This window comes from Pseudomonas anguilliseptica (genome assembly GCF_021375795.1).
Lineage (GTDB): Bacteria > Pseudomonadota > Gammaproteobacteria > Pseudomonadales > Pseudomonadaceae > Aquipseudomonas > Aquipseudomonas anguilliseptica_A.
The window spans coordinates 54,826-281,392 of sequence record NZ_JAEIOI010000003.1 but is presented as its reverse complement, the minus strand read 5'-3'; the positions used below and the strand labels follow the sequence as shown (position 1 = coordinate 281,392).

At 60.8% G+C, this 226,567-nt stretch carries 208 protein-coding genes and 5 pseudogenes (2 of these 213 running past the window's edge); 106 read left to right on the top strand and 107 right to left on the bottom strand.

Going from position 1 to position 226,567, the window contains the following annotated elements:
• The 5 genes in view from IOD17_RS12755 to IOD17_RS12735 are tightly spaced (at most 47 nt apart) and all read left to right on the top strand, a layout consistent with a single transcriptional unit that may run on beyond the window.
• Positions 1-342, top strand: partial view of a prepilin-type N-terminal cleavage/methylation domain-containing protein gene (locus IOD17_RS12755; protein ID WP_233685447.1) — the 3' portion only. 180 nt of this gene lie to the left of the window's left edge; 342 of the gene's 522 nt are visible here — the last part of the coding sequence; its start codon lies beyond the left edge, outside the window; its stop codon occupies positions 340-342.
• Positions 343-389: 47 nt separating this feature from the next.
• Positions 390-758, top strand: a complete 369-nt coding sequence (locus IOD17_RS12750) for a type II secretion system protein (protein WP_233685446.1) — start codon at positions 390-392, stop codon at positions 756-758.
• 41 nt (positions 759-799) lie between these two features.
• Positions 800-1,627: a PulJ/GspJ family protein gene (locus IOD17_RS12745; protein WP_233685445.1), complete on the top strand. Its 828-nt coding sequence runs from the start codon at positions 800-802 to the stop codon at positions 1,625-1,627.
• On the top strand, positions 1,617-2,012 hold the full coding sequence (locus IOD17_RS12740; RefSeq protein ID WP_233685444.1) for a hypothetical protein: 396 nt from the start codon (positions 1,617-1,619) through the stop codon (positions 2,010-2,012). The genes IOD17_RS12745 and IOD17_RS12740 overlap by 11 nt, the downstream gene beginning before the upstream one ends.
• Positions 2,009-5,839 (top strand): DUF6701 domain-containing protein, encoded by a 3,831-nt coding sequence (locus tag IOD17_RS12735; protein ID WP_233685443.1) that lies wholly within the window; start codon positions 2,009-2,011, stop codon positions 5,837-5,839. The genes IOD17_RS12740 and IOD17_RS12735 overlap by 4 nt, the downstream gene beginning before the upstream one ends.
• 498 nt (positions 5,840-6,337) lie before the next feature.
• Here IOD17_RS12735 and ntrC read toward each other — a convergent pair whose 3' ends face one another.
• From ntrC to glnA, 5 genes are all read right to left on the bottom strand, one after another.
• Entirely contained in the window at positions 6,338-7,771 is a 1,434-nt protein-coding gene (ntrC, locus tag IOD17_RS12730) for a nitrogen regulation protein NR(I) (protein WP_233685442.1), read from the bottom strand.
• Positions 7,768-8,853, bottom strand: coding sequence for a nitrogen regulation protein NR(II) (gene glnL / locus IOD17_RS12725; protein WP_267925814.1), 1,086 nt, complete (start codon positions 8,851-8,853; stop codon positions 7,768-7,770). Before glnL ends, ntrC begins: the two co-directional genes overlap by 4 nt.
• 411 nt (positions 8,854-9,264) lie before the next feature.
• Positions 9,265-9,882, bottom strand: a complete 618-nt coding sequence (locus tag IOD17_RS12720) for a DUF4124 domain-containing protein (RefSeq protein ID WP_233685441.1) — start codon at positions 9,880-9,882, stop codon at positions 9,265-9,267.
• 3 nt (positions 9,883-9,885) lie between these two features.
• Complete coding sequence (locus IOD17_RS12715; protein WP_233685440.1) at positions 9,886-10,455, bottom strand: DUF4124 domain-containing protein; 570 nt, start codon at positions 10,453-10,455, stop codon at positions 9,886-9,888.
• Between the two features lie 225 nt (positions 10,456-10,680).
• On the bottom strand, positions 10,681-12,087 hold the full coding sequence (gene glnA, locus IOD17_RS12710) for a glutamate--ammonia ligase (RefSeq protein WP_233685439.1): 1,407 nt from the start codon (positions 12,085-12,087) through the stop codon (positions 10,681-10,683).
• A 327-nt stretch (positions 12,088-12,414) separates the two neighbouring features.
• Between glnA and thiI the strand changes: the two genes are divergently transcribed.
• From thiI to cptA, 3 genes are all read left to right on the top strand, one after another.
• Positions 12,415-13,869, top strand: a complete 1,455-nt coding sequence (thiI, locus tag IOD17_RS12705) for a tRNA uracil 4-sulfurtransferase ThiI (protein ID WP_233685438.1) — start codon at positions 12,415-12,417, stop codon at positions 13,867-13,869.
• Between the two features lie 129 nt (positions 13,870-13,998).
• Positions 13,999-15,822 (top strand): translational GTPase TypA, encoded by a 1,824-nt coding sequence (typA, locus tag IOD17_RS12700; RefSeq protein WP_233685437.1) that lies wholly within the window; start codon positions 13,999-14,001, stop codon positions 15,820-15,822.
• A gap of 176 nt (positions 15,823-15,998) precedes the next feature.
• Positions 15,999-17,756 carry a phosphoethanolamine transferase CptA gene (gene cptA, locus IOD17_RS12695; RefSeq protein WP_233685436.1) on the top strand — a complete coding sequence of 586 codons (1,758 nt, stop codon included), beginning with the start codon at positions 15,999-16,001 and terminating at the stop codon, positions 17,754-17,756.
• A gap of 69 nt (positions 17,757-17,825) precedes the next feature.
• Here cptA and IOD17_RS12690 read toward each other — a convergent pair whose 3' ends face one another.
• From IOD17_RS12690 to IOD17_RS12670, 5 genes are all read right to left on the bottom strand, one after another.
• Positions 17,826-18,902 carry a polyamine ABC transporter substrate-binding protein gene (locus tag IOD17_RS12690; protein ID WP_233685435.1) on the bottom strand — a complete coding sequence of 359 codons (1,077 nt, stop codon included), beginning with the start codon at positions 18,900-18,902 and terminating at the stop codon, positions 17,826-17,828.
• A 78-nt stretch (positions 18,903-18,980) separates the two neighbouring features.
• On the bottom strand, positions 18,981-19,322 hold the full coding sequence (locus IOD17_RS12685; RefSeq protein WP_233685434.1) for a cupin domain-containing protein: 342 nt from the start codon (positions 19,320-19,322) through the stop codon (positions 18,981-18,983).
• An 11-nt stretch (positions 19,323-19,333) separates the two neighbouring features.
• On the bottom strand, positions 19,334-20,740 hold the full coding sequence (locus IOD17_RS12680) for an NAD(P)/FAD-dependent oxidoreductase (protein WP_233685433.1): 1,407 nt from the start codon (positions 20,738-20,740) through the stop codon (positions 19,334-19,336).
• A 53-nt stretch (positions 20,741-20,793) separates the two neighbouring features.
• Positions 20,794-21,615, bottom strand: coding sequence for a helix-turn-helix domain-containing protein (locus IOD17_RS12675; RefSeq protein WP_233685432.1), 822 nt, complete (start codon positions 21,613-21,615; stop codon positions 20,794-20,796).
• Between the two features lie 44 nt (positions 21,616-21,659).
• Entirely contained in the window at positions 21,660-22,055 is a 396-nt protein-coding gene (locus IOD17_RS12670) for a YkgJ family cysteine cluster protein (RefSeq protein ID WP_233685431.1), read from the bottom strand.
• A 311-nt stretch (positions 22,056-22,366) separates the two neighbouring features.
• On the opposite strand from IOD17_RS12670, the gene IOD17_RS12665 reads away from it, so the two are divergent.
• From IOD17_RS12665 to IOD17_RS12635, 7 genes are all read left to right on the top strand, one after another.
• Entirely contained in the window at positions 22,367-25,957 is a 3,591-nt protein-coding gene (locus IOD17_RS12665; RefSeq protein WP_233685430.1) for a DUF2339 domain-containing protein, read from the top strand.
• Positions 25,954-27,324, top strand: coding sequence for a DUF3999 domain-containing protein (locus IOD17_RS12660; protein WP_233685429.1), 1,371 nt, complete (start codon positions 25,954-25,956; stop codon positions 27,322-27,324). Before IOD17_RS12665 ends, IOD17_RS12660 begins: the two co-directional genes overlap by 4 nt.
• 194 nt (positions 27,325-27,518) lie before the next feature.
• Positions 27,519-29,162, top strand: a complete 1,644-nt coding sequence (locus IOD17_RS12655) for a histidine kinase N-terminal 7TM domain-containing protein (protein ID WP_233685796.1) — start codon at positions 27,519-27,521, stop codon at positions 29,160-29,162.
• Positions 29,163-29,310: 148 nt separating this feature from the next.
• Positions 29,311-30,318, top strand: a complete 1,008-nt coding sequence (locus IOD17_RS12650; protein WP_233685428.1) for a class 1 fructose-bisphosphatase — start codon at positions 29,311-29,313, stop codon at positions 30,316-30,318.
• A gap of 3 nt (positions 30,319-30,321) precedes the next feature.
• Entirely contained in the window at positions 30,322-30,924 is a 603-nt protein-coding gene (locus IOD17_RS12645; protein ID WP_233685427.1) for a DUF924 family protein, read from the top strand.
• A gap of 68 nt (positions 30,925-30,992) precedes the next feature.
• Positions 30,993-31,247, top strand: a complete 255-nt coding sequence (gene bamE, locus IOD17_RS12640) for an outer membrane protein assembly factor BamE domain-containing protein (protein ID WP_233685426.1) — start codon at positions 30,993-30,995, stop codon at positions 31,245-31,247.
• The gene (locus tag IOD17_RS12635) at positions 31,247-31,810 is read left to right on the top strand and encodes a lipocalin family protein (protein ID WP_233685425.1); all 564 of its coding nucleotides are present in this window, start codon (positions 31,247-31,249) and stop codon (positions 31,808-31,810) included. Before bamE ends, IOD17_RS12635 begins: the two co-directional genes overlap by 1 nt.
• Before the next feature lie 7 nt (positions 31,811-31,817).
• Here the strand turns inward: IOD17_RS12635 and IOD17_RS12630 are convergent, their stop codons facing one another.
• Entirely contained in the window at positions 31,818-32,210 is a 393-nt protein-coding gene (locus IOD17_RS12630) for a DUF2141 domain-containing protein (protein WP_233685424.1), read from the bottom strand.
• Between the two features lie 148 nt (positions 32,211-32,358).
• Here IOD17_RS12630 and IOD17_RS12625 point away from each other — a divergent pair, with 148 nt between their 5' ends.
• From IOD17_RS12625 to IOD17_RS12610, 4 genes are read left to right on the top strand one after another with little or no spacing between them, the layout of a single operon-like run.
• Positions 32,359-33,213, top strand: coding sequence for a dialkylrecorsinol condensing enzyme (locus IOD17_RS12625; RefSeq protein ID WP_233685423.1), 855 nt, complete (start codon positions 32,359-32,361; stop codon positions 33,211-33,213).
• 19 nt (positions 33,214-33,232) lie between these two features.
• Positions 33,233-34,399: a beta-ketoacyl-ACP synthase III gene (locus IOD17_RS12620; protein WP_233685422.1), complete on the top strand. Its 1,167-nt coding sequence runs from the start codon at positions 33,233-33,235 to the stop codon at positions 34,397-34,399.
• Complete coding sequence (locus IOD17_RS12615) at positions 34,396-34,803, top strand: hypothetical protein (protein ID WP_233685421.1); 408 nt, start codon at positions 34,396-34,398, stop codon at positions 34,801-34,803. Before IOD17_RS12620 ends, IOD17_RS12615 begins: the two co-directional genes overlap by 4 nt.
• Positions 34,800-35,798, top strand: a complete 999-nt coding sequence (locus IOD17_RS12610; protein ID WP_233685420.1) for a BtrH N-terminal domain-containing protein — start codon at positions 34,800-34,802, stop codon at positions 35,796-35,798. The genes IOD17_RS12615 and IOD17_RS12610 overlap by 4 nt, the downstream gene beginning before the upstream one ends.
• 73 nt (positions 35,799-35,871) lie before the next feature.
• Here the strand turns inward: IOD17_RS12610 and IOD17_RS12605 are convergent, their stop codons facing one another.
• Genes IOD17_RS12605 through IOD17_RS12580 form a run of 6 tightly spaced genes read right to left on the bottom strand, consistent with a single transcriptional unit; the run spans position 35,872 to position 40,266 of the window.
• Positions 35,872-36,429 (bottom strand): hypothetical protein, encoded by a 558-nt coding sequence (locus tag IOD17_RS12605; RefSeq protein ID WP_233685419.1) that lies wholly within the window; start codon positions 36,427-36,429, stop codon positions 35,872-35,874.
• A complete protein-coding gene (locus tag IOD17_RS12600; RefSeq protein WP_233685418.1) occupies positions 36,420-37,544 on the bottom strand; it encodes a beta-ketoacyl synthase N-terminal-like domain-containing protein in 1,125 nt (374 codons plus the stop codon). The genes IOD17_RS12605 and IOD17_RS12600 overlap by 10 nt, the downstream gene beginning before the upstream one ends.
• The gene (locus IOD17_RS12595) at positions 37,541-37,807 is read right to left on the bottom strand and encodes an acyl carrier protein (protein WP_233685417.1); all 267 of its coding nucleotides are present in this window, start codon (positions 37,805-37,807) and stop codon (positions 37,541-37,543) included. Before IOD17_RS12595 ends, IOD17_RS12600 begins: the two co-directional genes overlap by 4 nt.
• Positions 37,789-38,985, bottom strand: coding sequence for an ABC transporter permease (locus IOD17_RS12590; protein ID WP_233685416.1), 1,197 nt, complete (start codon positions 38,983-38,985; stop codon positions 37,789-37,791). Before IOD17_RS12590 ends, IOD17_RS12595 begins: the two co-directional genes overlap by 19 nt.
• Positions 38,982-39,866, bottom strand: a complete 885-nt coding sequence (locus IOD17_RS12585) for an ABC transporter ATP-binding protein (protein ID WP_233685415.1) — start codon at positions 39,864-39,866, stop codon at positions 38,982-38,984. Before IOD17_RS12585 ends, IOD17_RS12590 begins: the two co-directional genes overlap by 4 nt.
• Positions 39,859-40,266, bottom strand: coding sequence for a beta-hydroxyacyl-ACP dehydratase (locus IOD17_RS12580; RefSeq protein ID WP_233685414.1), 408 nt, complete (start codon positions 40,264-40,266; stop codon positions 39,859-39,861). The genes IOD17_RS12585 and IOD17_RS12580 overlap by 8 nt, the downstream gene beginning before the upstream one ends.
• 100 nt (positions 40,267-40,366) lie before the next feature.
• Between IOD17_RS12580 and IOD17_RS12575 the strand changes: the two genes are divergently transcribed.
• The gene (locus tag IOD17_RS12575) at positions 40,367-40,921 is read left to right on the top strand and encodes a methyltransferase family protein (RefSeq protein ID WP_233685413.1); all 555 of its coding nucleotides are present in this window, start codon (positions 40,367-40,369) and stop codon (positions 40,919-40,921) included.
• Positions 40,922-41,005: 84 nt separating this feature from the next.
• Here the strand turns inward: IOD17_RS12575 and IOD17_RS12570 are convergent, their stop codons facing one another.
• A complete protein-coding gene (locus IOD17_RS12570) occupies positions 41,006-41,440 on the bottom strand; it encodes a hypothetical protein (RefSeq protein WP_233685412.1) in 435 nt (144 codons plus the stop codon).
• Positions 41,441-41,532: 92 nt separating this feature from the next.
• Between IOD17_RS12570 and pip the strand changes: the two genes are divergently transcribed.
• Together pip and dtd are read left to right on the top strand one after the other, a co-directional pair.
• A complete protein-coding gene (pip, locus tag IOD17_RS12565) occupies positions 41,533-42,504 on the top strand; it encodes a prolyl aminopeptidase (RefSeq protein ID WP_233685411.1) in 972 nt (323 codons plus the stop codon).
• On the top strand, positions 42,501-42,938 hold the full coding sequence (gene dtd, locus IOD17_RS12560; RefSeq protein WP_233685410.1) for a D-aminoacyl-tRNA deacylase: 438 nt from the start codon (positions 42,501-42,503) through the stop codon (positions 42,936-42,938). Before pip ends, dtd begins: the two co-directional genes overlap by 4 nt.
• A gap of 7 nt (positions 42,939-42,945) precedes the next feature.
• Here the strand turns inward: dtd and IOD17_RS12555 are convergent, their stop codons facing one another.
• Positions 42,946-43,533 (bottom strand): 2-hydroxychromene-2-carboxylate isomerase, encoded by a 588-nt coding sequence (locus IOD17_RS12555; RefSeq protein ID WP_233685409.1) that lies wholly within the window; start codon positions 43,531-43,533, stop codon positions 42,946-42,948.
• A 46-nt stretch (positions 43,534-43,579) separates the two neighbouring features.
• Complete coding sequence (locus tag IOD17_RS12550; protein ID WP_233685408.1) at positions 43,580-44,308, bottom strand: SDR family oxidoreductase; 729 nt, start codon at positions 44,306-44,308, stop codon at positions 43,580-43,582.
• 100 nt (positions 44,309-44,408) lie between these two features.
• Between IOD17_RS12550 and IOD17_RS12545 the strand changes: the two genes are divergently transcribed.
• On the top strand, positions 44,409-44,903 hold the full coding sequence (locus IOD17_RS12545) for a winged helix-turn-helix transcriptional regulator (protein ID WP_233685407.1): 495 nt from the start codon (positions 44,409-44,411) through the stop codon (positions 44,901-44,903).
• A 121-nt stretch (positions 44,904-45,024) separates the two neighbouring features.
• Here the strand turns inward: IOD17_RS12545 and IOD17_RS12540 are convergent, their stop codons facing one another.
• From IOD17_RS12540 to ubiE, 9 genes are all read right to left on the bottom strand, one after another.
• Complete coding sequence (locus IOD17_RS12540; RefSeq protein WP_233685406.1) at positions 45,025-45,732, bottom strand: 16S rRNA (uracil(1498)-N(3))-methyltransferase; 708 nt, start codon at positions 45,730-45,732, stop codon at positions 45,025-45,027.
• Entirely contained in the window at positions 45,729-46,532 is an 804-nt protein-coding gene (gene tatC, locus IOD17_RS12535) for a twin-arginine translocase subunit TatC (protein ID WP_233685405.1), read from the bottom strand. The genes IOD17_RS12540 and tatC overlap by 4 nt, the downstream gene beginning before the upstream one ends.
• On the bottom strand, positions 46,529-46,903 hold the full coding sequence (gene tatB / locus IOD17_RS12530) for a Sec-independent protein translocase protein TatB (RefSeq protein ID WP_233685404.1): 375 nt from the start codon (positions 46,901-46,903) through the stop codon (positions 46,529-46,531). The genes tatC and tatB overlap by 4 nt, the downstream gene beginning before the upstream one ends.
• Before the next feature lie 3 nt (positions 46,904-46,906).
• Entirely contained in the window at positions 46,907-47,146 is a 240-nt protein-coding gene (gene tatA, locus IOD17_RS12525) for a twin-arginine translocase TatA/TatE family subunit (protein ID WP_233685403.1), read from the bottom strand.
• Between the two features lie 28 nt (positions 47,147-47,174).
• Positions 47,175-47,507, bottom strand: a complete 333-nt coding sequence (locus IOD17_RS12520) for a phosphoribosyl-ATP diphosphatase (protein ID WP_233685795.1) — start codon at positions 47,505-47,507, stop codon at positions 47,175-47,177.
• A 7-nt stretch (positions 47,508-47,514) separates the two neighbouring features.
• Positions 47,515-47,916 (bottom strand): phosphoribosyl-AMP cyclohydrolase, encoded by a 402-nt coding sequence (hisI, locus tag IOD17_RS12515; protein WP_233685402.1) that lies wholly within the window; start codon positions 47,914-47,916, stop codon positions 47,515-47,517.
• 67 nt (positions 47,917-47,983) lie between these two features.
• Positions 47,984-49,573, bottom strand: a complete 1,590-nt coding sequence (gene ubiB, locus IOD17_RS12510) for a ubiquinone biosynthesis regulatory protein kinase UbiB (protein WP_233685401.1) — start codon at positions 49,571-49,573, stop codon at positions 47,984-47,986.
• Positions 49,570-50,187: a ubiquinone biosynthesis accessory factor UbiJ gene (locus IOD17_RS12505; RefSeq protein WP_233685400.1), complete on the bottom strand. Its 618-nt coding sequence runs from the start codon at positions 50,185-50,187 to the stop codon at positions 49,570-49,572. Before IOD17_RS12505 ends, ubiB begins: the two co-directional genes overlap by 4 nt.
• Entirely contained in the window at positions 50,187-50,957 is a 771-nt protein-coding gene (gene ubiE, locus IOD17_RS12500) for a bifunctional demethylmenaquinone methyltransferase/2-methoxy-6-polyprenyl-1,4-benzoquinol methylase UbiE (protein ID WP_233685399.1), read from the bottom strand. Before ubiE ends, IOD17_RS12505 begins: the two co-directional genes overlap by 1 nt.
• Positions 50,958-51,149: 192 nt before the next feature.
• Between ubiE and IOD17_RS12495 the strand changes: the two genes are divergently transcribed.
• From IOD17_RS12495 to IOD17_RS12485, 3 genes are all read left to right on the top strand, one after another.
• Positions 51,150-51,428 carry a polyhydroxyalkanoic acid system family protein gene (locus IOD17_RS12495; protein WP_233685398.1) on the top strand — a complete coding sequence of 93 codons (279 nt, stop codon included), beginning with the start codon at positions 51,150-51,152 and terminating at the stop codon, positions 51,426-51,428.
• Between the two features lie 206 nt (positions 51,429-51,634).
• Positions 51,635-52,075 (top strand): phasin family protein, encoded by a 441-nt coding sequence (locus IOD17_RS12490; RefSeq protein ID WP_233685397.1) that lies wholly within the window; start codon positions 51,635-51,637, stop codon positions 52,073-52,075.
• Between the two features lie 10 nt (positions 52,076-52,085).
• Complete coding sequence (locus IOD17_RS12485; RefSeq protein ID WP_233685396.1) at positions 52,086-52,868, top strand: phasin family protein; 783 nt, start codon at positions 52,086-52,088, stop codon at positions 52,866-52,868.
• A 59-nt stretch (positions 52,869-52,927) separates the two neighbouring features.
• Here IOD17_RS12485 and IOD17_RS12480 read toward each other — a convergent pair whose 3' ends face one another.
• The 26 genes from IOD17_RS12480 to choX all read right to left on the bottom strand — a co-directional run bounded on the left by IOD17_RS12480 (position 52,928) and on the right by choX (position 78,765).
• Positions 52,928-53,542: a TetR/AcrR family transcriptional regulator gene (locus IOD17_RS12480; RefSeq protein WP_233685395.1), complete on the bottom strand. Its 615-nt coding sequence runs from the start codon at positions 53,540-53,542 to the stop codon at positions 52,928-52,930.
• A gap of 81 nt (positions 53,543-53,623) precedes the next feature.
• Positions 53,624-55,306, bottom strand: a complete 1,683-nt coding sequence (gene phaC, locus IOD17_RS12475; RefSeq protein WP_233685394.1) for a class II poly(R)-hydroxyalkanoic acid synthase — start codon at positions 55,304-55,306, stop codon at positions 53,624-53,626.
• Between the two features lie 205 nt (positions 55,307-55,511).
• Complete coding sequence (phaZ, locus tag IOD17_RS12470) at positions 55,512-56,372, bottom strand: poly(3-hydroxyalkanoate) depolymerase (RefSeq protein WP_233685393.1); 861 nt, start codon at positions 56,370-56,372, stop codon at positions 55,512-55,514.
• A 154-nt stretch (positions 56,373-56,526) separates the two neighbouring features.
• Positions 56,527-58,206 (bottom strand): class II poly(R)-hydroxyalkanoic acid synthase, encoded by a 1,680-nt coding sequence (phaC, locus tag IOD17_RS12465; RefSeq protein WP_233685392.1) that lies wholly within the window; start codon positions 58,204-58,206, stop codon positions 56,527-56,529.
• A 515-nt stretch (positions 58,207-58,721) separates the two neighbouring features.
• Positions 58,722-59,096 (bottom strand): gamma-butyrobetaine hydroxylase-like domain-containing protein, encoded by a 375-nt coding sequence (locus tag IOD17_RS12460; RefSeq protein WP_233685391.1) that lies wholly within the window; start codon positions 59,094-59,096, stop codon positions 58,722-58,724.
• An 83-nt stretch (positions 59,097-59,179) separates the two neighbouring features.
• Entirely contained in the window at positions 59,180-60,520 is a 1,341-nt protein-coding gene (hslU, locus tag IOD17_RS12455) for an HslU--HslV peptidase ATPase subunit (protein WP_233685390.1), read from the bottom strand.
• 27 nt (positions 60,521-60,547) lie between these two features.
• Entirely contained in the window at positions 60,548-61,078 is a 531-nt protein-coding gene (gene hslV, locus IOD17_RS12450) for an ATP-dependent protease subunit HslV (protein WP_233685389.1), read from the bottom strand.
• 142 nt (positions 61,079-61,220) lie between these two features.
• On the bottom strand, positions 61,221-61,904 hold the full coding sequence (locus tag IOD17_RS12445; RefSeq protein ID WP_233685388.1) for an SPOR domain-containing protein: 684 nt from the start codon (positions 61,902-61,904) through the stop codon (positions 61,221-61,223).
• Positions 61,905-63,644 carry an arginine--tRNA ligase gene (argS, locus tag IOD17_RS12440; protein ID WP_233685794.1) on the bottom strand — a complete coding sequence of 580 codons (1,740 nt, stop codon included), beginning with the start codon at positions 63,642-63,644 and terminating at the stop codon, positions 61,905-61,907.
• Between the two features lie 210 nt (positions 63,645-63,854).
• Positions 63,855-65,543, bottom strand: coding sequence for a choline dehydrogenase (gene betA, locus IOD17_RS12435; protein WP_233685387.1), 1,689 nt, complete (start codon positions 65,541-65,543; stop codon positions 63,855-63,857).
• Between the two features lie 147 nt (positions 65,544-65,690).
• Positions 65,691-67,163 (bottom strand): betaine-aldehyde dehydrogenase, encoded by a 1,473-nt coding sequence (gene betB / locus IOD17_RS12430; RefSeq protein ID WP_233685386.1) that lies wholly within the window; start codon positions 67,161-67,163, stop codon positions 65,691-65,693.
• A 301-nt stretch (positions 67,164-67,464) separates the two neighbouring features.
• Positions 67,465-68,058: a transcriptional regulator BetI gene (betI, locus tag IOD17_RS12425; RefSeq protein WP_233685385.1), complete on the bottom strand. Its 594-nt coding sequence runs from the start codon at positions 68,056-68,058 to the stop codon at positions 67,465-67,467.
• Between the two features lie 130 nt (positions 68,059-68,188).
• Positions 68,189-68,884, bottom strand: a complete 696-nt coding sequence (locus IOD17_RS12420) for an L-2-amino-thiazoline-4-carboxylic acid hydrolase (protein WP_233685384.1) — start codon at positions 68,882-68,884, stop codon at positions 68,189-68,191.
• A complete protein-coding gene (locus IOD17_RS12415) occupies positions 68,881-69,117 on the bottom strand; it encodes a helix-hairpin-helix domain-containing protein (protein WP_233685383.1) in 237 nt (78 codons plus the stop codon). The genes IOD17_RS12420 and IOD17_RS12415 overlap by 4 nt, the downstream gene beginning before the upstream one ends.
• A gap of 31 nt (positions 69,118-69,148) precedes the next feature.
• A complete protein-coding gene (locus tag IOD17_RS12410) occupies positions 69,149-69,691 on the bottom strand; it encodes a DinB family protein (protein WP_233685382.1) in 543 nt (180 codons plus the stop codon).
• 28 nt (positions 69,692-69,719) lie between these two features.
• Positions 69,720-70,028, bottom strand: coding sequence for an NIPSNAP family protein (locus IOD17_RS12405; RefSeq protein WP_233685381.1), 309 nt, complete (start codon positions 70,026-70,028; stop codon positions 69,720-69,722).
• A 44-nt stretch (positions 70,029-70,072) separates the two neighbouring features.
• Positions 70,073-70,234: a DUF2986 domain-containing protein gene (locus IOD17_RS12400; RefSeq protein ID WP_233685380.1), complete on the bottom strand. Its 162-nt coding sequence runs from the start codon at positions 70,232-70,234 to the stop codon at positions 70,073-70,075.
• A 268-nt stretch (positions 70,235-70,502) separates the two neighbouring features.
• Positions 70,503-71,279 carry a hypothetical protein gene (locus IOD17_RS12395; protein ID WP_233685379.1) on the bottom strand — a complete coding sequence of 259 codons (777 nt, stop codon included), beginning with the start codon at positions 71,277-71,279 and terminating at the stop codon, positions 70,503-70,505.
• A gap of 30 nt (positions 71,280-71,309) precedes the next feature.
• A complete protein-coding gene (locus IOD17_RS12390) occupies positions 71,310-71,561 on the bottom strand; it encodes a hypothetical protein (RefSeq protein WP_233685378.1) in 252 nt (83 codons plus the stop codon).
• A 137-nt stretch (positions 71,562-71,698) separates the two neighbouring features.
• Entirely contained in the window at positions 71,699-72,250 is a 552-nt protein-coding gene (locus tag IOD17_RS12385; protein WP_233685377.1) for a tetratricopeptide repeat protein, read from the bottom strand.
• A gap of 9 nt (positions 72,251-72,259) precedes the next feature.
• Positions 72,260-72,691 (bottom strand): hypothetical protein, encoded by a 432-nt coding sequence (locus IOD17_RS12380; protein ID WP_233685376.1) that lies wholly within the window; start codon positions 72,689-72,691, stop codon positions 72,260-72,262.
• 273 nt (positions 72,692-72,964) lie between these two features.
• Positions 72,965-73,825 (bottom strand): glycine betaine ABC transporter substrate-binding protein, encoded by an 861-nt coding sequence (locus IOD17_RS12375; RefSeq protein WP_233685375.1) that lies wholly within the window; start codon positions 73,823-73,825, stop codon positions 72,965-72,967.
• Between the two features lie 282 nt (positions 73,826-74,107).
• Positions 74,108-75,052 carry a choline ABC transporter substrate-binding protein gene (locus tag IOD17_RS12370; protein WP_233685374.1) on the bottom strand — a complete coding sequence of 315 codons (945 nt, stop codon included), beginning with the start codon at positions 75,050-75,052 and terminating at the stop codon, positions 74,108-74,110.
• Positions 75,053-75,084: 32 nt separating this feature from the next.
• Positions 75,085-75,966, bottom strand: coding sequence for a choline ABC transporter permease subunit (gene choW / locus IOD17_RS12365; RefSeq protein ID WP_233685373.1), 882 nt, complete (start codon positions 75,964-75,966; stop codon positions 75,085-75,087).
• Positions 75,959-77,164 carry a quaternary amine ABC transporter ATP-binding protein gene (locus IOD17_RS12360; protein WP_233685372.1) on the bottom strand — a complete coding sequence of 402 codons (1,206 nt, stop codon included), beginning with the start codon at positions 77,162-77,164 and terminating at the stop codon, positions 75,959-75,961. The genes choW and IOD17_RS12360 overlap by 8 nt, the downstream gene beginning before the upstream one ends.
• A 659-nt stretch (positions 77,165-77,823) precedes the next feature.
• Positions 77,824-78,765 carry a choline ABC transporter substrate-binding protein gene (choX, locus tag IOD17_RS12355; RefSeq protein WP_233685371.1) on the bottom strand — a complete coding sequence of 314 codons (942 nt, stop codon included), beginning with the start codon at positions 78,763-78,765 and terminating at the stop codon, positions 77,824-77,826.
• 335 nt (positions 78,766-79,100) lie between these two features.
• Between choX and IOD17_RS12350 the strand changes: the two genes are divergently transcribed.
• Both IOD17_RS12350 and IOD17_RS12345 read left to right on the top strand, forming a co-directional pair.
• Positions 79,101-80,480: an L-serine ammonia-lyase gene (locus IOD17_RS12350; RefSeq protein WP_233685370.1), complete on the top strand. Its 1,380-nt coding sequence runs from the start codon at positions 79,101-79,103 to the stop codon at positions 80,478-80,480.
• A 450-nt stretch (positions 80,481-80,930) separates the two neighbouring features.
• On the top strand, positions 80,931-82,034 hold the full coding sequence (locus IOD17_RS12345) for a GlxA family transcriptional regulator (protein ID WP_233685369.1): 1,104 nt from the start codon (positions 80,931-80,933) through the stop codon (positions 82,032-82,034).
• A 266-nt stretch (positions 82,035-82,300) separates the two neighbouring features.
• Here IOD17_RS12345 and gbcB read toward each other — a convergent pair whose 3' ends face one another.
• A complete protein-coding gene (gbcB, locus tag IOD17_RS12340; protein WP_233685368.1) occupies positions 82,301-83,404 on the bottom strand; it encodes a glycine-betaine demethylase subunit GbcB in 1,104 nt (367 codons plus the stop codon).
• Between the two features lie 350 nt (positions 83,405-83,754).
• Here gbcB and gbcA point away from each other — a divergent pair, with 350 nt between their 5' ends.
• From gbcA to IOD17_RS12300, 8 genes are all read left to right on the top strand, one after another.
• Positions 83,755-85,047, top strand: a complete 1,293-nt coding sequence (gene gbcA / locus IOD17_RS12335; protein WP_233685367.1) for a glycine-betaine demethylase subunit GbcA — start codon at positions 83,755-83,757, stop codon at positions 85,045-85,047.
• A 507-nt stretch (positions 85,048-85,554) separates the two neighbouring features.
• Positions 85,555-86,532, top strand: coding sequence for a dipeptidase (locus IOD17_RS12330; RefSeq protein ID WP_233685366.1), 978 nt, complete (start codon positions 85,555-85,557; stop codon positions 86,530-86,532).
• A 131-nt stretch (positions 86,533-86,663) separates the two neighbouring features.
• Positions 86,664-87,194: a DUF5943 domain-containing protein gene (locus tag IOD17_RS12325; RefSeq protein WP_233685365.1), complete on the top strand. Its 531-nt coding sequence runs from the start codon at positions 86,664-86,666 to the stop codon at positions 87,192-87,194.
• 88 nt (positions 87,195-87,282) lie between these two features.
• Positions 87,283-89,343, top strand: coding sequence for a dimethylglycine demethylation protein DgcA (dgcA, locus tag IOD17_RS12320; RefSeq protein ID WP_233685364.1), 2,061 nt, complete (start codon positions 87,283-87,285; stop codon positions 89,341-89,343).
• Between the two features lie 108 nt (positions 89,344-89,451).
• Positions 89,452-91,404, top strand: coding sequence for a dimethylglycine demethylation protein DgcB (gene dgcB / locus IOD17_RS12315; RefSeq protein WP_233685793.1), 1,953 nt, complete (start codon positions 89,452-89,454; stop codon positions 91,402-91,404).
• A gap of 160 nt (positions 91,405-91,564) precedes the next feature.
• Entirely contained in the window at positions 91,565-92,788 is a 1,224-nt protein-coding gene (locus IOD17_RS12310) for an electron transfer flavoprotein subunit alpha/FixB family protein (RefSeq protein ID WP_233685363.1), read from the top strand.
• Positions 92,789-92,832: 44 nt separating this feature from the next.
• Complete coding sequence (locus tag IOD17_RS12305; protein ID WP_233685362.1) at positions 92,833-93,606, top strand: electron transfer flavoprotein subunit beta; 774 nt, start codon at positions 92,833-92,835, stop codon at positions 93,604-93,606.
• Between the two features lie 25 nt (positions 93,607-93,631).
• Complete coding sequence (locus tag IOD17_RS12300) at positions 93,632-93,883, top strand: hypothetical protein (RefSeq protein WP_233685361.1); 252 nt, start codon at positions 93,632-93,634, stop codon at positions 93,881-93,883.
• A gap of 154 nt (positions 93,884-94,037) precedes the next feature.
• Here the strand turns inward: IOD17_RS12300 and IOD17_RS12295 are convergent, their stop codons facing one another.
• Positions 94,038-95,081, bottom strand: coding sequence for a low specificity L-threonine aldolase (locus IOD17_RS12295; protein WP_233685360.1), 1,044 nt, complete (start codon positions 95,079-95,081; stop codon positions 94,038-94,040).
• Between the two features lie 277 nt (positions 95,082-95,358).
• On the opposite strand from IOD17_RS12295, the gene glyA reads away from it, so the two are divergent.
• The 8 genes from glyA to torT all read left to right on the top strand — a co-directional run bounded on the left by glyA (position 95,359) and on the right by torT (position 105,473).
• Positions 95,359-96,612, top strand: a complete 1,254-nt coding sequence (gene glyA / locus IOD17_RS12290; protein WP_233685359.1) for a serine hydroxymethyltransferase — start codon at positions 95,359-95,361, stop codon at positions 96,610-96,612.
• Between the two features lie 110 nt (positions 96,613-96,722).
• Positions 96,723-97,973: a sarcosine oxidase subunit beta family protein gene (locus tag IOD17_RS12285; RefSeq protein ID WP_233685358.1), complete on the top strand. Its 1,251-nt coding sequence runs from the start codon at positions 96,723-96,725 to the stop codon at positions 97,971-97,973.
• A 12-nt stretch (positions 97,974-97,985) separates the two neighbouring features.
• Positions 97,986-98,312: a sarcosine oxidase subunit delta gene (locus IOD17_RS12280; RefSeq protein WP_090379269.1), complete on the top strand. Its 327-nt coding sequence runs from the start codon at positions 97,986-97,988 to the stop codon at positions 98,310-98,312.
• Complete coding sequence (locus IOD17_RS12275; RefSeq protein ID WP_233685357.1) at positions 98,309-101,329, top strand: sarcosine oxidase subunit alpha; 3,021 nt, start codon at positions 98,309-98,311, stop codon at positions 101,327-101,329. The genes IOD17_RS12280 and IOD17_RS12275 overlap by 4 nt, the downstream gene beginning before the upstream one ends.
• Complete coding sequence (locus IOD17_RS12270) at positions 101,322-101,954, top strand: sarcosine oxidase subunit gamma (RefSeq protein ID WP_233685356.1); 633 nt, start codon at positions 101,322-101,324, stop codon at positions 101,952-101,954. The genes IOD17_RS12275 and IOD17_RS12270 overlap by 8 nt, the downstream gene beginning before the upstream one ends.
• 151 nt (positions 101,955-102,105) lie before the next feature.
• Positions 102,106-102,969 (top strand): formyltetrahydrofolate deformylase, encoded by an 864-nt coding sequence (purU, locus tag IOD17_RS12265; RefSeq protein ID WP_233685355.1) that lies wholly within the window; start codon positions 102,106-102,108, stop codon positions 102,967-102,969.
• Positions 102,970-103,115: 146 nt separating this feature from the next.
• Positions 103,116-104,315, top strand: a complete 1,200-nt coding sequence (fdhA, locus tag IOD17_RS12260; RefSeq protein WP_233685354.1) for a formaldehyde dehydrogenase, glutathione-independent — start codon at positions 103,116-103,118, stop codon at positions 104,313-104,315.
• Positions 104,316-104,441: 126 nt separating this feature from the next.
• Positions 104,442-105,473: a TMAO reductase system periplasmic protein TorT gene (gene torT / locus IOD17_RS12255; protein ID WP_233685353.1), complete on the top strand. Its 1,032-nt coding sequence runs from the start codon at positions 104,442-104,444 to the stop codon at positions 105,471-105,473.
• A gap of 8 nt (positions 105,474-105,481) precedes the next feature.
• Here torT and IOD17_RS12250 read toward each other — a convergent pair whose 3' ends face one another.
• The gene (locus tag IOD17_RS12250; protein WP_233685352.1) at positions 105,482-106,387 is read right to left on the bottom strand and encodes an acyltransferase; all 906 of its coding nucleotides are present in this window, start codon (positions 106,385-106,387) and stop codon (positions 105,482-105,484) included.
• A gap of 181 nt (positions 106,388-106,568) precedes the next feature.
• Here IOD17_RS12250 and IOD17_RS12245 point away from each other — a divergent pair, with 181 nt between their 5' ends.
• The 5 genes from IOD17_RS12245 (at position 106,569) to IOD17_RS12225 (ending at position 112,960) form a co-directional block, all read left to right on the top strand.
• The gene (locus tag IOD17_RS12245) at positions 106,569-107,789 is read left to right on the top strand and encodes an HD-GYP domain-containing protein (protein ID WP_233685351.1); all 1,221 of its coding nucleotides are present in this window, start codon (positions 106,569-106,571) and stop codon (positions 107,787-107,789) included.
• Positions 107,790-107,992: 203 nt separating this feature from the next.
• Positions 107,993-110,023, top strand: a complete 2,031-nt coding sequence (locus tag IOD17_RS12240) for a methyl-accepting chemotaxis protein (protein ID WP_233685350.1) — start codon at positions 107,993-107,995, stop codon at positions 110,021-110,023.
• A 224-nt stretch (positions 110,024-110,247) separates the two neighbouring features.
• Positions 110,248-110,934: a two-component system response regulator CreB gene (gene creB / locus IOD17_RS12235; protein ID WP_233685349.1), complete on the top strand. Its 687-nt coding sequence runs from the start codon at positions 110,248-110,250 to the stop codon at positions 110,932-110,934.
• Positions 110,934-112,367: a two-component system sensor histidine kinase CreC gene (gene creC / locus IOD17_RS12230; RefSeq protein ID WP_233685348.1), complete on the top strand. Its 1,434-nt coding sequence runs from the start codon at positions 110,934-110,936 to the stop codon at positions 112,365-112,367. The genes creB and creC overlap by 1 nt, the downstream gene beginning before the upstream one ends.
• Positions 112,368-112,525: 158 nt before the next feature.
• Positions 112,526-112,960, top strand: a complete 435-nt coding sequence (locus IOD17_RS12225; protein WP_090255006.1) for a CBS domain-containing protein — start codon at positions 112,526-112,528, stop codon at positions 112,958-112,960.
• A 15-nt stretch (positions 112,961-112,975) separates the two neighbouring features.
• Here the strand turns inward: IOD17_RS12225 and IOD17_RS12220 are convergent, their stop codons facing one another.
• The 4 genes from IOD17_RS12220 to IOD17_RS12205 are packed head-to-tail and all read right to left on the bottom strand — an operon-like array spanning position 112,976 to position 115,117.
• Positions 112,976-113,485, bottom strand: a complete 510-nt coding sequence (locus IOD17_RS12220) for a DinB family protein (RefSeq protein ID WP_233685347.1) — start codon at positions 113,483-113,485, stop codon at positions 112,976-112,978.
• Positions 113,482-113,811, bottom strand: coding sequence for a DUF2834 domain-containing protein (locus IOD17_RS12215; RefSeq protein ID WP_233685346.1), 330 nt, complete (start codon positions 113,809-113,811; stop codon positions 113,482-113,484). Before IOD17_RS12215 ends, IOD17_RS12220 begins: the two co-directional genes overlap by 4 nt.
• 21 nt (positions 113,812-113,832) lie before the next feature.
• Positions 113,833-114,666, bottom strand: a complete 834-nt coding sequence (locus IOD17_RS12210) for an alpha/beta fold hydrolase (protein WP_233685345.1) — start codon at positions 114,664-114,666, stop codon at positions 113,833-113,835.
• 10 nt (positions 114,667-114,676) lie between these two features.
• On the bottom strand, positions 114,677-115,117 hold the full coding sequence (locus tag IOD17_RS12205; protein WP_233685344.1) for a DUF2628 domain-containing protein: 441 nt from the start codon (positions 115,115-115,117) through the stop codon (positions 114,677-114,679).
• Between the two features lie 176 nt (positions 115,118-115,293).
• Here IOD17_RS12205 and creD point away from each other — a divergent pair, with 176 nt between their 5' ends.
• The 5 genes from creD (at position 115,294) to IOD17_RS12180 (ending at position 120,034) form a co-directional block, all read left to right on the top strand.
• On the top strand, positions 115,294-116,652 hold the full coding sequence (gene creD, locus IOD17_RS12200; protein ID WP_233685343.1) for a cell envelope integrity protein CreD: 1,359 nt from the start codon (positions 115,294-115,296) through the stop codon (positions 116,650-116,652).
• Positions 116,653-116,706: 54 nt separating this feature from the next.
• Positions 116,707-117,012: a hypothetical protein gene (locus IOD17_RS12195; RefSeq protein WP_233685342.1), complete on the top strand. Its 306-nt coding sequence runs from the start codon at positions 116,707-116,709 to the stop codon at positions 117,010-117,012.
• Between the two features lie 403 nt (positions 117,013-117,415).
• Complete coding sequence (locus tag IOD17_RS12190) at positions 117,416-117,676, top strand: DUF4212 domain-containing protein (RefSeq protein ID WP_003463859.1); 261 nt, start codon at positions 117,416-117,418, stop codon at positions 117,674-117,676.
• Positions 117,677-117,682: 6 nt separating this feature from the next.
• Positions 117,683-119,452, top strand: coding sequence for a sodium:solute symporter family protein (locus IOD17_RS12185; protein ID WP_233685341.1), 1,770 nt, complete (start codon positions 117,683-117,685; stop codon positions 119,450-119,452).
• Between the two features lie 75 nt (positions 119,453-119,527).
• A complete protein-coding gene (locus IOD17_RS12180; RefSeq protein ID WP_233685340.1) occupies positions 119,528-120,034 on the top strand; it encodes a hypothetical protein in 507 nt (168 codons plus the stop codon).
• Positions 120,035-120,095: 61 nt separating this feature from the next.
• Here the strand turns inward: IOD17_RS12180 and IOD17_RS12175 are convergent, their stop codons facing one another.
• From IOD17_RS12175 to IOD17_RS12155, 5 genes are all read right to left on the bottom strand, one after another.
• Positions 120,096-120,260, bottom strand: coding sequence for a hypothetical protein (locus IOD17_RS12175; RefSeq protein WP_233685339.1), 165 nt, complete (start codon positions 120,258-120,260; stop codon positions 120,096-120,098).
• Positions 120,257-121,387 carry a PepSY-associated TM helix domain-containing protein gene (locus tag IOD17_RS12170; protein WP_233685338.1) on the bottom strand — a complete coding sequence of 377 codons (1,131 nt, stop codon included), beginning with the start codon at positions 121,385-121,387 and terminating at the stop codon, positions 120,257-120,259. The genes IOD17_RS12175 and IOD17_RS12170 overlap by 4 nt, the downstream gene beginning before the upstream one ends.
• A 69-nt stretch (positions 121,388-121,456) precedes the next feature.
• Entirely contained in the window at positions 121,457-123,889 is a 2,433-nt protein-coding gene (locus IOD17_RS12165; protein ID WP_233685337.1) for a TonB-dependent siderophore receptor, read from the bottom strand.
• Positions 123,890-124,068: 179 nt separating this feature from the next.
• A complete protein-coding gene (locus tag IOD17_RS12160) occupies positions 124,069-125,022 on the bottom strand; it encodes a FecR family protein (protein ID WP_233685336.1) in 954 nt (317 codons plus the stop codon).
• Positions 125,019-125,537, bottom strand: coding sequence for an RNA polymerase sigma factor (locus IOD17_RS12155; protein WP_233685335.1), 519 nt, complete (start codon positions 125,535-125,537; stop codon positions 125,019-125,021). Before IOD17_RS12155 ends, IOD17_RS12160 begins: the two co-directional genes overlap by 4 nt.
• 196 nt (positions 125,538-125,733) lie before the next feature.
• Here IOD17_RS12155 and yegQ point away from each other — a divergent pair, with 196 nt between their 5' ends.
• The gene (gene yegQ, locus IOD17_RS12150; protein WP_233685334.1) at positions 125,734-127,050 is read left to right on the top strand and encodes a tRNA 5-hydroxyuridine modification protein YegQ; all 1,317 of its coding nucleotides are present in this window, start codon (positions 125,734-125,736) and stop codon (positions 127,048-127,050) included.
• A gap of 282 nt (positions 127,051-127,332) precedes the next feature.
• Here the strand turns inward: yegQ and IOD17_RS12145 are convergent, their stop codons facing one another.
• Positions 127,333-128,037 (bottom strand): PolC-type DNA polymerase III, encoded by a 705-nt coding sequence (locus IOD17_RS12145; RefSeq protein WP_233685333.1) that lies wholly within the window; start codon positions 128,035-128,037, stop codon positions 127,333-127,335.
• The gene (locus IOD17_RS12140; protein ID WP_233685332.1) at positions 128,034-129,965 is read right to left on the bottom strand and encodes a putative nucleotidyltransferase substrate binding domain-containing protein; all 1,932 of its coding nucleotides are present in this window, start codon (positions 129,963-129,965) and stop codon (positions 128,034-128,036) included. The genes IOD17_RS12145 and IOD17_RS12140 overlap by 4 nt, the downstream gene beginning before the upstream one ends.
• A 325-nt stretch (positions 129,966-130,290) precedes the next feature.
• Between IOD17_RS12140 and pgaA the strand changes: the two genes are divergently transcribed.
• The 6 genes from pgaA to IOD17_RS12110 all read left to right on the top strand — a co-directional run bounded on the left by pgaA (position 130,291) and on the right by IOD17_RS12110 (position 139,059).
• Entirely contained in the window at positions 130,291-132,717 is a 2,427-nt protein-coding gene (pgaA, locus tag IOD17_RS12135) for a poly-beta-1,6 N-acetyl-D-glucosamine export porin PgaA (RefSeq protein WP_267925836.1), read from the top strand.
• Between the two features lie 12 nt (positions 132,718-132,729).
• Positions 132,730-134,733 (top strand): poly-beta-1,6-N-acetyl-D-glucosamine N-deacetylase PgaB, encoded by a 2,004-nt coding sequence (gene pgaB, locus IOD17_RS12130; protein WP_233685330.1) that lies wholly within the window; start codon positions 132,730-132,732, stop codon positions 134,731-134,733.
• Positions 134,730-136,070 (top strand): poly-beta-1,6-N-acetyl-D-glucosamine synthase, encoded by a 1,341-nt coding sequence (pgaC, locus tag IOD17_RS12125; RefSeq protein ID WP_233685329.1) that lies wholly within the window; start codon positions 134,730-134,732, stop codon positions 136,068-136,070. Before pgaB ends, pgaC begins: the two co-directional genes overlap by 4 nt.
• Positions 136,067-136,585, top strand: coding sequence for a poly-beta-1,6-N-acetyl-D-glucosamine biosynthesis protein PgaD (gene pgaD, locus IOD17_RS12120; protein ID WP_233685328.1), 519 nt, complete (start codon positions 136,067-136,069; stop codon positions 136,583-136,585). Before pgaC ends, pgaD begins: the two co-directional genes overlap by 4 nt.
• Before the next feature lie 112 nt (positions 136,586-136,697).
• Positions 136,698-138,359, top strand: coding sequence for an ABC transporter substrate-binding protein (locus tag IOD17_RS12115; RefSeq protein ID WP_418904272.1), 1,662 nt, complete (start codon positions 136,698-136,700; stop codon positions 138,357-138,359).
• Positions 138,346-139,059 (top strand): substrate-binding periplasmic protein, encoded by a 714-nt coding sequence (locus IOD17_RS12110; RefSeq protein WP_233685326.1) that lies wholly within the window; start codon positions 138,346-138,348, stop codon positions 139,057-139,059. The genes IOD17_RS12115 and IOD17_RS12110 overlap by 14 nt, the downstream gene beginning before the upstream one ends.
• Positions 139,060-139,139: 80 nt before the next feature.
• Here the strand turns inward: IOD17_RS12110 and IOD17_RS12105 are convergent, their stop codons facing one another.
• The 4 genes from IOD17_RS12105 to IOD17_RS12090 form a co-directional block, all read right to left on the bottom strand.
• Complete coding sequence (locus IOD17_RS12105; RefSeq protein ID WP_233685325.1) at positions 139,140-139,544, bottom strand: phosphate ABC transporter substrate-binding protein; 405 nt, start codon at positions 139,542-139,544, stop codon at positions 139,140-139,142.
• An 11-nt stretch (positions 139,545-139,555) separates the two neighbouring features.
• Positions 139,556-140,731 (bottom strand): porin, encoded by a 1,176-nt coding sequence (locus IOD17_RS12100; protein WP_233685324.1) that lies wholly within the window; start codon positions 140,729-140,731, stop codon positions 139,556-139,558.
• A gap of 23 nt (positions 140,732-140,754) precedes the next feature.
• The gene (locus IOD17_RS12095; RefSeq protein WP_233685323.1) at positions 140,755-142,374 is read right to left on the bottom strand and encodes a methyl-accepting chemotaxis protein; all 1,620 of its coding nucleotides are present in this window, start codon (positions 142,372-142,374) and stop codon (positions 140,755-140,757) included.
• Positions 142,375-142,654: 280 nt separating this feature from the next.
• Positions 142,655-144,832: a malate synthase G gene (locus tag IOD17_RS12090; RefSeq protein ID WP_233685322.1), complete on the bottom strand. Its 2,178-nt coding sequence runs from the start codon at positions 144,830-144,832 to the stop codon at positions 142,655-142,657.
• Positions 144,833-145,129: 297 nt separating this feature from the next.
• Here IOD17_RS12090 and IOD17_RS12085 point away from each other — a divergent pair, with 297 nt between their 5' ends.
• Together IOD17_RS12085 and IOD17_RS12080 are read left to right on the top strand one after the other, a co-directional pair.
• Positions 145,130-145,576: a GNAT family N-acetyltransferase gene (locus tag IOD17_RS12085; protein WP_233685321.1), complete on the top strand. Its 447-nt coding sequence runs from the start codon at positions 145,130-145,132 to the stop codon at positions 145,574-145,576.
• A gap of 21 nt (positions 145,577-145,597) precedes the next feature.
• A complete protein-coding gene (locus tag IOD17_RS12080; protein WP_233685320.1) occupies positions 145,598-146,116 on the top strand; it encodes a glycine cleavage system protein R in 519 nt (172 codons plus the stop codon).
• A 216-nt stretch (positions 146,117-146,332) separates the two neighbouring features.
• Here the strand turns inward: IOD17_RS12080 and rarD are convergent, their stop codons facing one another.
• The 3 genes from rarD to IOD17_RS12065 all read right to left on the bottom strand — a co-directional run bounded on the left by rarD (position 146,333) and on the right by IOD17_RS12065 (position 149,182).
• The gene (rarD, locus tag IOD17_RS12075; protein ID WP_233685319.1) at positions 146,333-147,226 is read right to left on the bottom strand and encodes an EamA family transporter RarD; all 894 of its coding nucleotides are present in this window, start codon (positions 147,224-147,226) and stop codon (positions 146,333-146,335) included.
• A 191-nt stretch (positions 147,227-147,417) separates the two neighbouring features.
• Complete coding sequence (locus IOD17_RS12070) at positions 147,418-148,392, bottom strand: serine/threonine protein kinase (RefSeq protein WP_233685318.1); 975 nt, start codon at positions 148,390-148,392, stop codon at positions 147,418-147,420.
• A 55-nt stretch (positions 148,393-148,447) separates the two neighbouring features.
• Positions 148,448-149,182: a ComF family protein gene (locus tag IOD17_RS12065; protein WP_233685317.1), complete on the bottom strand. Its 735-nt coding sequence runs from the start codon at positions 149,180-149,182 to the stop codon at positions 148,448-148,450.
• Between the two features lie 80 nt (positions 149,183-149,262).
• Here IOD17_RS12065 and bioB point away from each other — a divergent pair, with 80 nt between their 5' ends.
• The 16 genes and pseudogenes from bioB to hutC all read left to right on the top strand — a co-directional run bounded on the left by bioB (position 149,263) and on the right by hutC (position 168,874).
• On the top strand, positions 149,263-150,321 hold the full coding sequence (gene bioB / locus IOD17_RS12060) for a biotin synthase BioB (protein WP_233685316.1): 1,059 nt from the start codon (positions 149,263-149,265) through the stop codon (positions 150,319-150,321).
• Between the two features lie 98 nt (positions 150,322-150,419).
• On the top strand, positions 150,420-151,601 hold the full coding sequence (gene bioF, locus IOD17_RS12055; protein ID WP_233685315.1) for an 8-amino-7-oxononanoate synthase: 1,182 nt from the start codon (positions 150,420-150,422) through the stop codon (positions 151,599-151,601).
• Complete coding sequence (locus tag IOD17_RS12050) at positions 151,594-152,325, top strand: alpha/beta fold hydrolase (protein WP_233685314.1); 732 nt, start codon at positions 151,594-151,596, stop codon at positions 152,323-152,325. Before bioF ends, IOD17_RS12050 begins: the two co-directional genes overlap by 8 nt.
• Positions 152,318-153,124, top strand: coding sequence for a malonyl-ACP O-methyltransferase BioC (bioC, locus tag IOD17_RS12045; RefSeq protein WP_233685313.1), 807 nt, complete (start codon positions 152,318-152,320; stop codon positions 153,122-153,124). Before IOD17_RS12050 ends, bioC begins: the two co-directional genes overlap by 8 nt.
• Positions 153,125-153,187: 63 nt before the next feature.
• Positions 153,188-153,877 (top strand): dethiobiotin synthase, encoded by a 690-nt coding sequence (bioD, locus tag IOD17_RS12040; protein WP_233685312.1) that lies wholly within the window; start codon positions 153,188-153,190, stop codon positions 153,875-153,877.
• Between the two features lie 96 nt (positions 153,878-153,973).
• A complete protein-coding gene (locus tag IOD17_RS12035) occupies positions 153,974-154,273 on the top strand; it encodes a hypothetical protein (protein WP_233685311.1) in 300 nt (99 codons plus the stop codon).
• 66 nt (positions 154,274-154,339) lie between these two features.
• Positions 154,340-155,116 (top strand): putative metalloprotease CJM1_0395 family protein, encoded by a 777-nt coding sequence (locus tag IOD17_RS12030; RefSeq protein WP_233685310.1) that lies wholly within the window; start codon positions 154,340-154,342, stop codon positions 155,114-155,116.
• A gap of 165 nt (positions 155,117-155,281) precedes the next feature.
• On the top strand, positions 155,282-157,087 hold the full coding sequence (locus IOD17_RS12025; RefSeq protein ID WP_233685309.1) for a phenylacyl-CoA dehydrogenase: 1,806 nt from the start codon (positions 155,282-155,284) through the stop codon (positions 157,085-157,087).
• 190 nt (positions 157,088-157,277) lie between these two features.
• Positions 157,278-158,571: pseudogene (locus IOD17_RS12020) on the top strand (diguanylate cyclase).
• Between the two features lie 113 nt (positions 158,572-158,684).
• A complete protein-coding gene (locus IOD17_RS12015) occupies positions 158,685-160,481 on the top strand; it encodes an acyl-CoA dehydrogenase C-terminal domain-containing protein (RefSeq protein ID WP_233685308.1) in 1,797 nt (598 codons plus the stop codon).
• A 171-nt stretch (positions 160,482-160,652) separates the two neighbouring features.
• Positions 160,653-162,431 carry an acyl-CoA dehydrogenase C-terminal domain-containing protein gene (locus tag IOD17_RS12010; protein ID WP_233685307.1) on the top strand — a complete coding sequence of 593 codons (1,779 nt, stop codon included), beginning with the start codon at positions 160,653-160,655 and terminating at the stop codon, positions 162,429-162,431.
• Between the two features lie 190 nt (positions 162,432-162,621).
• A complete protein-coding gene (gene hutI / locus IOD17_RS12005) occupies positions 162,622-163,857 on the top strand; it encodes an imidazolonepropionase (protein ID WP_233685306.1) in 1,236 nt (411 codons plus the stop codon).
• Complete coding sequence (gene hutG, locus IOD17_RS12000) at positions 163,847-164,785, top strand: formimidoylglutamase (RefSeq protein WP_233685305.1); 939 nt, start codon at positions 163,847-163,849, stop codon at positions 164,783-164,785. The genes hutI and hutG overlap by 11 nt, the downstream gene beginning before the upstream one ends.
• Before the next feature lie 21 nt (positions 164,786-164,806).
• Complete coding sequence (gene hutU, locus IOD17_RS11995) at positions 164,807-166,489, top strand: urocanate hydratase (protein WP_233685304.1); 1,683 nt, start codon at positions 164,807-164,809, stop codon at positions 166,487-166,489.
• The gene (hutH, locus tag IOD17_RS11990; RefSeq protein ID WP_233685303.1) at positions 166,486-168,021 is read left to right on the top strand and encodes a histidine ammonia-lyase; all 1,536 of its coding nucleotides are present in this window, start codon (positions 166,486-166,488) and stop codon (positions 168,019-168,021) included. The genes hutU and hutH overlap by 4 nt, the downstream gene beginning before the upstream one ends.
• 139 nt (positions 168,022-168,160) lie before the next feature.
• Positions 168,161-168,874: a histidine utilization repressor gene (gene hutC, locus IOD17_RS11985; RefSeq protein ID WP_233685302.1), complete on the top strand. Its 714-nt coding sequence runs from the start codon at positions 168,161-168,163 to the stop codon at positions 168,872-168,874.
• A 6-nt stretch (positions 168,875-168,880) separates the two neighbouring features.
• Here the strand turns inward: hutC and IOD17_RS11980 are convergent, their stop codons facing one another.
• From IOD17_RS11980 to IOD17_RS11960, 5 genes are all read right to left on the bottom strand, one after another.
• Positions 168,881-169,537, bottom strand: a complete 657-nt coding sequence (locus IOD17_RS11980) for an endonuclease I family protein (RefSeq protein ID WP_233685301.1) — start codon at positions 169,535-169,537, stop codon at positions 168,881-168,883.
• A 74-nt stretch (positions 169,538-169,611) separates the two neighbouring features.
• Entirely contained in the window at positions 169,612-170,043 is a 432-nt protein-coding gene (locus IOD17_RS11975) for a hypothetical protein (protein ID WP_233685300.1), read from the bottom strand.
• Positions 170,044-170,073: 30 nt separating this feature from the next.
• Entirely contained in the window at positions 170,074-170,481 is a 408-nt protein-coding gene (locus tag IOD17_RS11970; RefSeq protein ID WP_233685299.1) for a PaaI family thioesterase, read from the bottom strand.
• Positions 170,482-170,507: 26 nt separating this feature from the next.
• Positions 170,508-171,386: an alpha/beta fold hydrolase gene (locus IOD17_RS11965; protein ID WP_233685298.1), complete on the bottom strand. Its 879-nt coding sequence runs from the start codon at positions 171,384-171,386 to the stop codon at positions 170,508-170,510.
• On the bottom strand, positions 171,383-171,973 hold the full coding sequence (locus IOD17_RS11960) for a TetR/AcrR family transcriptional regulator (protein WP_233685297.1): 591 nt from the start codon (positions 171,971-171,973) through the stop codon (positions 171,383-171,385). Before IOD17_RS11960 ends, IOD17_RS11965 begins: the two co-directional genes overlap by 4 nt.
• A gap of 205 nt (positions 171,974-172,178) precedes the next feature.
• Between IOD17_RS11960 and IOD17_RS19390 the strand changes: the two are divergent.
• The 4 genes and pseudogenes from IOD17_RS19390 to IOD17_RS11935 all read left to right on the top strand — a co-directional run bounded on the left by IOD17_RS19390 (position 172,179) and on the right by IOD17_RS11935 (position 176,664).
• A pseudogene (locus IOD17_RS19390) lies at positions 172,179-173,665 on the top strand (flagellin).
• A 74-nt stretch (positions 173,666-173,739) separates the two neighbouring features.
• Positions 173,740-174,336: a LemA family protein gene (locus IOD17_RS11945; protein ID WP_233685296.1), complete on the top strand. Its 597-nt coding sequence runs from the start codon at positions 173,740-173,742 to the stop codon at positions 174,334-174,336.
• A gap of 12 nt (positions 174,337-174,348) precedes the next feature.
• Entirely contained in the window at positions 174,349-176,289 is a 1,941-nt protein-coding gene (locus IOD17_RS11940) for a M48 family metallopeptidase (protein WP_233685295.1), read from the top strand.
• Between the two features lie 177 nt (positions 176,290-176,466).
• Positions 176,467-176,664 (top strand): hypothetical protein, encoded by a 198-nt coding sequence (locus IOD17_RS11935; RefSeq protein WP_233685294.1) that lies wholly within the window; start codon positions 176,467-176,469, stop codon positions 176,662-176,664.
• Here IOD17_RS11935 and IOD17_RS11930 read toward each other — a convergent pair.
• Positions 176,661-177,575 (bottom strand): LysR family transcriptional regulator, encoded by a 915-nt coding sequence (locus tag IOD17_RS11930; protein ID WP_233685293.1) that lies wholly within the window; start codon positions 177,573-177,575, stop codon positions 176,661-176,663. The genes IOD17_RS11935 and IOD17_RS11930 overlap by 4 nt on opposite strands.
• A gap of 112 nt (positions 177,576-177,687) precedes the next feature.
• Here IOD17_RS11930 and IOD17_RS11925 point away from each other — a divergent pair, with 112 nt between their 5' ends.
• Positions 177,688-178,767, top strand: a complete 1,080-nt coding sequence (locus IOD17_RS11925) for a polyamine ABC transporter substrate-binding protein (protein ID WP_233685792.1) — start codon at positions 177,688-177,690, stop codon at positions 178,765-178,767.
• Positions 178,768-178,777: 10 nt separating this feature from the next.
• Complete coding sequence (gene speB / locus IOD17_RS11920) at positions 178,778-179,749, top strand: agmatinase (RefSeq protein ID WP_233685292.1); 972 nt, start codon at positions 178,778-178,780, stop codon at positions 179,747-179,749.
• A gap of 221 nt (positions 179,750-179,970) precedes the next feature.
• Here the strand turns inward: speB and tyrS are convergent.
• Positions 179,971-181,212: pseudogene (gene tyrS, locus IOD17_RS11915) on the bottom strand (tyrosine--tRNA ligase).
• A 295-nt stretch (positions 181,213-181,507) separates the two neighbouring features.
• On the opposite strand from tyrS, the gene IOD17_RS11910 reads away from it, so the two are divergent.
• The 5 genes from IOD17_RS11910 to IOD17_RS11890 all read left to right on the top strand — a co-directional run bounded on the left by IOD17_RS11910 (position 181,508) and on the right by IOD17_RS11890 (position 187,121).
• Positions 181,508-182,593 carry a GGDEF domain-containing protein gene (locus IOD17_RS11910; protein ID WP_233685291.1) on the top strand — a complete coding sequence of 362 codons (1,086 nt, stop codon included), beginning with the start codon at positions 181,508-181,510 and terminating at the stop codon, positions 182,591-182,593.
• A 135-nt stretch (positions 182,594-182,728) separates the two neighbouring features.
• Positions 182,729-184,090: a putative bifunctional diguanylate cyclase/phosphodiesterase gene (locus IOD17_RS11905; RefSeq protein WP_233685290.1), complete on the top strand. Its 1,362-nt coding sequence runs from the start codon at positions 182,729-182,731 to the stop codon at positions 184,088-184,090.
• Between the two features lie 381 nt (positions 184,091-184,471).
• Complete coding sequence (locus IOD17_RS11900) at positions 184,472-185,815, top strand: site-specific integrase (RefSeq protein ID WP_233685289.1); 1,344 nt, start codon at positions 184,472-184,474, stop codon at positions 185,813-185,815.
• 243 nt (positions 185,816-186,058) lie between these two features.
• A complete protein-coding gene (locus IOD17_RS11895; protein WP_033981666.1) occupies positions 186,059-186,241 on the top strand; it encodes a helix-turn-helix transcriptional regulator in 183 nt (60 codons plus the stop codon).
• A 223-nt stretch (positions 186,242-186,464) separates the two neighbouring features.
• The gene (locus IOD17_RS11890; RefSeq protein WP_233685288.1) at positions 186,465-187,121 is read left to right on the top strand and encodes a hypothetical protein; all 657 of its coding nucleotides are present in this window, start codon (positions 186,465-186,467) and stop codon (positions 187,119-187,121) included.
• 109 nt (positions 187,122-187,230) lie between these two features.
• Here the strand turns inward: IOD17_RS11890 and IOD17_RS11885 are convergent.
• The 3 genes and pseudogenes from IOD17_RS11885 to IOD17_RS11875 all read right to left on the bottom strand — a co-directional run.
• Positions 187,231-187,430, bottom strand: a pseudogene (locus IOD17_RS11885) (acyl-CoA dehydrogenase C-terminal domain-containing protein); the annotation flags it as partial.
• 59 nt (positions 187,431-187,489) lie between these two features.
• Positions 187,490-188,872, bottom strand: coding sequence for a heavy metal sensor histidine kinase (locus IOD17_RS11880; protein WP_233685791.1), 1,383 nt, complete (start codon positions 188,870-188,872; stop codon positions 187,490-187,492).
• A 2-nt stretch (positions 188,873-188,874) separates the two neighbouring features.
• Entirely contained in the window at positions 188,875-189,552 is a 678-nt protein-coding gene (locus tag IOD17_RS11875; protein WP_233685287.1) for a heavy metal response regulator transcription factor, read from the bottom strand.
• A 419-nt stretch (positions 189,553-189,971) separates the two neighbouring features.
• On the opposite strand from IOD17_RS11875, the gene IOD17_RS11870 reads away from it, so the two are divergent.
• From IOD17_RS11870 to IOD17_RS11860, 3 genes are all read left to right on the top strand, one after another.
• A complete protein-coding gene (locus IOD17_RS11870; RefSeq protein ID WP_233685286.1) occupies positions 189,972-190,220 on the top strand; it encodes a DUF2933 domain-containing protein in 249 nt (82 codons plus the stop codon).
• Between the two features lie 5 nt (positions 190,221-190,225).
• Positions 190,226-192,595 (top strand): heavy metal translocating P-type ATPase, encoded by a 2,370-nt coding sequence (locus IOD17_RS11865; protein WP_233685285.1) that lies wholly within the window; start codon positions 190,226-190,228, stop codon positions 192,593-192,595.
• A gap of 158 nt (positions 192,596-192,753) precedes the next feature.
• Positions 192,754-192,954, top strand: a complete 201-nt coding sequence (locus tag IOD17_RS11860; RefSeq protein ID WP_233685284.1) for a heavy-metal-associated domain-containing protein — start codon at positions 192,754-192,756, stop codon at positions 192,952-192,954.
• A 58-nt stretch (positions 192,955-193,012) separates the two neighbouring features.
• Here the strand turns inward: IOD17_RS11860 and IOD17_RS11855 are convergent, their stop codons facing one another.
• The 3 genes from IOD17_RS11855 to IOD17_RS11845 are packed head-to-tail and all read right to left on the bottom strand — an operon-like array spanning position 193,013 to position 194,943.
• Positions 193,013-193,804, bottom strand: a complete 792-nt coding sequence (locus tag IOD17_RS11855; protein ID WP_233685283.1) for a DNA-binding domain-containing protein — start codon at positions 193,802-193,804, stop codon at positions 193,013-193,015.
• Complete coding sequence (locus IOD17_RS11850) at positions 193,795-194,637, bottom strand: DUF692 domain-containing protein (protein WP_233685282.1); 843 nt, start codon at positions 194,635-194,637, stop codon at positions 193,795-193,797. Before IOD17_RS11850 ends, IOD17_RS11855 begins: the two co-directional genes overlap by 10 nt.
• A gap of 45 nt (positions 194,638-194,682) precedes the next feature.
• Positions 194,683-194,943 (bottom strand): hypothetical protein, encoded by a 261-nt coding sequence (locus tag IOD17_RS11845; RefSeq protein WP_233685281.1) that lies wholly within the window; start codon positions 194,941-194,943, stop codon positions 194,683-194,685.
• Between the two features lie 250 nt (positions 194,944-195,193).
• On the opposite strand from IOD17_RS11845, the gene IOD17_RS11840 reads away from it, so the two are divergent.
• The 6 genes from IOD17_RS11840 (at position 195,194) to IOD17_RS11815 (ending at position 200,072) form a co-directional block, all read left to right on the top strand.
• Positions 195,194-195,400, top strand: a complete 207-nt coding sequence (locus tag IOD17_RS11840; protein ID WP_233685280.1) for a co-regulatory protein PtrA N-terminal domain-containing protein — start codon at positions 195,194-195,196, stop codon at positions 195,398-195,400.
• Between the two features lie 176 nt (positions 195,401-195,576).
• A complete protein-coding gene (locus tag IOD17_RS11835; RefSeq protein WP_233685279.1) occupies positions 195,577-197,382 on the top strand; it encodes a copper resistance system multicopper oxidase in 1,806 nt (601 codons plus the stop codon).
• 12 nt (positions 197,383-197,394) lie between these two features.
• Positions 197,395-197,706 (top strand): hypothetical protein, encoded by a 312-nt coding sequence (locus tag IOD17_RS11830; protein WP_003246749.1) that lies wholly within the window; start codon positions 197,395-197,397, stop codon positions 197,704-197,706.
• Positions 197,696-198,787, top strand: coding sequence for a copper resistance protein B (locus tag IOD17_RS11825; RefSeq protein WP_054903494.1), 1,092 nt, complete (start codon positions 197,696-197,698; stop codon positions 198,785-198,787). The genes IOD17_RS11830 and IOD17_RS11825 overlap by 11 nt, the downstream gene beginning before the upstream one ends.
• A 9-nt stretch (positions 198,788-198,796) precedes the next feature.
• Positions 198,797-199,639: a c-type cytochrome gene (locus tag IOD17_RS11820; RefSeq protein WP_170050792.1), complete on the top strand. Its 843-nt coding sequence runs from the start codon at positions 198,797-198,799 to the stop codon at positions 199,637-199,639.
• Positions 199,629-200,072, top strand: coding sequence for a DUF411 domain-containing protein (locus IOD17_RS11815; protein WP_003246746.1), 444 nt, complete (start codon positions 199,629-199,631; stop codon positions 200,070-200,072). Before IOD17_RS11820 ends, IOD17_RS11815 begins: the two co-directional genes overlap by 11 nt.
• A 177-nt stretch (positions 200,073-200,249) precedes the next feature.
• Here IOD17_RS11815 and IOD17_RS11810 read toward each other — a convergent pair.
• From IOD17_RS11810 to IOD17_RS11790, 5 genes and pseudogenes are all read right to left on the bottom strand, one after another.
• A pseudogene (locus IOD17_RS11810) lies at positions 200,250-201,575 on the bottom strand (OprD family porin).
• A 157-nt stretch (positions 201,576-201,732) separates the two neighbouring features.
• On the bottom strand, positions 201,733-202,065 hold the full coding sequence (locus IOD17_RS11805) for a DUF2790 domain-containing protein (protein ID WP_017675718.1): 333 nt from the start codon (positions 202,063-202,065) through the stop codon (positions 201,733-201,735).
• Between the two features lie 341 nt (positions 202,066-202,406).
• Complete coding sequence (locus IOD17_RS11800; protein ID WP_233685278.1) at positions 202,407-203,666, bottom strand: OprD family porin; 1,260 nt, start codon at positions 203,664-203,666, stop codon at positions 202,407-202,409.
• A 129-nt stretch (positions 203,667-203,795) separates the two neighbouring features.
• On the bottom strand, positions 203,796-205,199 hold the full coding sequence (locus IOD17_RS11795) for a heavy metal sensor histidine kinase (protein WP_045733424.1): 1,404 nt from the start codon (positions 205,197-205,199) through the stop codon (positions 203,796-203,798).
• Positions 205,196-205,870 (bottom strand): heavy metal response regulator transcription factor, encoded by a 675-nt coding sequence (locus tag IOD17_RS11790; RefSeq protein ID WP_017675714.1) that lies wholly within the window; start codon positions 205,868-205,870, stop codon positions 205,196-205,198. The genes IOD17_RS11795 and IOD17_RS11790 overlap by 4 nt, the downstream gene beginning before the upstream one ends.
• A gap of 571 nt (positions 205,871-206,441) precedes the next feature.
• Between IOD17_RS11790 and IOD17_RS11785 the strand changes: the two genes are divergently transcribed.
• From IOD17_RS11785 to IOD17_RS11770, 4 genes are all read left to right on the top strand, one after another.
• Complete coding sequence (locus IOD17_RS11785) at positions 206,442-207,710, top strand: TolC family protein (protein ID WP_267925831.1); 1,269 nt, start codon at positions 206,442-206,444, stop codon at positions 207,708-207,710.
• Between the two features lie 152 nt (positions 207,711-207,862).
• Positions 207,863-209,452 carry an efflux RND transporter periplasmic adaptor subunit gene (locus IOD17_RS11780; protein WP_143003858.1) on the top strand — a complete coding sequence of 530 codons (1,590 nt, stop codon included), beginning with the start codon at positions 207,863-207,865 and terminating at the stop codon, positions 209,450-209,452.
• Between the two features lie 14 nt (positions 209,453-209,466).
• Positions 209,467-209,808 (top strand): P-II family nitrogen regulator, encoded by a 342-nt coding sequence (locus tag IOD17_RS11775; protein ID WP_090256271.1) that lies wholly within the window; start codon positions 209,467-209,469, stop codon positions 209,806-209,808.
• An 11-nt stretch (positions 209,809-209,819) separates the two neighbouring features.
• Positions 209,820-212,942 carry an efflux RND transporter permease subunit gene (locus tag IOD17_RS11770; protein WP_090256270.1) on the top strand — a complete coding sequence of 1,041 codons (3,123 nt, stop codon included), beginning with the start codon at positions 209,820-209,822 and terminating at the stop codon, positions 212,940-212,942.
• A 116-nt stretch (positions 212,943-213,058) separates the two neighbouring features.
• Here the strand turns inward: IOD17_RS11770 and IOD17_RS11765 are convergent, their stop codons facing one another.
• The 6 genes from IOD17_RS11765 to IOD17_RS11740 form a co-directional block, all read right to left on the bottom strand.
• The gene (locus IOD17_RS11765) at positions 213,059-214,018 is read right to left on the bottom strand and encodes an arsenic resistance protein (RefSeq protein ID WP_090256269.1); all 960 of its coding nucleotides are present in this window, start codon (positions 214,016-214,018) and stop codon (positions 213,059-213,061) included.
• Between the two features lie 465 nt (positions 214,019-214,483).
• Positions 214,484-214,720, bottom strand: a complete 237-nt coding sequence (locus IOD17_RS11760) for a hypothetical protein (protein ID WP_143003857.1) — start codon at positions 214,718-214,720, stop codon at positions 214,484-214,486.
• Between the two features lie 192 nt (positions 214,721-214,912).
• Complete coding sequence (locus tag IOD17_RS11755; protein ID WP_026088463.1) at positions 214,913-216,238, bottom strand: OprD family porin; 1,326 nt, start codon at positions 216,236-216,238, stop codon at positions 214,913-214,915.
• A 605-nt stretch (positions 216,239-216,843) separates the two neighbouring features.
• A complete protein-coding gene (locus IOD17_RS11750) occupies positions 216,844-217,320 on the bottom strand; it encodes a hypothetical protein (protein WP_017675705.1) in 477 nt (158 codons plus the stop codon).
• Positions 217,321-217,346: 26 nt separating this feature from the next.
• Positions 217,347-217,691, bottom strand: a complete 345-nt coding sequence (locus tag IOD17_RS11745; RefSeq protein WP_170050748.1) for a DUF3703 domain-containing protein — start codon at positions 217,689-217,691, stop codon at positions 217,347-217,349.
• A 16-nt stretch (positions 217,692-217,707) separates the two neighbouring features.
• Positions 217,708-219,990, bottom strand: coding sequence for a heavy metal translocating P-type ATPase (locus IOD17_RS11740; RefSeq protein ID WP_045633917.1), 2,283 nt, complete (start codon positions 219,988-219,990; stop codon positions 217,708-217,710).
• 235 nt (positions 219,991-220,225) lie between these two features.
• Here IOD17_RS11740 and cadR point away from each other — a divergent pair, with 235 nt between their 5' ends.
• On the top strand, positions 220,226-220,678 hold the full coding sequence (cadR, locus tag IOD17_RS11735; RefSeq protein WP_009686167.1) for a Cd(II)/Pb(II)-responsive transcriptional regulator: 453 nt from the start codon (positions 220,226-220,228) through the stop codon (positions 220,676-220,678).
• A gap of 81 nt (positions 220,679-220,759) precedes the next feature.
• Here the strand turns inward: cadR and IOD17_RS11730 are convergent, their stop codons facing one another.
• From IOD17_RS11730 to IOD17_RS11720, 3 genes are read right to left on the bottom strand one after another with little or no spacing between them, the layout of a single operon-like run.
• Positions 220,760-221,404, bottom strand: coding sequence for a DsbA family protein (locus IOD17_RS11730; RefSeq protein ID WP_009686168.1), 645 nt, complete (start codon positions 221,402-221,404; stop codon positions 220,760-220,762).
• Entirely contained in the window at positions 221,401-221,844 is a 444-nt protein-coding gene (locus IOD17_RS11725; protein ID WP_081430179.1) for a disulfide bond formation protein B, read from the bottom strand. The genes IOD17_RS11730 and IOD17_RS11725 overlap by 4 nt, the downstream gene beginning before the upstream one ends.
• Entirely contained in the window at positions 221,841-222,038 is a 198-nt protein-coding gene (locus IOD17_RS11720; RefSeq protein WP_009686170.1) for a hypothetical protein, read from the bottom strand. Before IOD17_RS11720 ends, IOD17_RS11725 begins: the two co-directional genes overlap by 4 nt.
• Positions 222,039-222,823: 785 nt before the next feature.
• Here IOD17_RS11720 and IOD17_RS11715 point away from each other — a divergent pair.
• Positions 222,824-223,813, top strand: coding sequence for an arsenic resistance protein (locus IOD17_RS11715; protein ID WP_074857882.1), 990 nt, complete (start codon positions 222,824-222,826; stop codon positions 223,811-223,813).
• Positions 223,814-224,155: 342 nt separating this feature from the next.
• Here the strand turns inward: IOD17_RS11715 and IOD17_RS11710 are convergent, their stop codons facing one another.
• The 4 genes from IOD17_RS11710 to IOD17_RS11695 all read right to left on the bottom strand — a co-directional run bounded on the left by IOD17_RS11710 (position 224,156) and on the right by IOD17_RS11695 (position 226,092).
• Positions 224,156-224,512: a hypothetical protein gene (locus tag IOD17_RS11710; RefSeq protein ID WP_075750106.1), complete on the bottom strand. Its 357-nt coding sequence runs from the start codon at positions 224,510-224,512 to the stop codon at positions 224,156-224,158.
• A gap of 68 nt (positions 224,513-224,580) precedes the next feature.
• On the bottom strand, positions 224,581-224,979 hold the full coding sequence (locus IOD17_RS11705; RefSeq protein WP_075750104.1) for a DUF6957 family protein: 399 nt from the start codon (positions 224,977-224,979) through the stop codon (positions 224,581-224,583).
• 228 nt (positions 224,980-225,207) lie between these two features.
• Complete coding sequence (locus IOD17_RS11700) at positions 225,208-225,615, bottom strand: hypothetical protein (RefSeq protein ID WP_156886319.1); 408 nt, start codon at positions 225,613-225,615, stop codon at positions 225,208-225,210.
• A gap of 15 nt (positions 225,616-225,630) precedes the next feature.
• Positions 225,631-226,092, bottom strand: coding sequence for a hypothetical protein (locus tag IOD17_RS11695; protein ID WP_075750100.1), 462 nt, complete (start codon positions 226,090-226,092; stop codon positions 225,631-225,633).
• A gap of 142 nt (positions 226,093-226,234) precedes the next feature.
• On the opposite strand from IOD17_RS11695, the gene IOD17_RS11690 reads away from it, so the two are divergent.
• Positions 226,235-226,567: the 5' portion of a helix-turn-helix domain-containing protein gene (locus IOD17_RS11690; RefSeq protein WP_017675687.1), read on the top strand. The gene runs 135 nt beyond the window's last position; the window shows 333 of its 468 coding nt (coding positions 1-333); it begins with the start codon at positions 226,235-226,237; its stop codon lies off the right edge, out of view.

Below are 226,567 nucleotides of genomic sequence, written 5' to 3'. Positions count from 1 at the left end.
GAACGCCTGTTTTTTGAAGAAAGCCTGGCGGCAGTGCGTTACGGGCAGAAGCTGGCGGTGGCCAGTGGCTGCCCAATTCGCACTCAGATCAATAACGCGGGCTATGCGCTGACCTATTCGCAGGCCTGTGGTCCGTTGGCCGCCGGTAGTGCAGTGGCCAACCCGTCGGGTGGTAACTATGCCGCCAGCAAGCCGGAGAGCGTGACGATGACGACTGCTCTGGATATCACTTTCAATTCCCTGGGTGGCGCTGCTGGTGCGGCTAACACTGCAAATCTGGGCAACGGTGCCTTTGTTTTGAGCGTCAACCCGGTTACCGGTTTTATCGGGACCACACCGTGAACGGGCGAGAGTCTGTGCGGGGTGGCCGCTGGTCTCGGCAGCGCGGGATGACGCTGGTTGAGCTGGTGATCACCATTGTGGTGATCGGCATTGCCGCCGCCGCGATGTTTTCAGCCATGGTCAGTATTACCGGGCGCTCGGCCGACCCAATGCTGCGTCAGCAAAGCCTGGCCTTGGCCGAGGCCTATCTGGAAGCCATCAGTGCTCGTGCTTATGCCGACTTACCGGCCGCTGCACAGGCCGCGCAAGCGGCACAGGACATCAACGGTAATGCGATTTTGCCGGGTTATCAGGTGGCTGTCGGCGTCGATACCACGGTGACGCTGAATGGAACACCGGCAACCCGCATACGCGTTACGGTCAGTGATCCGAGCGGGCAAACCCTAAGCCTCGACGGCTTCAGGACTAACTACTGATGCGCCGGCCCGCTTGCACTCGGTCAGCGGCCCGTACGCCTGTGTCGGTGGCTTATACCGGCCATGGCTTTACCCTGGTCGAGCTGGTGATGGTGATCGCCCTCTCGGGGTTGGTGGCGGTGATGATTGGCACGGTGATGTCGCGGCCGATGCAGGGCTTTGTCGACCAGAGCCGCCGCGCCGAACTGGTCGATCTGGCCGCCACGGCGGTCAATCGCATGGCCCGCGACGTGCGCCTGGCAGTGCCCAACTCGGTGCGTATCAATGGCGGGGCGCTGGAGTTGTTGCGGGCACCGTCGGGGGGGCGTTATCGCGCCAATCTGGCGGGCGGTGTGCTTCAGGATCCGCCGGTGTGCGTCGCTTCGCCTTGCGCCATTCCTTTTGCCGGGCCGCTGCAACTGAATGAACTGGCCTTGCCGGCCAATCTGTGGATGGTGATCTACAACGTTGGTAGCGCCGGGGCTGGCAATAACGTCTGGACGCCGGCGGCAGGCGCCCCCTCGGTGATCAGTCCACGAGTCAGCATCAGCGTGCAGGGCTCTGATTTGCGCCTGACGGGGGCGGCGATTAATGGCTTTCGCTTCCGTTATGCATCACCGCAGCATCGTTTCTTCCTTGCCGATCAGGTGGTGGGCTATCGCTGCGCCAATGGCCGGTTATGGCGTGGCGAATTCGACTCGCTGGCGGCCAACTATGACTACAGCGCTGCGGCGACCGTGGTCGATCAGGTGGATTGTGCCAACAGCAGTTTTACCTACACGCCGGGCACCAATATTCGCAGCGGTCTGGTGACGATTCGGCTGACGCTGAGTGCCAACGGCGAATCCATCAGCCTCTTGCAGCAGGTTCATGTCGACAATGCGCCCTGAACGAAATGAGGCCGGCTTTGGCCTGGTAGCGGCAATGTTTCTGATCATCATCGTGGCGTTGGTGATCGCCGCGATGGCGCGCCTGGCGGTGACCCAGAATGCCACCACCAGCCTGGCCATCCAGCAGGCGCGGGCCTACCAGGCGGCGCGCGCGGGGATTGAGTACGGCATTGTCCGGGTGCTGGCTGGCCAGGGCTGTACGAATTTCGCGCTCGGTGGTTTTCAGGTTGCGGTGACCTGCACACCATCGGCAGCGGTCAATATTCCCGAAGAAAACCGCCTGGCTGTGCAGTTCTTCAGTATTACGGCCCGAGCCGAGGCTGGTCAGCCGGGCAACCCGGACTATGCCTATCGGCAGATAACCTCGGTGGTGGAGCGACCATGAATATGTTCCTGCGTTGCCTGGTTGTCGGGCTGCTGCTGTTGAGTGGCAATGCACTGGCAGTCAATTACACCCTGCCGAGCGCGACATTTGCGCCTTGCCAGGGCGGAGCGGGCAACTGGAATCAGGCAACCAACACCTGCAGTGGCCAGATCAGCTTTGCCAGCGGCGATACCCTGACCAGCAGCAGTGCGCTGACCCTGAGCGCCGATGGTGGTTTCGCCCTGCGTGGCAACACCATCGGTACGGCCAGCAACCCGATTACCCTGCAGGCTTCCTACAACCAGATCACCACTATCGCGCCGCATAGCGCGACCACCATCAACGGCAATGTCCGAAACGGCAGCGCGGCCATCACCCTGACCAACGTCACCATCAACGGCTTTATTGAAACGGCCAGCGGCAGCGTCACGCTGACAAACTCCAGCGTCTCGGGCAACGTCACGGGCACCGGTAATGGCAGTCTGAGCAATACCAATGTTGGCGGTAATGTGAGCTTTACCAACGGTTTGAGCGTCACGGGTGGCACCTTGTCCAGCTCGGCGAGTACCAATGGCAATGCATCCTTTACCAACACCACTGTGATCGGCGCCGCCACCGCGACCAACGGCATTACCGCCAGCAACAGCAATTTCAGTGGCACCATCACGGCCACCAACGGTGTCTCGTCCTTCTCGGGCGGCACCATCAATGCAAATATCAACGGCAACTGCTGCAAGATCACCATCAGCGGTGCCTATGTCACCGGCAATATCAGCTCCAGCAATGAGCTGGAGATCAACAACAGCACGATCACGGGCACTGTCAGCAACAGCAACACCATTACCCTCAACAACAGCACGGTGTACGGCAATGTCACGGGCGGCGGCTGGAACAGCTCCATCAGTGGCACCGGTAGCAGTAAGGTCTATGGCACCTGTTCGCCCAGCGTGACCACCCCGAGTAACTTGTGCGATGGCAGCCCGATCTCCAGCTGTTTTACCGACAGCTTCGACCGCGCCAGCCTGGGCACCGACAACTGGGCGGTGACCAGCCGTAACGGCAGTTTTGGTGTGCCCAGAACAGTGGGTAACCGCATGCGCCTGACGGATAACACCGGCAATGTGGCCACGGGGGCCACCCTACAGCGTCTGTTACCGGCCACTGGCAACTTTGTTCAGGTGCAGTTCAAGTACTACGCCTATAACGGCAACGGTGCCGATGGCGTGGCGGTGATTTTTTCCGATGCCTCGATCACGCCGCAGCCGGGCGGTTATGGCGGTTCACTCGGCTATGCGCAGTTGAACGGTACCAGCGGTTTTGCCGGTGGCTGGTTGGGGATTGCCCTGGATGAATACGGCAACTTCTCCAATCCGACGGAAACACGTATTGGCGGCCCCGGTTTACGCCAGGACTCGGTGTCCATTCGTGGCTCCGGCAGCGGCACCTCGAACTACCGGTACCTGGCGGGCACGGCAGCCAATCTCAATCCGGGTGTTGATGTCTCTGGCGCCACGCCCGGGCCAGGGCATATCTACCGGATCACGCTGGACAGCCGCACGACGGGCAGCACACTGGTGTCGGTCGAGCGCAATACTGGCTCCGGTTTCAGCACCCTGATCGCACCCTTTAATGCTATGGCGAACGCTAACCAGGCGGCTTTGCCCAGCGACTTCTTCGTGTCATTGACCGGCTCCACTGGCGGTTCGAACAATATCCACGAACTCGATGACTTTCAGGTCTGCGCAACGCGGATCAACCCGATTGGCCAGCAGATCGATCATTTTCGATTTACCTATTCCGGCCAGGCCCTGACCTGTAAGCCTCAGGATGTAACGGTGCAAGCTTGCCTGAATGCCAGTTGCAGCAGTCTGTATACCGACCCGGTGAGCGTAACCTTGACGCCTACCACGGGTTGGAGCGCGGTGGCTCCTGCCACCTTGAACGGTGGCAATGTGCTCAATTTCAGTGGCGGCACTGCGGCAGCTCGGCTGCAGCGGACGACAGTGGGTAACCTCAGTATTGGTGTCAGTAATTCATCACCGGCTACCAAACCACTGAGTGTGCCGGTGTGCTCGACGGCCAATTGCACAATCAGTTATGCAGACAGCGGTTTTCTGTTGGATGTACCCAATATGCTGGCGGCCAAGCCCACTGATGCCAGCATTACGGCGGTACGCAAGGCTGATAATGCCGCGTTGTGTGTACCGGCTTTTGCCAATGTCACACGCACCATTGGCTTTACTGCGGCCTATGTTGACCCCAACAGCGGTACCCAGCCGGTAGTGGTCAATGGCAGCAGTATCTCGGCGGCAGTAACCAACCTGTCGCTGAGTTTCGACGGCAATGGTCGGGCACCATTAACCGTACGCTACAACGATGCGGGGCAGAGAAGCCTGAGTGCCAGCTATTCAGGTAGCGCGGGCACAGGTGACAGTGGCTTGCAGATGAATGGGACGGATTTGTTTGTCAGCAAGCCCTATGGCCTTTGTTTGCAGACGGCCAGCACCCTGGCCGCCAATACCAACTGCAATGACGCCAGTTGTGCGGTGTTCCCCGGCGGTATCCGTGCTGGCGACAATTTCCCGCTGACCATTCGCGCGGTGGGCTGGGAAGCTGATGGCGAGGCGCTGACGGCAGCGCAGCTATGCAGTGGGAATATCACCACCCCCAACTTTCGCCTCAATGGCATCACTCTGGGGAGTTCGGTGGTGGCTCCGAGCGGGGGTGAAAATGGTGTGTTAACACCAAATACCTACAACCATGTGTTGGGTAATTCGACCATTGCAAACCGCTCGGTTTCCGAGGTCGGTGTCTTTACCATCACGGCCACGCCTCCGGCAGGCGGCTACCTGGATGCGGAAACAGTCAGCGGCGGTAGCAGCGCGTTGGTCGGACGTTTTATTCCCGCCTACCTGAGTGCGTCAGGCAATGCCAGCCTGACGACCAGTTGTGGCAGTGCCTTTACTTATCAGGGACAACCGATGGGGTTTGCCGCCAATCGTCAGCCGACACTGACCCTTGCCGCCAGAAACCGTGGCGGTGATGTCACCAGAAACTATGACCGTGGTGCTTTCTGGAAATTGCCTGCTCCATCTGTGGGTACCTATAGCTCTGTTACCGGGAGCCTTGCCAGAGATGCACGCCTGGCCCGCCAGGGGGCGGATCTGCTAAGCGTGTCAGGAGCGAATGACGGTGATGGGGCGCGTACTTATAGCTGGCTGGGCGAGCAGTTGCTCTATCAGCCCGCGACTGCGCCCAGCAGCGACGACTACCCGTTCGCGGCGCAAATACGCCAGACCTTTGCCGCCGCTAGCCTGCGTGAAGTGGATCAGCTTCAGGAGGTCTGCTACGGAACGGGAGCTGGTTGCCAGAGTTTCAGCTACGACTTTACGGTGGAAGCAGCCAATAACCTTGGCAGCCAAATACGTCTCGGTCGTCTGCGTATAGGCAATGCCCATGGCCCGGAGCTGCAAGGTCTGGGTCTGCCTCTGGTGCTGGAGAGTTGGCAGGATGTTGCGGGCGGCAGCTTCCAGCCCGAAGGCCTGGATAATTGCACCACTGCCGCTAGCCTGGGAGCGGCGCAACTGGATCAGTTCAGCGGCAATCTCGCGGCGGGTGAGACCACGGCCAGCCTGAGTTGGCCACTCGACCCAGATGAGCGGCAGGTGCTCCTGAGTGCCCCTGGAGCCGGCAATGATGGTTCGGCGCAAGTCAGCTTCCCTGCCGCACCCAGCTGGTTGCACTACCCCTGGGACGGTGCCAACCGTACGGCTGCTCGCGGCCTCGCCACCTTCGGCATCTACAAAGGTGCTGCGCCGCTGATCTTCCGGCGCGAGGTCTATCGCTAGCCGGGACGGAAAGCAAAAAGGCCACCTGTTTAGGTGGCCTTTTTGTCTGCGGTGTAAAAGAGGGGAATCCCCGGCCTGCCTGTACCAAGGTCCCCAAAACTGGGATTACTTGAGTCTATGCAGGCTGTGTGCCAGTTTTATTACGTTGGCTGCAGGCCCGGTAAACGCTGGATTACAGGGTGTTTTAACGGTGGCGACGGGTACGTTGCCAATCCTCTGGATGAACCGCCGCTGTGCATTGGTGCGAGAGCGGTGCATTGCTCTGGAGCATTTTCGGTGGGTTTGCATGGGCCAAAGAAAACCGCTGCTACGAACGAATGCCCGTTCGTTAAGCGATGTGCTGCCCATGGAATGCTGAGATTTGTAGGCGCGGGCCATGCCCGCGCATCGCACGCATGGCGTGCTCCTACAGGTGAGCGGTGGGTGATGCGTGCCGCAGGTCAAGTCCGCGTAACCGACGTTGCGGTTACGCGGTCCGCCATAAGGCTTTAACAGGCCTTAGTCGTCGCCATCCTCGTCATCGGCGCTGTCGACGTTCATGCCCAGTTCCTTGATCTTGCGGGTCAAGGTATTGCGGCCCCAGCCCAGCAGCACGGCGGCATCGCGGCGGCGGCCGGCGGTGTGCTTGAGCGCGGTTTCGATCATGATTCGCTCGAAGGCCGGTACGGCGGTATCCAGCAGGCTGGACTGGCCACGGCCCAAGGCCTGGTCTGCCCATTGGCGCAGCGCCTGTTCCCAGTTGCTCACCGGTGCACTTTCCTGCGGCTGGCTGAGCAGCTCCGGCGGCAGGTCGTCGATGTGCACTTCACGGCCGGAGGCCATGACGGTGATCCAGCGGCAGGTGTTTTCCAGCTGGCGCACGTTGCCCGGCCACGGCAGTTGTTGCAGGTAGTCTTCGGTTTCGCTTTTCAGCAGCTTGGGTTCGACCGCCAATTCCAGCGCAGCGCGGCTGAGGAAGTGCCGGGCCAGGGTGGGGATATCTTCGCGGCGATCCGACAGGCGCGGGATGTGGATGCGGATCACGTTGAGGCGGTGGAACAGGTCTTCACGGAACTTGCCGGCTTGCACCAGGCTTTCCAGATTCTGGTGGGTGGCGGCGATGATGCGTACATCGACCTTCACCGGGGTATGCCCGCCGACCCGATAGAACTCGCCATCCGCCAGTACGCGCAGCAGGCGAGTCTGGGTATCGGCCGGCATATCGCCGATTTCATCGAGAAACAGGGTGCCGCCGTCGGCCTGCTCGAAACGTCCACGACGCTGGTTGGCCGCGCCGGTAAAGGCGCCTTTTTCATGGCCGAACAGCTCGGACTCCATCAGGTCTTTTGGAATCGCCGCCATGTTCAGCGCGATAAACGGCGAGGCCGCACGCGGGCTGTGGCGGTGCAGGGCATGGGCGACCAGTTCTTTACCGGTACCGGATTCGCCGTTGATCAGCACGGTGATGTTGGAGTGCGACAGACGGCCGATGGCGCGAAACACCTCCTGCATCGCCGGCGCTTCGCCGATGATTTCCGGGGTGCGCGGCTGCTCGACGGGGGCGGCCAGGCTCTGCTGTTCCTGGGCGTGCTGGTTGGCGCGCTTGACCAGCGAAACGGCTTCGTCAACATCGAACGGCTTGGGCAGGTATTCGAAGGCGCCGCCCTGGTAGGAGGCCACCGCGCTGTCCAGGTCGGAATGCGCGGTCATGATGATCACAGGCAGGCGCGGGTACAGCTCGCGGATGCGTGCCAGCAGGTCGAGGCCGCTGGCGCCGGGCATGCGAATATCGGAGATGATGACATCGGGTTGCTGACGGCTCAGACGGGCGAGTACGCCATCGGCGCTGTCGAAGCTCTGGGTGGTCATGCCTTCCTGTTGCAGAGCCTTTTCCAGCACCCAGCGGATGGAGCGGTCGTCATCGACAATCCAGACGGTTTCACTGCGGCTCATGACGGCGTTACTCCTTGTTCCAGCGGCAGGAAGATCGAGAACACGGTGTGGCCAGGGTGGCTCTCGCACTCGATCAGGCCTTGATGCTGACTGATGATGTTCTGGGTAATGGCCAGGCCCAGGCCGGTGCCGTCGGCACGCCCGCTGACCATGGGATAGAAGATGGTTTCCTGCAGCTCGGGCGGAATGCCGGGGCCGTTGTCGATGATCTCGATCTTGGTCACCAGGCGATGGCGGCAATGGCCAATGGTGAACTGGCGCAGGGTGCGGGTGCGCAGGGTGATGCGGCCCAGGCGTAGATCGCTCTGCGCAGCCAGCGCCTGCATGGCGTTGCGCACGATATTCAGCACGGCCTGGATCATCTGTTCACGGTCGATCAGCACGTCCGGAATGCTCGGGTCGTAATCGCGCACCAAAATGATGCTGCCCTGGCTTTCCGCTTCCACCAGGCTGCCGACTCGCTCCAGCACTTCGTGCACGTTGGTCAGCGCCAGGGAGGGCAGCTTGTTCGAGCCGAGCATACGGTCGACCAAGTTACGCAGGCGGTCGGCCTCCTCGATGATCACGTTGGTGTAATCCTTGAGGCTTTCTTCGGGCAGCTCGCGAGCCAGCAGTTGCGCCGCGCCACGGATGCCACCCAATGGATTCTTGATCTCGTGAGCCAGGCCGCGCACCAGCATCTTGGTGGTTTCCTGCTTGGACAGCTGCGCCTCTTCCTTGGTGATGCGCAGCAGACGGTCGCGCGGGTGCACTTCCAGCAGCAGCAGGGTCTCGCCACGGTTAAGCACCGGGGTGACGGCGTAGTCGACAGTCAGGGTCTGGCCGCTGATTGAGGTCAGTACGGCTTCACGCTTGTTGAACGGATGAGCGTGTTCGACGGCTTGGCGCAGCGCGCTGAGCGCTTCGCTGGATTCGGTAAACAGCTCGCTGATGAATTGCCCGTGACTGCGTTGACCACTGACGGCCAGGAGCATCTCCGCTGCCGGGTTCATGTACTCAAGACGCAGGTCGTCGTTGAGCAGCAGCGTGGCAGTGGTCAGGTTGTCCAGCAGCAGGCGGTGCAGCGCGTCATTGATGATCATATGGAATGTCGCAGGCCCTTGGGTTCCGGCAATGCCGCTGGAAAATGCAAGAAGCAAACCAAAGCCCCGAAAAGAAGCGTGTCTAGCCGTGGAATGCTGCGAGTAGGCTGCTTTTCAGCGCAGTAGAGCGCCTTGCTGCGACCCAAAACAGGGAGAGTATAGAAATGCGTGGCGCCTATCGCACCTTATTGGTGCATTGATGGTTTTGCCTCCGTCCGGATGCATGGGCTGAGGCAGCGATAGGCGCTAGAGAAAGGCTACATCCCAATGTGTAGGGTGCGCTGTGCGCACCGCGATACACGGAATGGGCGGGGTGTGTTCCGGCAGGCGAGCAACACGGCGCACCCTACGAGCCGGGGAACCTCACGCTCGGTGTTGAGAGCAACAGATGCTGCACGCTATTGGACAGGCCTAGAGAAAAGGCACGAAGGGAATGTCTTTCTTTTCCGGTGGCTTGTCCTTGAGTGGACACTCCGGGCGTACGCCGTAGTCGGCCTTCTTGCAGGGGGTGACCATGCGCTTCTGCGCCAGGGAAATGCGCAGCATGTGGAATGGCTGGCTGGGCGTGCGTTCGATGATGCGGCCTTGTTGGTCGATGATTTCCACCGCCAGTTGATGGGTGCCGCGGTCGATATTTTCCAGCGGGAACACCGGGCTGCTACCCACTTCGCCGACCTGTGCGCCGTCCAGCAGCAGGCGGTAGCTGTGCTGTGGGTAGAGGTTGGGCTCGCTGTTGACGCTGACGATCAGGTTGCCGGCGCTGTCGCGGATGGTGGCATCCGGTTGCGGCACCAGGATACGCAGCAAGCTGTAGCGCAGCCCCGGCTCTGGTGGTGCAACCATGACCGGTGCCGCCGATACCGGCTGAGGCGACATGGCGTTGCTCGGTGCCAGCTCAACGCGTTCGGCATTGCCGGACTTGGGCTTGTCGGTAAACACCCGGTTACCGTCGGCATCAATGTAGGTATAGACCTGTGCCAGGCTGGGCAGAGTGAGCAGCATCAGGCTGCAGAACAGCAGAGTTCGCATAGGTCAGGTGGCTGGCTTCGGCTTGGGTTTGGGTGGCGGTGGTGGCGGTCGCAGTGCCGGGCTGCTGGTATTCACCCGCTGTACGGTGAAAGTCACCGTGGGGCTCTGCTGGATGGGCTTGCCTGCACTCAGCACTTCCACTGCCAGGCTGTGTTCGCCGCGGTCGGCGTTGCTTACCTGCAGGCGTGGCGCGTTGCTGAGCTGGCCATGGGGTTTGCCGTCCAGCAGTAAACGCAGCAGGTGGTTGCTGGCCAGGCGCGGTTCAATTGCCACGTCGACAGTGAAGGTGCCGTTATTGGCGCGCAGTGCTTCATCGCTGGGCAAGCCGGTGAGTTGCAGGTTGCTGTAGGGGGCTGCTGCCGTGCCGCTGTCGGCCGGTGTGCTGGGCGCTGGGGCGGCGGGTACGGCCAGGGTCACGCTATTGGTTTTGGGCAGTTCGACGTTCTGCGTCGCCTGGCCTTCCGGCGGCTGGTCGGTGAATACCGTATTGCCGTTGGCGTCGGTGTATTTGTAGATCTGCGCGCTGGCCGGCAATGCCAGGCCCAGCAGCAGGCAGATAAGTAGAGGGCGCATGCCTGACTCTCCTTAATAATGTGCCCTAAGCCTTGCACCGGTCGCGCGCGCTGGCAAGCGCCGAGCAGCGACATTGTGATACGGGAGGTGAAAGCGTGAATATTCCGCAGGGTGCGCGCAGCAAAACCTGCGGGTGCAGGCCGATAGTGCGCAGCTATAAAAAAGCCCCGCCAGGCAGGGCCGGGCAGGGCTTTCGAACGCGCCGCAAGGCGGCGCGAGTCTGGCTTAGACGCTGTAGTACAGGTCGTATTCCAGCGGGTGTACGAAGGTGCGTACTTTGATTTCTTCTTCGGATTTCAGCTCGATGTAGGCATCGATGAAGTCGTCGGAGAACACGCCGCCTTTGGTCAGGAACGCACGGCCTTTGTCCAGCTCTTCCAGGGCTTCTTTCAGGCTGCCGCACACTTGCGGGATCAGCTTGCCTTCTTCTGGCGGCAGGTCGTACAGGTTCTTGTCGGCAGCATCGCCAGGGTGGATCTTGTTCTGGATACCGTCGATACCGGCCATCAGCAGCGCAGCGAAGGCCAGGTACGGGTTGGCAGCCGGATCCGGGAAGCGCGCTTCGATACGGCGAGCTTTCGGGCTGGAAACGTATGGGATACGGATCGAAGCCGAACGGTTACGCGCCGAGTAAGCCAGCATGACCGGAGCTTCGAAACCTGGGACCAGACGCTTGTAGGAGTTGGTCGACGGGTTGGTGAAGCCGTTCAGGGCCTTACCGTGCTTGATGATGCCGCCGATGAAGTACAGAGCGGTATCGGACAGGCCGGCATAGCCTTCGCCGGAGAAGGTGTTCTTGCCATCTTTGGAGATGGACATGTGTACGTGCATACCCGAACCGTTGTCGCCGTACAGCGGCTTCGGCATGAAGGTAGCGGTTTTGCCGTAGGCATCGGCCACGTTGTGTACGCAGTACTTCAGGGTCTGAACTTCGTCAGCCTTGGCAACCAGGGTGTTGAACTTCACACCGATTTCGTTCTGGCCGGCAGTCGCCACTTCGTGGTGGTGAACTTCGATGACCAGGCCCATTTCTTCCATGGCATTACACATGGCAGTACGGATTTCGTGGTCGTGGTCGCACGGCGGAACTGGGAAGTAACCACCTTTGACGGCTGGGCGGTGGCCCTTGTTGCCGCCTTCGACGTCCTGGTCAGTCATCCAGGAGCCTTGCTCGGAGTAGATCTTGAACATCGAGCCGGAGATGTCCGACTTGAACTTGACCTGGTCGAAGATGAAGAACTCCGGCTCCGGGCCAACGAATACGGTGTCGCCGATGCCGGTGGTTTTCAGGAATTCTTCAGCGCGCTTGGCGATCGAGCGCGGGTCACGATCGTAGCCCTGCATGGTGCTTGGCTCGATGATGTCGCAGACGATGATCAGGGTCGGCTCTTCGGTGAACGGATCCAGTACGGCGGTTTCGTCAACCGGCAGCAGGATCATGTCGGAGGCTTCGATGCCTTTCCAGCCATGGATGGAGGAGCCATCGAACATCTTGCCATGCTCGAAGAAGTCTTCGTCCAGCGCGTCGCGTGCCGGCATGGTCACGTGGTGCTGTTTGCCCTTGGTGTCGGTGAAGCGCAGGTCAACCCACTTCACGTCGTGTTCTTTAATCAGTTGAATCGACTTCGACATGCTGTCCTCCAGGTGGATAAGGCTCGAATCGTGAGCCCTCAATAGTACGGTACGGCCGCCGGCATACTCCGCCAGGGCATCCTGCCTCACAAGGGAGCAAATTGCATGCCAGTGCACAGGAATGGGTGTAAGCCCTGAAACTCAAGGCTGGCGGGGGCTGCGCAGCGCTGCTCAGGAAATATTTGCACTGTTATAGGGCGTGCAATTTGTGATGCGCTCTTTAATGGTGCGTGCTTTTGTGTTGTGAGGATTTTTGATCAAAGCTTGAGCAATTTCCGCTATAATCCGCGCCCCTGTTTTTTGGCCGCCTCGGCACGCAGCGTTTTCATGAAACTGATCGTTAAAGTCTTCCCGGAAATCACCATTAAAAGTCGGCCGGTGCGTAAGCACTTTATCCGGCAGCTGGCGAAGAATATTCGTTCGGTTTTGCGTGAGTTCGATCCACAGCTGCAGGTCAGCGGTGTGTGGGACAACCTGGAAGTCGAAACCCAGATCAGTGAGCCAAAAACCCTGCAGGCGATGATTGAGCGCCTGAGCTGCACGCCAGGCATCACCCACTTCCTGCAAGTCGATGAATACCCGCTGGGTGATTTCGACGATGTGCTGGAAAAGTGCAAGCTGCACTTCGCCGATCAGCTGCCGGGCAAGATCTTCGCCGTGCGCTGTAAGCGTGCCGGCAAGCACGCCTTCAGCTCCATGGATGTCGAGCGCTATGTTGGCAGTCAGCTGCGTCAGCAGTGCGGCGCGACCGGCATCTCGCTGAAAGATCCCGACGTTATTGTGCGTATGGAAATCCGCGACCAGCGCCTGTTCGTCATTCATCACCAGCATGAAGGCCTGGGTGGATACCCGCTGGGCTCGCTGGAGCAGACCCTGGTGCTGATGAGCGGCGGCTTTGACTCCACAGTGGCGGCCTATCAGATGATGCGCCGCGGTCTGGTGACCCACTTCTGCTTCTTTAACCTTGGCGGTCGTGCCCACGAACTGGGCGTGATGGAAGTGGCGCACTATTTGTGGGAGAGGTTCGGCAGTTCGCAGCGCGTGCTGTTTATCAGCGTGCCGTTCGAGGAAGTGCTCGGCGAGATTCTCGGCAAGGTCGACAACAGCCAGATGGGCGTGATCCTCAAGCGCATGATGCTGCGCGCCGCCACTCGCATGGCCGAGCAGTTGCAGCTCAATGCCCTGGTCACGGGCGAGGCGATTTCCCAGGTGTCCAGCCAGACCCTGCCCAACCTCTCGGTGATCGATTCGGCCACCGACATGCTGGTGCTGCGTCCGCTGATTGCCAGCCATAAACAAGACATCATCGACACCGCCACGCAGATCGGCACCGCCGAGTTCGCCAAGCACATGCCCGAATACTGCGGCGTGATTTCGGTGAACCCGACCACGCGCGCCAAGAAAGACCGCATCGAACACGAAGAGCGGCAGTTCGACATGGCCATCCTCGAGCGCGCACTGCAACGCGCCACCTTGCTGCCGATCGACAAGGTGATCGACGAGCTGGGCAAGGACGTCAAGGTCGAGGAAGTCAGCGAAGCCCTGGCCGGGCACGTGATCATCGACATCCGCCACCCGGATAGCGCCGAAGAGCAGCCGCTGGAGCTGCCCGGTATCGAAGTACAAGCGTTGCCGTTCTATGCCCTGAACAGCCGCTTCAAGGAGCTGGATGCCGCGCGCCAATACCTGCTGTATTGCGACAAAGGCATCATGAGCCGTTTGCATGCCCACCACCTGCTCAGCGAGGGGCATGCCAATGTGCGCGTTTATCGTCCGACATAAAACGCCCGGGTTGAATGGCGGCAGTATTCGCCATCGCCCTCCCGACCAACGGGCCAGCTGACACCGCGTTTCTTAATACTCGCCGCCTAGACTAAGCGGCAAACCGAATCCTCTGATCGAGATACACACGTGATCGAAAATCTACGCAACATCGCCATCATTGCCCACGTTGACCATGGTAAGACCACCCTGGTAGACGCCCTTCTTCGTCAGTCCGGTACCTTGGACCGCAGCGAGCTCAACGACGAGCGCGTGATGGACAGCAACGACCAGGAAAAAGAGCGCGGCATTACCATTCTGGCGAAAAACACCGCCATCAAATGGAGCGGTTACAACATCAACATCGTCGACACCCCCGGTCACGCCGACTTCGGCGGCGAGGTTGAGCGTGTAATGTCGATGGTTGACTCGGTGCTGCTGGTGGTTGACGCCCAGGATGGCCCGATGCCGCAAACCCGCTTCGTGACCAAGAAGGCCTTCGAAGCCGGCCTGCGTCCGATCGTGGTAATCAACAAGATCGACCGTCCAGGCGCGCGTCCGGACTGGGTTATGGACCAGATCTTCGACCTGTTCGACAACCTCGGCGCCACTGAAGAGCAGCTGGACTTCCAGGTGGTCTACGCCTCGGCCCTGAACGGTATTGCCGGTCTGGACCACACTGACATGGCCGAAGACATGACCCCGCTGTACCAGGCCATCGTCGACCACGTACCGGCTCCAGCCGTTGACGTTGACGGCCCGTTCCAGATGCAAATCTCGGCACTGGACTACAACAGCTTCCTCGGCATTATCGGTGTGGGTCGTATCGCCCGTGGTCGCGTTAAGCCGAATACCCCGGTTACTGCCATCGATGTCGACGGCAAGAAGCGTAACGGCCGTATCCTCAAGCTGATGGGCCACCACGGTCTGCGTCGTGTGGACGTCGAAGAAGCCACCGCTGGTGACATCGTCTGCGTCAGCGGTATGGACGAGCTGTTCATCTCCGACACCCTGTGTGACCAGAACCACGTTGAAGCGATGAAGCCGCTGACCGTTGACGAGCCGACCGTTTCCATGACCTTCCAGGTCAACGACTCGCCGTTCTGCGGCAAGGAAGGCAAGTTCGTCACCAGCCGCAACATCAAAGAGCGTCTGGACAAAGAGCTGCTGTACAACGTGGCCCTGCGCGTTGAAGAAGGCGACAGCGCCGACAAGTTCAAGGTCTCCGGCCGTGGTGAGCTGCACCTCTCGGTACTGATCGAAACCATGCGTCGTGAAGGCTTCGAAATGGGCGTCGGCCGTCCGGAAGTGATCATCCGTGAGGTCAATGGCGTCAAGCAGGAACCGTACGAGAACGTCACCATCGACATCCCGGAAGAATCCCAGGGCAAGGTCATGGAAGAAATGGGTCTGCGTAAAGGCGACCTGAGCAACATGGTGCCGGACGGCAAAGGTCGCGTACGCCTGGAATACAACATCCCGGCCCGTGGTCTGATCGGCTTCCGTAACGCCTTCCTGACCCTGACCAACGGTGCAGGCATCCTGACCTCGATCTTCGACCGTTACGACGTGATGAAGTCGGGCCACATGTCCGGCCGCCAGAACGGCGTACTGGTATCGATCGATACCGGCAAGGCCCTGACCTATTCCCTGGAAACCCTGCAGGCGCGCGGCAAGCTGTTCGTTGAGCACGGCCAGGAAATCTACAACGGTCAGATCATCGGCCTGAACAGCCGCGACAACGACCTGGGCGTCAACCCAACCAAGGGCAAGAAGCTCGACAACATGCGTGCTTCCGGTAAAGACGAAACCATCGCCCTGGTGCCGCCAGTGCGCTTCACCCTGGAGCAGGCCCTGGAGTTCATCCAGGACGACGAACTGTGTGAAGTAACGCCGAAGTCGATCCGTCTGCGTAAGAAGATCCTCGACGAAGGCGAGCGCACCCGCGCAGCCAAAAAAGCCAACAAGGCCTGATGCGTAGCAACTAGCCCCGGCTGTAAATGGAAAGCCCCGCCAGAGCGATCTGGCGGGGCTTTTTGTTGGCGGATGGTCTACTGGATCAGGGCTGTATTTGCGCGCAGGATTTGACGAGTTTTTCACAGGCTGTCTGGCATAACGGGTGCAATTATCTTGGGTGCCGTGAGGTTGCTATGTCTGCAGTGTTGACCGGGGCGGGGCGCCAGCGGATCGATTGGGCTGGCCTGGGTTGGGCGTTTGGGTTTTTCTGGTACTTCTCCGGCGTGACGCAGTTGTTGATCCAGCTGACGGGCACGGCGGGCTTTGCCGGTTTTCGTCAGGCGTTGTTGGTCAGTGCGTTCTGGCTGATTCCTCTGCTGCTCTGGCCGGCGCGTGCGCGGCAGTTGGCGGCGGTAATCGGCGCGGTGCTGTGGCTGTGCTCGCTGGGCAGTTTTGGTTATTTCCTGATTTATGGGCAGGAGTTCTCCCAGAGCGTCATTTTCATCATGTTCGAATCGAACGTGGCGGAAAGCCGCGAGTACCTGGTGCAGTACTTTGCCTGGTGGATGCTGCCGGCGTTTCTGGCCTACGGCCTGGGCGGCTGGCTGTTGTGGCGCAAGGTGCGGCCGGTCTATCTGTCGCGGCCAGGCGCTTGGCTGGCGGCTGCGCTGGCGCTGTTTGTGTCGTTGGGCTATCCGGCTATTCGCCAGTTCAGCAAGCACGAGAGCTGGCAAGGCGGGCTGGATAACTTCGCCGAGCGCATCGAGGCGGCCACGCCCTGGCAACTGGTGGTGGGCTACAAGAACTACCGCGAGCAGTTGGCCAACATGCAGGCGTTGCTGGCCGAAAACGCCAGCATCCCGCCGCTGAGCAACCTGCAGGATGCCCATGCCGGCCAGCCGGCCACGCTGGTGTTGGTAATTGGTGAGTCGACCAACCGGCAGCGTATGAGCCTGTACGGCTATCCACGGCAAACCACACCTGAGCTGGATCAGCTGCGTGATCAGTTGCAGGTGTTCGATTCGGTGGTGACGCCGCGGCCATACACCATCGAGGCCCTGCAGCAGGTACTGACCTTTGCCGATCAGGAAAACCCCGAGCTGTTTCTGAGCACCCCGTCACTGGTCAACCTGATGGAGCAGGCCGGGTACAAGACTTACTGGATCACCAACCAGCAGACCATGACCAAGCGCAACACCATGCTCACGACCTTTTCCAAACAGGCCGATGAGCAGTTCTACCTGAACAATAACCGTGAGCAGAATGCCCGCCAGTACGACGGCGATGTACTGGAGCCTTTTGCCAAGGTGCTGGCCGACCCGGCGCCGCGCAAGTTTGTGGTGGTGCACCTGCTCGGTACTCACATGAGCTACCAGTACCGCTATCCGCCGGAGTACGAGCGCTTCAATGACCGCACCGGGGTGCCGGCGCATGTCACCGATGATCAGCTGCCGACCTACAACAGCTACGATAATGCCGTGCTGTACAACGACCATGTGGTGGCCAGCCTGATCAAGCGCCTGGCTGGGCAGGAGCCGAATGGCTTTCTGCTGTACCTGGCGGATCATGGCGAGGCGGTTTTCGATGCGCCCAAGGGCGATATTCTGGGGCGCAACGAGGCTGCGCCAACCAGCCCGATGTACACAGTGCCGTTTATTCTGTGGAACTCGCCCAAGTGGCAGGCGCAGCAGGCGCGAGACTTCAGCGGCACGCTGTCACGGCCTTACAGCACCTCGCACTTCATCCACACCTGGGCGGACCTGGCGGGCCTGAGTTTTGATACGTACGAGGCGCATAAAAGCCTGGTGAGCAATGAATTCCGGCCGCTGCCGTTGTTGATTGGTAACCCGGAAAGACCGAAGAACCTGATTGATTTCAGCCTGATCAAACCTAAAGCCAGTACGGGTGAGCTGGCACAGCGTGAGAAGCAACAGGCTGCCACCGAGTTATAAGGTGGATGGCAAAAGCCCCCGTCAGGCGGACTGACGGGGGCTTTTTACTGGCTGCAATACGCGCAGGGCTTAGATGCCACTCTTGACCTTGCTCCAGATGCGCGTGCGCACGCGGTCGATCTTCAGCGGCATGGCTTCCAGGGCATAAAGGTTGCCCATTGCTTCTTGCGGCGGGTAGACGGTGGCGTCGGCTTTCAGTGCGGGGTCAACCAGAGCGTCCGCGGCGCTGTTGCCGTTGGCGTACTGCACATGGTTGGTGATCTGCGCGATCACTTCGGGTTGCAGCAGGTAGTTCATAAAGGCGTAGGCGGCTTTATCGTTGTTGCTGTCGGCGGGCATGGTGACCATGTCGAACCAGATCGGCGTGCCTTCCTTGGGGATCACGTAGTTGATGCGAATGCCGTTGTTCGCCTCGGTGGCGCGGTTGCCGGCCTGCATGATGTCGCCGGAGAAGCCCACGGCCATGCAGATGTCGCCATTGGCCAGGTCGCCGACGTATTTGGATGAGTGGAAATAGCGCACGTTCTTGCGCATCTCCAGCAGCAACGCTTCGGCCTTTTTGTAGTCCTCAAGGTTCTGGCTGTGGTGCGGCAGCCCCAGGTAGTGCAGGGCAATCGGTAGCAGTTCCGGGCCGTTGTCGAGAATCGCCACGCCGCACTGGCTGAGCTTGGCCAGGTATTCGGGCTTGAAGATCAGGTCCCAGGAGTCGAGCGGCACGTCGTCGCCGAGCACTTCACGCACCTTGGCCACGTTGTAGCCGATGCCGGTGCTGCCCCACAGGTAGGGGAAGCCATACTGGTTGCCGGGGTCGTTGGTTTCCAGGGCTTTCATCAGAATCGGGTTGAGATTGTTCCAGCCGGGCAGGCGGCTCTTGTCGAGTTTCTTCAGCGCGCCGCCCTGGATCTGCCGGGCCATGTAGTGGTTGGACGGGAACACCATGTCATAGCCCGAGCGTCCGGCCATCAGTTTGGCATCGAGGGTTTCATTGCTGTCGTACACATCGTAGTGGCTGCTGATGCCGCTGCTTTGCTCGAACTGCTTGAGGGTGTCCGGGGCGATGTAGTCGGTCCAGTTATAGATGCGCACGGTTTCTGCGGCCTGGCTGACGCTGCTGAGCAGCAGCAGAGGAAGCAATTTCTTCAGCATGGGAGTACCTCATCGTTTTTATCGGTGTTGTCGAAGTGGCAGTAGCAAGTGAATGGCGTTGGCCTGCGCTGGGCCTGGCTATTTGAGCAGGACGAAGCTCTTGCGCACGGTCTCGGTGATGTCCCACACGCCGAAGGTGTTGGCCGGCAGTAGCAGGGCGTCGCCGGCCTGGATCTGCATGGGCTCGCCGCCATCGGGCGTGAAGGTGCAGCGCCCGGCGATAAAGTGGCAGAACTCCTGCTGAGCGATCTGCCGGCGCCAACGCCCAGGTGTGCATTCCCATATGCCGGCAGCGACGCCGTCGGCATGCTCGATGCCTAGGCTGCTGGTGATCGCCACCGGCTCGCTCAGTGGTACGGCCACTGGCGTGGCATCGCTCAGGGGCAGGTGGGCGGTGTTCTTAGAGTGTTCGATGCTCATGAAATGCTCCGTTAACGCATGAATTTTTCCATGGTGCCGGCCAGGCTGATGGCTAGCTTGCGCCGCCAGGGCGCGCTGTCTGGGTTGGCCAGCACGCGGTCTTCGTGCACAAAGCTCTGGATGATCGCGTTGTAGCCAAGCCAGCGCAGGGGTTCCGGCTCCCAGCGCGGCAGGCGCTTGAGCGGCTGGTCGCCGAGCACCCAGGGCTGGCGGGTCAGTTCGCTGTGCTGGTTGAGAATCAGGTCGGCCAGGGTGCGCCCGCCGAGGTTGCTGGCGCCCACGCCCTCACCGCCGTACCCGCCGGACAGGGCGATGCCGTTGCTGCGGTCCACCAGCATGTGCGGGCGAAAGCGCCGCGCCATGCCCAGGTTGCCGCCCCAGGCGTGGGTGATGCGCACCTGTTTGAGCTGCGGGAAGAGTTCGCCGAACAGGTAGCGGCGCAGGTCGCGCTCGTTCTCGCTGAGGTTGAAATCGGTGCGCAGGCGGCCGCCAAAGCGATAACCACCTCGGGCACCGAATACCAGGCGGTCGTCGGCGCTGCGCTGGCCGTAGGTCACCTGGCGGCTGTTCTCGCTGAAGGCCTGGCCGCGCTCCAGGCCAATGTCGGCCCAGACTTCCTTGGGCAGCGGCTCGGTGGCCACCAGCAGGCTCTGTACCGGCAGTTGATGCTTGCCCAGCGGCGGCAGGCTAGCGGCATAGCCTTCCACGGCGGGGACGATCCAGTCCGCGCGCACGCTGCCAGTGGCGGTGCGCACCAGGCCGGTTTGCCAGTCGGTCACCCGGCTCTGTTCATACAGCTCGACGCCCATGGCGGCCACGCAGCGCGCCAGGCCGCGCACCAGTTTGGCGGGTTGAATGGTCGCGCAGTGCGGTGTGTAGATGGCACCAAAGGCGTTGGCCAGCTGCAACTGTTTGCCCAGGTCGAAGGGTGTCAGCCAGCGGTAGTCGGTTTCGTCCAGGCCCTGGGCGCGCAGCTCGGCCAACTGGTTTTGCAGGCTGTGCAGCTGTTCGGGGTAGCGCGCGGCGCAATACAGCACACCGCCTTTGCGGTAGTCGCAGACGATCTGTTCACGCTGCAGCACGCTGGCGACTTCATCGGGGATGCCATGCAGCAGGGCCTGGGCGCTGTGCCGCTGTGCATTCGGCAGGTTGGCGAGCAGGCGCTCCTGGCCGAGCAGATTGCCCATCAGCCAGCCGCCGTTGCGTCCGGACGCGCCGAAGCCGGCAATCTCGCCTTCGAGGATGACGATACGCAGCTGCGGGGCCTGACGTTTGAGGTAGTAGGCGGTCCACAGGCCGGTGTAGCCCGCGCCGATGATGGCCACATCGGCGTGCAGGTCTTCGGTCAGCGCGGGGCGGGCGGTCAGCGGTTCGGTCAGCTGATCCATCCACAGGCTGAGGGAGCGCCATGGGCTCATCGTCGATCTCCGGCAGTCAATCATTAGGCGATGCGCAGAGACTAGGAGGTCGATCAGGGCTTGTCTTGTGTGCGGGCCCGCAAGGAAATTTGTTTGAGGTAAGCCTTGGGCGATAACCCGGTGTGCCGGCGGAAGCAGCTGTAGAACGCAGAGAGCGAGTTGAAGCCAGCGGCGAAGGCCAGTTCATCGATGCGCTGCAGGTCGTTGCCGGCCTCCAAGTGCGCAAGCAGGTGCTGCAAGCGCTTGTGGTTGATGTAGCGGTAGAAGCTCTGGCCGAGTACCTGGTTGAGTAGATGTGAGATCTGGTTGCGGCTGTAGCCGGTGGCGGTTGCCACCTGCGGCAGGCTCAGTTGCGGGTCGAGGTAGGCCTGGGCGCGTTGCATATAGTCTTCCAGGTCCTGCGCCAACAGTCCCAGTTGGCGGGCACTAAGACCGAGGCGACTGAGGGCGGGGCGGGAGTCACTGGCGGCGGATAGCTCGTGCTCTTCACGCATCAACGTGGCGTATTCATGGATGCGCCAGATCAGCCCGTCACGCACGGTGATCGCCTCGCCCGTGCGAAACGCCAGCAGGCCATTACTGCCCTGCAGGCTGATGCGGTACTGAATAAATGCGGTGTGGCCGTCGATGCGGATGCGGTCAGTGTGTTCCAGCGCTTCGCCGGGCTGGCGCGGCAGGTTGTTGCGCACGTACTCACGCAGCTCGTCAAAGCCCATGCAGCGCTGCTGGAAGAAGTCGTGGTACTGGATATCCGGGTGATACAGCGCCATCACCGCGTCGAGGTCGCGGTCTTTCCAGCTGTAGTGATAGCGCATCACCGTGGCGCGGGTGCGTTCGGTCTGCTGCGCATCATCGGGGAAGTCGGGGCTGTGCATGGCGCCAGCTTGCCCGAGGCGCGCTGGCAGCTCAATCCTGGGATTCAGCTCTTCGGCTTGTAGGCGCAGTAGCCGGGACGCGGGCCGATTCGCGGGTGATTACGGCAGGTATCCGGGCGCTTGTCATAGATGGTGCACAGGCGGGTTTTGCGATCCAGGTACAGGCAGTCGTTATTGCTCATGCGCACCAGAGTGAAAATCCCCGATTTCTGATGGAAGCGTTCGACGATGCCGTCCTTCTGCAAGCGCTTGGCGATGTTCTTCAGCGGCTCGCTGCGTTCGAATTCATCGACCACACCGATGCGGATCAGGTCGTTCAAGCGCGCCTCGACCGGCAGCGTGCAGCAACTGGACATGCAGCTGTGGCACATGTCAGCGGTGTATTTGGCCCAGGTTTCCAGGCGGTCGAGTTCGGCGGCGGCAATCAGGTTGTTTTTCATCGGCGCTGGCAGGCATCAGTTGTGCGGCGCGCGATGATAGCGGCCCTGGCGCATTTGTGAACGATAATCTGCCAGCTGGTCGTGCCGTGTGCCACTGGCAGGGCCGGTTTCAAGGTGGCCAGGCCATGATCGGCCGGCTGTTTACGCCGCGACACAAGGCCAGCGAGCACGCCCGGCAGTTTCTTTCTGTGCTGTGATGCGTGCGGCATTCGTCTCTCTGGGTATGCGACGGGCGGGCTCCTATACTGCTGCCAGTTTGCGCCCGTGTCGGGCATGGGGATGTTCGCGGTTTTCAGCTTAGGGATGCATGCATGCAATGGATTTTCATGCTGGTCGGTTTGCTGCTTGGGGCCTTGGCGGATGAGACGCTGACGGCCTCGCTGCTCGGCGCGCTGATAGGGCTGGGTGTGGGCCAGGCGCTCAAATTGCAGGGGTTGGAGCGCGAGAATGCGGCGCTGACGGCCCAGCTCAAGGCCTTTTCGCTGCGTTTCGAACAAGGCACCACGGCGCTGTATGAGCGCCTGCTCAAGCTGGAGCAGGGCGCGACGTCAGCCCAAGAGCCGCCACCTGAGGTGGAGCCGCTCAGCGCTGTTACCGAGTCCGCACCTGAGCCAATTACCGCTGCCCAGGCGGCCGAACCCGAACTGGACTGGACCCTGGACGTTGTCCTGCCCGAATCCGAGCCGGCACCTGCTGCGGCCATGCAGACCGCCGAGCCGCCGGTTGCTGAGCCGGTAACGCCGCGCCCGACAACGCCGAAAAAGCCGCCAGAGCCGCGTCAACCCAGTGTCTTCGAATTGGGCTTCAAGGCTGCCAAAGCGTGGTTGCTGGGCGGCAATACGGTGCTGCGCGTCGGTGTGGTGCTGTTGTTTCTCGGCCTGGCCTTCCTGCTGCGCTACGCCACCGAAGGCGTGGTGGTGCCGGTGGAGTTGCGCTATGCCGGGGTGGCTGCCAGTGCCGTGGCGTTGCTGGGCCTGGGTTGGTGGCTGCGGCTGCGTAACCCGAACTATGCCTTGATGCTGCAAGGCACCGGGATCGCCGTGCTATATCTGACGGTGTTCGCGGCGATGCGCCTGCATCCGTTGCTGGATCCTGGCGTGGCGCTGGGTCTGCTGGTACTGGTGACGGTGTTTTCGGCGATTCTGGCGGTCAAGCAGAATGCCCTGGGCCTTGCGGCTGCAGCGGCTCTGGGCGGTTTCGCTGCGCCGATTCTAACGTCTACCGGCAGCGGCAATCATGTGGCGCTGTTCAGCTACTTCGCCCTGCTCAATGCCGGGATCTTTGCCATCGCCTGGTTCAAGGCCTGGCGGCTGCTCAACCTGATCGGTTTTGTCGGCACCTTCGGCATCGGTTTCGCTTGGGGCATTCGCTCCTATAAGCCAGAGTTGCTGTGGAGCACCGAGCCGTTCCTGATTCTGTTCTTCCTGATGTATGTGGCCATCGGCCTGCTGTTTGCCCGGCGCAAGCTGCGTGAAGCCCTGGATGCGCCCGAGAACCCTGATGAGCTGCTGCGCTGGGCGGCACGCAAAGGCGACTACATCGACGCCACCGTGCTGTTCGGCCCGCCGCTGGTGGGCTTTGGCTTGCAGTTTGCGCTGGTCCAGCATATCGAGTTTGCCGCAGCGTTCAGTGCGCTGGCGCTGGGCTTGTTCTATCTGCTGCTGGCGCGGCTGTTGGTCGGTCGCACGGGTGATCGTGCCGCATTGCTGGTGGAGACCTGCCTGGCGCTGGGTGTGGTGTTCGGCAGTCTGGCGATTCCCTTGGGCCTGGATGCACGCTGGACTTCGGCCGCCTGGGCGGTGGAGGGCGCGGGCATCTACTGGCTCGGTCTGCGTCAGCAGCGCGGGTTGGCGCGGGCGTTTGCCCTGCTGCTGCAGGTGGGGGCGGCGCTGGCGTTCGCCATCAGCTTGCGCAGCGGCGAGTTGACCCTGCTGGACGGCGCGCCGCTGGGCGCGTTGATGCTCGGTGTGGCTTTGCTGTTCAGCTTCTGGCAGCTGCGCCAGAACACCGCGCTGGTCAGCCGTTGGGAGGTGCGCGGCCTGCCGGTGCTGGCTTGCGCCGGGTTGGCCTTCCTCTATCTGATCGCGCCGCTGCTGTTTGCCGCCCAGGGCACGGCGATCAGCTGGGCGCTGGCTGGGTTGCTGACACTGTGGCTGGGTTTGCGTATCCAGGCACGCAGCTTTCTGTTCAGCGCTTTTGCCGTGCAATTACTCGGCGGTGTGGTGTTTATGCTGGACATGGCCGGCAATGCGGCCACCGGCATGGGCGGCTTCTCTGCCGGCTGGCAGGGCTTGCTGACCTCGTCCTTGATCGGTTTCGGGCTGATCGCCGGCATGCTGCTGGCGGCGCGCGACCCGCAGGTGGGCAACGACCGGCGCCTGCTGCGCGGCCTGTCCGTGGTGCTGTTGGTGGGGTTGGTGTTCCTCAATCTGGCGGTGCTGTTCGTCCTGCCTTGGGCCACGGCCAGTGCGGTGTGGGGTGGCAGCGGCCTGCTGATCATCTGGCTCAGCCTGCACTTGCAGCAGCGCGCCAGCTTTATCTTCGGTCTGCTGTTGCAGGTGCTGGCGGGGCTGGTGTTTCTTGCAGTCAGTCCGCTGCTGTTCGGCCAGCTGTCGGTCGAGGGTATTCGACCACTGGCTCACGTGGATTTCTGGACGCCGCTGGTGCTGGGTGTCGCCGCGTTGGTCGGTGCCTGGCGTTTGCAGCACCTGGCGCGTCGCGAAACGCCCAGTGCGTTGGGTAATGTCAGCTTGCTGGGCCTGGCGCAACTGCTGCTGGTGTGGGGCACAGCCTGGTGGGCATTGGCTCTGAGCAGCGAAGTGCTGCGCTTTGTGACGCCTGAGTGGCAGAGCAGTGCCTTGCTTGTGGTGTTGGCGGCCAGCGTGGCCCTGGCGGCATTCCTCGCCCCACGTACGCGCTGGGCCGAACTGGCGTTGCTGTGCTGTCTGCTGACGCCGTTGGCCGGTGTGGTATTGCCGCATGCCTGGCATCTGCACTATCACCCGGCCGCGCAGTTCGGCTGGCTGGCCTGGACGCTGCTGTTTGCCGTGCACTTCTGGGCGCTGCGGCGTCTGGCACCCCAGTTGCCGGTAGGGGCGCTGAGCGCTGCCCATGTGCTGGGTTGCTGGTTGTTGCTGGGCGTGCTGGCACTGGAGTTGCGTTACCTGCTGTTGGCCCTGTCGGAGCATTACAACGCCTGGCGCTGGTTGGGCTGGGCGCTGCTGCCAAGTGCCTATCTGTGGCTGATGGCATTGCCGCGTCGCTGGCCTTGGCCGGTGGCGGCCTATCCACGGGAATACCGCTTGCTGGCGGCGGCCCCGCTGGCGCTGCTGATGCTCGGCTGGTTCTGGCTGGCCAACGTCGCCAGCGCCGGGGATGCCGAGCCGCTGGCCTACCTGCCGCTGCTCAACCCGTTGGAGCTGGGCCTGCTGTTTGCTCTGGGGGCGGTATTCGCCTGGGCACGGATAGGCCTGGCCGAGCTGGGCGTCGAGAGCGTGCGCAGCCAGTGGCTGACCCAGGCCGTGGCGGGGGCTTCGCTGTTCGCCCTTCTGACTGCCATGGTCATGCGCACCGCCCATCATTGGGGTGGCGTGCCCTATCAGCTGGATGCGTTGCTCGATTCGATGCTGGTGCAGGCTGGGCTGTCGATTGTCTGGACGCTGATTGCCCTGCCGTTGATGGTATTTGGCAACCGCCGTGGGCAGCGTGAGTTGTGGCTGATCGGTGCGGCATTGATCGCGCTGGTGGTGGCCAAACTGTTCTTTGTTGAACTGGGTAATCGCGGTGGCCTGGAGCGCATCGTGTCGTTTATTGGCGTGGGTGTATTGCTGTTGGTGGTGGGCTATTTCGCCCCGCTGCCGGCACGCAAGGCGGATGCGGATCAGCCGCAGGAGCAAGCATGATCAGTCGTTTTATCCCTGGCGCATGCTGCGCTGCGTTTCTCGGCCTGCTGTGCAGCGCGTCAGTCCTGGCGCAGGAGCAGCCGGGCGACTATGCCGTGCAATTACCGCTGAGCCTGAGCGGGGAAGGCCCCTGGTATCGCCTGGATGTACCGATGGCGCTGCATTTCGCTGCGCGTTATGGCGATTTGCGCGACCTGCGGGTGTTCAACGGCGAAGGCCAGGCACTGGCTTATGCCCTGGTGGCGGGGCAGGGTGAGTCGCGCGACAGCCAGCAGGAACAGGCAGTGAAGTGGTTTCCGCTGTACGCGGAACAGGGCGACAGCAGCGCCACGCCAAGCCTGCGGGTGCAGCGCAGTACCAGTGGCACACTGATCGAGCTGCGCGACGAGACCGATAGCACAGCTCAACCGGCCTTGCTGCGCGGCTGGCTGCTGGATGCCAGCGCATCGGATGAACCGTTGGTGCGCTTGCAGCTTGACTGGGAAGGTGGCCAGGAGGGTTTTCAGCGCTTCAGCATCGAGGCCAGTGATGACCTGCAAGACTGGCAACCCTGGGGCAGCGGTCAGCTGGCGCGCTTGTCATTTGGCAATGAGCGTGTCGAGCAGCGTCAGGTTGAGCTGCCGGGGCGCAAGGCGCGCTACTTGCGCCTGCTCTGGCAAAGCCCGCAACAGGCACCGCAGCTGAAGGCTGCAAGTCTGCGCAGTCAGCGCAGCGACCGCGTGCCCGCACCGCTGGTGTGGTCGCAGCCGCTGGCGGCGACGCGTAGCCCGGATGGCGAATACCAGTGGCAACTGCCCCTGGCTTTGCCGTTGGAGCGCTTGCACATCGAACTCAGCCAGGCCAATAGCCTGGCGCCGATTCGTGTCAGCGGTCGCAGTGAAGCCAAGGGCGCTTGGCAATCGCTGGCGCAGGGGCTGCTTTATAGGTTGCCGGAGAATGGCGTGGAAATTCGTCAGGACGAATTGCCGTTGCCCGGTTGGGCGGTGCAGCAGTTACGCCTGCAGGTGGACGAGCGCGGCGGCGGTTTGGGTGTTGCAGCACCGCAAATCAAGGTTGCAGTGCGCGCCACCCAGCTGGTGTTCCTCCAGCGTGGCAGCCCGCCCTATCGACTGGCACTGGGGCGTGCGGGCGCCGAGTCGGCCGCACTGCCGTTGACGACGCTGATCCCCGGTTATCAGTCGCAGCGCCTGCAACAGTTGGGTACAGCCGAGGCGCAGTTGCCGGCTGACAACATCAAGCAACAGGAGCAGGCCGCCGCCAGCGACAGCAATTGGAAACGCTGGGGCTTGTGGCTGGTTTTGCTGGTTGGGGTTGGCTTATTGGCGCTGATGGCGGTCAGCTTGTTGCGTCGGCCAAGCGCTGAATAGCAGCGCTCAGGCGAAATAAAGGCCAGCTGCCTAACGATTTTTGCAGTATGGTTGGCACCTTCAACTGATTAACGTTTGAGGTCAGGAAGGCCCTTGCGTATCTCCATTACGACCCCTGTTGGGGCGGTTGCTGTGCGTTTATCCGGCCATTCTGCTCGGTGCGTGCAGTTATTTTCTGCGGCAGTACCCGTCCGATGAATGCCTGCGGTAATTCTGCCTGGGCGTTGAGCGGCCCCGTGATCCTGACCTGTGTGGTCTGTCTCGGTGTGCTGCTGCTGGCCCGTTGGGTGACCCGGCAGCGCTATTTCCCGGGGCGCGAGAGCTTTATCGTGCTGCACCTGGCCAGCCTCTGGTGGATGGCGGCAGCGAGCCTGGAAATGGCCGCGCAGGGGCCGCAGTGCAAGGTGTTCTGGGCGACCATGGCCTGGCCGGGGATTCTGGTGGTGCCGACCTTCTGGGCGGTGTTTCTCTGGCAATACGTCAACAGCGTGCGTCAGCCGCTGCCGCTGCGCAGCACCCTGGGTTTGAGCGTGGCGCCGCTGCTGATCTGGCTGATGGCGCTGAGCAACCCCTGGCACGGCCTGTTCTATGGCGAAGGTACGGCGCCGCTGAGCGATGCGCCGGGCGCGCCGATTCGCTATGAGCATGGCCCGCTGTTCTATGCCGCAGCGGCTTATATCTATCTGTTTATGATGTTCTGCATGGGCGTGGTGCTGCGTGCTGCCATCGTCAGCTATGGCGTGCATCGGCGGCATTACCTGGCCTTTGTCTTCGTCACGGCGGTGCCTTGGGTCGCCAATATCAGCTACGTGGTGTTCGGCTGGATGCTGTTCGGCTTCGACCCCACGCCGTTCAGTTTCGCCTTTACCCTGGTGGCGTTTGCTTGGCTGATCGTCGGCGTGCGTCTGTTCGACCTGCTGCCGGTGGCCCGCCATCTGCTGCTGGATGCCCTTATCGATCCGGTGCTGGTGGTCGATGCACAGTTGCGCGTGATTGAAGCCAACCCGGCGGCCCTGAAACTTGCCAGCCTGCGCAGTGGCTGGCAAGGGCGGCCGCTGGCGGACTGGCCGATTCTCGGCCCTGACCTGCAGCAACTGCTCAGCGAGCAGGGCGCCAGTGAACAGGAGTGTCTGCTGACACTGGCCAACTCGGCGCGCTACTTTGAAGTGCGCATCCGCGCCATTGAGCGGGTGACCCACCGCGGCACCCTGGTGCTCGGGCAGATGCTGTATTTGCGTGATGTCACCCAGCGCCACCTCAGTGAGCTGAAACTGGCCGAGGCCCTGGCCCTTAGCGAGGAACGTCTGCGTACCATCACCAGCCTGCATGAGCAGCTGCAGGAGCAGGCACTGTGTGACCCGCTCACTGGCCTGTACAACCGCCGTTATCTCGATGAGTTCTTTGCTCGTGAGCTGGCCGTGGCGCAACGTGAACGCACGCCCATCGCGCTGGCGCTGATCGATCTTGATCACTTCAAGCAACTCAACGACGAGCACGGCCATCTAGAAGGCGACGACGTGCTCAAGGGCGTGGCCCAGCATCTGCTGGAAAACCTGCGCAGCTCGGACGCGGTGTTCCGTATCGGTGGTGAAGAGTTCCTGCTGATCCTGCCGCGCGCCGATGCCCTCGAGGCGCGTAGCCGTCTGGAGAATATTTGCCGCGACCTGGCGGCACACCCGTTGCCCACCCGTGGCGGTGCGCGTTATGTCACCCTGTCGGCCGGTCTGGCGCTGTGGCCCGAGCAGGGGCTGGTGCTGGATGAGCTGTTGCAGGCCGCCGATGCCGCGTTGTACCGGGCCAAGCATGAAGGCCGCAATCGGGTTTGCAGCCTGGCCTGAGGCCACGTACAGGTCGTTGCGTGTCGGGCCTGCTGCGTTAGCAACCGATGCTTTGTGACTGGGCAGTATCCTTCCATCCAGTGCTAAGGCGCTTTTTCTGCCAAAGGGGTAAACTGCGCGCGATTTTTCTTCCTTCCCGGAGCCATCCATGTCCCGCGTTACCCTCAGCCGCTATCTGATCGAGCAGACCCGCAGCCACAACACCCCGGCCGATCTGCGTTTCCTTATCGAAGTGGTCGCACGCGCCTGCAAGGAAATCAGCCATCAGGTGTCCAAGGGCGCGCTGGGTGGTGTGCTGGGCAGCATGGGCACCGAGAACGTACAGGGTGAAGTGCAGAAGAAACTCGACGTGATCTCCAACGAGATTCTGCTGGAAGCCAACGAATGGGGCGGTCACCTGGCCGGCATGGCGTCCGAAGAAATGGACAACGCCTACCAGATCCCTGGCAAGTACCCGAAGGGTGCCTACCTGCTGGTATTCGACCCGCTGGACGGCTCCAGCAACATCGACGTCAACGTCTCGGTCGGCACCATCTTCTCGGTGCTGCGCTGCCCGGATCGTAACGGTGCCGAAGGCGACCTGGGTGAGGAAGCTTTCCTCCAGCCAGGCACTCAACAAGTGGCAGCCGGTTATGCCATCTACGGCCCGCAGACCATGCTGATGCTGACCCTCGGCGAAGGCGTCAAAGGCTTTACCCTGGATCGCGAGCTGGGCAGCTTCGTGCTCACCCACGACGACATCAAGGTGCCGGAAGCGACCAAGGAATTCGCCATCAACATGTCCAACCAGCGCCACTGGGAAGCACCGGTGCAGCGTTATGTGTCCGAGCTGCTGGCTGGCGAGGAAGGCCCGCTGGGCAAGAACTACAACATGCGCTGGATTGCTTCGATGGTCGCCGACGTGCACCGCATCCTCACCCGTGGTGGCGTATTCATGTACCCGCGCGACAGCCGCGAGTCAGGCAAGGCCGGCAAGCTGCGTCTGATGTACGAGGCCAATCCGATGTCGATGATCATCGAACAGGCTGGCGGCGTGGCTACCAACGGCACCCAGCGCATTCTCGACATCCAGCCGGAAAGCCTGCACCAGCGTGTGCCGGTGTTCCTCGGCTCGAAAGAAGAAGTGCTGCGTATCAGCGCTTACCACCGCGAGTAACCGATGCAGCCCTGGCAGCCGTTGCTCGACTGGTGGTTTGGTGCCTCCGGTGCGCCGGCCGCCGAGGTGGCGGCCAGCCGCAGCGCCCTGTGGTTCGGCAAGCAGGACAGCCAGGATCGCCAGGCCCGCGAGCGGTTTGGTGAGCAGGTCGAGCAGGCCCTGGCTGGCCAGTTGAGTGCCTGGCAGGCTGAGCCCGAAGGCTGGCTGGCAAACCTGCTGTTGCTCGATCAGCTGCCGCGCATGATCTTTCGTGATACGCCGCGCGCCTTTGCCGGCGACCGGCTGGCGCGCCCACTGGCGTTGCATGGTCTGGCGCAAGGCTGGGATCAGGCATTGCCACCGATCCAGCGGGTGTTTGCCTACCTGGTGCTGGAACATGCCGAAGACCTGCAGCTGCAGGATCAGGCCGTGCAGCTTTTTCAGGCATTGCTTGAGCAGGCTGCAAGCGCTGAGCGCGAGCTGTTTGCCGGCTATCTGGATTATGCCGAGCGCCATCATCGGGTCATCGCCCGCTTTGGCCGGTTTCCCCATCGCAATCAGATTCTCGGCCGCAGCAGCAGTGCTGAGGAATCTGCCTTTCTGCTGGAACCAGGCTCACGCTTCTAGCGTCGAAGCAGGCAGGCTCGGTATGGCTATGCCAAGCTGGTCTTGGCCACTTTCTCAGGAGTATTCCCATGTCTCTGCGTGTCGTCGCACTACTCGCCGGTTGTCTGCTGCTGGTCGCCTGCAACAAGGTCAATCAGGACAATTACGCTCAGCTCAAACCCGGCATGAGCAAGGATGAAGTCGAACGCCTGCTCGGCGGCCCGGATGAGTGTGCCGGCGCGCTGGGCATGTCCAGCTGCACCTGGGGTAATGAGCAGCGCTTTATCAGCGTGCAGTACGCCGGCGACAAGGTGCTGATGTTTTCCGGCAAGGGTTTGAAGTAATGCGCCTGCTGGCGGCGATGGCCGCAGCGGCGCTGCTGGTGGGCTGCGCCAATTCCGGCACGGGCGTGGTGCCACCGAAGACGGTTGAGCGTGTCGACCTGCAGCGTTATCAGGGCACCTGGTATGAGCAGGCGCGTTTACCGATGTTCTTCCAGCGCAATTGTGCGCAGTCCGAGGCGCTTTATGAGCTGCAGGAAGGCGGAACGCTTGGCGTGACCAATCGCTGCCGGACCTTCGATGGTGAGATGCAGGAGGTCAAGGGGCAGGCCGTGGCGCAGGTGCCGGGCGAGACCAATAAACTCTGGGTGCGTTTCGACAACTGGGCCAGCAGCCTGCTGCCGGGGCTGGCCAAGGGCGAGTACTGGGTGCTCTATCTGGACGATGGCTACCAGACCGCGCTGGTTGGGCATCCCAATCGCAAGTATCTCTGGTTGCTGACCCGTGATCAGGACGCCAGCACGAGGCATCTTGCGACGCTACTTGAAGAGGCGCGCAGCCGTGGTTATGACACCCGTGAGCTGATCTGGCGCCGCACGGCTGCCGAGATGGCCTTGCCGCGTTAAGCGCCGTTTACTTCTTGGCTTTCGGGCTTTGCAGGCGGATATGCAAGTGGGTGTCCGCCGTGCCGTGCTCGAACTGGCTGTCGCGTGGCGAGGGTTTGCCGTTGACCAGTGGCGGATTGGCTGAGAAACCTACCGGCTCCAGCGGGATGCCGCGTCGCCCCTGATCAAGCTGGTCGTTGCCATTGCTGTCCTGGTACAGCTGGATGGCATAGCGTCCGGGCGGTAGATCGGCCAGGCGCAACTGGGCGTCGTCACTGTGTTGCTGAAGCAGTGGCTGTTCGGGCCAGCGCCGCTGTTGGCCGTCGACCAGTGCGGCATGCACCCGGCCGCTGGCCTGTATGCCCTCGACTGTGACCAGGATGTCGCCAGCCTGGGCCGGTGAACCGACCAGTAGCAGCAAAAGGCCAGCTTGATAGCCGGCCTTCTTTACGGTTTGAAGAGTTCTCTGTGGCATAATCCGGGCATTTCGCAGGAAGTGGCTGGCGATGCGTCAGGTCTTGATCGTTCATTTTTCGCAAACCGGCCAGCTAGACAGGTTGGCGCAGTCCGTGTGTGCTCCGCTGCAGCAGCAGGCGGATATTCAGCTGGATTTTCTGCCGCTGCAACCTGCGCAACCTTACCCGTTTCCCTGGCCGTTTCTCGATTTTTTCCGGATTTTTCCGGAAACCGTGCTGATGCGCCCGCAGCCGCTGCTGCCCCTGGCGGTGGATGCGAGCAAGCGTTATGACCTGGTGATCCTCGCCTATCAGGTGTGGTTCCTTTCGCCGTCGCAGCCAATGACTGCTTTCCTTGCTTCTCCCGAGGCGGCGCAGTTGCTCAAGGGCACGCCGGTGGTAACGCTGATCGGTTGTCGCAATATGTGGCTGATGGCCCAGGAGAAGGTCAAGAACCGGCTCACTGAATTGGGCGCGCGGTTGGTGGACAATATCGCCCTGACCGATGCCTGCGGCACGGCGGCGAGTTTTCTGGCGACGCCCTTGTGGCTGTTTACCGGGCGGCAGAAGCCCTACAGCTGGGTGCCGCGCGCGGGTATTGATGAGGCACAGATCGCTGCTGCTAGCCGTTTTGGCGTGGCCATGGCGCAGCGCTTGACGGCCGATAACCTGCCGGTCGAACAGCCGATGCTGGCTGGGCTGGGTGCGGTGCGCATTGATGAGAAGTTGATCGCCAGTGAGAAGGTCGGCAATCGCAGCTTCCAGTTGTGGAGCCGTTTGCTGGCTGCACTGGGCCCGCAGCAGAGTCGACGGCGTGCGGCTGGGCTGGTGGTGTACATTGTTTTTCTGTTGTGCCTGATCGTCACCGTGGTGCCGCTCAGTGCCGTGCTTAAAAAACTGCTGGCCCCTCTGTTCAAGGAGCGAACGCAGCGTGAAAAGGCCTACTTTGCCGGCCCGTCTGGCGAGTAAAGTGACCCGAGGAAGTCCCGTGGTACAACCTGTATTTATCAATCGCATCAGCGCCTTCCTGCCCCATGAGCCGGTCGACAACGAGCAGATGGAAGCGCGCCTGGGCCTGGTCGGCGGCAAGCCTTCGCGCGCGCGCAAGCTGATCCTGCGCAGCAACGGCATTCAGCAGCGCCACTATGTCATCGACCCGCAGACGGGCGAGCCGAGCATGAGCAATGCCCAGGTCAGCGCGGCAGCGATTCGCGGCCTGTTTGACGGCGATTTCCAGCTGGAAAATCTCGATTGCCTGGTCGCCAGCAGCGCCTCGCCAGACCAGGTTATGCCTGGCCATGCGGTGATGGTGCAGGGCGAGTTGGGCAACCCGCCGTGCGAGGTGGTGTCCACCGCCGGTATCTGCCTGTGCGGCATGACGGCGTTGAAATACGCCTGGATGAGCGTGGCCAGTGGCGAGAGCCGTAACGCGGTGGCCTGTGGTTCGGAAGTCGCCTCGACACTGATGCAGGCGAGCAATTTCAACGCCGAGTACGAAAGCCGCCTCGATGAACTGGAAACCCACCCGGAAATCGCCTTCGAGAAGGATTTTCTGCGCTGGATGCTCTCCGATGGCGCGGGTGCCGTATTGCTGCAGGGCCAGCCGAACCCTACGGGGCTGAGCCTGCGTATCGACTGGATCGACATTTTCTCCTTTGCCGATCAAATGCCGCCGTGCATGTACGCCGGCGCGGAAATGGTCGACGGCCAGCTGCAGGGCTGGAGCCGCTATGACGGCGGCGAGCGCAACCGCCGCTCGCTGATGGCGATCAAGCAGGACGTCAAGCTGCTCAACGACAACATCGTCAAATACACCGTCGAAGAGACCCTGGCGCGGATCATGGTGCGCCGTGAGTTGCACGCCGATGCAGTCGACTATTTCCTTCCGCACTATTCCTCGGAGTTCTTCCGCGAGCGTCTTGCTGTGGGGCTGAGCAATGCAGGCTTGCCGATCCCGCAGGAGCGCTGGTTTACCAACCTGACCAGCAAGGGCAACACCGGCGCGGCGTCGATCTTTATCATGCTTGATGAGTTGTTCAAGTCCGGCAGCCTGCGCAGCGGTCAGCGTCTGCTCTGCTATGTGCCGGAAAGCGGGCGTTTCTCCAGCGCCTTTATGCATCTGACAGTGGTTGGCCAGGACGGTGATAGCGCATGAAGCTCGATGAGGTTCCCCAGGATCACAGCTCCACCTACGGTGGGCACAGCAAGCTGGTCTACGCGGTGGATGCCAGTGGCCATTATCAGGGCGCGCAGAGCGATGGCTGGGAGCCGGAGGCTTTCGCCACCCAACTGGCCGTGGCCGAGTTGCAGGAGCAGGAAGCCGAGGCCGCAGCGGGTTGGCAGCGCGGTGAACTGTCGCCGCTGAAGTGCCTGATGTACCGCTACCGCCTGGATGAGCCGGCGCTGGCGCAGATCACCGGGCTATGGCAGTGGCGCATTCGCCGGCATTTTCGCCCGGCGATTTACAAGAAGCTGTCGACCGCCATTCTGGCTCGCTACGCCGAGGCCTTCGGCCTGCCTGTCGCGCAATTGATCACTTACCAGAAGGACTTGGCATGAGCCGTTTTCAGCATCAACAGAGTGCCCACTGCGAAAGCGGGGTGATGGCCAGTCTGTTGACCCATGCCGGGCTGCCGATGAGCGAGCCGATGGCCTTCGGTCTGGCGTCGGGCCTGGCATTTGCCTACCTGCCGATCGTCAAGCTCAGTGGTATGCCGCTGATTGCTTACCGCATGCCCCCCAAGCACCTGATCAAGACCTTGAGCAAGCGTCTGGGTGCGAAGCTGCATACCCGCACCTTCAGTGATCCCGAGCAGGGCCGCCGGGAACTGGACGCTGCGCTGGACAGCGGGCGCCTGGCCGGGCTGCAAAGCTCGGTGTTCTGGCTGCCGTATTTTCCGCCGGAGATGCGTTTTCACTTCAACGCACACAACCTGCTGGCCTATGGCCGCGAGGGCAATGAGTACCTGATCAGCGACCCGGTGTTTGAAGAGCCAGTGCGCTGCGCCGCCGAAGACCTGCAGAAGGCGCGCTTTGCCAAGGGCGCGCTGGCCGCCAAGGGGCTGATGTACTGGCTCGATGATGTGCCGCTGGAGCAGGACTGGAGCAAGCTGATCCGCCAGAGCGTGCTGTCCACTACGCGGATTCTCGACGGCATGCCGCTGCCGTGGATCGGTATTCGCGGCATTCAGCATCTGGCGGGGCAGATCGACAAGCTCGATCCGGCGCAGAGCAAATACAACCGCCTGTACCTGACCCATATCGTGCGTATGCAGGAAGAGATCGGCACGGGTGGTGCGGGGTTCCGCTTTATGTACGCGAGTTTTCTGCAGGAGGCGGGCGAGAAACTGGGTGATAGCAACCTGCAGGAAGCCTCGGCACAGCTGACTGCCATCGGCGACCACTGGCGCCAGTTCGCCTCGGCCTGCGTGCGCGCCAGCCGCAACAAGGGCGAGACACCAAACTTCGCCCCCATCGCCGACAGCCTGCGCAGCATTGCTTTGCAAGAGCGCGGCTTGATGAAAGAACTGGCGGCCTGGAGCAAGCGCAAGTAGCGGCGTAGGGTGGATCGCGCTTTATCGATCCACCGATCAACGCCCCCGGTGGATGAAAACGGCGTTATCCACCCTACAGATTGATCCGCTGCACCTCTGTGCCAACGCTTAGCTCGGCAAAGCTGGTGGCGTACGCGCCAGCAGTTGGCCCTTCCAGCAGCAGCGCCTGCACACAGAAATCTCCGCGCTCATCGCAGAGCAGCAGCAATGCCTGCTCGATCAAGCCCTCCTGCAAATCCAGGTTGGCCAGGGCCTGCAATTGCCCCCAAACCTGCTCGCCAGCACCGATAAACAGGTTCGGCCCGTCGATGCCCAGTTGCTGGGCGATATGAAAGCCGGCGGCGTTGCTTACACTGTTTACAAACTCGAACGGCTTGGGCTGCTTGTGCTGCACGCACACCGCCTCCAGCAGCGCACCCATGGTGGCGCGTGCGGGATGGGCCGAGGCCAGGTACAGGCCGCAGTTGCTGCGTACCTGTTGCTTTAGCGGCGCGGCGGCGAGCAGGCATTGCAGGATCAGGCGGTCGATGCGCCTTGGCGGGCTGTCCAGCCACTGGCCCAGGGCCGCTTTCAGCTCTTTATCGCTGGTGGCGGCCAGGCCGTGGACTTCACTGGCGGCGATCACTGGCATACGGTTTCTCCCGTGCTGCAACCTTGCAGAACCAGGCTGGCGTTATTGCCGCCAAAGCCGAAAAAGTTGGTCAGCAGCAGGCTGTCTGCCGCCAGAGTCTGCGGCTCTGCGCGCAGTGGCAGCATGGCCTGGCTGGCGTAGCTCACGCCGGGTAGCGGGCCGTTTTGCAGGGCCTTGAGCAGCAGTAGGCTTTCACTCAGGCCGCAGGCGCCCAGGGTATGCCCGAGCCAGGGTTTGAGCAGGCTCAGGGCCGGCATGCGTTCGCCATACAGCAGGCGCATGCCATTGCCTTCGGCTTCATCGTTGGCGCTGGTGGCGGTGCCGTGCAGTTTCACCAGGTCAATCTGTTCGGCGTTGCAGTCGGCGCTGCGCAGGGCCTGCTGCATGACCCAATGGATATGACTGCCATCTTCGCGGGTGGTGGTCAGGCTGCTGGTGTCGCAGGCGCTGAAACCTCCGAGTAAACGCGCCAGTGGTGCGTCACCCGGCTCGCGACCAAGCAGCACCGCGGCATAGGCTTCGCCCAGCAGCAGGCCGTCGCGTTCGGGGTGAAACGGGCGGTACTGGCCACTGGGGCTGGTCAGCATCAGCGCGCCGAACCCCTGCATGGCGATGGCGCTGTGCGTCTCGAAGCTCAGTACCAGGGCGCGGGTGTACTGGCCAGCATTGATCAGTCTGGCGCCGTAGAGCAGGCCATTGGCGGCGCTGGTGCAGGCGGTGTTCAGGGTAAAGGCGGCGGCAAAGCCCCAGCGCTGGCGCAGTTGCTTGGCGAGCAGATCCAGCGGCGTGGAATCTTCCGGGTGAAAGCCCTGCTGCTGGCGGGTCAGCGCTTCCAGCTCGTTGATATCCAGGCTGGTGCTGGCGACGATCAACAGGCAGTCGTCGAGGGCCTGGGGGTGTTCACCGAGGGTTTCGCTCAGCAGACGATCCAGACGCTGGCTCAGGCTTTCGCCAGTGTTCGCTGCGTACAGATAATTGCGTGGTTCATGCACTTCATGCAGCACAAAGGGCTCGCCCTGGGGCGGCTGAGCGTTTTGCAGAGCCTGGGCGGCGCTTGGTAGGTCATCGCCAAGGGCGCAGTGCAGGGCGGCGCGTTGCAGGTAAACCGGGGTCACTGCTGCTGCCTGATATAGGCGGCGATGCTGGCGATGCTGCCAAGGATGCGCCGGCCGTCTTTCGCGCCTTCAATGCGCACACCGTAGTGTTGTTGTAGCGCCAGGGACACTTGCAGGGCATCCAGGCTGTCCATGGCGATGCGGCTCTTGGCGCCGAATAGCGGTTCGTCATCGCTGATGCTTTGCCAGTCGATGTCGTCTTCCTTGTCGCACTCGCGAATCAGCAGTTGTTTGAGTTGTTGTTCTAGTAGTGAGTGGTCCATTGCGTGCGCTGTACTCGTCGGGTGAACAGAAGCAGCCCGGCTACCCCGCACAGCGCTGCAAACAGCAGCAGACGTGCGCAGTAGGGGGCGATGTCGGCCAGTGAGCCGTGGCCCACCAGCAGGGTGAGAAAGGCATCCAGTGCCCAGCTCATCGGGGAGATTTCCGCCAGTTGGGCCATGGCCGCCGGCATCACGCTTTTCGGCACCATGATGCCGCCAATTGCGGCCAGCAGGATATTGATACCGCCACCGAGCAGCAGCGCCTGTTCGCTGCTGCGCGCCAGTGCAGCGAGCAACAGGCCCAAGCTGCTGGTGGCCAGGGCCACACTGATGGCCAGCAGCGGATAAGCCAGCGCGCTGCCGGGCAGGCTGAGGGCAGGCAGGCCGAGCAGCGGCAGCCCGTAGATGCCAATGCCGAGTAGCAGGACGAACTGCAACAGGTTGATGGCGAAGTACGGCAGCAGCTTGCTCAACACCAGGGTGCCGAGGTTCAGTCCCAGGCAGCGCAGGCGCAGCAGAGTGCCGCTCTGTTGCTCACGTTGAAAGCCGCCGGCCATGGGCAGTACGACGAAGAACATGCCAAAGATCAGCCAGGCCGGCACGCTCAGCTGGGTGGCATTGGCGCGACCGCTGAGGTCGCCGCTGGCCAGTTGTTCCTGCTCATCAATCTGGCTCTGGGTGCGCTGCTGCACCAGGTGCAGGCGCTCAGCCCGGCTCAGCTCGGCGTCGATCACGCCGCTGTCTTCCAGATAGGCCAGCAGGCGGGTTTGCGCCAGGACGATGCTCACGGCGCTGTGCAGGCGCTGGCGCGAGAGTTTGTCGAACTGTGCGGGGAAACTCAGGCTCGGCCCCTGATGCGGGCTGTCCAGCAGGGTGGCCGCGAAGTCCTCCGGCAGCCGCACCTGGGCCAGCGGCTCGTCGCTATGTGCGAGCAGCGTGCTGTCCGCCAGTTGCGCCTGCAAGGCATCGTGGAAGAACTGGCTGGCGTCGTCCTGCGGGGCTTCGACGATCAGGCGCAGCGCTGGCGGTTTGTCCTGCATGTAGCTGGACATGGCCCCGGCCATCAGCAGCAGAAACAGGGTCGGCATGATAAACAGCACCGCCAACGCGTGCGGGTCGCGCAACAGCAACAGCACTTCCTTGCGTGCCAATGCCAAGAGGCCTGCCCAGAGCTTCATAGCCGGCCTCCGTTCAAGCGCAGATAGAGCTGTTCCAGCGACGGACGACCAAAGCGCAGCAGGTTGGGCAGGCCATCCTGGGCGGCGACAAATTCGCTGATGGCCAGTAACTGCTGGCCATTCAGGGCGGCAATTCGCAGACCCTTGGGCAATACTTCGGCCGTCAGTTGCAGGCTCTCGAGCAGCTGGTTAAGCCCGGCAGGTGCCGCGTCCGGCCATTCCAGCAGCAGGCCGTGGTCGTCGCCGAGCAGCTGGCGCTTGTCCAGGTCCAGGCGTACCTGGCCTTCGTGCAGCAGCAGGATGCGCTGGGCCACACGTTCAACTTCTTCCAGGTAATGGCTGGTGTAGATCACCGCCTTGCCCTCGGCGGTCAGCTGCTCCACGGCTGCCAGCAAGTGTTGCCGATTGGTGGCATCGACGCCCACGGTGGCTTCGTCGAACAGATAGACGTCAGCTGGTTGCAGCAGGCCGATGGCGAAATTCAAGCGGCGCTGTTCGCCCCCGGAGAGTTGCTCACTGCGCCGCGTCAGCTTGTCGTCCAGGGCGCAGATGTCGATGCATTGCTGCAGACGCTGGCGGCGCTGATTGCCGCGCAGGCGATACAGGTCGGCAAACAGGTCGAGGTTTTCGCCCACCTTGAGCCCGGCATAGAAGGCCAGCTGTTGCGGCACCAGGCCGAGCCTGGGTTGGCCTTGCCAATGCAGTTCGCCCTGTTGTAGCGCCAGCACGCCACTGAGCAGCGAGAGCAGGGTGGTCTTGCCGGCGCCATTGCTGCCGAGCAGGCCCAGGCATTCGCCGGCCTGCAACTGTAGGTCGATGCCTTGCAGTGCGGCGCGGTTGGCGCCTGGATAGCTGTGGACGACATTGCGCAGTTCAAGCATGAATCAGCACCAGCAGCAGTTTGCCGTCGAGCAGCAGGTGGTCTTCGCTGCGGATACTGAAGGCATAAAGTGCCCCGGCCGGGCTAAGCGCTTCCTGCTGGGCACTGACCTGCAGCGCGCCACTGCGCTGCGTCGGCTCATGGTGTAGCTGCAACTGCGAGAGCTTGCCAACCAGGGCCATTTCAATGGCACTGGTATCGCCGTATAAGGCACCATGCGCGGCGCATAACTGCGCGGCGGCTTCAAACAGCAGGCAGGGTGAGGCGTCGGGGCCAAAGTTCTCGAGAAAGCGCCAGGCGCTCAGGCCCTGGATGCTCAGTGGGTCATGCGCCAACAGGCCATCCAGCCAGAGAGCGGGACCTTGGTGAGGCAGCAGGCTGTGCAGTTGCGTGCGATCCATTGCGGGCGGCCGAGAGAAAGACGCCGGCAGTGTAACAGAGGGCCTGCAAGTCGCGCAGCGCCTGGCTTTGACAGATGGCAGACGGAATAGGGGAAGCGCTATGGCGTGGGTGCAGGCAGTGGCTTTTGGGTTGGGGACGCTGATTCTGCTGGCGCTGTCCTGGCAGGCATTGCGGCGGCCGAAGTCCCATGGTTTTTACCGGTTCTTTGCCTGGGAGGCTATTCTTGGCTTGCTGGTGCTCAATGGCCCGCTGTGGTTTGTTGACCGTTTTGCCCCCCACCAACTGGCGTCCTGGGCGTTGCTGTTTGCCTCGCTGCTGGTGCTGTTTCCCGGGCTTTATCAATTGCGTCGCATGGGCCGCCCGAATGAGCAGCGTCAGGATGCCGAGCTGTTTGCCTTCGAGCGCACCTCGCAGCTGGTGACCAGCGGCATCTACAGCCATATCCGTCACCCGCTGTACGCCTCGCTGTTACTGCTGGCCTGGGGCGTGGCCTGCAAACAACCCAATGGCCTGAGCTGGAACCTGGCGCTGCTGGCCAGCCTGGCGCTCTGGCTGACCGCCAAGTGCGATGAAACCGAGTGCCTGGCGCAGTTCGGTGAGGCGTACCGCGACTATATGCAGCGCAGCAAGATGTTTATTCCCTGGATATTTTGAAATCTTGCAGTAGCGCGTTTGCGATACGGGGTGAAAGGCAGGCTCAGCGTAGGTAGACGTCGCTTTGCTGCGTGCTGCTCAGGTTTATTCCCAGCTCAGCCGCGCCAGCTTCCATTCATCACCTTCCAGCCACCATTCCAGTTTTACCCCGTAGTGGCGCGCGCTGTCGGGGATCAGGCCTTCGGCGCCGGTAAGGCCAACCTGGGCGTCGGTATGGCCCTTCTCGCGGTAGGTGGTATCGAGGTAGCTGCTTTTGCTCAGGGCCAGCACCTTGATGTTCTTATGGCGCATAAACAGCAGCAGCATGGTGCGCTGCGCCCACTCGCGGTCGAACTCCCCCTGTGCTGAGAACTGCGGATGCAGCTGGTCGAGTACCGCGCTGGTGCTTTTGGCCTCCAGGTTGTCCTGCAGTTGTTGCACGGCTGCTTCCAGCGCTGCCTGTGGGTCATCCTTGGCACCGCAGCCGGCGAGCAGGGTGCAAAACATCAGCAAAGCCAAGGCAAATATCCGGGTTGGCATGCTCAACTCCTGTTTCATGGTTATGATGCCCGGCAGAGTGTTGGTCGGGAGTGGAAGGCCGTCAACGCTACGCATCTATTCAGGAGCATGCCATGCAGACCTTGTATCCGGAGATTAAACCCTACGCCCGTCATGAGCTGGCGGTGCAGGCGCCGCACGTGCTGTATGTCGACGAGAGCGGTTCACCGGACGGTTTGCCTGTGGTGTTTATCCACGGCGGCCCTGGTGCTGGTTGCGACGCGGCGAGCCGACGCTATTTCGACCCCAACCTGTACCGTATTGTCACCTTCGATCAGCGTGGTTGCGGCCGTTCCATCCCGCACGCCAGTCTGGACAACAACACCACCCAGGCGTTGATCGCCGACATGGAGCAGATCCGCGAGCATCTGGGCATCGAAAAGTGGGTGCTGTTCGGCGGCTCCTGGGGCTCGACCCTGGCCCTGGCTTACGCCCAGGCCCATCCGCAGCGGGTACATGGGCTGATTCTGCGCGGCATCTTCTTGTGTCGCCCGCAGGAAATTCAGTGGTTTTACCAGGAAGGTGCCAGCCGCCTGTTCCCCGATTACTGGGAAGATTACCTGGCGCCGATCCCGGCGGATGAGCGCGGTGATCTGGTGCAGGCCTTCTACAAGCGCCTGACCGGTTCGGACCAGATTGCCCAGATGCATGCCGCCAAAGCCTGGTCGACCTGGGAAGGTCGCACCGCCACCCTGCGTCCCAATCCGCATGTGGTCGACCGTTTCAGTGATGCGCACCGCGCGCTGTCGATTGCCCGCATCGAGTGCCATTACTTCGTTAACAACGCCTTCCTCGAAACCGATCAGCTGCTGCGCGATATGCCGAAGATCGCTCATCTGCCGGGCGTCATCGTGCATGGCCGCTATGACGTGATCTGCCCGCTGGACAATGCCTGGGCGCTGCATCAAGCCTGGCCGAACAGCGAGCTGCAGATCATCCGTGATGCCGGTCATTCCGCGGCTGAGAGTGGCATTACCGACGCCCTGGTGCGGGCGGCCGATGAACTGGCGCGGCGCTTGCTCAACCTGGCCCCGGACGAAGCATGAAGGCACTGATTCAACGGGTGCGGTGCGCTCGCGTAGAGGTGGCCGGTGAGGTGGTGGGGGCGATTGATCAAGGCCTGCTGGCGCTGGTTGGCGTCGAGCCGCAGGACACCCCGGCCAGTGTCGAGAAAATTCTGCACAAGCTGCTCAACTACCGCGTGTTCAGTGATGCCGCCGGCAAGATGAACCTGTCGCTCAGCGATATTGGCGGTGGCCTGTTGCTGGTGTCGCAATTCACCCTGGCCGCCGATACCAAGGGCGGCCTACGGCCAAGCTTTTCCAGTGCCGCGCCACCGGCGCTGGGCGCGGAGCTGTTCGACCTGCTGGTTACCCAGGCCCGCGGTAAACACCCGCAGGTCGCCACCGGCCAGTTCGGTGCCGATATGCAGGTGCATCTGGTTAACGATGGGCCGGTGACCTTTCTGCTGGAAAGCTAGCAGCCTGCTAACGCGCCAGCGCTTCGGCAACAAAGTCCAGGCGGTCCTGGCCGAAGTGCATCTCCTGGCCGATGAAGAAGGTCGGTGCACCAAACACGCCGCGCTTGATCGCTTCTTCAGTGGTGGCCTTGAGGCGTTCCTTCACCGCTTCATCGCTGACCAAGCGTTCGAACTCGGCGGGATCGAAGCCGGCGGCGCTTAGTACTTCGGCAACCACGTCGGGTTTGCCGAGGTTCTTCTGTTGCGTCCACAGCGCTTCGAACATCGTTTTCACGTAATGCTCGAAACGGTCGTCGTCCTGATAACCGGCTGCGCCGCGCATCAGGGTCAGGGTGTTGATCGGGAAGTGCGGGTTGAAGTTCATCGGCACGCCATAACGGCTGGCAAAGCGCGCCAGGTCCTTGAGCATCCAGGCGCCCTTGCTCGGGATCATCACCGGTGACTGGTTACCGGTGGCCTTGAACACCCCGCCGAGCAACATCGGTCGCCAGATAAGCTGCGCGCCGGCTTCGCGGGCAATTCGCGGCACCTGGGTCCAGGCCAGGTAGCTGGCCGGGCTGCCGAAATCGAAAAAGAATTCCAGGGTTTTGCTCATTGCATGCTCCTTCGGGAGGTCTTGTTATGGGGCGGGCGCGCAGTCGTTAGAACGTCTCGGACCATGGCCGCAGGTCCAGCTCATGCACCCAGCAATCGCGGGGCTGGCAATGGATCTGCCAGTAGGTGTCGGCGATATGCTCGGGGTTGAGAATGCCGTCCTGATCCTTGAGTTGGTACAGCTGCGGAAAGGTGTCGCGGATAAACGCGGTGTCGATGGCCCCGTCGATAATCGGGTGTGCGACATGGATGCCCTTGGGGCCGAGTTCGCGGGCCATGCTCTGGGCCAGCGCGCGCAGGGCGAACTTGGCACTGGCGAAGGCGGAGAAATTCGCCCGGCCGCGCAACGAGGCAGTGGCGCCGGTAAAGATGATCGTGCCCTGGCCGCGCGGCAGCATGACCTTGGCCGCTTCACGGCCGGTGAGAAAGCCGGCCAGCGCGGCCATTTCCCAGACCTTGCGGTACACCCGCTCGGTGGTCTCGGTGATGGAGAACTGCACATTGGCGCCGATATTGAAGATCACCGCATGCAGCGGGCCGACCTCGCGCTCAATGGTGGCGAACAGCTCGACCACCTGCTCCTCGATCCGCGCATCACAACCAAAGGCGCGGGCAGTACCGCCGGCAGCCTCGATCTCGGCGACCAATTGCGTCAGCTTGTCGGCATTGCGCCGCGCCACGCAGGCCACATAGCCCTCGCGGGCGAAGCGTTTGGCGATGGCGCCGCCGGTGGCATCCCCCGCACCGACTACCAGAATTGCTTTGCGTTCTGTCATTGCAGTCTCCGTTAGTTCTATTTTGGAACTGATGTCGATAGTCGGTTCCATTTTGGAACCTGTCAAGCTATGGTGAGCCATCGCTGTTGGAGGTTGGCCTATGCGTTGGGAAGAACTTGAGCAGCAACCCTGCTCTTTGGCTCGCACCCTGTCGGTAGTGGGGGATCGCTGGACGCTGCTGGTGCTGCGTGAGAGTTTTCTCGGCATTCGTCGTTTCGACGAGTTCGAGAAACGCCTGGGGATTACCCGTCATGTGCTGGCCGAACGCCTGAAAAAACTGGTTGAAGCGGGTGTGTTGGACAAGGTGGCTTATCAGCAGCGGCCAGTGCGCGAGGAATATTGCCTAAGCGCCAAGGGCCGTGATCTGTACCCAGCCATCATGGCGCTGGTGCATTGGGGGGATCGCCATATGAGCGGTGCCGAGGGCGCGCCGATCCGGCATATCCACCGCACCTGTGGTCAGCCGATGCATGGCGTGCTGGTGTGTTCGGACTGTGGTGAACCGCTGCAGCCAAGGGATGTACAGCTGGAGGAAGCCCCCGCGCTCAAGGGCCAGCTACTGCCAGCGCATTGGCACGAAAAGCAGGTTTTGTAGGGTGGATGGCGCTGTTCCCATTCACCCTGCGGGTCTGTAGAGGCATGCCAGGCGTGCGAGCGATTTCCCAGATATCGCCATTCGCGGGCATGGCCCGCTCCTACAAAAGCAGCAGCTTTGGTTAAAACAGTCGCGCCAGCAGAGCCGTTACCGCCGTTTCCACCCGCAGAATCCTCACGCCCAGCTGCACCGGTTGCAGGCCGGCTTCGGCGAGCTTTTCCACCTCATAAGGAATCCAGCCACCCTCCGGGCCGATGGCCAGCGTCACGGGCTGCGTAACCGCCCGTGGGCAGGCCGGGAAGTCGCCGGGGTGACCAATCAGACCGAGGGTGTTGGCGGCCATTGCAGGTAGCTGGTCTTCGACAAAGGGTTTGAAGCGCTTCTCGATGATCACCTCGGGCAGCACGGTATCGCGGGCTTGCTCCAGGCCGAGGATCAACTGCTCGCGAATGGCGGCAGGCTCGAGAAATGGCGTCTGCCAGAAGCTTTTTTCCACCCGGTAGCTGTTGAGCAGCACCAGCCGTGACACGCCCATGCTGCTGACGGTTTGCAGCACGCGGCGCAGCATCTTCGGCCGAGGCAAGGCGAGCAGCAGGGTCAGGGGCAGTTTTTCTGGTGGCGGCTGATCGAGTTGTACAGACAGCTCGGCTTCTTGTGCATCCAGGCGCAGCAGTTGGCCGCTGCCAATCAGGCCATTCAGACGGCCGACGCGCAGGCTGTCGCCCGCTTCGGCGCGGTGCACGTCATGCAGGTGCTTGAGGCGGCGGCCGCTGAGCAGCACGCGGTCGGCGGCGATAAAGTCGCCGTCTTCCAGAAGCAGCAGGTTCACGGTTGTGGCGCGGGTGGCTGGTCGTTGCTGGCGCTGCTGTCGTCTTCGGCAGCTTGTTCTTCGCGTTCGGCATTGCGCTGCACCAGGCTGCCGCACAGCAGGCCGACTTCGAACAACATCCACATGGGCACGGCCAGCAGGGTTTGCGAGAACACGTCCGGCGGAGTCAGTACCATGCCTACGACGAAGCAGCCGACAATCACATAGGGTCGGCTTTTACGCAGGGTGGCGACATCGACCACGCCAACCCAGATCAGCAAAAAGGTCGCGATGGGGATTTCGAAGGCCACGCCAAAGGCGAAGAACAGGGTCAGCACGAAGTCCAGGTACTGACCGATGTCGGTCATCATCGCCACGCCTTCCGGGGTTACGCTGGCGAAGAAGCCGAACATGATCGGGAACACCACGAAATAGGCGAAGGCCATGCCGGCGTAGAACAGCAGGATGCTGGAAATCAGTAGCGGTACGGCAATGCGCTTTTCGTGCTTGTACAAGCCGGGTGCGATAAAGCCCCAGATCTGATGCAGGATGATCGGGATGGCGAGAAACAGTGCGACCATCAGCGTTAGTTTGAAGGGCGTAAGGAACGGTGAGGCCACGCCCGTGGCGATCATCGTGGCACCTTCTGGCAAGTAGGCGCGCAGCGGCGCGGCCACCAGCGAGTAAATGTCCTGGGAGAAATAGAACAACCCGGCGAACAGCAGCAGCACGGCGCCGACGATCCGCAGCAGGCGCGTGCGCAGTTCAGTCAGGTGGGAGATCAGGGGCATTTCCTGATCGCTGTCCGGTCGTTGGCTCATGGCTGCGGGCTTTTATCCTGGCTGGTGCTGGTGTCAGTGGTGCGGCTCGGCTCGGCTGGCGTTGGCGTTGGCGTTGGCGTTGGCGTTTCGGCGCTGGTGCTGGTGCTGGTGCTTATGGGCGCGTTAAGGCTTTCCTTCATCGCCTTCATTTCCCGCTCAAGCTCAAGGATCTGCTCGTTATGCAGCTGACGGCGGATTTCATCCGCGCCGATCTCGCGCTCGACCTCGGCCTTGATCGCGCTGAAACTGCGTTTGATCCGGCCAATCCACAGGCCTGCCGTGCGCACAGCACCTGGCAGGCGATCCGGGCCGAGCACCACAAGGGCTACGATGCCGACCAGCAGCAGTTCGCTAAAGCCGATATCGAACATGGCTTAGTCTTTTTTCGCCGGTTCTTCGACCTTACGCGCCTGAGCGTCAATGGTCTGGCCCTTGGGTTCTTCCACGGCAGCGTTGGGCTTTTCGGCGTCGGCGTTGTCCATCGACTTGCGGAAGCCCTTGATGGCGTCGCCCAGGTCAGAGCCCAGGCCCTTGAGGCGCTTGGTGCCGAACAGCATGACCACAATCAGCAGGATGATCAGGAGTTGCCAGATGCTAATGCCACCGAATCCCATAACGCGTACTCCGTAACTAAGTGGTTGATCAGTTTTGTGTGCGTGCGGCTTTTTCCGCATGCCCGGACAGGCCAAAGCGCCGGTCCAGTTCGTCCAGTACCGCCTGCGGATGCTGGCCGAGGGCAGCGAGCATGACCAAACTGTGGAACCACAGGTCGGCGGTTTCGTAGATCACATCGCTGCAGTCACCGCTGACGGCAGCATCCTTGGCCGCGAGAATGGTTTCCACCGACTCCTCGCCGACCTTTTCCAGAATCTTGTTCAGGCCCTTGTGGTACAGACTGGCAACATAGGAGCTGTCGGCGGCCGCGCCTTTGCGCGACTCCAGCACCTCGGCCAGGCGGCTCAGGGTATCAGTCATGGCCGAATCACTCATGTTTGTGTCCTGCGGCATAGATGGCGTGCGGGTCTTTCAGCACCGCGTCGACGGTTTTCCAGGCACCGTTCTCGAACACCCGGTAGAAGCAGCTTTCGCGGCCAGTGTGACAGGCGATGCCGCCCAATTGCTCGACCATCAGGATGATCACGTCGGCGTCACAGTCCAGGCGCAGCTCATGCAATTTCTGCACATGGCCGGATTCCTCTCCCTTGCGCCAGAGTTTGCCGCGTGAGCGCGACCAATAGATGGCGCGCTGCTCGGCGGCGGTCAGGGCCAGGGCCTCGCGGTTCATCCAGGCCATCATCAGTACGCGGCCGGTCTTATGGTCCTGGGCGATGGCCGGTACCAGGCCGTCACTGTTCCAGTTGATGTCGTCGAGCCAGTCAGTCATTGCTATTTCCGCCCATCTCGGGCTGCTTGAGTCAGAAAGCTAGTGTGCCAGTGCTCACCCGGTGTGGCTATCGGCGCAGTACCAAGTAGAGACCGCCAGCGAGCATCAGCCAGCTTGGCCAGGCCACCACGCTGAGCAGCAGGCCCTGGCTCACCGCGCCGCCGATCAGCGCTGCACCAAGCAGGCGTGCCGGCCACTGATGGCGGGGTGTCGGGGTTTGCTGGCGGGCGGCAGGTTGCTGATTCAGTCGCTCCAGCGTTTCGCGGGCGATCTGCGACAGGTGCGGCACCTGCTCGGCCTGCAATTGCAGGTTGCGCAGCAAGTGCAGCGGGCTGATGCGCTCACGCATCCAGCGCTCGAGGAACGGCTGTGCGGTGCTCCACAGGTCCAGGTCCGGGTACAGCTGGCGGCCCAGCCCTTCGATATTCAGCAGGGTTTTCTGCAGCAGCACCAGTTGTGGCTGTACTTCCATATTGAAGCGCCGGGCGGTCTGGAACAGACGCAGCAGCACTTGGCCGAAGGAGATGTCCTTCAGCGGCTTCTCGAAGATCGGCTCACAAACGGTGCGGATCGCCGCCTCGAAATCATTGACCTGGGTTTCCGCCGGCACCCAGCCGGAGTCGATGTGCAACTGCGCCACGCGGCGGTAGTCGCGCTTGAAGAAGGCGATCAGGTTGCGCGCCAGGTAGTCCTGGTCTTCGGCGGTGAGGCTGCCGATGATGCCGCAGTCGATGGCGATGTACTGCGGGTTCCACGGCGTGCGCGTGCTGACGAAGATGTTGCCGGGGTGCATGTCGGCGTGGAAGAAACTGTCGCGGAACACCTGGGTGAAGAAGATTTCCACACCGCGCTCGGCCAGCAGTTTCATGTCGGTGCGTTGGTCTGCGAGGGTTTCCAGATCGGTGACCTGAATACCGTAGATGCGCTCCATTACCAGCACTTTCGGCCGGCAATAATCCCAATACACCTGCGGCACATAGAGCAGCGGCGAGCCTTCGAAGTTGCGCCGCAGCTGGCTGGCGTTGGCTGCTTCACGCAGCAGGTCGAGTTCATCGACGATGGTTTTTTGGTAGTCGCTGACCACTTCCACCGGGCGCAGGCGACGGGCATCGGCAGAGGCGCGTTCGGCCAGCTTGGCCAGCAGGAACAACCAGGCGATGTCCTGTTCGATCACCGGCTTCAGACCGGGACGGATTACCTTGACCACTACTTCCTCACCGCTTTTCAACTGCGCGGCATGCACCTGGGCGACGGAAGCCGAGGCCAGGGGCTGGGTGTCAAAGCGGGCAAATACGTCACCGACCTTGGCGCCCAGCTGCGACTCGATGCGCGCCAGTGCCTGAGCGGGGTCGAAGGGCGGTACCTGATCCTGCAGTTTGGCCAGCTCATCGGCGATATCCGGCGGCAGTAGGTCGCGGCGGGTGGAGAGCAGTTGGCCGAACTTGATAAAAATCGGCCCCAGTTCTTCCAGCGCCAGACGCAGGCGAGCACCACGCGACAGTTGCTGCGCACGACGCGGCAGCCAGCGCCAGGGCAGCGCATAGCGCAGCATGCGCGCCCAGAAGGGCAGCGGCAGGTTGAACAGCAGGTCATCCAGTTGGTAGCGTATAACCACGCGCTGGATGCGCAGCAGACGGCGAATGGCAAGCAGCTTCATGCGATGGGCTTATGGCGTTGGGCGAGGCGCTCAATGCGCGCGTCGAGTCGATCGAGGGACAGCTTCAGCTGATCCAGTTCGGCGAAGCGCGCATCGGCTTCACGCTGGCCAACCAGGCTGCGGGATTCTTCGCTGAGGTAGTCGGCCAGGTTCAGGCGCAGGCTGTCGAGGGCCTGACTGGTCCAGCTTACCCGGCTGCGTAGATGGCCGCCGAGCAACTGGCTGCCGACCGGTCCGAGCCAGCGTGACAGCTCGTACTCCCAGTCCAGTTCCAGGTCCTGGAGAATGCCGGCCAGTTCCAGCAGGGCAGCGCTGTCGCCATCCAGGCTGACTTCCGGGCTGTGCAGGATGCTGGTTTTATCTTTGCTGGTGGCCAGGCGCAGGAGGCTGGCAGCAGGCGCTCGCAGCTGACAGTCAGCCTCGCCCGCCCACTGCGCGGCCAATTGCAGGCCGCTGGCACTGGGCAGGATAAACAGCTGCAGGTTCGGTGCCGCGCATTCCACAGCAATCACCCGGCCACTCAAGCGAGCCAGGCGTGGCAGCGCAGTGCTGTCCATGGCCAGCACGCGATTGAGGCCGAGTTCGACCCCAGCCAGCAGCCCGGTGAGCAGCATCAGGGCTTGATGCCGCGATGCAGGGCGACGATGCCGCCGGTCATGTTGTGGAAGGTCACTCGCTCGAAGCCGGCTTCGACCATCATCGCCTTGAGGGTGTCCTGATCCGGGTGCATGCGGATCGACTCGGCCAGGTAGCGGTAGCTTTCGGCGTCATTGGTGATCAGCTTGCCGGCCAGCGGCATGAACTTGAACGAGTAGGCGTCGTAGAACTTCGACAGCAGCGGGCTGGACGGCTTGGAGAACTCCAGGATCAACAAGCGGCCGCCGGGCTTGAGCACGCGCAGCATCGAGCGGATGGCGTCTTCCTTGTGCGTCACGTTGCGCAGGCCGAAGGCGATGGTCACCACGTCGAAGTGGTTGTCGGGGAACGGCAGTTTTTCCGCATCAGCTTGAACAAAGCTGACGTTGCCGGCCACGCCCTTGTCGAGCAGACGGTCGCGGCCCACCTTGAGCATGGATTCGTTGATATCGGCCAGTACCACCTCGCCAGTCGGGCCGACCAGGCTGGAAAATTTGCGGGTCAGGTCGCCCGTGCCACCGGCGATATCCAGCACCCGGTTACCGCTGCGCACGCCGGACAGTTCGATGGTGAAGCGCTTCCACAGGCGGTGCATGCCGCCAGACAGCACGTCGTTCATCAGGTCGTATTTGGCGGCGACCGAGTGAAACACCTCGGCGACTTTTTCCGCCTTCTGGCTTTCCGGCACGCTCTGGAAACCAAAATGCGTGGTGGGTTCGCTGTCGCTGCTATTGCGCGGGTCGTTCATCTTGCCCTTTCCTAAAACAGAGAGGCTGTATCCAAAGTGGCAGTCATTCTAAACCCAAAAAGCCCCGCTGGGTTTGGGCGCTGCGCGGCAAACAGCAAAGTTGTCTGCGCGAGCTGCTTGCAGCTTGCGGCCTGCAGCCTTGCTATAGTCGCAGCGACTTAAGGTCGCAGTTAACGGGCGAGGAGAAATGCCATGGCCAAGATCACCATTGAACGACCCCATTCCCTGGGCCGCGAAGTTGCCCGCGAGAAAGCCGAGCAATTGGCCGAGCGCCTGGCGCGTGAATACGACGTGCGTTATCGCTGGAACGGCGACAGCCTGGAGTTCAAGCGCAGCGGCGCCGATGGCCGCATTGATGTGCATGACGACAGCGTACGTGTGCAGCTCAGCCTGGGGCTGTTGTTGTCGGCCATGAGCGGCACCATCAAGCGCGAAATCGAAGAGGTGCTGGACAAGAATCTGCAGGCCTGAGGCGCTGTTTAAAATTGCCTTGGGCAGTTTTTGATGGCCAGCCATCCCTGGCAGCCACCCTGTGGGCCGTCGCTGCGCGACGTTAAAAACTGCTCCAGGCAGTTTTTTCTTACGCTTAGTATGCGGTTTCTAATTTTCATCGATACCGTGCACCTAAGCCTGCATTCCGTGGGCGTTTCCTCGAAACACTTAGAGTGAGGTGCACCATGTCGAAAGTTGCCGTTAAAAAGAAAGCCGTCGTTGAAGAAACCAGCAGCGTGCTGAGCGACGCCAAAGTCTACGCCCGCAAAATCTGGTTGGCGGGTCTGGGCGCTTACGCCAAAGCCGGTCAGGAAGGTTCCGAGTACTTCAAAGAACTCGTGAAGAGCGGCGAAGGTGTTGAAAAACAAGGCAAAAAACTGGTCAACGAACAAGTTGAAGCCGCTAACAGCCAGATCGACAGCGTCAAAACCACTGTCACCAGCAATGTCAGCAGCGTGAAAAACAAGGTTGAAGTGCAACTCGACAAGATCGAAAAAGCCTTCGACAACCGTGTTGCCAGCGCCCTGAACCGCATTGGCATTCCGTCCAAGCAGGATGTTGAAGCGCTCTCTGCTAAGCTGGATGAGCTGAGCGCGTTGCTCGAGCACGTCGCGCGTACCAAGTAAGGAGAGCAGGATGGCTGTCAAAAAGAAAACCGAAAAGCAAACCACTTCCTGGATCGGCGAAGTAGAAAAATACTCGCGTCAAATCTGGCTGGCTGGTTTGGGTGCCTACTCCAAGGTCAGCAAGGACGGCAACAAGCTGTTCGATACGCTGGTCAAGGATGGCGAAAAAGCTGAGAAGCAAGCCAAGAGCGAAGTCGACAAGCAAGTTGGTGCTGTGAAGTCCACTGTGGGTTCGAAAGTGGACACTGCCAAATCGAAGGTCGATGAAGTCAAAGACAAAGCGATTGGCAAGTGGGGCGAGCTGGAAGAGGCCTTCGACAAGCGTTTGAACAATGCCATTTCGCGTCTCGGCGTACCGAGCCGCAATGAAGTGAAAGCGCTCAACGCTAAAGTGGAAAGCCTGACCAAGCAGATCGAGCAACTGACCGGTGTCTCGGTTAAATCGGTCAAGCCTGCGGTCAAGAAAGTAGCCGCCAAACCTGCTGCTAAGCCCGCTGCCAAGCCGGCCGCCAAAGCTGCCGCCAATCCAGCTGCAAAACCGGCTGCCAAACCAGCAGCTAAACCGGCCGCCAAGGCTGCAGCCAAACCAGCGGCTAAACCCGCTGCCAAAGCTGCCGCTAAGCCTGCTGCTAAACCAGCCGCGAAACCGGCTGCCAAGCCAGCAGCTAAGCCGGCCGCCAAGGCTCCGGCCAAGCCAGCAGCTGCCAAACCGGCTGCTGCTCCGGTAGCCGCTGCTGCACCTGCTCCGGCCGCTGCACCTGCTGCACCCGTGACACCTGCTACCCAGTCGTAAGACGCGCAGCAGTCAACGCAAACGCCCGGCCTAGTGCCGGGCGTTTGCGTTTGTCTGGGTCAGTCTTCCAGGTAGCGCTGGGCCAGGTGTTCAGCCGCGTAGCGCGACTCTTCGGCCAGGTGCGGGGCTACCAGCATCATCACTTGGTACACCACCAGACGGCTTTCACCTTCGCGGCCGATGATGCGTTGATAGTCCAGTGAAAACAGCAGGGTCAGGGTGATCTGCTCGACCAGTTGGCCCAGTGACTGCGTATCACTGCGTAACTGGCCATCGATCTGCAGTTGTGCGAGTAGCTCGGCCAGCGCGCGTTTCAGGTTGTTCAGCCAGTGGCGCATACCGCGTTCGAGTTTTGGCAGACGACTGGTCAGGTTGGACAGATCCTGGAACAGGAAGCGGTAATGCGCCAGACGTTCGACGATCAGATGCAGGAACAGCCAGTAATCTTCCACATCCAACTGCGCATCCTCTGGGGGCGAGAGCAGCGGCGCGAGTTCCGCCTGAAAGCGCTCGAACAGGCCGAGGATCAGCGGCTCCTTGCCGTGGAAGTGGTAGTACAGATTGCCCGGACTGATGCCCAGTTCGTTGGCTATTTCCAGGGTGGAAACATTGGGTTCGCCCTTCTGATTGAACAGCAGGAGGGCGCATTCGAGGATTCTGTCGCGGGTTTTCATCCGGTCTTCTTATTCTGGCCGCGGGAGTGGTGAAGATACCTGGCCGCAACAGGTTGCGGCCAGTTTGATCATGCGAGTACTTCAGCGTACGTGCACGTAGGTGCCGGGTGCGGCTTCCATCGCGGGATGGTTCTGGTTGCCCAGGGCCAGCAGGGTGTCTTTCTGCTCGCCTGAGCGCTCCTGCATCCATTTCAGCCATACCGGCCACCAGCTGCCTTGCACGTGCTCGGCATCGTGGTACCAGGCGCGCGGATCGCCGCTGAGCTTGGGGTTCTCCAGGTAATTGGATTTCGGATTACCTGGTGGGTTGAGGATGCTCTGAATGTGCCCACTGTTGGACAGAATAAAGCGCCGCTCACCGCCCAGCAGCAGGGTCGAGCGATACACCGCGTCCCAAGGCGTGATGTGGTCGTTGATCCCGGCGACGCTGAAGCTGTCGACCGTGACCTTCTGCAGATCCACCGGCGTGCCACAGACTTCCAGGCCGCGCGGGTGGGTCAGCGGGTTGTGCTTGAAGAAGTCGATCAGGTCGCCATGCAAGGCGGCGGGCAGGCGGGTGTTGTCGTTATTCCAGTAAAGGATGTCGAAGGCCGGCGGTTGTTTGCCGAGCAGGTAGTTGTTGATCCAGTAATTCCAGATCAGGTCGTTGGGGCGCATCCAGGCGAACACCCGCGCCATGTCGCGGCCATCTAGCACACCTTGCTGGTAGGAGCGACGCTTGGCGGCTTCGAGGGTCAGCTCGTCGGCAAACAGCATGGCCGGGCTGTCGATCTGGCTGTCCAGCAGGCTGACCATATAGGTGGCACTGGCCACCTTGCGCAGCTGGCGTTTGGCCTGCAGATGGCCTTGCAGGGCGGCGATGGTCAGGCCGCCGGCACAGGCGCCGAGCAGGTTGACGTTTTTACTGCCAGTGATGTCGCGGCAGACGTCGATGGCCGCTTCCAGCGCTTCGACATAACTCGACAGGCCCCATTCGCGGTGCCGAGGGTCCGGGTTGCGCCAGCTGATGACGAAGGTTTGCAGACCGTTTTTCAGCGCGTACTGGACGAAGCTCTTCTCGCTGGAGAGGTCGAAGATATAGAACTTGTTGATTTGCGGCGGCACGATCAGCAGCGGCTTGGCGTACTGCTTTTCACTCATCGGCTTGTACTGGATCAGCTCCAGCAACTCGTTGCGAAACACCACGGCGCCGCTGGTGGTGGCCAGGTTACGGCCGACTTCGAAGGCGTGCTTGCTGACCTGGCTGGGCATGCCGTCGTTATTCAGCAGATCGTCGAACAGGTGACTGGCGCCCTTGAGCAGACTGCTGCCGCCACTGTTGAACAGTTCCTTGATCACCTGCGGGTTGAGCAGGGTGTTGCTGGGAGCCAGGGCATCACTCAGCAGGGTGGCGACAAAGCGTGCGCGGGCACGGTCATCGGCGTCCAGGTTGCTCTCGTCGATCCAGCTGTTCAGCTGTTTCTGGCAGGCCAGGTAGGCTTGCAGGCCACGGCTGTAGAGCGGGTTGTCACGCCAGGTGGGATCGGCAAAGCGCGGGTCCTGCGGGTTGACCTTGAACGGCTTGTCGCCGAGTAGCACACGCCCCAGTTGGCCGCCCAGGGCCAGCGCATGACGGGCGCTGTGGATGGGTTGCTTGACCCCTTGCAGGGCCAGACTGCGCAGAGTGGAGAACAGATCGCGGCCGCGTAGACCAACCACTGCGTTCTGGGCATTCATCACGCTGCTGCGTACGGGCAGGGCGCGTTTGGCGGGTTGGTCTCGCATGGGGCAACACTCCGTCGTCAAACCGTGAGACTTCAAGGTTGATGGATAAGCAGCAAGGCTTATACCAACGCGCGCGCAAGGTGCGTTCCAGACTGCCGCGCGCCAAGTCTCAGGTAATACAACGTGCCCGGAAACGGGTCAAGCACTGTGCTGCCGGCACAGCCTCAGTGCGTGCGATCAAATGTCCTGCCCAGAGGCGGTGCGTTTAGCCGTTGGTGCGTGCCGCCGTGGGTTGCGGATGCATCACGGCGCGTTGCCGTTCCTCTTCGAGGAATTTCATGATGATCGGCGCCACGGCCTCGGCGCGGGTCACCAGAAACAGGTGGCCATCATCGATCACGTGCAGTTCCGAGTTAGGAATCCGCCAGGCCAGCAGGCGCATGTTGACCAGCGGGATCAGCGGGTCGTCGTCGCCGGCCATGACCAGCGTCGGTTGGCGAATCTTGTGCAGCCAGTGGATGCTGGTCCAACCCAAGCCGGCAAACAGCTGCCAGTAGTAACCCATCTTGCCGCCAGAACGGACTTTACTGGCATGCGCCAGGGCCAGTTTCGGGTCGCGGCGGAAGGCGCCGCCGTAGATTTCCGGGGCGATCTGTACACCATAGGAGGGCTGCACATAGCGGCGTGGACTGGCCATGCACCAGAGCACTTTGGGTTTGCCGGGGATCATCACCGCGCCGGCCGAGGTGGCGGCGAGGATCAGCTTCTTGCAGCGCTCCGGGTAATCGTGGGCGAACTGTTGTGCCAAGGCACCGCCCCAGGATACGCCAATCGCATTGACCTGGCCGTAGTCGAGGTAATCGAGCATGCGCGCAGCCAGTTTGGCCAGGCCCGGGAAACGGTACGGTGTGCTGGGTGTGGACGAGCCGCCGACGCCGGGGACGTCGAAGGCGATGACCTCCAGGCCCGGATCAAGCGCCCGCACGAACGGCATGACCAGCTCCAGGTTGGCCCCGATGCCGTTGAAGATCAGCAGCGGGGTCATCTTGCCGTTGCCGGGGCGAACAGCAGTACGGATGGTCTGGCCGTCCAGTTCGATGGTGCGGAATGTGAAAGGTAGCGACATGCGCAGAAGCCCTATCAGTTAAAACGCTGGATCAGACCCTCCGGGTCTTTTCCAGAAACGCCAGGGCGAGCCTGGTTCGCCGCGCCGGGTCACATGACCCGGCGGGCGAGCGACACCTCCAGTGTCGCGGGCAGTGATGCGCAGTGCGCAGTGTTCAACGTTCGTGAACGTAGGTGCCAGGCGCTGCTTCGCCGGCTGGGTATTTCTTGTTGCCGAGCTGGGTCGGGGCCTTTTTGTTGGCGCCGGAACGGTCGGCCAGCCAGGTTTGCCAATGCAGCCACCAGGAATCGGCGTGCTTGGTGGAGGTGGCTTGCCAGGTTTTTGGATCCGCATGCAACTCGGTGTTGGTCATGTAGCGGGCTTTCGGGTTGCCCGGCGGGTTGAGAATGCTCTGGATGTGCCCGCTGTTGGACAGCACGAACTCGACGTTGCCGCCAAACAGCTTGGCCGACTTGTAGCACGACTCCCACGGTGTGATGTGGTCAGTGGTGCCGGCCACGCAGTACAGATCGCTGGTGACTTGCTTGAGGTCGATCGGCGTGCCGCAGACTTCCAGGGCATTGGCGCGGATCAGCGGGTTGGATTTGAACATCTCGATAAACTCGCCATGCAGCGCAGCCGGCAGGCGGGTGGTGTCGTTGTTCCAGTAGAGAATGTCGAACACCGGTGGCTCGTTGCCGAGCAGGTAGTTGTTGACCCAGTAGTTCCAGATCAGGTCGTTGGGGCGCATCCAGGCGAAGACTTTCGCCATGTCGCTGCCTTCCAGCACGCCGGCCTGGTAGGAACGGCGCTTGGCCAGCTCCAGGCTCTTCTCGTCGGCGAACAGCGCTACGTCGGTTTCCAGGCGGTTATCCAGCACGCTGACCAGCAGGGTCAGGGCATGCACCTTCTTCTCGCCCAGCGCGGCGTAGTGGCCCAGCAGCGACGTGGTGGTCAGGCCGCCGGAGCAGGCGCCCAGCATGTTGACGTCCTTGCTGCCGGTGACGGCGGTAACTACGTCGATGGCTTCTTTCAGCGCTTCGATATAGGTCGACAGGCCCCACTCGCGGTGAGCCTTGGTCGGGTTGCGCCAGCTCACCACGAAGGTCTGCACGCCATTGCGCAGCAGGAAGCGCGCCACGCTCTTTTCCGGTGACAGGTCGAAGACGTAGAACTTGTTGATCTGTGGCGGTACCACCAGCAGCGGGCGTTCGTGCACCTGCTCGGTGATCGGCTTGTACTGGATCAGTTCCAGCAGGTCGTTGCGGAAGATCACCGCACCGTCGCTGGTGGCGAGGTTCTTGCCGACCTCGAAGGCATTCATGTTGACCTGGCTGGGCATGCCGCCGTTATGGACGATGTCCTTGGCCAGGTGCGAGAGACCATCCAGCAGGCTCTTGCCGCCGGTCTCGAAGAAGCGTTTTACCGCCGCCGGGTTGGCCATGCTGTTGGTTGGGGCCATGGCTTCGGTCATCAGGTTGATCACGAAGTGACCGCGGCTGGCATCTTGCTCGGACAGGTTGCTGTGCTCGACCCAGTCATGCAGCTCCTTGCGCCAGGCCAGGTAGGTCTGCAGGTAGCGGCGGTACAGCGGATTCTGGCTCCAGGCCGGGTCGGCAAAGCGCCGATCGCCTTCGGCGGGGGTGAGGTCGGATTGGCCGAGCATCACGTTTTTCAGTTCGAGGCTGAAGTGGGCAAGGTGTTTGGCGCTGTGCAGCGGTTGCTTGATGGCTTGCTTGAGCACAATACGCGCCGAGCTGAGCAGGTCTTTCCCACGGATGCCGATGACCGGGTTAAGCCCCAGGGTGTTCTCGGAGGCCTGGTTTTTCAGGTCATCATTATTCTTATCTGTCATCTACAACGCTCCATTGTCCTGAGACGAAATACCGGCATACGGCTGTGCACGGCGACACAGGGCTAAAACCTGCTCCAAGTCTGCTGCGCGTCGGCCTTGCTGCGTTAAAACCAGACTCGGAATGCTCATGTACAAACGTACACTCCGCTTCCTCGCCTGTTTTTGCCTTGCATGACTCTAGCTTGCGAGACTTTGAGCAGGTTCCATGAACCAGGTATTGCCCGGATTACCAAGGGCGGATCGCTCCGCAATCTTCCCTGTAACTGGCCTGGCCAGAAACAGGAAAACTTCCAACTACTTGGTTACCCGAGTTTATGAATTTGTGCAAGCTGGCCGCGATCTTGGCCGAATGCACGACAAGTATGCAGAGAAGGATTAGAAAATGCGCTCTAACCGGCCAGGAGCAACGGCCTAGAGGGGTTGCTGCGCTGCGGCAGATTGTCGCTCGGCAGGTTTGCCCTGGGGAAAAAACCGAGGCTGCATGGGGCTGTACCTGACAGGCCGCACGTGAGGTGTCAGAGCAGCAGACGCACCACGCTCTCGCTGGGGTCGCGGGATTTGCCGGCGGCGGCCAGGGCGGCCAGGTAATCGTTCCACAGCTCGTTTTGCCGGATGGCCAGCTGTTCCAGATAGTCCCAGCTGAACAGACCGCTGTCGTGGCCATCATCGAAGGTTAGCTTGAGGGCGTAATTGCCTGCGGGCTCGATCTTGCTCAGGCCAACGCCGAGCTTGCCGGTTTGCAGGATCGGCTTGCCATGGCCTTGCACCTCCGCCGAGGGCGAATGCACGCGCAGAAACTCGGCGGGCAGGGTGTAGCGCTCGTTCGCCCCGTAATGCAGCTCCAGGGTTTTCGAGGCTTTGTGCAGTTTGATCGCGGTGGGGATACGCATGGCGGGTTCCGCAGGAAATGTAGGAGCGAGCTTGCTCGCGATCATGCCAAATCGCGAGCAAGCTCGCTCCTACAGACTGCTGTTTAGAGGATATAGCGCGACAGGTCTTCATCCTGCGCCAGCTCGCCGAGATGGCTGTTGACGTAGGCGGCGTCGATCACGATGGGCGCGCCATTCTGCTGCCCGGCCAGATCACCGGCGCTGAAGGAGACTTCTTCCAGCAGGCGTTCGAGCAGGGTGTGCAGGCGGCGTGCGCCAATGTTCTCGGTCTTCTCATTGACCTGCCAGGCAATCTCGGCGATGCGCTTGATGCCGTCCTGGGCGAACTGGATGCCCAGGCCTTCGGTGTGCAGCAGCGCGGCGTATTGCTCGGTAAGCGAGGCGTGCGGTTCGCTGAGAATGCGCTCGAAATCCTGTGGAGTCAGGGCTTTCAGCTCCACGCGAATCGGCAGGCGGCCTTGCAGCTCAGGCACCAGGTCGCTCGGCTTGCTCAGGTGGAATGCACCGGAAGCGATAAACAGGATGTGGTCGGTCTTCACCATGCCCAGCTTGGTGTTGACCGTGCAGCCTTCGATCAGCGGCAGCAGGTCGCGCTGCACACCTTCACGGGATACATCGGCGCCACCGGTGTTGCCGCGTTTGGCCACCTTGTCGATCTCATCGATAAACACGATGCCGTTCTGCTCCACGGCTTCCAGGGCCTGGGCCTTGAGTTCTTCCTCGTTGACCAGGCGCGCGGCTTCTTCATCGCGCACCATTTTCAGGGCTTCCTTGACCTTGAGCTTGCGGCTCTTGCGCTTGCCTTTGCCCATATTGGAAAACAGGCTCTGCAGCTGGTTGGTCATCTCCTCCATGCCCGGCGGGGTCATGATTTCGATGCCGGCCGGGGCGTCAGCCACTTCGATCTCGATGTCCTTGTCGTCCAGCTGGCCTTCACGCAGGCGTTTGCGGAACAGCTGACGGGTGTTGGAGTCGCTGCTCGGTGCGGCTTCTTCGTTGAAGCCGGTGCGGGCCGGCGGCAGCAGGGCATCGAGAATGCGCTCTTCGGCGGCGTCCTCGGCGCGGTGGCGGACCTTGATCATCTCCTGCTCACGCAGCATCTTGATCGCCGCATCGGCGAGGTCACGGATGATAGACTCGACATCGCGGCCGACATAGCCAACTTCGGTGAACTTGGTCGCTTCCACCTTGATAAACGGGGCATTGGCCAGCTTGGCCAGGCGCCGGGCGATTTCGGTTTTACCGACGCCGGTGGGGCCGATCATCAGGATGTTCTTCGGCGTCACTTCCTGGCGCAGCTCGGCGGGCAGCTGCATGCGCCGCCAGCGGTTGCGCAGGGCAATGGCCACGGCGCGTTTGGCGTCGTCCTGGCCGATGATGTGGCGGTTGAGTTCGGAAACGATCTCGCGGGGCGTCATGGACATGCGGGGGTACTCCAGAGGAGAGCGCGCTTATTCAGCGCAGTCTTCTTCCTCGATAGTTAAATTCTGGTTGGTGAACACGCAGATAGAACCGGCAATGTTCAGCGCGGTTTCGGTGATTTCTCGGGCGCTCAAGTCGGTTTTCTGCAGCAGGGCCATGGCTGCGGCCTGGGCGAAACCACCGCCGGAGCCCATGGCGATCAGGCCGTGTTCGGGTTCAACCACGTCACCGTTGCCGGTAATGATCAGTGAGGCGTCCTTGTTGGCCACCGCCAGCATGGCTTCCAGGCGGCTCAGCGAACGGTCGGTGCGCCAGTCTTTGGCCAGCTCGACGGCGGCGCGGATCAGATGGCCCTGATGTTTTTCCAGCTGGCCCTCAAAGCGTTCGAACAGGGTAAAGGCGTCGGCAGTGGCGCCAGCAAAGCCGGCCAGCACCTGGCCGTGGTACAGGCGGCGGACTTTTTTCGCGTTGCCTTTCATCACGGTATTGCCGAGGGACACCTGGCCGTCGCCGCCCATGACGACTTTGCCGTTGCGGCGCACTGAAACGATGGTGGTCAAGGGGAGAGTCTCCACGCAGCGGGGCGAAAGTGCCCAATGCCGAATGAAGTGGGGGCTGTGCGCGCCTGCTTCAAGCCCTGCGGTAGCCAGTGTCCGACAAATAGTCGGCAGAACTTGCCGCAGGGCCCGCCAGGCCTGGGATTTATTGCACCTGGCGCTGCTGTAACAACAGATTGCTGAAGCCGCTGCCGGCCAGGGATTTCTGCGCCTGGCCGAGCTGCTCGCGGGTGGCGAACGGGCCGACCAGTACGCGGTGCCAGGTTTCCTCGCGCACCGTGCCGGATTCCACCTGCACGTTCTGCCCGAGCAGGATGATCTGCGCGCGCAGGGCATCGGCATCGTCCTTGCGACGGAACGAGCCCGCCTGGAGGAAGAACTGCGAGCTGACCGGGCCTTTGGCGACCACTGGCGGCGGTGGCGGCACCTGGCCGTTGAGCGCGGCTTCGGCACGGGCGGCGTCGATCTTCGCGGCTTCTTCCGGGCTGACCGGTTTCTGCTCAGGCACAGCTGGCGGTTGTTCGATGGCCTGTGGCGGCAGGATCACTTCCGATTCCGGCAGCAGGGTGTAGAAGTCGTACTTGGGTTTGGCCGGCTCGCTGTTGGCGGGCTTGTTGGCCGGCGGTTTGGCGGCCTGGTTGGCGCGCGCCTGTTCGACCTTGCTGCGCTTGATCTCGTCGCGGCCGGGCTCCAGGCTGAACAGAAACACCATAAAGCCACCGATCACCAGCCCGCAGACCAGCCAGAACCAACCCGGCACCGGCTTTTTCGCCGGAGCCTGGTAGCGGCTGGCGCCGCGCTTGGCGGCGGGCTTCTTCTTGGCGGCCACTTACATGCGCTCCAGGGTTTCCAGACCGAGCAGCTGCAGGCCCTGCTTGAGGGTGCGGCCGGTGAGGGCCGCCAGGCGCAGGCGGCTGTTGCGCACGCCTTCGTCCTCGGCAGCGAGGATCGGGCAGTTTTCGTAGAAGCTGGAGAACAGCCCGGCAAGGTCATACAGGTAGGCGCAGAGCAGGTGCGGTTCGCCCTTGTCGGCCACGCCGCCGAGTACTTCGGCGAACTGTGCGAGCTTGCCGGCCAGGTCGATTTCCTGGGCAGCCTGCAGGTCCAGTTGGCCGTCCAGTTGGTCGAAGCCCTTGCCCACTTTGCGCAGCACGCTGGCCACACGGGTGTAGGCGTACAGCAGGTACGGCGCGGTGTTGCCTTCGAAGCTCAGCATCAGCTCGAAGTTGAAGCGGTAATCGCTGGTGCGATGCTTGGACAGGTCGGCGTATTTCACCGCACTGATGCCCACGGCGCGGGCGATCTGGCGCAGCTCGGCTTCATCCAGCTCGGGGTTTTTGCCTTTGACCAGGGTGTAGGCGCGCTCCTCGGCTTCATCGAGCAGGTCGACCAGCTTCACCGTGCCGCCGTCGCGGGTCTTGAATGGGCGGCCGTCGGCGCCGTTCATGGTGCCGAAACCCATATGCTCCATCTGCAGGCTGGCCGGGACGAAACCAGCCAGGCGCGCAGCGGCGAAGACCATCTGGAAGTGTAGGGCCTGGCGCTGGTCGACGAAGTACAGCACGCGGTCGGCTTTCAATACGTTGGCGCGGTAGCGGGTGGCAGCCAGGTCGGTGGTGGCGTACAGGTAGCCGCCGCCAGCCTTCTGCACGATCAGCGGCAGCGGGTTGCCTTCGGCGTTCTTGAACTCGTCCATAAACACGCATTGCGCGCCGTTGTCTTCGGTCAGCAGGCCTTTGGCCTTTAGGTCGGCGACCACATTGGCCAGGTCGTCGTTGTAGGCGCTCTCGCCCTTGACGTCGGCCATGCTCAGCTTCACCCCCAGGCGGTCATACAGCGCCTGGCAGTGACTCAGGGAAATATCGTTGAAGCGGTGCCACAGGCGCATGCACTCGGCATCGCCAGCTTGCAGTTGCACCACCAGTTCACGGGCGCGCTCGGCGAACTCCGGGGAGTCGTCGAAACGCTTTTTCGCCGCGCGGTAGAAGCCTTCCAGGTCGGCCAGCTCGCTTTCGGCGGCCGCCGGGTTTTCCTGCATATAGGCCAGCAGCATGCCGAACTGGGTGCCCCAGTCGCCCACGTGGTTCTGCCGGATCACGTCGTCGCCGAGGAATTCCAGTACCCGCGCCACGCCGTCACCGATGATGGTCGAGCGCAGGTGGCCAACGTGCATCTCTTTGGCCAGGTTGGGGGCGGACAGATCAACCACCACGCGCTGCGCCGGGCCGGTCTTGCGTACACCCAGCTTGGCGTCGGCCAGCAGCGCGTCCAGGCGCGCGGCCAGGGCCTGGGTGTTCTGGAAGAAGTTGAGAAAGCCCGGGCCGGCGATTTCGACCTTGCTGATACCGGCGTCGGCCGGCAGCGCAGCGATCAGCTTCTCGGCCAGGTCGCGCGGTTTCATGCCGGCCGGCTTGGCCAGCATCATGGCGATGTTGCTGGCGAAATCGCCGTTGGCCTTGTCCTTGGTGTTCTCCACCTGAATGGCCGGAGTCAGGCCCTCCGGCAGCACGCCGTCGGCAGTGAGGCGGGTCAGGGCTTGCTGGATTAGGTGGCGAATGCTGTCTTTCATGGTCTGCTCGGTCGGCCGATGGCGGCGGCGCACAATGGCGCTGGTTGAAAACTGCGCATTATCGACGTGCTTCGCCTGCAGCATCAAGCCGCCTGTGGTTGCACCGGGCTAAAGGCTGGCGCAATGGGCGGTCGATCACGTCGTGCCGTGCCTGTATGTGACAACGCCGCAGCGGCGCAAGCCCTGCGGCGTTGAGGTACGCGTGCCGCTTTAAGCGGAGCGTTGTGCGGTGCCGCGTACGGCCGCATTACCGGCGACGAAATACGGCGCAGTGCTGCGCGGCAGCGGCGCGCGACCGCGGATTTTGTCGGCGATCTTCTCGGCCATCATGATGGTCGGCGCATTCAGGTTGCCGGTGACGATCAGCGGCATGATCGAGGCATCCACCACGCGCAGCCCCTGTACGCCGTGCACCCGGCCCTGGCCATCGACCACTGCCATATCGTCTTCACCCATCTTGCAGGAACACGACGGGTGGTAGGCGGTTTCCGCATGTTCGCGGATAAAGGCGTCCAGTTCGGCGTCGCTCTGTAGCTCTACCCCCGGACTGATTTCGCGGCCGCGATACGGGTCCAGCGCGGCCTGCGCCATGATTTCGCGGGTGATGCGGATGCCGTCGCGGAACTCGCGCCAATCCTGCTCGTGCGCCATGTAGTTGAACAGGATGCTCGGGTGCTGGCGCGGGTCCCTGGATTTGATCTGGATGCGTCCACGGCTCGGTGAGCGCATGGAGCCCATGTGCGCCTGGAAGCCGTGCTCCTTCACCGCGTTGCTGCCGTTGTAGTTAATCGCTACCGGCAGGAAGTGGTACTGGATATTCGGCCATTCGAACTCGCTGCTTGAGCGGATAAAGCCGCCGGCCTCGAACTGGTTACTGGCGCCGATGCCTTTACCCAGGAACAGCCAGTTGGCACCGATCATCGGCTGGTTCCACCATTGCAGCGCCGGGTAGAGCGACACCGGCTGCTTGCAGGCGTATTGCAGGTACACCTCGAGGTGATCCTGCAGGTTCTGGCCGACGCCGGGCAGGTCGTGCACCAGCGGAATATCCAGTTCACGCAGCAGCGCCGCCGGGCCGACGCCGGAACGTTGCAGCACCTGTGGCGAGGCAATCGCGCCGCTGCACAGCAGCACTTCGCGGCGTGCATTGACGGTGATCGGCGTGTCGTTGTCGCCCTGCAGATAGGCCACACCAATGGCGCGCTTGCCGCTGAACAGGATGCGGTCAGTGAGGGCGTGAGTAACGATGGTCAGGTTCGGCCGCTGGCGGGCTTGATCGAGGTAGCCGCGTGCGGTGCTGGAGCGCCGGCCCTTGGGCGTGACGGTACGGTCCATCGGGCCGAAGCCTTCCTGCTGGTAGCCGTTGAGGTCGTCGGTACGCGGGTAACCGGCCTGCACGCCGGCTTCGATCATGGCGTGGAACAGCGGGTTATTGCCGTTTTTCGGCGTAGTCACGCTCACCGGGCCGTCGCCGCCGTGATAGGCATTGGCGCCGATATCGCGGGTTTCCGCCTTGCGGAAATACGGCAGGCAATCCAGGTAGCTCCAGTCCTCCAGGCCCTTTGCTTCGGCCCAGCCGTCGTAGTCCATGGCGTTGCCGCGGATGTAGCACATGCCGTTGATCAGGGATGAGCCGCCCAGGCCTTTGCCGCGCCCGCATTCCATACGGCGGTTGTTCATATGCGGTTCGGGGTCGGTCAGGTAGGCCCAGTTGTAGCGCCGGCCTTGCAGCGGAAAGGCCAGGGCAGCGGGCATCTGGGTGCGGAAATCCAGGCGGTAATCCGGGCCGCCGGCTTCCAGCAGCAGCACGCTGACGTCAGCGTCCTCGGTCAGACGGGTGGCCAGCACGTTACCGGCCGAGCCGGCACCGATGATGATGTAGTCGAATTCCTGGGGCATAAAAGCTCCTGTAGCCCGGATGCAATCCGGGAAAACGCGGTGACTGTTCCCGGATTGCATCCGGGCTACGGGGCGGCGATTCAATCCGTGGGAGGGGCTTTAGCCGCAAAAGGTGTCGCGGCTAAAGCCCCTCCCACAACACAGTGGTCAGAACACCGAGGTGTAGCCGCCCAGCTCGACCTGTACCGACTTGATCCGGGTGTAGTGCGCCAGGGTGGTCAGGCCGTTTTCGCGGCCGACGCCGGATTGCTTGTAGCCGCCCACCGGCATTTCCGCCGGCGACTCGCCCCAGGTATTGATCCAGCAGATACCGGCTTCCAGCTTGTGGATCACCCGGTGCGCGCGGTTCAGGTCGCGGGTGATCACGCCAGCAGCCAGGCCGTATTCGGTGGCGTTGGCGCGGCGGATCACTTCCTCTTCGCTGTCGTAAATCAGGATGCTCATCACCGGGCCGAAGATTTCTTCACGGACGATGGTCATGTCGTCCTTGCAGTCGGTGAACACCGTCGGCGCCACGTAGGCGCCTTTGGAGTACTCGCCCTCGGTGACGCGGTTGCCGCCGATCAGCAGGCGCGCGCCTTCGCTGCGGCCTTTGTCGATATAGCCGAGCACGCTGTCCATATGCGCCGCGCTGACTAGCGGGCCGAAGTTGGTGGCCTCGGCAAGTGGATCGCCGAGGCGAATGCGCTTGACCCGCTCCAGCACCTTGGCCTCGAAGCGCGCCTGCAACATACGCGGCACGAACACGCGGGTGCCGTTGGTGCAGACCTGGCCGGAGCTGTAGAAGTTGGCCATGACTGCGATGTCGGCAGCGCGGTCGAGGTCGGCGTCTTCGAAGATGATCAGCGGCGACTTGCCGCCCAGCTCCATGGTCACTTCCTTGAGCGACGAACTGGAGGCGCTGGCCATGACCTTCTTGCCGGTGACGGTGCCGCCGGTAAAGGAAATCTTCTCGATGCCGGGGTGTTCGGTCAGCCACTGGCCCACTTCACGGCCGCTGCCGGTCAGCACGTTGAACACGCCGTCGGGCAGGCCGGCGGCGGTGTAAATCTCGGCGAGTTTCAGCGCGCTGAGCGAGGTGACTTCGCTGGGCTTGAAGATCATCGCGTTACCGGCGGCCAGGGCCGGAGCGGATTTCCACAGGGCAATCTGGATCGGGTAGTTCCACGCGCCGATGCCGGCGACCACGCCCAGCGGCTCACGACGGGTGTAGACGAAACTGGTGTCGCGCAGCGGGATCTGCTCGCCTTCAATGGCCGGAATCAGCCCGGCGTAGTACTCAAGCACGTCGGCGCCGGTAACGATATCGACGTAGCGGGTTTCGCTCAGCGGCTTGCCGGTGTCGAGGCTTTCCAGCTCGGCCAGCTCATCGTTGCGCTCGCGCAGAATATCCACCGCCTTGCGCAGGATGCGCGAACGCTGCATGGCGGTCATCGCTGCCCAGACTTTCTGCCCTTCGCTGGCGCTGGCCACGGCCAATTCCACGTCCGCCTGACTGGCGCGCTGCACCTTGGCCAGCACTTCACCGTTGGCCGGGTTGATGCTCTCAAACGTCTGGCCACTGCTGGCCGCTACATAACGGCCACCGATATAAAGCTGCTGTTCGTCGAAGCGGGGCATGGCGCGTTCCTCGTGGGCGGTGGGCGACGCGAGCCGCCTGGCGCAGGTCGTCGGTGTAGGCAATATAGACACAAGGCTAAATTATCTTAATTGAACGATCAATCAACAAAAGCGACAGTGCGCAGCCAAACACGACACGCAGGGCGTGTAGGCGGTGGTATTCGGGGGGAGGATGGCGAGCTGACTTGCGTCAGATCACACACCGAGTGCTGGCATATGTGGGAGGGGCTTCAGCCGCGACATCTTCAGGGCGCTCAAGTCCATCGCGGCTAAAGCCCCTCCCACTCATACAACAGCCGGTCTACGCGTTGGCCTTGGCCAATTGCAGATCAAGGTATTCGTAAGCGATCTCAATCGCCTGGCGGGTGTCGAAGCCTTCGCCGGACAGCGCGCCGCGCAGCCACAACCCATCGATCAACGCCGCCAGGCCACGGGCCGCACTGCGCGCCTGATCCTGCGGCAACACCCGGCGGAATTGCCCGCACAGGTTGGAATACAGACGGTGGTCGTTGACCCGCTGCAAACGCCGCAGTGCCGGCTGGTGCATGCTGGTGGCCCAGAACGCCAGCCAGGTTTTCATCGCCGGGCCGTTGACCTGGCTGTCATCGAAGTTGCCTTCAATCATCGCCCGCAGGTGCTCGCGCGGTTGGTCCGGCGGCAGGCTGGCGCGGCGTTCGCGCACGGCATCGCTGAGTGCCTGCATCAGGTGGCGCATGGTGGCGTCGAGCAGGCCATTCTTGTCGCGGAAATAGTGGCTGATGATGCCGTTGGAAACCCCGGCGATCCGCGCGATATAGGCGATGCTGGCATCGCTCATGCCGACCTGATCCACCGCTTCGAGGGTCGCCGCGATCAATTGCGAGCGGCGGATTGGTTGCATTCCAACCTTGGGCATCGGCTTCTCCGTCGATAGGGGGCGTCCCCGGAATGCGCGCAGTCTAGGCCGGTTATTGTTGGGCGATCAATCAAACATGGCGTTTCAGGGATGACCTGTCGGTCAGGGATATGCCCCGGTTTAGGCCGCTTTATGGCTGGTTTTTCGCCTGGGATGCAGTGCTGTGTTCGGCCGTTGCGCCGGAGCGGGCAATCAGCTCGGTGGGCGGCACGCTAAAGCGAAAATCACAATACGCCGCGCCGCCGGCGAGGGTTTGCCTGCGTTGCAGCGTCACGCCCCAATCGCTGGCCATGCGGTAATCCAGGCTGCACGCGGCAAAGTGGGTCAGCTCCGGCGCACCCTGCTCGCGCAGGTAACTGGCCAACGGGCACACCTGCACATCAAAGGCCACGCCCGCGACGGCGGGCAGGGTGGTGCGGCGAAACGGGCGGGTAAACACCAGGTTGAACAGCGCATCGAGCAGCCACTGGATGCGTGTTTGCAGACGGCGGCTGCGCAGGCGCGACAGCTTGAACGCCAGGGCGCTGGCCGGGGCGAAGATCTGCCAGTTGATCTGCTCGATCCACTCACCGGCTTGTTGCTGGCCTATGCCGTGCTCCTGCAAGGCGCGGTACAGCGCGTAATCCCACTGCATATAACGCAGCAGCAGATTCACCCCCGGCGAATGGCGCACTCGCGTGCGTTGCAATTCACGTTGTATTTCCAGGGTTCTGAGCCACACCGCCGCCGCTGTAGCCGCTGGCAAACACCCACCCAGCTGCGACTGCGCTGCTTGGCGAAAGGCCATCGACGGCAGATAAACCCGCAGCAGGGCGAGGGGCTTCATTGGCTTTCTTTGGCTCTGGCGATGGCCGCATTCAACGCGGCTTTGGCCTGCGGGCTGTTCTTCCAGTAGGTGCTGCCGAGCATGGCGGCGACCATCTCGGCGATATCTTCGGCCCGGTATGTGGCCAGCTGCGCCAGGGAGTCGATGCCCAGCTCCTCGAAGCGCTTGATCACCGTAGGGCCAACGCCCTTGATGGCGAGCAGGCTAAGGCGTTCGGTTGGGTTAAAAGCCATGCTGTGACGTCCTGTCCGGTGGTTGTGGGCGTTAGCGTGGGTCAACATCAGCGACTAGCGCCAGCAAGTCGGTCACGCCGATATCCTGACCGGCCTGGAACAACAACGTGCTGGCCTGGCCGCGATGGTGGGTTTGATGATTGAAGAAATGCAGCATCAGGCTGGCGAACGGCCGCTGCGCCGGCACGCCCTTCATATTGCCGTAGGCCAGCACATATTCCAGGTCCGCTTCGGTCAGCGCTGCGACCCAGTTACTGATATGCCCATCCAGTCGGCTGCGCAACGTCTGCAACGGCGCGAAGCTGTCGAACAGCAGCTGATCCAGCGCCGCCGGCCGCTGTAAATCGCTGATCGCCACGCGCAGCTCTGTGCAGGCCGGGTGCTCGGCAAAGCGCTTGAGCCAGATGATATCGGCCACCGCAATATGGTTGAGCGTGGCGAGGATGGACGGGAAAAACGCCCCGCGATCCTCACTCAGCGCCTGCGCCGACAACTGACCGGCCGCCGCGTAGAGCTTGTCATTCATCCACGCGTTATAGCGGGCCATTAACTGAAAGTGGGCAAGCTGGGACATGGCGTTTAACTCAGCAATCAAGGTTCAGTCAGGCATCAAAAACCGGGCGGAAGAAGGTGCGCTCGTAGCTGATGATGCACTGGGTTTCTTCGGCATATTTAAAGGCCGCCAGGCACTCGGCGTCGACAAAGGATTTCAGCCGGTACTGCTCGTACTCCGCCAGGCTGGGGAAGCTGAACATCGCCAGGCCGATATTGTTGGCACCTTCCGATGGCAGAAAGTAGCCGTGATGCGTGCCGCCAAACTTCGCCACCAGGGCAATCCACAGCTTGCCGTAATGCTCGAATTCCTTGAGTTTGCGCGGGTCGAGTACGTAGCGGATGTGGCAGGTGATCATGGTCTGTTCTCGCATTTGTTAACGGCAGAGGTAGGAAAGTGCACTCAGCTCTCAGGGGTAATGGTGGCTTCCGGGTTGGCTTCGGCAGCCAGCTTTAAGCGGTCGGCTTTGCTGACGTAGGTGGATTTTTTCTTCGGTGCTTTTTTCGCATTGGCCTTTTTGGCGTGGGCTTCGAGTAGCTGTTTGATTTTTTTGCGGCGGTTCATTGTTTAGCCCGGTTATGCACTAAGGAGAATGGACTCGTGTGAGGTTTTATCTTTTGGCTGAAATTGTGGTCTGTCCCCTAATATTTAAGATGGTGTGGGCGTGAATATTGAGAAATCTATGTCGATGCGCATGGGCTAGATAAGCCTCTAACGTTTGGTTAAGGGGCGGGCTTTAGCCCGTCCCAGTGAGCGCAGCGAACGTTTTGAACCACTGGTTAGGCACGATACGTAATTGTAATAGCTGAATCTGCGCTTCCAGTGTTGCGCTTTAAAAGGGACTATCTTGGGCTTCTTTTTTAGAAGTATCTACCCGAAGTTTATTGATGGCGTCTTCAATTGATGCGACTTGGTTAGACTCTTCAAGTATATAGTACTGTATGGTTATGCCATCCGAGCATGTTTCTCTTGGCGACGATGTTTTGGTGCGGAGTATTGCTCTTACCTCACCGTTAGCCCACACGGCATCTAAATTGCCTACTTCATTCTTGAATTCGTTTCCAATTCGGTTTTTGCATATCTCCGTATCTCTATTGTCAATGAGCGCGGGTTTGCCGTATTTAGTTTTTAGTGTTTCTAGTCCGGCGTTGGGAAATATAATTTCTAGGCTTATTAGTCTGTCTTTTACAAATAAAGCTTTACTGCTATGGCCAACTGTTTCAACAAATTTACTGGTATCTGCATCGGCCTCTATAATATCATACTGCAGTCCGCTAACTTGTATGCTTTCAATACTGCCTTTCTTTTTGAAGATGTTAGATGAACTCCAGCATAGTGACTTTCTCTGTGGATGTAAGTATTTAAGCTCATCTATAGTGATTTCACCTTTCTCGTTTTTATAGGTGTTGCAATTTATAGGGTTAATTTCTAATGCGGAGATATATTCGGATTTGCTCATTCCGATACTAACCGTCCCAAGGCTTGTTGGCCCATGGCCCTTAGATGCTTTTGAAATAGAAGTATCTGTCTGGGCTTTTTCGGAGTCTTTGGCTTTTTCAGATGGCCCGCATCCAGTTGTTGATAAACAGGCGAGTGCAACAATAAGCATGGGGAAAAAATCGGGGACTTTACGTAGCTATTAGAACCAATATTCATGTTTTCCTCCGTCAACAGGTCGGCTTTTCAAGATTTTTTTGTTTAGATTTGATGTTGGAGTGTTTTTTCTATCTGAGTTGGAGAGAATTGCATTAATTGATGCTTGAGCGTATTTCTCACCGTTGTCTTTGACGATGCATTTATCTTTTATCCAATTCTTGAGATCTTCGACTGTGAAGGGTTGAATGAGAGGGCCAAGCTCAGTAGCTTCGCGAATTTGATTGATTAGCGACATGTATTACCTTCAAAGGCGTAAAGACTCTACAGAGTTGTGCCTAACGTTTGGTTAAGGGGCCGGCTTTAACCGGTCCCGAGTGAGCGAAGCGAACGACTTGAACCAGTTGTTAGGGGAACGAGTTACCCGTGAAATAATCAGCGATGCTCATACTTGCAAGTGCCTTTGGTATTCTTGCAGAGATGCTCAATGGCTCGATTGTCACCAGAGTTAGCTGCGTCCTCATAAAACCAATTAGCTATAACTTTATTGGGCTTAGTTATTCCGAAGCCGTTTTCGTAGAGCTTTCCGATATAGAAATTACACTTTCGATTACCTAGAGATGAGCAGCTATCGAAATATTTAAAGGATTTTTTAATGTCTCTGGGAAGTGCTTTGCCTTCTAGATAAATGCCGCCCATCAAGTATTGGGCCTCAACATGACCTTGTGCAGCAGCTTTTTCAAGCCACTGAGTTCCGGATTTTCCATCGGAACTAAATTGAATCATTCCAAGTTCGAATTGGGCTCGAACGTCTCCTGATTGGGCTGCAGATTCTAAAGTTGGATTTCCAAGGATGTCTTCGACAAGAAAGGAATTATTCTCAGCCTTGTTCGCTTGCTCAGTTATGTAGTCTTCAAATGAAGATCCATAGGCATTTAGTGCCGAGAAAAGTGAAATGGTGCATATGGTTAGTTTTATATTTTTCATGGCTAGGCTCTATAGGTTGTGCTCTGAAAAGAATGAATCCCATTTGATTAGGACGCAATCGGCAAGTGACTCTATATCGACTTCTTGCCCCTCGGAGAGAAGAATCCACTTGTCGCCGCCATTGACTGGCAGTACTCCAAGTGGGGCACCACCGACACAGCCGCTGAGAATATTGGTTTCAGGGTTGGTTCGTTTGGTTAAAATGAAGTGCTTTGCCTTGTCACATAGATCATGGCAATTTTTAATGTCTTTATCTTGTAGGAATTTATCTAGCGTCGACTGTGTGACGGCTTTGTTTTTCTGAATGTAATCACTGATGTGGTATGCCGTTACAAAGAAGTTAAAAACATTGTCTATTTCAAAATTTTCTGAAAGCCGCTTTCGCTCTCTATGGGCTTTTTCAAGAATATCTTTTGGCGTTTTAAGTTCAAAGAAAGACATAGGTCTCCTTGGAGGCTCCCCTAACTATTAATTATGCGACATACCAATGTCGCGTTTTCCTGTCGCATAACGCCATCCGATCTGCTGCATCCGATCTATGTCCCAACTCAATGTCGCGAAGGTGCGGAAAGCGGCGGGGGGTAGGCGACGGTTTGGCTAGGTCCAACCCTATCCACCCCCATCTCCCCCTGTCTAGAACATTCTCCCGCCGCCATTTCGCGCCCACAAAAAAGCGGGCCGTAGCCCGCTTTATATAGAGAGTGCAGCCTTGGCTTATTTAAGCCACTCGGCGACGCGCTCCGGGTTTTTGCTGATCCAGTCTTTGGCGGCGTCTTCTGGTTTGGCGCCTTCGCGGATGGCGAGCATAACGGCGCCGACTTCTTCGCCGCTCCAGGAGAACTTCTTCAGGAAGGCAGCGGCTTCTGGGGCTTTGCTGGTGAGGCTGGGGTTGGCCACGGTGTCGACGTGTTCGTCATCGCCGAAGACTTTTTTCGGGTCTTCGAGGAAGCGCAGTTTCCATTTGGCGAACATCCAGTGCGGGATCCAGCCGGTGACGACAATCGGCTTCTGGGCTTTTTCGGCGCGGGTCAGGGCGGTGGCCATGGCCGGGCCGGAGCTTGGCATCAGCTTGATGTCGGTGAGGGCGTATTCCTTGATCGCGTCTTCGGCGCGGCGCATCACGCCGGCGCCAGCGTCGATGCCGGTGATTTTGCCGTCGAAGTCCTTGGCGTAGGTTTGCAGGTCGGCGATGGTTTTGGCTTGTACGTAGTCCGGTACGATCAGGCCGATTTTCGCGCCGGCGTAGTTGGTGCCGAGCACTTCTACCTTGTCTTTGAGTTTTTCAAAGTATTCGCCGTGGGTGGCGGGCAGCCAGGCGGAGAGGGTGGCGTCGAGGTCGCCGCGCGCTACGCCTTGCCACATGATGGCCGGCTCTACGGGCTTGAGCGCCACGTTGTAGCCGAGTTTGCTTTGCAGGATTTCCCCGGCGACATGGGTGGCGGCGACGCTGTCGTCCCAGCCGTTGACGTAGCCGATGTTCAGGGTAGGTTTGTCCGCCGCCATGGCGCTGCTCATGCCGAGTGCCAGGGCGGCGACGCCGAGGCTTTGCAGGCAGAGGTTCTTCAGGTTTCGCATAGGATGTGCTCCGTCAGTGAGAGTGGCAGTTCAGTGAGTTACTGGCGCGTTCTTCTTGCGGGCCTAGCTGGGTTGGTACTGCTTTACGTGGTTATGGCTTGCTTGAGAGGGCTTGTGTGTTGCCCCTCTCCCCGGAGGGGCGAGGGGGTTGATCGGTCGCGAGGTAAATCGCGGCTGCAACTAACCAGGCGATGGCCGTGTGGCATCGCGGGCTGAGTTGCTAAATAGATGAATCAGCTAACCGCGCCGCCCGCAGGTAACTGCGGCGGCGCGGGGCTTGGCTTAGAGGCCGAGGTGTTTTTTCACCGCTGCAACGCCGTCCTGGCCGTCGTAGGTGGTGACGCCGGCCAGCCACTTGTCGAGGATTGCCGGGTTGGCTTTGATCCACTCTTTGGCGACTTCGGTCGGGTTCTGTTTATCCAGGACCTTTTCCATCAGCTGGCTTTCGATTTCCACGGTGAACTGCAGGTTGTTCAGCAGTTTGCCGACGTTGGCGCAGCGCGCTTCGTAATCTGGTGGCACGACGGTGTAGACCTTGGCGGCGCCGAAGTCGGGGCCGAACACGTCATCGCCGCCTTCCAGGTAGGTGATGTCGAATTGGGTGTTCATCGGGTGCGGTGCCCAGCCGAGGAACACGGCGGGTTCGTTCTTCTTCACGGCACGTTGCAGCTGTACCAGCATGCCGGCTTCGCTGGACTCGACCATTTTGAAGTCGCCGAGGCCGAACTGGTTGCTCTTGATCATGCCGTCGATCAGCAGGTTGCCGTCGTTGCCGGGCTCGATGCCGAAGATCTTGCCACCCAGCTGGTCCTTGAACTTGGCGATGTCGGCAAAGCTTTTCAGCCCGGCTTCTGCGGCGTAGGTCGGGACGGCGAGGGTGTATTTGGCGCCTTCAAGGTTGGCCTTGGGCAGCACTTTGACGCCGCCATCCTTGGTGAAGGGCTCAATCACCGGGTCCATCGAGGGGGCCCAGTAGCCGAGGAAGACGTCGATCTGGCCTTTTTGTACGCCGGTAAAGGCGATAGGCACGGAGGCCATGATTTTGCGGGTCTGGTAGCCCAGGCCTTCGCTGAGGGTCATGGCCACGCCGGTGGTGGCGGCGATGTCGGCCCAGCCGATTTCGGCGAAGCGCACCATCTTGCAACTCTCCGGCTCTTGCGCCCAGGCGCTTTGCAACATGGCCACGGAGAGCAGGCCGACACCTGCGAGCTGTTTAATCGTTTTCATCTGCGACTCCCTGTGATGGCAAAAGCTAAGGCTTACTGACGTTGAAGTTTGCCGCTGAACCAGCCGAACACGCTGCGGCGCTTGGCGGTTTGCGGGGTCCCGAAACTTTCCGTGATGCGGTCGAGAATGATCGCCAGCAGCACCACGGCCATGCCGCTTTCAAAGCCCAGGCCGATGTCCAGGCGCTGGATACTCGCCAGTACGTCGTTGCCCAGGCCGCCTGCGCCGACCATCGAGGCGATGATCACCATCGACAGGGCCATCATGATGGTCTGGTTGACCCCGGCCATGATCGACGGCATGGCGTTGGGCAGCTGGACTTTGAACAGTAGCTGACGCGGGGTGCAGCCGAAGGATTGGCCGGCTTCGATGATCTCTTTATTTACCTGGCGGATGCCCAGGTTGGTCAGGCGCACTGCCGGTGGCATGGCGAAGATCACCGTGGCGATGATCCCCGGCACACGGCCGAGGCCGAAGAGCATGGCGGCGGGAATCAGATAAACGAACGCCGGCATGGTCTGCATAAAGTCGAGAATCGGCCGGATGATGGTCGCCACCCGTTCGCTGCGCGCGGCCCAGATGCCCAGCGGTACGCCGAGCAAGAGGCTGATCAGGGTGGCGGAGAAGGTCAGGCCGAGGGTGACCACGGTCTGCTCCCAGAAGCCGGTCATGACGATCAGGATAAAGGCCACGGCGGTGAAGATGGCGAACTTGTAGCTGATGCGCCACAGGCCGAGGCCGACGAAGATGGCGATCAGCAGCCAGGCCGGCGGCAGCATCAGCAGCCATTCGATGCCTTCGGAGAAGCCGTTGACCACCGCGCCGATGCTGTCGAAGCCATCGCTGTAGTTGTCCAGCAGGTGTTGCACCACGTCGTTGACCCAGCTGCCCAGGTCGAGTTTTTTCTCACTCATGGAACTCTCCCTGCAGGCGGGTCAGCAGCCGGCCTTTACTGATGGCGCCGCTGTAACGGCCATTGCTGTCGACCACCGGGATCGGCCCTTCGTTGTCCACCAGGCGTTCAATCACCTGGTCCAGCGGTAGATCCTCGGGAACCGGTTTGATCGATTTCAGGACGCTGCTGTCGAGGCCGCAGGTGGTGCCGCCTTCGACCAGCAGGGCGATCTTCTCTAGGCTGATGGAGCCCTGGAAGGTGTTTTGTTCGTCGACGATAAAGGCGTAGTGCTTGTCCAGTGCCTGCAATTCCTGGCAGACCTTCTGCGCGTCCGGCGCTTTGCCGTTGTGCACGTAGAGCGGCACGCTGTCGGCCATCAGCTGGCCGGCGGTGAGGTAGCGGTTGGTGTCGACGGTGTTGAAGAAGTTGCGCACGTAATCGTTGGCGGGGTTGTCGATCAGCTCTTGCGGAGTGCCGACCTGAACCAGTTTGCCGCCTTCCATGATGCCGATGCGGGTGCCGATGCGCATGGCTTCTTCGATGTCGTGGGAGACGAAGATGATGGTGCGGCGGTCGGTTTTCTGCAGCTCCAGCAGCACGTCCTGCATCTCGCGGCGCTTGAGCGGGTCGAGGGCGGAAAACGCCTCGTCCATGATGATCATTGACGGGTCGACCGCCAAGGCGCGGGCCAGGCCGACGCGCTGTTGCATGCCGCCGGACAGTTCATGCGGCATCTTGTGCGCAAAGCTGTCCAGGCCGACCTGCTTGAGTACCTGCATGGCGCGTTCTTCACGCACCTTCTTGCTCTTGCCGGCCACTTCCAGGCCGAACGCGGCGTTGTCCAGCACGCTGCGCGAGGGCATCAGGGCGAAGGACTGGAAGACCATGCTCATGTCGCGGCGGCGCAGGTCGATCAGCTCCGCCTTGGGCATCTTGGCGACGTTCTGCCCGTCGATGTAGACATTGCCGGCACTGGGTTCAACCAGGCGGTTGATCAGGCGGATCAGGGTAGATTTGCCGGAGCCGGAGAGGCCCATCAGCACGAAAATTTCACCTTCCTCGACGCTGAAGGACACGTCGCTGACGCCAATAACTGCGCCTTTCTCCGCAAGGATTCGTTCCTTGCTCCATCCCTCTTTGAGGAGGTCGATGGCTTCCTGTGGCTCTGCGCCGAACACCTTGTAGAGGTTTTCGACGACGATTTTTCCAGACTGCATGGGATGATTCCCCTTCAGTAGACATCCAGATCAGTGCTGCGGAACCGGGCCTACGCCAGCTGGCGTACGTACGGTGATGCCGACTGTTCTTGCCTGTGTGGGTTTACTGGGTTCCGGGGTCGGGGACGTGTCTTGCCGCGCAACGCATTCAGGGTGCTCAGGCACAACCGCTGCAACGCTCCAGTTGCCTTGCGGGCAATGGACGCTACGGGGGTGTACTGTCGAGTCAACCTTGCTGTGCCGTGCTGCAAACCGCGTTCCAAACCCTCTGGCAGTGTTACGAAGCCCCATCCTTGGGTTTTACACACCTCGACCCGAGGTGCGCGTACATCCGAAATTTCTTGTTGGGCTGGTGCCCATTTGGGACAAGCCAGCGCTTATAAATTCTTCGGTCCGGGGCTGTGGGCTCCCGGTCTGTCGACCCTGCTAAGGCGACAGCGACGAAATCGGCTGACTCAACGATATAGTCTTCGGCCTGTCGCAATTGTCGGTTTGCGACCCTGACGTGTTGCGCGGCGACAGACTCTTTAAAAACCATAACAGACTTTTTTGCCCCTTGGCCAAGGCTGCAAGCCACGCCGGGCGTGGTTTACAGTCCTTGAGTCGGCCGCAGGCACGATGACCAGCGGGCTGCGGCGATATCGAAAAAAAACTCGAAATTAGTCATTCGCCGACAGGCTCACGGGTGCTTTGAGCGGTTGCCCGTTGCGCTGTTTTACGCCTTGCAGCCAACTGCTCAGAGCGTGCGGATTGGCCTTCAACCAGGCTTTGGCCTCGCGTCGTGGGTTGGTGTTTTTGTTGAGGATCGCGCCCATCAGGTAGCTCTCCATCTCCAGGCTGAAACGCAGGTTTTGCAGCAACCGGGTCACGTTCGGGCACTGCTCGCCAAGGCCGGCGCGCACATTGGTGTACACCGTGGCGCCGCCGTAGTTGGGGCCAAAGAATTCGTCGCCGCCATCCAGGTAATACAACTGCAACTGGTTGTTCATCGGGTGCGGCGCCCAACCGAGAAACACCACCCACTGCTTGAGGTGTTCGGCGCGTTTGACCTGGGCCAGCATGCCGTTCTCGCTGGACTCCACCAGGCTGAAGCCGGCCAGGCCAAAGGCGTTCTTGTCGATCATCTGCTGGATCAGCTTGTTACCGTCATTGCCGGGTTCGATGCCATACACCTTGCCCCCCAGTTCCTTGCTGAAACGCGCCAGATCGGCGAAGTTCTTCACGCCACCGTCGTAGGCGGCCTGGTTCACCGCCAGGGTGTACTTGGCACCTTCAAGGTTGGCGCCGAGGGTCTTTACCGAGCCGTTGGCGGCGTAGGGTTTGATGTCGTTTTCCATGCTCGGCATCCAGTTGCCGAGGAACACATCGACCTTGCCGTCCTGCATGGCCTGGTAGGTGTCCGGCACGGACAGGCGTTTGACCTGGGTGCGGTAGCCGAGGTCGCTGAGTACCTGGCGGGTGACGGCTGTGGTCACGGTGATGTCGGTCCAGCCGACATCGGCGAAGCGGATCACATCGCATTGCGCCGGTTCCACGGCCTGGGCCAGCAAGGGTGAAATCAAAGCAGCCGCCAATAGGCCGCTGCGCATATTCAGTGTCATCAAGCCTCTCCCGATTACGGTGACAGGGTGCGCCTGGGTGGGCGCATGTCGGCCATGGTGCGGGTTGGGCAAACAGCGAGTGGCCGATCCATGGGCGCGGCGATCATGCCGACAGATTTCCTGTGCTGCCTATGCGTCGCGTCGCAACCAGAACGCCGCTGTCGTGATTGGCTGCGGCGACGGTTGAAGGTGTGAAACCGTTAACGGTGCTGCGACCGTTCGCCATGTGGCAGGTGCGCTGACGGATTTAGGCATGGGCAAGTCGGTGTGGGGCGACTGCGCGGACGGGAAATCCTGATCATGGCCTGCATGTAGCAGCAGTGCAGGAGAGTGTCGTGGCTATCAGCGTGTTTGACTTGTTCAAGATCGGCATCGGGCCGTCCAGTTCGCATACCGTCGGGCCGATGCGCGCAGCGGCGCTGTTTAGCGGCGCATTGGCCGAGCGGCACTTGCTGGAGCGCACGGCACGCCTGCAGGTGCGCCTGTACGGTTCGCTGTCGGCCACCGGTGTTGGCCACGGCAGTGACCGCGCGGTGATCATGGGGTTGATGGGCGAGTGGCCGGATCAGGTCGACCCCGCGAGCATCGAATCACGCATTGCTGAGCTGTTGGCCAGCGGCCAGTTGCAGCTTGGCGGGCGTATCAGCATCGCCTTCGACTGGGCGCGCGACATGCAGTTGCTCGACGAGAACCTGCCCTATCACCCCAACGCCATGACTCTTAGTGCGTTTGCCGCCGATGGCGGCCTGCTGCATGAAAACACCTATTACTCGGTGGGCGGCGGCTTTGTCGTGGATGCCGAGCAGGCCGCCAGCGGCCAGCTGGATCAGGACCACACCGTGCTGCCCTATGACTTCGACAGCGCTGAGCAGTTGTTGCAGCTGTGTCAGCGCAATGGCCTGCGCGTCTCCGAACTGATGATGGCCAACGAGAAGGCCTGGCGCAGTGAGGCGGAGATCCGCAGCGGGCTGATGCGCCTGTGGCAAGCCATGCGTGAATGCGTCGAACACGGTCTGCGTCACGAAGGCATTCTGCCCGGCGGGCTGAATGTGAAACGCCGCGCCGCCAAGCTGCACCGCAGCTTGCAGGAAATGAGCAAACCCAACGTGATCGGCTCCACCCTCAGCGGCATGGAGTGGGTCAACCTGTTCGCCCTGGCGGTGAACGAGGAAAACGCCGCCGGCGGGCGCATGGTCACCGCGCCGACCAATGGCGCGGCGGGGATCATCCCGGCGGTGCTGCATTATTACGTGCGCTTCAGCCCGGCGGTCAGTGAAGCCAATGTGGTGGATTACCTGCTGGCCGCCGCCGCCATCGGCATTCTGTGCAAAAAGAATGCATCCATCTCCGGGGCCGAAGTCGGTTGCCAGGGCGAGGTCGGTTCGGCCTGCGCCATGGCGGCGGCGGGGCTGGCGGAGATTCTCGGGGCGACGCCTGAGCAGGTGGAAAACGCCGCCGAGATCGGTCTGGAGCATAACCTCGGCCTGACCTGCGACCCGGTCGGTGGCCTGGTGCAGGTGCCGTGCATCGAGCGCAACGCGATTGCTGCGGTGAAGGCGATCAATGCCGCGCAGATGGCTTTGCGTGGCGACGGTGAGCACTTTATTTCGCTGGATCGGGTGATCCGCACCATGCGCGATACCGGTGCCGATATGCATGACAAGTACAAGGAAACCTCGCGCGGCGGGTTGGCCGTCAGCGCGGTCGAATGTTGAGTCAGCGGGCTTACCCCATACGCTGAGCGACCAATCCGGTGCATGGTCTGCGTCGCGCCCGCTTATGGTGCGCGGCCTCTTGTCCGGCTTGATCAGGGTGGCGCAATGCCATCTTTAAGCGCCTGACCGTTGGTCCGTTACCGCGCTGTTTTTACCCTGCGTAGCGGGGTGACAGGGCACGGCTCTGGCAGTGCTACCGAAATGCTCAAACGCCCGTCAGCCGTGCGCTTGCGGTCGTAATCAGAATGCTTCTGTCGCTCCTGCCAACGCCTAGTGGCACTAGCCCTGGGAAATAGCCGATATTTTTAATTGAACGACCAATCAATTTAGGCACGGCCTTTGCGTTAGTCGGCCCTGTCAGTCTGGTGCCGTGCAGTCCCAGAACCATAAGAAGAGCCACCGTATCGAGGGGCTCACTACCGTGCTTTGCTTCGCGTGAGGGTTCACCTGATGTCACAGTTCACTCAAGGGGCACAACCCCAGAGCCGTGCTCCGCAATCCATCGGCTTTCTCCTGCTCGACAACTTCACCCTGATTTCCCTGGCGTCTGCCGTCGAGCCGCTGCGCATGGCCAACCAGCTGTCCGGCAAGGAGCTTTACCGTTGGCACACCCTCAGCCAGAGTGGCCTGCCGGTCAGCGCCAGCGATGGTTTGCAGATCACCCCGGACGCCGGCCTGAGCAACGCGCCGCGCCTGGATGCGGTGATCGTCTGCGGCGGCGTGGACATTCAGCACAGCGTGACTCGCGAGCATGTGCAGTGGCTGCAAAGCCAGGCGCGCCATGGTGCGCAACTGGGCGCGGTGTGCACCGGCAGCTGGGCGCTGGCCAAGGCCGGGTTGCTCGATGGTTTCGATTGCAGCGTGCACTGGGAATGTTTGGCCTCGATGCAGGAAGCCTTCCCCCGCGCCGGCGTCAGCACTCGCCTGTTCTCGATTGACCGTAACCGCCACACCAGCTCCGGCGGTACCGCGCCGATGGACATGATGCTGCACGTGATTGGCCGCGAGCATGGCCGCGAACTGGCGGCGGCGATTTCCGAGATGTTTATCTACGAGCGCATTCGCAACGAGCAGGATCACCAGCGCGTGCCGCTCAAGCACATGCTCGGCACCAACCAGCCGAAGCTGCAGGAAATCGTCGCGCTGATGGAAGCCAATCTGGAAGAGCCTATCGACCTCGATCAGCTGGCGCTGTATGTCGATGTGTCGCGCCGTCAGCTGGAGCGCCTGTTCCAGAAATACCTGCACTGCTCACCGTCGCGCTACTACCTCAAGCTGCGCTTGATTCGCGCGCGGCAGCTGCTCAAGCAGACCAGCATGTCGATCATCGAAGTGGCGTCGGTGTGCGGTTTCGTCTCCACGCCGCACTTCTCCAAGTGCTACCGCGAATACTTCGGCATCCCGCCGCGTGACGAGCGCGCCGGCCAGCAGGGCAGCAATGTGGTGGCGCTGCTGCCAATGCCGGAAGATCTGATGCGCCCATCGCCATCCTCGGCCATGGCCGCGCTGACCCGGGCGCAGGGAGAGTCGACCTTTGCCAGCGTCAGGCTCTAGCCGCGCTGAATACCCTGTAGGAGCCAGCTTGCTGGCGATGCTTTTGCTTGCCCGGAATCGCCAGCAAGCTGGCTCCTACACACTGTGTGGGAGGCGCTTTAGCGGCGAGCTGTTAATCGCTTGTCGCGGCTACGACTGCATGGATGCAGGAGGTCGGCGAAGCCAGAGCCGAAAGCCCCTCCCACAACTGCGCTGTCCAAACTAAAACGCCGCACCAGCCTTGAGGGCGGGTGCGGCGTTTTGTTGTGTGTCGTGTTGTCGGTGGCTTAATACTCGATGGCCACATCCCCCTGCGGCACGCTGCAGCACGAGAGGATATAGCCCTCGGCGACGTCTTCGTCGGTGATCCCGCCGTTGTGCTCCATGCTCACTTCACCAGCGGTTTTCATCACCTTGCAGGTACCGCAGATGCCCATGCCACAGGCCTTGGGAATATGCAGGCCAAGCTTGGCTGCTGCTGCATGCACGGTTTCGCCGGGGTCGACGCGGATGCTCTTGCCGGTGCTGGTAAACGCCACCTGATGCTGCTCGGCGGCAGGCACAGCTGGGGTTTCGGCAGCTTCGGCAGCCAGCTCTTTGACCTCGGCACGCACTTCCGGCGGCGTCGGGCCGAAGGCTTCTTCGTGGTAGTGCTGCATGTCGAACTGGTTGGCTTCAAGCAGGCGCTTGACTGCACTCATGTAGGGCGTTGGACCGCAGCAGAAGATTTCCCGGTCCAGGTAATCCGGGGCGATCAGTTCCAGCATCTTCTGGTTGAGGTAGCCGCGATAACCGGCCCAGGCCTCACCCAGGCCGTGTTTTTCGCAGATCACATGCAGGCTGAAGTTGCTGATCCGCGCGGCCATGTGTTCCAGCTCGCGGTGATAGATGATGTCCTTCGGCGAGCGTGCGCTGTGCACGAAGACCATATCGACATTGGCGTTGGTGTCGTAGAACCAGCGCGCCATCGACATCACCGGCGTGATGCCGACCCCGCCGCTGAGGAACAGCACTTTGTCCGCCGGAAAGTCGATGGCATTGAACAGCCCGACCGGGCCGTGAACCGGCAGTTCCTGACCTTCCTGCAGGTTGTCGTGCAGCCAGTTGGAAACCTTGCCGCCCGGCACCCGCTTGATGGTGATGGAGAAGCTGTAAGGCACCGACGGCGAGCTGGAAATGGTGTAGGAGCGCATCACCGGCTGGCCGTCGATTTCCAGCTCCAGGGTGACGAACTGCCCCGGTTTGAAGAAGAACAGCACCGGCTGGTCGGCCATAAAGCAGAACGTGCGCACGTCCCAGGTTTCCTGGATGACTTTGACGCAGCGCACGATATGCCGGCCGTTGCTCCAGGTCTGCGTGGTCACCGGGTTGAGGAAGTCGTTCGTCGTCATGGACGTCTCTCCGCATGGCCGGACATCGGCCTTGTATGGGGCGATTGTGCGTACTGGTGTTGGCGCTCATTTATCTGCCAGCGACATTTACATGCTTATCGCGACCTGCCGCACAGGCCTTGGTTTGCCGCGTCGGAAACGGACGTGGGTATGTCGCCCATAGACAAGGTTTCGCCCTCGCCCAGCGCCACACTCGCAGCCAGCCGAAGCAAAAGGTCACGAGCGAATTCCGCGTTCATTCAGGCGCCATCGGCAGGCGCAGAGCGGGGCAATGACGCCACCTTGCGTGATACCGACTAGCCACTTTATTGCGGCAACTCGCCGAGCGAGTCGCCATTGAGGAGTTACCGATGGACGTCACTTCTACCCTGAGCCTGGGCGACCCGCTGGAGCCTGCACGCAAGGCCACTGCCGAGATGCTGCAGACCCGCGAGCGTACGTTCTCCCTGCCGCAGCCGTTCTATAACGATGAGCGCCTGTTCAAGATCGACATGCAGGAGATCTTCCACAAGGAATGGCTGATTGCCGGCATGACCTGCGAGATCCCGGCCAAGGGCAACTTCCTCACCCTGCAGATCGGCGACAACCCGATCATGGTGATTCGTGGTGCTGATGGTGTGGTGCATGCCTTCCACAACGTCTGCCGCCATCGCGGTTCGCGCCTGTGCACCAGCGACAAGGGCAAGGTGGCCAAGCTGGTGTGCCCGTACCACCAGTGGACCTACGAGCTGGACGGTCGCCTGCTGTTCGCTGGCACCGAAATGGGCGCGGATTTCGACCTCAAGGACTACAGCCTCAAGCCGGTCAACTGCAAGGTGGCAGGCGGCTATATCTTTATCTCCCTGGCAGAAAATCCGCCGGCCATCGACGACTTCCTCAGCACCCTGGCTCACTACATGGAGCCGTACGACATGGAAAACACCAAGGTGGCGGTGCAGACCACCTTGATGGAAAAGGCCAACTGGAAGCTGGTGCTGGAGAACAACCGTGAGTGCTACCACTGCAACGGTTCGCACCCGGAACTGCTGAATACCCTGCTGGAGTGGGATGACGTCACCGACCCGCGCGCCACCCAGGCGTTCAAGGATCAGGTGGCGGAATGCACCGGCCGCTGGGACAAGGACAATATTCCCTATGCCCACGCCAGCTTCGGCCTGCGCAACCGTATCGTGCGTATGCCGCTGCTTAAGGGCACCGTATCCATGACCATGGATGGCAAGCAGGGCTGCAAGAAACTCATGGGCCGCATCACCGATCCGGATCTCGGTTCGATGCGCATCCTGCACCTGCCGCATTCGTGGAACCACTGCATGGGCGATCATATGATCGTCTTCACCGTCTGGCCGATCAGCGCCCAGGAAACCATGGTCACCACCAAATGGCTGGTGCACAAGGATGCCGTGGAAGGCGTCGATTACGACGTCGCCCGCCTGCGTCAGGTGTGGGACGCCACCAACGATCAGGACCGTCGTCTGGCTGAAGAAAACCAGCGCGGTATCAACTCCACCGCTTACCAGCCCGGCCCGTACTCGAAAACCTACGAGTTCGGCGTGGTCAACTTTATCGACTGGTACAGCGAGCGCGTGCTGCACAACCTTGGCGCGGCGCCAGCGCCGTACCTGCGTCAGGTCGGCGCTGAGTAAGGTTCTGCTTACGATCTGCTGCGCGTCGGCCCTGCTGCGTTAAAAACAGGCTCGGAATGCTCATTTACACCAGTAAACTCCGCTTCCTCGCCGTTTTGACCAGCCAAAGGCTGTTACTAACGTAGCGCCTTGCATGGCTCTAGCTCGCGAGATCGCAAAAAGGTTCTGCTTATGTCTCTAGGTCTGTGGCTGCTGCTTGGCCTGACTGCTTACGGTCTGCTGGCGGCGCGGCGCAGGCCTGCGACCTCTGCATCACACTGAGACCCACCTCAAGGGTCACCTTGGCCTCTGCCGGACACCCCCGGGCAGGGGCTTTTTTTATTGCGCTGTTTGCCGCCGCGTGGTCTGTCGCGGGCTTTGTTGGCGACATATCCGCCCGCGACTCGGCTTTGACGCTTTCGGCAATACCCCAGTCGTTTTTGCACCGGGTCGCCCGAGCCCCCGGGGATATGCTCAGTCCAAAGCGCCAACAACGGGTTTGGCGACACCGATAAGGGGGACTGCCTGATGAGCCCAGCCGAATTACACGCCGACAGCATCGTTATTGACGGGCTGATCATCGCCAAGTGGAACCGCGAACTGTTCGAGGACATGCGCAAGGGTGGCCTGACCGCCGCCAACTGCACCGTGTCGGTGTGGGAAGGCTTTCAGGCCACGGTGAACAACATTGCCGCCAGCCAGAAGCTGATCCGCGAGAACAGCGACCTGGTGATGCCGGTGCGCACCACCGCTGACATCCGCACCGCCAAGGCGCAAGGCAAGACCGGCATCCTCTTCGGCTTCCAGAACGCCCACGCGTTCGAGGACCAGATCGGTTACGTCGAGGTGTTCAAGCAGCTCGGCGTGGGCATTGTGCAGATGTGCTACAACACCCAGAACCTGGTGGGCACCGGCTGCTACGAGCGTGACGGCGGGCTGTCCGGCTTCGGCCGCGAGATCGTCGCCGAGATGAACCGTGTCGGCATCATGTGCGACCTCTCGCACGTGGGCTCGAAGACCAGCGAGGAAGTCATCCTCGAATCGAAAAAACCGGTCACCTATTCCCACTGCCTGCCGTCGGGCTTGAAAGAGCACCCGCGCAACAAGTCCGACGCCGAGCTGAAATTTATCGCCGACCACGGCGGCTTTGTCGGCGTGACCATGTTCGCGCCGTTCCTGGCCAAGGGCATCGACTCGACCATCGACGACTACGCCGAAGCCATCGAGTACGTGATGAACATCGTTGGCGAGGACGCCATCGGCATCGGCACCGATTTCACCCAGGGCCACGGCCAGGACTTCTTCGAATACCTGACCCACGACAAGGGCTACGCCCGCCGCCTGACCAGCTTCGGCAAGATCATCAACCCGCTGGGCATCCGCACCGTCGGCGAATTCCCCAACCTCACCGAGACCCTGCTCAAACGCGGCCATTCCGAACGCGTGGTGCGCAAGATCATGGGCGAGAACTGGGTACGGGTTCTGAAAGACGTCTGGGGCGAATAACGCTTTACGCCCACACGATCCTCTGTGGGAGGGGCTTTAGCCGCGACGCCCTTAATGATGCTGCCCCTGCGGGGCAGGTCGCGGCTAAAGCCCCTCCCACCAATCAAACAAGATTCTGGAGCACTGAACACATGGCCACCCACGCACCCGAAATGCCTATCCAGGTCGACGACGAAACCGGCGTCTGGACCACCGACGCGCTGCCGATGCTCTATGTGCCGCGGCATTTCTTCGTCAACAACCATATCGGTATCGAAGAGGTACTGGGCGCTGAAGCCTATGCCGAGATTCTCTACAAGGCCGGCTACAAGTCCGCCTGGCACTGGTGCGAGAAAGAGGCCGAATGCCACGGTCTGTCGGGCGTGGCGGTGTTCGAGCACTACATGAAGCGCCTGTCGCAACGCGGCTGGGGGCTGTTCGAGATCGACGCCATCGACCTGGCCGCCGGCACCGCCTCGGTGAAGCTCAAACACTCGGCCTTTGTCTACGTCTACGGCAAGTGCGGGCGCAAGGTCGACTACATGTTCACCGGCTGGTTTGCCGGCGCCATGGATCAGATTCTCCAGGCCCAGGGCAGCCCATTGCGCACCGTGGCCGAGCAGGTCTATGGCGGCTCCGAAGAGGGCCACGACGATGGCCTGTTTGTGGTGAAGCCACGCTAGAAAAATACCGTGCGTGGGAGGCGCTTTAGCGGCGAGGCTGTCGCGGCTAAAGCCCCTCCCACAGTGAAACGCCAGTGAGGGTGCCGTAATGGCTTTTGAAGCAATGTTCCAGCCGATCCAGATCGGCAAGCTGACCATCCGCAACCGCATCGTGTCCACCGCGCACGCCGAGGTCATGGCCACCGACGGCGGCATGACCACGGAGCGTTACGTCAAGTACTACGAAGAGAAGGCCAAGGGCGGCGTCGGTCTGGCCATCTGCGGTGGCTCGTCGGTGGTCTCCATCGACAGCCCGCACAGCTGGTGGAGCTCGGTGAACCTGTCCACCGACCGGATCATTCCGCACTTTCAGAACCTGGCCGACGCCATGCACAAGCATGGCGCCAAGATCATGATCCAGATTACCCACATGGGTCGCCGCTCGCGCTGGGATGGCTTCGACTGGCCGACCCTGATGTCGCCGTCCGGTATCCGCGAACCGGTACACCGCGCCACCTGCAAGACCATCGAGCCGGAGGAAATGTGGCGTGTCATCGGTGACTTCGCCAAGGCAGCGGCTCGGGCCAAAGCCGGCGGCCTGGACGGCGTTGAGCTGTCGGCTGTGCACCAGCACATGATCGACCAGTTCTGGTCGCCTCGGGTGAACAAGCGCACTGACGAATGGGGCGGCACCTTCGAGGGCCGGATGAAGTTCGGCCTGGAAGTGATCAAAGCGGTGCGCGCCGAGGTCGGTCCCGATTTCTGCGTGGGCCTGCGTATCTCCGGTGATGAGTTCCACCCGGACGGCCTCTCTCACGAAGACATGAAGCAGATCGCAGCGTATTACGACGCTACCGGTCTGATCGACTTTATCGGCGTGGTCGGCTCTGGTGCCGACACCCACAACACTCTGGCCAACGTGATTCCGAACATGAGTTACCCGCCGGAGCCGTTCCTGCACCTGGCCGCTGGGATCAAGGAAGTGGTCAAGGTGCCGGTGCTGCACGCGCAGAACATCAAGGACCCGAATCAGGCCACCCGGATTTTGGAAGGCGGCTATGTCGATATGGTCGGCATGACCCGCGCGCACATCGCCGACCCGCACCTAATCGCCAAGATCAAGATGGGCCAGGTCGACCAGATCAAGCAGTGCGTCGGTGCCAACTACTGCATCGACCGCCAGTACCAGGGCCTGGATGTGCTGTGCATCCAGAACGCTGCGACCAGCCGCGAATACATGGGCCTGCCGCATATCATCGAAAAAACCAGCGGGCCGAAGCGCAAAGTGGTGATCGTCGGTGGTGGCCCGGCCGGTATGGAAGCAGCGCGCGTCGCCGCCGAGCGTGGCCATGATGTGACCCTGTTCGAGAAGAAAGACAGCCTCGGCGGGCAAATCACTTTAGCCGCCAAGGCACCGCAGCGTGACCAGATGGCCGGCATTACCCGCTGGTTCCAGCTGGAGTTGGCCCGCCTGAACATCGACCTGCGCCTGGGCACCGGTGCGGACGAGGCCAGCATCATGGACCTGCGCCCGGATATTGTGGTGCTGGCCAACGGCGGCCATCCGTTTATTGAGCAGAACGAGCACTGGGGCGCGGCCGAAGGCCTGGTGGTCAGCAGTTGGGACATCCTCGACGGCAAAGTGGCGCCGGGCAATAACGTGCTGGTGTACGACACCATTTGCGAATTCTCCGGTATGTCGGTGGCCGACTTTATCGCCGAGAAGGGCGCCAAGGTCGAGATCGTCACCGACGACATCAAGCCGGGTGTGGCCATGGGCGGCACCACGTTCCCGACGTACTACCGCAGCCTGTACCCGAAAGAAGTGATCATGACCGGCGACATGATGCTGGAGAAGGTCTACCGCGAAGGCGACAAGCTGGTGGCGGTGCTGGAGAACGAATACACCGGCGCGAAAGAAGAGCGCGTGGTCGATCAGGTGGTGGTGGAAAACGGCGTGCGCCCTGACGAGCGCCTGTACTACGCCCTCAAGGACGGCTCGCGCAACAAGGGCCAGATCGACGTGGAAGCGCTGTTCGCGATCAAGCCGCAGCCATGTTTATCCGAGGCGGGCGACGGTTATCTGCTGTTCCGCATCGGCGACTGCGTGGCTCAGCGCAACACCCACGCGGCGATCTACGACGCGCTGCGGCTGTGCAAGGACTTCTGATCTAAACGCTGAACCGGTGTGGGAGGGGCTTTAGCCGCGACAAGGCTAAAAGCATCGCGGCTAAAGTCCCTCCCACCAGCCCCACCTTCGGGATTGAGGATGTCCTCGATGTTAAACACCCTACTCCCCATCCTGCTCTTCGCTGCCCTGGCCCTTGCGGTTATCGGCGCGGTGAAGCGCTTTCTGATGTGGCGCCGTGGCCGTCCGGCTCAGGTCGACTGGCTGGGCGGACTGCTGGCCATGCCGCGCCGTTATATGGTTGATCTGCACCATGTGGTGGCGCGCGATAAATACATTGCCAACACCCACGTGGCCACGGCGGGCGGCTTTGTCCTGGCGGCGGTGCTGGCGATTCTGGTGCACGGCTTTGGCCTGCACAGCCGCATCCTCGGCTTCGCCCTGCTGGTGGCGAGCGCGCTGATGTTCGGCGGCGCGCTGTTTGTCGCCAAACGCCGCCTCGATCCGCCATCGCGCTTGTCGAAAGGCCCGTGGATGCGTCTGCCAAAAAGCCTGCTGATGTTTGCCGGCAGCTTCTTTATCGCCACGCTTCCTGTTGCCGGCATCCTGCCGGAAGGCTTTGGTGGTTGGGTGCTGGCGCTGCTGCTGACCGTCGGCGTGGCTTGGGGCGTGTCCGAGTTGTTCTTCGGCATGACCTGGGGCGGGCCGATGAAGCACGCCTTCGCCGGTGCCCTGCACCTGGCCTGGCACCGCCGCAGTGAGCGCTTTGGTGGCGGCCGTTCGACCGGCCTCAAAGCGCTAAATCTGGACGATCCTAAAGCCCCGCTGGGCGTGGAAAAGCCTACGGATTTCACCTGGAACCAGTTGCTCGGTTTCGATGCCTGCGTGCAGTGCGGCAAGTGCGAGGCGGCCTGCCCGGCCTTCGCCGCCGGTCAGCCGTTGAACCCGAAGAAGCTGATTCAGGACATGGTGGTTGGCCTGGCCGGCGGCACCGATGCCAAGTTCGCCGGTTCGCCTTACCCAGGAAAACCAGTGGGCGAGCACAGCGGCGGCCCGCACTTGCCCATCGTCAATCTGCAGGGCAAAGCCCTGGTCGATGCCGAGACGCTGTGGTCGTGTACCACTTGCCGTGCCTGCGTCGAGGAGTGCCCGATGATGATCGAGCACGTCGATGCCATCGTCGATATGCGCCGCCATCTGACCTTGGAAAAAGGCGCGACGCCGAACAAGGGCGCCGAGGTGCTGGACAATCTGATCGCTACTGACAACCCCGGTGGCTTCAACCCCGGCGGTCGACTGAACTGGGCGGCGGACCTCAACCTGCCGCTGCTGAGCGACAAACAGAACGTCGATGTGCTGTTCTGGGTTGGCGATGGCGCCTTCGATATGCGCAACCAGCGTACCCTGCGCGCCTTTGTCAAAGTGCTGAAAGCCGCCAACGTCGACTTCGCCGTGCTCGGGCTGGAAGAGCGCGACAGTGGCGACGTGGCCCGGCGTCTCGGCGATGAGGCGACCTTCCAGTTGCTGGCCAAACGCAATATCGCCACCCTGGCCAAGTACCAGTTCAAGCGCATCGTCACCTGCGACCCGCACAGCTTCCACGTGCTGAAAAACGAATACGGCGAGCTGGGCGCCCGCTATTCGGTGCTGCACCACAGCACCTATATGGATGAGCTGATCAGCGGCCAGAAACTCAACATCGGCACCCACAAGGGCGGCTCGGTCACCTATCACGACCCGTGCTACCTGGGCCGCTACAACGGTGAATATGAGGCCCCACGCGCTGTGCTGAACGCTATCGGCATTGAAGTGAAAGAGATGCAGCGCTCGGGCTTCCGCTCCCGTTGCTGCGGCGGTGGCGGCGGCGCGCCGATCACCGATATCCCCGGCAAGCAGCGTATCCCCGATATGCGCATGGTCGATATCAAGGAAACCGCCGCCGAACTGGTCGCAGTAGGTTGCCCGCAGTGCACGGCGATGCTCGAAGGCGTGGTCGGCCCGCGGCCTGAGGTCAAGGATATTGCCGAGCTGGTGGCTGAGGTGCTGATTGAGCAGGCAGCGCCGGCAGCAGTTACGCCACGAGAAGCGGCGGAGGTGTCGTGATGAGAGTGTATGTCGCTTGTCTCCCCTCTCCCGCGTGCGGGAGAGGGGTAGGGGGAGAGGGTGGCAGTCACCATGCCGGTGTCGCCTGCTTCCCCCTCTCCCTAACCCTCTCCCCCAAAGGGGCGAGGGGACTGTTCGTGACTGCTCAGGAGCCCTGTGTATGAGCGACCTTATCCGCCGTGACCCGCGGGCCGAATGGATCGCCCGCAATCGCCTGCACCCGCTGCATGCCGCCGCACAGCCGGCGGTGGCCAGCTGGCTGAGCGCCACTGGAGTGCTGCGCAAGAACCCGCATGCGGTCGGATTTGTCGGCCCCAACGGCCTTAAACGCATCGACCGTTCCGGCGCGCAGCAAGGCGGCGCGGCCAAGCGTTCGACGGCCAGTGCCGTGGTGCAATTGCCGCTGCATGTGGTCGAGCAACCGGCGTTCTATATCGCTGTGGTGCCGGACATGCTCGGCGGCCGCCTGAGCTCGCATGACAAGGACCTGCTAGGCCTGGCGCACAAACTCGCCGGCAGCGACGGCGCGGTGGTGGCGGTGATCTTTGGTGAGCACAAGGAAAGCGCCTTCGACAGCAACGGCGTGGATCGCCTGTTGCAGTTCGCTGGTGACGATTTCGACGGCTATTCCCCGGAAGCGCGGGTGTTGGCACTCGGCGCGATCGAACGGCAATTGTCGCCGCGCCATTGGCTGCTGCCCGACAGCCGCAGCGGTGGTGGTGAATTGGGCCGCCGCCTGGCCGCCAAACTGGGCGAGCGCCCGGCTACGCGGGTCTGGCAGGTGGCCGATGGCCTTGCCAGTGGGCGTGCGGGTGCCGGTCGGGAAGACCTGGTGCAACAAGTCCCACGCCTGATTCTGGCGGCGGTGGAATGCGCCGAGCCGGTCAGCGAAACCCGCCATGAAGTGCGGCCGCTGGCGCTTAGTGAAGTGCTGGTCAGCCACTTGCCACGGATTCAGGATCTGGGTGCGGTGGCGGTCGACCCGGCGCAGATCCCCATGGCCGAGGCCGAATTTATTCTCTCCGGCGGCAACGGCGTGAAGGACTGGGCGCTGTTCCACCAGGCCGCTGCGGCGCTGGGTGCCACCGAAGGCGCCTCGCGGGTGGCTGTGGACGATGGCTTTATGGGCCGCGAGCGCCAGGTCGGCGCGTCCGGTATCTGGGTCACGGCGCGGGTCTATGTGGCCGTGGGGATTTCCGGGGCGATCCAGCACCTGCAAGGCATCGGTGCCTGCGACAAGGTGGTGGCGATCAACCTCGACCCGACCTGCGACATGATCAAACGCGCCGATCTGTCGGTGATCGGCGAATCCGCCGCGATTCTGCAGGCGCTGATCGAGCGAGTCGCCGCCCATCGGCAGGGAGCAGAACGCGATGCGGCATGAATCTAAGCACTATTGCGCGGCGAATATGGTGGGAGGGCGTAGTTATGACTGACTTGAATATCGTCGCCCTGGTTTCGGTCGGCGCGCATCCTACGTCTGGCCGGCCACGGCGTGCCGAGCAGGACGCCCGTGCCGTCGAGCTGGGCTTGCGTCTGGCCGGTGAGCGCTTGCAGGTGCTGCATGCCGGCGATCCGCAGCAGGAGGCGCTGCGCGCTTATCTGGGGATGGGCCTTGCGCAGATCAAGATTCTCGAACAACCGGCGCACAGCGATGCGTTGCCGGTGCTCGCCGATTACCTGAGTGATTCCAACGCGCAGCTGGTGCTGACCGGCAGCCAGGCGGAAACCGGTGAAGGCTCGGGCATGCTGCCTTACCTGCTGGCGGAGCAACTCGGCTGGCCACTGGTGGTTGGGCTAGCGGCGGTGGAACAGGTCAGCAATGGTGTGGCCCAGGTGCTGCAAGCCCTGCCGCGCGGTCAGCGCCGGCGCTTGCAGGTGCGTTTGCCATTTGTCGCCAGCGTCGACAATGCGTCGCCCGTTGCCCGGCAAAGCGCTTTCGGCCCGGCGCGGAGGGGCCTGTTGACCGCTGAAGAGGTGGAATTGGTTGCCGACCCGCTGTTTGCCAGCGCCCAGCTGCAACCGGCCAAGCCCCGGCCCAAGCGCCTCAAGGTGATCAAGGCCAAGACCGGCGCCGAACGCATGAAAGCCGCCACCGCCAAAGCGTCGGGCGGCGGTGGGCAGGTGCTCAAGGATGTCTCGCCGCAAGCGGGCGCGGAGGCTATCTTCAAATTGCTGTTGGAAGAAGGCGTGCTGCGCTAGCACGTCACCAAAGGAGGAATTGACCATGATGCACGCCGACCTGATCGATCAGGAGGACCTACGCGAACGCCTGGTGGCGCTGGGGCTGTCGATTCCACCCGGCGTTACCGCCGAGCAGGCCTGCGAGCATGCCGTCAGCGGCCTGAGTCCGGAGCGAGCGGTGGCGCTGCGGCGACTGGTGGAGGAATTATTGGGTGGCAGCGCGACGCTGCTGCCGAATGTGCGCGAGGCGATCTCGCGCACCTTGCTGCCGGCCTTGGTGCCCCGTCCTTCGTGAGTCTCTCGGTCACGTAGGAGTCAGCTTGCTGGCGATGCTTTCGGCTGGATTGCCAGGCAGCCGCCGCTCCCGGCGGCTCGCTGCATTTACCCCATCCATGGGGGCACAAGCTGGCTCCTACATGGGCAAACGGTTTACCTGTTCCGGTATTGCTTTAGCCCGCCGCCATCGCTGCACGAATATCCCCGGCCAGCTGGCGCACCCGCGCTTCGTCGGTGTCCCAGGAGCACATAAAGCGTGCGCCGCCGGCTCCGATAAAGGTGTAGAAGCGCCAGCCCTGGCCGCGCAGGATTTCCAGCGCCGGTTCTGACATCTGCAAAAATACGCCGTTGGCCTGCACCGGGAACATCAGCCTGACCCCCGGAATATCGTTGACCAACTCGGCGAGCAGTTGCGCGCAGCGGTTGGCGTGCTGGGCGTATTTCAGCCAGGCGTCGTTCTGCAGAATGCCGACCCAGGGCGCGGACAGGTAGCGCATCTTCGAGGCCAGCTGACCGGCCTGTTTGCAGCGGTAGTCGAAGTCTTCCGCCAGATCCTTGTTGAAGAACAGGATCGCCTCACCCACCGCCATGCCGTTCTTGGTGCCGCCAAAACACAGTACATCCACGCCGGCCTTCCAGGTCAGCTCGGCCGGGCTGCAGCCGAGAGAGGCGCAGGCGTTGGAAAAACGCGCGCCGTCCATATGCAGGTGCAGGCCCAGTTCGCCGCACACCGCGCTGATCGCGCGCACTTCGTCTGGGCTGTAAACGGTGCCGACTTCCGTGGCCTGGGTCAGGGTGACCACCCGTGGTTTTGGGTAGTGGATGTCCTGGCGTTTGAGGGCGATGTCGCGGATCGCTTCGGGGGTGAGTTTGCCGTTCTCGGTCTTGGCCAGCAGCAGCTTGGAGCCGTTGGAGAAGAACTCCGGCGCGCCGCACTCGTCGGTTTCGACGTGGGCGGTCTCCGAGCAGATCACGCTGTGGTAGCTCTGACACAACGACGCCAAGGCCAGGGAGTTGGCCGCTGTGCCGTTAAAGGCGAAGAACACTTCGCAGTCGGTTTCAAACAGGCGGCGGAAATGGTCGGCGGCGCGCGCGGTCCATTCGTCGTCGCCATAGGCGCGCTGATGGCCCTGATTGGCTTCGGCCATGGCTGCCCAGGCTTCCGGGCAGATACCGGAGTAGTTGTCGCTGGCGAATTGTTGCGAGAGATCGGGCATGGGAGCTTCCTTGTAGGCGCTAACGCTAAGCCGTTTGGGATGCGTCTACTGTATCTGCGGTCACGCCCGCGTGCAGATACGGGGGCGACATCCTCTGCCATACAGGCGAAGCCGCAACGCTACCTGTGCGTTTGCGACGCATGCATGTCGCAAACGCAATCCCCCGTGGCGTGCCTAGGCATCTGGCGCTGCAGGGCGAGTCATACCATCGCTAGCAACTGGGGTTCGTTCCCCGATCGACCAGATGCGCCGCAGCGGCTGCCGTAGGAGATTCGCGATGTTCAGCAAGCACGACCAGATTCAGGGTTACGACGATGAATTGCTCCGCGCCATGGACGCTGAAGAAGCGCGTCAGGAGCATCACATCGAGCTGATCGCCTCGGAAAACTACACCAGCAAGCGCGTGATGCAGGCCCAGGGCAGCGGCCTGACCAACAAGTACGCCGAAGGCTATCCGGGCAAGCGTTACTACGGTGGCTGCGAGCATGTCGACGTGGTTGAACAGCTGGCGATTGACCGCGCCAAGGCGCTATTCGGTGCCGATTACGCCAACGTCCAGCCGCACTCCGGCTCGTCGGCCAACAGCGCGGTGTACCTGGCGTTGATCAATGCCGGCGACACCATCCTCGGCATGAGCCTGGCCCACGGCGGCCACCTGACCCACGGCGCCAAGGTGTCGTCCTCGGGGAAGCTGTACAACGCCGTGCAGTACGGTATCGACACCGCCACCGGGCTGATCGATTACGACGAAGTCGAGCGCCTGGCCGTCGAGCACAAACCGAAGATGATCGTCGCCGGTTTCTCGGCCTACTCGAAAACCCTGGATTTCCCGCGTTTCCGCGCCATTGCCGACAAAGTCGGGGCGCTGCTGTTTGTCGACATGGCCCACGTCGCCGGCCTGGTCGCCGCCGGCCTGTACCCCAACCCGATTCCCTTTGCCGATGTGGTTACCACCACCACCCACAAGACCCTGCGCGGTCCGCGTGGCGGCTTGATCCTGGCCAAGGCCAATCCTGATATCGAGAAGAAGCTCAACGCTGCCGTGTTCCCCGGCGCTCAGGGCGGCCCGTTGATGCATGTGATTGCGGCCAAGGCAGTGTGCTTCAAGGAAGCCATGGAGCCGGGCTTCAAGGACTACCAAGCGCAGGTGATCAAAAACGCCCAGGCCATGGCCAAGGTGTTTATTCAGCGCGGCTACGACGTGGTTTCCGGTGGTACCGACAACCACCTGTTCCTGGTCAGCCTGATCCGTCAGGGCCTGACCGGCAAAGACGCTGATGCCGCCCTGGGCCGCGCCGGTATCACGGTCAACAAGAACGCCGTGCCGAACGACCCGCAGTCGCCGTTCGTCACCTCGGGCCTGCGTATCGGCACCCCGGCGATTACCACCCGCGGTTTCAAGGAAGCACAGAGCATCGAGCTGGCCGGTTGGATCTGCAACATCCTCGACCACCTCGGCGATGCCGATGTGGAGGCGCAGGTGGCGACTCTGGCCGCTGGTCTGTGTGCTGACTATCCCGTTTATCGCTGATTGATCCCTCTCCCTCGGGAGAGGGTGCCCGAAGGGCGGGAGAGGGCAGCCACCCTCTCCCCTAGCCCCTCTCCCAGGGGGAGAGGGGAACAGAATTCAGGAGCACCTTTATGCAACGTTATTCCGGCTTCGGCCTGTTCAAGCACGCGTTCAGCCACCACGAAAACTGGCAGCGCATGTGGCGTAACCCAACGCCCAAGCCGGTGTACGACGTGATCATCGTCGGCGGTGGCGGCCATGGTTTGGCCACGGCCTATTACCTGGCGAAAGAGTTCGGCGTGAAAAACGTCGCGGTGATCGAGAAGGGCTGGTTGGGCGGCGGCAACACCGCGCGCAACACCACCATCGTACGTTCCAACTACCTGTGGGATGAGTCGGCGCACCTGTATGAGCACGCGATGAAGCTGTGGGAAGGCCTGTCGCAGGACCTCAACTACAACGTCATGTTCAGCCAGCGTGGCGTCTACAACCTGTGCCATACGCTGCAGGACATGCGCGACTCCGAGCGCCGTGTCAGCGCCAACCGCCTCAATGGTGTGGACGGCGAACTGCTGGATGCCAAGCAGGTGGCCGCAGAGATTCCGTACCTGGATTGCAGCAAGAACACCCGCTACCCGGTGATGGGCTCTACCGTGCAGCGTCGTGGTGGCGTGGCCCGTCACGACGCCGTGGCCTGGGGCTACGCCCGCGCCGCAGATGCCTTGGGCGTGGACCTGATCCAGCAGACCGAGGTGATCGGTTTCCGTAAGGAAAACGGCGTGTGCATCGGCGTGGAAACCAATAAGGGCTTTATCGGCGGCAAGCGCGTGGGCGTGGTCACCGCCGGTAACTCCGGGCATATGGCCGGCCTGGCGGGCTTCCGCCTGCCGCTGGAATCCCATCCGCTGCAGGCGTTGGTGTCCGAGCCGATCAAGCCGATTATCGACAGCGTGATCATGTCCAACGCCGTGCACGGCTATATCAGCCAGTCGGACAAAGGCGACCTGGTCATCGGTGCCGGCATCGACGGCTACAACGGCTACGGCCAGCGCGGCTCCTACGGCACCATCGAACACACCCTGCAGGCCATCGTCGAGATGTTCCCGGTGCTCTCGCGGGTACGTATGAACCGCCAGTGGGGCGGCATCGTCGACACCTCGCCGGACGCCTGCCCGATCATTTCCAAGACCCCGGTGCCAAACCTGTTCTTCAACTGCGGCTGGGGCACCGGCGGCTTCAAGGCCACGCCGGGCTCGGGCCACGTGTTCGCGGCCAGCCTGGCCAAAGGCGAAATGCATCCGCTGGCCAAGCCGTTCGCCATGGACCGTTTCCACACTGGCGCATTGATCGACGAGCACGGCGCTGCTGCCGTGGCTCACTAAGAGGGCTTACCCATGTTGCATATCTTTTGCCCTCACTGCGGCGAACTGCGCTCCGAAGAGGAATTCCACGCCAAGGGTCAGGCGCATATTCCGCGCCCGCTGGATCCGGCTGCCTGCACCGATGCCGAGTGGGGCGAATACCTGTTCTTCCGTGATAACCCGCGCGGCATTCACCACGAGCTGTGGGTGCATTCCGCCGGTTGCCGCAAGTACTTCAACGCCACCCGTCACACGGTGACCTACGAAATTCTCGAAACCTACAAGATCGGCGAGAAGCCCAGCGTCACCGCTGCCGGCACTGCCGAGAAAAAGGCCATCGACCAAGGAGTAACGGCATGAGCCAGGTCAATCGTCTTGCTACAGGCGGCCGCGTTGATCGCAGCCAGCCTCTGACATTCAGCTTCAACGGCCAGAGTTATCAAGGCTTTGCCGGCGACACCCTGGCGGCCGCCTTGCTGGCCAACGGCGTGGATATTGTCGGCCGTAGCTTCAAGTATTCGCGGCCGCGCGGCATCGTTGCCGCGGGCGCGGAAGAGCCGAACGCCGTGCTGCAGATTGGCAGCACTGAAGCGGCGCAGATCCCCAACGTACGCGCCACCCAGCAGGCGCTGTATGCCGACCTGGTCGCCAGCAGCACCAACGGCTGGCCGAGCGTAAACACCGACCTGATGGGCATTCTCGGCAAGGTCGGCGGCAAGATGATGCCGCCGGGGTTCTACTACAAGACCTTTATGTATCCGCAGAACCTCTGGCTGACCTACGAGAAATACATCCGTAAGGCCGCCGGTCTTGGCCGTGCGCCGACCGCCGTGGACCCGGACAGCTACGACTACATGAACCAGCACTGCGACGTGCTGGTAGTCGGTGCTGGCCCGGCCGGCCTGGCTGCAGCCCTGGCGGCTGCGCGCAGCGGGGCGCGGGTAATTCTCGCCGATGAGCAGGAAGAGTTCGGCGGCAGCCTGCTCAGCACCCGCGAAACCCTCGACGGTAAACCCGCCGCCGACTGGGCCGCGCAGGTGATTGCCGAGCTGTCCGGCATACCTGAAGTCACCCTGTTGCCGCGCTCCACGGTCAACGGTTACCACGACCACAACTTCCTCACCATTCACCAGCGCCTGACCGATCACCTCGGTGAAGTCGCGCCCATGGGTATGGTGCGTCAGCGTATGCACCGCGTACGCGCCACGCGTGTGGTGCTGGCCACCGGTGCTCATGAGCGGCCGTTGGTGTACGCCAACAACGACGTGCCGGGCAATATGCTCGCCGATGCGGTGTCGACCTACGTGCGCCGTTATGGCGTGGCGCCGGGCAAGCAGCTGGTGCTGTCGACCAACAACGATTACGCCTACCGCGTGGTGCTCGACTGGCTCGATGCCGGCCTGCAGGTGGTGGCGGTGGCCGATGCTCGCAGCAACCCACGTGGCAGCTGGGTGGAAGAGGCGCGCAAGCGTGGCGTGCGCATCCTCACCGGCAGCGCCGTGGTCGAAGCCGCTGGCAGCAAGCGGGTGACCGCTGCGCGCATCTGCGCCATTGATGTGCAGAGCCATAAGGTCAGCAGCCCGGGCGAAGTGCTCGACTGCGATCTGATCGTCAGCTCCGGCGGTTACAGCCCGGTGGTACACCTGGCGTCGCACTTGGGCGGTAAGCCGACCTGGCGTGAAGATATTCTGGCCTTTGTGCCGGGCGAGGGCGGCTTCCAGAAGCGTCTGTGCGCCGGTGCGGTCAATGGCGTATTTGGCTTGGGTGATGCCCTGGCCGATGGCTTCGAGGCGGGTGTGTCGGCCGCCGCCGAAGCCGGCTTCAAGGCGGTCTCCGCGAGCCTGCCGCAGGTCGCGCCACGCCTGGAAGAACCGTCTTTGGCGCTGTTCCAGGTGCCGCACGACAAGCCAACGGCGCGTGCGCCCAAGCAGTTTGTCGACTTGCAGAACGACGTCACCGCCGCCGGTATCGAGCTGGCCACCCGCGAGGGCTTTGAGTCGGTCGAGCACGTCAAACGCTACACCGCGCTGGGCTTCGGCACCGACCAGGGCAAGCTGGGCAATATCAACGGTCTGGCGATTGCCGCCCGCTCGCTGGGCATCAGCATCCCGCAAATGGGCACCACCATGTTCCGCCCGAACTACACGCCGGTGACCTTTGGCGCGGTGGCCGGCCGTCACTGTGGCGCGCTGTTCGAGCCCAAACGTTACACCGCGATGCAAAGCTGGCACCTGCAAAACGGTGCCGAGTTCGAGGACGTGGGGCAGTGGAAGCGCCCGTGGTACTTCCCCAAAGCCGGCGAAGACCTGCACGCCGCCGTGGCCCGCGAGTGCCTGGCCGTGCGCAACGCGGTGGGTATTCTGGATGCCTCGACCCTCGGCAAGATCGACATTCAAGGCCCGGATGCCCGCGAGTTTCTCAACCGCGTCTACACCAACGCCTGGACCAAGCTGGATGTGGGCAAGGCGCGCTACGGCCTGATGTGCAAGGAAGACGGCATGGTCTTCGACGACGGCGTAACCGCCTGCCTGGCCGATAACCACTTCCTGATGACCACCACCACCGGCGGTGCCGCACGGGTGATGGAATGGCTGGAAATTTACCACCAGACCGAGTGGCCGGAGCTGAAGGTGTACTTCACCTCGGTCACCGACCACTGGGCGACCATGACCCTGTCCGGCCCCAACAGCCGCAAGCTGCTGGCCGAGGTCACCGACATCGATCTGGACAATGGTGCCTTCCCCTTTATGACCTGGAAGGAAGGCCTGGTCGGCGGTGTGCCGGCGCGGGTGTTCCGCATCTCCTTCACCGGCGAGCTGAGCTACGAGGTCAACGTGCAGGCCGACTACGCCCTGGGCGTGTGGGAAAAGATCATCGCAGCCGGCAAGAAGCATGGCCTGACGCCTTACGGCACCGAGACCATGCACGTGCTGCGCGCCGAGAAGGGCTTCATCATCGTCGGTCAGGACACTGACGGCTCGGTGACCCCGGACGACCTCAATATGGGCTGGTGCGTAGGCAGGACCAAGCCGTTCTCCTGGATCGGCTGGCGCGGCATGAACCGCGAAGACAGCCTGCGCGAAGACCGCAAACAATTGGTCGGGCTCAAACCCGTCGACCCCAACAAGGTGCTGCCGGAAGGCGCGCAACTGGTGTTCGACCCGAAACAGAGCATCCCGATGCAGATGGTCGGCCACGTCACCTCCAGCTATATGAGCGCGGCGCTGGGCTATTCCTTCGCCATGGCTGTGGTCAAGGGCGGGCTCAAACGCATGGGTGAGCGGGTGTTCGCACCGCTGGCCGATGGCAGCCTGATAGAAGCCGAAATCGTCAGCTCCGTGTTCTATGACCCGAAAGGGGATCGCCAGAATGTCTAATTTGATCAACGTTTATCAGCAACGCCCGGCTGCGGCACATGCCGAATCGCCACTGTTCCATGCCGGCCTTGAACAGCTGGCGGGTAAAGGCTCGGCCAGCGCCGGGGTGACGGTGCGCGAGAAGAAGCTGCTCGGGCATCTGACCCTGCGTGGCGACGCCAAGGACCCGGCGTTTGCCGGTGGTGTGCACAAGGCCCTGGGCCTGGAGCTGCCGGTGGCGCTGACTTTGGTGGCGGCCGGCGACACCTCGCTGCAATGGCTGGCGCCGGATGAGTGGCTGCTGATTGTGCCGAGCGGCAGCGAGTTCGCGGTCGAGCAGAAGCTGCGCGAAGCCTTGGACGGCCAGCACATTTCGATCGTCAACGTCAGTGGCGGTCAGACGCTGCTGGAACTGAGCGGGCCGAAGGTGCGCGAAGTGCTGATGAAGTCCACCAGCTACGACGTGCACCCGAGCAACTTCCCGGTGGGCAAAGCGGTGGGCACCCACTTTGCCAAGTCGCAACTGGTGATCCGCCACACTGGCGAAGACACTTGGGAACTGCTGATCCGCCGCAGCTTCTCCGACTACTTCTGGCTGTGGCTGCAGGACGCCAGCGCCGAGTACGGCTTGGCGATCAAGGCCTGAGGCTGACACGAACGTCTCCCTATCCCCTCTGGGGAGAGGGTTGGGGATAGGGGAAGGGCTGATCGCGTTGTACCGGCGGCCCTCTCCCCCGACCCCTCTCCCATAAATGGAAGAGGGGTGCAAAGCAGCGGAGTTTGTTCTGGAGTTTGTTATGAGCCGCACCCCCGATACCTGGATTCTCACCGCCCACTGCCCGAGCGTGCTCGGCACGGTGGATGCGGTGACGCGCTTTCTGTTCGAGCAGCGCTGCTACGTCACCGAGCACCACTCCTTCGATGATCGCCTGTCGGCGCGCTTCTTTATCCGGGTGGAATTCCGTCAGCCGGGTGACTTTGACGAGCAGGCCTTTCGCGCGGGCCTGAACGAGCGCCTGAGCGCCTTCGGCATGCAAGTGGAGCTGACCCCGCCGGGCTACCGCGCCAAGGTGGTGCTGATGGTCAGCAAGGCTGATCACTGCCTGAATGACTTGCTCTATCGCCAGCGTATCGGCCATCTGGCCATGGACGTGGTGGCCGTGGTGTCCAACCACCCGGATCTGGAACCGCTGGCACGTTGGCACGACATCCCCTACTACCACTTCCCGCTCGACCCGAAGGACAAGCCGGCGCAGGAGCGCAAGGTGCTGCAGGTGATCGAGGACACGGGTGCCGAGCTGGTGGTGCTCGCCCGCTATATGCAGGTGCTGTCGCCCGAGCTGTGCCGCAAGCTGGATGGCTGGGCGATCAATATCCATCACTCGCTGCTGCCCGGTTTCAAGGGGGCCAAACCCTATCACCAGGCTTACGAGAAGGGCGTCAAGCTGGTCGGCGCCACTGCCCATTACATCAACAACGACCTCGACGAAGGGCCGATCATCACCCAGGGCGTAGAGCCGGTGGACCATGCCCACTACCCCGAAGACCTGATCGCCAAGGGCCGCGATATCGAGTGCCAGACCCTGGCCAAGGCCATCGGTTATCACCTTGAACGCCGCGTCTTCCTCAATGACGGCCGCACGGTGGTGCTGCACGCCTAAGCCACAGCGCTGGATATTCCCGCTACGGGTGGATCACCGACTGCCAAACCCTCGGCCCACCCGGCAACAGACTCAAACGCTCCAGTACAAGGCCGCGCGACCGTTGGCCGCGCCTTTGTATTCACAACAAGAAAGGAGAAATACGTATGTCTGGTAATCGTGGCGTCGTCTATCTCGGCGCTGGCAAGGTCGAAGTGCAGAAAATCGACTATCCGAAAATGCAGGACCCGCGCGGTCGCAAGATCGAACACGGGGTCATCCTGCGTGTGGTTTCCACCAATATCTGCGGCTCCGACCAGCATATGGTGCGCGGACGCACCACCGCTCAGGTCGGCCTGGTACTGGGCCACGAGATCACCGGTGAGGTGATCGAGAAGGGCAGCGACGTGGAGCACCTGAAGATCGGTGATCTGGTCTCGGTGCCGTTCAACGTCGCCTGCGGCCGCTGCCGCAGCTGCAAGGAAATGCACACCGGCGTGTGCCTGACGGTCAACCCTGCGCGTGCCGGCGGTGCCTACGGCTATGTCGACATGGGCGACTGGACCGGCGGCCAGGCCGAGTACGTGCTGGTGCCCTACGCCGACTTCAACCTGCTGAAGCTACCGGACCGCGACAAGGCCATGGAGAAGATCCGCGATCTGACCTGCCTCTCCGACATTCTGCCCACCGGTTATCACGGGGCTGTGACTGCTGGAGTGGGGCCGGGCAGCAGCGTGTATATCGCCGGGGCCGGCCCGGTGGGGCTGGCCGCCGCCGCCTCGGCGCGTTTGCTCGGCGCTGCGGTGGTGATCGTCGGAGACGTCAACCCGGTACGTCTGGCCCATGCCAAGGCTCAGGGCTTCGAGATTGCCGACCTGTCTCAGGACACCCCGCTGCACGAACAGATCGCGGCGCTCCTGGGCGAGCCGGAAGTCGATTGCGCCGTCGACGCGGTGGGTTTCGAGGCCCGTGGCCATGGTCACTCCGGTGCCCAGCATGAAGCGCCGGCCACGGTGCTCAACTCGCTGATGGGCGTGGTGCGTGTAGCCGGCAAGATCGGTATTCCCGGCCTCTACGTCACCGAAGATCCGGGCGCGGTGGACGCGGCGGCGAAGATCGGCAGCCTGAGCATCCGCTTCGGCCTTGGCTGGGCCAAATCCCACAGCTTCCACACCGGCCAGACCCCGGTGATGAAGTACAACCGTCAGCTGATGCAGGCGATCATGTGGGACCGCATAAATATCGCTGAAGTGGTTGGTGTGCAGGTGATCAGTCTGGACGACGCGCCGCGTGGTTACGGCGAGTTCGATGCCGGTGTGCCGAAGAAATTCGTTATCGATCCGCACAAGCTGTTCAGCGCCGCCTGACAGCCATGAGGCATCCGGGCGGGCACGCAGGTGTCCGCCTTCTGGCTCCCGCGTTATGCCCGCAAAAGTGGCTACAGTAAGTGCACGGCACCGCTGTTCAGTGCGCATTTTCCAGGGTCGGATTTCATGCGGGTAATCGTTTTAACCCTCAGTTTGTTGTGCACCACAGGCCTGGTGTCGGCGGCTGACTGGTTCCCAGTCGAAGTTCAGGCCGATGGCCGCACCCAGCTCTATCAGCCCCTGCCAAAAGCCGCCAAGCCCTGGCGAATCTGTGCCTTGTTGCCCCATGGCAAAGACCGCTACTGGTGGGGCGTAGCCTGGGGGCTGGATGAAGAGGCCACCCGCCAAGGCGTTCGACTCGGTATCTATGAAGCCGGTGGCTATGAAAATCCGCAGGTACAGGCGCAGCAGCTCGAGCAGTGCCGGCAACTGGATGCAGATGCCTACATCATTGCCGCCATCAATGCTCAGTCGCTCTGTGGCGCCATCGCCACCCTGGTCGAGCAGGGTAAACCGGTGATTGATCTGGTGAACGGCAGCGATTGCCCCGGTTTGAGTGCCAATTCCAATGTGGACTTTGCCGACATGTTGCGTGCTGCGCTGGGTTATATCGAACAGCATCGACCGGCTGGGCCGTTCACTCTCGGCTGGTTGCCGGGGCCGCAAGGGGCGGGCTGGGTCGAGGATCTGGAGCGGGCGCTGCGTGAGGCGCAGCAGGGAGAGCATATGCGTGTGGAACATGCTGGCTATGCCCCGGTGGATCGCGCCAGCCAGGCGCAATTGGTGCGCGAACTGCTCAGGCAGCATCCGCACCTCGACTACTTGTTGGGTAACGCCGAGGCGGCCGGTTTTGCCGCCCAGCTGGTGCAGACCTCCGGGCAGAACTACCGGGCGCAGGTACTGGCCACCTACACCACTGAGCGGATTATCGAGCAGATTCGCGACGGCTTTATTGTTGCCGCGCCCACCGACTCACCGGTTTTGCAGGCGCGCATCGCGGTCGATCTGGCCGTGCGTGTGCTGGAAGATCAGCCGCATGCGCGGCAGGTCAGCCCGATGATCCAGATGCTCGATCAGGCCAGCCTGCCGCAATTCGACATCAGCCGCCTGATGCCGCCGCCGGAGCACTGGATGATCCGCCGCGACCTGCCGCAGTAACAGGGTGGTCACGCGTGCGTTGAGCGGTTCAGCTCGGCGCGAATCTGCGCAATCCGCGCATCCTTGTCTTCCCAGAGTGCGGTCACCCAGTTCTGCACAAACTGGCGGAACACCGGATCGTTCTCGTAATCGCCCTGCCACAGTGCCGGGTCCAGCTCGCGGGTCTGGATATCGACGATCACCTTGTCCACCTGACCGCTGATCAGTGCCCAGAAACCGGGAATGCGCGTGCCGGGGTAGACCAGGGTCACGTCCAGCACTTTATCCAGCTGCTCACCCAGCGCCGCCAGCACAAAGGCCACGCCACCGGCCTTGGGCTTGAGCAGGTACTGGAAGGGCGAACCCTGTTGCGCCTGCTTGGCCGGGGTGAAGCGGGTGCCTTCGAGGTAGTTGACCACGGTCACCGGCAGGTCCTTGAACTTCTCGCAGGCCTGTTTGGTGATGGCCAGATCCTGGCCTTTGAGCTGCGGGTGCTTGGCCAGAAATGCCTTGGAGTAGCGCTTCATAAAGGGGTAATCCAGCGCCCAGAACGCCAGGCCGAGGAACGGCACCCAGATCAGCTCCTGCTTGAGGAAGAATTTGAAGTACGGCGTCTTGCGGTTGAAGGCCTGCACCAGCGCCGGAATATCGACCCAAGATTGGTGATTGCTGATCACCAGGTAGGAGGTGCTCGGGTGCAGGTCGGCATTGCCGCGAATGTCCCAGTGTACCGGCAGCAGGCTGGCAAAAATCAGCTTGTTGATTTCCGCCCAGCTTTCTGCCACCCACATCACCCCGCGCGAGCTGGCGGTTTTCAGTGCCTTGCCCGGCAGGACGAACTTGCCGAGGGCGATCAGCAGCAGCGGGCCGATCAGAATCAGCGTATTGAGTAACAGCAGAACGATGACGCTGAGGCCGGTTAACAGACGGCGCATGGTAGCTCCTTGTGGCGCGCGAGTACGGCAATGATAAGCAGTCGTGACAAGGCTTCCAAGCCGTTTGACCGGCTGCGATGTCCTATTGCCATTAGCTTGGCGGCAGGCAGACAATACAAGCTGTCAGGTCATCTATGCTGATGACAACCCTGCGGTTTTTGTCCTCTTTTGAGTGCAATCCATGTTGAAGTGCATTGCTGTGGCCGACGTGCGTGTCGGTATGTTTATCCACGAGTTCTGTGGCGCATGGATGGACCACCCCTTCTGGAAATCCAAGTTTCTCCTCAAGACTGAAAAAGACCTGCAACGGATTCAGGCCAGCAGCATCGGCGAGTTATGGATTGACGTCAGCAAGGGCCTGGACGTGGCGGTCGGCACTGTCAGCGTGACTGCCGAAGAGGCGGCGGCCGAGGCCGAAGCGAACCTGCTGGCGGCGGTGCAGAGCCCGCCTGTCAGCCTGGCGGTGTCGATGGAAGAGGAAGTGACGCGCGCAGCCAAACTCTGTGCCCGCTCCAAGGAAGCCGTCATCAGCATGTTCACCGATGCGCGCATGGGCCAGGCGTTGCAGTTCGAGCAGGCTGGCGAGTTGGTCGAGGAAATTTCCGACTCGGTGTTGCGCCACCCCAACGCCCTGATCAGCCTGGCGCGGCTGAAAAATGCCGACGAGTACACCTATATGCACTCGGTGGCCGTCTGCGCGCTGATGATTGCCCTGGCACGCCAGTTGGGCCTCAACGAAGCCCAGGTGCGCGAAGCCGGGCTGGCGGGGTTGCTGCATGACATCGGCAAAATGGCCATCCCCAGTGCGGTCTTGAACAAGCCTGGCAAGCTCACCGACAGTGAGTTCGCCACGGTGCGTGATCACCCCGAAGCCGGCTCGCGTATGTTGATTGAAAGCAAGCAGGTCAGCGCGCTGGTGCTGGATGTGTGCCTGCATCACCACGAAAAGATGGACGGTAGCGGCTATCCGCATCGTCTGGAGGGTGAGCAGATCAGCCTGTATGCGCGCATGGGTGCGGTGTGCGATGTGTATGACGCGATCACCTCCAACCGGCCCTACAAGCAGGGCTGGGATCCGGCCGAGTCGATCCGCAAGATGGCCGAATGGAAGGGGCATTTCGATCCTGTGGTGTTCCAGGCCTTTGTCAAAACCGTGGGCATTTACCCGGTCGGTTCACTGGTGCGCCTGGAAAGCGGACGGATTGGCGTGGTGATTGAGCAGCAGGCCAAGTCCCTGCTGGCACCCAGGGTCAAGGTGTTCTTCTCGGCCAAGTCCAAAACACCGATTCCGCAGGAAGTCCTCGACCTCAGCAAGCTGGTCGACCGTGACAAGATTGTCAGCCGCGAATCCGCTGAAGAATGGGGCTTTCGCAATGTCGACGAGCTCTGGACCGGGCTTTGACAGCGCGCTGATCCTGCCAGCTGTGGGCAGCCGTCGGCCCGGCGCGCTGCCACCCCCTCACATCCCACTAGCGGTGTTGTCCGCGCCCTCATCTATGCTCATAACCATTACCGGTGGCAGGCGCGCTGCATGGGCGTGCTTCTTGCTTCAAGTTTTGCTTTGGTGCGCCCCTTAGCGGGCGTGCCCCACAGGTTGAGGTGTGTATGACTGGAGTACTCAAACCGGGTGTGCGGCTGCTTGAACGATTCAGCTTCGCGCGCAAATTTCAGCTGGTATTTATTCTGTTTGCCCTGCCGCTGGGGTTTTCCTTGTGGGTAATCGGCAGCAATTATCTGGATCGACTCACGTCTATCGACCATGAACTGGAGGGGCTCAGCACCCTGCAAGGCATGGCCGGGGTACAGCAGGCATTGATCGAGCAGCGCACCTTGCTGTCGCGCTGGAAGGGCACTGAGAAAGCGGCCGAAGGCCTGCTGCGTGAGCGCGGGGGTGAGCTGGGTAACGCTCTGCAGGGGCTCGAAGCACCGCTCAAGTCGCCGCTGTTTGGTGACCAGGCACGTCAGCATCTGCAGAGTCTGTTGGCCGGCAAGGATCAACTGAATGGTGAGGTGCTGGGTAAACTTGCCCTGCCGGATGCCCTCGAGCGTTATCAGAAGAATCTGTTGAGCCTGCTCGCCCTGCGTGAGCAGGTGGCCACCGACAGCGGCCTGATCCTTGATCCGAAGCTCGACACCTACCTGATGATGGAGCAGTTGACCTACACCCTGCCGCGTCTGCTCGAGCAGCTGGGCAGCTTTGCCAGTCAGGGCTATGGCGCGGTGGTGTCGCAGCATTTCACCCTGCAGAGCCGGGTGGCGATTCGCGATCTACGGCGCAGCCTGGATGAGTCGCGCAGCCAACTGCTCAAAGCGCAATCGACCCTGGGGCTTGAAGCCCCGCGTGCCATGCGCCAGTTGCAAGGGCCCTATGATGAAGCGCTGCAAGGCTATGAAGCCTTTCTAGCGGGCATTGATCGGGACATGTTCGAAGCCAGCCCGATGAGCCTGACCCCGGAGCAGTTCGTGCAACGCGTGGCTCAGCTGGAAGGGCAGTTGCTTGGCTTGCAGAGCGCGATCTACCAGCAATTCGCCGCCAGTCTTGGTGAGTACCGGCAGCGTGCACTGCAGGCAATGATCCAGTCGATCGGCGTGTTCAGCGTACTGACCCTGCTGGCGCTGTATGTATTGTTCTGCCTTAACGCTTCGATCCGCCGCAGCACCGCCAGCATTATCAAGGCTGCCGAAGGCCTGCGTGATGGTGACCTGCGCGTGCGCATGCAGGTGCACGGTGAAGACGATCTGGCCAATATCGCCCAGGCTCTGAATACCGCCGTCGGGCAATTGCGTGATTCCATGCAGGGCGTCAATCAGCAAAGCCAGCAGCTGGGCGGCACCGTGCAACTGCTTAATGGCGAGGCGCGCAATGCTCTGGAATCGGTGGAGCAGCAACAGGCCCAGATGAGCCAGATTGCTGCGGCCGCCACCGAAATGGCCGCCACCGCGCAGAGCGTGGCACAGAGTTGCGAGCAGGCCGCCATGGAAGCCAGCCAGACCCGTGAGATCGCTAACCAGAGCAACCAGCGCAGTGCGCGCACTAGCCAAAGCATGCGTCAGCTCAGCAGTCGCCTGGGCGATAGCGCAACCACCTTGCAGCAACTGCGCAGCCAGACCGAACAGATCACCCGGGTAGTGGACGTGATCAAGGGCATCGCCGAGCAGACCAACCTGCTTGCACTGAACGCCGCCATTGAAGCGGCGCGTGCCGGTGATCAGGGCCGCGGCTTTGCCGTGGTTGCCGACGAGGTGCGTTCGCTGTCGCAACGCACGCAGAACTCCACGGCGGAAATTGCTGAAACCGTGGCCAACCTGCACCGCGTGGTCGGCCAGTCAGTAACGCAGATGGAAGACGCCGTGCGCCAAGCCGAAGGCGATGTCGGCAGTGTGCTGGCCATGGGTGAGGACCTCAACGCCATTGTCGAATCGGTGCAGCTGGTGACTGATCGTCTGGCGCAGATTGCCACCGCTGCCGAGCAACAGGCCGCCACGGCCGATGAAGTCAGCGGCAATATCCAGCAGGTCGATCACGCCGCCAGCGCCTTGCTCGAAGGCGCGCAAGCCGTGAGCAATGCCGCCGAACAGCTGCGTCAGGGCAGTCAGGTGTTGGAGCAGAACACCGCACGCTTCAAGCTCGATTGACGGCTCGTGGTTATCTGCAGGTTGGGTTGAGTCGCGCAGTGGCGACGCCCAACGATACGTCCGTCACCTGTTGGGCTTCGCAGCGCTCAACGCCAACCTACGATCTGGTGCGTAGCCCGGATGTAATCCGGGCTACAACAGCTACGTACAGGGTGATTAGCCATGCTTGACGCTGGCAGCGGCCTGCCGCAGGCTCCTCGCCGAGTTGCCACGAGCAGGACGCCATGCCGCATATTCTGATTGTCGAAGACGAAGCCGCAATCGCTGACACACTGATCTTTGCCCTGCAAAGCGAGGGCTTTACCACCACCTGGCTAAGCCTGGCCGAACCGGCCCTGGCGCAGCAGCAAACCAACCCTGCTGATCTGTTGATTCTCGATGTCGGCCTGCCGGATATCAGCGGCTTCGAGGCTTGCAAGCGACTGCGGCGCTTTTCCGAGGTGCCGGTGATCTTCCTTACGGCTCGCAGCGAGGAAATCGACCGCGTGGTCGGCCTGGAGATCGGTGCCGACGATTACGTGGTCAAACCCTTCAGCCCGCGTGAAGTGGCCGCACGGGTCAAGGCCATTCTCAAACGCATGGCCCCGCGTGAAGCTGCTGCTGTGGCGACGGCTCAGGGGCCTTTTCAGGTGGACAGCGAGCGGGTGCAGATTCACTACCATGGCCAACTGCTGAGCCTGACCCGCCACGAGTTCCGCCTGCTGCAAAGCCTGCTGGCACAGCCTGAGCGGGTGTTCTCCCGCGAGCAGTTGCTCGATGGCCTCGGTGTGGCGGCGGATGTCGGCTATGAACGGACCATCGACAGTCATATCAAAAGCCTGCGCGCCAAGCTGCGCCAGGTGTCCGCCGAGGCTGAGCCGATCCAGACCCATCGCGGCCTCGGTTACAGCTACTCGCCGAGGCACGCCTGATGCCACTGGGGATTCGCATCTTTCTGGTGTACTTCCTGTTCGTTGGGCTGGCGGGCTGGTTTGTGCTGAGCACGGTGATGGACGAAATCCGCCCCGGCGTGCGGCAGAGCACCGAGGAAACCCTGGTGGACACGGCCAACCTGCTGGCCGAGATACTCCGCGATGAGGTCAAGACCGGTCGCCTGCAACAGAGCCGCCTGCCAGCGTTGCTGCAAGCTTACGGCCAGCGTCAACCGCAGGCGCAGATCTGGGGCGTGGAGAAAACCCAGGTCAATCACCGCATCTATGTCACCGACGCCAAAGGCATTGTGTTGCTCGACTCCAGCGGCGCGGCGGTGGGCCAGGACTACTCGCGCTGGAACGATGTGCTGCGTACCCTGCGCGGCGAGTACGGCGCGCGCTCGACCAAGGAAGACCCGAATGATCCGGATTCCTCGGTGATGTATGTGGCCGCGCCGATCATGGATGGCACGCAGATCATCGGCGTGGTCTCGGTGGCCAAACCCAACCGCACCTTGCAGCCCTATATCGAACGGTCTGAGCAACGCCTGGCCTGGCTTGGTGGCGGCTTGATCGTGCTTGGTCTGCTGATCGGTGCGCTGCTGTCCTGGTGGCTCAGCGGCGCTTTGCGCAAGCTGACCCGCTACGCTCAGGCGGTCAGCGCCGGGCAGCGTGCCGAACTGCCCAGCGTACGCGGTGGTGAGCTGGCGCAATTGGCCGAGGCCATCGAGCGTATGCGCACCGAGCTGGAAGGTAAGGCCTATGTCGAGCGCTACGTGCACACCCTGACCCATGAGCTGAAAAGCCCGCTGGCGGCGATTCGCGGTGCGGCGGAACTGCTCGACAGCGAGATGCCGGCACCACAGCGGCAGCGCTTTGTCGCCAATATCGAGCAAGAAAGCGCGCGCATGCAGCAGCTGATCGAGCGCCTGCTGCATCTGGCCCAGGTCGAGCAGCGTCAGGGCCTGGAGGAACAGGTCGTGGTGCCGCTGCAAGCACTGGTCACGTCGCTTTTACAGGCGCAGATGGCGCGAATAGAAGCGGCTGCTGTGCAGGTCGAGAATAGGATTGAAGCCAGCCTTGCGCTCCGTGGGGAGCGTTTTCTGTTGCGCCAGGCGCTGGCCAATTTGCTCGACAACGCCCTGGATTTCACTCCGCCGCAGGGGCAGTTGCGGTTTACGGCCGAGCGCGTCGGCGAGCAGCTTGAACTGCGCCTGTTCAACCAGGGGGAGCCGATACCGGACTACGCCCTGGCGCGTTTGAGTGAACGGTTCTATTCCCTGCCGCGCCCCGGCAGTGGACGCAAGAGCACCGGTTTGGGGCTGAATTTTGTCGAGGAGGTGGTGCAGCTGCATGGCGGCGAACTGCACATCGGCAATGTCAGCGGCGGCGTAGAAGTGCGCCTGCGTTTGCCGGCGGCAACCTGTGATTAGTGGCACATCTTGGCCTGCTCCTTGCTGACCTCTGTGGGTAAGCAAGGTTGCGCAACCGCCAGGCAGATGCTCTGATCCCTGTTGTCGGGTTGGCTATCCTCATAGCAACAGCCCGCGCGCGACCTTTACTGCCAACAAGACCAGAATGGAGTCACTGCATGAAAACCGTAGCCGAGATACTCAGGGCCAAGCCACATGCCGCGATCTACAGCGTCAGCCCGGACACCACAGTGCTCGACGCAGTCAAATTGCTGGCTGAAAAAGGCATCGGTGCGCTGGTCGTGCTGGACAAGGGCCGTCTGGTCGGCATCGTCAGCGAGCGTGACTACGCACGCAAGATCGAGCTGCTGCAGCGCTCGGCATTCAGCACCCAGATCAGCGAAATTATGACAGCAGATGTCCTGACCGTTGGGCCGCGCGACACCTCGCAGCACTGCATGCAACTGATGACTGACCGCCACCTGCGCCACCTGCCGGTAATCGCCGAAGGCGAACTGATCGGCCTGCTGTCGATCGGCGACCTGGTCAAACACACCATCGCCGAACAGGCCAGCCTGATCCAGCAGCTGGAACAGTACATTCGCGGTGAGTAACCCGCTGCAGCGTCGCTAACCTGGTTCGCGGCGCTGCGGTTGATCCTCATGCAGAAAGCGCGTGTAGATATCCCGTGGCGGCGCTAATTGCAGTTGCGCCATGATCCGCCCCACGGCACCACGGTGATAGCCGCCATGGGTGACGACATGCGCGAGTATTTCCTCACGGCTCATGCAGCCGGCGTCGCCATCGACAAAACGAAAGTGCACAGGCTCGGACAATTGTTCGACGCTTAACTGCGCGGCATAACTCAGATACCAGTGATCGGTTTCCTGCACCGCTGCGTGCAGCGCTTCCAGCGTCGGCGTCTCAGGGGTGTTGGTGGCGTTGTAAGGGTGTGCCTGACCCTGCAAGTTGGCAACAAAGATCCGCTCGACCACATAGATATGGTTGAGGATGCGCAGGGCAGCGTGCAGCTCGGCCTGGTGTGCGTGTGGGTCGAGACGTTGCAATTCGGCAAACAGTTCCTGGTTGGCCCAGGCTTTGTAGTGCAGCAAGGAGTTGAGCAGTGCGTGGCTGCTCATTGGCATTCTCCGGTCGCTGCATTGGCGTGTGGCAAGGCACGAAGCACTAGATAGAGCAGTGGCCCGACCGACACGAAAATCGCCGTCAGGGCGAAGAATGGCAGCAGGTAGGTCAGCGATTTGCCCCGCGCTTTGCCGGCGCGGTACATCCACACACAGGCCAGTGCCGCGAGGATATACAGATCAATCACCACCTGAGCGGTGTCAGCACTGGACATCAGTTGCAGGCCGAATTGCAGCAGCGATTGTTCGGCATGCAGCATCACATAGAGGGTGTAGGTACTAAAGGCCAGCAGGGTGATCAGCGGCAGTGCGAGCTTGTTCATGCGTCATCCTTGGTGCTCTGTCTATCGGGGGGGATTGCTGTCCGGGCTGCCCGATACGCAGGCCATGGCCGCTGCGGCGTTTTCCAGCAGGCAGGTGTAATGGGCTTGGCCGGCGCAGCGGGTAAAGGTGGTGACCACAGTTAGCTGCTGCTGTAGGTAAGCGGACATGGCAATCGGCGCCCAGTTGTCGGCCTCGCCATGCCACAGGTTGACCGCAGCCGTGACGTCACGTAGCTCGGCAGCCCAAGGCTCGACATACAGGCGGATATCCCGCGCATAGTTGTCGATGCCGTGCTGGAAACAGTCACGCTGGATCGCTTTCAGCCAGTCGAGTGTGGTGCTCTGGCGCAGAAGCTCGCGGTCATTACCGCCCGCGCCAGCGAACAGCAGGTTGAGCAGCAGGCGCGGACTGACTTTTGCCAGCAACGCCTGGTAGCCGGCAAAGGCGCGAAAGAGTCTTGGTGAGTGTTGCGCCCAGGCAAATGTATAACGCCCGGCGCCCATGCCGACGCGGTTGCTGGCCACTTCCCAGGGCGCGGCGGCCGAGAGCAGGTGAACGGCAGTTACCTGTTCGCCCAGGCGTGCGGCCACGCGCAAGGCCAGGCAGGCACCGATGGAGAACCCGAGCAGGTGAATCGGCTGACCTGCAGCGTGCTGCGTGACCTGTTTTGCCAGCTGTTGCAGGTAGTCCTCGCTGTCGAGTTCCTGCGGCAGGTGGCGCGCCACCACCAGCAGCTTGATGCCCTGCGCCAAGGCCGCCTGATGCAGCATGGCTGCCTCAACCGCTGCACCCGGCACACCATGGAAATAGAACAGTGGGCGCCCTTCAGGACTGCCGTATAGCCTCGGGCTCATGTGCAGACCTCTACCACCAGCCGTTATCGTTGAGCAGCATTTTCTTGTAGTAATCGAGGTTGGCGCGGGTGGCGAATACTGCGCTGATGCCGTAGCCCAGAGCGTTGGCGATGCGGCTGTAGCCGAGGTAGTCGAGGCCGATGCCTAGCAGGATGACCACGGCTGCGCAGACGACAAACAGTGCCAGACCCTTTTTCCACATGCCTTTGATGGCGTAGTAGATCGGCCCGAAGAAGAACGCCAGAAAGTTGAAGCTGAAGGCCTTGCGTCGCTCGGCGGCAGGTAGCTCCTTGAGCCGTGGCATTTTCACGCCGCCGGCATGGTGAATGGCGCTGAAGCGCTCCTTCCATTTGTCGGAGATGGGCAGGGCGGCGATCTGTGCATCGGACACCTGCGTCTCTGGGTCGCTGACGCTGGCTTGCGGGGTGGCGTAGGGGTTGGTTTCTGACATGGCCGTTCATCCATAAAGTGGCGATCAACGGCACGCTACGCATTTCCCCTGTGGCTGTCCATGGGCCGGTGGGTGGCCTGCACAGAGTCTCCACAGAGTCTTCACTTCGGCTCCATAAAGCCACCACCTGGGCTGCCCAGACTCTGCCTACCTAAACCGTAGCGGAGAGTTGCACCATGAGCCGTATCCTGGGTTTCAAGCTGGGCGCGATTGCCCTGCTGATTTTGTTATTACTGATTCCACTGTCGATGATCGGCGGGCTGGTCAGTGAGCGGCAGTATCAACGTGCCGAGGTGCTGCAGGACATCGCGCGCAGTTCCAGCTACCGCCAGCAGCTCACCGGGCCGATTCTGGTGATGCCCTACACCAAGGTGTGGAACCAGTGGAAAACCCACGCCAAGACCGGCGAACGTTACCTGGAAGAGCAGAAGAGCCGCGGCCGCCTGTACTTCCTGCCGGAGCGCTTTGTGCTCAATGGCCATGTTGCCACCGAGGAGCGCGCGCGCGGCATCTACAAGGCGCTGCTGTACGGCAGCGATAACCAGATCAGTGGTGCCTTCAAGCTGCCGGCGCGCCTGGGTTTGGGCGATGAACTGGGCCTGTATCAGTTCGACCGGCCGTTTCTCTCGGTGGGTATCAGTGATATCCGCGGGATCAGCAATGACCTGCAGCTGCGCTTCAACGGCATGAACCTGAGCTTTGCCCCCGGTAGCGCCGAGGAGCGTTTCGGCGCCGGTGTGCATGCGCCGCTGCCGGTGTTGGATACCCAGGGTGGGCAAACCCTGGAGTTTGCCTTCGACCTGAAGCTGCAGGGCACCGAGCAGCTCAGTATCACTCCGGTAGGCCGTGATAGCCGGGTTGAGCTGACGTCCGGCTGGCCGCATCCGAGCTTTGTCGGTGAGTACCTGCCGAGCAGCCGTGAAGTGTCGGCCAAGGGCTTCAAGGCGCACTGGCAGACCAGCTTCTTCGCCACCAACCTGGAAGAGGCGCTGGATGACTGTGTACGCGGTGACAGCTGCAATGCGCTGACTGCCCGTAACTTCGGTGTGAGCTTTGTCGACCCGGTGGACCAGTACCTGAAGACCGAACGGGCGATCAAATACGCGCTGCTTTTTATCGGCCTGACCTTCGCTGCGTTCTTCCTCTTTGAAGTGCTCAAACGCATGGCCGTGCACCCGGTTCAGTACGCCCTGGTGGGCATGTCGCTGGCGCTGTTCTACCTGTTGCTGCTGTCGCTGTCCGAGCACCTGAGTTTTGCCCTGGCCTACGGCATTGCCGCCACCGCCTGTGTGCTGTTGATCGGTTTCTACGTCAGCTACGTGCTGCACAGCGCGCTACGTGGCGCAGGCTTCGGCGCCTTGCTGGCGCTGCTCTACGGCATGTTGTTCGGCCTGCTCGGGGCCGAGGACTACGCCCTGTTAATGGGTTCGGTACTGGTGTTCGGCGTGCTCGCCGGGGTGATGGTGCTGACCCGCAAACTCGACTGGTACGGCGTCGGCCGCCTGCCACTGAGCAATCCATCCAGCGGTCTTTGACCCGCCAGGGCGCAGGTCAGTCCTGCGCCCTGGATACCTGTGTAGGAGTTGAACATGATGCGTTTACTGATGCAGTTCTCTGCCTGTTTCGCCCTGGGCCTGGCGGTGGCGTTTATGGTGCTGCTGGGGTTGATGTTCTGCGGCCAGTTCGACCTGATCAAGGGCCTGCAGCTAACCGGCCAACCTATGGCGCAGCTGAGTCTGGTGCTGTTGCCGGAAGCCTTCTGGGAAAGCCTGACCGGCCTGGCCAATGCGCCGCAGAACCGCGAGGTGCAGTCCTTTCTCAGCCTGTGCACGGCGCTGGGCCAGGTTGGCCTGCTGCTGGCGCTGGGCTTCTTTCGCCTGTGGTATGTGCGATGAGCGGGCATATCGGGTTGCGCGAAGAGTCGCGCGCCGGACACCTGCTGGCGCGGCGGATTGCCCGCCTGTTTGCGGTTGCGGCGAGCCAGCCGACAAAGCGCACAACGGGCAAATCTGCAGCAGTGGGTGATGCGCTGTGCGGTCTGGATAACAGTACGCTTGAGCGGTGTGGTGTAGGTGTTTATCGAGGGGGTTGAGCGGGCTGCACCTGTTATGTCAATCGACTAACGTCCTAGCGCGGACCTCGGTCTTGCTGTTCGCCTAGTTAACTTATTGTTATGTAAAGATAAAAAATTTCTTCCGGAATGCGTTCAGGCGGCTAATACCAATGTCTAGCTGTCGGCCGGTGCTGGCCTGCTGCTAGCTTGAAGCTGCATCAGAATAACAATAACCGGAGGCGTCTATGACTTCTGAACAAAGCAATGCCGCGGCCTATTGGAAGGCCAATGTGCGGCTCATCACCTGGAGCCTGATTGTCTGGGCGCTGGTTTCCTATGGATTCGCCATGATCCTGCGCCCGATGGTCGCGGGAATCTCCGTTGGCGGTTCCGACCTCGGATTCTGGTTCGCCCAGCAAGGCTCAATCCTCTTCTTTATCGGGCTCATTTTTCACTACGCGTGGAGACTGAACAAACTCGATAAAGAATTTGGCGTCGAGGAGTAAATGGTCATGAGCCAATTCGTTATCAACATGTTGTTCGTAGGCGCGTCCTTCGCGCTCTACATCGGCATCGCCATCTGGGCGCGTGCCGGCTCCACCAAAGAGTTCTACGTCGCTGGCGGTGGTGTGCATCCGATCACCAACGGTATGGCGACAGCCGCTGACTGGATGTCTGCTGCATCCTTCATTTCCATGGCGGGCCTGATTGCCGCCGGTGGTTATGCCAACTCCACCTTCCTCATGGGCTGGACCGGTGGCTATGTGCTGCTGGCGATGCTGCTGGCGCCCTACCTGCGCAAGTTCGGCAAGTTCACCGTGCCGGATTTCATCGGTGATCGTTTCTACAGTCGTGGCGCGCGCCTGACTGCTGTGATCTGCCTGGTGATCATCTCCGTGACCTACGTGATCGGTCAGATGGCCGGTGCCGGTGTGGCCTTCTCGCGCTTCCTCGAAGTGAGCAACTCAACCGGTATCTGGATCGCAGCAGCGGTGGTCTTCGCCTACGCCGTATTCGGTGGCATGAAGGGCATCACCTACACCCAGGTCGCTCAGTACGTGGTGCTGATCATTGCCTACACCATTCCGGCCATCTTTATTTCCCTGCAGCTGACCGGTAACCCGATCCCGCCGCTGGGCCTGTTCGGTGACCACGTCGAGTCCGGCGTGCCGCTGTTGCAGAAGCTCGATGAAGTGGTACGTGAACTGGGCTTCGCTGCCTACACCGCCGATGTCGACAACAAGCTGAACATGGTGCTGTTTACCATGTCGCTGATGATCGGTACTGCCGGTCTGCCGCACGTGATCATTCGCTTCTTCACCGTACCGAAAGTGGCTGACGCGCGTTGGTCCGCTGGTTGGACCCTGATCTTCATTGCCATGCTCTACCTCACCGCGCCGGCTGTTGCCTCGATGGCACGTCTGAACCTGGTCACCACCATCTATCCGGAAGGTGCTTCTGCCCCCGCGCTGGCCTATGACGAGCGTCCTGAGTGGGTCAAGAACTGGGAGCAAACCGGTCTGATCAAGTGGGAAGACAAGAACGGTGACGGTCGCATCCAGATGTACAACGATGCCGCACCTGCCTTCACCCCAACCGCCGAAACGCGCGGCTGGAAGGGCAACGAGCTGACCGTGAACAACGACATCCTGGTTCTGGCCAACCCGGAGATCGCCAACCTGCCAGGTTGGGTGGTCGGCCTGATCGCGGCGGGCGCCATTGCGGCGGCACTGTCGACGGCGGCTGGTTTGTTGCTGGCGATTTCTTCGGCGATCAGTCATGACCTGATCAAGACCTTGATCAATCCGAAGATCAGCGAGAAGAACGAGATGCGCGCTGCACGGCTATCGATGGCGGCTGCAATTCTCTTGGCGACTTATCTGGGGTTGAATCCGCCTGGGTTCGCCGCGCAGGTGGTGGCACTGGCCTTCGGTATTGCGGCGGCGACCCTGTTCCCGGTGTTGATGATGGGGATCTTCTCCAAGCGCATGAACGACAAGGGGGCGATCTGCGGCATGGTCTCCGGCCTGGTGATCACCCTGCTGTACATCTTCACCTACCTGGGCTGGTTCTTCATTCCGGGCACCAACATGCTGCCGAACACCCCGGACCAGTGGTTTATGGGTATCTCCCCGGCTTCCTTCGGTACCGTCGGTGCGCTGATCAACTTCGCGGTGGCTTACGGCGTATCGCAGGTCACTGCTGCACCGCCGCAGGAAATCCAGGACCTGGTGGAAAGTGTACGGACCCCCAAAGGTGCTGGTGCCGCGCTGAGCCACTAAGCATAATCCGGACCTGATTTAGGGTCTTACCGACGGGCCTCCATTGGAGGCCCGTCTTTTTTCGGGAACAAGCCTATGTTGTGGACCTTGCTTGCCATTGTGGTATCCGGTCTTGGTGCTGCCGGTATTGCCCTGCTGTTGCGCAAACTCACGCGCAACAGGCTGCCGCGCTGGATCATTCCGCTGTTTGGTGGGCTGGGTATGCTTGGCTACCAGATCTATTACGAATACTCCTGGTTTGACCATCAGGTGCAGCGTCAGCCGGCTGAGGCCGTGCTGGTGGCCAGTGAGTCTGGTGAGGTGTTCTGGCGCCCCTGGAGTTATGTCTGGCCGATGACCACGGCCTTTACCGTGCTCGATAGCAAAAGCCTGGTACACCAGGAAGCGGACGGGAACCGCTTGGCGGTTTTCAACCTGTACCGCTTTGAGAAGCAGCATATCGATCACGTCAGTTTTCAGGCGCATCTGCTCAACTGCAGCAGCGCCGAGTTACTGCCGTTAGATGAGCAGAGCAAGCCGCAACTGGCTCAGCTCAAGCGCATTGCCACTGACGACGCGCTCTATCTGAGGGCCTGCAAGTAAGCGGCGGGCCAACGCGCTGTGCCGCAGGTGTCTGTGGCGCGCGTGCCAACGTATCGGCTAGCTACCTGCGCAGCAGTGGCCAGCTCCCCAGTGCGGCAGGGATGCCCAGGCCGAGCCAGGCCACGGCATCCCACCCACCATCACCCAAAAGCGCACTGATCAGCCCGATTGCGCTGATCAGGCCGATCAGCAGCGGCAGGGCGAAGGTCGATTGACGCCAGCTCATGCTGCAGCCTCCGTGCGTTCACGCGCTGTAGTCGGGGTACGCCGGCGTACCCACCAGAGGTACAGGCCGCTGCCGAGCACGATGATGGTCAGCACATCCAGCACCGCCCAGAGCACTTTCATCGGCATGCCGCCGTAGTCACCAAAGTGCAGCGGCTGCGACATCGACAGCGCATCCATATACCAGGGCCGTTGGCCGATGGCGGTGACGTGCAGGGTGCGCGCATCGATCAGCACCGGTGTCCACAGGTGCGCGGTGAGGTGCGTATTGCCTTTCATAAATACGCTGTAATGGTGCTCGCTGGAAAAGCGCGTGCCGGGAAAGGCGATAAAGTCCGGCTGCATCTCCGGCGTGGCCTGCGCGGCAATCGTCAGCACCTGATTGACGGGCGCACGCTCGGTCAGCGGCGGCGCATCGCGGTAGGGCGCGACCATCGCCGCCAGGGCTTCGGTGCGCCAGGCGCTGATCAGCAGGTCGGCGCAGGCGCTGATCACCCCGGTGACGCCGACTACCAGGGCCCAGGTCAGGGTGACGATACCGATCAGGTTGTGCAGGTCGAGCCAGCGTGTGCGGGTGGCTTTCGTGTGGCGCACTTCGGCGAATTTTAGCCGGCGCATAAACGGCGCGTAGAGCACCACACCGGAGATGATCGCCACCACGAACAGCAGGCCCATAAACGCCAGTAACAGCTTGCCGGGCAGGCCGGCGAACATGTCCACGTGCAAACGCAGAATGACCATCAGCAGGCCGCCGTTGGCTGCTGGCATCTCCACGGCCTCGCCACTGCGGGCATCAAGCATAAAGGTGTGCGAAGAGTTCGGTTCGGTGCCAGCCGTGGCGGCGGTGATCGCCACAACGCCGTTGGGCTCGTCGTCCTCGAAACCGAAGTACTGCACCACTTCGCCCGGTCGATGCCGCTCGGCGGCCTCGACCAGTTGCTGCAGGCTCAGGTGCGCTGTATCGGCTGGCAGCTCGCGCAATTCCGGGGCCTCACCGAGCAGGTGTTCCAGTTCGTGGTGGAAAATCAGTGGCAGCCCGGTCAATGCCAGCATCAGCAGAAACAGGGTACAGATCAGGCTGGTCCAGGTGTGCACGGCGGACCAGCGGCGGATGGTGGTGCTTTTCATAGGCTTTTCCAAAAGCCGAAAGCCGCCCATTGGACGGCCCCGGTGGCGCGCGGGTTACGACTCAGTGGGTTACCACGTGTAAGTGGCGCTGGCGACTACGCTGCGTTGGTCGCCGTAGTAGCAGTAGTAGGCGTCGCAGGTGGATATGTAGTCCTTGTTCAACAGGTTGGTGGCGTTGAGCGCCAGCGATGCGCCGGTGAGGCTGTTGTCCAGGCGGCCGAGGTCGTAGTGCACGGCGGCATCGAACACGGTGTAGGACTTGGCGAAGCCAAGCTCGGAGTTGGCCTGGTCACCGAAGGTATTGCCGGTATAGCGAGCGCCAGCGGCGATGCCGAAACCGTCGAGCACACCGTTGTGCCAGGTGTAGTCGGCCCACAGCGAGGCCTGGCGATTGGGCATCAGTTGCAGACGCTTGCCCTTGAACTCACCGTCTTGCACTTCAGACTTCGCCTGCGTGTAGGAGGCGACCACCTTCAGGTTGTCGGTGACGTTGCCCACGGCTTCCAGCTCCAGGCCCTTGACCTTTACTTCGCCCGTCTGGCTGGTGACGGCTACGCCCCCGATGCGGTTGGTGACCGACACGTTTTGCTGGGTCAGGTCGTAGACGGCGGCGCTCAGCAGGATGTCGCTGCCCGGCGGTTGATATTTCACGCCCAGCTCCCATTGCTGGCCTTCGGTTGGTTTGATCGACTGCGTCGGCGAGGCAGTGGCATTGCTGGTCGGCTGGAACGACTCGGCGTACGACAGGTAGGGGGTGAAGCCCGAGTCAAACACATAGCTGAGGGCCGCGTTGCCGCTGAAGGCCTTGTCGCGCTCGGTGTTGGTCGCATCGGCCTGGTTAAAGAACGTGGTGCCGGTGTGCACCCAGTCTTCGCGGCCGCCAAGGGTCAGACGCCACTGGTCGAGGGCCATCTGGTCCTGGACGTAGAGGCCCGTCTGGTGGGACTTCTGGTTGTAGTCGTAGAACGCCAGGGAACGTGGCGGGCGGACGATGTGCTGGCCGTGCACCGGGTTGTTGACGTTGATGTCTGGCGGGGCGTAGCCATTGAACGCGGTGCCGAAGACCGACATATAGTTGGTTTCGATGCGCTGGTGATCAAGGCCGAGCAGCAGGGTGTGGTTGATCTTGTCAGTGGCGAAGTCGGCCTGGAAGTTGTTGTCCACGGCGAACTGGCGGATGTCTTCTTCGGTGTTGGTGCTGTTGCGCCCGACATTACCGTTGGCGTCGACCACATAGCCTAGGCCTGCGAAGGCCGGGATGTAGCTGTTGACGGTGACGGTCTGGAACGACAGGTCGGACTTGGTATAGCGCAGGTTCTGGCGGAACTGCCAGACGTCGTTGAAACGATGCTCGAAGGCGTAGCCCAGGGCGTAGTAGGTACGGTCGTAGTAGTCGTAGTCCGGATCACCCAGGTTCTTGTGGTGGGAGATCTTGCCAAACGGCATGTCGATCTTGGTGCCCTGGATTGGCAGGAACTGGCTGGTGGTGCCGGTATCGTCGCGGGTGAACTGCGACAGCAGGGTCAGGCGGGTATCGGGGTCGATATTCCAGGTCAGGCTGGGCGCGATGTTGTAGCGCTTGTTGTCGACCTTATCGATCTGGGTGCCGCTGTCGCGTATCACGCCGCTGATGCCGTAGAGGAACTGGCCCTGCTCGTCGATTGTGCCGGTGCTGGCGAAGTTGATCTGGCGATGGTTGTCGCTGCCGTACTGCACTTCGAGTTCATGGGCGGTCGCGTCGTTCGGGCGACGGCTGACCATATCCAGCAGGCCGCCGGGCGGAGTCTGGCCATAGACCGACGACGCCGGGCCGCGCAGCAGGGCCAGGCGGTCGAGGTTCCAGGTTTCCGGTTTCGGGTTGGCGTACACGCCACGGGGCAGCGGCAGGCCGTCGAGGAAGTGGGTCGGCTCGAAGCCGCGTACGCGCATCCAGTCGTAGCGGGTGTCGCTGCCGAAGCTGCTGGAGACGATGCCCGGCATGTATTTCACCGCGTCATCGAGGCTGTGCACGCCACGGTCCTGCATCTGTTCGTGGGTGGCCACCGAGATCGAGCGCGGGGCCTCGGCCAGGGCTGTGTCGGTTTTGCTGCCAGCGGCGGTGCGTGAGGCCAGGTAGCCGGACGCAGGGCCCCAGGCGCTTTCCGTCTGCTGCGAGGCGGTAACGGTGATATCCGGCAGGGCTACAGTCGCCTGGGGTGCGGGGATCAGGCTGTAGACGCCAGCGCTGCCGTGCTGCAGTTGCAGGCCGCTGCCGCGCAGCGCCTGGTGCAGGGCTTCGAGGGCGTCGTAGTCACCGTGCACCGGGGTCGACTGCTTGCCTACGGTCAGCGCCGGGTCGATGCTCAGGACGATGCCGGCCTGGCTGGCGATCTGTGTCAGGGTGCTGGCCAAGGGCGCGGCGGGCAGTTGGTAGGTGTCCGCCAGAGCGGGTGTGCAGACGCTGGCAAGGCTGATGGCAGCGGCCAGCAGACCGGGGCGGAACAGGGGCAGGGCGCGGGTCATTACGAAACTCTCCTAAGCGGGAATAAATCTCAATGACCTGTTGCCGAAGCAGCATGGAAAAGTGACAGGGCTGTTTGAAATTATTTTTTAGCGAGATTTAAAGGTGCTGCTGTCGATCCCTGAGCGGGCGCCGGATCTTTGTAGGAGGGGCCCCTTCCCGTCTGTTTTTAGGCGGCCGCTTACTGCGCAGCAGGTACAACCTTGGTCCACCAGTTGCCAACGCGCTCGATGCGTACCGGCAGGCTCGGTGGTAGGGCCGCCAGGGCTTTGTCACTGTCGTACAGGGGGAAGCTGCCGCTGATGCGCAGGTCGGCCAGGCGCGGGTCGAGGCCTAGGTAGCCGCTGCGGTATTCGCCCAGGGCGTCGAGCAGGTCTTCCAGGCGCAGATTCTCGGCCACCAGCATGCCGTGGCTCCAGGCCGCCGCGCTGAGCGGTGCGGCATGGACGCGGTTGAGTTGCTGGCGCTGCATCAGCACCTGCTCACCGGCCTGGATGATGCGTTCGCTGGCACCATCGAGCGGGTGCGCGGCCACTGCCGACTGCAACACGGTCAGGCGCGTGCTGTCGCCCTCGCGGCGCACCAGAAAACGTGTGCCCAGGGCGCGCAGGCTGCCTTGCTCGGTGAGTACGACAAATGGCCGTGGGTCGCCATGGGCGGTTTCCACCAGGATTTCACCGCTGTGCAGGCGCACGGCGCGCTGCGTGTCGCTGAATTCGATATCCATGGCGCTGCGGCTGTTCAGGCGGATCCGGCTGTGATCGTGCAGCTGCAATTCGCGCTGCTCACCCCGGCCGGTGCGGACATCGGCCAGGTAATCGTCGAGTGGGCGTTGCTGGCCGAGCAGGCCCAGCAACAGAGCCGTGCTCAGTAACAGGCCGAGCGCACCGCCAGCGAGACGCCGACGGCGGGTGCTGCGCGCACTGTGCAGCAAGGCCTGACGCGCCGGTGCCGCTGCCGCCGAAGCCAGGCGGATATCCAGGCCATTGAGCTGCTGCCAGACCCGCGCATGCTCGGGATGCGCCGCCAACCATGCGGCGAACGCGTGCTGTTGTTCAGCGCTGACCGTGCCGGAGTCGAGGCACAGTTGCCATTCGATGGCCGCGTCCAGTACCCGTGCCGATACCGCGCTCATTGCGGTGCTCCGTACAGGGCGATGTAGCACTGACGCAGGCCCTGAGCCAGGTACTGGCGCACGCGGGACACGGAAACACCGAGGCGCTCGGCAATTTCCGCGTGGCCCATACCGTCCAGACGGTTATGCAGAAAGGCTGCGCGGGCATTGCTCGACAGCTGGCCGAGCAGGCGGTCGATTTCGCGCAGCGCATCCAGGGCCAGCGCCTGTTCTTCGGCGCTGGGTTGTATGGTCTGCGGCAGTTGGCCGAGTTCGTCCAGGTAGGCGCGTTCCAGCGCGCTGCGGCGGAAGTGATCGATCAGCAGGCCCCGGGCGATGGTGGTCAGCAACGCACGGGGCTCGCGCGCCTGTTCCAGGTCGCTGCGCCCGAGCAGGCGGACAAAGGTGTCCTGGCTGAGGTCTTCGGCGCGCTCCGGGCTGTACAGGCTTTTGCGCAGCCAGCCGAGCAGCCAGTCACGGTGATCGCGATAGAGCAGGCTGACCAACTGCAGGTGGGTAGAATCGCCAGCCGCCACGCGAACCTCGAGAGAGTAGATAAGAAACAAATCGAGAACTATTCGCATATGATGGCAGGGCAGCCCTGCCTCCCGCAATCCACCGTTGCGCTGCCGCGATGGGTGGTCGCCACCTGGCCTGGCATAGATGCAGATCAATAGCCGCGTGCGCGCGACAGGCTAGAGTGCCCGGCCCTGTTGGCTGAGCGACCTGATCATGGCCCCCACACCGCGTTATCCCGAGCTGCTCTCGCCAGCCGGCACCTTGAAGAACATGCGTTACGCCTTCGCCTATGGAGCGGACGCGGTGTACGCCGGGCAGCCGCGCTACAGCCTGCGGGTGCGCAATAACGAGTTCGATCACGGCAATCTTGAGGCGGGCATCCGCGAGGCGCATGCCCAGGGCAAACAGTTCTATGTGGTGGTCAACATCGCGCCGCATAACGCCAAGCTGAAGACCTTTCTGCGCGATTTGCTGCCGGTGGTGCTGATGGGCCCGGATGCGCTGATCATGTCCGACCCCGGCTTGATCATGTTGGTGCGCGAGCACTTCCCGCAGATGCCGATTCACCTGTCGGTGCAGGCCAATGCGGTGAACTGGGCCAGCGTGCAGTTCTGGAAGCAGCAGGGTCTCTCACGGGTGATTCTGTCGCGCGAGCTGTCGCTGGAGGAAATTGGCGAAATCCGCCATGAAGTGCCGGGTATGGAGCTGGAAGTCTTCGTCCATGGCGCGCTGTGCATGGCCTATTCCGGGCGCTGCCTGCTGTCGGGCTATATCAACAAGCGCGACCCCAATCAGGGCAGCTGTACCAATGCCTGTCGCTGGCAGTACCAGGCCCAGCCGGCTGGCGAGAACGAGCTGGGTGAGGTGGTGCAACTTGTCGAGCCGACCCTGGGGTTAGGCGCGCCGACCGAGCAGCTGTTCCTGCTGGAAGACGCCAGTCGGCCTGGCGAGCAGATGGCCGCCTTCGAGGACGAGCACGGCACCTACATCATGAACTCCAAGGACCTGCGTGCCGTACAACATGTCGAGCGCCTGGTGCGCATGGGTGTGCACTCGCTGAAGATCGAGGGCCGCACCAAGTCCCACTACTATGTGGCGCGCACCGCCCAGGTGTACCGCAAGGCGATTGATGATGCGCTGGCGGGCAAACCCTTCGACAAGAGCCTGATGGGCACTCTGGAGTCGCTCGCTCATCGCGGTTACACCGAGGGCTTTCTGCGCCGTCATGTGCACGACGAGTATCAGAACTACGAGCGCGGCAGCTCGGTGTCGGATCAGCAACAGTTTGTCGGTGAGCTGACCGGCGAGCGCCGTGGTGAACTGGCTGAAGTGCGGGTAAAGAACCGCTTTGCCGTGGGCGATGGGCTGGAGTTGATGACGCCCCAGGGCAATCTGCGCTTTACCCTTGACCAGCTGGAAAACCGCCAGGGCCAGGGAATGGCGGTCGCCCCGGGCGACGGTCACGTGCTGTACCTGCCGGTGCCGCCTGAGGTGCAGCTGGAATATGGCTTGTTGATGAGAGACCTATAGGCGCACGCCATGCGTGCGATCGTGTTGATCGCAGTTTCGCGGTCATGGCCCGCTCCTACAGGGCTGGTTGTTAAACGCTATGTCCCAATTTTGTATTACATGCACGGGGTAGAGCGCGTCTTACGCTTCAGCGCAGGGTTGCATGTGTAGGTTGAGTTGAGGAACAGCGCGACGAAGCCCAACGAGACAGGCTGCAATCTGTTGGGCTTCGCTGCGCTCAACGCCAACCTACGCCTTATCGCCGCGCAACACGCAATGGGTACATAGCCTTGTTAAAGGCTCTTACATCGAATGCGCGCGCTGACGGCGGCGGCTGTTGAGTTGCTGCAACAGCGCCGGCAGGCTGTCGAGCTGCTGCTGACGCGCCTTGCTGAACAGGATCAGCGCCAGCTCGGCAGTCACCAGGGCATCGGCGCTGGCATGGTGACGTTGCTGCACCTGCAGGCCGAAATAACGGGTCCAGTCGTCCAGCCCTGCGTGGGGCAGATTGGCTTTGGGGCAGACCAGTGGGGCGATCTCGGCGACATCAAAGAAGGCATGACGCAAGCGATAGCCCAGGCTTTGCTTGAGCGCGCGAGCGAGCATGCGCTGGTCGAATTCGGCATGAAAGGCCAGCAGCGGGCTGTCGCCGAGAAACTCCATAAAGGTCAGCAGGGCCTCGGCGGGTTCCACGCCGTTGGCTATCGCGCTGGGGGCGATGCCGTGAATCAGGGTGCTGGCGCTGGCCTGATGATCCGGACGCTGCAGGGTGCATTCGAACTGCTGGCCAAGGTCGATGGCGCCGTTGTTGATCACCACCGCGCCAATCGACAGCACCTGATCACGGCGCATGTTCAGGCCGCTGGTTTCCAGGTCGAGGATAACCAAGCGCTGCTGCTGCAGGGGGCGCTCATCCAATGCGCAGGGCTCGGCCAGTTGGCTACGTCGCTGCAGTTGCAGTTGCGTCAGGGCCGGGCCGCGCCCGCTAAACCAGGTGAACTTGCTCATAGTTGGTACCTCGTAGCCAGGCTGCTCTGCAGCCGCTGCGCCTGGCGGAAGGACTCGCGCAGAATGCGTCGGTCGAGGTGGTTGAGGTGATCAGGATCGACCCGGTTGGAGTAGGGCTGACCATTGCGTGCCTGCAGCTGATGCTGCTGCAGCCGCGCTTGCTGGATGTAATGGTAGGCCTCTTCGTAGGCGGCACCATCCTGAGCATCGATCACCCCATGGCGGATCAGTGCACGCAGCCGTTCCAGGGTGCCGACGGCCGCTACACCCTGGGCCAGGGCCAGTAGGCGCGCGCCGTCGACAAAGGGCGTCAGGCCCTGCACCTTGAGGTCCAGGGTGTCCTTTTCGGCCCCCTTGCTGGCCACCACGAAGTCACGGAACACCCCCACCGGCGGGCGCTGGCGCAGGGCATTCTCGGCCAGCATGCGCTGGAACAGGCTATTGCCAGCCACCTGCAGCAACAAACCCTGGCGCAGCTGCTCGCAGCCCTGCGGCTCGCCCCACACTGCGCGCAGGTCGAAATAGATACTGGAGGCCAGCAGGTTTTCCGGCGTGGCTTCCTGCACGAAGCTGCTGAAGCGCCGCGCCCACTCCTGGCGCGACAGGCACAGCTCGGGGTTGCCGGCCATGATATTGCCCTTGCACAGGGTAAAGCCGCATTGCGCCAGACGCTGGTTGATCTCCTGGGCCAGCGGCAGCAGGCGCGCGCGAATGGCGGCGGCCTCGGTTGCGTCGGCGGCTTCGAAGAGAATGCCGTTGTCCTGATCGGTGTGCAGGGTCTGTTCGCTGCGGCCTTCGCTGCCGAATACCAGCCAGGTGAACGGCACACCAGGGTCGCCCATATCCTCCAGAGTCAGTTCGATCACCCGGCATACCGTGTGGTCGTTGAGCAGGGTGATCAGCTGGGTGATCTGCGTCGAGCTGGCGCCGTGAGCGAGCATACTGTCGACCAGTTGCCGCACATCGCTGCGCAGCGCCGCCAGGGTTTCCACCCGTCCGGCGTGGCGAATGGTGCGCGCCAGATGCACCAGGTCGACGCGCTGCAGACTGAACAGATCGCGTTCGGAAATCACCCCGCACAGCTGCTCGTTCTCCACCAGGCAGACGTGGGCGATATGCCGCTCGGTCATGGCGATGGCCGCGTCGAAGGCGCTGGCATCCGGTGGCAGATGGAAGGGCGACTGGGTCATCAGGCGGTCGATGGGCTGGGTCAGGTCGACGCCATCGGCCACCACACGGCGCAGGTCGCGCAGGGTGAAAATACCCAGTGGTTTCAGGGCCGGGTCGACAATCACGATGCTGCCGACCTGCTGTTCATGCATCAGCTGCACGGCATCACGCAGTGGCATGTCCGGGGCGCAGCTGATCGGGTTGCGCATGGCCAGCTCAGCGAGGCGGGTATCGAGCGAATATTGCGCGCCGAGGGTTTCCACCGCGCGCATCTGCACCTGCTGGTTGACCTGATCGAGCAGGCTGCTGACCCCGCGCAGGGCGAAGTCGCGCAGCGGGTTGGACAGCGAGAACAGCTTGATAAACGCCGGCTTGTTCAGCAGCAGGCAGAAGGTGTCCTCGGCGGCCAGGTGTTCGGTACGGGTGGCGCGTTCGCCGATCAGCGCGGCCAACGGGAAGCATTCGCCGGTGGTGATCTCGAAGGTGGTTTCCGTGCCGCGCCGCGCCGAATGAGGGCGTTCGCCATGCACGCGGCCCTGTTTGACGATAAAGAAGTGCTCAACCGGACCGTCGGTCGGCTTGATGATGGTTTCACCTTCGCCATAAAAGCGCAGCTGACAGTTCTCCACCAGATACGCCAGGTGGGCGGTATCCATCTGGTTGAACGGCGGGAATTTCTGCAGAAAGGCCATGGTGCCATGGATGTTCTGCAGCACCGCCGTCTTGCCTGCCTGGGCGAATGCGTCCGCTGTGCTCATGGGCGATCTCACAGTTTTCTGAGTATCCATGGTCGGCTGGTGCTGCCGCCTGCGCCATTGGACGTAAGTCTAGATACCGTTTATCCCAGAAGCGTCAAAAAAATTTTCTTCATCAGATCAGTGACTTATGAAGCTGTCTGAGTTGCTGCTGGCGTTTCGTCAGTAAAACGTCAGAAAAATGGTTTTGCTGTGGCATAATGCGCGCCGATGTCAAAAAAATGCCTTTGCACAGCCTGTGCCTTGTTGTAACCCAGTCAATACAGGGACGTAGTCCGTGACCTTAGATGTAAAGACCAGCCGCGTAGCTGTAAGCGCGACTCGCCGCTTGATCTGTGAAAAAACCAGCCTGTTGTGTTCCGCCTTATTGTTCAGCGCCTGGGTGCAGGGCCAGCCGGCCTATGACGCCCTGCTTGAGCGTGCGCGTAGCGGTGACTACCAGCCGGCTTTGAGCTTTCTGCGCGCGCAGCAGGCCAACTGGCAATCGCCGCGTTACCTGAATGACCACCTGCTGATTGCCGGTTGGGCCGGTGAGGACGCAGAAGTGGTTGCGCTGTATGAGCAGCAGGCAACCGCACAGATGCTCTCGGCCGATGCTCTGGCCGTTGTCGCGCGTGCTTACCGAAACCTGCGCCAGTGGCCGGCCGCCCTGGCGGTTTATCGGCAGGGGCTGGCGCGTTTTGCCGAGCACCAGGGGCTGCTGCTCGGCCAGGTAATGACCCTGGCCGATGCCGGGCAACACGCTGCGGCGATTGCCCAGGGCCAGGCGCTGGTGAATCAGGCAGGGCAGGATGCCGAGCGCCGCCTGGTGCTCGGCTATGCCTACCTGAGCGCGGGTCAGCGCTATGCCGCGCTGCATGAAATCGACCGCGCCCATGACCTGGCTCCGGGGCGCGCCGATGTGGCGCGCGAGTACCTGCTGAGCCTGCAGCGTGCCGGTTTGCCGCAGCAGGCCCTGGCCCTGAATCAGCGCTATTCGGGCCTGCTGGACGCGGCCCAGGTGCGTCAGTTGCAGGGCGATGTGCTCGCTGAGCAGGTGCGTCTGGCGGACATGGCCACACGCAGCGAAGGCGAGCGCTTTCAGATCGCCGACCGCGCCCTGGCCGAGGCCGAGCAGCTGTTGCAGCGTTGGGCCGAGCAGCCCGAGGCCGAGGCGGACAGCCGGCGCGTGCGCATCGATCGCCTGGGTGCTTTGCATGCACGGGTGCGGATGCGCGAGGTGCTGGCGCAGTATCAGCAGTTACAGGCCGAGCAGGTCAGCTTGCCGAGCTATGCGCTGCGTTGGGTGGCCTCCGCCATGCTCTATCTGCGTCAGCCCGAGCAGGCCGCCGAACTCTACCGCCAGGTCCTGACCGGTGAAGACGACAAGCACCCCGAGTGGCTGGAAGATCAGCGCAGCCTGTTTTACGCCCTGGTGGAAAGTGAACAGCTGGAGGCCGCGCAGCAACAGGCCGAGCAGTTGGCTGCGCAGCAGCCGCCACGCCTGTACCTGCTCGGCAACCCCGAGGCGGAACCCAATGCACGCTGGCTGGAAGCTCAGGAGCTGCGTGCCACTGCCTACCTGCAGGTGAATGACACACCCGCCGCTGAGCAGGCCTACGCGCAACTGGCCGACAATGCGCCGAACAACAGTGCGCTGCGCACCGCGCGCGCCGGCCTGTACCTGGCGCGTGGCTGGCCGCGGCGCGCCGAAGATGAGTTGAAGGTGGTGGAAAGCACCGCACCGCGCAACCTTGCCCTGGAGGTCGAACAGGGCCTGGCGGCACTGGAACTGCAGGAATGGCGACAGCTGGGTCTGCTCGCCGATGATGTGATCCAGCGTTACCCGGAAAGCCTGCAAACCCAGCGTTTGCAGCGCTTGCGCCAGGTGCATCATATGGCTGAGCTGCAAGTCTCCGGCTACCGTGGTCTGGGCTCGGGCAGCAGTGTTTCCGGCGGCAATGACCTGGGCATCGACACCACCCTGTACAGCGCGCCCTTGCAGGATGACTGGCGGCTGTTTGTCGGCGGCGGTTATGCCACCGGTGATTTCGAGGAAGGGCGCGGCCAGCACCGCTGGCTGCGCACCGGTGCCGAATGGCGGGTGCGCAACCACACCGTCGAGGCCGAGCTGTCGCGTCATGACTTCGGGCATGGCAGCCCGCTGGGTTTGCGCCTGAGCGGCAGCCACGATATCGACGACCACTGGCAGTACGGCTGGTCGGCGCAGCATCTGTCCAGCGATACGCCGTTGCGTGCGTTGAATGCCGATATCACGGCCGACAGCCTGAGTGGCTACCTGCGCTGGCGCGGTGATGAGCGACGCGAGTGGCGTGCGTCGGTCAATGCCGCGCATTTCAGTGATGGCAACAACCGCTATGGCCTGCTGCTTGATGGCAGCCAGCGCTTCTACACCGCACCGAACTGGCAGGCCGACCTGGGCCTGGAAGTGGGCGTAAGCGGCAACAGTGGCTCGGATGAAGTGCCGTACTTCAATCCTGAGGCCGAGTTCAGTGTGCTGCCCAGCGTAAAGCTGTCGCACACCCTGTATCGGCGTTACCAGACGGTCTGGAGTCAGCAGTCTGAACTGGGCGCGGGCAGCAACAGCCAGCGCGGCTACGGCACCGATGCCGTCGGCCTGATCAGTTACGGCCAGCGCCTGCGTTTCGCCGACCGTTTTGACGGCGGCCTGGCCATCTCCGCCCTGAGTCGTGCCTACGACGGTGAGCGCGAGCAGGAAGTGCGCGTGCTGTTCGACGTCAATTACCGCTTTTAAGGATTTCCCCCCATGGGCTTTTTTTCCCGCTGCGGCCTGCTCGGGCTGGTCGCTTTGTTGCTCGGCGCTTGCGCCGTTCCCGCTCCGCCCTTCACGCCGCCGCAGCAGCGTATGCAGGCGGTAGGCGAAAGCCCGTGGCCGCAGGGCAAGGTGCTGGCGCTGGCCTATCACGACATCGAGGATGCCGATGCCAGCCAGGCCTATATGTCGGTGCGCACCGCCAACCTGATCGAACAGCTGGCCTGGCTCAAGGCCAACGGTTACCAGGCAGTGTCGGTGGATCAACTGCTGGCTGCCCGTCAGGGTGGCCCGGCGCTGCCGGATAAGGCCGTGCTGTTGAGTTTCGATGACGGTTACAGCAGCTTTTACACCCGTGTTCTGCCGATCCTCAAAGCCTATCAGTGGCCTGCTGTACTGGCCCCGGTGGGCGTCTGGATGGACACGCCGACCGATCGTCAGGTGGATTTCGGCGGCCTGCCAGTGGCGCGTGAGCGTTTTGTAACCTGGGCGCAAATCCATGAAATTGCCGCCAGCGGTTTGGTGGAGATTGCTGCGCACACGGATGCGCTGCACTACGGCGCCTTGGCCAACCCCCAGGGCAATGTGCAGCCGGCCGCCGTGACGCGTTTGTACGACCCGCAGCAGAAACGCTATGAGAGCGACGCCGAGTACAGCGCGCGCATCGGCCAGGATGTGGCGCGCATCAGCGCCAAGATCGAGGCTGCCAGCGGCCGTGCGCCGCGCGTCTGGGTCTGGCCTTATGGTGCGGCCAGCGGCACGGCGTTGAAGATCGTCGGTGACAATGGCTACGAGCTGGCACTGACCCTGGAAGATGGCCTGAGCGCCTTCGCCAGCCTGCAGGACGGGCCGCGTTTTCTGCTCAATGGCGACCCGGACACCAGTCGCTTTGCCGCCGCTATCAGCGCGGTGGAAGAAGCAGAGCTGATGCGCGTGGCGCATGTTGATCTGGATTATGTCTACGACGCCGACCCACAGCAGATGGATGCCAACCTCGGCAAACTGGTGCAGCGGATTGCCGATCTGCGCATTACCACGGTGTTTCTGCAGGCCTATGCCGACCCCGAGGGCGACGGCTTGGTCAAGTCGCTGTACTTCCCCAACCGTCACCTGCCGGTGCGCGCCGACCTGTTCAACCGCGTGGCCTGGCAACTGCGCACCCGCGCCAAGGTCGAAGTGTTCGCCTGGATGCCGGTGCTCAGCTTTGATCTGGATGCCAGCCTGCCACGGGTGCAGCGCTGGTCGGCGGATGGCGCGCCGGCAGTGGATGCCGAGCAGTACCGCCGCCTGTCGCCGTTCGATCCGACGGTGCGCCAGCAGATCGGCGAGATCTATGAAGACCTGGCGCGGCACGCCAACTTCTTCGGCGTGCTCTACCACGACGATGCACTGCTGTCGGATTTCGAAGATGCCAGCCCGGCGGCATTGGCGGCTTATCGCGCGGCTGGCCTGCCGGGTGATATCGCCCTGTTGCGCGGTGACGAGGACACCCTGCAGCGCTGGACGCGCTTCAAGAGCCGCTACCTGATCGACTTTACCAACGAGCTGACGGCCAAGGTCCGCGCCATTCGTGGGCCGCAGGTGAAGACGGCGCGCAACATATACGCTCAGCCGATCATCAACCCTTACAGCGAAACCTGGTTCGCGCAGAACCTCGACGACTTCCTCGCCAGCTACGACTGGACCGCGCCGATGGCCATGCCCTTTATGGAAGGCGTCGAGCAGGCGCAGGCCGATGCCTGGCTGGACAACCTGGTGCAGCAGATTGCTAAGCGCCCCGGCGCGTTGCAGCGCACGGTGTTCGAGTTGCAGGCGCGTGATTGGCGCAGTGGCAGTGCCGGGCCGATCGACAGCCAGCTGCTTGCCCAGTGGATGCGCCGCCTGCAATGGAATGGCGTGCGCAACTACGGCTACTACCCCGACGACTTCATCAATGACCAGCCGCGTGTGCAGAGCATTCGTCCGGCGTTCTCCAATGCCTGGTATCCGTTGCCATGATTGACCGTATCTATGCCCTGCTGATTCTCCTGCTGGTGCTTGGCGCGCCGGTGGGCGTGGCGCTGAGTCTGACTGGCGATGTGCTGCTGGACTTCGTATTTTTCTACCCGCTGTTTATGTCAGCGCTGTGGATCACCGGTGGCTGTTATTTCTGGCTGCACTGGGAGCGCCACTGGCCCTGGTCCAATACCGGCGAGGTGATGCCGCCGGAACTGGCCGGCGAGCCGTTGGTGTCGATCCTGATCCCGTGCTTCAACGAAGGCGAGCACGCGCGTGAAACCATCGGCGCGGCGTTGGCACAACGCTATCCGTCGATTGAAGTGATCGCCATCAATGACGGCTCCAGCGACAACACCGGCGCCGTGCTGGATCAGTTGGCTGCCGAAGAGCCGCGCCTGCGTGTGCTGCACCTGGCGCAGAACCAGGGCAAGGCAGTGGCCCTGCGCATGGGCGCACTGGCGGCGCGCAGCGAGTACCTGGTGTGCATCGACGGCGATGCTTTGCTCGACCGCGATGCGGCGGCTTATCTGGTGGCTCCGCTGATCGACAATCCACGGGTGGGCGCAGTGACTGGCAACCCGCGTATTCGCACGCGCTCGACCCTGGTCGGGCGCATCCAGGTCGGTGAGTTCTCTTCGATCATCGGCCTGATCAAGCGCACCCAGCGGGTTTACGGCCGGGTGTTTACCGTCTCCGGCGTCATCGCCGCGTTCCGTCGCAGCGCGCTGGATCGCATCGGCTACTGGAGCGCCGACATGATCACCGAAGACATCGACGTCAGCTGGAAGCTGCAACTCGATCACTGGTCGATCTTTTACGAACCACGTGCGCTGTGCTGGATTCTGATGCCGGAAACCCTGCGCGGTTTGTGGAAGCAACGGCTGCGCTGGGCCCAGGGCGGTGCCGAAGTGCTGCTGAAAAACGTGGGCAGCATCTGGGTCTGGCGCTTTCGCTACATGTGGCCGCTGCTGATCGAGTTCTGCCTTTCGGCGATCTGGGCCTTCACCTTTGCCCTGTCGATTCTGCTTTGGCTGGCGGGGCAGGTGGTTGAGCTGCCGGCCAACCTGCAAGTCACCAGCATGATGCCGCCGGCCTTTACCGGGCTGGTGCTGGCCTGTGTGTGCCTGGTGCAGTTCAGCCTCAGCCTGCTGATCGAACGCCGCTATGAACAGGGATTGGCCCGTTCGCTGTTCTGGATCATCTGGTACCCGCTGGCGTTCTGGATGCTCACCCTGTTTACCACCCTGGTCAGCTTTCCCAAGGTCATGCTCAAGCGCCGCCAGCAACGCGCGCGCTGGGTCAGCCCGGATCGTGGCATCAAACGGAGTGCCTCATGAGTCTGCTGATTCGTACGCAACAAAAATGGCTACCGCGCAGCATTGACGCCCTGCTGACGCTGATTGCTTGGGTAGGGTTCGGTTGTCTGCTGGTGCAGGGGGTGGCTGCGGTAATCGCTGACGATCAGCAGGGGCCGCGGTTGTCGCTGGGCACGGAATTTCTGATGACCCTGGACACCCTGCTGATTTATTTGCTGGTGGCGCTGCTGATCGGCGCCGTGCTCTTGGTATGGGCCAAATACAGCGAACAGCGCGCCAGCGGCTATGAGCGCCGCGAACGTATGCCGGATATCTGTGAGGTGGGCCTGTCAGAGAATTTCCAGGTGTCGCTGCCGGTTCTCGATTGCCTGCAAAATCAGCAGGTGCTGATCCTGCATAACCATGAGCATGGCGCGCTGGCGGCCATCGAGTTTCCCGGAACCGCCTTGCGTCTGCCCGCCCATGCCGCCGAGCAGGCCTTGCAGGATGCCGATTTCAGCACGGCTGTAGCGGGTGGTGAATTGCTGAGCAACTAGCTGCGCCAGGCGCACCCTGCAGTGGCGCTCACTCGCTGCGACTGAAGCCATAAGCTGGGCTAGAGTGAAATGCACATCAGCAGTGGAGTTGTGCATGCGCATTGCAATCGGCATGGCGTTGTACCTGAGTGGCGTCGCGTTGGCTGGCGAACCACTGGCCAACGCTATGGCGGAATTACAGCCCAGCTCCCTCAGTCGTGATGCACAGCAAACCGAGCTGCAATGGTTTATCGAGGCCGCCCGCCCTTTTCAGGGTGTGCAGATTCGGGTGATTGCCGAGCGCATCGACACACACTGGTATGAGGCCAATGTGTTGGCTCCGCTGTTCAGTCAGCTCACCGGTATCCGGGTGATCCATGAGGTCAGTGGTGAGGATGACGTGGTCAACAAGCTGCGCGCCCAGCAGCAGACCGGCTTGTCGCTGTATGACGCCTACATCAGTGACAGCGACCTGCTCGGCCAGCATTTTCGTGACGGTCAGGTGCTGGAACTCTCCGCATTCATGCACGGAGAAGGCGCGGCGGTAACCCTGCCCAGTCTAGATCTGGCTGATTTTATCGGCCTGCCTTTTGTCACCGCACCGGACGGCAAGCTTTACCAGCTGCCTGATCAACAGTTCGCCAATCTCTACTGGTATCGCCAGGACTGGTTCGCCCGGCCCGAGCTGCGTCAGGCTTTCCGTGAGCGTTATGGCTATGAGCTGGACGTGCCGCAGAACTGGTCGGCCTATGAGGACATTGCGGCGTTCTTCAGCGAGCAGGTGCGCGAAATCGATGGCCAACGGGTCTACGGCCATATGGATTACGGGGCGTTAGATCCGTCCCTGGGCTGGCGTCTGTCCGATGCCTGGCTGGGGATGGCCGGGGCTGCCGATCTGGGCTTGCCCAATGGCTTGCCGGTGGACGACTGGGGCATCCGCGTTGAAGGCTGTCGCCCTGCTGGGGCCAGCATGAGCCGTGGTGGTGCGTTGGACAGTCCGGCGGCGGTCTATGCCTTGAGGCAATACATCCATTGGCTGAAACGCTATGCGCCGCCCGAGGCGCAGCAGATGACCTTCAACCAGGCCGGCAATGTCGCGGCCGAGGGCCAGATTGCCCAGCAGATCTTCTGGTACACCGCTTTTACCGCCGATTACACCCGGCCGGGCAGTGCCATGCTGGATGCCGACGGCAAGCCAAAATGGCGGGTCGCGCCTTCGCCACGCGGGGCCTATTGGCGAGCAGGTATGAAGTCCGGCTATCAGGATGTCGGTGCCTGGACCCTGCTCAAGGCCACGCCGCTGAAACAGCGGCAGGCTGCCTGGCTGTACGCGCAGTTCGTGGTGTCCAAGTCGGTTTCCTTGCGCAAGACCCTGGTTGGGCTGACGCCCATCCGCCGCTCCGATCTTGAGTCCCCCGCGTTGCTCGACGCGGCGCCGAGGCTCGGCGGTTTGGTGGAGTTTTATCGCAGCCCGGCCGCGCAGCGTTGGACGCCCACCGGGGCCAACGTGCCGGATTACAGTGGCATGGCCAATCACTGGTGGCGTCAGCTGTATCCGGCAGTCAGTGGTCAGCTCAGCGCCAGTCAGGCCATGGGCAACCTGGCGGCAGCCCTGGATCAGCACTTACAACAACTCGGCCAGCGGCAGCAGCATGCCTGCGCCCCGCAGCTGAATCCTCAAGGTGATCCGACCGACTGGTTAAGCAAACCTGGTGCCCCCTGGCCTGCGCTGGCCGACGAGCGCCCAGCGGGCCGTACCTTGCCTTATCAGGAGGCGCTGCGTGCCTGGGATTAGAACGTGGATCATTGCCCTGTGGTTTTTCAGCCTGCCGCTGCACGCGCAAGTTCAGCTATTTGCCTGGGAGCGGCCACCGCTGATAACCCAGGGTGCAGATGGGCAAGGTGCGGGGTTGGTGCCGGAGTTGGCGACGGAGCTGTTTCGCCGTGCCGAGAGCAGCTATCAATTGCGTTTTATGCCCTTGCAACGGGCATTGCGCCAGGTGCAGATGCAGCCCAATAGCTGTGCGCTGCTGGTGGAGCGGCAACAGGAGCGTGAGCCGAGTTATGTGTGGGTCGGGCCTATGCTGATCTCCCGGCTAGGCCTGTATGCCCAGGCGACGGATGAGCTGCAGTTGTTCAGCCTGCAGCAGGCCCGAGGGCTGAATATTCTCAGCCACCAAGGCTCTGGAGCCGGTGAGTATCTGCAAAGTGCCGGCTTGCAGGTGATCTATTCGAATAACGAAGCACTCAACCTGAGCATGCTGCAACGCCAGCGTGCGCGCCTGTGGGCCACCAGCGCGGCGGTGGCGCGGGCGCGTGCAGTCGACCCACCGCTGCGCGAAGTGCTGCCGTTTCTGACGCTGATGGAAGATATCGCCTGTCACCCGCAATTTGACCCGGCGCTGCTGCAGCGTCTGCAGATGGAGTTGCAGGCGATGTATGTCGAAGGCTGGGTGCAGGCCCTGTACCAGCGTTATGAACTCAGCCTTTATTGAGGCTGATACCGTTCATAGGGGAACCGCGATCCACAAAAAAACCGCCCAGATGGGCGGTTTTTTATGCCTGAGCTGACCTTTTACGGCAGGGTAAACAACACCTTGACCGAGTCATTCACCGCTGCCGCATCGACATAGCCGATGGCATCGGCTTCGGCGGCGACCTTCGCGACCACGTCGGCGTCACCGGCCACGCTTGGCAGGGGTTGGCCCTTGCCGGTGAACACCAGGCCGGACCAGTAGGACTTCAGCTGTGACTCGTTCTTGTTGGTCACGGCGCTGTAGAACTTGTCCTTGGTGGCGGACCAGTCCTTGTGGTCAACGCCCTTCATGGACTTGTCCTTGCCCAGAAAGATGTTGCCGACTTCGGCCTGGCTCGGGGCCTTGGCCGCGCCCGGGTTGACGATAACCGCGACTTCAGCCTGGGCCAGCGCGCTCACGCTGAGGCACATGGCGGCGCAGAGCGTTTGAATGGAATGCTTCATCAATGCTCTCCTCAGAATACGAAGTCGACGCCGACGCTGATGATGTCACCGTCAAAGTTGCGGGCTGGGCTGCCGAGGGCACCGTTGGAGCTGTCAGACAGGGCGTTGTCGAAGGCTTCCTGGGCGCTACGGATGAATACGCCGTCATAGCCGCCGGAGGTGTCGACGCGCTTGTATTCGCTTTTCAGCACCACGTTGGGCAGCAGGTTGTAGTTCAGACCCAGAGTCCAGGAACTCTGCCGGCCGGCATCGTCATCTAGTTGGGCGTAGGTGACGTGGGTGAGGAACTCGCCGAAGCGGCGGCCGCCCATCAGGTAGAACGCATCGATGGTGCCGCTGTTGTCCGCTTCAATGCTGCGCGAGGTCCATTCGTTGCTGGTCAGCCAGGTGCCGTTGTCGTACTGATAGCCGATGGAAGTGAACTTGCCCTTCTGCTTATCGATGGTCTGAAAGCGCTGAATGCCTGGGCCGTTCAGGCCGAGGAAGGGGATGTTGGGACGGTTGACGAAGTCTTCGAACTCGGTGCTGATATCGGCTTCCACGTAGCCTACGCGCAGGGTGCCGAAGTCATTGGTGGCCAGGCTGATATTGGCGCCAAAGACCTTTTCGTAGTCGATGTCATGCATGTCATCGAAGGCGAAAATGTCGCGGTTTTTCGCCTGGCCGCCGGCGACCTGGAAGGCCACGGAGCCGTAGGACAGCGGTACGGTATACACCGCATCCACGCCTTCGTAGTTGGACAGCTGAACCTGGCTGTAGACCTCGTCAGGCAGGCGCAGCCAGGGGTAGCTGAAGCCTACGTCGATGCTTTCCGAATACATGTAAACCGGGGTGCGCAGGCGGCCGACGCGCAGCATCAGGTTGTCGGTGGTCTGCCAGGACAGGTACAGCCACTCGATATTGGCCTGCCAGTCATCCTGCGCCGGCTTGGCAGTGACTTGTGCGGTGATGCCCAGGGTGTCGGTCAGGCCGTACTGGATCTGAGCGCCAAATTTGGACAGTTGATCGCCGCGCCAGGAATCGGTGGTTTGACCGGTAATGCCGTAGCTGCGGCCATCATCTTCACCACCGAGGTGGGTGATACCGACCGTGCCGAACGTATTGAAGCGGTGTTCGCCTTGCTCCAGCGCGAAGGCTGGGGCAGTGGCCAGGCAGATGGCCAAGGGAAGCAGACGGACTTTAAACATGCAGTGATGCTCCTGTGTTCAGGTTAAACGCGGAATTGGGCGGTCGCCGCGCGCAGATGATCCCCTGTGCTGACCAACTGTTCGCCGAGACGAGCGGTGGCTTCTGCACCTTGAGCGGTTGCTTGTGCGTCCTGCTGCAACACTTGTGTGTCTTGCTGGATGGAACTGGAAAGGCCGATTTGTTCCTGGGTGAACTGGGCGATGCCGGCATTCAGCTGGTTGATATGGCCGACGGCTCCGGCAATGGCTTCGAGGATTTGCGTGGCCTGTACCGAGCGCTCGATACTTGCCTGGGCTTTTTCGCCATTGGCGGTCATGACGCTGAGCACGCCGTTGGCGCTGTTCTGCAGGCGCAGGATGATGTTCTGGATTTCGGTGGTGGACGCAGCGGTTTTCGAGGCCAGGTTGCGTACCTCATCGGCCACCACGGCAAAACCACGGCCCTGTTCGCCGGCGCGGGCGGCTTCGATGGCGGCGTTGAGTGCGAGCAGGTTGGTCTGTTCGGCAATGCTGCGAATCACGGTCAGGACTGAGCCGACCTGCTGGGTTTCCTCTTCCAGTTGCTGCATGGCACTGACGGCGCCCATTACGCTGCTGCCCAGGTCACTGATACTGCTCGACAGGCTGCCGATGTTCTTGCGCGCCTGATCAGCCTGTTGCGAGGCCGCTCCGGCTTCTTCGGAGGCCTGTTGCGAGCGGTGGGCGACTTCCTGGATGCTGTTGGTCATGGTCAGGATGTCGCGGCTGATCGAATCGGTATGGCCTTGCTGGGAACGGGCGTTTTCTTCGGCACCCTGGGTCAGCCGGTAAAGCTCCTGGGACATGCCGGCCAGCGGGCTGGCGGCATCGATGATCTGCCGGATGGTGCCCTGCAACTTGTCGATAAAGCTGTTGAACAGCTGAATCATCTCGCCGATTTCGTCGTTGGAGTCGACATTCACCCGGCGGGTCAGGTCGCCATCACCGCGGGCGATGGCCTGCAGTGAAGTGATCACGCCGCGCACGTTGGCCATGGTGCCGCGAATCACCAGTACCGAGGCAATGCTGATCAGCAGCACCAGAATGGCCGACAGGGCAAAGCCGACGCGGGTGGTGGTGGCGTTATCGGTGCGGGTTTGCGCCAGGGTTTCCTGGAAGTCCTGGTAGGCATGGGCGCGGAACGCATCACCAAGTTTTTGCGCCTCACCCAGATCGCTGGCCATGCGCCCCAGGTTGGGTGCAAGGTCTTCAAAGCTGGCGCTGCCTTTGATCAGCTGTTCCGAGGCGGGCAGGGCGTTGTCGGCATAGCGCTGGATTGCGTTGCGCCAGGCATCCAGTTCCTGCCGGCGGTTGGTCTGGGTCACCAGGCTCTGCAGGTTCTGCTGCATGCTGGCAATGTCGGCCAACACCTTGCGTGCTTCGTCGAGGGTTTCCAGTTCACCAGCGGCTACGGCGCTATTGAGCAGGCCGGGTAGACGCGAGTACTGGAAGATCACCGCATCGGCTTTTTCCAGGGTCGGGAAACTATGGGTTTCCAGCGTGACCAGGCGCACATCGTTGTTTGCCAATTGCAGCGAGGTGTAGCCCACATAGAGCAGTAGACCCAGCAGCGCGATGGCAGGCAGCAGCAAGAATTTCAGCGTCAGCGAGAGATTTTTCAACATGGCAGAGGTACCCAAAGAGGGGCGCGGAGTATACCGAGTTCACATAGTGGCGTAATGCCGCCATTCGGTCATTATTCGGTCATATTGTGCGTTATGGCCTGTTATGTTTTCGGCGGACCTGTCTATTCCTATAGTCAATAAAGCGTGCTTGCGCCTTAAATTGTTGGACAAACTGTGAGGCGTTTGCCTGATGCAGGTCATGAGTACCTGCACTTTGCTGGCGCGAGCCAATAAAAAACCGCCCCGAAGGGCGGTTTTTCAACACGGCAACTGCTGCGGGTTACAGACCGTTGGCGGCCTTGAACTCGCGGCGGCGGCGGTGCAGGACTGGCTCGGTGTAGCCGTTCGGCTGCTTGGCGCCTTCGACCACCAGTTCCAGGGCAGCCTGGAAGGCGATGTTGCTGTCGAAGTTCGGTGCCAGCGGACGGTACAGCGGGTCAGCGGCGTTCTGACGGTCAACCACCGGCGCCATGCGTTTGAGGCTGGCGACGATCTGCTCTTCAGTGGCGATGCCATGACGCAGCCAGTTGGCCAGCAGCTGGCTGGAGATGCGCAGGGTGGCGCGGTCTTCCATCAGGCCGACGTCGTTGATGTCCGGCACCTTGGAGCAGCCGACGCCCTGGTCGATCCAGCGCACTACATAACCGAGGATGCCCTGGGCGTTGTTGTCCAGTTCGTTCTGGATCTCCTCGGCCGACCAGTTGGTGTCCTTGGCCAGCGGGATGCTCAGGATGTCGTCCAGCGAGGCGCGCTCGCGCTTGGCCAGTTCGGCCTGACGGGCGAACACGTCAACCTTGTGGTAGTGCAGCGCGTGCAGGGTGGCGGCAGTCGGCGATGGAACCCAGGCGGTGTTGGCACCGGCCAGTGGGTGCATGACTTTCTGCTCGACCATCGCGGCCATCAGGTCGGGCATGGCCCACATGCCTTTGCCGATCTGCGCACGACCTTGCAGGCCAGTGGCCAGGCCGATGTCGACGTTCCAGTTTTCGTAGGCGCTGATCCACTTCTCGGCTTTCATGGCGGCCTTACGCACTACGGCGCCGGCTTCCATGGAGGTGTGGATCTCGTCACCGGTACGGTCGAGGAAGCCGGTGTTGATGAACACCACGCGCTCGCTGGCGGCCTTGATGCAGGCTTTCAGGTTGACGGTGGTGCGGCGCTCTTCGTCCATGATGCCGACTTTCAGGGTGTTGCGAGTCAGACCGAGGACGTCTTCAACGCGACCGAAGATTTCGGTGGTGAAGGCGACTTCTTCCGGGCCGTGCATTTTCGGCTTAACGATATAGACCGAACCGGTGCGGGTGTTCTTACGGCTGGTGTTGCCATTCAGGTTGTGCACCGCGATCAGGCTGGTGAACAGCGCGTCCTGGATGCCTTCCGGAATCTCGTTGCCCTGGGCGTCGAGGATCGCCGGGTTGGTCATCAGGTGACCGACGTTGCGCACGAACAGCAGGCTGCGGCCGTGCAGGGTCAGCTCGCTACCGTCGGTCTTGGTGTAGACGCGGTCCGGGTTCATGGTGCGGGTGAAGGTCTGGCCACCTTTGGCGACTTCTTCTGCCAGATCGCCCTTCATCAGGCCGAGCCAGTTTTTGTAGACCACGACCTTGTCGTCGGCATCGACGGCAGCAACCGAGTCTTCGCAGTCCATGATGGTGGTCAGGGCCGCTTCCATCAGCACGTCTTTAACGCCGGCGGCATCGGTGCTGCCGATCGGGCTGGAGGCGTCGATCTGGATTTCGAAGTGCAGGCCGTTGTGCTTGAGCAGCACGGCGTGCGGCGCGGCAGCGTCGCCCTGGAAGGCGATAAACTGCGCGGCGTTTTTCAGGCCGGCTTCGCTACCGTTGTTCAGGCTTACAGCCAACTGACCGTTCTTCACGACATAAGCAGTCGCATCAACGTGGGAGGCACCTTCAAGCGGCGCGGCTTCGTCGAGGAAGGCGCGGGCGAAGGCGATCACCTTGTCACCACGAACCTTGTTGTAGCCGCGGCCTTTCTCGGCGCCGTTTTCTTCGCTGATCACGTCAGTGCCGTACAGCGCATCGTACAGCGAGCCCCAGCGGGCGTTGGAGGCGTTCAGGGCAAAGCGCGCGTTCATCACCGGTACGACCAGCTGTGGGCCGGCCAGGCGGGCGATTTCTTCGTCGACGTTCTGTGTGGTGGCCTGGAAGTCTGCCGGTTCCGGCAGCAGGTAACCGATTTCTTCGAGGAAGGCTTTGTAGGCTGCCGCGTCATGGGCCTGGCCTGCACGGGCCTGGTGCCAGCCGTCGATCTGCGCCTGAATCGCATCGCGTTTGGCGAGCAGCGCACGGTTTTTCGGGGCCAGGTCATTGATGACCGCTTCGGCACCTGCCCAGAACTTGTCGGCAGCAATGCCGGTACCGGGGATGGCTTCGTTATTCACGAAGTCGAACAGCACTTTGGCAACCTGCAGGCTGCCTACTTGAACGCGTTCAGTCATCACTTGCCTCACTCTGCTCAGCTCTACTCAATAGCCGCGTCGTACATGGAAAATCAGTCATGTAGTCCGAGGCGCGGCATACTACATCAAGATCCCGGGAAAATCAGTGGGTGCGCGTCGCTCTGCGACCAAGAAGTGCTTTGCAGTCACTACATGCGGCTTTTTGTCGCGATAATTTTTGAATATTGTTTCATATAAATCGAAAAACAGTACACAGTTTATTGTCTCGATTTCCAGTTAACTGAGCCGCGAGCGCCTGCCTATACTGCTGCGACGTCGTTATGGAGCGTGAGACCCATGCATATACAGACAGCTACGGCTGCCGACCTGTCGCCGCTGAGCGAGTTGTTTGGCGCTTACCTGGCGTTTTATGAAGTGGCCAAACCGCAGGCGCAGGTGGAGGCGTTCCTTGCTGCGCGCTTGCAACAGGGTGACTCGGTCATTCTGTTGGCCCGCGATGCCAAGGGTGTTGCGCTGGGTTTTGTTCAGCTTTACGCCTTTTTCTCCTCACTGGCTCTGCAACCGGCCTGGCTGCTCAGTGATCTCTACGTCAGCCCACAGGTACGCCGGCAGGGCGTTGGCGAGGCGCTGATGAATGCTGCGCGCACGCACGCCGAAGCTACTGGTGCATGCGGTTTGCAGTTGGAGACGGCAAAGAGCAATCTGCCAGGACAAGCCCTCTACGAACGCCTGGGTTATGTGCGTGATGAGGTGTTTTATACCTACTGGCTGGCGCTGAAGTGAGCCGCGGATAAGGAGTTGCACATGGATCATCTGGTATTGACGGTTATTGCCGAGGATCAGCCGGGGCTGGTCGAGCGCATCGCCCAGTGCATCAGCGAGCACGGCGGCAACTGGCTGGAGAGCCGCATGTCACGCATGGCCGGGCAGTTCGCCGGGATTCTGCGAGTCGATGTACCGCTGGCTGCACACGCCGGGCTGGTCACGGCGCTAGAGGGCCTGCAGGCGCAGGGCATTCGTGTGCAGATCGCCGCTGGCGGCAGCCAGCTCGCGGGTAGCTGGCGGGCGATTCGCCTAGAGCTGGTGGGCAATGATCGCGCGGGCATCGTGCGCGATATCACCCGTCTGCTCAGCAGCCACGGGGTCAATGTCGAGAGCTTGAACACCGAAGTGGTGCCGGCGCCGATGAGTGGCGAGTTGCTGTTCCAGGCCCAGGCCGTGTTGGGCGTGCCGCAGAGCCTGACACTGGAGCAACTGCAGAGCCAACTGGAAACCCTGGCCGATGACCTGATGGTGGAGCTAAAGCTGCACGTGGAGGACTGACACCGAGGTTTATCCACGATCAATGTGGATAACTCTGTGCGTAGCATGAGGAGCCCCGGAGCACCGCCTAGTGCCCCGGGGTTTTTTGTTAAGTGCTTATTTTTAAAACACTTAGCGGCGTGTTGTGCACAACGGCCGGGGATGCTTCTGTGGATAAGCCGGGGGCAACTGGCTGCAGGCCAATGGCTTCAGGCGTTACAGGTGTCTGGTTGTTTTTTAGTCAGGTTGGCGTTTGCGCAGGCTTAGCCACGCATCGACGCTGTAGATCGCCAGTCCCGTCCAGATACAGATAAAGGCCAGCAGCTTGCTCGGGTCGAAATGCTCACCGAACAGGAAGACGGCCTGCAGCAGCACCAGCGTGGGTGCCAGGTACTGCAGAAAGCCCAGGGTGGTATAGGGCAAGTGGCGGGCGGCGGCGTTGAAGCACACCAGCGGTACCAGGGTGATCGGGCCGGCGGCGACCAGCCAGAGCGCTTCCGGCGTGCTCCAGAAATCAGCCTGGGTGCTCATCGCCGCGGGGTGCAGCAGCAACCAGCCGAGTGCCAGCGGGAGCAGCAGCCAGGTTTCCACCACCAGACCAGGCAGGGCGGCCACTGGCGCCTGTTTGCGGATAATCCCGTAGAAGCCAAAGGTCAGCGCCAATACCAGCGACACCCAGGGAATGCTGCCGACCTGCCACAACTGTTGCAGCACGCCCAGTGCGGCCAGGGCTACGGCCAGCCACTGCAGACGACGCAGGCGTTCACCAAGAATCAGCATGCCCAGCAGCACGTTGACTAGCGGGTTGATGTAGTAGCCCAGGCTGGCTTCGAGCATGCGCCCGTTATTTACCGCCCACACATACACCAGCCAGTTGCTGGCGATCAGCACGCCACTCAGGGCTAGCACGGCAAAGCGTTTGGGGTTATTCAGCAGCTCGCGCAGCCAGCCGGGATGCTTCCATACCAGCAGCAACAGCGCGCCGAACAGCGCCGACCAGAGTGCACGATGGACGATGATTTCCAGCGCCGGGACGCTCTGGATGGCTTTGAAGTAGAGCGGGAACAGGCCCCAGATGATGTAGGCGGTCAGGCCGAGAATATACCCGCGACGCGGGTTGGCGGTGGCCATGCTGGGTCCTTACTTAGGCGGCTAACTAATGAGCGGTGATTCTAGACGGCACGACCTGAGGTTGTCCGGGCAGGCAGGATTTTATTCAAGCCAAAACCCCACTTGCCTGTAACAAAGACGTTACGGGCGCTGGGCGAACTGTAGTGGTCAGCCCGCTAGCTCGATTAGGTCCGGGCTCCTTAGGGAAGGGGTTAGAACAGCTTTAGCGGCTCTTCATCCAGCGCGGACAGTTGCTCACGCAGGATCAGGATCTGTTCGCCCCAGTAGCGTTCGCTGCCAAACCAGGGAAAGCTCATGGGGAAGGCCGGGTCATCCCAGCGCCGCGCCAGCCAGGCGCTGTAATGCATCAGGCGCAGGGCGCGCAGGCCTTCGATCAGCGGCAGTTCGCGGGGGTTGAAGTCGTGAAACTCCTGATAGCCGTCCATCAGCTCCGAGAGCTGGCCAAGGCGCTCGTGGCGTTCGCCGGCGAGCATCATCCACAAATCCTGTATCGCCGGCCCCATGCGGCAGTCGTCGAGGTCGACCATATGAAAGGTCTCGTCGCGGCACAGCAGGTTGCCCGGGTGGCAATCGCCATGCAGGCGGATCGCCTGCACCGGGTGGGCGGCGAACAGCACATCCAGGCGCCCCAGCAGGTCACGCGCCACCGACTCGTAGGCCGGCAGCAGGCTGCGTGGAATAAAGTTGCCATCGAGCAGGGTGGCCAGCGAGGCGTGGCCGAAGTTGCTGACCTGCAGGGCTTCACGGTGAGTAAATGGCTTGAGCGAGCCGACCGCATGCAGGCGGCCAAGCAGTTGACCGAGGCGATACAGTTGGTCGAGGTTGCCGGGCTCCGGTGCGCGGCCGCCACGCCGTGGAAACAGGGCGAAGCGAAAGCCCTGATAGCTGAACAGGGTTTCGCCGTCGCGTACCAGTGGCGCCACCACCGGCACTTCGCACTCGGCCAGCTCGAAGCTGAAGCTGTGCTCTTCGCGGATGGCTGCATCGGTCCAGCGATCCGGGCGGTAGAACTTGGCGATCAGCGGTGTCTCGTCCTCGATGCCCACTTGGTAGACACGGTTTTCATAGCTGTTCAGCGCCAGTACGCGGGCGTCGCTGAGGTAACCGAGGCTCTCCACGGCATCCAGCACCAGGTCGGGCGTGAGTGCGGCAAATGGATGGGACATGGTCGGCTCCGGAGCAATTGGCTGCAAAGTGTACTCCTTAACGGTCGTTGGCCGCTCAATCACCAGGCTTTGGCGTGCGCGCCAGGCAGTACACATCGACCCGCGCTGCGCCGGCCTTTTTCAATAGCTGCGCCAGGCTTTCGGCGGTGGCGCCGGTGGTCAGCACATCATCGACCAGCGCCACATGCCGGCTACTGACTGCACTGTCCGGCGCCAGGGCAAATGCTTTGCGCAGGTTGCGCTTGCGCGTGGCGGCATCCAGTTGCTGTTGCGCCGGGGTGTCGATCACCCGCTGTAGCCAGTGAGCTTGCACCGGCAGTTGCAGGTTGGCGCTCAGCCATTCAGTGAGCAGGCCGGCCTGGTTGAAGCCGCGCTGACGTTGACGCCTGTCGGCCAGGGGCACAGGCAGCAGCAGATCAGGACGCGGCAACCCTTCATCGAAGGCATGTTGCAGATGCTGTGACAAAAGCTCACCGAGCAGACGTCCCAATGGCCACTTGGCCTGATGCTTGAAACGGGTAATCAGGCTGTCGACGGGAAAGGCGTAACGCCAGGGCACTTCGACCTTGCTGAAACTCGGCGGTTTTTTCAGGCAGGCCCCGCACACCAGACCTTGACTGGGCAGCGGCAGGGCACAGACCTGGCAATGCCCGCCAAGCCAGGGCAGCTCGGCTTCACAGCTGGTGCAGATGGCCAGTGCGGCGTCTGCGGGCTCATCGCAAAGCAGGCAGATCTGTTTGCTTTTTAACCAGTTGTAAACCTGGTGTTGTGTGCTGGGTTGACAGCGCATACGCCTTCCATAACTATGCCGAACATCCGTGTCGCGTCCGCTGAATCTAGCAGGGCGCAGCCTACAATAAGGAATTACCGATGAGCGCCACCACCGCCGCCAACCTGCGTCACGACTGGACTCTTAGTGAGGTCAAGGCGCTCTTCGAGCAACCGTTCAACGATCTGCTGTTCCAGGCGCAGACCGTGCACCGCGCGCATTTCGACCAGAACCGTGTGCAGGTCTCGACCCTGCTGTCGATCAAGACCGGCGCCTGCCCGGAAGACTGCAAGTACTGCCCGCAGTCCGGCCACTACAACACCGGTCTGGACAAACAGAAGTTGATGGAAGTGCAAAAGGTGCTGGAGGCCGCCGCCGAGGCCAAGGCCATTGGCTCTACGCGTTTCTGCATGGGCGCGGCGTGGAAGCACCCGTCGGCCAAGGACATGCCTTACGTGCTGAAGATGGTCGAAGGCGTCAAAGCCCTGGGCCTGGAAACCTGCATGACCCTGGGCAAACTGGATAAAGAGCAAACCCAGGCTCTGGCCGCAGCGGGCCTCGACTACTACAACCACAACCTCGACACCTCGCCGGAGTTCTACGGCAATATCATCACCACCCGCACTTACGGCGAGCGCCTGGAAACCCTGGCCTATGTGCGTGAGTCGGGGATGAAGATCTGCTCGGGCGGCATCCTCGGCATGGGCGAATCGCTGGACGACCGCGCTGGCCTGCTGATCCAGCTGGCCAACCTGCCGGAGCACCCGGAGTCGGTGCCGATCAACATGCTGGTCAAAGTCGAAGGCACGCCACTGGCGGGCGAGAAGGATGTCGATCCGTTCGACTTTATTCGCATGCTCGCTGTTGCGCGGATCATGATGCCGCAGTCGCATGTGCGGCTGTCCGCCGGCCGTGAGGCGATGAACGAGCAGATGCAGGCCCTGGCGTTCTTTGCCGGCGCCAACTCGATCTTCTACGGCGAGAAACTGCTGACCACCAAGAACCCGCAGGCCGACAAGGACATGCAGCTGTTCGCCCGCCTCGGCATCAAACCTGAGGAGCGCGAAGAGCACGCCGATGAAGTGCACCAGGCCGCCATCGAGCAGGCCCTGGTCGAACAGCGCGATTCCAAGCTGTTCTATAACGCCGCTTCGGCCTAAACCGCTTGTTGATGTAGGCGCCAGCTTGTTGCGGTCCGACGTCTCGGCGATCGGGTTTGCCGCTGATCGCCAGCAAGCTGGCTCCCGCAGGTATGCATATGCCTTTCGATTTATCCGCCCGCCTCGCCGAGCGTCGCGCCGCCAATCTGTACCGTCAGCGCCCGCTGCTGGAATCGCCACAAGGGCCCTTGGTGCAGGTCGATGGTCGGCAGCTGCTGGCCTTCTGCTCCAACGATTACCTCGGCCTGGCCAACCACCCCAAAGTGATCGAAGCCTGGCGTGCCGGGGCGGCGAAATGGGGCGTGGGCGGCGGCGCTTCGCATCTGGTGATCGGCCACAGCACCCCGCATCACCAGCTCGAAGAGGCGCTGGCTGAATTCACTGGTCGCCCCCGCGCGCTGCTGTTTTCCACCGGCTATATGGCCAACCTCGGTGCGGTTGCTGCGCTGGTCGGGCAGGGCGATAGCGTGCTCGAAGATCGCCTTAATCATGCCTCCCTGTTGGATGCCGGCCTGCTCAGTGGTGCGCGCTTTTCCCGCTACCTGCACAACGATGGCGTCAGCCTGGCCAATCGCCTGCGCAAGGTGAGCGGCAATACCCTGATCGTCACCGACGGCGTGTTCAGCATGGACGGCGATCTGGCTGATCTGCCGTCGCTGTGTGCCGAAGCGCGCCGCACCAATGCCTGGGTGATGGTCGATGATGCCCATGGTTTTGGCCCACTGGGCGCCACCGGCGGTGGCATTGTTGAGCACTTCGGCCTGGGCCTGGACGATGTGCAGGTGCTGGTCGGTACCCTGGGCAAGGCTTTCGGTACGGCCGGTGCCTTTGTCGCCGGCAGTGACGATCTGATCGAAGCCCTGGTGCAGTTCGCTCGGTCTTATATCTACACCACCAGCCAGCCGCCGGCGCTGGCCTGCGCCACCCTGCAAAGCCTGGAGCTGCTGCGCAGCGAGCATTGGCGGCGTGAACACCTGAATGCTCTGATCAAGCGTTTTCGCGAAGGTGCGCAGGCCATTGGCTTGGAGCTGATGGACAGTGAAACGCCGATTCAGCCGATCCTGGTTGGCGACAGTGCGCGCGCCCTGCAGTTGTCGCAGCTGTTGCGTGAGCGCGGTCTGCTGGTGACGGCGATTCGTCCGCCCACCGTGCCCGCCGGCAGTGCCCGCTTACGCGTCACCTTGTCCGCCGCGCACAGCCTGGAACAGCTGGAACTGCTACTGGAGGCTTTGGCCGAATGCTGGCCGCTGCTGACGAGCGAGGCGGCCGTGCATGCGTGATCGACTGATTCTGTTGCCCGGCTGGGGGCTGGGCACTGCGCCCTTGCAGCCGCTGGTCGAGGCCCAGCGCGGTCTCGATCCGCGTCTACATGTCGACATCGAGCCATTGCCGATGCTGGAGTCCAGCGATCCGGCCGACTGGCTGGATGAACTGGATGCCACCCTGCCTCAGGACGCCTGGCTCGGCGGCTGGTCGCTTGGCGGTATGCTCGCCGCTGAGCTGGCTGCGCGGCGTGGCGAACGCTGCAGCGGCTTGCTGACCCTGGCCAGCAACCTGCGCTTTGTCGCTGAGTCGGATTGGCCTGCGGCTATGTCCGCCGAGACCTTTGATGCGTTCCGTCAGGGCTGCGCCGCTGATACGTCCGCCACCCTGAAGCGGTTTACCCTGCTCTGCGCTCAGGGGACGGCGGATGCTCGCAGTCTGTCGCGGCAGTTGCTCGGCGCGGCTCCGCTGCCACAGTCCGCCACTCTGCTGGCCGGGCTGGATTTGCTCGCCAACCTGGATACGCGGACAGCGCTACAGGCCTTTGTCGGCCCGCAGTTGCATCTGTTTGCCGGCGCCGATGCGCTGGTTCCAGCGAGCGCCGCGCAAGCCTTGCTGGAGTTGTTGCCAGATGTCGAAGTCGGCCTGATTGATAACGCCAACCACGCCTTTGCCCTGGAACGCCCGCATGAAATTGCCGCGGCGATTCAGGCTTTTCTGCACGAGGCCGGTGATGACTGATCTAGCCCATGACCCATTTGGCGGCCTGCCGGATAAGCGTCAGGTGGCGGCGTCGTTCTCCCGCGCGGCGCAGAGCTACGACAGCGTGGCGGCTCTGCAGCGCAACGTGGGGCAGCAGTTGCTGGCGCAGTTGCCGGCGGCGATCAGCCCGGCGCGTTGGCTCGATCTGGGTTGTGGCACCGGCTATTTCAGTCGCGCGCTGGGCGAGCGTTTTCCGGCCAGTCAGGGCGTGGCTGTGGATATCGCCGAAGGCATGCTGCAGCACGCTCGGTCGCTGGGCGGCGCGCAGCAGTTTATTGCCGGCGATGCCGAGCGCCTGCCGTTGCGTGATGCGTCCTGCGACCTGCTGTTTTCCAGCCTGGCGCTGCAGTGGTGTGCGGATTTTTCTGCGGTGCTTGGCGAGGCCGCACGAGTGCTGCGCCCTGGCGGTGTGCTGGCGTTCAGCAGCCTGTACGTCGGCACTCTGCAGGAGCTGCGTGACAGCTGGCAGGCGGTGGATGGCTTTGTCCACGTCAACCGCTTCCGCCGTTTCGAGGATTATCAGGACCTGTGCGCTGGTAGTGGGTTGGCGCTGCTCAGCCTGCAAGCCACGCCTGAAACGCTTTATTACCCCGATGTACGCAGCCTGACCCATGAACTGAAAGCCCTCGGCGCACACAACCTCAATCCCGGCCGGCCCGGCGGTTTGACTGGGCGGGCGCGCATGCTGGCGCTGCTCAATGCCTATGAGCAGTTCCGTCAGCCGCAAGGGCTGCCAGCGACTTATCAGGTGGTCTACGGCGTATTGCGCAAGGGTTGAGATAAGCGCGGTCTGCCCTGAGTGACCGCAGAACGTCGTCAATACTCCTCACCTGAGATCGTTATGAGCCAAGCATTTTTCGTCACCGGCACCGACACCGAAATCGGCAAAACCACCATCGCCGCCGGGCTGCTGCACGCTGCACGAATGGCGGGGCTGTCGACTGCTGCGGCTAAACCGGTGGCATCTGGTTGCGTGCGCACAGCGGATGGTCTGCGCAACGACGACGCGTTGGCATTGCTCGGTGAGTGCACCCTGGCGCTGCGCTATGACGAGGTCAATCCGCTGGCCTTCGAGCCGGCGATCGCTCCGCATCTGGCGGCGCGCGAGGTCGGTGTATTGCTGGATGTTGCAGCGTTGCAGGGGCCGGTGCAGGCCGTTTTGGACAAGCTGGCAGACTTTACCCTGGTCGAAGGGGCGGGCGGCTGGCGCGTGCCGTTGGCCGGGGATGCGGCGCTTTCTGATCTGGCGATTGCCCTGCAGTTACCGGTGATTCTGGTGGTCGGCGTGCGTCTGGGTTGCATCAATCAGGCGCTGCTCACCGCTGAGGCCATCCTGCGTGACGGCCTGCCACTGGCGGGCTGGGTGGCCAATCTGGTCGACCCGCACACTTCGCGCCTTGAAGACAATCTGGCGACCCTGGCCGAGTGGCTACCGGCACCCTGCCTGGGCTATGTTCCGCGCCTAGCCGAAGCCACGCCGGCTGCGGTTTCCGGCTATCTCAATCGCGATCCATTGCACCGCCCGCTATAAGCAGGCCAAGTGCCATAGCCTTTTGCTTGTACGTTTTTCGAGCAACTTCTGCTTCAATTAAGGCTGTTAGTGGTTTGCCATAGCGGGAGCTTGGGCATGGAAATTTCAGGAAGCGCGTTCAACTCGGGCATCAGCACCATTCAATCCGGTCAGCGCCGAGTCGATCAGGCTGCGGCGGATATCGCCAGCAGCGCGGTTACCCCGCCGCAACAGCCGACTTCCACGCCGCCGGCCAACCAGGTCAACCCCGCCGTGAGCGCAGCCGAGCAGAGCCGCCCCGATCTGGCGGAAAGCCTGGTTGCCCTGCGCCAGGGGCAGAATGAAGCGGAAGCGGGCGCCAAGGTGGTGAAAACCGCCGATGAAGTGCTCGGTACCCTGATCGATACAACGGCCTGAGTCACCCGCCCCGCGCGTACTCATGCCTGGCCATGAGGCGGCCATCCAGGGGCGAGGAGTCATTGCATGCAGATTGGCGGCGCAACGTCTTATCCTGCGCCTGCAGCCACGCTACTGCCGGCTCGTCTTCTTGCGTCCAATATTTCCCCTGATGTATCCCCGGACATTACCCGCGCGGCTCAGTCGCCGGTAACCGCCGCTCAGCCACTGGCTGATGAGCAGTCGGCTTCGGCGCGTGAGGAAGCGGATAAACCTGCCGACGCCTCGACCACTCCCGAAGACGCGAAAAGCCGCGAAGGCGAACCCAGCCCACAACAGCAGCGCCTTGAACAGCTGGAAATCGCCAAATTGGTCAGCCGTGATCAGGAAGTGCGCACCCACGAGCAGGCGCATGCCGCCGTCGGTGGTCGCTATGCCGGCGCGCCGAGTTACACCTACGAACGCGGTCCGGATGGCAAGCGCTATGCGGTGGGCGGTGAGGTCGGCATCGACACCAGTCCGGTTCCGAATGATCCGGAAGCCACGCTGCGCAAGATGGAAGTTGTCATTCGCGCGGCGCTGGCACCGGCCGAACCGTCAGCCCAGGACCGGCAGGTAGCCGCGCAAGCACAACTGCAGATGGCCGAGGCCCGTGTCGAGCTGGCGCAACAGCAACGCAGCGAAGCGCAGGCTGCCAGTGAGGCACGCAGCGAACAACGTCAGACGGATGAGGAGGCGACTGCCGAAGAAGACAAATCCACCGCGTCAGTGCAGCAGGATCGGCCACCACCACCTAGTCTTGATCTGTACAAGCAGCTCAGTGGTTTGCAGGAGCCCGCTCCGGTTGTCGACCTGGTGGCGTGAACGGCGCTTGGGGTGCTTGACATTAAATAGGCATAAACGTATGTTTCAAACGCTTGTTTGATTAGCTCGCCTGCCAAGGGGTTGTCGAGCGCCGGGATTGCTCCCGAAAACGACCGAATATCCGGTCACCTACACACTAAGAATCCACCGCAGAGGTTAACCGCTATGCCTGATTACAAGGCCCCCTTGCGTGATATCCGTTTCGTACGCGACGAACTGCTCGGCTACGAAGCGCATTATCAGAGCCTGCCTGGCTGCCAGGACGCTACTCCGGACATGGTCAGCGCCATTCTTGAAGAAGGTGCCAAGTTCTGTGAGCAAGTGCTGTCGCCACTGAACCGTGTAGGTGACCTCGAAGGCTGTACCTGGTCCCCGGAAGGCGTGAAAACCCCTACCGGCTTCAAAGAAGCCTACAAGCAGTTCGTTGAAGGCGGCTGGCCGAGCCTGGCCCATGATGTTGACCACGGCGGCCAAGGCCTGCCGGAGTCCCTGGGGCTGGCGATCAGCGAAATGGTTGGCACCTCGAACTGGTCGTGGGGCATGTACCCAGGCCTGTCGCACGGCGCGATGAACACCATCTCCGAGCACGGCACCGACGAGCAGAAGCACACCTACCTGACCAAGCTGGTATCCGGCGAGTGGACTGGCACCATGTGCCTGACCGAGCCGCATTGTGGTACCGACCTGGGCATGCTGCGCACCAAGGCCGAGCCGCAAGCTGACGGTTCTTACAAAGTGTCCGGCACCAAGATCTTCATCTCCGCTGGCGAACACGACATGGTCGATAACATCGTCCACATCGTGCTGGCTCGCCTGCCTGACGCGCCGCAAGGCACCAAAGGTATCTCGCTGTTCATCGTGCCGAAATTCAACGTCAATGCTGACGGCACTGTGGGCACGCGCAACGCCGTTTCCTGTGGCTCGATCGAGCACAAGATGGGCATCCACGGCAACGCTACCTGCGTGATGAACTTTGACGGCGCAACCGGTTATCTGATCGGCCCAGCCAACAAAGGTCTGAACTGCATGTTCACCTTCATGAACACGGCGCGTCTGGGCACTGCTCTGCAGGGTCTGGCCCACGCCGAAGCCGGTTTCCAGGGCGGCCTGAAGTACGCTCGTGAGCGTCTGCAGATGCGTTCCCTGACTGGCCCGAAAGCGCCGGAAAAAGCCGCTGACCCAATCATCGTTCACCCGGACGTGCGCCGCATGCTGCTGACCCAGAAGGCTTTCGCCGAGGGTAACCGTGCGATGGTGTACTTCACTGCCAAGCAGGTCGACATCGTCAAGTACAGCCAGGATGAAGCCGAGAAGAAAGCCGCAGACTCCCTGCTGGCCTTCCTGACGCCGATTGCCAAAGCGTTCATGACCGAAGTCGGCTTCGAAGCAGCCAACCACGGCGTACAGATCTATGGCGGCCACGGCTTTATCGCCGAGTGGGGCATGGAGCAGAACGTTCGCGACAGCCGTATCTCCATGCTGTACGAAGGCACCACCGGCATCCAGGCACTCGACCTGCTGGGCCGTAAAGTGCTGCAGACTCAAGGCGAAGCGCTGAAAGGCTTCACCAAGATCGTGCACAAGTTCTGCCAGGCCAACGAAGGCAACGACGCTGTCAAAGCGCTGGTTGCACCGCTGGCCAAACTGAACAAAGAGTGGGGCGACCTGACCATGAAAGTGGGCATGGCCGCGATGAAGGACCGCGAAGAAGTCGGTGCCGCTTCGGTGGATTACCTGATGTACTCCGGTTACGTCTGCCTGGCCTACTTCTGGGCTGACATGGCGCGCCTGGCTGCCGAGAAGATCGCTGCTGGTACTGACGACGCAGCCTTCTACAAGGCCAAGCTGCAGACCGCCAACTTCTACTTCGCACGTATCCTGCCGCGTACCCGTGCGCACGTTGAAGCCATGCTGTCTGGTGCTAACAACCTGATGGACATGGCCGAAGAAGACTTCGCGCTGGGCTACTAAGCCGCCGTCCTTTTCAGGTCAAAGAAACCGCCGCCCCTTGGGGTGGCGGTTTTTTTATGCCTGTCATCTAGGCAGCGCGCAGCACAGGCCGGCAGTGTGTCGATTTGCCGGTCAGGTTCCGTGCGAATTTCTGCTGTTACAGGCAAACTGCGCGGCGTTGTCCACTTTTTGCCGTCGTGTGGGGCTCGCCTTGTCGCGTTTTGCTGCTGTGCGCTTCAGTCATTTTCTGCCTTCGCTGCTGCTTCTGCTTGGCGGGGTGTTGCTGGCGCGGCTGGCGGTACTGAACGAGTTTTTCACCTCGCTGTTCAATGTATTGCCGACGCTTTTGCTGTTACTCGGCGGGGCGTTCTGTCTGGTCTATGGCCGTCAGCGAGAGATGTTTCTGCTATTGACGCTGTACCTCGGCTACTTTCTGCTCGATACCCAGGTCGATCACTTCCGTGCCACTGGCCAGGTAAGCAGTGATACGGCGCTGATCTTTCACCTGTGCAGCCTGCTGCTGCCTCTGCTTTACAGTCTGTATGCCGCCTGGCAGGAGCGTACCCACCTGCTGCAGGATATGGTCGCCCGTGCGGCGGTGCTGCTGGCTGTGGGAGCGGTGAGCGTGGGGCTGGCACAGCGCTTTCCCGAGGCGTTGTTGCACTGGCTGTCGCAGGTGCGTTGGCCTGCGTTGCAGTTCGACGGGTTGGCGCTGATACAGCTGGCTTATCCGGTGTTTATCCTCGGGCTGGTTGTGCTGCTGGTGCAGTACCTGCGTGCGCCACGTCCGCTGCATGCGGCGCAGTTACTCGGTCTGGGCGGGCTGCTGTGGATGCTGCCGAATACCTTCATCCTGCCCAATGCGCTGAATGTGATCAGCAGCCAGATCATGCTGATGCTGGTGGCGGCTCTGGCGCATGAGGCCTATCAGATGGCTTTTCGCGATGAGTTGACCGGCCTGCCGGGCCGGCGTGCGCTGAATGAGCGGTTGCAACGCCTGGGTCGCAGTTACGTGATTGCCATGGCCGACGTTGATCATTTCAAGAAATTCAACGACACCCACGGTCACGATGATCGGCGATCAGGTGCTGCGTCTGGTCGCCAGCCAACTGCGCAAGATCGGCGGGGGCGGCAAGGCCTACCGCTATGGCGGCGAGGAGTTCACCTTGGTGTTTCCCGGCAAGACGGTGGAAGAATGCCTGCCGCATCTCGAGCAGGTGCGCCAGGCCATCGAGCATTACCGCTTGCAACTGCGTGATCAGCAGCAACGCCCGCAGAACGACAAGCAGGGGCGTCAGCGTCGGGCGGGCAAGGCGGCGTCGCAGGTGGCGGTGACCATCAGCATGGGCGTGGCCGAGCGTGGTGCGGATCAGGCCAACCCGGATGAGGTCATCAAGGCCGCTGACCAGGCGCTGTACAGCGCGAAAAGTGCCGGGCGTAATTGCATTCGCAGCCACGGCCAGCGGCGCGGTGCGGTCAAGCTGGAGCCGAGCATCGGCCAGTGAGGCGGCGCGCTTATGGCGCTGTATTCAGCAGTTCTACGGTCGTTGTTGGCGCGGCCTGCTACGCCTTAGCGTGGTGGGCTGAAGCGACCCCATGAATCTGCTGGAGTCTGACCATGCCTGACTACAAAGCCCCGCTGCGCGACATGCGTTTTCTGATCGATGATGTCTTCGACTTCCATGGCAGTTACGCCGCCCTGGGGGCCACTGATGCCAGCCCGGATATGGTCAATGCGATTCTCGAAGAGGGCGCGAAGTTCTGTGAGCAGGTGCTGGCGCCGCTGAACCGTAGCGGTGACGAAGAAGAGTGCCAATTCAACAACGGTAACGTGACTACGCCCAAAGGCTTCAAGGAAGCCTTCGCCCTGTATGTCGAAGGCGGCTGGAATGGCCTGGCGGCTGACCCGGCCTACGGTGGTCAGGGCTTGCCGCACTCGCTGGGGCTGATGGTCAGCGAGATGGTCGGCGCCAGTAACACCTCCTGGGGCATGTACCCCGGTCTGACCCACGGCGCCATGTCGGCGATTCACGCTCACGGCAGTGAGGCGCAGAAGCAGACCTACCTGAGCAAGCTCACCGAAGGCCGCTGGACCGGCACCATGTGCCTGAGCGAGGCCCACTGTGGCACCGACCTCGGTCTGATCAAGACACGCGCTGTGCCGCAGGCCGATGGCAGTTATGCCGTGACCGGCAGCAAGATCTTTATCTCCGCCGGTGAGCACGATATGAGCGAGAACATCGTCCATCTGGTGCTGGCCAAGTTGCCTGACGCACCGGCCGGCACCAAGGGCATCTCGTTGTTTATCGTGCCCAAGTTCCTGCCGGATGCGGCCGGAGAAGCGGGTGCGCGCAATGGCGTGAGCTGCGGTTCGATTGAACACAAGATGGGTATCAAGGCTTCGGCCACCTGCGTGATGAACTTCGACAGCGCCACCGGCTACCTGATCGGTGAGGCCAACAAAGGCCTCAACTGCATGTTCACCATGATGAACCATGCTCGCCTCGGCACCGGCATGCAGGGCCTGTGCCTGGGTGAAACCAGCTACCAGGGCGCGCTCAAGTACGCCAACGAGCGCCTGCAGATGCGTGCTCTCAGTGGGCCGAAGGCGCCGGAAAAGGCTGCCGACCCGATCATCGTGCACCCCGATGTGCGGCGCATGCTGCTGACCATGAAAGCCTTCAACGAAGGCAACCGGGCGCTGGCCTACTTCACCGCGCAGTTGCTCGATCAGGCTCACCGCGCCGACAGCAGCGAGCAGCGTGAAGCGGCTGAGAACCTGCTGGCCTTCCTCACCCCGATCTGCAAGGCCTTTATGACCGAGACCGGCCTGGAAGTGACCAACCATGGCATGCAGGTGTTCGGCGGCCATGGATTTATCCGCGAGTGGGGCATGGAGCAGTTGGTGCGTGACTGCCGGATTGCCCTGATCTACGAAGGCACCAACGGTATCCAGGCCCTCGACCTGCTCGGGCGCAAGGTGCTGGGCAGCCAGGGCAAGCTGCTGCGCGGGTTCACCAAGATCGTTCACACCTTCTGCGTGGCCCAGGCTGAACACCCGCAGCTCAAGGGCTATGTCGCGCAACTGGCCAAGCTCAATCAGCAATGGGGTGAATTGACCCAGAGCATCGGGATGGCGGCGATGAAAAACCCCGACGAAGTCGGCGCCGCCTCGATGGATTACCTGATGTATTCCGGCTACGTCACCCTGGCCTATTTCTGGTTGCGCATGGCCCTGGTGGCGCAGGCCAAACTGGCGGCTGGTGAGGGCGACGCGGCGTTCCACCAGACCAAGCTGGCCACCTGCGAGTTCTACTTCAAGCGCCTGTTGCCACGTACTGCTGCACACCTGGCGGCTGCCCAAGCGGGCAGTGCCTGCATGATGGAGTTGCCAGCGGAAAACTTCGCCCTCTGACGGACGGCCAAACCGCGCCAAAGCCCGCCTTCTGGCGGGTTTTTGCCTGTTGGGGCCGGCCAAACGGTTTATGGCTTGCTGGTCACGACGCGACCCTATGTGTCTGAAATGTTGTTCGGTTAGACTTCAGGCACTTCCGTATACCTGTTGGTTTGTTCGAGGATTTGCCCCATGGCTGACTACAAAGCTCCCCTGCGCGATATGCGCTTCGTGCTCAATGAAGTGTTTGAAGTGTCCAAGCTGTGGGCCCAATTGCCGGGCCTGGCCGAGGTGGTGGATGAAGACACCGCAGCGGCGATTCTCGAAGAAGCCGGCAAGGTCACCGGTGGCGTGATCGCCCCGCTGAACCGCAGCGGTGACGAAGAAGGTTGCAGCTGGACTGATGGCGCGGTGAAAACCCCGGCCGGCTTCCCCGAGGCCTACCAGACCTACGCCGAAGGCGGCTGGGTTGGCGTTGGTGGCGACCCGGTATTCGGCGGCATGGGCATGCCTAAGGTGATCTCGGCCCAGGTCGAGGAAATGGTCAACTCGGCCAACCTGTCGTTCGGCCTGTACCCGATGTTGACCGCCGGTGCCTGTCTGTCGATTAACGCCCACGCCAGCGAAGAGCTGAAAGAGAAATACCTGCCGAATATGTACTCCGGTGTCTGGGCCGGCTCCATGTGCCTGACCGAACCGCATGCCGGCACCGACCTGGGCATCATTCGCACCAAAGCCGAGCCGCAAGCCGATGGCAGCTTCAAGATCACCGGCACCAAGATCTTTATCACTGGCGGTGAGCACGACCTGACCGAGAACATCATCCACCTGGTGCTGGCCAAGCTGCCGGACGCCCCGGCTGGCCCGAAAGGCATCTCGCTGTTTCTGGTGCCGAAAGTCATGGTCAATGCCGACGGTTCGCTGGGTGAGAAGAACTCGCTGTCCTGCGGTTCGATCGAACACAAGATGGGCATCAAGGCCTCGGCCACCTGCGTGATGAACTTCGACGGCGCCACCGGCTGGATCGTCGATGCGCCGAACAAAGGCCTGGCCGCCATGTTCACCATGATGAACTACGAGCGTCTGGGCGTTGGCATCCAGGGCCTGTCCCTGGGTGAGCGCAGCTACCAGAACGCCGTGGAATACGCCCGCGACCGTATCCAGAGCCGTGCGCCGACCGGCCCGGTGGCTAAAGACAAAGCCGCCGACCCGATCATCGTGCACCCGGACGTGCGCCGCATGCTGCTGACCATGAAAGCGCTGAACGAAGGCGGCCGTGCCTTCTCCAGCTACGTGGCCATGCAGCTCGACACCGCCAAGTACAGCGAAGATGCCGCTACCCGCAAGCGCGCCGAAGAGCTGGTGGCTCTGCTGACTCCGGTGGCCAAAGCCTTCCTCACCGATATGGCGCTGGAAACCACCGTGCATGGTCAGCAGATCTTTGGCGGCCACGGCTTTATTCGTGAGTGGGGCCAGGAGCAGCTGATCCGCGACTGCCGCATCACCCAGATCTACGAAGGCACCAACGGTATTCAGGCGCTCGACCTGGTTGGCCGTAAAGTGGTCGGCAGCGGCGGTGCGTTCTACAAGCACTTCGCTGAAGAGATCAAAGCCTTCACCGACAGTGCCGACGCCTCGCTGGCCGAGTTCGTCAACCCGCTGAAAGACGCCATCTCCAACCTGGAGCTGATGACCAGCGACCTGCTGGAGCGCGCCAAGGCCAATCCGAACGAAGTCGGTGCCGCCTCGGTCGAGTACCTGCAGGTGTTCGGTTACACCGCCTACGCCTACATGTGGGCACTGATGGCGCGTACCGCTCTGGCCAAACAGGATCAGGACGAGTTCTACGTGAGCAAGCTGGGCACCGCGCGCTTCTTCTTCGCCCGCCTGCTGCCGCGTATCCACTCGCTGACCGCTTCGGTCAAGGCCGGTAGCGAGTCGCTGTACCTGCTGGACGCCGCGCAGTTCTAAACGCTGTCTCGCGACACACAAAACCCCGGCCTTGTGCCGGGGTTTGCGTTTTGGTGGGTTGAACTGGTGCTTCAGGCGGTATGCAGTGCTGGGAGTTCGGCTTGTATTTGTATAGTCATTTTGTGATTAAAAGTTGATTTGGTAGTTTTTTAGGTTTATTTGTATATACAAATAAAGCGGAAGCCTACCCATGCCTTGTACATCTTCCATTCAGTTGTGGCGTGATCTTGTGCTGTTTGATGGCGAGCAGACATACCCGCAGCCCATGGCCTTATGGGTGCAGGATGGGCGCATCGCCGGGCTTTGCGCAGAAGCCGAGTTCGACACGAAGACGCTGACCGATGCGCTGGAGGTGGGGCGCGGCGGGGTGATGACGCCAGGTCTGGTGGATTGCCACACGCATCTGGTCTATGCCGGCAACCGCGCGGCTGAATTCGAGCAGCGCCTTGAAGGCGCTAGCTACGCCGAGATCGCCAAGGCCGGCGGCGGCATCCTCAGCAGCGTGCGCGCCACCCGCGTGGCCAGCGAGGACGAGCTGCTGGCGCAGAGCCTGCCGCGTGTGCAGGCGCTGCTGGACGACGGCGTGACCACCCTGGAAATAAAATCCGGCTACGGTCTGACTGTTGATGATGAGCTGAAGATGCTGCGCGTGGCCCGTCGCCTGGGTGAGTTGTTGTCGCTGCGCATCACCACCACCTTGCTCGGCGCCCACGCCTTGCCGCCTGAGTTCGCCGGCGACAGCGATGGCTATATCGCCCTGGTGTGCAACGAGATGATCCCGGCTGCAGTTGCCGAAGGCCTGGTCGATGCAGTGGATGTGTTCTGCGAAAACATCGCCTTTAGCCCGGCACAGTGCGAGTTGGTGTTCCAGGCCGCGCAGCGTCACGGCCTGCCCATCAAGGTGCATGCCGAGCAGCTGTCCAACCAGGGCGCCAGTGTCCTGGCTGCGCGTTATCAAGGGCTTTCGGCCGACCATATCGAGTTTCTCGACGAGCCCGGGGTGCAAGCCATGGCCGCCGCCGGCACCGTGGCGACCCTGCTGCCGGGTGCTTTCCATACCTTGCGCGAAACCCAGCTGCCACCCATCGCGTTGCTGCGTAAGCACAACGTGCCGATGGCTCTGGCCAGCGATGCTAACCCCGGCACCTCGCCGATCTGCTTCCCTACTTTGATTCTCAACCTGGCCTGCACCCTGTTCCGTTTGACCCCGCGCGAAGCCCTGGCCGGCATGACCGCCCATGCTGCCCGCGCCCTCGGCCGTCCGGACCTCGGGCGGATCGAGGTGGGTGCACCCGCCGAGCTGTGCCTGTGGGATGTGCAGCAACCCGCCGAACTGGCCTACGCGGTGCAGCCGGGGCGGCTGCGTCAGCGCATTTTCAACGGCGTTATTAGCTACAGCAAAGAGGCCAACAGCCATGCACGCTGATCGCAACTCCATGGATCTATGGCAGGGTCGTATCGACCCCGAGCGGGACAGTCCGCGCTGGCACCAATGCATTCAGACGCTAAGCATGGACAGCCAGCCCGGCATCGTCTTGCTCGGCTTTGCCAGCGATGAAGGCGTGCGGCGCAACCAGGGGCGCGTCGGCGCGGTTAATGGTCCACTGGCGATCCGCAAGGCGCTGGCCAATCTGGCCTGGCACCGTTCTGATCCGGCCTATGACGCCGGTGATGTGGTCTGCGCTGATGGTGATCTGGAAAGTGCTCAGGCGCGCCTCGGTCACAACGTCTGCGCGCTGCTGGATGCCGGGCATCTGCCGGTCGTTCTAGGTGGTGGTCATGAAGTGGCCTTCGGCAGTTGGCAGGGTATTGCCGAGCACTTGGCTGGCGACATACCTCGTATAGGCATTATCAATTTCGATGCGCACTTCGACCTGCGCGACCCAGCCCATGCCCGCTCCTCGGGTACGCCCTTCGCGCAAATCGTCGAGCAATGCGCCGCCCGTGGCTGGCCGTTTGCCTATGCCTGCCTCGGGGTCAGCCGCGCCAGCAATACCCGCGCTCTATTCCAGCGCGCCGCCGAACTGAACGTGCTGGTGCGTGAAGACCGTGAGATCCGCGAAGGCAGCCTGACAGCCATCAGCGCTGAGTTGCAGAGCTTTATCGCCAGCTGCGATGCGATCTACCTGACCATCGATATCGACGTGCTGCCGGCTTGCGAAGCCCCCGGCGTCAGCGCTCCTGCTGCGCGTGGCGTACCGCTGGCGCTGCTTGAACCCTTGCTGGAAACCGTGCGCGACAGCGGCAAATTGCGCCTGGTCGATCTGGCCGAACTCAACCCCGAATACGACATCGACGCTCGCACCGCCAAGGTTGCGGCGCGTTTGATTCATCTGCTGACGCTTACGCACTGAGCCCAAGAACAGGAGCCCGACATGAGCCTTTTCCGTGACAGCGAAATTCGCGCCGCCCGTGGCACGCAACTGACCGCCAAGAGCTGGCTGACCGAAGCGCCGCTGCGCATGCTGATGAACAACCTTGACCCGGAAGTTGCCGAGAACCCCAAGGAGCTGGTGGTATACGGTGGCATCGGCCGTGCCGCACGCAACTGGGAGTGCTACGACAAGATCGTCGAAGTGCTGACCCGCCTGGAAGACAACCAGACTCTGCTGATTCAGTCCGGCAAGCCGGTCGGCGTGTTCGAGACCCACAAGGACGCGCCGCGCGTGCTGCTGGCCAATTCCAACCTGGTGCCGCACTGGGCCACCTGGGAGCACTTCAACGAACTGGATGCCAAGGGCCTAGCCATGTACGGGCAAATGACCGCCGGCAGCTGGATCTATATCGGTAGCCAGGGCATCGTCCAGGGCACTTATGAAACCTTTGTCGAGGCCGGTCGCCAGCATTACGGCGGCAGCCTCAAGGGCAAGTGGGTGCTGACCGGAGGCCTCGGCGGTATGGGTGGCGCGCAGCCATTGGCCGCCACCCTGGCCGGCGCTTGCTCGCTGAATATCGAGTGCCAGCAATCGCGTATCGATTTCCGCCTGAAGACCCGCTATGTCGATGAACAGGCCAGCGATCTGGACGACGCCCTGGCGCGCATCGACAAGTACACCGGTGAAGGCAAGGCCATCTCCATCGCGCTGTGCGGCAACGCGGCCGAGATCCTGCCGGAACTGGTCAAGCGCGGGGTGCGCCCGGATATGGTCACCGACCAGACCAGCGCCCACGACCCACGCCACGGCTACCTGCCGATTGGCTGGGGCTGGGACGAGTACGTGGCCCGTGGCAAAACCGAGGAAGCCGTGGTGGTCAAGGCCGCCAAACAGTCCATGGCCGTGCATGTGCGCGCCATGTTGGCCTTCCAGCAGATGGGTGTGCCGACCTTCGACTACGGCAACAACATCCGTCAGATGGCCCTGCAGGAGGGCGTCGAGAATGCCTTCGACTTCCCCGGTTTCGTCCCGGCCTATATCCGTCCGCTGTTCTGTCAGGGCATTGGCCCGTTCCGCTGGGTTGCGCTGTCCGGTGACCCCGAGGACATCTACAAGACTGATGCGAAAGTGAAAGAGTTGATCCCGGACGACGCCCACCTGCACAACTGGCTGGACATGGCCCGTGAGCGGATTGCCTTCCAGGGCCTGCCGGCGCGGATATGCTGGGTCGGCCTGAAGGATCGCGCACGCCTGGCTCAGGCGTTCAACGATATGGTCGCCAGTGGCGAGCTGAAAGCGCCGATCGTCATCGGCCGCGACCACCTCGACTCCGGCTCGGTGGCCAGCCCCAACCGTGAAACCGAAGCCATGCAGGACGGCTCCGATGCGGTCTCCGACTGGCCATTGCTCAATGCCCTGCTGAACACCGCTGGCGGCGCGACCTGGGTGTCGCTGCACCATGGTGGCGGCGTCGGTATGGGCTATTCGCAGCATGCCGGGGTGGTCATAGTGGCCGACGGTACGCCGGATGCCCGCGCTCGTCTTGGCCGCGTACTGCGCAACGACCCCGGCACCGGGGTGATGCGCCACGCCGATGCCGGCTATCAAATTGCTGTCGATTGCGCCAAGGAGCAGAGCCTCGATCTGCCTATGATTGGCGCAACCCAAGGAGCCCATGCATGAGCCTGTTTACCCTGCACCCCGGCCAGTTGACCCTGGCCCAACTGCGCGCCGCCTACCAGGCTCCCGTGCGCGTGACCCTCGCGGAATCGGCCTATCCGGCTATCGATGCCAGTGTCGCCTGCGTCAACGGTATCATCGCCGAGGGCCGTACCGCCTATGGCATCAACACCGGTTTCGGCTTGCTGGCCTCGACCCGTATCGCCACTGAGGATCTGGAAAAGCTGCAGCGTTCGCTGGTGCTGTCGCATGCCGCCGGTATCGGCGAGCCGTTGGATGACGCCATGGTGCGGCTGATCATGCTGCTCAAGGTCAACAGCCTGGCGCGAGGCTTTTCCGGCATTCGCCGGCAAGTGATCGAGGCGCTGATTGCGCTGATCAATGCCGAGGTCTATCCGCACATTCCAGTGAAAGGCTCAGTGGGTGCCTCCGGTGACCTGGCGCCGCTGGCGCATATGTCGCTGGTGCTGCTGGGTGAAAGCCAGGCGCGTTATCGCGGTGAGTGGCTGCCGGCAACCGAGGCGCTGGCGATTGCCGGTTTGCAGCCCATGACGCTGGCCGCCAAGGAAGGCCTGGCGCTGCTCAACGGCACCCAGGTGTCGACGGCCTACGCTCTGCGCGGGTTGTTTGAGGCTGAGGACCTGTTTGCTGCGGCCAGCGTTTGCGGTGGCCTGACGGTCGAGGCTGCGCTGGGCTCGCGAGCGCCCTTTGATTCACGCATTCATGCCGCCCGTGGCCAGCGCGGACAGATCGACGCCGCCGCCATCTATCGCCACCTGCTTGGCGACAGCAGTGAAGTGGGGCGCTCTCATCAGGCCTGCGACAAGGTGCAGGACCCGTACTCGCTGCGTTGTCAGCCGCAGGTCATGGGTGCCTGCCTGACTCAGTTGCGTCAGGCCGCCGAAGTGCTCGGCGTCGAGGCCAACGCGGTATCGGACAATCCCCTGGTGTTCGCCGCTGAGGGTGAGGTGATTTCCGGCGGTAACTTCCACGCCGAGCCGGTGGCCATGGCCGCCGACAATATCGCCCTGGCCATCGCCGAAATCGCCTCGCTCTCCGAGCGGCGCATCTCGCTGATGATGGACAAGCATATGTCGCAGCTGCCGCCATTTCTGGTGGCCAATGGCGGGGTCAACTCCGGCTTTATGATCGCTCAGGTCACCGCCGCCGCCCTGGCCAGCGAGAACAAGGCGCTGGCCCATCCGCACAGCGTCGACAGCCTGCCGACCTCGGCCAACCAGGAAGACCACGTGTCCATGGCCCCGGCTGCTGGCAAACGCCTGTGGGAAATGGCCGCCAATACTCGTGGCGTGCTGGCCATCGAATGGCTCGGCGCCTGCCAGGGCCTGGACTTCCGCGAAGGGCTGAAAAGCTCGCCGCTGCTTGAGCAGGCGCGTCAGGCCCTGCGCGCGCAGGTGCCGTATTACGTCGAAGACCGCTTCTTCGCCCCGGATATCGAGTCTGCCAATGCCCTGCTGGCTGAGCGCGTGCTGACCCCGTTGCTGCCGAGGGGGGTATTGCCGTCGCTGGCGTAGGTTGGTGTTGAGCACAGCGAAGCCTAACAGATGCCGCCTGTCGTTTGCCGTTGGGCTGCGTTGCAGGCTCCTCAACCCAACCTACGGTGGCGGTTGACAGGTTATTATCCGCGCACCGGGACCACCCCAAGGAGCCGCTGTGAGCAGTACAACCCCGCGCTACAAGGCGATTGAAGCGTTTCTACTGGAGCGCATCCACAGCGGCGCTTACCCGGTCAATCACCAGATTCCGCCGGAAGAGCAGTTGGCGCGGGATTTTGGGGTCAGCCGGATGACGGCCAACAAGGCCATTCGCGATCTGGTGCAGAAGGGCTACCTGCTGCGTCAGGCCGGCTTGGGCACCTTTGTCACCGACCGCAAGGCCGAATCCTCGCTACATGAAGTGCTGAATATCGCCAATGAAGTGCGCGGCCGTGGGCATGTCTACAGCAACGACATCATTCGTTGTGAGGCGCTGGCGGCGGATGATGAGGTGGCGTTGCGGCTGGGGTTGCGTTTGGGCGCCGAGGTGTTTCACAGCATTCTGGTGCACCGCGAGGATGGCGTGCCAATCCAGCTGGAAGACCGCTTCGTCAATCCGCGCTGGGTGCCGCATTACCTGGACAGTGATTTTGCCCTGCAGACGCCCAACGAGGTGCTGGTCAACAGCTGCCCGATTTCCGATGTCGAGCATGTGGTCGAGGCTGTGCAGGTCGATGCGCAGGTGGCCGGTTGGCTGGCCATTGAGCCGACTGCGCCGTGCCTGAGTGTGATTCGTCGAACCTGGTCGGATGAGCACCTGGTCAGCTACGCCCGGCTGATCCATCCGGGCGATCGCTATAAATTGCGCTCATCGCATAAACCACGGCACTAAAACCGATCAGTTCTTGATCTGCTGCTCGACCAGTTCGGGGTTGTCGATAAAGCGGTTGCGGGTACCTTGCAGGCCGGCAATCTTGTCGTTGCGCGCCTTCTCTTCGGCATCCGGTGGGTCCATCTGGTGCCACTTCTTGTACATCTGTACCTGGCCGACGATGGGCAGGCCGTATTCGACGTGCATATAGAAGATTGCCCGGGCGATATTGCCTTTGGCTGCGTCGCGGGGTTCGACCAGTTGGAAGCTGGTTTTCAGGTCACAGCCGATGTCGGCGAACTTGCTCGGTACACTGTCATCCAGCTCGCCGAACTGCGCATTGCGGCGTACCAGCTCGACGCGGGTCATCGCGGGGTAGAGGTTGTGCAGGTCGGAAGCGATGTACACGAAGCGCGGGTTCATGATCCCGCACTGGCGGTCGGTCACACAGCGCAGCGCACTTTTCAGCTGCTTGCTGCTGTAGATCGGGCTGGCCTTGAGCTGGCCGTTCTCTTCGCTGAACGCCTTGTCGCAATACAGCGTTGAACCGCCCTGGCCATAAACCTGGCTCCAGAACAGTTGCACGGCGGCTTTGGGATCGGAAAGCTGGTTTTGCCCATTGGCGGATGCAAGTGGGCTGATGCTGGCTGTCAGACAGCCGATGGCAAGAAGCAATGAGCGCATGTATGGCCCCAGTGACCACCGTTGACGGGGTCTGTTGTTTTTGTAGGACGGGATCGAGTCTAACAAGACCTGCGTCACAAAATAAAGCCAAGCGTTTGCTCGGTTTCTCGCGGTGTAAGCCATGGCTTACACCGCGTACTGCAGATCGCCACTATGCCGAATGCCGGGCGGTGGCTAATCTGCTGCCCATGGACGTCGCGCAGGAAGCGCACTTTAGCAACAGGGATACGCGGAACAGCTGCCAGGATGGCAAGCAGATCAAGGATGTCAGCACACAGTCTGCAAAGGCCCCGCAATCGCGGGGTTTTCTTTTTTGTGTTCAGCACATCCATGTGCTTCACCCCTTCGGGGCTGCGCGCAAAAACGCTCCCGACGTTTTTGTGGCTTGCCATCCATGGCAGCCACCCTTCGGGCCATCGCTGCGCGATGTTAAAAATCATTCCAGATGATTTTTTATGCTCAGCGCATCCATGCGCTTCACCCCTCAGGCCGTTTCTGGCCGCCATCAACCTGCACTGTCTCCGCGGTTTATGGACTCAGCGCGAAAGTACACTGAATACCGCGCTCGCCCGAGCAATACGCACCGACTCGACGACAAAATAGCAATTGGCAAACGCCAGGCTTTTGCCGACCTTCTGCACATCGGTTTCGATGTTGATCCAGTCGCCGAGTTTGGCGGTGCCGGCGTAATCGATGGTCAGGCTGCTGGTGACCAGCGGGGTTGGTGGCTCTTCGGCGAAAGCGCTGTTATAGCCCAGGGCCACATCGGCCAGGCTGCTGAGTACACCGCCATGCACCAGGCCGCGCGCATTGCAGTGTTTCTCCTCGGCACGCAGACCAATCACCAGGCCCGTGGCGCTGCGCTGGTTGTAGATCGGCCCGAGCAAATCAAGGAAAGGGCTGCTTCTGAATAGCGGGCTAAAGCCTGCGGGGATCATGCTCATCAGCGAAACCTCTTTGCTCTGGGGTGTCAGGCGGCTTGGCGTTGGGTCTGTAGTTCGGCAAACCAGTTCAGCGTTTCATCCCATAGCGACTGCGCCGCCGGACGGAAGTAGCCCATATGGCCTATCGCGCCGATGCTGGCGGCTGAGTCGATGGTCCGTGCCTGGTAGGGCGCCTTGCAGTAGGCGGCCATAAACGCATCGCGCGAGGCGGGTGGGGCCCACAGATCGTCCAGCGCGTTGGCGGCAATGATTGGCGTGCTGACTTGAGCGAAACGCTCGGCCAGGCCTGGCATTTGCGGGTCTTCGAAGAAGTAGCGCGGGTAGCTGCACCAGCGCTTCCACTGTTTGTACACGCCCAGCGGCAAATCCTCGCCCATACCCAGCTTGCTCCAGGCCAGGTAGCCCTTGTAGCGGGTCATCAGTGGACCGATCAGGCGCCACATGGTCAGTACGCGCAGTTGTTCGGCCTTGGGCATCCAGCCGTGCCAGCCGGCACCGGTGCCGAAGGTGTAGAAGCCCTGGACCTGATCATGATTGGGCAGCAGGCCGAAGGCATGCCCGCCAAAGGAGTGGCCGACCATATACAGCGGCCGCTGCGGATGACGGTGCTGATCGACGGCCGCCGCGAGATCGAGGTGTGCCCAATCCAGGTAGTCCATCTTGAAGCCGCGCAGGCTGGCCGGTTTCGACTGGCCGATGCCACGGTAATCGAGGGTCAGGGTGCTGTAGCCACGCTGCGCCGCGTATTCGGCAAAACGTCGGTAGAAACCCTGCGGCACGCCGGTGGCGCCGGCAATCAACAGCTGCGCAACCGGCTCCGGGGCGTGATACAGCGTGGCGGTCAGCGGATAACCGTCGAGTGCCGGCAGCTGCACGGTCTCGCTAAGAATGGCAGGGGTATTCATGGACGGACTCCTCCCGGGAACTGTTCGCGGGTCAGGTTGAACAGGGCAGTGGCGGCGCGCTTGAGCGGCTCGCTGCTGCCGGCCACGCGGGCTTGCAGCAGCCCGCCTTCATACAGCGCGACAAATAGGGCGGCGAGGTTATCCGCCTGCTCACTGGGGTAGCCGTAGGCATGCAGTTGCGCACTCAATGCCTGACGCACGGCGGTAAAACTGCGCTGCAGAGCGGCGCGGATTTCTACATCCTCCGGGCCGCTTTCCAGGGCGATGGTGGCCAGCGGGCAACCGCGTTCGAACTGGCTGTTCTCCAGTTGTTGCAGCGCGCCCTGAAGCCAGTTGTGCATGGCCTGCATTGGATCGGCCTGCTGGGCGAAGAGCCGTTCGAACAGGCTGTCGATGTGCTGGCTGATGTGCTCAATGGCAGCCACTGCCAGCTCGCCTTTACCGCCTGGGAAGTGGTGGTAGAGGCTGCCTTTGGGCGCGCCGGCGACCTCCAGCAGTTCATTCAGGCCAACGCCGTGCAGGCCTTTGCGCTGCAGTGCGTCGGCCATGGCGTGGATCAGTTTGTCGCGGGTTGAGGTCTTTTTCATGGGCTAAATATATAGACCGGTCGGTATATTTGTCAGGTGTTTTTTGTCGCTATTGATCTGATCTACAGGGCGGAATCAGTACGAGGTATGAAGTTTTAAATGGGGTCGCGCTCAAGAAAGTGCGTCTGCTGCCGTTGTATTGAGATAGCCGTTAATCCAGGGTGGGAGCGGTAAAAGGGAGTTGCATTCGTCAAAGGGCCGCTGAATGGCGCTGACGCTTAATACCAACGTTTCATCGCTTAGCATTCAGCGCAGCCTGAATGAGACTACGCGCGCGTTGGAAACGTCGATGCAGCGCCTATCTACGGGTATCGCATCAACAGCGCCAAGGATGATGCGGCCGGATTGCAGATATCTAACCGGCTGAGCAGTCAGATCAGTGGTATGCAGGTTGCCATCCGTAACGCCAACGATGGCATTTCATTGGCTCAGACAGCCGAAGGTGCGCTGCAGCAATCCACATCTATTCTGCAGCGCCTGCGCGATCTGGCGCTGCAGGCCAGCAATGGTTCCAACTCGATCAATGAGCGCAGCGCACTACAGCAGGAAGTTTCGCAGTTGCAGCAAGAGCTGGGGCGTATTGCTGAAACCACCAGTTTTGCCGGGCGCAAGCTGCTTGATGGCAGTTATGGTTCCAGGTCGTTACAGGTCGGTGCCGAGGCGTTTGAAACCATTGCCGTCAACCTTGGTAACTATGGAGTAAATCGTTTAGGCACCAATACTCGCGACCTGGTCAATGGTTCGATTGGGTCGTTGGGTCTTGATCAGTTGGGTGGGTTGCTGGAGCAGAATGGCGATGTTGCGGACAACGAGGTAAGTGGTGAACTGACTATTTACGGGCGCTCCACGGTCAGTTTTACCGTTCAGGGAACGGCCAAATCGATTGCCGAAAGTATCAATAAACGCTCCGAAGTCTCCGGCGTCACTGCGGACGCCCGCACGCTTGTGCAGTTGAGCTTCAGCGAAGACGACACTTACAACTTTGAACTCTACGGAGCCAATACGGATGCTGTGAACATTCGGGGCAAGGTGGAATATGGCGATTTGGGGGAGCTGGCATGGGCGATCAATGCTGAAAAAAATACTACCGGTATCAGCGCGCGAATTGAGGAGGGCAAGTTGTGGTTGGTCAGCGAAGCGGGCGACGACATTGTGCTTGAGAGCTTTCTCTCGGAGGAAAATGGTAGCGCAGTGATCCAAGCGTTCGACTATAGCGGGGAGAGCGAATTGACGAGTGCGGTAGCAACGCTCAATGACGACTCGTCTGTCAGGGCAATTGGTGTGGTGCGTTTGAGCAGCAGCAATTCGTTTAGTACCGAAGTGAATGGCCTCACTGTTGATGGCAGTACGGTGCGAAACTTCAGCAGTCTTGAAACACTGAGCGATATCAACCTGCTCACGGATATCGACGCGCAACTTGCAATCGGCGTGATTGATGGCGCGCTGAGTTTGATTGACAGTGCCCGAGCAGATCTTGGCGCAGTACAAAATCGCCTCGAGTACACCATCGTCAACCTGGCCAATAGCGCTGAAAACCTCAGTGCAGCACGAAGTCGAATTAGAGATACTGACTACGCCGCAGAAGTGTCGGAATTGGTCCGCCGACAGATCCTACAGCAGGCTGCAACGTCGATGCTGGCACAGGCCAATCAGCGGCCACAGGCCATTCTGACGCTGTTGCAGGGCCTGTAGCAGCTGGGTAGCTCTCGCAATAGGATTTTCCGCTACCATCTGTTTCTCTCCTGCATGCTGATAAGGATTTCCCCATGTCCATTTCCACGCTGATTTTCCTGGCGGTTGTTGCCGCACTGATTTTTTACGTGATTGGCATCTACAACCAGCTGGTGACCCTGCGTAACCGCTTTCAAAACGCCTTTGCGCAGATCGAAGTGCAGCTCAAGCGCCGCTATGACCTGATCCCCAATCTGGTGGAAACCGCCAAGGGTTATATGGCGCATGAGCGCGATACTCTGGAAGCGGTGATTGCCGCGCGCAACAACGCCGTGACCGGGCTCAAGGCGGCATCCGCGCAGCCGGGTAATGCGCAGAGCATGGCGCAGCTGGGCGGCGCGGAAGGGTTGCTCAACAGTGCTCTGGGTCGACTGAATGTCACGCTTGAGGCTTACCCGGACCTCAAGGCGTCGGCGAATATGCAGCAGCTCAGTGAAGAGTTGAGCAGTACCGAGAACAAGGTGGCCTTCGCCCGCCAGGCCTTCAACGATGCAGTCATGGCCTACAACACCTACAAGCAGGCGTTCCCGCCGGTGTTGCTGGCTGCCAGCTTTGGCCACGCCCAGGACGCCAGCCTGCTGGAGTTCGCCGACAGCGCGGCGATTCAGGAAGCGCCGAAGGTGTCGTTCTAAGGATTCCCAGGGATGAATTTCTTCGAGCAACAGGATCGCGCTCGGCGTAACAGTGGGCGTCTGCTGATTCTGATGGTATTGGCGGTGCTCAGCCTGATCACCCTGACCAGCCTGGCGTTGGGCGTGGTCTGGCAATTGTTTGGGCAAAGCCATAGCTCGCTCTGGCTGGCCAGTGAGGCTCCGAGTGGGCTATTGCCCAGCTGGCGGCTGGTGGGCATGGTGGCCCTGGGCGTAATCGGCGTGGTGCTACTGGGCAGTGTCTACAAGAGCCTGCAACTGAGCCGTGGCGGTCAGGCAGTGGCCGAACGGCTGGGTGGTCGGCTGATCAATCTCGCGCCGCAGAGTCTGGAAGAACAGCGCTTGCTCAATGTGGTGGAAGAGATGGCCCTGGCCTCGGGTACCCCGGTGCCGCCGGTGTATGTGCTGGATGACGCCGGGATCAATGCCTTTGCCGCTGGCCTGACACCGCAGGATGCGGTGATCGGAATTACCCGTGGGGCGATCAGCCTGCTCTCGCGTGAAGAGTTGCAGGGGGTGATTGCCCACGAGTTCAGCCATATCTTCCACGGCGATATGCGCCTCAACACCCGCCTGGTGGCAGTGCTGCACGGCATTCTGCTGTTGGGGCTGATCGGTGGCTTTCTGCTGCGCAGCAGCTCCCGTGGCAGTTCGCGCTCCAGCCGCAACAACTCGGCGGCGGCGATCATCGCGGTCGGCGCTACCTTGTGGTTGTTGGGCTATGCCGGGACGTTCTTCGGCAGTCTGATCAAGGCCGCCGTGAGCCGGCAACGCGAGTTTCTCGCCGATGCTTCGGCGGTGCAGTTCACCCGCAATCCGCAGAGCATTGCCGGAGCGCTGCAGAAGATCGGTGGCAACCAGTACGGTTCGCAATTGCGCGCCGGACATGCGGCCGAGTTCAGCCATATGTATTTCGCCGCCGGTATCAGCCGCGCGCTGGAGGGCATGCTGGCGACCCATCCGCCGCTGGATGAGCGGATTCGGCGTATTACGCCAGAGTGGGATGGGCGCTACCCGGCTGTCTCGATCCTCAGTGTGCTGCCCGCCGATGCCACGGCAGATCAACGTAGCGTGGCCCAGGGCTGGGATCAGGCCCTGGCCGGCTTCAGCGCCGACTCGGCGACGGCGGCCATCGCCAGCATTGGCGAGCCGCGTGCGGCGCACTTGCAGCAAGCGCACAAGGTGCTGGATGAATTGCACCCGGCGCTACGTCAGGCGGCGCACCATGGTAGTGGTGCGCAGGCCTTGCTGTATGGACTGTTGCTGGCTCCAGCGGCGCCCTTGCGTGAGCAGCAACTGCAGATGCTCAAACCAGTGCTCAGCGCCGAGCTGATGGACCATGTGCAGACGCTGGAGCAACCGCTGCGGCAGTTGCCTGGCAACCAGCGGCTGGCCTTGCTGGATCTGGCCATGCCGGCGCTCAAGCAGCTGGGCACCGAGCAGGCAGCCACGCTGTGTGCGCTGATGGCGCGGCTGATCCGTGCCGATGGCAAGGTTGAGCTGCTGGAGTGGACGTTGTTGCGCATCGTCGAGCGCAACCTGGCGCCCAGCCGCCGGCTCAGTGGTCATTTTCACTTGCTGGAACTGGCGGACGAAGCGCAGGTGCTGCTGTCGTTTCTGGCGAGGGCTGGCAGCATCCTGCCAGAGCAGGCGCAGGCCGCCCTGGCGCATGCGGCGGGTGAGTTGCCCTACACCGTGCTAAACCTGTTGCCGGTAGCGCAGTGTGATCTGAAAGCCCTGGAGGCTGCGCTCAAACGGCTCAACCAGTTACAGCCCTTGCAGAAGCCACGGCTGCTCAAGGCCATGGCACGTTGCATCGAGCATGACGGACGTATCGAGGTTGCCGAAGCCGAGTTGCTGCGCGCGGTGGCCGACCTGCTGGATTGTCCGTTGCCGCCGTTGCTGCATTCGACCAACGGTAAGCTGGCAGGTTGACGCCGATGCTTTCGCAGCTGAGCCTGGCCCCCAGGCTCAGCGCGGTCATCAACCTGTCACCTCATGCGCCGATGCTATGTGCCATAGCAACAAGACCTGCCCCTTGGCCGATTGGCCACTTGTTTACTGCCTCCTGACCTTAAACGTCACGCCGGGTTGTCCGGCAAGGAGTCTGTCATGCACCTGCTTCCCCTGACCCACGATCTCTTCGACCCCCAGCTGCAACTGGAGGCCGAGGCGCTATCCGTTGATGCCGCGCCCTGGCTGTGCCTGGGCGTGCCGAGTATCCATCACGACATTAGCCAGACGATTGCCGCGATTGACCGCCTGAGTACGCAGTTACAGCAGGCGCCTGAGCCTGTGCTGCGGCGTTAAGTGCTGGTCGACGGGCTGGCGCTGAACGCCTGCAGCAGGTCCTCGACAAACGCCCGCTGCGCATCGCCGGGGTGCTGGCCGCGATGGCTGGCCAGGTGGAACTGCACGTCGAAGCCCAGGCTGTCGGCTTCGAGCGCGCGCAGACGCCCCGTGGCCTGCCAGGGCGCGGCGATGTGCACTGGCAGGTAGCCGATATGCCTGCCGGAGAGGATAAAGGCCAGGGCGCCGTCGACCTGTTCGGTCTGCGCTGAGCTGGTGCTGCTCTGCAGCGGCTCGCGTGCCTGCACAAAGCGGTAAGGGTGGCGCACGCTGTCTGCCTGCTGCAGGTCGGCCCGGCTGATTGGCCGGCGGCTGAACAGCGGATGCCCTGCGGCGCAGTACAGCACCTGGCGCTCGCGAAACAGCGGGTGATAGTCCAGTGCACTCTGGTTGCCGGAGAAGTAGCCGATGGCCAGGTGCAGCTGGTCTTGCAGCAGGCGGCGTTCCAGTTCGGCGGGCATGGCGGTGAGTAACTCGATCTGCACCGCCTGGTTGCGTGCGCGAAAGCGCTGGATGGCCTCGGCCACCTGTTCCAGCACCTGCGCAGCCAGCCCTTCGGACAGGCCGATGCGCAGCTCGCCGAGCAGCTTGTCGGCCATGCCCTGGGCCTCGTCCTTGAAGGTGTCGATGGCACTGAAAAGCCGGCGTGTGGCGCTCAGCACCTGCTCGCCCTTGGGCGTCAGGCGAAAGCCAGCCTTGCCACGCTCGCACAGGCGAAAACCCAGGCGGGTTTCCAGCTTGGCCATCTGCGTGCTGATGGTCGACTGGCCAATCCCCAGTTCGCCCTGAGCGGCGCTGAAACCGCCGCACTCCACCACGGTGACAAATAGACGCAGCAACTGCAGGTCGAGGTCGCGTAACTGGCTGAGCATGACAGTGCCTAACATTGATAAATGTCGATGCCAGAGTAGAACACTTCATATTTAAGCTAAGCAAACCGGCAGGCAGGATGTGCTCAGTTCATTCCGCACCGAGGTCATGTTTATGCGTCAGGCCCTTGTTCCGCTACTGCTGTGTTGCGCCTTCGCCGCCCAGGCAGAAGAGAAAGCCCTGAACCTCTACAGCTGGTCCGCCTATCTGCCGGAGCAGGCGTTGCAGCGCTTCAAGGATGAAACCGGGATCAAGGTCAAATACGACATCTTCGACAGCGCCGAAGCCCTGGACAGCAAACTGCTTACCGGCGGCAGCGGTTATGACGTGGTCTTCCCGGCCTCCAGTGGACTGGCCCGGGCGATTCAAGCCAAAGCCGTGCAGCCGCTGGATCGCACGCAACTGCCGCATCTGGAGAACCTCGACCCGGCGCTGCTGAGCAAACTTGCCAGTGCCGACCCCGGTAATCAGTACGGCCTGCCTTACACCTGGGGCACGGTCGGTGTGGGTTTCAACCTTCAGGCGCTCGAACAGCGTCTGCCTGGCGTACCACTGAACAGCCTGGATCTGCTGTTCAAACCCGAGTACGCCAGCAAGCTCAAGGATTGCGGCATCGCGGTGATCGACTCGCCGCAGGAAGTGATCAGTATCGTCCTCAACTACCTGGGCAAAGACCCTTACAGCAGTGATCGCGCCGACCTCGATGCCGTGGCGCAGTTGTTGGCCCAGCTGCAACCCAATCTGCGTTACGTCGGTGCCGGTCGGCATATCAATGACCTGGCCAAGGGCGAAATCTGCCTGGCGCTGACCTACAACGGCGACGCCTATATGGCCGCAGCCAACGCCGCGGAGGCCAAGCAGCCGTTCGAGGTGCAGTACCGCATCCCGCGCGAAGGCACGCTGCTGTGGTTCGACACCATGGCCATCCCGGCTGACGCACCGCACCCCAAAGCCGCTCACGCCTTTATCGATTACATGCTGCGCCCCGAGGCCATCGCCGAGCTGACCAACAGCGTGTTTTTCGCCAACGCCAACCAGGCCGCCACGGCGCTGGTCGACCCGGCGATCAGCGGCGATGCCGATATCTACCCCGATGAAGCGGTGCGCGCACGGCTGTTTGCCGAGCAGCTGATGCCGCTGCGCCAACAGCGTGAGCGCACGCGTATCTGGACCACATTCCGCAGTCAGTATTGAGGACAAGGCAATGGAAGCATTTAACGGCAACGACCTGGCCTTTACCCGCGACAGCCTCTACGGCACCTTTTCCGAACCGACCTATGCCGGCGTCACCAGCTTTATGCGTCGGCGCTACAGCCGCGATTTGCAGGGCGTGGACCTGGTGGTCAGCGGCGTGCCCTTTGACACCGCCACCACCAACCGCCCCGGCACCCGCTTCGGCCCGCGCGCGATTCGCGCGGCGTCGATCACCAGCGCCTGGGAGCGGCACTACCCCTGGGAGTTCGACCCCTTCGACCACCTGGCGGTGATCGACTACGGCGACTGCAATTTCGATCACGCCCTGCCGCACAGGATTCCAGCGGCCATCGAGGCGCACGCCGAGCATATCGTCCAGGCCGGTTGCGCCATGCTCACCCTGGGCGGCGATCACTTCATCAGCTACCCGTTGCTCAAGGCTCATGCGCGTAAACACGGCGCGCTGTCATTGGTGCATTTCGACGCGCACAGCGACACCTGGCCAGATCTCGACGACAGCGAGCAGGGCGTCAGCCACGGCACCATGTTCTACCACGCCGCCCGCGAGGGCCTGGTCGATCCATCGCGCTCGGTGCAGATTGGCCTGCGCACTACCAATGATGACGTGATGGGCTTTCAGGTGCTGGATGCACGCCAGGTGCATCGCAGCACCCCGGAGCAGATCGCCGCGCAAATCCGCGCGCGGGTCGGCGACAACCCGGTGTACCTGACCTTTGATATCGACTGCCTCGACCCAGCCTTCGCCCCCGGCACCGGCACCCCGGTATGCGGCGGCCTGAGTACTCACCAGGCCCTGGAGATCCTGCGTGCGCTGCGTGGGATCAATCTGGTCGGCATGGACGTGGTGGAAGTCTCGCCACCCTATGACCACGCCGAAGTCACCGCCCTGGCCGGCGCCACGGTGGCGATGGAATTGGTGTGTTTGTATGCCGCGCGGCATAAGTTGGGCGAAAAACTGTAGGGTGGAAATCGCGGTTTATTTCCACCATGGGCTGTCCGCACGACTGCCTATGGTGGACCGATAAAGCGGGGGCCACCCTACGACTAAGCCTACTGTGTGATGTGTGGGAGGCGCTTTAGCGGCGAGCTTTTAGCTGCTTCTGTCGCGGCTACAGCCCCTCCCACGAACGTGGCTATTTTGTAGGAGTGGGCCATGCCCACGATAAACCCATGACCGGCGCGTTACTGCGCCTGCAGCAGGTAATGACGCTTCTTGCCCAAACTGAGCCGGCGGCCCAGCTGCCAGGCCTGCAGCGGCTGGTCCGGGTTGCTCTGCCGTTCGCCATCCAGCAGCAGGCCGCCGCCGCTCGCCAGGCGGCGCACTGCGCTGCGTGAGGGCTGCAAGTCATGCCGCAGCAGCAGATCGGTGAGGCTGAGGCCGCCGGCCAGGTCTTCCGCGCTAACGCTGAGTTGCGGCAGTTCGGCATCGCTATCCTGCGCCGTGAACAACGCCAGGGCGGTGGCTTCGGCGTCGCGTGCAGCCTGTTCACCATGGGCTAGGGCGGTGGCGGCGGTGGCCAGGATGATTTTCGCCTGGTTCAGTTCGGCGCCTTCGAGGGCACTTAAGCGCGCCACCTCATCCAGCGGCAGTTCGCTGAACAGGGCGAGAAAGCGCCCTACGTCGGCATCGTCGCAATTGCGCCAGAACTGCCAGAAGTCGTACGGCGCGAGCTTGTCGCCATTCAGCTACACCGCGCCGCTGGCGGATTTGCCCATCTTGCGCCCGTCACGGGTGGTCAGCAGCGGCATGGTCAGGCCGAACAGCGGCTGGCAGCCCTGGCGCCGGCCCAGCTCCACGCCATTGATGATATTCGCCCACTGGTCGGCGCCGCCCAGTTGCAGGGTGCAGTTGTGCCGACGCGCCAGCTCGGTGAAGTCATGGGCCTGCAGCAGGGTGTAGCCGAACTCCTGAAAACTCAGCGAGTGCTCGCGCTCCAGGCGGTTGCGCACGGCGTCGAAGGTCAGCAGGCGGTTGATGGAGAAGTGCCGGCCGACCTGATCGAGAAACTGCAGGTAGCCGATGCCATCCAGCCAGTCGGCGTTATCCACCACCAGGCCGTCGCTGGGGCCGTCGCCCAGTTGGATGTAGCGGGCAAAGCAGCCGGTAATCCCGGCGATGTTGTGCTGGATCTGCGCTTCCGTCAGCACTGGGCGGCTGCTGTCGCGAAAGCTCGGGTCGCCGATGCGTGTGGTGGCGCCGCCGATCAGCAGGATCGGTTTGTGCCCGGCGCGTTGCAGGTGACGCATCAGCATCAGCGCCTGCAAATGGCCGACATGCAGGCTGTCCGCTGTGGCATCGAAACCGAGGTAGAAGGTGATCGGGCCCTGGTTAAGCGCATGGCGCAGGCCATCAAGGTCGGTGCTCTGGTGGATAAAGCCACGGGTATCAAGCTGGTCGAGCAGATCAGGGGTGTTACGGGGCATACGTGTCTCCTGGTTTAGGCAAAGGCCTGAGGAGACTGGAGTGAGGGTGTGCTATCCGGGCCGCCTCAGGCGGATCGGACATGCAACAACGCATCTACCGCCTGGTGAGAGGGGGCAGGGCGTAATAAAACGCGGAAATTGGGCAGATGTGTCTGTGCATGGGCTGGCACTTTACGGGCTGTGGCGAGCAAGTCAACCGCCTGTGGTCGGTGGCTCGTGCGCTGCCTGTCTGGTCAAGGCCCAGGTAGTTGAGGCACAGTGAGCCATCAATCCGCCATCCATACAGCGCCGGACCATGTTTTTTCGACCGCGAAGCAAACCGGGCAATGACAGCACCGCTGCCGTCGACGATATGCAGGACGTCGGCCAGCGTTCGCTGATCCGCATGATCTTTGCCAGCACCGGGTTGACCCTCGGGGTGTTCTGCGTGCTGCAATTTATGGCCGGGAATTATCTGTTCGCCAGTTTCGAACTGATCGCCACCGCAACGTTACTGTGGGGCGCATGGCGGATTGTCCGGGTGCGCAATCTGCTGCCCTGGATCTACCTCTACCTTGTGCCGACCTTCAGCTTTCTGCTGTACATCATCGTTATTCCCAATGCCTCGAAAACCGCCTTTGTTTGGGTTTACAGCATCCCCGTGCTGTCCTACCTGCTGCTCGGCCTCAAGCGCGGCAGCCTGCTGTCGCTGCCTTTCATCCTTGGCGCCTGCCTGCTGTATTTGTACACCTACCCGATCCGGCGCGATGCTGAAAGCCTGATCGACCTCGGCAACGCGGTGTTCTGCGGGCTGATGATTCTGGTCTTCGTTTACCTCTACGAAGCGCGCCGCGCCACGGCCTACCAGAAGTTGCAGCATATGGCGCGCACCGATGCACTGACCGGCGTGGCCAACCGTGGCAGCTTTCAGCAAAGCCTGGAACAGAGCATCCGCGAGGCGCAGCGCAGCCAATCCAAGCTGGTGCTGGTGGTGCTGGATGTCGACTATTTCAAGGCGGTCAATGACCAGTACGGTCACGATGCTGGCGACCAGGCACTGCGCCATATCTGCAATAGCCTTGGCCAGCGCCTGCGCGCCACGGATACCCTCGGCCGTCTTGGCGGGGAAGAATTCGGCTTGCTGCTGCGCAATACCGATGGCCCGGGCGCCGAGTCGCTGGTGGAAGGTCTGCGCGCGCGGCTGTGCAGCCAGCCGATGCGTTACGGTGATCAGGACATCGCGCTATCGGCCACCTTCGGCCTGGCCGAGTGGCCCGTCGATGGCCGCACGGCCGAGCAGCTGTATCGCTGCGCCGATCAGCGCCTGTATCGCGGCAAGGAACAGGGCCGCAATTGCCTGGTGGGCCCGCATAGCGCTGCGGCTGAACGCGGCGACGAGTAACGCGGCAGCATGCGAATCGTCCGTAGCGCCTCTGCTACGGCGTCTACACTCAACTTGGCTTATCGATAAACCGCTGCGTTGGCATGCCATCGGACGACCTCCTTGGCGACGCTTATGGTCACTCAGGGACTTTTCATGACCGTCCTTTCCGCCTTTCTCAAACAGGTCATCAAACTCTGGCATGCGCCCGATCTGGCTCTGGTCGGTCAGCGTCGTGAGCGGCGCATGCGTATGCTTGCCAGCTTGGTATTGCTGCTGGTCGGCAGCTTCTGGGGCGTCTTCTTCAGCCTGCGCGGCGAGTGGGGCATCGTGATGATGGACCTGCTGATGATCTTCTGTGGCATCGGCGTATTTATCCTGACCCTGCGCAACCGCGTGCGCCTGGCCAATCTGCTGCTGTTCGGGGTGATCATCCTAGTGATCGTCGCCACCACCTTGTTGATGGACCCGCACACCGCAGCGGCCCCGCGGGCCACGCACCTCTACCTGCTGCCGATTGCCGTTGCTGCGCTGATGGCCTTTCGTGATGAGCGGCTGTGGCTGCGCTACGGCGTTGCAGTGTTATGCCTTGGCCTTTTCATCGTGCTTGCATCTTCATCCTGGAGCCCGACCAGCGCCTACCACCTGCCGGATGAGGTGCGGATGAGTGGCTCCTGGGTGCAGAGCGTAGCAGCCATGCTGATGCTGTTCGCCCTGCTGCACATCCTGCAAAGCGACACTGCCGAACGCTCCATGCTTGATCGTGACTTGGAAGTGGCGCTGCGTGAGCAGCAGTTCGTGCTGCACTACCAACCTCAGCTCAACCGTGCCGGCAAGGTGATTGGTGCCGAAGTACTGATTCGCTGGCAACACCCGCAGCGCGGCCTGGTGGCCCCGGTTGAGTTTATCGGCCATGCGGAAAAGACCGGGATGATAATCCCCATCGGCCAATGGGTGCTGGAACAGGCCGTTCGCCAGCTGCGTATCTGGCGCGACGATCCGCGTTACGCCAGCATCGGCCTGGCGGTAAATATCAGCCAGAAACAGTTTCGTCAGGCCAGCTTCGTTGCAGACATGTTGCGCTTGATCGACGAACACGCCATCGACGCCCGCCGACTCGACCTGGAACTCACCGAAACCCTGATCGTGCAGGACATCGACGATCTGCTGCGCAAGATGACGGCGCTGGTCGAGCGCGGCGTGCGCTTTTCCCTGGACGACTTCGGCACCGGCTTCTCTTCCCTCAGCCACCTCAAGCGCCTGCCGCTCAACACCCTGAAGATCGACCGCTCGTTTATCTGCGATGTCCTCACCGACAGCAGCAGCGAAACCATCGTGCGCACCGTGATCGCCCTCGGGCAAAGCATGGGCATGACCGTGATCGCCGAAGGCGTAGAAACCGAAGCCCAGCAACAGTTCCTGCTCAGCAACGGTTGCATGCAGTTCCAGGGCTACCTATTCAGCAAGCCGTTGCCGCTGCAGGCATTTACCGAGTTTGTAGAACGGCGAAACGGCTGAGCAGCAGGCAAGAAACCCCGTAGACAGAAACGTAAAAGCCGCGCAGTGCGCGGCTTTGGAATTGGTGGGCCCACACGGACTCGAACCGTGGACCAAAGGATTATGAGACAGTAAAAAGCACGTTTCTGGTCGTTTCCCAGCGTCTCCCGAAAAAAGCCGATTTAGCGCGTTATCCTAAATTCAAGGGGTTAGGTGTTTCCCCTTGGTTCTGGGTATGGCCGGTCATGCCCTAAGAAACGGTACGCAAAACGGTACGCAGAAATGGCAGAGGCATCGGGCAAGGCGAGTAGTAGGAAATTTCTGACAGATGTGGAGCTGAAGGCGCTTAAGCCTGGTCAGACTGCCACCGATTCACTGCCAGGCCGAGGTAGTGGATCAATCTTGTTCGAGTGCCGTGCTTCAGGAGCTGTTGAAGGGTACTACCGCCGCCGCGATGGCGGGGGCCAGAAGATCAAGCTAGGGGTCTTCAAGAAAACACCCAAGAGCCCCGGTCTCTCACTTACTGAACTTCGCGAGCAAGCGGTACGTTACGCAAAGATCGCGGCAGAGCATGGCGACATTAAGGCTTACCTAGCCAGATGTGCTGCCGAGGAAGAGGTCGAGCAAGCCGAGCGCCAGCGCCAGCTGCATGAGCAGCAGCGACTTGCTGCAATAGAGGCTTCAAAAGGCACTTTGTCTGAATTGTTCCGGGATTACATCGAAGACCGTCGCCGTGATGGTGTTTCAGCTGCGCAGATCAAGGAGTTTGAGCGTGTGCTGTCTAAGGATCTGGAAGGCGAGAAAGTTGTAGCCGTGAGCGAGGAAGGCCGAGAGGAACGGCTCAACATCATGAATATGAAGGCCAAGGATGTCAGGCCGGAGCATGTGAATCTTCTGCTGAAACCAATATGGGACAGGGGAGCTAGGCGTCAGGCGGGCAAGGTTCGTTCGTTTCTCGTGGCTGCTTTCAATTTCGGTCTGAAAGCTGAGCATCATATCGACCGAAGCAGTACTAAAAGCTACGGACTTCAGATGAATCCTGCGGATCCAGTGACTGTCCCGAACACGTCAAAACCTGGCGAGCGCGCCCTCACTGATAAGGAACTTAAGCAATTTTGGTACACCATCACCAAGGTCGATTCGGTTGGTGCGATTATGGCGCGTGTCTTTCACTTTGCTTTTGCTACTGCAGGGCAGCGTCCCCTCCAGTTTATCCGTGAGCCCTGGACCAGCTACAACCTTCAAAAGAAGTACTTGAAGATCATAGATAGCAAAGGGCGCGGTAGTAAAAAGCGTGCTCACTTCGTTCCCTTAAGCAACAGGGCCGTGCAGATACTTGAACAGGTTCGTGCCTTGCAGTCCCCAGGGGCCTTATATCCCTGGAGTGTTGGTGGGCAAAAGCCGATTCACGCGTCCAGTTTGTCTCATGCGGTGAGCGAGTGGCTCGCTACTGACCACGCCAAAATGAACAGCCAGCCCATCCCAAAATTCAGCCCACGTGATATTCGTCGCACATGCACACAGTTCATGCAGCGTAACGGTATCAAGGATTTCGAGAGTGACGCGTTGCAGTCACACGGGCAAACGGGTGTTGTCGTTACGCACTATCGCAATAACCCTGAGGCTAAACTGCCTCAGATGCGCCCGACCATGGAGGCTTTCGATGCGGCGCTGAGTCGTCTGCTCGACGGTTCTGATGAGGATGAGCATCAGGCTGAGCAGCTGGATTTGTTCGAGATTGGATAAGTTTCTGTAAAGTCAAGTATTTTATTGATCAACCCAAGGCGCTGTGAAAATATACAGGTGTTGGGGTTGTGCGGAGCCCCATTGTTTGCCGCAGCGTCGTTGTCTACTTGATGCGCTGCGGAAATGGAAAAGTAGAGCTAATGCCTCGAAGGCACGATCCGTCTGAGTAGATCAACATGAGGAAAGCATCACCACAGCTGCACCTACATCTTCCTACTGGTACCTCGATTTTGGAGGTGGCCTATGTCTGAGATGGTTCTCCTAGATTTCAATGCCGTCAGTCGCAAGGTTGGCCTGAGCCGCAAGACCATCTACTGCCGTATCCGAGAGGGTGACTTCCCGAAACAGTTGAAGATCGGTCGAGCCAGCCGCTGGCTTAAGCACGAAGTCGACGACTGGATAGCCAGCGCCGCTGCAGCGAGATAGTAAAGAGGCCGGTCGATTGACCGGCGTTTTTTTACCTGAAATGACCATAGGACTTTTGATCCTATGATCGTTTCTGCAGTGCTGGTCTGATAGATATTGTGTCGACCGCTTGAGCCAGAATCAGTAACAAAGGCTGGGGACTACCAGTATCGTTCTGCATAGATCTAGCTTATGCCTATTCAGACGTTGCCTGATTTGAGCGCTGGGTATCAAGGAGTATCAAGTGTTTCGTAGACCCATTCACGATGAGGTTATGGGCCTGGCCTCGCGCCTTGCGCAGCAATGCCATCCGCAAGTGGCGCAGCAGCATGCAGAAGAGCTGGCTCGGTATGCGCGGCTGACGTCGGCCTGCACCGCCCTGGAGTCTTTTAGCGGGTGCCGCCCCAGAATGGATGACGATGCTTTTGATGTGCTTGCCAGGCGCCGCTCGCAGGTGGCGGACCTTATCGCCCATGCGAATTTACATGCCTATGAGCAGGAAGCGCCTGAAGGGCTTTACTTGGCTATTCCGTTCTTTTCACGTTGCTCAGATAAGCAGCCGGTTTGGTTGCTGAATCGCACCGCTCAGTCTGTCACTTACCTTCGTAGGCAGTTGTATGCATACGCCAGCACGGACGAAGGTATTGATGAATACCAAACCGCTGGCAATGCCTTTGCCGATGGTATTGCCGCTTCTTCGGTGATCGAGCCAGGAGGCAGGCTTCAGATTGACGACTACTCCATGAGTTTTGATGGCGATTTCGTCAGTAATCGTCGAGTTATTCTGCTGATTGATGGCGCACGCAGTGAGTGGTTTACGAGTATCTCGAAGCTGGGGGGTTACCTTTGGGATGAAGCGCAGCATGGGTTGCATGCGTTGAAGAAGGTGAAGGACCTCTGAGTGTGTTGGAACTGCGGACTATAGGATTTTCAGTCCTATGATCGCCTCTGCAGTGCCACGGTTGAAAAAGCGCGGTCTCCAGTATCGAGACCGCGCTCACGCTTAATCGTCAGAACTGTTCAGCGGAAAGTCCATAGAGGGATGAGCTACTCGCTCGAATGCAGGCTTCCAGTCCTAAGTTTGTGGCAATAGGCGGCTGAAAAAGAAATCGGCGACTGCCAGCTTGGCCCCATAGAGACAGTCGTCTTCGGTGCGGCGAGTGCTTACGGAAAACGCCATTCGTGCCCAGACATAGGCGTAAGCCACAACACACCGGTGCAGAGCTAACTTCATTAGGGGTCATGTGCGCTTGGCTGCACAGCCATCCGCTAGGAGGGGGAGAGCCGAGGAAGTTCGATGTGAAAGCCTGTGAGGCCCTCTACCGAAGTGCACCAGATGCGGCCTTTGTGGGCCTCGATGATGGAGCGGGTGATGGCAAGGCCGAGGCCTGCATTGCTCGGGCCTCCCTCGCGCCGGGCGGGATCGACCCGGTAAAAGCGGTCGAAGAGCTTCTCCAAGTGCTCTGGAGCGATTGTGCCGCCTGGGTTTTCGATGCTTAGACTGGTTGTGTCCGCTGTCTGGCGGATCCGCAGCGAAATCGTCTTCCCCTCAGGCGTATAGCGCAGGGCATTGGACAGCAGGTTGGAGATCGCACGATCAAGCATCAGCCGATCACCACGCACTCGGCCTGTACCCGTTACAGAAAGTCGGATGTCACGCTCTTCGGCCAGCAGGCGGTAGTACTCGGTCAGCTTGGCGGCAACGTCCGCCAGCTCGATGTCGCTCTGTTCCGGGACGATCAGGCCGTTATCGGCCTTGGCCAGAAACAGCATGTCGTCGATCATTCGGGACATGCGCTTCAAGTCATCCAGATTGGCGTACAGGTTTTCCTCGTAGGCCTCATTATTTCGCTTCTGACTCAGCACGACCTCGGTGTGAGTCATCAGGTTACTGAGAGGGGTTCGTAGCTCGTGGGCAATGTCAGCCGAGAAATTGGAGAGCCGGACGAAGGAGTCTTCCAGCCGGTCCAGCATCGCGTTGAAGGACAGAACCAGTTGCTGAAGCTCCTGTGGCACCTGTCCCAGGGGGATGCGCTCCTGTAGCGATCGGGCGGAGATCGAGGTGGCGACCTGCGTGACTTGGCGCAGCGGGCTGAGGCCGCTTCGCGCGACTGCCCAGCCCAGCGCGGCACTGACCAGGGCGCTGAGCGTCAGGCCAATCCAGAACCAGCGTTGCAGCGTGTCGAGAAAGTGTGCGTGACTGGTGACGTCGAGAGCGAGTATCGCGGTGAGTGGTTGGGGTTGCCCGTGAACCGGGATCTCGGCGGTCACACCTTGGTATTTGTGCTCGCCGTCTTGCCAGTTCCACATTCTGGCATTTGCGGCTCGTCTGAACCTGTCGGGAATCTCGACTGCCGCGGGAGCGGAAAAAAGCACGGCACCATCGCTGGCGAGAATGGTTGCCGTCAGATCCTGATGGGCTCCCAGTAAGGCCCGCAGTTGCGGCAACTCGGCGGCAAGGCTTGCTCCATTGCCGGCATTGCTGAGGATGTACCGGGTTGATTCGAGTTTCTCGCCCAGCGTCTGCTGATCGAGCATCTTGAAGTGGTGTTGGCTGAGCATGTTGAAACCCAGTCCCGCTGCGGCCAGGACTGCAATCACCACGGACATGAACATCAGGCTCATGCGCGCGGTCAGCGAAAGATGGGTGATCCTCACTCCGGCGCATCCATCATGTAGCCCATGCCGCGAGCGGTATGGATCAGCTTGAGCTCGAAGTCGTCGTCAATCTTGGCGCGCAGCCGGCGTACGGCAACCTCGATGACATTGGTGTCGCTGTCGAAGTTCATGTCCCATACCTGAGAGGCAATCATCGACTTGGGCAAGATCTCGCCACGCCGCCGCAGCAGCAGCTCCAACAATGAGAACTCCTTCGCGGTCAGATCGATGCGCTTCCCGCCACGGATAGCGCGGCGCCTCATCAGGTCGACTTCCAGGTCGGCGATTTTCATGGTGGTCGGGGTGGGCGAGCCATTGCCTCTGCGCAGCAGCGTTCTGACCCGGGCCAGTAGCTCCGAGAAAGCAAAGGGCTTGATCAGGTAGTCGTCCGCGCCAAGCTCCAGGCCTTTGACGCGATCCTCCACACCGTCACGTGCGGTCAGGAATAACACCGGAACATCCTTGCCTGCTGCTCGCACCATGCGCAGTACTTGCCAGCCGTCCAGGCCCGGCATCATCACGTCCAGGATCAGCAGGTCATAAGCCTCGCTCAATGCGTGCTGGAGTGCATCTGTGCCGGTCATGACCCGGTCGACGGTGAACCCAGCCTCGGTAAGCCCTTGCTGCAGGTAGGCCCCAGTTTTGGGCTCGTCTTCGGCTACCAGTAGTTTCATGCGCGCGGATCCTGATGTGACATGACCCGAGTGTGCAGGCAAACAGGGTGACCAACCAGAAGCTTACGAAAATGTAATCCTGGCTTCAGGTCGCCGACAGGCTCACTTGTCTAGGGTGCAGGCATGGATACTGGCTTGCGTGCTCCGCCCCGAACTGGCGCTGCCCGCCACTGCCTTCTGAAGGAGACTGCTCCCATGGAAACCGCTGAGGTATTAGCGTGTGCGGTATTTCGTGGCCAAGGCACTATCCCCACTTTCAGGCCTTTCGTGATTGCTCCTTTGGCCTGGCGGCGCCGTGTCGGTGTCGCGCTTTATCTCAGTCAATGTGACCGTGCGCCGGACTCTATTGATGAGCGTCAACTCTGCCTGGCTTGAGCCACCTATGCTGATCCCAATACCGTCGAATCGAGGCTATTGTCATGGACCACTCTCATCACCCTGGTACCACTGAACCACCCTTCTGGAGGAGCCGGTTCGGTATCGTGCTGATCATGTTGGCTGTCATCGGCGTCTTCTACGTGGCGCGAGAGCATTACGGCTATCTTTCGCAGGCCTTGCCATACCTGATCCTGCTGTTGTGCCCGCTGATGCATCTGTTTGGCCACAATCACGGTGGCCACTCCCATTCCGGCAGCTCTGCCGCTTCCAAGGACGACAATAGGACATAGCCCGTATGCACAGCCCCTCCAGCCAGCACGATCAGGATCATGCCAATCACTCGCACGGGCACTCGGACAGTCATCACGATCCGGTATGTGGGATGGAGGTCAAGCCCGACAGCCCTTATCGGTTGAGTTTTGAGGGGCAGAACTATCGTTTCTGCAGTGACAAGTGCCTGGAGAAATTCCAGGCCAGTCCCCATCAATACATGAGCCACCAGGCGCATGCAGGGCATAACCAGCCTGCCGCTGCTCCGCAGCCAGCGGCTCCAGCGAGTCAGGGCGCCGAATACACCTGTCCGATGCACCCGCAGATCCGCCAGCCGACTCCAGGGAATTGTCCGATCTGCGGGATGACGTTGGAACCTGTCATCCCAGAGCTGGAAGAGGAAGAAAATCCGGAGCTGAAAGACTTCTCGCGGCGATTCTGGTGGACCCTGCCGTTGACCGTCATCGTCACGGTACTGGCGATGGCTGGCCACTCCTTGCAGTTGTTCCATGGTACGACCCAGAACTGGGTTGAGCTGGTTCTGGCGACGCCGGTGACGCTATGGGGCGGCTGGGTATTCTTTACCCGCGGCATCGACTCCATTCGTCACCGTAGCCCCAACATGTGGACCCTGATTGGTTTGGGAACGGCAGCTGCCTATCTCTACAGTGTGTTCGCTACCTTGGTACCGCAATGGTTTCCGGCAGCCTTCGTCCAGGATGGCCGCATCGGCGTCTATTTCGAGGCTGCTGCGGTGATTATCTCGCTCACGCTTTTGGGGCAGATGCTCGAACTCAAGGCTCGCTCGCAGACTTCTGCTGCTATCAAATCGCTGCTGGGGCTGGCCCCGAAGACAGCGCGGCGCATCCTGCCCGACGGCCAGGAGGAGGATATTCCTCTCACCCACGTCCATCAGGGCGACCACCTGCGTGTACGTCCGGGTGAGAAAGTCCCTGTGGATGGCACGGTGCTGGAGGGCGAGAGCGCGGTCGACGAGTCGATGCTCACCGGCGAGCCGCTACCCGTGACCAAGCGGGCAGGCGACTCCCTTATAGGCGCCACCCTGAATACCCATGGCAGCCTGGTGATGGAGGCGCAGAAGGTCGGCGCCGAAACCATGCTGTCGCAGATCGTGCAGATGGTGGCCAAAGCCCAGCGCTCCAAGGCGCCCATGCAGCGCATGGCCGATGCCGTGGCGGGATATTTCGTGATTGGGGTGATCCTGATCGCGATCCTGACCTTCTTCGGCTGGGGGCTATTCGGGCCGGAGTCAGGCTGGGTATTCGGCCTGATCAATGCCGTGGCGGTGTTGATCATCGCCTGCCCCTGCGCCCTGGGGCTGGCGACGCCGATGTCGGTCATGGTCGCGACGGGCAAGGCGGCCAGCAGCGGTGTGCTGTTCCGTGATGCCAGCGCTATCGAGAACCTCTGCAAGATCGACACGCTCATTGTCGACAAAACCGGAACGCTGACCGAAGGACGCCCGGTATTCCATAGTGCGGAAGGCACCGGTGCCTATGACCCCCGCGAGGTGCTGCGCCTGGCCGCTAGCCTCGACCAGGGCAGCGAGCACCCGCTGGCTCACGCCATCGTCGATCATGCCCGCAGCGTAGGGCTCGCCTTGGCGAAGCCGGAAACCTTCGAGTCTGGCTCTGGTATTGGTGTGAGAGGGCTGGTCGATGGTCATCAATTGCAGCTAGGCAACACGGCCTTGATGGCTGATGCTGGCGTCGACATTACCCCGTTGCACAATCGTGCCGAGCAGCTGCGCCTAGAGGGCATCAGCATTATCTATCTGGCAATTGATAGCAGCCTGGCAGGTCTTCTAGCCGTTTCCGATCCAATCAAGCCAACCTCCCAACAGGCGGTTTCCAGACTGCAAAGCGAGGATGTGAAAGTCATCATGGCCACCGGCGATGGCCTGACGACGGCAAAAGCCGTCGCCAGGCAGCTGGGGATCGAAGAAGTACATGGGGAGGTCAAACCGCAGGACAAGGAGAAGCTGGTCGCCGATCTGCAGGGCTATGGTCGACGTGTTGCCATGGCCGGTGACGGGATCAACGATGCGCCGGCCCTGGCCCGGTCAGACGTGGGTATTGCCATGGGGACGGGCACCGACGTGGCCATGAACAGCGCTCAGGTGACCCTCGTCAAGGGCGACCTGATGGGCATCCTGCGAGCACGCACCCTGTCGGTGGCCACGGTGAAGAACATGCGGCAGAACCTGGCGTTTGCGTTCCTCTACAACGCGATGGGAATCCCTTTGGCGGCTGGGCTGCTGTACCCGCTGACGGGGCACTTGCTGTCACCGTTGATTGCCGCCCTGGCGATGAGCGTTAGCTCTGCGTCGGTAGTCTTCAATGCGCTGCGCCTCCGGCAGACACGGATAGATTAGCCACACCTGTTATTGGCTGGAAACCTTATGGGGTTCGTTTCACTGACCTGTCCGGCGCTGATTTTCATGCTTCGTTCACAGGTGCTTGACCTTGCCAAGGTGGCAAGGTTGATGCTGAGGGTACGGCAACGGGTGCCGTTCCTGAGATGAGGTGATCTATGGTCGTTTTGAAGGTGACGGGAATGGGCTGTGGCAGCTGTGTGGGCAAGATCACGAGAGCTATCCAGTCCCTGGATCAGCATGCACGAGTCGAAATTGACCGAGCCAGTGGCATAGTTTCGGTCGACACCGGTGAAAGCGCGGCAGTCATTCGCGATCTGGTGCAGAAGCTCGGCTTTGGGGCTGCGATTGGCGCCTAGGGCGCTGTCGGTACCCATAATTGGCTTAATGGAGTGGGCCACTGCTTTGCAGTGGCCCTCATGCCTCGGCTTTAAATCGAACCAACAGCCCATCACTCACCCACTGTCGCAACCAGATTGCAGCCTGCATTGGTGCCTGTTCGGCATGGCGTGCGAGCAGCGACTCACAGAGTCCGGCAAAGGGCTCACCGCCTGCGAACAGCCTCAGCGCCATCGCTTCATCAGGTTCCAGACTGCGGTACCTAGATAGCAGATCATGACGCCAGATCAGGCAGCTGCAATCGATAGCCAGGCGGGTGATCTCCGGGAGCGGCTCCCCGTCCTTGGCTGCTTTCCACAGCGCCAGCGTGTTGTAGCGCAGCTCCAGCCAGTTGGCAGAGGGTACCAGCGTTGCCGTAAGGGCGACCCAGTCTTCGGCCGAGAAGCGGTTCATGCCTTCTGCCGAGAGCGCGTCGGCGTCCTCGGCATCGAATGCCAGGGTAAAGGCCCATTCCAGCGTGGCGAGCTCGCGCAGTGGCGATAGCTGCGGTTCCGCGACGTAGCCGGCGATGAACTCGGGAAGCTTCTCGCCCAGCCAGCGAAGGCTGTAGTGCTGCGGCGGCCAGGTGGCCAGATAGGCCAACGCAAGTTGCTCGAACGACTCCGCTCCCAGCCATTGCTGCAGCGCCGGGAAGTCCTCGCGCAATACCGCCAGCAGGCGCGCGCGGTAGGCGTTGTGGTAGATCCTCAGGCCGTCGGCTGCGCCTAGCGCGGTACTGCCTTGAAGCTGTGCCAACAGCTCGGCCGGAGGGCTATCGGATTCGCCTGCAAGGTAGGCTTGCAGGGCATCCTGCAGTGCGTTCAGCTGCATGATTCAGCCCTGTTCAGCGCGTCATCGGCAAGCGCGCGCGCCTGCTTCAGTTCGGCCAAAAGCTCGTCGAGGGACGGGAAGTGGTCGTCCCGCTCGATTAGGGTTGCGGTCGCGCCGAGCTGGCCCAGTGTCTTGCCGTAGAGTGCCCAGACCGTATCAGCGATGGGCGCGTCATGGGTGTCGATGAGGTACTGTCCGTAGTCGCTGTGTCCGGCCAGGTGAATCTGGCGGATCCGCTCATGCGGCAGCTCCATGATGAATTGCCAGGGATCGAATCCCTGATTGCGCGAGCTGACATAGACGTTGTTTACATCGAGCAGCAGCTCGCAGCCGGTCAGCTGGCACAGCTCTGCAAGGAACTGTGACTCGCTCATGCAGGAGGTTTTCCACTGCAGGTAGGCGGAGACGTTTTCCAGCACCAGGGGGCGCTCCAGGATGTCCTGCACCGTGCGCACCCTGGCGGCGACATGCTGCAGGCTTTCCTCGGTGAACGGCAGGGGCAGCAGGTCATGCAGCTGATGGGCATTGCCACGGCTCCAGCACAGGTGATCGGAAATCCAATGGGGCTGGATCCGATCCGCCAGCTTCCTGAGCTGCCGCAAGTAGTCGATGTCCAGGGTGTGAGAGCCGCCGATCGACAGGGAAACTCCATGCATCACCAGGGGGTAGTGCTCTTTGATCGCGTCGAGAAAGTAGAGGGCCTTGCCGCCCTCTACCATGTAGTTCTCGGAAATGATCTCGAACCAGTCGACCGCGGGTCGCTGCTCCAGGATCTGCTGGTAATACTCGCTGCGTAGGCCAAGACCAAACCCCAGCGTATTGCGCATGCTCATTCACGGCTCCAGTAAGGGGAGTGGCAGGCACTCCCCGGGGCGGTATCACTCGCTGGTCTTGCCACCGGCTTCATCACATTTGGCCTGGGTCATCAGCTTGAAGCCCTGGCCTTTGCACTCGCCTTGGCCTTTGCAGGAGTTCTTGGCGGTCATGCAGTCGTTCTGTCCCTTGCAGGCGTTGACGCCGAAGCACTGTACTTCTGCCGCCTTGGCATCTTGCGCCGCCTGTGCCGGCAGGGTGGTGAAGAGGCTGGCGGCAACCAGGGCCAGTGCGGCGCCGGTGGCGGCGTTGGATTTTGTCGACATGGTGGTTATCTCTCTTGGTGGTGTCGGATCAGGTCGGGTATGCCTTTCCACAAAGCTTGCAAGGCAGAGGAAGGACACTGGTTAGACACTACCGAGCAGGCGGGAGGCTCGACAAGAAAGAAATGCCTACCTGACAGAACTGTAATGTGCGGTTCAGGCTTCTGACAGGGCGCTCTGGCTAAGGTGACATCGAGCCTGATGCTCGGCCTCGGTTATCCAGAGGCTTACCCGAACCCACGAGGAATCCAAAATGAAATCGATCAAGGCGCTGTTCGTAGTAGCCGCTCTCAGTGTTTCCAGCCTTGCCATGGCCGAAGGCGGCGCCGAGCGTACATTTGCTCGCATGGAGCAGGCCCGGCAGACATCCATGGAAGCCAATCAGCTCGCTCAGCAACAAAAAGGCGAGGCCCCGGTCACCGGCGAGCAGAGCAAGCAGCTCAAGCACGCCAACTGCTGAGCCAAGCTGACAGAAATGTAATCACCCTGAGGGGGGAGATGTGGCAGTTTCATACTGCTCGCGGCAGCAGTGACTGGTGCGCTGTCCGCAGAGGGCAGCGCCCACTGAAACTGAAGTCGCCAATATCATCAACGCCGGTCCTGATAGTTCCGGCTTATTTGACTGGACACAACGGCATGCACAGCAAAACCACTAGGCGAACCTTCGTCAAAGGCCTGGCCGCCACCGGTATCCTGGGCGGGTTGGGGCTGTGGCGCACGCCGGTCTGGGCGGTGAACAGCCCCGGCCAGCCCAACGTACTGACTGGTAACGAATTCGACCTATTCATCGGTGAAACCCCGGTGAACATCACCGGCGCAGCGCGCACGGCCATGACCATCAACGGCTCGCTCCCTGGGCCGATTCTTCGTTGGCGCGAAGGCGATACCGTCACATTGCGCGTGCGCAACCGCCTCAAGGAGGACACCTCCATCCATTGGCACGGCATCATCCTGCCGGCGAACATGGATGGTGTTCCTGGCCTGAGCTTCCATGGCATCGCCCCTGATGGCATGTATGAGTACAAGTTCAAGGTCAACCAGAACGGCACCTACTGGTATCACAGCCATTCTGGGCTCCAGGAGCAGGTCGGCGTATACGGTGCGCTGGTCATCGATGCCAAGGAGCCCGAGCCCTTCAGTTACGACCGTGATTACGTCGTGTTGCTGAGCGACTGGACGGATGAAAATCCAACGCGGGTACTGGCCAAGCTCAAGAAACAGTCGGACTACTACAACCAGCACAAACGCACCGTTGGTGACTTCATCGATGACGTAAGCGAGATGGGTTGGTCCGCCGCCGTAGCCGATCGCAAGATGTGGGCCGAGATGAAGATGAGCCCGACGGATCTCGCTGACGTCAGTGGCTACACCTACACCTACCTGATGAATGGCCAGGCACCTGATGGCAACTGGACCGGCATATTCAAACCAGGCGAAAAGATCCGCCTGCGGTTCATTAATGCCTCGGCTATGACCTATTTCGATGTGCGCATCCCAGGCCTGAAGATGACTGTGGTTGCGGCCGATGGTCTGCACGTCAAACCGGTCAGCGTCGACGAGTTCCGTATCGCCGTGGCCGAGACCTACGACGTGATCATCGAACCAGACAGCGAACAGGCCTATACCGTGTTTGCCCAATCCATGGACCGCACTGGCTATGCGCGCGGCACCCTTGCTGTACAGGAGGGGTTGAGTGCACCAGTACCCAGCCCCGACCCGCGTCCGCTGATTGCCATGGGCGACATGGGTATGGATCACGGCAGCATGGGCGGTATGGATCACGGGAACATGGCCGGAATGGACCACGGCAGTATGGCGGGCATGGATCATGGGAGCATGCAGGGTGGCATGGCCGGCATGGATCACAGCCAGATGGCTGGAATGGATCATTCGGGCATGGCAGGCATGGCAGGTGCCATGCAGGCACACCCAGCCTCAGAGACCAACAACCCGCTGGTCGATATGCAAACCATGACACCAACGCATAAGTTGGACGACCCAGGTATTGGTTTGCGAGACAACGGCCGACGCGTCCTCACGTACTCTGACCTGCGCAGCACCTTCCTCGACCCGGATGGTCGCGAACCAAGTCGCACCATCGAGCTGCACCTCACCGGGCATATGGAGAAATTCTCCTGGTCCTTCGATGGAATCAAGTTCTCTGACGCCGAGCCTCTGCGCCTCAAGTACGGCGAGCGTGTTCGCATCACGCTGGTCAACGACACCATGATGACTCACCCGATCCATCTTCATGGCATGTGGAGTGATCTGGAGGATGCGAACGGCAATTTCCTGGTGCGTAAACACACCATCGACATGCCGCCAGGTTCCAAGCGCAGCTATCGGGTGACCGCCGATGCGTTGGGGCGTTGGGCCTATCACTGCCACCTGTTGCTCCACATGGAAATGGGCATGTTCCGTGAAGTCCGTGTGGATGAGTAAAGGAGATTTCTGATGAGTACTTTTATGAAGCGTAATGCCCTGTTTGGCAGCGCAGCGATGTTCAGTCTTTTGGCTGTTCTGCACGCGCCGACGTCATTGGCAGGTGAGGGGCACAGCGAGCACGAACAACATGCTGCCGAGTCGGCTGCGCCCGACGCCAGTGACAAGCCTGCAGATCAATCGAAAGGCAAGGCCGCTGGCCATCAGATGGATCATGGCGCCATGGATCATGAGGGTATGAACCATGACGATATGGGGCACGAGAAGATGATGGATAAGCATGGCGGCACCGAAGCCGAAGCAGGTTCGAACCATGACCACTAGGTTTTCACGCCCGTCCCTCATAGCGCTGGCCGTGTCGCTGAGTGCACTCAGCGGCGGCGTTACCCAGGCTGCGGAAGAAATGGATCATTCGGCAATGGGGCACGGCTCCATGTCGATGGACCACAGCCAGATGGGCCACGGTTCCGCCAAAGCGCCGATGGAGGGCATGGATCACAGCAAGATGGATCATGGTGCCATGCAGAGCGAATCGGGCAGCATGGACCATAGCCAGATGGGCCACAGCCAGAGCCAAGAGAAGGCCCCAGCCATGGACCACAGCAAGATGGGACACGGCACCATGCAGGGACAGATGGAGGGCATGGATCATTCGAAGATGAACCATGGCTCCGCTGAAGCCCCGAGAACTACCAGTCGTACGCCGATTCCCGTTCTGACGGATGCTGATCGCCAAGCGGCTTTCCCGCCACTGCCTGGCCACAAGGTGCATGACAGCGCCATCAACAGCTTTTTCCTGCTCGATCAGCTCGAATACCAAGACGCAGATGAGGGCAGCACCCTGGCCTGGGATGCGTCGGGTTGGGTAGGCGGTGATATCAACCGGGTCTGGTTCCGCTCCGAAGGCGAGCGTACCAACGGCGTTACCGAGGACGCTGAATTACAGCTGCTGTACGGCCGCTCGATCGGCCCTTGGTGGGATGTCGTCGCGGGCGTTCGCCAGGACTTTAAACCGGAGTCGCCGCAGACTTGGGCTGCCTTCGGTATCCAGGGCATGGCGCTTTACGCCTTTGAGGCCGAAGCCACGGCCTTCGTCGGCGAGAATGGCCAAACTGCTGCCCGACTGGAGGGCGAGTACGACATTCTGCTGACCAACCGGCTGATTCTCCAGCCAACTGCCGAAATGAACTTCTACGGCAAGAACGATCCTGAGCGAGGTGTGGGGTCTGGGTTGGCAAATACCGAGCTCGGCTTGCGTCTGCGTTACGAGATTGTCAGACAGTTTGCTCCCTATGTCGGGGTTTCCTGGAGCCGCTCCTATGGCAACACGGCAGACATGGTGCGCGACGAGGGCGGTGATGTAGACGAGGCGCGTTTTGTCGCCGGTATCCGGATGTGGTTTTGAGAACCTGACATGAAAAGAACAATTAAAACTTTGGTGGCGGCCGGCGTGGTCGGTAGCACAGCTGTCCTGGCCGGCGCCTACTTTGGCGTGGTCAACGTGGGGGCCGATGATCCCCATTTTCCTGCAGTGCATGCGTTTCTCACGATGGCCCGTGACCGCTCTATCGAAGTCCGTTCGCAGGACATCGAGGTTCCCAACCTGGATGATCAAGCTCTTATTCGCGCCGGTGCGGGCAACTACAACTCCATGTGTATCGGCTGTCATTTGGCGCCAGGTGTGGCGGAGACCGAGCTAAGCCAATCGCTTTATCCTGCGCCCCCCAACCTCGCCAAGATCGGTGTCGATGGCAATCCGTCAGCAGCGTTCTGGGTGATCAAGCATGGCATCAAGGCAACGGGTATGCCTGCGTGGGGCAAGAGCATGGGCGATGAGTACATCTGGGGCATGGTTGCCTTCCTTGACCAATTGCCGACGATGGATGCCAAGCAATACCAAGCACTCGTCGCATCCAGTGGCGGCCATCAGCATGGTGGTGGGGAAACGCAAATGCACAATCATGAAGGTCAGCACGGCGACAACAAGCCTGGCCATCATGACAATAGTGGCGGTGGCGATGACCATCATGGATCAGGTGATGCTGGAGAGCCTGGTCATCACGATGCCGCGGCTACGGATAGCGAGGGTGGCTCCGCACCTAAGGCAGGTCACCATTCGGATATGAGTGGCGATGACCACCATGCTGGGGATGAGGCGTCGTCCAACGGAGGTGATCATCACGCCGAGCAGGCTCCGAACGCCTCGCCCAAGACCCACACCCACGCCGATGGCAAAGAGCACGTACATGAAAGCTAAATATCTGGCCTTACTGGCCGCTCTCTCCGTCACGTCTGCGGTTCAAGCAGCTGATGCCCTGACGATTGATGTCCATCGTGATGCCAATTGCGGATGTTGCAAGAAGTGGATTTCACACCTCGAAGCGAATGGCTTCAAAGTCGTCGACCATGTTGAAAGCAACATGACAGCAGTGAAGCAAAGACTGGGCGTCGCGCCACGGTTAGCGTCTTGCCACACCGCGGTGATTGACGGCAAGTTCGTCGAAGGTCATGTGCCGGCGGCTCAGGTCATCGAACTCACCAAGCGCGATGATCTGCTGGGCATCGCTGTTCCCGGGATGCCGGCGGGCTCCCCCGGCATGGAAGTCGATGGCGTACAGCATGCCTACCAGGTCATTGGCTTGACCAAGACGGGTTCTGATCAGGTCGTTGCAGAATATCCCGCCCAGTAGTACTGCCTGCCAGCACGGCCGCTTGTGTGTAGTGGCCGACTCATTTTCATACGTCCTTTAACCTAAGTAAAAAAGGCGCCCTAGGGCGCCAAGGGCTGTCTCCAAACCAAAGGAGCACTACGAGGGGACAGCAGGACCAAGGAGCGAGCGGGCAATCAACCCGCTCGCTTGCCAGGGTTAGAGAACTTCCAGCGGGTACTCGACAATCAGGCGGAACTCATCCAAATCCGACTCGAAGTCGGTGGCGCGAGTCGTGGCTTGTCGAATGCGAAAGGACATGTCCTTCAACGACCCAGACTGCACAACGTACTTGGCCTCGATGTCCCGCTCCCAGCGCTTCTGGTTGGTCAACGGATCGCCGTTGTCATCACGGCGCATATAGACTTCGTTGGCGTTGCTGTAGTCGGCATCCCAGCCCTGGGCATATCGAGTCATGAAGCTCAATCCAGGCACACCGAAAGGCTCCATATCCAGGTCATAGCGCACTTGCCATGACTTCTCCTTCGGCGAGTTGAAGTCGCTGTACTGGATGGAGTTGTCGAGGTAGATGGAGTCCGATTGGCGCAAGTAGTCGAAGTCATCATCGCCATTGTTGCGCTGGAGACCCACCAGCACTGTATGAGCGCCGAATTGGATGCCGACCTTGCCGCTCCAGATGTTGTTATCGAAGCTCCCGAGGAGCTGCCTCCCTTCATCGACCGCCTTGTAGTAGTTCAGCCCGCCGATCAAGGCGACATCGTCCGCAAGCGGGTAGCTCAGCGTGGTGCCCGCGTAATATTGATTCCAGGCATCCTTGAGGCGGCTGGTGTAGAGACTAAAGCCGACGTTGTCATTAAGCGTGTAATCACCACCGAAATAGGCGATCCATGGCGAGTCCACTTCGCCCGCGTAGAAGGTAGCGAAGCCGTCGCGCATGCTGCTGGTATTGGGTTGGCTCATCGAGTGGAGGCGACCGCCTTGAAGCGACAGTCCTTCCACGCTGCTGTTGACCACGGTGACACCTCGGAAACTCTCCGGTAAAAGCCGTGCATCACCGTATTAGACGACCGGGCTGACGGGAAAGACGTCGCCTACCTTGATCTCGGTATCCATGAACCGAGTTTTCACCGCGCCCCCCAGTTTGGAGTAGTTGTCCTCAGCCTGCCCGAGGCTGTTGTAAGGCATCACGTCGACTGAGCCGCCTGCTCCAGAACGGCCGTCGCCGGTGTCAAGCTTGAGCCCTAGCATGGCAAAGGCATCGACACCAAAGCCTATGGTGCCCTCGGTGAAACCAGACTCGAATCTGCCTATCACGCCATGCGCCCACTCTTCCGAATAGCCATTACCCGAGCTGCTGGACTGGCCTTTACGGAAATCGCGGTTGAAGTAGAGATTTCGATTGAGAATGGTCAGGCTGCTGCCTTCGATAAATCCCTCGCCTTTCTCGCCGGCGGCCATTGCAGCTTGCCCGGTACTGACGCTCAGAGTGAGCAGAGAAAGTCCTAACAGGGTTCTGTTATTCATAAATGCTCCTGATGTTATTGGCAGTTGTCATTGTGTGGTCGCATATATGTGCCAAGCGCGCCGGGCATAGCCAGGCACGCCTTGGTCATATTTCCACATGCCAAATAACGTCAGGGTGACTTGGAAATTACATTTCAGTCAGCGCGATGTCATTTATCTAGTTTTGATTACGGCAACCTGTCCCGGCTGCCCGGTATTCAAGAATATTCAGATCGCCATTGGAGTCCTCGTAGGTCATCTGGGCCGGCATCACACCGCAGCTAGAGTCCGTCGGGGTAGTGGCCACGACCCTGGCGATATCGAGTTTCATGCCGTAGCGGTAATGAATAACTTCAGGCGGATTCTTTCCGTTAGCGGCAGCATACTCTTGCATGGCCTGCTCATTGGCCTGAATCATCCGACCATAAACACGATCAGCGCCGCCTTCTGCCAGAGCTGCAGAGGAAACAACCATAGCGGAAAGTGCAGCAATGACTTTGAGGTTTTTCATGTTTAATCACTCCTTCAAGGTGGTGATTAAAATATAAACGCAAGACCCTGTCACAAACGTGAAGCGAGAATTACATTCCTGTAATGGATCTAAACTCTTTGAGAGTAAAGGTTTTGATACGTCAGTTATGTTTGGCACTCGTCAGAGCAATTACAGGCGTCGGCTACCGAAGATAACAATTTCTACCCAGGTATCAGTGAGTGGGTCATTGGAAAGTCAGCTTTGGTGAGGCGATCGTTAGCGGTAGTAATGCACTCTTGGCGGCTCCCCATAGTCGCCGTCTGTGCATTTCGCTAAATGCGTGCGCTGCACAAACAGTGCAACGCACGGATTATTGCTAATTACAGCAGTGGAAGGGTGTAGCTCACGATCAGGCGGTTCTCATCAACGTCGTTGCCGAAGTTGGTTGAACGTAGTGTGGCGTTGCGCCATTTAACGCCCAGGTTTTTCAGCGCACCGTCCTGAAAGACATAGGCGATGTCAGTATTGCGCTCCCACTCCTTACCATCGGCACCGCCTGCGCCTAGATCAATATTGTCGCCGGTCAGGTAACGGGTCATGAACGTCAAGCCAGGGATGCCAACGCTGGCAAAGTTGAAGTCATAGCGGGCCTGCCATGAGGTTTCGTCTTTGTTGGCGAAGTCGCCGATCTGCACATAGTTGACCAGGAACGGATCGGTGCCGTTGATGTAGGCGTAGCCGGTGTCTCCGCTCATGCTCTGGTAGCCAACACCGAGGGCGTGGCCACCAAAGGCGTAGGTAAACATTGCTCCGAATGCCTTGTTGTCGACGTTGCTGTTGCCTTCATCGGTGGAGCGGGCGTAGCGAAGATCAGTTTTTAGCGACTGCTTGTCACCTAGCGGCAAGGTATGCAGGACAGTGAAAATATGCTGTTTGTAGAAGTCGTCCAGGTTGCCGTAGTTGTAGCCAGTGGTCAGGTTGCTGTTCCATTTGTAGGTCGCCCCGGCAAAGCTGAACTCATCGCTCGTCTGGGTTCCACCGCCACTGATAGCGCGGGCAGAGCCGCTGGTAATGCTGAGGTCTTCGCTATCGGAGGAGTCGCGCTGGCTTACTTGCTTGAGCTGGCCTGCATCAAAGGTAAGCCCGTCAATCTCCAGCGAGTTGAGATGTCCGCCCTGAAAGGTCTGTGGCTGTAGGCGCGAGTCGTTCGCTTGGACGGTTGGCAGCTTGGGTTGCAGCGTGCCTAATTTCAGCACGCTGTTCGAAGCACGTAGCTTCGCGGTTAAACCCATCTCGCCATATTCATCCTGCGCGGCACGAGGTGCTTCTTTATCGCGCTTGAGCAGGCCCGAGCCTGAGCGATCGGCGCTGGAGTCCAGCTTGAGGCCAAGCATGCCGATGGCGTCGATGCCCACGCCGACTGTCCCTTCGGTGAACCCGGATTCGTAGCGCAGCAGGAAGCCCTGGGCCCATTCCTCCTGCTTTGATTGGCTGGCTGAGTCTTGGCGGAAGTCGCGATTGAAATAGAAGTTACGCGCTTCCAGACCGGCTTTGCTGTCTGCAAAAAATTCAGCGGAGGCTGGCTGGCTAAGACTGAGTACCCCAGTACTCACCGCGACTGCCAAGAGGGTCTTCTTCATTGTTGTTTCTCCATGCTCAGGGGGTTGGCATATCGGGGAGCCGTCGCTGTATGCCGTGCTCTCCGAATAGGGGCGGGTTCCTCTGCAGCCAATCTTCGGCTGGTCGTTATGCCTGTACGCCTGCAGGGTCTAGGTCGAGGAACCATTGCGGACTTTGGGGAAGATCAAACGGAACACGGTGAAGCTGCCTGGCAGGCTGCTGACCTCGACCGTGCCCTGATGCAGGCTCATGATCGAGCGAACAATTGCCAGGCCAAGCCCTGTTCCACCTTCGGCACGAGAGCGGCTGGTATCGACACGGTAGAAGCGTTCGAACAAATGAGGGATGTGTTGTGCGGGAATGCCAATCCCGGGGTTTTCCACCGAGAACGATACGGTTTCGCTGTGCTTTTCGATCAGCAACGAAATGTTTGCGCCGATGGGGCTATGTCGAATCGCATTGGACAACAGGTTTGAAATCGCGCGCTGCACCATCAGCCGATCACCGAAGGTTAGGCCTGCTCCGACAATGCTCAGGCTGATCTGCTTCTCTTCCGCGGAGATGCTGAACAGATCCACAACGCGTCTTGCCTCATCTTCTAGGGCAATCTTCTCGAAGGGAACCAGGGACGCCGGGTGGCTGACTTGAGCGAGAAACAGCATGTCGGAAACAATCCGGGTGACGCGCTCAAGCTCTTCTGTACAGCACTCCAGTACGGCTTTGTATTCCTCTGGCGGACGCTCTCTGGAGAGAGTTACCTGGGCTTTGCCCATCAGGTTGGTGATGGGCGAACGCAACTCATGGGCCAAGTCATCAGAGAATTGCGATAGCTGCTGAACGCCGCCATCAAGTCGATGCAGCATGAAGTTGATGCCGTGGGCCAGCGCGCTGAGTTCTTGTGGAAGCTTATCCACGGAAATTCGGTGGGTCAGATCCTGTGTGGAGATCAGCGATGCAACCTGGCGAAATTGCCGGAGCGGAGAAAGGCCTCGCTGCACGATCCACCATGCGCCCATGCCAATCAGCGCGAGCAGAAGAGGGAGTGCGATCAGTGTTGACTTGAGGTAGGCACTGAGCAGTGCTTCGTCGGCAGATCGATCAATTGAGAGTAAGACCCTGACGTGGTCGCCGTCGTTGAGCAGCATCACCTTGGATGCGGTCAGGAAGTTGTTTCCCTCAGTATCCGACCAGCTTTGGTAACTAGGGGTATCGCCTGCTGGTATGTTGGCAAGAATGGGCTCCCTGGATTTCTCACCCAGATTCAGGAGTAATTTGGTGCCTGACTTTTTCCCGTAGATCGTCAGGTGCAGGTTGTCATGCCCCATGACCAGATCCAGCAACTCGTGAGGTTGCTGGGCAATTGCATGTGCACTCATGTCTTCGGCGAGATTGTGCTGAATCTGCTCCAGTTTGCCGTCAAGACTCTGCTTGGCCAACGAGTCCAGCTCATGGGTAAGCGCGAAGTAGGCGAGTGCCGCTAGCAGAACAACCAGTGCCGCCCCCATCACGCTGACCGACAGGCCAAGGCGCATGGATAGACTGGCCGGCTTCATGCCCGTTCCTCAAGCACGTACCCAACACCCCTGAGGGTGTGGATCAGTTTGTTATCGAACGGATCATCAATTTTGGCGCGTAGCCTGCGGATGGAGACTTCGACGACGTTTGTGTCGCAGTCAAAATTCATATCCCAGACCAGCGAAATGATCTGGGTGCGCGATAGCACTTCCCCAGAGCGGCGCATCAGTAGGTGCAGCAACGCAAACTCTTTAGTGGTCAGGTCGATGCGCTGCTCACCACGGAACGCGCGGTGCCTCGCCGGATCAAGCTCAAGGTCGGCTACCCGCAGCACTTCCGGTACTGGAATTTGCTCGCTTCGCCGTAGCAATGTACGAATTCGCGCAAGTAATTCAGGGAACTCGAACGGTTTGACTAAATAATCATCTGCCCCCAAATCCAGGCCTTTAATTTTATCCACTAAGCGCCCGCGTGCAGTCAGCATTATCACGCGTGTACTGCTGTTACTGCGTATATGCTCAAGCACGCCCCAGCCATCAATTTCAGGCAGGTTTACATCAAGCACTACCAAGTCGTAAGCGTGTTGCCTAACAAGGTGGAGACCGTCCACGCCAGTGGCTGCCTTATCAACTACATAGCCACTTTCGCTTAAACCTTGGTGTAAGTATTCGGCAGTCTTGGGCTCGTCCTCGACAATAAGGATTCGCATAAAAATTCACCTTAAAATGTGCAGCCAGTATTTTTTAGATATTCTTTTGTTGTGGCTGCGGAGTGGTTTTAATTCTTTCATCGGCGGTCACGGATATGACCTACGGCTTTTCAGGTTGCTCCAAGGCTAAAGCCTGAAGCGGCTTTAGGGTCAAGCTGTAATGCCTATTTCGCATGGCTCCAAGGTGTTAAGCGACAACGTGTCGCAGTACTTGCCCTTATCCAAAACCCCCAACTTTTGACTGGCAGGGCTGCCCGGGGCGCTACACGCGAGGCAACCGCTATTTAACTGTGTTTGTTTCTAGTTGTTGCTGGGCGCTAAATCGCCTGCTCTCTTGAGCGCTGCCAATACTAATACAGGCCTACTTGGAAAGGTGCTGGATAACGTATTTGTAATTTTCCAGTCACCTTGCTGATAGGCGTGGAGCACTACATTCTGCCGGGAATTGGCTTTCTACTTATTTTCCCAAGTAATGATCCTCGATATCCCTCGGGATTAATAAATATAAAGGCCTTCATTATATTCCAGCAGAGTTAGTTCTGCGGAGGACTTTTAAGTGCATGTAAAAACAATGGCCGGACATGGAGTTGGAGTAGGTAAGTTCTGTGTGTTATCAGGGCTACTGGCTGCATTGTTAATTGCTCCAGTTCCAACAACTGCTGCCGAATCAACAAGGCAGTCAATAACGATTGATGAGGCGTTGGCGCAAGCGCTCACTGAGAACCAGGAGTTCGCTGCAGCACAATGGAATACAGGTATTGCCGAAGGTGCTCGTACTCAAGCTGGGCTGATCCCGAATCCTGAGTTGTCCTGGAGCGTTGAGGACACGCGCAGTGAGTCGCGCGTTACCAGCATTCAGGTATCTCAGCCAATTGAGCTGGGCGGCAAGCGTAGCGCGCGTATTGATGTGTCTGAGCGTGATCAGGACGCGGTGGCGATTGATCTGGAGCGTAAGAAAAACATCTTGCGCGCTGAGGTCATCCAGGCCTTTTACTCAGCCCTGCGTGCCCAGGAAGGACTGCAGCTTTCCACTCAGTCGTTAGACCTTGCCCGTCGCGGACTTCAGGTGGTCGAAGGGCGCGTAAAGGCCGGCAAGGCTTCGCCAATCGAAATTTCGCGTGCTCAGGTGCAGCTTTCGGAAATTCAACTGGAGCTGAATCGCGCACGCCTCAATCAAAGCAATGCCTACAAGCAACTGGCGCTCATAACGGGTGCCAAGACACCGAACTTCGCGCATGTCGAGGGTGATCTTGAGCGCCTGCCGTACCTGCCGTCGCAGGCTGAGATGCTTGCACGCATAACAGATACAGCGGACCTACGGCTGGCCAACACGCAAATCCAGCGTGCCGAGTCTTCCTTGGAACTCGAAAAGTCGCAGCGCATTCCAGACCTCACCGTCAGCGTTGGCAGCCAGTACGACGAAGGGCTTGGCGAGCGCGTCAATTTGCTCGGCTTGTCGATGCCTATTCCGTTGTTCAACCGCAACCAAGGCAATGTGCTGGCCGCTGCTCAAGGAGCTGACCAAGCGCGGGATTTGCGCAATGCCGCAGAGCTCCGCCTGCGCGCGGAAGCCCAGCAGGCATTTGAGCAGTGGGAAAGCGCTAGAAGTGAAGTCGACTCGATCAGCGGCACACTGCTGCCGACCGCGCAGCAAGCAGTAGAGGGCGCAGTACGTGGATTCGAGATGGGCAAGTTTGCCTTTATCGATGTACTCGATGCTCAGCGCACCCTCGTAAGCATGCGCTCCCAATACCTGAATACCCTGGATGAAGCTATTTCGGCCTGGGTGAGCTTGGAGAAGATTTACGGCTCCCAACTCAACATCGAATTCAAAAAATAAGCATCTCTCACACCTACATAACGCCTTAGATGGTCGCGTCATGCGACATGAAGCCTCGCCTGCTTTCCTGGCGGCTGCATGTTTATTGAGCGCGTTTAGTCGCCGCCTGGGCATGAGTCAAATTCAATACTTTTGATAATTTGGAGTTACCAATGGCATCAACAACTCCCAGAAAGCAGTGGCTGATGATTGTGGCTGTTGTCGTCATCGGTTTAGCCGTGGCGGGTCTGATTCTAAGTGGTAGCCCTGGTAAGTCCGGGGAGGAAGGCCATGGCCATGATGAGAGTCATGAGGATGTATCGGCTCACGCAGATCCCGAGCACCACGGGGAGGCTTCGGCCGACGAGCATGAAGAGGCCGATGAGCATGCAGATAAAGAGCACCATGAAACTGTAGAACCCACCAAGGGCGAGCATGGCGGCAAGCTTTTCACCGAGGGTGATTATGCACTTGAAGTGACGATTTTTGAGGAGGGCGTAGAGCCTCAGTTCAGGCTCTATACCTACCTGGACGGTAAGCTTTTAAATCCTACTGAAAGCACGGTACAGGTGACCTTGTTGCGTCTTGGCCAACCTGCGCAAATCATCAATTTCAGCAAAGAGAATGACTACCTACGTGGCGATGCCGCGGTTGTAGAGCCGCATTCATTCCAGGTTTCCATCAGCGCCAAGCACAGTGGCAAGAGCTATTCGTTCGGTTACGAGCAGGTTGAGGGCCGCGTGACGATGACGGATGCGCAGCTTGAGCAGGGTGGCGTCACGCTCGCCACTGCTGGTCCAGCGAAAATCGCCTCCACGCTGCAAGTGCTCGGCGAGGTTCGTTACAACGGTGACCGCACGGTTCAGGTGACCCCGCAACTTGCCGGGCGCGTCGACTCGGTGGCGGTTAGTGCTGGCGATACGGTCAGCAAGGGTCAGGTATTGGCCAAAATCTCCAGCCAGGCGCTGGCCGAACTGCGTGGCGAGCTAATGGCCGCCCAGCAACGCTCTGCGCTTGCCCGCACGACCTATGCACGTGAAAAGCAATTGTGGGAAGAGAAGATTTCCGCCGAGCAGGACTTCCTGCAGGCGCAAGTTGCCATGCAGGAAGCTGCTATCGCAGTGCAGCGCGTCCAGCAACAAATCGCTTCGCTGGGCGGTGCCCCGGCCAAAGGCCAGAATCTCACCGAATTCGAGATTCGTGCCCCTATCGATGGCGTGATAACCAGCAAAAGCATCTCTGTTGGTGAAGTACTCAAAGAGGACTCCGCAGTCTTTACCGTCTCGGATTTGTCGACCGTATGGGTGGACTCAACCGTCGCGGCGAAAGACTTGGGCGTAATCGCCGAAGGGCAAAACGTTGTCGTGAGCTCCAGCGCATTCGCCGCCACGGCTAAGGGCTCCATTTCCTATGTCAGCGCTCTGGTTGGGGCGCAAACCCGCTCGGCGACTGCTCGCATCGTGCTAGCCAACCCAGATCGGATATGGCGGCCTGGTTTGCCAGTGACGGTCGAGGTGATTGCCCAGGAGAACGACGTTCCCGTTGCAGTAGCGGTCGAAGCGATCCAGACCGTTCGCGATTGGCAGGTAGTGTTCGGCCGCTTCGATAACCAGCTAGAAGCTCGGCCTCTTGAGCTGGGCAAATCCGACGGCCACTTCGTCGAGGTTATCTCGGGTCTGAAGGCGGGCGATCGATACGCGCTGAAGAACAGCTTCCTGATCAAAGCTGAGCTTGGCAAAGCCGGCGCGAGCCATGACCACTAATTCGGAGTCGAGCTATGAAACAAGTTACAGCTATTTTTCGTCCGATCCGGCTTGAAGCCGTCGAGCAAGCGCTGCACGCACTGCCGCATCTACCAGGATTCACCATCCTGCCAGCCCATGGTCATCCGCGTGGTCACGGCAAGGATCATGGATATATCGCAGACGAATGGAATCCAGACGCCCATCAGCATCTCGTGCTGCTGGCGTTCTGCTCCGATGAGGTTGCCGATGAGATCGTCCATGCCATCGAGAAGGCCGCCCACACAGGTGTTCCCGGTGATGGAATCGTCGCCGTGGCCCCTTTGACCGACGCATTGCGCATCCGTACTGGAGAGCGCGGTGATGCTGCGCTTTAGGGGAAATTGACATGTACGAACGATTAATTCGCTTCGCCATCGACCAGCGCTGGCTAGTCTTGCTGGCTGTGCTCGGCATGGCGGCGTTGGGTGTTTACAGCTACCAGAAGTTGCCGATTGATGCGGTTCCCGACATCACCAACGTGCAGGTGCAGATCAATACCGAGGCAAAGGGCTACTCGCCACTGGAAACTGAGCAACGCGTGACCTTTCCGATTGAATCGGTAATGGCTGGGCTGCCCAACTTACAGGAAACGCGTTCAATCTCACGCTACGGGTTGTCGCAGGTCACCGTCATTTTCGAAGACGGCACAGACATCTACTTCGCTCGTCAGTTGGTGAATGAGCGGATACAGGAAGCGCGTAGCAATCTACCCAGTGATCTGTCGCCGAGCATGGGGCCAATCGCTTCTGGTCTGGGCGAGATCTACATGTGGACCATCGAGGCGCAAGACGGTGCGAAGAAGCCGGATGGCAGCGCCTATACTCCGATGGATTTGCGTGAGATTCAGGACTGGATCGTCAAGCCGCAACTGCGAACCGTCAAAGGTGTTACCGAGATCAACACCATTGGCGGTTATGCCAAGGAGTTCCAGGTTTCACCCAAGCCGGAGCGCCTGGTCGCACATGGCCTCAGCCTGCAGGACATTGTGGTTGCGTTGGAGAGCAATAATGCCAACGTTGGTGCGGGCTACATCGAACGCAGCGGCGAGCAGTACCTGATCCGCGCTCCGGGACAAGTCGGCAATATCGCTGACATCGCCAACATCATCATCAAGAACACCGATGGTGTTCCTGTGCGCATCGGTGATGTGGCCGAGGTTGGCCTGGGTAAGGAGCTGCGCACCGGGGCCGCTACTGAGAACGGCCAGGAGGTGGTGCTCGGCACTGCCTTTATGTTGATTGGTGAGAACAGCCGCTATGTATCGCAGGCTGTCGACCAGCGCATAAAGGAGATCAATCGCAACCTGCCGAAAGGAGTCATAGCGAAGACGGTCTATGACCGCACTGTATTGGTCGATAAGGCCATCAATACGGTGAAGAAGAATCTGATCGAAGGCGCTCTGCTGGTTATCGCTATCCTGTTCCTGTTCCTGGGTAACATTCGGGCGGCCCTCATCACCGCAATGGTGATTCCGCTGTCGATGCTGTTCACCTTTACGGGCATGGTCAGCAACAAGGTCAGCGCGAACCTGATGAGCCTTGGCGCACTCGATTTCGGCATCATCATCGATGGTGCCGTGGTGATCGTAGAGAACTGCGTGCGTCGTTTGGCTCACGCCCAGGCCGCAGCAGGCCGAACGTTGACCCGTAATGAGCGCTTCCATGAGGTGTTCGCGGCGTCGAAGGAGGCGCGTCGTCCACTGCTGTTCGGCCAACTGATCATTATGGTGGTTTACCTGCCGATATTTGCGCTCACCGGCGTGGAAGGCAAGATGTTCCACCCAATGGCGTTCACCGTGGTGACAGCCCTGTTCGGAGCCATGATCCTCTCGGTGACATTCGTCCCGGCAGCTGTTGCACTGTTCCTCAATGGCAACGTCAGTGAAAAAGAAAATCGGCTAATGGCCTGGGTCAAGCAAGGCTACGCGCCGTTGCTAGATTGGGTCATGGTCAGCAAGCCGTTAGTGCTGACCATTGCGACAGTCATCATGGTGCTTTCTGGTTTAGCTGCTTCGCGGATGGGCAGTGAGTTCGTGCCGAGCCTGGATGAGGGCGATATCGCTTTGCATGCCCTGCGTATTCCTGGCACTAGCCTTTCGCAAGCAATTGAAATGCAGGTGCAACTCGAACAACGAATCAAATCCTTTGCCGAGGTTGATACGGTGTTCGCCAAGCTTGGAACTGCTGAAGTCGCAACCGATCCAATGCCGCCGAACGTGGCGGACAACTTTGTCATGCTAAAGCCGCGCGACCAGTGGCCCGATCCTGATCGCAGCAAAGCCGATTTGGTTGCGGCGATGCAGGAGGCGGTTGAACAGGTTTCCGGCAACAACTATGAGTTCACTCAGCCCATTCAGATGCGCTTCAACGAGCTGATCTCCGGCGTACGCAGTGACGTCGCAGTGAAAGTGTTTGGCGATGACATGGATGTGATGAACGAGACCGCCGAGCAAATCGCTGAGGTGCTGGAGGGTATTCCAGGAGCAGCTGATGTGAAGGTCGAACAGACCACCGGTCTGCCGATGCTCAGCGTACAAATCGACCGTGAGAAAGCCGCACGATTCGGTTTGAATGTCTCGGAGATTCAGGACGCCATTTCCACCGCCATCGGCGGGCGCGAGGCGGGTGCACTGTTTGAAGGTGACCGGCGTTTCGATATCCAAGTTCGCCTGGCGGACGAGTGGCGCAATGATGTCGACAAGATCCAGCAGCTACCTATTCGTCTGGCCAATGGCGATGGGTTGGATGGCCCAGGGTTTGTGCGCTTGGCTGATGTGGCGAGTGTGGTGTCCGCACCGGGGCCGAACCAGATCAGCCGTGAAAGTGGCAAGCGCCGCGTGGTGGTCACCGCTAACGTTCGCGGTCGCGATATCGGCTCATTTGTCGCCGAGGCCGAGAGCAAGATCGCCCAGGCGGTTAGCGTCCCTACAGGCTACTGGACGACCTGGGGCGGCACCTTCGAGCAGCTTCAGTCGGCGGCCAAGCGCCTGCAGATTGTCGTACCGGTCTCATTGCTGCTGGTGTTCACACTGCTCTTTATGATGTTCGGCAATGTCAAAGATGGCCTGCTGGTGTTCACCGGCGTGCCCTTCGCGCTGACAGGCGGGATCATGGCCTTGTGGCTGCGAGATATTCCGCTCTCGATCTCCGCGGGCGTGGGTTTCATTGCTTTGTCGGGCGTGGCGGTGCTCAACGGCCTGGTAATGATTTCCTTCATTCGCAGTTTGCGTGAGAACGGCATGGGGCTGGACGAGGCTATTCGTGAAGGCGCGTTGACTCGTTTGCGTCCGGTGCTGATGACAGCCTTGGTGGCGTCTCTGGGCTTTATTCCAATGGCCACTGCCATCGGTACGGGCGCAGAAGTTCAGCGCCCTCTGGCGACGGTGGTGATTGGCGGAATCTTGTCTTCAACCGCGCTGACGCTGCTGGTTTTGCCATTGCTCTACCGCTTGGCCCATCGTCTGCGCTAAGTTCACAGCGCTATTTGTGTGCAACTGAAAAGCCCCGCTCTTGAGCGGGGCTTTTTGCTTACCGTAAATACCGCTCAATGTGGGCAGTGACTGTGCCTGTGACGTCCTCAGCGGTTTTATTTACGCCAAATGAGAATCGGCACTGCCCGGATGTAGACAAGCTCACCCACCAACTCAACCAGCGTCTGGGTGATGACCGCTGCGGCTGCAAGCCCTCGTATTTCTTCAGGCAATGCCAGGGCCAGCGGAAGAACCACCAACGAGTTACGTGTGGCGGTACTGAAAGTAACCGCTCTCGCCGTCGAGGCGGGCAGTTTATAAGCTCTTGAAGCGAGTGCGCCCACTACGGGGGCCAAAAGCATGAAACCGATATACACCGGGATCACCGGTAAAAGCTGGTCGATATCACGTACCACCGGCGAGATTTGCGACCCAACCACCGCAATGAGAACTGCCGCCATCGCAGGGACTGGCATCCATGCCCATACGGTGTTCCAGCTACATACGACCCGCGAGCGCTTAGCCAAGGCTGCTGTAACCACCGCGAACAACAAAGGCGCGACAATCAGTGCGAGAAACGCTTCAACGAAAGGGCCTATCGAGATAACGACTTCGGATTGCTCCCCTAGCATGAAAGCCAAATACACAGGCAACAGCACAAGCTGCAACAGCAAGAGGATGGGGGTTGCTGCAAGAATCGCACGCGAGTCGCCTTTGCCAATGTGAGTAAAGACCACCACGTAGTCGATACAGGGGGTGAGCAAAACCAGAAGAGCGCCGATTAGGATTGCCGGGTGGTCTGCGAGCCCTCTGGTTAGTGCCCACACCAGCAGTGGAATCAGTACGAAATTGGCGATAAGCAAGGCTGACATGAAGCGCTTGTTGCTAAGACTTTCGCGAAGATCAAGAAAGGGAATTTGCAGGAACATCGCGTACATCAGCACGGCGATGGTCGGGGTCACTAATGCGTTCAGGCTCTGCGCAGCTGCAGGAGCTATTAACCCACCGATTGCCGCTGCAATGACCGCAACGAAATAGATCGGTATCTGGTTTTGTTCAAGCGCATCCCTACTCATAGCATCCTCAAGGAGGAAAAAACGTCAGCTTACATTAGGTAGCGGAGAGCGTGGGGGCACTCTTGGATGGCCTGAGCCTTGAAGGATTGAGATAGGCGCAGCGTCTGGCTACTGAACGAGTGTCTGCTGACGGTACAAGGGCGCGGTGTTCAAATGACACCGTGCTCTAGCATCGTGGAGATAGCCAAGTGCATTTGCAGATATCAGGCAGATCAATGTAAGGCCTTCGGCCCGTATCATTTTGCCCTTCTTGCTACACGCTGACAGCGATGGCTTGTTGCTGATATGAATTACATGCGAAGGAGTAGAGTTTAGTTCTCTAGCGTGGCGTTTTATATTCTCAGTTAGGCTATTGGATATGGAGGGGGTTAAATAAAAAAAGCGCCCCGAAGGGCGCTGAGGGTACACCTCTTTCCAAAGGAGCTCGGGAGCTTCTAGAGGTGAACATCGTTCGGAAGTGAGCAGTTAGTCAGCTTTGGTTTCTTTTTTAGTATCGGTATCGATCCGATCTTGGCTGCTGTTCTTAACCTTTGACTCGTCCGCCTGCTTGGCGGCGGGCTTAGTTCCGTGAATTCGTTTTTGATCTGCTCGAAATCTTTCCTGAAATTTCATTGAGCGGTCGTAACCATCTCCTCTTGCATAAGTCTGTGTTGAGGCCGCAAGAAGTAACGATCCAATAATCAGGGCTTTCAATATCTTCATAAGGCAGGCCTCGTAAAATTCAATTAATAGCTTGTCGAGTTTTATGGACAAGTTCTGCAAGTTCGAATGAATTTTACTAGATGGAAGCTAACAGCAGCGTGAGCTCAACATTACATTCTTGAAATCTAATCACTATCTTTCTTGTTATGCATGAGCAGGCAGGGCTTTTAGAGCCCGCCCGCCCATCCATTTTTAGAGCACGCTCAGTGGGTACTCGACGATCAGACGAACCTCGTCCAGATCCGACTCGTAATCCGTTGCGCGGGTAGTCATCTGGCGAACACGGAAGGACATCTCTTTCAGTGAGCCCGTTTGGACGACGTACTTGGCTTCGATGTTGCGTTCCCAGCGCTTCTGGTCAGTCAGCGGGTTGCCATCGGCATCACGACGCATATACACACTGTTGGCGTCGGAATAGTCCGCATCTGTACCCAGCGCATAGCGCGTCATGAAGGTCAGTCCAGGAACGCCATAGCTGGCCATATCTAGGTCGTAGCGCAGCATCCAGGACTTCTCTTTCGGCGAGTTGAAGTCGCTGTACTGAATAGAGTTGTCGAGGAAGATGGAATCAGACTGGCGCAGGTAGTCGAAATCATCGTCGCCGTTGTTGCGCTGGTGCGACAGGGCAACGCTGTGTGCACCGAACTGCACACCCACTTTGCCGCTGTAAATGTCGTTATCGAACTCACCCAACAGCTGCTGGCCGTCATCAACAGCTTTGTAGTAGTTCAAGCCACCGAACAAGGAAACACTGTCGGTCAGCGGGTAGGTGAAGGACGTACCGGCATAGTGCTGCTTCCAAGCATCCTTGAGTTGGCTGCTATAGAGACTAAAGCTCAGGTTGTCATTTAGCGAATAGTCACCGCCGAAATAGGCAACCCATGGAGACGCGACAGAGCCCGCATAGAAGGTTGCGAACTCATCACGCATGGTGCTGACCTGCGGCTGGCTCATGGCATGCAGGCGGCCACCCTGAAGGGTCAAACCATCAAAGCTTGTGTTCTCAACCGTAACGCCGCGAAAGCTTTCCGGTAGCAGGCGGGAGTCACCGTAGTGAACCACCGGCGTCATGGGGAACACATCACCCACTTTGACAACGGTGTCGAATAGCCGGGCTTTTACTGCACCACCCACTTTGGAGTAGTTATCTTCGGCTTCACCATCACTATTTACCGGCAGCAGATTAACAGTACCACCTGGGCCATATCGACCATCCCCGGTATCCAGTTTAAGGCCGAGCATGGCGAAGGCATCAATACCAAAGCCTACGGTGCCTTGGGTAAAGCCCGACTCGAACTGGCCAATGATCCCGTGTGCCCAAGCTTCAGTATAACCATTGTCAGTGTTGCTCGACTGACCTTTACGAAAGTCACGATTCATGTAGAAGTTACGGTTGAGAATATTGAAACTGCTACCTTCTACAAAACCTTCGGCTTGCTCTTCTGCGGCCGCCATGAGCGGAGCTGCACTGACAATCGCCGAAAATACTGCAAGGGATAGTTTGGTTTTATTAAGCATTTATTGCTCCTTTATAATTGGCAGTTATTAGTCTAGTTTTCGCCATGGCGTTCTTATAGGTATTGCACCCTCAAGCGCTCTGCGCCTTTGGGGAGCTGAGCCCTATCCTTGCAAGCTGAAGATAACTTGAAGATGATTGGAAAATTACAATTCTGTAATCTTCACAAGGCGGCAATGAAAGTTGTCTTAAAGCGACATTTGAATTCAGATTTTCAATAGAATCCGACGGGTAGGTCGAGAGAGCTCCAGCCTTGATCAGGCCGAATGTTCATGACTGCCAGCTCATAGGACGGTGCACTCAGATAGATCGATAGCGCCGGGCTGATGTGACAAGCCGGCTGGGGGTGACGCCGGTTGATCTTGTTTGGATGCTCGTAAGCGTCCACCCGAATCACCTTGCGTGATTCGGGCATGCTGCTCACTCCCGCCGTGTAAGCCAGCATTTCGCTGACGAGCTGGAGCTGGCAGGCGCACTGCGTATATTCCAGCTCATGGCAGTAATGGTGCATGAAACTGTGACCGCATGGGTGTGAATAGCCATGGGCTCAGCGCTTACCAGACGAAGAGTTGGTTGATGCGACCAAGAACCTAGCAAGGTGCGATTACTACAGCGGCTGAGAGTTTCCGTAGTTAAAGCCATTTGCCGCCAAGGTTGCCCAGCGGCGCTGACGGTGGGCGTAGAACAGGCGCGCAAATAGCCAGACGAACGGAGTGAGGACGCCCGCCTTGATGGTCACGCTATCTCGGTAAAGCGTTCCGCCGTTGACCTCTTGTGCCGTAATGAGGTGATCCCACTTGCTGATCAGCGGGCTGTAGCCGTTGTCTCTTAGCATGAAAATCTGAGCATTTTCCGTCTGCGGGTATGTAATCACAATCGCCTGACGGCCAATGGGAAGTACGCCGAATAACTTCAGCTTGACCCAGTAAGTGCCCTCGCTCCAGGTGCCAGGAAACTCAACGGGAGTCAGCGGGCTGAAACTCAGCAACGGTGATGCAACCTGATGCAGCAGACGTGGCGTGCGCACCTGGGCGATCACCTCTGCCAGTGAGCATGGCAGCTGGGTAGAGATATCAATTTGCATGGGCGCAATCACCGACCGGATTGAGTTTACTTGTCATCGGCAAGCAAGGTCTGTGGTTCTTCGGGAACCGGCATGGGCTTGAACGCACTGATTCTGGAGCGGCCTGTATTGCCGAGGGGCACCCAGATTTTGGAGAACAACAAGGCCGCGAAAATGCGCGGTATTTGCCCGGCCACCTCGCGATAATCGCCAATTTTCCAGCCGAGCGTGAGCATCAGCCAGTGTGACCTGGCATGCAGCAAAGGTTGGCGCTGAGTCAGGATGTGCGCGCGCTCCAGCCATTGAAAGGCATCTGTACTGCGCTGTTCCTGCATGGCCTGCCGGGCCTGCTGAAAGGCTTGTTCAATTGCGAGTTGCAATGCTGCTTTCATCTTCAATCCTCCGATCCTACTTTTTAAGCAGGCGCAGGCCGTTGAACACCACCAGCAGGCTGACGCCCATGTCGGCAAAGACGGCCATCCACATCGTCGCCTGCCCCGTTAGGGTAATGGCGAGAAACAGGGCCTTGATCCCTAACGCCAGCACGATGTTCTGCTTGAGGATGGCGGCGGTCTGTTGAGACAGGCGGATGAAGGCCGGGATCTTGCGCAGGTCGTCATCCATCAAGGCCACATCCGCAGTTTCGATGGCAGTGTCTGTGCCTGCGGCGGCCATGGCGAAACCGATTTCAGACTTCGCCAGCGCCGGCGCATCGTTGATGCCATCGCCGACCATCCCAACAACGTAGCCGCGCGCTTGCAATGCTTCAACGGCCTGCAATTTGTCGACTGGCAGGAGATTGCCGCGTGCCTCGTCGATGCCTACCTGCTGTGCAATCGCATCTGCGGTGTGCGGGTTATCGCCGGTCAGCATTGTGGTCTTCACGCCAAGCGCGTGAAGTTCCTCAATTGCCTGGCGGCTGGAGTCCTTGACGGTATCGGCAACGGCGAACAGGGCAATGGCACGCTGCGGATTGCACAGCACCACCACTGTTTTACCTTGGCGTTCGAGACGCTCCAGCGTCGCTTCCAGCTCGGGTGAGCAGAGGCCAAGCTCTTCCACCAGACGGTGGTTACCCAGGTGGAAATCTATGCCTTCGATGGTGCCTCGAACACCTCGACCCAGTAGGGCTTCGAATCCCTCAACGGCAGCAAACGTCAGGCCATTCTCAGTGGCATGCTTGGCTATTGCCTGCGAAACCGGGTGGTCAGAGCGACTGGCGAGACTGGCAGCATGAGTACGGTAGAGTTCTGAGTCCTGTTCAACCAACGGCATGTAATCGGTCTGTACCGGCTTGCCATGAGTAATGGTTCCGGTTTTGTCGAGTGCCAGGACGCCAAGCTTGCCACCGATTTCCAGATAGACGCCGCCTTTGACCAAAATGCCTTTACGCGCCGCCGCTGCCAGGCCACTGACAATGGTGACGGGCGTCGAGATGACCAAGGCGCAAGGGCAAGCGACCACCAGCAGCACCAAGGCACGGTAGATCCAGTCGTACCAGGGCTCGGCCATGAAGAGTGGCGGCACAATGGCGATAGCCAGGGCGAATAGGAATACGACAGGGGTGTATACCTTGGCGAACTGATCGACAAAGCGCTGGGTCGGCGCACGTGAACCCTGCGCCTCTTCGACCGCGTGAATGATACGTGCCAGCGTGGTGTTGGCTGCGGCGGCCAGGACGCGGTATTCCAAGGAGCCGGCTTCGTTGATGGTTCCTGCAAAAACCGGATCGCCGATGGTTTTCTCTACAGGCAGGCTTTCCCCTGTGATGGGCGCTTGGTTGATGGTGGAATTCCCGGAAGTTACCTCGCCATCGAGACCGATTCGTTCGCCCGGTCTTACCCTGACCAATGCGCCTACGGCGATGGTTTTAACGTCAACTTCAAGCCATGTGCCATCGATCTGCTGCACCGTGGCGCGCTCCGGCGTCAGATCCATCAGGCCGCGTATGGCATTGCGCGCCCGATCCAGCGACTTCGCTTCGATCAACTCGGCGACAGAAAAGAGGAACATGACCATGGCCGCTTCTGGCCATTGTCCAATCAGCACCGCACCGGTCACCGCGATACTCATCAGCGCATTGATGTTCAGGTTACGGTTCTTCAGCGCGATCCAGCCCTTTTTATAGGTCGTCAGGCCGCACAGCAGAATGGCGAGCAGCGCCATGCCAGCCACAGCCCAATCTGGCGCAAGCTCGGCAAAGTGGATCACTTCCGCCGATACGGCGGCCACGCCCGATAGCGCCAAGGGCCACCAGGCCTTCTTGCGCGGGGTGCTTTGCGTTTCTTCGTTTGCTGTTGCGGAACCCTCAACCACTGGCGTGAAACCAAGCTCGCGAATAGCTGCCAGTGCTGCTGGCAGTGCTTCTGCTGAGTGGCTGAGCGTCAGTACGCGCTGAAGCAGGTTGAACTCCAACGCACTGATGCCGGGTAGCGAGGTCAGCTTGTCGCGGATTAGCTTTTCTTCCGTTGGGCAGTCCATCTGTTCGATTTTGATGCGGGCTTGCCCTTCAGCAGATAGCGGCTCTGCTTGCATACCCAGGGACGAGATTGCCGCTTCGATAGGCGCGGTCGACGGCAAGCTGTGCCATACCCCAAGAATCCGATTGATCAGGTTGAAGTCGAGCTTATCTATGCCTGCGAGCTTGCTCAGTTTGTCCTGAATCAGCGTCTGCTCAGTAGGGCAGTCCATTTGCGCAATGCGGAAGCTGCTGAGCCTGGAGCCGGTTACGGCATTTACTGCTGTAGCCGCTGTGGCAGAGCACTTGCTTGCTTCGTTGGAGTCACAGCAGACATCCTTTGAAACCGCTTCAGGTTTGTATTCGTCACCGCAGCAGCCAGCCATGAAGGTATCCTCGTTGAACAGTTGTGCAGAGTGAACACCCTGAAGCCACTACAGGGTCAAGCGTTTGCTGAAGAGGTAACTCATGAAGATTGGAGAGCTGGCCAAGCTTGCCGATTGCCAAGTTGAAACGGTTCGCTATTACGAGCGCGAGGGGCTGTTGCCCGCTCCGGCCCGCAGCGAGGGTAATTACCGCCTGTACAGCAGTGAGCACCTTGAGCGACTTACGTTCATCCGTAACTGCCGAACACTGGACATGACCCTGGACGAGATCAGAAGCTTGTTGGCGCTGATGGATCGGCCAGAGGGGAACTGTGAGGGTGTGAATAGCTTAGTGGATGAGCACATTGAGCATGTGCAAGCGCGCGTGACCAGCCTGCTGGCCCTGCAACAACAGCTGGTTGAGTTACGACACCGTTGCGCCTCTGAGCGCGGCGTAGACGAGTGTGGAATCCTCCAGCGCCTGAACACCACTGGCGGTGTCAGTGCGCTTCCGGATGATGGCCACACTCATGTTGGGAAAAGCCACCGCCACTAAACATGCGCCACCACCTGCCATGCGAGGCACGCTACATGGCAGGTGGTGAGTCTGGCTCAGCTGTATGCAGACGGTTAGCGCTTATTTGCTTTGTTCGACTTCAGCTTTGACCAGATCAATCAGTGGCTGCGCGCCGAAACTCAATAGCGGCTTGCCATTCACAAAGAACGTGGGCGTCTGGCGCACGCCAGCAGCCTGGGCATCCTGAGAGTCCCTTTTCAGGGCCTCGGTGATATCGCCAGCCATCATCTCCGCACGGGCCTTTTCCACATCCAAGCCTGCCGCTTCAGCAGCTTCCCAGGCCTTCTGCACCAGTGGGTCACTGTGCCATTGCGGTTGCGCCACCATGAGTGCTTCCAGAACAGGCTCGAAGACCCCCTGCTTGCGTGCAGTTTCGAGGATTCTTGCTGCTGTTTCAGAGCCTTCATGGAAGAGGACGTAACGCAGCACCAGGCGCACATCATTCGGGTTGTCAGCCAGGATCTGTTTCACTACTGGAAAGAAGGCGCGGCAGGCCTCGCAGGACGGATCGAAGAACTCAACGATGGTTACGGGCGCATTGGCGGTGCCGATAACGGGCGAATGGAAGCGCACCAACGAGCTAGCCACTGGAGCAACTGGCGGGGTCTCTTCACTTACCGAATATCGATCATAAAAGAATGCCGCAGCAGTGAAGCCGAGCGCAGTAAGAATGCTGATGACGAGGACGATTGCACGTCTGCTCATAGGGAAGACCTCCGACGGATGAGAACAAGAAGAACAGCGATAAGGGTGAATGCGACCAGCGAAAGCAGTGGCAGAGGGACGCTGCCGAAAATCGTCATGTCAGCGCTGGAGCAGGACGGGCCTGCCCCGCAGGGCTTGATGCTCTCCGGTATGGCCCCAAAGTAGAGCAGGCTGTGGTAGAGCGCGATGAGCCAGCCCACGACGGTAACCGGCAACGCATAACGCCAGACCCCGAAATCCGAGGTGTAGCAACCAACGGCCAGAATCACGACCAGTGGAAACATGAATGCGCGCTGGAACCAGCAGAGCACGCAGGGCGTTTTGCCCATGACCTCGCCGATGAACAAGGCGGCTAAGGTCGAAACCAACGCAATACCCCAGGCCATAAGCAACAGGCTCCAGGGGCTGGGAAAGCGAGTGTTTGTCTCTGTTTCCATCATGGTTGATATCTACCCTCTACAGAGGTGGGTGGCACGGGAACTACCGTCGACGCGATATCGTTCGTGGTGACGTCTTGAGCCAGTGCATCTGCCATGCCCATGAGCATCAGCACGATAGCGAGCAGTAATAAGCGCATCGGGCGGCGCAGGTGCGCAAACAACGCCCCTGGCTCGCGCGGAGAAAGCGATTGCATAAGTTGATCCTGGATTGCAGTGGTCTTTAGCCGCAGTGCGGCTGTGCTTAGATCACGCGGCTGGATCGCGGAGGGCGCTCAATCAAGTAGACCAGGCGAGTTGGTGCGGCTTCATCCGGCAGGGTAGTCAGGATGTTGCTTTCTGCCTGTGCTGGCAGGATAAGCAGCGGCCCAAGGTAAGGGGTCTCGTGCACATGGTCGGCAGTCATCGGCGAGTGCTGGTGACCTGCACAAAAGACGCAAGAGGGGGCTGCCTCTGTGAGCAAGCTACTGTGCGCGGCTTCGCTCTTGAATCCCGCTTGCGGCTCTGCACCAACCAACAGGGAAGACATATGCCAACCCATGACCAGCAGCAATGCCAGGCTCAGTGTAAGCACTACTTGGATTGTGACCTTACGCCTGGGCATCGGGATGATGTCGATATGTATAGAGGTGAGAGGTATTTGCTCCGACCCTCATGGGTATGAAGATACGGTCGCCGTACGAATTTCTCCGCAATGAGACCATTCTCGGGGAGTAGGCACAAGCACCATGGCGATACCTGTGCGGCTTAGGTGGGGCGGGCTAGGATGCATGATGGAAAAATCAGTGCTTCCGTTTTTGGCCAATGATCGAATTTTCAGGGTGCCCAGTTTGGGTCGACCTTGCCCTTTTTAACCTGCAAGTACAGGCCTGAAGCAGCCATTGATGAATGACCATTGGCCGTTAGCGCTGCTTGCCTTATCCCTAGCTAACCATCCTTGTCCTCCCTAACGCGGAGAGCAAACCATGACTTTGAGTGAACCATGACAAGAGATGCACTAGAGCAGAACCAAGTACCGATCTACTTCGTAGCGGTTATTGTCGCGGCGATTGGCGGATTGCTGGCTCCGAATACCGCCCAGGGATTGTCGGTCTTGGTCACGCCCACCATCGCTGTTCTGATGTATGCGATGTTTCTTCAGATTCCGTTGCTGAACCTTAAAGATGGCTTGCACAACAAGCCCTTCATGGCTGCGCTCCTAGTCGCCAACTTTGTTTTGATTCCTCTCCTGGCTTGGGGGCTGACCCGCTTCCTGGATGGACATCCCGCCATCCTGATTGGCGTGCTATTGGTGCTACTGACGCCCTGCATCGATTACGTGGTCGTGTTCACCCACATTGGCCGGGGTGACTCACGCCTGATCCTTTCGGCGACGCCGATTTTGCTGTTACTTCAGCTTGCTCTTTTACCGCTCTACCTGGGGCTTATGCTGAGTGATACTTCGGGGGTGGTCGTGTCGATAGGCCCCTTTGTCGAAGCCTTTCTGGCACTCATCATGGCCCCGCTGATCCTGGCACTGCTGACAGAAGCATTGGTAAAGCGCTCCGCAGCGGTGAAGACATGGGCTGATGCTTGGGCCTGGTTACCTGTGCCGGCCATGGCGGCGGTGCTCATAGCCGTGGTCGGCTCGCAGATTGCTCCCGTAGTGAATGAGATCGGCAGGCTTGCTCCCGTACTGCCGATCTACATCGCCTTTGCCTTCTTGGCTCCCGTAATCGGTGCACTGGTCTCCAAGGTGTGCAAGCTGCCTGTGCGGTCGGCAAGGGCTGTGATCTTCAGCAGCTCGACGCGCAACTCACTGGTGGTGCTGCCCCTTGCATTAGCGCTGCCTGAACAGCTGCGGGGGCTCGCCGCCGCTGCGGTGATTACCCAGACCCTTGTCGAGCTGGTTGCTGAACTGGTCTATGTCCGGGCTGTGCCAGCGTTTCTTTGCCGTGATCGTGCCGAGACTAGCGAACCGCTCAACGGCTGAACCTGCTCCGGGTTGGTCACGTGACATCGATAGCGGACGTAGGACAACATCTTGTTGCGGATGTCTGCTTTTGGCCGGTTTCTGCCTGTGGCTGCCGGAGTACTGGTTGCCAGCTATGTCGCAATCGCCCATGCGGCACGGTAGTCGTGTCGCAGATTTTGGGCCCCAATCTTGAATAGCAACGCCCCTTGGATTGGCTCGCTACACATCGGGCCGGCCCAGAAAAGGTGAGTCAGGAACAGGTCGTTGATATCCCCGGAAAGACCAGCAATGATCCCAGGCGTGGAGATGAAGAAGGAGTTATGATCTTCATGACACGGCTTGGCCTCTTTCTGAATTGAGTCAGTGGAGCCGATCAGGCGTCGGATAGAAGCCCTGAGGCAGAAATGCCTGATAGTCCATTAGGGATTGGTATCCACCTGGGTGGAACGAGGCGATGACATAGAAGCTTCCTGTGTATGTGTGGAGCACCCAGAACTCTCCCTCCAGTTCGATACGCAGGATGTCCGAGGTGCGGATCAGACGCCCATCGGCAAATCGCCCACCGAGCGGATCAGCCCTGACATGTCGATGCATTACTCCCAGGCAGCAGCATGCCGCGATATGGGCATCAGTGAGATAGGCCGTGACCGGCTGGCTGAAAGGGTATGCCTGAGCCTTGCGCAGCTTCCGCATATTCTCGGGAGAAATTGGGCGCATTACTGCTCCTCACAGATCAATGATCAACTGCTGGTTGAGGCCGTGTGTTCACCGGGATACTCAATGGCTTAAATCAGGCATGCGATGGTGTCGGCGCTGGCAGGCTTGCGAGTACCGGGGCCCAGTAGCAGGTACACAGAATTGAGCGTTCTGAAATGAAATCCCTCGCTGAACTGATGCAGTAGCGAAGTTCTCACGAAGTCGCCGACATCCCATCGTCGCTCGCTGTCGAAGACAACCTGGTGCGCATAGATCAAAGCCGGCTGGCGTTGTGTCTTCTCCAGGGCATGCCGTTGAGCGTCCGTGGTCTCTATATCGAGCCACAGCCAGTCACGCACCAGGCAAAAATTTCCATAGGGGAAGTTCTTTCGGGCATAGCTGAGTGCCTCTTCGTCGGACATGGGGCTGCCGGGCATGGACACCCCTACTGCGTAAAGTAGCTCTGTGATTTCTTTCAGTGAATTCATGGTTGATTGATCCATATCCTCTGAGGATGGCTTGTGACATTCCGGGCAATAGCTGGGGCAGCTAGCTGCCCACTACCGCTCATGGAGTCTGCTGCATGTTGCAGGCCTGACGTGCTAGGAAAGTGCTTGCTGGCGCAGCTGAGTGCCTTTTTATCCGACATTGAGCTGCCTGGCATAGGCAGGCTGAAACCCGGAAAAAGTTCAGCCAGCGGAGTGAGGTCGGCCATTTTACTTAGCCCAGCCCGGGTAGGTGTAAGGGAAGTCTGGCTCTAGTCGCGCGAGTTGGAGTGCGCTTGTGAGGGCTTCTGCATCGGCGAAGCCTGCACGACCTGACCCTTTGCCGATTGTCGTGACCAGATGCTCCATGATCAGTTCCAGTCTCTTGGTCGCCGACCTGAGGCTAAGCAGGTCCAGGTTGGCGATGACATTGCACAGTACATCTATCGCCTGCGGCAATTGATCAATCGAGACGGTGCCGAAGCTGCCCCCGAAGACTGTCGTGAATTCTCGCTCCATCCTTGCGACCCGCGTGATTTGCCCGTTGGGGGCCCCGTGCATGCTCTGCCAGAGCGTTATTGCGTTAAGGATTTCTTGGGGCGTGGGAGTTAAAAACTCTTTTGGACGTTTGGTAGTCATGACGGCGGCCCTGAGTTAGAGCGCCGGTTGGCGGTTTTTTTGAAGCGAGGAGAGCATCTTCCTGAGAGTGTGGACCATCTGTTCTTGTTTCTTGAACAGCTGTAGTGATCTTCGCAGATCAGCATTTTTCTCCAGCATCTGTGCGGTGTCTTGATCGGCCCTGTTCCATGCAGAGCGATACTTATTAAGGCACTCAATGGCTGCGCGTCTGCTATCCGGGCAAAGTTGATCCAGGATGTGGTCAATGAAGTCTGGGGTTAGTCGTAGCGGCAAGTAGTAGAGCGAGCCCCCAGCTTCCTGTGCCTCTTCAACACGGAGTTCGCCTCCAAACTCTGTGATGGCAAGCTCTGCCAGGGATGTTTGTGCGCCGAACAACTGAAGCAGCGATTTCAGTTCCACGCGGAGTTGCAGCGATTCCATGTTCATCTTGAGCTGAAGCTTGCCGCCTGCGGGTGTGGTTTGTGTCGTGGTGTTCATGGGCTTCTCCAGTAATTTGAGAATCTGATTTGTATTTATTGACAGCGGTATGTGGCTGGTGGTAGCGAAACAAGGTAATGCTATGCCATCACGATGTGTCGCGTCAAAGGTGGCTTGATACTTCCTTTTCTGAGCGCGATAGATGAGCTACGAAAAGGTGTTGGGTGAGGTAGTTAGAGACGTGAGGCTTCGGGCTGGCCTCACGCATGAAGCTTGTGCTGAAGTCGTCAACGCTACCCACTTACGTCAGATCGAGAAGGGGCTGGCCGCAGTCAGAATTGACACGCTGGTAGCCCTATGTGGAGTGCTGGGCGTTTCACCGAGCCAATTGCTTTTGGTTGCTGAGGCGCGCTCGGCTGGTCAGGCGGTTGAAGAGCACCTTGGCGCGAACAACAAGCAAATTCGGTTGCTTCTGGAGGCCGGGCGGTTCGAGCCTGTCACCTCAAAAGATGCAGCGAGAGGAATTCGTGGCCAG

What these genes read in the sequence shown, in the direction of transcription:
- IOD17_RS11865 (WP_233685285.1), top strand. Translation starts at nt 190,226, where the DNA reads ATGCACAGCCCCTCCAGCCAGCACGATCAGGATCATGCCAATCACTCG.
- IOD17_RS12380 (WP_233685376.1), bottom strand. Translation starts at nt 72,691, where the DNA reads ATGTCTTTCTTTGAACTTAAAACGCCAAAAGATATTCTTGAAAAAGCC.
- IOD17_RS12270 (WP_233685356.1), top strand. Translation starts at nt 101,322, where the DNA reads ATGTCTAATTTGATCAACGTTTATCAGCAACGCCCGGCTGCGGCACAT.
- IOD17_RS12610 (WP_233685420.1), top strand. Translation starts at nt 34,800, where the DNA reads ATGAGCCGTTTTCAGCATCAACAGAGTGCCCACTGCGAAAGCGGGGTG.
- yegQ (WP_233685334.1), top strand. Translation starts at nt 125,734, where the DNA reads ATGGCCCCCACACCGCGTTATCCCGAGCTGCTCTCGCCAGCCGGCACC.
- speB (WP_233685292.1), top strand. Translation starts at nt 178,778, where the DNA reads ATGGAAGCATTTAACGGCAACGACCTGGCCTTTACCCGCGACAGCCTC.
- pgaC (WP_233685329.1), top strand. Translation starts at nt 134,730, where the DNA reads ATGATTGACCGTATCTATGCCCTGCTGATTCTCCTGCTGGTGCTTGGC.
- phaC (WP_233685392.1), bottom strand. Translation starts at nt 58,206, where the DNA reads ATGACAGATAAGAATAATGATGACCTGAAAAACCAGGCCTCCGAGAAC.
- IOD17_RS11720 (WP_009686170.1), bottom strand. Translation starts at nt 222,038, where the DNA reads ATGCAATCGCTTTCTCCGCGCGAGCCAGGGGCGTTGTTTGCGCACCTG.
- IOD17_RS11780 (WP_143003858.1), top strand. Translation starts at nt 207,863, where the DNA reads ATGGCATCAACAACTCCCAGAAAGCAGTGGCTGATGATTGTGGCTGTT.
- IOD17_RS11830 (WP_003246749.1), top strand. Translation starts at nt 197,395, where the DNA reads ATGAGTACTTTTATGAAGCGTAATGCCCTGTTTGGCAGCGCAGCGATG.
- IOD17_RS11855 (WP_233685283.1), bottom strand. Translation starts at nt 193,804, where the DNA reads ATGCAGCTGAACGCACTGCAGGATGCCCTGCAAGCCTACCTTGCAGGC.
- IOD17_RS11930 (WP_233685293.1), bottom strand. Translation starts at nt 177,575, where the DNA reads ATGCTCAGCCAGTTACGCGACCTCGACCTGCAGTTGCTGCGTCTATTT.
- IOD17_RS12305 (WP_233685362.1), top strand. Translation starts at nt 92,833, where the DNA reads ATGACTGACTTGAATATCGTCGCCCTGGTTTCGGTCGGCGCGCATCCT.
- IOD17_RS11750 (WP_017675705.1), bottom strand. Translation starts at nt 217,320, where the DNA reads ATGCAAATTGATATCTCTACCCAGCTGCCATGCTCACTGGCAGAGGTG.
- IOD17_RS11870 (WP_233685286.1), top strand. Translation starts at nt 189,972, where the DNA reads ATGGACCACTCTCATCACCCTGGTACCACTGAACCACCCTTCTGGAGG.
- IOD17_RS12240 (WP_233685350.1), top strand. Translation starts at nt 107,993, where the DNA reads ATGACTGGAGTACTCAAACCGGGTGTGCGGCTGCTTGAACGATTCAGC.
- bioF (WP_233685315.1), top strand. Translation starts at nt 150,420, where the DNA reads ATGCCTTTCGATTTATCCGCCCGCCTCGCCGAGCGTCGCGCCGCCAAT.
- IOD17_RS12140 (WP_233685332.1), bottom strand. Translation starts at nt 129,965, where the DNA reads ATGAGCACAGCGGACGCATTCGCCCAGGCAGGCAAGACGGCGGTGCTG.
- IOD17_RS12580 (WP_233685414.1), bottom strand. Translation starts at nt 40,266, where the DNA reads ATGGATCGCACGCAACTGCACAGCCTGCTGCCTCACCAAGGTCCCGCT.
- IOD17_RS12665 (WP_233685430.1), top strand. Translation starts at nt 22,367, where the DNA reads ATGCAATGGATTTTCATGCTGGTCGGTTTGCTGCTTGGGGCCTTGGCG.
- IOD17_RS12295 (WP_233685360.1), bottom strand. Translation starts at nt 95,081, where the DNA reads ATGCCCGATCTCTCGCAACAATTCGCCAGCGACAACTACTCCGGTATC.
- IOD17_RS11745 (WP_170050748.1), bottom strand. Translation starts at nt 217,691, where the DNA reads ATGAAAGCAGCATTGCAACTCGCAATTGAACAAGCCTTTCAGCAGGCC.
- IOD17_RS11935 (WP_233685294.1), top strand. Translation starts at nt 176,467, where the DNA reads ATGCACCTGCTTCCCCTGACCCACGATCTCTTCGACCCCCAGCTGCAA.
- IOD17_RS12460 (WP_233685391.1), bottom strand. Translation starts at nt 59,096, where the DNA reads ATGCGTATCCCCACCGCGATCAAACTGCACAAAGCCTCGAAAACCCTG.
- IOD17_RS12035 (WP_233685311.1), top strand. Translation starts at nt 153,974, where the DNA reads ATGGAAATTTCAGGAAGCGCGTTCAACTCGGGCATCAGCACCATTCAA.
- IOD17_RS12275 (WP_233685357.1), top strand. Translation starts at nt 98,309, where the DNA reads ATGAGCCAGGTCAATCGTCTTGCTACAGGCGGCCGCGTTGATCGCAGC.
- IOD17_RS12480 (WP_233685395.1), bottom strand. Translation starts at nt 53,542, where the DNA reads ATGAAAACCCGCGACAGAATCCTCGAATGCGCCCTCCTGCTGTTCAAT.
- IOD17_RS12735 (WP_233685443.1), top strand. Translation starts at nt 2,009, where the DNA reads ATGAATATGTTCCTGCGTTGCCTGGTTGTCGGGCTGCTGCTGTTGAGT.
- IOD17_RS12660 (WP_233685429.1), top strand. Translation starts at nt 25,954, where the DNA reads ATGATCAGTCGTTTTATCCCTGGCGCATGCTGCGCTGCGTTTCTCGGC.
- IOD17_RS12575 (WP_233685413.1), top strand. Translation starts at nt 40,367, where the DNA reads ATGGCGTGGGTGCAGGCAGTGGCTTTTGGGTTGGGGACGCTGATTCTG.
- IOD17_RS12740 (WP_233685444.1), top strand. Translation starts at nt 1,617, where the DNA reads ATGCGCCCTGAACGAAATGAGGCCGGCTTTGGCCTGGTAGCGGCAATG.
- IOD17_RS11760 (WP_143003857.1), bottom strand. Translation starts at nt 214,720, where the DNA reads ATGAAGATATTGAAAGCCCTGATTATTGGATCGTTACTTCTTGCGGCC.
- IOD17_RS12605 (WP_233685419.1), bottom strand. Translation starts at nt 36,429, where the DNA reads ATGCCAGTGATCGCCGCCAGTGAAGTCCACGGCCTGGCCGCCACCAGC.
- bioD (WP_233685312.1), top strand. Translation starts at nt 153,188, where the DNA reads ATGAGCCAAGCATTTTTCGTCACCGGCACCGACACCGAAATCGGCAAA.
- IOD17_RS12015 (WP_233685308.1), top strand. Translation starts at nt 158,685, where the DNA reads ATGCCTGACTACAAAGCCCCGCTGCGCGACATGCGTTTTCTGATCGAT.
- IOD17_RS12115 (WP_418904272.1), top strand. Translation starts at nt 136,698, where the DNA reads ATGGCGTTGTACCTGAGTGGCGTCGCGTTGGCTGGCGAACCACTGGCC.
- IOD17_RS12680 (WP_233685433.1), bottom strand. Translation starts at nt 20,740, where the DNA reads ATGAGCCCATGGCGCTCCCTCAGCCTGTGGATGGATCAGCTGACCGAA.
- IOD17_RS12685 (WP_233685434.1), bottom strand. Translation starts at nt 19,322, where the DNA reads ATGAGCATCGAACACTCTAAGAACACCGCCCACCTGCCCCTGAGCGAT.
- IOD17_RS11850 (WP_233685282.1), bottom strand. Translation starts at nt 194,637, where the DNA reads ATGAGCATGCGCAATACGCTGGGGTTTGGTCTTGGCCTACGCAGCGAG.
- choX (WP_233685371.1), bottom strand. Translation starts at nt 78,765, where the DNA reads ATGACACTGAATATGCGCAGCGGCCTATTGGCGGCTGCTTTGATTTCA.
- IOD17_RS12225 (WP_090255006.1), top strand. Translation starts at nt 112,526, where the DNA reads ATGAAAACCGTAGCCGAGATACTCAGGGCCAAGCCACATGCCGCGATC.
- pgaD (WP_233685328.1), top strand. Translation starts at nt 136,067, where the DNA reads ATGAGTCTGCTGATTCGTACGCAACAAAAATGGCTACCGCGCAGCATT.
- dtd (WP_233685410.1), top strand. Translation starts at nt 42,501, where the DNA reads ATGAAGGCACTGATTCAACGGGTGCGGTGCGCTCGCGTAGAGGTGGCC.
- IOD17_RS12310 (WP_233685363.1), top strand. Translation starts at nt 91,565, where the DNA reads ATGAGCGACCTTATCCGCCGTGACCCGCGGGCCGAATGGATCGCCCGC.
- IOD17_RS12250 (WP_233685352.1), bottom strand. Translation starts at nt 106,387, where the DNA reads ATGCGCCGTCTGTTAACCGGCCTCAGCGTCATCGTTCTGCTGTTACTC.
- phaC (WP_233685394.1), bottom strand. Translation starts at nt 55,306, where the DNA reads ATGCGAGACCAACCCGCCAAACGCGCCCTGCCCGTACGCAGCAGCGTG.
- dgcA (WP_233685364.1), top strand. Translation starts at nt 87,283, where the DNA reads ATGGCTTTTGAAGCAATGTTCCAGCCGATCCAGATCGGCAAGCTGACC.
- fdhA (WP_233685354.1), top strand. Translation starts at nt 103,116, where the DNA reads ATGTCTGGTAATCGTGGCGTCGTCTATCTCGGCGCTGGCAAGGTCGAA.
- gbcB (WP_233685368.1), bottom strand. Translation starts at nt 83,404, where the DNA reads ATGACGACGAACGACTTCCTCAACCCGGTGACCACGCAGACCTGGAGC.
- IOD17_RS12410 (WP_233685382.1), bottom strand. Translation starts at nt 69,691, where the DNA reads ATGTCCCAGCTTGCCCACTTTCAGTTAATGGCCCGCTATAACGCGTGG.
- tatA (WP_233685403.1), bottom strand. Translation starts at nt 47,146, where the DNA reads ATGGGATTCGGTGGCATTAGCATCTGGCAACTCCTGATCATCCTGCTG.
- betB (WP_233685386.1), bottom strand. Translation starts at nt 67,163, where the DNA reads ATGCCCCGCTTCGACGAACAGCAGCTTTATATCGGTGGCCGTTATGTA.
- IOD17_RS12100 (WP_233685324.1), bottom strand. Translation starts at nt 140,731, where the DNA reads ATGTTTAAAGTCCGTCTGCTTCCCTTGGCCATCTGCCTGGCCACTGCC.
- phaZ (WP_233685393.1), bottom strand. Translation starts at nt 56,372, where the DNA reads ATGTCGCTACCTTTCACATTCCGCACCATCGAACTGGACGGCCAGACC.
- tatC (WP_233685405.1), bottom strand. Translation starts at nt 46,532, where the DNA reads ATGAGCCAACGACCGGACAGCGATCAGGAAATGCCCCTGATCTCCCAC.
- IOD17_RS12195 (WP_233685342.1), top strand. Translation starts at nt 116,707, where the DNA reads ATGATGCGTTTACTGATGCAGTTCTCTGCCTGTTTCGCCCTGGGCCTG.
- hutI (WP_233685306.1), top strand. Translation starts at nt 162,622, where the DNA reads ATGCCTTGTACATCTTCCATTCAGTTGTGGCGTGATCTTGTGCTGTTT.
- IOD17_RS12180 (WP_233685340.1), top strand. Translation starts at nt 119,528, where the DNA reads ATGTTGTGGACCTTGCTTGCCATTGTGGTATCCGGTCTTGGTGCTGCC.
- IOD17_RS12385 (WP_233685377.1), bottom strand. Translation starts at nt 72,250, where the DNA reads ATGAAAAATATAAAACTAACCATATGCACCATTTCACTTTTCTCGGCA.
- IOD17_RS12085 (WP_233685321.1), top strand. Translation starts at nt 145,130, where the DNA reads ATGCATATACAGACAGCTACGGCTGCCGACCTGTCGCCGCTGAGCGAG.
- IOD17_RS12065 (WP_233685317.1), bottom strand. Translation starts at nt 149,182, where the DNA reads ATGCGCTGTCAACCCAGCACACAACACCAGGTTTACAACTGGTTAAAA.
- IOD17_RS12105 (WP_233685325.1), bottom strand. Translation starts at nt 139,544, where the DNA reads ATGAAGCATTCCATTCAAACGCTCTGCGCCGCCATGTGCCTCAGCGTG.
- IOD17_RS12185 (WP_233685341.1), top strand. Translation starts at nt 117,683, where the DNA reads ATGAGCCAATTCGTTATCAACATGTTGTTCGTAGGCGCGTCCTTCGCG.
- IOD17_RS11790 (WP_017675714.1), bottom strand. Translation starts at nt 205,870, where the DNA reads ATGCGAATCCTTATTGTCGAGGACGAGCCCAAGACTGCCGAATACTTA.
- IOD17_RS12205 (WP_233685344.1), bottom strand. Translation starts at nt 115,117, where the DNA reads ATGTCAGAAACCAACCCCTACGCCACCCCGCAAGCCAGCGTCAGCGAC.
- IOD17_RS12420 (WP_233685384.1), bottom strand. Translation starts at nt 68,884, where the DNA reads ATGAAGCCCCTCGCCCTGCTGCGGGTTTATCTGCCGTCGATGGCCTTT.
- IOD17_RS11970 (WP_233685299.1), bottom strand. Translation starts at nt 170,481, where the DNA reads ATGAGCATGATCCCCGCAGGCTTTAGCCCGCTATTCAGAAGCAGCCCT.
- IOD17_RS12400 (WP_233685380.1), bottom strand. Translation starts at nt 70,234, where the DNA reads ATGAACCGCCGCAAAAAAATCAAACAGCTACTCGAAGCCCACGCCAAA.
- dgcB (WP_233685793.1), top strand. Translation starts at nt 89,452, where the DNA reads ATGTTAAACACCCTACTCCCCATCCTGCTCTTCGCTGCCCTGGCCCTT.
- IOD17_RS12080 (WP_233685320.1), top strand. Translation starts at nt 145,598, where the DNA reads ATGGATCATCTGGTATTGACGGTTATTGCCGAGGATCAGCCGGGGCTG.
- IOD17_RS11820 (WP_170050792.1), top strand. Translation starts at nt 198,797, where the DNA reads ATGAAAAGAACAATTAAAACTTTGGTGGCGGCCGGCGTGGTCGGTAGC.
- IOD17_RS12370 (WP_233685374.1), bottom strand. Translation starts at nt 75,052, where the DNA reads ATGAAAACGATTAAACAGCTCGCAGGTGTCGGCCTGCTCTCCGTGGCC.
- IOD17_RS12070 (WP_233685318.1), bottom strand. Translation starts at nt 148,392, where the DNA reads ATGTCCCATCCATTTGCCGCACTCACGCCCGACCTGGTGCTGGATGCC.
- IOD17_RS12415 (WP_233685383.1), bottom strand. Translation starts at nt 69,117, where the DNA reads ATGGCTTTTAACCCAACCGAACGCCTTAGCCTGCTCGCCATCAAGGGC.
- IOD17_RS12300 (WP_233685361.1), top strand. Translation starts at nt 93,632, where the DNA reads ATGATGCACGCCGACCTGATCGATCAGGAGGACCTACGCGAACGCCTG.
- ntrC (WP_233685442.1), bottom strand. Translation starts at nt 7,771, where the DNA reads ATGAGCCGCAGTGAAACCGTCTGGATTGTCGATGACGACCGCTCCATC.
- IOD17_RS12030 (WP_233685310.1), top strand. Translation starts at nt 154,340, where the DNA reads ATGCAGATTGGCGGCGCAACGTCTTATCCTGCGCCTGCAGCCACGCTA.
- creB (WP_233685349.1), top strand. Translation starts at nt 110,248, where the DNA reads ATGCCGCATATTCTGATTGTCGAAGACGAAGCCGCAATCGCTGACACA.
- IOD17_RS12215 (WP_233685346.1), bottom strand. Translation starts at nt 113,811, where the DNA reads ATGAACAAGCTCGCACTGCCGCTGATCACCCTGCTGGCCTTTAGTACC.
- hutU (WP_233685304.1), top strand. Translation starts at nt 164,807, where the DNA reads ATGAGCCTTTTCCGTGACAGCGAAATTCGCGCCGCCCGTGGCACGCAA.
- bamE (WP_233685426.1), top strand. Translation starts at nt 30,993, where the DNA reads ATGTCTCTGCGTGTCGTCGCACTACTCGCCGGTTGTCTGCTGCTGGTC.
- IOD17_RS12750 (WP_233685446.1), top strand. Translation starts at nt 390, where the DNA reads ATGACGCTGGTTGAGCTGGTGATCACCATTGTGGTGATCGGCATTGCC.
- IOD17_RS12670 (WP_233685431.1), bottom strand. Translation starts at nt 22,055, where the DNA reads ATGAAAAACAACCTGATTGCCGCCGCCGAACTCGACCGCCTGGAAACC.
- betA (WP_233685387.1), bottom strand. Translation starts at nt 65,543, where the DNA reads ATGCCCCAGGAATTCGACTACATCATCATCGGTGCCGGCTCGGCCGGT.
- IOD17_RS12360 (WP_233685372.1), bottom strand. Translation starts at nt 77,164, where the DNA reads ATGCAGTCTGGAAAAATCGTCGTCGAAAACCTCTACAAGGTGTTCGGC.
- argS (WP_233685794.1), bottom strand. Translation starts at nt 63,644, where the DNA reads ATGAAAGACAGCATTCGCCACCTAATCCAGCAAGCCCTGACCCGCCTC.
- purU (WP_233685355.1), top strand. Translation starts at nt 102,106, where the DNA reads ATGAGCCGCACCCCCGATACCTGGATTCTCACCGCCCACTGCCCGAGC.
- rarD (WP_233685319.1), bottom strand. Translation starts at nt 147,226, where the DNA reads ATGGCCACCGCCAACCCGCGTCGCGGGTATATTCTCGGCCTGACCGCC.
- IOD17_RS11905 (WP_233685290.1), top strand. Translation starts at nt 182,729, where the DNA reads ATGACCGTCCTTTCCGCCTTTCTCAAACAGGTCATCAAACTCTGGCAT.
- IOD17_RS12720 (WP_233685441.1), bottom strand. Translation starts at nt 9,882, where the DNA reads ATGCGAACTCTGCTGTTCTGCAGCCTGATGCTGCTCACTCTGCCCAGC.
- IOD17_RS12655 (WP_233685796.1), top strand. Translation starts at nt 27,519, where the DNA reads ATGAATGCCTGCGGTAATTCTGCCTGGGCGTTGAGCGGCCCCGTGATC.
- IOD17_RS12570 (WP_233685412.1), bottom strand. Translation starts at nt 41,440, where the DNA reads ATGCCAACCCGGATATTTGCCTTGGCTTTGCTGATGTTTTGCACCCTG.
- bioB (WP_233685316.1), top strand. Translation starts at nt 149,263, where the DNA reads ATGAGCGCCACCACCGCCGCCAACCTGCGTCACGACTGGACTCTTAGT.
- IOD17_RS12190 (WP_003463859.1), top strand. Translation starts at nt 117,416, where the DNA reads ATGACTTCTGAACAAAGCAATGCCGCGGCCTATTGGAAGGCCAATGTG.
- IOD17_RS12405 (WP_233685381.1), bottom strand. Translation starts at nt 70,028, where the DNA reads ATGATCACCTGCCACATCCGCTACGTACTCGACCCGCGCAAACTCAAG.
- IOD17_RS12585 (WP_233685415.1), bottom strand. Translation starts at nt 39,866, where the DNA reads ATGCTTGAACTGCGCAATGTCGTCCACAGCTATCCAGGCGCCAACCGC.
- IOD17_RS11740 (WP_045633917.1), bottom strand. Translation starts at nt 219,990, where the DNA reads ATGGACTGCCCTACTGAGCAGACGCTGATTCAGGACAAACTGAGCAAG.
- IOD17_RS11975 (WP_233685300.1), bottom strand. Translation starts at nt 170,043, where the DNA reads ATGGCGGCCAGAAACGGCCTGAGGGGTGAAGCGCATGGATGCGCTGAG.
- IOD17_RS11945 (WP_233685296.1), top strand. Translation starts at nt 173,740, where the DNA reads ATGTCCATTTCCACGCTGATTTTCCTGGCGGTTGTTGCCGCACTGATT.
- IOD17_RS11765 (WP_090256269.1), bottom strand. Translation starts at nt 214,018, where the DNA reads ATGAGTAGGGATGCGCTTGAACAAAACCAGATACCGATCTATTTCGTT.
- IOD17_RS12095 (WP_233685323.1), bottom strand. Translation starts at nt 142,374, where the DNA reads ATGTTGAAAAATCTCTCGCTGACGCTGAAATTCTTGCTGCTGCCTGCC.
- IOD17_RS11730 (WP_009686168.1), bottom strand. Translation starts at nt 221,404, where the DNA reads ATGAGCAGACGTGCAATCGTCCTCGTCATCAGCATTCTTACTGCGCTC.
- IOD17_RS12285 (WP_233685358.1), top strand. Translation starts at nt 96,723, where the DNA reads ATGCAACGTTATTCCGGCTTCGGCCTGTTCAAGCACGCGTTCAGCCAC.
- IOD17_RS12160 (WP_233685336.1), bottom strand. Translation starts at nt 125,022, where the DNA reads ATGAGCGCGGTATCGGCACGGGTACTGGACGCGGCCATCGAATGGCAA.
- IOD17_RS12645 (WP_233685427.1), top strand. Translation starts at nt 30,322, where the DNA reads ATGCAGCCCTGGCAGCCGTTGCTCGACTGGTGGTTTGGTGCCTCCGGT.
- IOD17_RS12505 (WP_233685400.1), bottom strand. Translation starts at nt 50,187, where the DNA reads ATGCTGCTCACCGGGCTGCTGGCTGGGGTCGAACTCGGCCTCAATCGC.
- IOD17_RS11795 (WP_045733424.1), bottom strand. Translation starts at nt 205,199, where the DNA reads ATGAAGCCGGCCAGTCTATCCATGCGCCTTGGCCTGTCGGTCAGCGTG.
- creD (WP_233685343.1), top strand. Translation starts at nt 115,294, where the DNA reads ATGAGCCGTATCCTGGGTTTCAAGCTGGGCGCGATTGCCCTGCTGATT.
- IOD17_RS11800 (WP_233685278.1), bottom strand. Translation starts at nt 203,666, where the DNA reads ATGAAGAAGACCCTCTTGGCAGTCGCGGTGAGTACTGGGGTACTCAGT.
- IOD17_RS12050 (WP_233685314.1), top strand. Translation starts at nt 151,594, where the DNA reads ATGCGTGATCGACTGATTCTGTTGCCCGGCTGGGGGCTGGGCACTGCG.
- hslU (WP_233685390.1), bottom strand. Translation starts at nt 60,520, where the DNA reads ATGTCCATGACGCCCCGCGAGATCGTTTCCGAACTCAACCGCCACATC.
- IOD17_RS11845 (WP_233685281.1), bottom strand. Translation starts at nt 194,943, where the DNA reads ATGTCGACAAAATCCAACGCCGCCACCGGCGCCGCACTGGCCCTGGTT.
- IOD17_RS12615 (WP_233685421.1), top strand. Translation starts at nt 34,396, where the DNA reads ATGAAGCTCGATGAGGTTCCCCAGGATCACAGCTCCACCTACGGTGGG.
- IOD17_RS12690 (WP_233685435.1), bottom strand. Translation starts at nt 18,902, where the DNA reads ATGCTGAAGAAATTGCTTCCTCTGCTGCTGCTCAGCAGCGTCAGCCAG.
- IOD17_RS11695 (WP_075750100.1), bottom strand. Translation starts at nt 226,092, where the DNA reads ATGAACACCACGACACAAACCACACCCGCAGGCGGCAAGCTTCAGCTC.
- cptA (WP_233685436.1), top strand. Translation starts at nt 15,999, where the DNA reads ATGTCTGCAGTGTTGACCGGGGCGGGGCGCCAGCGGATCGATTGGGCT.
- glyA (WP_233685359.1), top strand. Translation starts at nt 95,359, where the DNA reads ATGTTCAGCAAGCACGACCAGATTCAGGGTTACGACGATGAATTGCTC.
- IOD17_RS11785 (WP_267925831.1), top strand. Translation starts at nt 206,442, where the DNA reads ATGGCCGGACATGGAGTTGGAGTAGGTAAGTTCTGTGTGTTATCAGGG.
- IOD17_RS12555 (WP_233685409.1), bottom strand. Translation starts at nt 43,533, where the DNA reads ATGAGCAAAACCCTGGAATTCTTTTTCGATTTCGGCAGCCCGGCCAGC.
- IOD17_RS11965 (WP_233685298.1), bottom strand. Translation starts at nt 171,386, where the DNA reads ATGAATACCCCTGCCATTCTTAGCGAGACCGTGCAGCTGCCGGCACTC.
- torT (WP_233685353.1), top strand. Translation starts at nt 104,442, where the DNA reads ATGCGGGTAATCGTTTTAACCCTCAGTTTGTTGTGCACCACAGGCCTG.
- IOD17_RS11705 (WP_075750104.1), bottom strand. Translation starts at nt 224,979, where the DNA reads ATGAATTCACTGAAAGAAATCACAGAGCTACTTTACGCAGTAGGGGTG.
- IOD17_RS11980 (WP_233685301.1), bottom strand. Translation starts at nt 169,537, where the DNA reads ATGCGCTCATTGCTTCTTGCCATCGGCTGTCTGACAGCCAGCATCAGC.
- IOD17_RS12330 (WP_233685366.1), top strand. Translation starts at nt 85,555, where the DNA reads ATGAGCCCAGCCGAATTACACGCCGACAGCATCGTTATTGACGGGCTG.
- hutH (WP_233685303.1), top strand. Translation starts at nt 166,486, where the DNA reads ATGAGCCTGTTTACCCTGCACCCCGGCCAGTTGACCCTGGCCCAACTG.
- IOD17_RS11925 (WP_233685792.1), top strand. Translation starts at nt 177,688, where the DNA reads ATGCGTCAGGCCCTTGTTCCGCTACTGCTGTGTTGCGCCTTCGCCGCC.
- IOD17_RS12675 (WP_233685432.1), bottom strand. Translation starts at nt 21,615, where the DNA reads ATGCACAGCCCCGACTTCCCCGATGATGCGCAGCAGACCGAACGCACC.
- IOD17_RS12595 (WP_233685417.1), bottom strand. Translation starts at nt 37,807, where the DNA reads ATGGACCACTCACTACTAGAACAACAACTCAAACAACTGCTGATTCGC.
- IOD17_RS12010 (WP_233685307.1), top strand. Translation starts at nt 160,653, where the DNA reads ATGGCTGACTACAAAGCTCCCCTGCGCGATATGCGCTTCGTGCTCAAT.
- IOD17_RS12490 (WP_233685397.1), top strand. Translation starts at nt 51,635, where the DNA reads ATGTCGAAAGTTGCCGTTAAAAAGAAAGCCGTCGTTGAAGAAACCAGC.
- IOD17_RS11960 (WP_233685297.1), bottom strand. Translation starts at nt 171,973, where the DNA reads ATGAAAAAGACCTCAACCCGCGACAAACTGATCCACGCCATGGCCGAC.
- choW (WP_233685373.1), bottom strand. Translation starts at nt 75,966, where the DNA reads ATGAGTGAGAAAAAACTCGACCTGGGCAGCTGGGTCAACGACGTGGTG.
- glnA (WP_233685439.1), bottom strand. Translation starts at nt 12,087, where the DNA reads ATGTCGAAGTCGATTCAACTGATTAAAGAACACGACGTGAAGTGGGTT.
- IOD17_RS12345 (WP_233685369.1), top strand. Translation starts at nt 80,931, where the DNA reads ATGTCACAGTTCACTCAAGGGGCACAACCCCAGAGCCGTGCTCCGCAA.
- IOD17_RS12165 (WP_233685337.1), bottom strand. Translation starts at nt 123,889, where the DNA reads ATGACCCGCGCCCTGCCCCTGTTCCGCCCCGGTCTGCTGGCCGCTGCC.
- IOD17_RS12550 (WP_233685408.1), bottom strand. Translation starts at nt 44,308, where the DNA reads ATGACAGAACGCAAAGCAATTCTGGTAGTCGGTGCGGGGGATGCCACC.
- IOD17_RS12485 (WP_233685396.1), top strand. Translation starts at nt 52,086, where the DNA reads ATGGCTGTCAAAAAGAAAACCGAAAAGCAAACCACTTCCTGGATCGGC.
- IOD17_RS12590 (WP_233685416.1), bottom strand. Translation starts at nt 38,985, where the DNA reads ATGAAGCTCTGGGCAGGCCTCTTGGCATTGGCACGCAAGGAAGTGCTG.
- IOD17_RS11770 (WP_090256270.1), top strand. Translation starts at nt 209,820, where the DNA reads ATGTACGAACGATTAATTCGCTTCGCCATCGACCAGCGCTGGCTAGTC.
- hutG (WP_233685305.1), top strand. Translation starts at nt 163,847, where the DNA reads ATGCACGCTGATCGCAACTCCATGGATCTATGGCAGGGTCGTATCGAC.
- glnL (WP_267925814.1), bottom strand. Translation starts at nt 8,853, where the DNA reads ATGATCATCAATGACGCGCTGCACCGCCTGCTGCTGGACAACCTGACC.
- IOD17_RS12220 (WP_233685347.1), bottom strand. Translation starts at nt 113,485, where the DNA reads ATGAGCAGCCACGCACTGCTCAACTCCTTGCTGCACTACAAAGCCTGG.
- IOD17_RS12495 (WP_233685398.1), top strand. Translation starts at nt 51,150, where the DNA reads ATGGCCAAGATCACCATTGAACGACCCCATTCCCTGGGCCGCGAAGTT.
- IOD17_RS12210 (WP_233685345.1), bottom strand. Translation starts at nt 114,666, where the DNA reads ATGAGCCCGAGGCTATACGGCAGTCCTGAAGGGCGCCCACTGTTCTAT.
- pgaB (WP_233685330.1), top strand. Translation starts at nt 132,730, where the DNA reads ATGGGCTTTTTTTCCCGCTGCGGCCTGCTCGGGCTGGTCGCTTTGTTG.
- IOD17_RS11755 (WP_026088463.1), bottom strand. Translation starts at nt 216,238, where the DNA reads ATGCTTAATAAAACCAAACTATCCCTTGCAGTATTTTCGGCGATTGTC.
- cadR (WP_009686167.1), top strand. Translation starts at nt 220,226, where the DNA reads ATGAAGATTGGAGAGCTGGCCAAGCTTGCCGATTGCCAAGTTGAAACG.
- IOD17_RS11840 (WP_233685280.1), top strand. Translation starts at nt 195,194, where the DNA reads ATGAAATCGATCAAGGCGCTGTTCGTAGTAGCCGCTCTCAGTGTTTCC.
- IOD17_RS11805 (WP_017675718.1), bottom strand. Translation starts at nt 202,065, where the DNA reads ATGAAAAACCTCAAAGTCATTGCTGCACTTTCCGCTATGGTTGTTTCC.
- IOD17_RS11710 (WP_075750106.1), bottom strand. Translation starts at nt 224,512, where the DNA reads ATGCGCCCAATTTCTCCCGAGAATATGCGGAAGCTGCGCAAGGCTCAG.
- IOD17_RS11940 (WP_233685295.1), top strand. Translation starts at nt 174,349, where the DNA reads ATGAATTTCTTCGAGCAACAGGATCGCGCTCGGCGTAACAGTGGGCGT.
- IOD17_RS11910 (WP_233685291.1), top strand. Translation starts at nt 181,508, where the DNA reads ATGTTTTTTCGACCGCGAAGCAAACCGGGCAATGACAGCACCGCTGCC.
- tatB (WP_233685404.1), bottom strand. Translation starts at nt 46,903, where the DNA reads ATGTTCGATATCGGCTTTAGCGAACTGCTGCTGGTCGGCATCGTAGCC.
- IOD17_RS11825 (WP_054903494.1), top strand. Translation starts at nt 197,696, where the DNA reads ATGACCACTAGGTTTTCACGCCCGTCCCTCATAGCGCTGGCCGTGTCG.
- IOD17_RS12245 (WP_233685351.1), top strand. Translation starts at nt 106,569, where the DNA reads ATGTTGAAGTGCATTGCTGTGGCCGACGTGCGTGTCGGTATGTTTATC.
- IOD17_RS11715 (WP_074857882.1), top strand. Translation starts at nt 222,824, where the DNA reads ATGACAAGAGATGCACTAGAGCAGAACCAAGTACCGATCTACTTCGTA.
- IOD17_RS11815 (WP_003246746.1), top strand. Translation starts at nt 199,629, where the DNA reads ATGAAAGCTAAATATCTGGCCTTACTGGCCGCTCTCTCCGTCACGTCT.
- IOD17_RS12520 (WP_233685795.1), bottom strand. Translation starts at nt 47,507, where the DNA reads ATGACTGATACCCTGAGCCGCCTGGCCGAGGTGCTGGAGTCGCGCAAA.
- IOD17_RS12395 (WP_233685379.1), bottom strand. Translation starts at nt 71,279, where the DNA reads ATGCTTATTGTTGCACTCGCCTGTTTATCAACAACTGGATGCGGGCCA.
- bioC (WP_233685313.1), top strand. Translation starts at nt 152,318, where the DNA reads ATGACTGATCTAGCCCATGACCCATTTGGCGGCCTGCCGGATAAGCGT.
- IOD17_RS12280 (WP_090379269.1), top strand. Translation starts at nt 97,986, where the DNA reads ATGTTGCATATCTTTTGCCCTCACTGCGGCGAACTGCGCTCCGAAGAG.
- IOD17_RS12635 (WP_233685425.1), top strand. Translation starts at nt 31,247, where the DNA reads ATGCGCCTGCTGGCGGCGATGGCCGCAGCGGCGCTGCTGGTGGGCTGC.
- creC (WP_233685348.1), top strand. Translation starts at nt 110,934, where the DNA reads ATGCCACTGGGGATTCGCATCTTTCTGGTGTACTTCCTGTTCGTTGGG.
- IOD17_RS11835 (WP_233685279.1), top strand. Translation starts at nt 195,577, where the DNA reads ATGCACAGCAAAACCACTAGGCGAACCTTCGTCAAAGGCCTGGCCGCC.
- IOD17_RS12145 (WP_233685333.1), bottom strand. Translation starts at nt 128,037, where the DNA reads ATGAGCAAGTTCACCTGGTTTAGCGGGCGCGGCCCGGCCCTGACGCAA.
- IOD17_RS12390 (WP_233685378.1), bottom strand. Translation starts at nt 71,561, where the DNA reads ATGTCGCTAATCAATCAAATTCGCGAAGCTACTGAGCTTGGCCCTCTC.
- IOD17_RS12175 (WP_233685339.1), bottom strand. Translation starts at nt 120,260, where the DNA reads ATGAGCTGGCGTCAATCGACCTTCGCCCTGCCGCTGCTGATCGGCCTG.
- IOD17_RS11775 (WP_090256271.1), top strand. Translation starts at nt 209,467, where the DNA reads ATGAAACAAGTTACAGCTATTTTTCGTCCGATCCGGCTTGAAGCCGTC.
- IOD17_RS12715 (WP_233685440.1), bottom strand. Translation starts at nt 10,455, where the DNA reads ATGCGCCCTCTACTTATCTGCCTGCTGCTGGGCCTGGCATTGCCGGCC.
- IOD17_RS12650 (WP_233685428.1), top strand. Translation starts at nt 29,311, where the DNA reads ATGTCCCGCGTTACCCTCAGCCGCTATCTGATCGAGCAGACCCGCAGC.
- betI (WP_233685385.1), bottom strand. Translation starts at nt 68,058, where the DNA reads ATGCCCAAGGTTGGAATGCAACCAATCCGCCGCTCGCAATTGATCGCG.
- IOD17_RS11860 (WP_233685284.1), top strand. Translation starts at nt 192,754, where the DNA reads ATGGTCGTTTTGAAGGTGACGGGAATGGGCTGTGGCAGCTGTGTGGGC.
- ubiB (WP_233685401.1), bottom strand. Translation starts at nt 49,573, where the DNA reads ATGAAGCTGCTTGCCATTCGCCGTCTGCTGCGCATCCAGCGCGTGGTT.
- IOD17_RS11875 (WP_233685287.1), bottom strand. Translation starts at nt 189,552, where the DNA reads ATGAAACTACTGGTAGCCGAAGACGAGCCCAAAACTGGGGCCTACCTG.
- IOD17_RS12090 (WP_233685322.1), bottom strand. Translation starts at nt 144,832, where the DNA reads ATGACTGAACGCGTTCAAGTAGGCAGCCTGCAGGTTGCCAAAGTGCTG.
- IOD17_RS12025 (WP_233685309.1), top strand. Translation starts at nt 155,282, where the DNA reads ATGCCTGATTACAAGGCCCCCTTGCGTGATATCCGTTTCGTACGCGAC.
- IOD17_RS11895 (WP_033981666.1), top strand. Translation starts at nt 186,059, where the DNA reads ATGTCTGAGATGGTTCTCCTAGATTTCAATGCCGTCAGTCGCAAGGTT.
- IOD17_RS12375 (WP_233685375.1), bottom strand. Translation starts at nt 73,825, where the DNA reads ATGCGAAACCTGAAGAACCTCTGCCTGCAAAGCCTCGGCGTCGCCGCC.
- IOD17_RS12325 (WP_233685365.1), top strand. Translation starts at nt 86,664, where the DNA reads ATGGCCACCCACGCACCCGAAATGCCTATCCAGGTCGACGACGAAACC.
- pip (WP_233685411.1), top strand. Translation starts at nt 41,533, where the DNA reads ATGCAGACCTTGTATCCGGAGATTAAACCCTACGCCCGTCATGAGCTG.
- thiI (WP_233685438.1), top strand. Translation starts at nt 12,415, where the DNA reads ATGAAACTGATCGTTAAAGTCTTCCCGGAAATCACCATTAAAAGTCGG.
- hisI (WP_233685402.1), bottom strand. Translation starts at nt 47,916, where the DNA reads ATGACTGACTGGCTCGACGACATCAACTGGAACAGTGACGGCCTGGTA.
- IOD17_RS12170 (WP_233685338.1), bottom strand. Translation starts at nt 121,387, where the DNA reads ATGAAAAGCACCACCATCCGCCGCTGGTCCGCCGTGCACACCTGGACC.
- IOD17_RS11725 (WP_081430179.1), bottom strand. Translation starts at nt 221,844, where the DNA reads ATGATGGAAACAGAGACAAACACTCGCTTTCCCAGCCCCTGGAGCCTG.
- gbcA (WP_233685367.1), top strand. Translation starts at nt 83,755, where the DNA reads ATGGACGTCACTTCTACCCTGAGCCTGGGCGACCCGCTGGAGCCTGCA.
- IOD17_RS11700 (WP_156886319.1), bottom strand. Translation starts at nt 225,615, where the DNA reads ATGACTACCAAACGTCCAAAAGAGTTTTTAACTCCCACGCCCCAAGAA.
- IOD17_RS12545 (WP_233685407.1), top strand. Translation starts at nt 44,409, where the DNA reads ATGCGTTGGGAAGAACTTGAGCAGCAACCCTGCTCTTTGGCTCGCACC.
- ubiE (WP_233685399.1), bottom strand. Translation starts at nt 50,957, where the DNA reads ATGAACGACCCGCGCAATAGCAGCGACAGCGAACCCACCACGCATTTT.